Below are 230686 nucleotides of genomic sequence, written 5' to 3' on the forward strand. Positions count from 1 at the left end.
GAGATGCGGAAATTTCCTCGACTGACCCGACTGTAGTGGCCGTGTCCCTTCACGGCGCTGGATTGCGCCTTCCTGCGTCTTCAAATTTGTTTCTTGTCAGATGCCCTGTGGCATCTCCATTTGATGAGCTGGCAGTCGTGAGAGACCTCAAACGCGATCTAAGACGAGGCCCAATCAGTTTCTATGTTTTACCTTTGTTCTCCCTTAGCGTGTCACTCGGAACAGTTCTTGTTCCGACCCCATGTTGGCAGCTTGAAGCCGTTGCACTCTCTCATCCACTAAGCGCGCGTCATCCTTTGGGAGCGATCTAGACATTTTTGCCGTGACTCTCTGTCGGCCACTGGTAATGCAAGGTCAACAAAATGAATGTTGACTCATAATTCATTTTGTTGAATAAATGACGTCATGAAATTGCTTTTGGGAGGAGGCGATGTTGGATGACGGGAGGACGATGGCTGGACGGATCGTCGCCATCACCGGCGGCGGCAGCGGCATAGGTGCAGCCTGTGCCGAAGCAATTGCCGCACGCGGTGCTCTCGTTGCCGTTCTCGACATCGATCTCGAACAGGCACGTCTGGTTGCCGGGCGCATCGGCGGCAAAGCCTTTCTCCTGGACGTGACCGACGAGCAGAACGTGATCTCGGCCATCGAAGCGGTCGAGCGCGACATGGGGCCGATCTTCGGCGGCATTACCTCCGCGGGCATCGTCCAGACACCGGTTCCGCCGCAGGACCTCGATATGGCCGTCTACGACCGGGTCTACGCCATCAACCAGCGGGGCACCTATCTGTCGCTGCGGGAAATGGCGCGGCATATGCTGCCGCGCCGCAAGGGCAGCCTGGTCGCCATCAGCTCCGTCACGGCACGCCGTTCCACGCCTCTGCATGCCTATGGGCCCGGCAAGGCCGCGGTCACCAATCTCGTCGCCGGACTGGCAAGTGAATGGGGCCGGGCGGGCATCCGCGTCAACGCGGTTGAGCCCGGATATACGCGCACCCCTGGCCTGCAGGCGCAGATTGATCTCGGACAGCGCGATGTCGCTCTCATGGAAGACAATTCGGCGCTCGGACGGTTGGTCGAGCCCAACGAGATCGGGGCCGCGGCAGCGTTCCTGCTTTCGGACGATGCTTCCGCCGTGACCGGACTTTCCATGGCGGTCGATGCGGGATTTTACGGCGCGGGCTCCTGGGCACCTTATGGGGGCGTGCGCAAACATTAATCCGGCCTCTTCGGGAGGAGGCTTTCTTGAACCTGTTGGAGGACAGAACAATGACTTCGAAACACCTGAGTTTGACCCGCCGCCATTTCATGGCGGCCACCGGCGCGGCGGGTTTGGCCACACTTGCCAGCCCGTCGATCCTGCGCGGCCAGGGCGCGGTCATCAAGGTCGGCATGCCGACCATCCTGTCCGGCCGCGTCGCCATCCTCGGGGAAACCGCTTCGGTCGGCGCCCGGATGGTGATCGACGCGGTCAATGCGGAAGGCGGGATCGAAGGACGCAAGATCGAGCTTGTCATCCGCGATACCAAAGGCAAGCCCGACGAGGCGGCCCGCATCACCCGCGACCTGATCAACACCGACAAGTGCGAACTGATCCTCGATGGCGAGGCCTCCGGCGGCAGCTTTGCCGTGCACGAGGTGATGCGCGACACCGGGCTCTACTGCATGCATTCCATCTCGGAGGCCTCGGCGCTCAGCGCCGATCCCAAGAACCACGCGCACTGGATCTTCCGCTCCGGACGCCAGGGCATCCATGACGCGATCGCCGGCGGCCTTTATGCGGCAGGTCTGGCAAAGAACGGCGTCAAGCGCTGGGCGGTCTGCTCGCCCGACTATTCCTACGGCCGGGATACCACGGCGGAATTTCGCGAATTCCTCTCGGTGTTTGCCCCGGACGTGCAGTTCATCGGCGAAACCTGGCCGAAGGCCTTCCAGCCCGATTATACCGAGAACATCACCAATCTGCTGAACATGGCGCCGGACGGCCTGTATACCTGCCTCTGGGGCGGCGATCTCGTCGCCTTCTTCGACCAGGCCAGCCTTTACGGCCTGTTCGACAAGTTCCAGACGGTCGCCGTCAACATGGGCGATGCGCCGGTTCTCGAAGCGATCAAGAACCTGCCGGCGGGCATCCATTCCGGCAACCGCTACCACAAGGACGTGCCGGACACGCAGGCCAACGAGGACTGGAACACAGCGTTCCGCAAATCTGGCAAGCTGCCGACCAACTGGGGATGGCAGGCCTGTACCGGGGCGCGCTTCGTGGTCGAAGCCTTGAAGGCGACCAAGGGCGACACCAACCGCGACAAGCTGGCGGAGGCCACCCGCGGCCGCAAGATCGACAGCCCGCACGGCGTCGATGGCACCGTGACGATGCGCGAAGGAGACAATACGCTGATCGGCTACGCGATCGGTTACGGCAAGACGCTGGCCAAGGCCCCTTACCTTTCGGACTTTCAGCCGACCTCCTGGGATCTCATCCTGGAAAACGAGACCGAGTGGAAAAAGCGCAAGAAATATCTCTGACGCCTTCTGCCGCCACCCGCCGATTTCGTCGCGGGCGGCCCTTTTCTCCTTGATTGGAAACCGGACGGAATGTTCAATTTCGATGCCTTATCCACCTGCCTCGGGGCGACATCCTGTCTGGTGACGCAGGTCACCACCGGGCTGATCATCGGCATGCTGCTGTTTCTGGTGGCGTCCGGCGTGACCCTGATCTTCGGCGTGCTGAAAGTGGTCAATTTCGCCCACGGCGCCTTCTACATGATCGGCGCCTATACGGCCTATTCCGCTTATGCCCTGCTCGGGAACTACTACCTCGCCGTGCTGGCCGGGGCGCTGAGTGCCGCGGTGATCGGCATCCTGTTCGAGAACCTGATGATCCGCCGGGTCTACAAGGAGAACCTGCTGATGCAGCTTCTCGTCTGCTACGCCTTCGTCCTCATCTGCGACGACGCGGTCAAGATGATCTGGGGCGCCGAATATCTGGCGATGGGGATTCCCGCGGAATTCCGCGTGCCGCCGATCCGGTTTGCAGGCGGCGTCGTGCCGCCCTTCTATATCTTCCTGGTCGCAACCTCGCTTCTGGTCGCAGTGATCTGCCTGCTTCTCATCACCTACAGCCGCTTCGGCAAGATCGTGCGGGCGGCGGCGGCCAATGCGACCATGGTTTCGGTGCTCGGCATCCGCGTGCCGCTCTATTTCGCCGGGCTTTTCGGACTGGGCTGCGCACTGGCCGGCATGGCGGGGGCACTGGCGGCACCGGTGCGGTCGCTGACGCCCGGCATGGGCCTTTCGATCCTGATCGACAGCTTCATCGTCACCGTCATCGGCGGCATGGGTTCAATTCCGGGCGCGCTGCTGGCCGCCCTCCTCCTCGGACTGACGCGCTCGTTCGGCAGCATCGGCTTTCCGCTGTTCGTCGACGGGGCGATGTTCATGATGATGGTGATCATCCTGATCTTCCGTCCGCAGGGCCTTCTCGGCGAAAGGGCGGTGCGATGAAAAGCCTGAGCCCGTTTGCGCGCGACTGCCTGATCGCGATCGTCTTCTTCACTGCTCTTCTGGCACTCGGCCTGATCTTTCCCAGCCTCTGGCTGATGGATACGCTGACGGCGCTGTTTGCCAGCGGCCTGCTGGCCATGTCGCTGCACCTGCTGGTCGGCTATACGGGGCTCGTCTCCTTCGGCCATGCGGCCTATTTTGCCGCCGGCGGCTATGTGTTCGGCATGGTTCTGCAGGCCGATGGTTTCGTCGCAAGCGCCGGTGCGTTTTCGGTCCCGCTCGCCATTCTTGCGGCCTTCGTGTCGACCGGGCTTTTCGCGCTGATCGTCGGGCTGATCTGCGGCCGGCTGTCGGAAGTCTACTTCGCCTTCTTGACGCTCGCCTTCCAGATGCTGTTCGTCAGCATGATCCAGGGACTGGTGCAATTCACCGGCGGCGACCAAGGGCTGGTCGGCGGCATTCCCCGCCCGGCTTTCCTCGGCATCGACCTGACCCAGAGCACCCACCGCTACGCCTTCTGCGCCTTCCTGTTCACGGCCGGCGTGCTCGCCATCCGGCTGGTGACGCAAAGCTCGTTCGGTTATGCACTCCGCATGGTGCGCGACAACGAGCGGCGAACCGCCTTCCTCGGCGTCAATACCTACCGGGTGAAGGTCGTGTCCTTCACCATCGCCGGCTCGATCGCGTCGCTCGGCGGCGTGATCCTGGCGATCTTCACCTCCGCGGCCTATCCCGAATGGGCATCGTGGTCGAATTCCGGCGAGGCAATCTTCATGATCATGCTCGGCGGTCTCAACAGCTTCCTCGGCCCGCTGGTCGGCGCCATCGCCATGCGTGCGATCAACGACGTGACGCTGCTCTATACGACGCATACCGACCTCGCCAAAGGTCTGGTCATCCTGTTCGTGGTGCTGATCCTCAAGCGCGGCATCCTGGATTTCGCCATGGACCTCGTCGGAAACCGCAAGGCACGCGCCGACAACGACCGCGCCAAGGCGCTGCATGTCAAAGGCGAGCCCAGCTACACCGGGGAGGACGCCGATGTTAAGGCTTGATCACCTGACGAAAAGTTTCGGCCGGCTTGTCGCGACCAACGACGTGTCGCTCGATTTTCCGAGCGGTTCGCTGAGCGCCATCATCGGCCCGAACGGCGCCGGCAAGACGACGCTGTTCAACCAGATCACCGGGCATCTGGTGCCGACCAGCGGCGCGATCCTTCTCGACGGCGAGGCCATCACCGGGCTGAAGCCGGCGGCCATCGTGCGCAAGGGGATCGGCCGGGCGTTCCAGATCGTCAGCATCTATCCGAGCCTGACCGTCCGGGACGCCTTAGCGGCGGCGGTCACCGCGCATCTGCGCGCCTGCTACAGCCTCGCCTCCGCCTTTCCCCGCAAGGATGTGGCACTGCGCACCGACGAACTGATCGAGCTGCTCGGCATGGAGCGGGTGGCACACAGGCTGTCGGGCGAGATCTCGCATGGCGACCAGAAGCTGCTCGACGTCGGTCTGGCGCTGGCACTCCAGCCGCGGGTGCTGATGCTGGACGAGCCGGCGGCCGGCATGGGGCCTGAGGAACGCTGGCAGATGATGGGCACCGTCAAGCGGCTGTGGAAAAGCCAGAACATGACCCTGATCTTCATCGAGCACGATATCGACCTGGTCTTCCAGACCGCCGAGATCATCCACGTGCTTCGCTACGGCGCGGTGCTGGCATCCGGTACGCCGCAGGAGATCAAGGGTCATCCGGAGGTCATCGAGGCCTATCTCGGCAAGGAAGACGATATCGAGGTGGCACGATGAGCGAGACGCACCCCATTCTCGACGTGCAGGGCATCAACGTCTTCTACGGTGCATCCCACATCCTGTTCGAGGTCTCATTGCAGATCGCCAAGGGCCGCACGCTGGCGCTTCTCGGTCGCAACGGCGCGGGCAAGAGCACGACGATGAAGGCGATCATGGGCGTGGCGCCGATCCGCACCGGCACGATCCGCTTTTCCGGCAACAGGATCGATGGTTCCGCGCCGCATGTGGTCGCCCGCAAGGGTCTCGGCTTCGTGCCGGAGGACCGGCAGGTCTTCATCGACCATACCGTAGAAGAGAACCTGCGCATCGCCGCCAAACGCGGCATGGACGGGCGCGAGGAATGGACGATCGACACCATCTACGACGCCTTTCCGCTTCTGGCGACGATGCGCCAGCGCAAGGCCGGCATGATGTCGGGCGGCGAGCAGCAGCTGCTGTCCATGGCGCGCTGCCTGATGGGCAATCCGGACCTCATTCTTCTGGACGAGCCATCCGAGGGGCTGGCACCGATTATCGTGCAGGAGATCGGACGGCTGATCCTGAGACTGCGCGGCACCGGCGTCACCATCGTTCTCGCCGAGCAGAACATGCATTTCTGCCTCGGCATCTCGGAAGACGCCGTGATCATCGACAAGGGGCAGATCGTCTATCGCGGCACGATCGAGGACCTGCGCAGCAACAGGGATGTCGCCAACCGGTATCTGGCCATCTGACCGGATCCCGAACACGACGATCCATGCAAGGAAAATGAATCATGAGCCACGAAACTAGAATTATCGCCATCGCGACGGAGTCGGGCCTATGACCCGGCGCAACGAGCCCGTCGATGCCTTGAAAGCCATCTACAGGCGTGCGCTGATGATCCGTCATGCGGAAAAGACGCTGCAAGTGCTGTTCGCCGACGGAAAGGTGCCGGGCTTCCTGCACCTGTCCATCGGCCAGGAGGCGGTCGCGTCTTCGATCTCGGAATGGCTGCGCGAGGGCGATACGGTCTCTTCCAACCACCGGGGCCACGGGCATACGCTGGCCAAGGGCGTCGATCTGGAAGGCTTTTTTGCCGAAATCCTCGGCCGCACGACGGGCATTTGCGGTGGACGGGGCGGCTCGATGCATGTGGCGGATCTCAGACTCGGCATGCTGGGCGCCAACGGCATCGTCGGCGCCGGCCTGCCGATCACCACCGGCAGCGCGCTGGCCCTGAAGATCAAGGGGCAAGGCGCTATCGCAGTGGTCTATTTCGGCGACGGGGCTTTGGCGGAAGGGCTCGTCCACGAGTGTCTCAACATCGCCAAGCTCTGGTCCCTGCCGATCCTGTTCGTCTGCGAAAACAACGGCTGGTCGGAGTTCAGCCCGACGCACAAGCAGATGGCGGTCAAGCTCGCCGATCTCGCCCAAGCGTTCGGCATCGGCTATCTGGCCGCGGACGGCAACGATATCGCCGCCGTCCATGAGACGGCCGGCGAGGCGATCGGCCGCGTCCGCCACGAGACGATCCCGTTCATCCTCGAATGCCGGACGACCCGCGTTCGCGGCCATTACGAAGGCGACAAGCAGGATTACCGCCCGGACGGCGAAGCAGAAGACATGGCCGGCCGCGATCCGCTGGCGATCGCGGTGCAGAGGCTGACCGAACTCGGCGTCGAGGCCGGCTGGATCTCCGACACGCAGGCGCAGGTGGAGGCGGAAAACGCCCGTGCGCTGGACGCCGCGTTGGGTGCGCCGATGCCCGATCCGTCCAGCCTGCTCGACGACGTCTACACACCGGAGGTCCTGTCCCATGGCTGAAAGCCGCTACGTCAAAGCCGTCACCCGCGCAATGCAGGACGCCATGGCCGCCGATCCGCGGGTCATCCTGATCGGCGAGGACATTGCCGCCGCGGGTGGTTCGTTCAAGGCCACGCGGGGCTTGCTGGAGGAATTCGGAGCGGCACGCGTCTATGACGCGCCGATCGCGGAGGCCGCGATCACCGGCATCGCCGTCGGCGCGGCGTTGTCGGGGCTGAAACCCGTCGCCGAGATCATGTTCATGGATTTCGTGACGCTGTCGATGGACATGATGGTCAACCAGGCAGCGAAGGCCCGCTACATGTTCGGCGCGCAGGGCTCGGTGTCGATGGTGCTGCGCACGCCGCATGGCGGCGGTCTTTCCGCAGGACCGCAGCATTCGCAATGCCTCGAAGCCTGGTTCGCCCATATTCCGGGGCTCAAGGTGGTGGTTCCCGCAACCGTCGAGGATGCCTACAGCTTGCTGCGCGCGGCGATCGACGATGCCGATCCGGTCGTCGTGGTCGAGAACAAGTCGCTCTATGCGCTGAAAGGCGAGCTTGCCGACTCCCCGGCGCCTGCCCGGATCGGCGAAGGCGCGATCCGCCGGCCGGGTACGGATGCGACGCTGGTCGCCTATGGCGCCATGGTGTGGACCGCACTTTCCTCTGCCGAGACGCTGGAAAAAGAAGGGATTTCGGTCGAGGTCATCGATCTTCGGTCCATCCAGCCCTGGGACGAGGCACTTGTCCTGTCGAGCTTGAAGCGCACGCACCGGCTGGCGATCGTGCACGAGGCTGTCGAGGCGTTCGGGGTCGGTGCCGAGATCGCGGCGCGCATGGCGCATATCGGTTTCGACGAACTGGACGCGCCAATTCTGCGCGTTGCCGCTCCCTTTTCCCCCGTGCCGTTCAGCCCGACGCTCGAAAACGCATGGCGGCCGACGGAAGAGAAAATCATCTCCGCCGTGCGGCAATTGCTGGCTTAAGGAAAAAAACAGATGTCCAAAGATCAGTTTTCCACCCCCTCCCTCGTCTGTGAGATCGACGGCCCTGTTGTGACGGTGACCTTCAACAAGCCGCAGACCCTCAACGCGCTCGACATGGGCGTGATGGCGGAACTCAATCAGGTTCTCGACCGGATCGAAAAGGATGCGGCCATCCGCGTGGTCATCTTCACCGCCGACGGGCGCGCCTTCGTCGCCGGCGGCGATATCGCCGATCTCAATTCGCGCAAGGCGCTGGCGCATTACAACGAATTCGCCGAGGAGATCCACAAGCTGCTGCGGCGGATCGAGACGCTGGACAAACCGACGATCGGTGCGATCAACGGCTTTGCGCTCGGCGGCGGCACCGAACTTCTGCTGACGCTCGACCTGCGTCTGCTTTCCGATCGCGCCAAGCTGGGCCTGCCGGAAATCAAGCTCGGCCTGTTTCCGGGCGCCGGCGGCACGCAGCGCATCCTGCGGCAGGTTCCCTCCTGCCGGGCACGCGAACTGATGTATCTCGGCGAAATGATCGGGCCGCAGGAGGCCGTCGAAATCGGGCTCGCCAACCGTGTCGTGCCGCACGAGACGCTGATGGATGAGGCGAGAGCCATGGCGAACAAGCTGGCGGCCCAGTCGCCGGCGGTCCTCAAGCTTTTGAAGCGCGTGCTGATCGACGGTGCCGACATGCCGCTCAGCGCAGCGCTGCGCCACGAGCAGGCGGTGATCGGCCTCGTCCTCGACAGCCACGACGCCCATGAAGGTTGCAGCGCCTTTCTGGAAAAGCGCCCCGCCGCGTTCCGGGGGGAATGACGTCATGACCGACATCGTGATGCCGAAACTGGGGCTGACGATGACGGAGGGTACGATTGCGGCCTGGCATCGCCAGCCGGGAGACACCTTCGTCAAGGGCGATATCCTCTTCGAGGTCGAAACCGAGAAGGTGACCAACGAGATCGAAGCCGCCGCGAACGGCCAACTGGAAACGATCCTGCATGCGCAAGGGGCTGTGGTTCCGGTCGGCGAACCGATCGCCCGGATGACCCTCGAGGGCGAAGCCCCGACGCAGGCCGCGACCGCATCTGTCGTGCCGACGCCGGCAGATGCCGGAGCGCGGGATGCCCCCTCGGCCCGAAAGCTGATGGCGGAACACGACATCGATCCGGGCAGCGTCGCTGGTAGTGGCCGCGACGGACGCATCATGAAGGGCGATATCCTGCGGGTCATCGCAACCCCTCTGGCGCGGCGGATCGCTCGCAATACCGGCAAGGACCTGCAAGCGATATCGGGAACCGGCCCGGCCGGCCGGATCAAGGCCGCCGATGTTCTGGCGGCACAGCCGGCAGCGGGGCCGACACCACAGGATGCCACACACGAAACGGCATCGCCCAAGATCACCGTTCCGGACGCGGTGCGGATGGCAACCGCGCGCCGGGTGCAGGCCGCCAAGCGCGACATTCCGCACTTCTATGTCAGCCGCGACGTCAACGCGGGGCCGCTTCTGCACTTGCGGGCATCGCTGAATCCCGGAACCGGCGCCCGGCAAAAGATGTCCGTGACGCATCTTCTCGTCAAGGCGCTGGGGCTGGCGCTTCACCGGCATCCTGCCTTGAACAGCATCTGGTTGCCGGAAGGGATCATGGCGCTGCCCGAGATCGGCGTCGGGATCGTCACGGAGACGCCGGGCGGACTGCGCATTCCGGTGCTGAACGGTGCCGACCATTTGCCGCTCGACGCGCTGGCCGCGACCTGCGGCGTCCTTCTCGACCGCGCCCGTAGCGGGCGCCTGCAAAGTGCCGATGTTTCCGGTGGTGCGATCTCGATCTCCAATGTCGGCATGTTCGGCGCCGGCAGCCTCACGCCGATCATCAGCCCGCCACAGGCGATGATCCTCGGTGTCGGAGCCGAGCAGCAGGCCTTCCGTCCAGATGCCGACGGCAAACCCGAACTTCGCCGGGAAATCAATCTCACGCTCGCCGCCGACCACCGCCTGATCGATGGCGCGGATGCCGCCCGTTTTCTTTCCACCCTGACCGAGTTGCTCGAGAATCCGCTGGATCTCCTTCGTGCACCGGCATCGCGCCAGACCCTTTAGGAGCAGCCATGAATTTCGACATCAACGACGAACAGCAGATGATGCTGGACACGGCGCGGCAGGTGGGAGAGCGCTTCGGGCTGGAATACTGGCGCGACAAGGACAAGAAGAAAGCCTACCCGCAGGAGGTCTGGCTTGCGATCTGCGATGCCGGCATCGCCGGGACCATGATCCCGGTGGAGCATGGCGGCGTCGGGCTCGGGCTTCTCGATCTGGCGCTGTGCATCGAGGAACTCTGCAAGGCCGGAGCCGGATCGACGCTGGCGCAGATGTTCATGCTGAATCCGGTCTTCGGCGGCGTCGCCGTCGATCGCTATGGCACAGAGGCCATGAAACGCGACTGGTTGCCTGCGATGTGCGAGGGGCGCATGACCTTCTGCATGGCGTTGACCGAGCCGGATGCCGGCACCAATTCGCTGGCGCTGAAGACCCGCGCCGACCGGGTCGAGGGCGGCTGGTCGATCAAGGGGCAGAAGATCTGGATCACCGGGGTCGCCAACTCCCAGAAGATGCTGGTCGTCGCGCGCAGCACGCCGGCCTCGGAGGCGGTCAAGAGAACCCATGGGATCAGCCTGTTCATGGTCGATACCGATCGCGAGGGCATCACCCATACCGAGATCGAGAAGGTCGGCACCAACACGCTGCCCTCCTCCGTCGTCTATCTCGACAACGTGTTTGCCGCCGACAGCGAGGTGATCGGCACCATCGACGAGGGCTGGGTCCAGCTTCTCGACATCCTCAATTCCGAACGCATCGTCACGACGGCAGGGCTGGTCGGGACCGGCCAGCTGGCGATCCAGCTCGGCGTCGATTATGCCCGCGACCGCAAGGTGTTCAACGGCAAGCCGATCGGCAGCTATCAGGGGCTGCAATTTCCGCTGGCGCAGAGCTGGGCGGAACTGGAATCGGCCAAGCTGCTCAATCTGAAGGCGGCCAGCAATTTCGATCGCGGCCTGCCTTTCGCATCGGAAAGCAATGCGGCAAAGCTGATCGCCGCACAGGCCGCCTGCAATGCGACCGAACAATCCATGCAGGTGATGGGTGGAATGGGCTATTCCAAGGAGTATCATGTGGAGCGTCTGTGGCGCGATGCGCGGTTGTTCCGTTTCGCACCAGTCTCGGAAGAGATGATCCTGAACTACATCTCGACAGTCAATCTGGGCCTTCCACGGTCCTATTAGGAAAAAGCAATGTTTAACTTGTCGCGATATCTTGCACGCAATGCGGAGGCGTCGCCCAATGCCGAGGCCGTGGTCTATAAGGACATTCGGCTGGACTGGCGAAGCCTCGATGCCCGTGTCCGCCATCTGGCCTTCGGCCTGAAGCAACGCGGCATCGGGGATGGCTCGATCGTCGCGCTGCTGATGAAGAACAGCCTTGCCTATATCGAGCTCATCTATGCGATCGGGCATATCGGCGGGGTTGTTCTGCCGCTGAACTTCCGTCTGTCGGCGGAGGAGGTCACCTATATCTCGACGCATGCGGGTGCGCAGCTGATCCTTGCCGACGACGTCTTTGCGCCTGTTGCTGTGGAATGCGGACTTCCGGTCATCAGCGTCGACGAGGCGGGACAACGGGATATCGGCGCAATGCTGGTGCCGGCCGATCGCGGCAGGAACACTACCGACATGATTCCACGCGGACGGGACGACGTGTTCCGGCTGATGTACACGTCCGGAACCACCGCGCGGCCGAAGGGCGTTGTCCACACTTACGATAATTATTACTGGAAATGCTACGATCACGTGCTGGCTCTCGGGCTTGGCACCGCAACCCGTCTGTTGATCGTCGGCCCCCTGTATCATGTCGGTGGTTGCGATCTGCCGGGCCTTGCGGTTCATCTCGCCGGCGGGATGATCGTCGTGCAGCGCGATTTCGATCCGTGCGCGGTTATGGATGCCATCGCCCGCGAGCGGATCGACGGGGTCTGGCTGGCGCCGGTCATGACGAATGATATTCTGGCACTGCCCGATCCCGCGCCGTGCGGTTCGCTGCGCTGGTGCATCGCGGGCGGCGAACGCACCCCGGAATCGCGGATCCGCAGCTTCATGGAGCGGTTTCCCTCTGCCCGCTATATCGATGCCTACGGTATGACGGAAACCTGTTCTGGCGACACGATGATGGACCCCGGCCGCGAGCTGGACAAGATCGGCTCGGTCGGCCGGCCGCTGCGCTTCATCGAACTTGACATCCGCGACGACAACGGCAATCGCCTTGCCGCCGGCGAAGACGGTGAAATCTGCATGCGCGGGCCGAAGGTGATGCGCGAATACTGGCGCGATCCAGAGGCCACCGCTGCCGCCTTTCATGCCGACGGGTTCCTGCGCTCCGGAGACGTGGGGCGCGTGGATGACGAAGGCTTCCTGTTTATCACCGACCGGCAGAAAGACATGATCATTTCGGGCGGGGAGAACATCGCCTCTTCTGAGGTCGAGCGGGTGATCTACCAGCATCCCGCCGTCAAGGAGGCCGCGATTTTCGCCCGGCCGCATCCGCGCTGGGGCGAAATCGCGGTTGCGGCCGTGGTGCTGGCGCCGGACGGCCGCCTGGATTTCGCGCAACTCTCTGAGCACTGCCAGAAATCCCTGGCAAAATTCAAATGCCCGAAAGATCTGGTGTTTTTGCCAGCACTGCCTCGCAATCCGTCCGGAAAAGTGCTCAAACGAGTTCTGAGGGACCTTGACGGCCAAGGCCAACTCGCGACGGCAACGGACAATACGGATCAGGTCTAGACATGGTGAGAGGGGTTTTGAACCGGCGGGGTGAGCGCCGCCTGTCAAGGGACGAGAAAGCCAAGCTGACGCGGGAAAGCCTGCTTGCCGCCGCCTGCAAGGTCGTCGCTGCAGAAGGATATTCCTCCGCATCAATTGCCAAGATCGCCGACACCGCCGGCGTAGCGCAGGGCACCTTCTACAACTACTTTGCCGATCGGCAGGCGCTGTTCGGCGAACTTCTGCCTTATGAAGGCCTGCGCATGCTGACGACCGTCGAGGCGGCGGCCCGCAAATCGGCGTCGGGGCTTTTGCGCGAACTGACCCGGTTCAATGAATTCCTGCGCTATGTCGCCGACAATGACGGCTTCTACCGGGTCCTTTACGAGGCCGAAGTGTTTGCGCCCGACGCCCATCGCATCCATATCGCCAATATTGTCTCGGGATACCGCCGCTCGCTGAAGCGCGGCATGGCGGCCGGGCTGGTTGCCGACCTGACCGACAACCAGATAGACTGCATCATTTACCAGCTTTTAGGGATGCGCGCATATTCCGCGATGCAGATCCATTACGAAACGGATGTCGGCCGAAAAGCACTGATCATCGAGGATGCGATGCATGTGTATGAGCGCATCATACGGGCGAGCCTGCTGGTGGAAGGTCGGAGATAATAGCTTCGTCCACTGAGTGATAGACGGCGGAGTGCCGGTTTCTTTGGTGGCAGGCCTTAACCCGTTGCAAAGCGGGGATTGTGGACAATGTCGCTGTGATGCTACGCACGTGGTAGGGGAGAAGGCCTTGCGGAAATAAAACGTGCTCCAAGCCCTGACGTGAGGCTGCGCCGTTCGCGGCCCGTCAAACACTAGGCTCCAACTCAAGCAACTCCATCGTGGCCGGGAGCAGCGTCGGACGATACTTCTGACCCAAACCCCAGGCGTCCAACATATTCGACCACTCCTGCATCATATGGCGGCGTTAACGGTGGCGGCGGCACGCAAGATGCTCTGTACGTCGCGCGGTTCTAGTCGTAAACGGCATCCTAAATTGGCCGCGCGGCCGGCCGAAGCGGGAAGCACGCCCACGCAAGGGCTTTGCCGCCCATCTCGAACGCATCGAAGAGATTATCGAGCCGGAAATCTCTGAAGAGTGCCGAGGCCTGGAGAAGGTTCTGATTGGCGAGGACCGATCCGAGCGGCTCGATGTCATTCCACCGAAGTTCAGGGTCATGGTTATTGCATTTGCGCGAGAGGCATGGCTCCGAGCATAGAGCCAGGCTTCCACCTCTGCCAAGTCACAAATGACGCAGCGCGAGGTGAGATGGAAGCGCTGCGGGAATTCTCCACGCTGCTCCATGTCGAAGATCGTGTTGTCGGCAAGCGGTACGAGCTCTCGTAACTGCTGCCAACGAATTGTTCTTCGGGCGACATGTGGGGCAGCGCTCATACCGGATCTCCACTTCTTTGCTCTTGCGGAGATAGAAGGCGATAGATCCTCCGCTTTGAAGCCCGCGCGTGAACGTGTGCGCTAATATCGGGCTATATGGCAGTCATGATAGGAGGGACCCTACTTGCCTGTGTCGGAGCAATTTTCCTGATCGAACCACTTCGTGCGCCTTTGAAGGGTGTGGCTTCGACTATGTCACGCTTGGCCGACGGCGACCTGAGTGTCGATATCGACGGCAGCGAGCGCCGAGACGAGGTGGGGGACATGGTCCGAGCCACGATTGTCTTCCGCGACGCCGCAAGGGAAAACTTGCGCCTGGAGGAAGAGGCCGCAGCGGCTCGCCGCCTTGCCGGTGAGGAGGCTTCGCGACGTTCTTCCGAGATGGACCGGAACGAACGCCAGCTGAAACAAGCCATTTCAGCACTGTCAGTTGTCTTGCAATTTCTTTCGAAAGGCGATCTCGAGAAGGGAATGGACTCCAACTTGGCATCCGACTTCATCGAAATGGCCACAACCTACAACGACGCCGTTGAGGCGCTTAGGTCAACAATTTCTGATGTGCGTGAAGCGACTGATGAAATGTAAACGCGATTTTCTCCGCACGTTGACACGATCGTCACCGGTATATCGGGGGTAGTGGTTCGGATTTGTTTGTTAAGCACGCAGTGGTTTGCTGGCGAAGTTGAACGGCAGGAGGTCGTCAATTCCGACGTCGGGAGCGCGTTGTGGCAACTCATGGAGCACGTGACGCAGCCAGGCGAGCGGGTCGACGCCACAAGCGCGGCAAGTCAGCATGAGACTGTAGATCACGGCGCTAGCCTTGGCACCCTCGACGCTGTCGCTGAACAGCCACGATTTTCTTCCGGTCGCAATTCCCCGTTCATTCTGCCCATGTCGGCGATGAAGTCGAAGTCTATTACCGCTGGCATCCGTATTTCGGCCATAAGGTTTCCATTCGCCGCGTTGAAGACCGAGCGGCAGGTCGCTTTTTAAAGGTATTGGGGCCGACAGGTTTTGTGATCGCTATTTCGGAGTGGATGATTGATCCTGTGGCCTGCGGCGGCATGACCATAGGAACACCACGCGTCGATCTTGCGGCGCTAATCGCACTGCGCAGGCTGGTCACCGGTGACGATAAGCCTGCAATCTTCCGAGGTGGACGTAGAATCACTCAGGAGGACCATGATGAGATCCCGCAATACGCTCAAGCCGGCGTCGGGCCGGCAACTCGACCTGATATTCAAAGCAAGGACGCTCGACGGACTGAGCGACAAGGATCGCAAGACGGCGATATCAACACTAGCCTGTCTGCTGATGCAGGCGGCCGGACTGGTCGTCGAGGAGTTCAACGATGACCAGCGCTGATATGCTTCCGACAGCGCTGCTCGCGCGCAAGGCCATCGTTTATGTGCGGCAATCTACGCAGTCGCAGGTTATGACCAATCTGGAGGGCCAGCGACGGCAGTATGATCTCGTTGATATCGCGCGACAACGCGGCTTCAGGGACGTCGAGGTCATCGACGACGACCTCGGACGCTCCGCCAGCGGCACTGTTGCGCGCCCCGGCTTCGATCGTCTCGTCGCGCTGCTGTGCGCCGGTAAGGTTGGTGCCGTTCTATGCTTCGATGCATCGCGGCTCGCACGCAACGGGCGCGATTGGCATCATCTGCTTGAACTTTGCGGACTTGTAGAGGCTCGTGTCATAGACCACGATGGTGTCTATAATCCATGTCGACCCAACGACCGTCTGCTGCTGGGGATGAAGGGGAGCATCAGCGAATTTGAACTGGGCGTCCTGAGAGCCCGCATGCTCGACGCCGCCAGATCAAAAGCGCAGCGCGGCGAATTGCGGCTTTCTGTACCTTTCGGCTACATTTGGCATCGAGAAGCAGGGCTTGGTCTTGATCCCGATTTGCGTCTGCAGGACGTTATCAGATCTATATTCGGCCGGTTCAGCGAGCTTGGAAGTGCGCGCCAGGTACTTCTGTCGATGACGAAAGACCAGATTTCCTTCCCACGGCCATCGGATGAAGGACGTATGACAAACTTCGTCTGGACGCCAGTCCGTTATCGCAACGTGATCGGTATCCTCAAGAACCCGTTCTACGCCGGCGTCTACGTTTATGGAAAGAGCGAGAAGCGCACTGCTATCGTTGATGGAAGAGCCCGCCGCAGTTACGGGCACAGCAAACCGCCGGGAACTTGGGAGGTGATGATCCGTGACCACCACGAAGGCTACATTAGCTGGGATGAGTACGAGCGCAACCAACAGATACTGGCGCTCAATAATTACGGTCGCTCAGGAGGGACCAAGTCGGGGCGCGGCGGAAAAGCGCTATTATCGGGTCTCCTAACCTGCGGACGGTGTGGGCAGCGACTGAGCGTTGCCTACACAGGAAATCCAAATAATCCTGTTTATCGCTGCTATAAACAGAACCAGATGAAGGGTTTGCCCCGTTGCATGACGTTCGGCGGCTCGAAGGTTGATGCAGCGATTGCGCGGGAGCTCTTGCGCGCGGTAGAACCATCAGCAATTGAAGCGACTTTTGAAGCAGAGCGGATGCACCGGGAGCGACAGGACGACCAGCGCCATATCCAAAATCTGGAACTGCAGCAGGCCCGCTACGAGGCAAGCCTTGCTGAGCGTCGCTATGCGGCTTGCGATCCAGACAACCGCCTGATTGCTGCACAGCTTGAGAAGAACTGGGAAACGGCGCTACGCCGCGTGCGCGATCTGGAAGTACGTAAGCCTACGGAAGGTCCTGCAACTATTGAAGTTGACCCAGGCACTTTTGCAAACCTCGCGGACAATATGAAAGCGGCCTGGGACTCACAGGATGTCACCATGCGCGTGCGCCAGCAACTGCTACGTACATTGATCGCCGATATCGTGGTCGATGTTGATGACGAAGTGCGTGACGTGGTTTTGACCATCCACTGGAAAGGCGGCCAGCATTCGGAGATCAAGGTTCGCAAGCCCCAGACGGGTGAACACGGGTGCGCCACAACGGACGATGCTCTGGCGGTGATGCGGAGCATGGCAGGACGCTGGTCAGATGAACATATCGCCGCCTCGCTTAATCGAATGGGTATGCCCACTGGTCAAGGAAAGACTTGGACCGCACACCGTGTCGCCTCCGTAAGAAGAGTCCGCGCCATTCACGCCTACAAATCAGCCGGCAAAGACGGCGAATGGCTGACCATGACAGAGGCTGCGGCCGCGTTGGGCGTGACGAACCACAGAATACGCCACCTTATCAAGACGAATGTGTTGTCTGCCGAGCAAGTGGTTCCCGGCGCGCCGTATCAAATCCGGGCCAGCGATCTTGCTTCTGCGACGGTCCAAGCCGCGATAGCCCGAAAGGGCCGCCCGTGTCGCACTTCTGACACCGACACACTTCCAATGTTTACAAACACTTAAAGAAGGAGTGCACAATGACCCAGGTCCGGCAAAAACTCTGATATCGCGTTCAAGAATATTGTTGTCGATCGGCATTGTGCCGTCACTGGTATAGCGCGTCAGATACTCCCACTGGTTTAGAGTGTAGGACACGGCGTCACCCAGCTTGCTGTCCGGCAAAACCTTTGGCGCAATGGTGTCGAGCCACATCTTCAGGGCGTTCAGGACGGGCAAGCTGTGCTGTTGGCGGAAACCGCGTATGCAGTCGGCCTTCGTCTCCCCGGCATCCGGGATATTGTCTCTTGCCTGCTTTTCGATCCGGTAGAGTTGCTCGAAGAACCGGAGCGCCTGTTCCGGCGGTCCGCCTCCATTCTTGCGGGTCTTGAGGGCCTCGACAAAGCGCCGCCTGGAATGAGCCATGCATCCGACATGGGTGGAGCCATTGATGGTGCGCCAGGCTGTGTAGCCATCGCTTACCAATATGCCGCGATAATCACCGAGGAAGGTCTGCGGGTGGATCTTACCCCGGCCGGGCTGGTAGTCGAGGAGCACTATTGGCTCGTCACTGTCCTCACCGCTGCGGTATGCCCACATGTACGACGTGCTGGTGGCTTCCTTGTTCTTTTCCTTCAGGACCTGAACGGTCGTTTCGTCACCATGGATGAGAGGATGCGACCGAAGCCGCAACTTCAGGGCCTCATAGATGCGGTGCAGATGCTTCTCGCTTGAACCGATCACCCAGTGAGCAAGTGCTCCACGGCTGATCGGTACGCCAGCCCGCTCGAAGGTCTGGGCAACGCGGTAGAGCGGTGTGCCATCGACGTATTTGTGAACAAGCGCGAAGGCCAGCGTTGAAGCCGTAGCAACGCTGCCCGGCAGGGGCTGTGTCGGCATAGGCGCGATTACGACGGGCGTGTTGATCCCGGTGCGGTCGCAGTGCCGGCAGGCGTACTTGAACCGAACATTCTGCAGGACCTTTGCTTTGACCTCGATATGGAGCTGCTCGGTAACGGCCTCACCCATGCGATGCATTTGACCATGGCAGCATGGACAAGCCTTCTGATCCTCGGGAAGGTCATATTCGACCCGCTCGCGTGGCAGATCTTCCGGCAGAGGTCTGCGGCCCCGCTTCTTTCCCGCGGTCCTGTCGACGCTGGCAGGCCTGTATCAGGGAGATCGATGGCAGCATCGCCGTCGTCACTGCCATCTTCGTCCGCAGCAATTTCGGCTTCGTTGAACAGGCGATCAATGTGCTTTTCGCTGCGCGGTGCAAAACGATGCAGCTTTGCGAGTGCCAGTTCCTCTTCGAGCTTGACGACGCGGCGCGAGAGCGCTTCCTTCTCGGCTTTCAGCGCAGCAATTTCGGCGGCATTTGCCGCCAACTGCGCCATCAGCACTGCAACATCAGGTTCACCGGCTCTGTTCATCACAGTTTTGAATCTGAACCGCCCGGCCGCGTCAACTGCTCAGATCGTCCCTTCAGCCGACAATCTCATATTGCCGCAAGGGATGGCGGACCATCGCGTCGATATCGATGCCGTCGAGAACCCAATGAAGCTGTTCTGTCGTCAGCGTCACCACCGGCACCTCGCGGCGCGGCCATCGGAACTTGTCTTCGGTCAACCGTTTCAAAACCAGCACAAAACCGGATCGATCAAAAAACAGGAGCTTCATCCGGTCACGCCGGCGATTGCAAAATGCAAAGACAGCAGGAGAGAACGGATCGAGCGCCATTGTCTCCTGGACCAGGACCGCAAGGCTATTGATCCCCGCCCTGAAGTCGATCGGTTCACGATGCAGGTAAACCTGGATATCAGCGTTTAGCTTGAACATGAGCCAGCGCTCCGATGATCGTTGTCAAAGCGTCCACGTCATCGCATTCAAGCGACAGCATCACGCCATTTGGCAATGACGCACTCACCTTCGACGGGGAGCTGGTCCCGTGCGCTCTGCGTGCCGGCTCTTCGTTCCCTGCATTTGGCATCTCAATATCGAACTTGCCGCTCGCCGCCGTGATCTGAACCGGCACGAACGCCGATGTCGACGACACAGATACGTGCCGGGCATTCTTGATCCATTTTCTCACAAGGTTTGCGTTGACCCCGTGTTGAAGCGCCAGCCGTGATACCGAAACCCCCGGCTCTGAACACGCCTCGACCAGCCGCTGCTTCCATGCGGGATCATAGCGACGCCGGCGGTCGCGATCTTGTTTTGGAGAGGGGAATTTAAGAGTGTCTTTGTCCATAAAGGTGTCCACCTATGTTAAGTGGAAACCTCCATGCCTGACAGCATTTAAGAGAGGAAGGCGTATAGAAACTCGCGCTTAGTGCGGCTGCAAGCCGATGAAAGATAGCTGATGAAAGTTCAGTACGGAGAAGAGGTGGCGAATCACTCTGACCCCGAGTCATGCGGGGCACATCGCGAGGTGTGCGTCGAAGCGTTGACAGGGGAAACCGGCAGGCCGGCCTTTGAGCCGCAAAATTGTCAATTCGGGATGCCGACGTTGTTAAGCGAAGCGGAAGGCAACACGGTGCATGGCGTCAATCGCAAGCTATGCACCGATCCCGCGCGGTCGGAGACCCTGTGCATGCCGGGAAGTCTTTCATACGGAAGCAGCGAGATCTCATCAGCGTCCAGTGCAAATGGGCTGGACGGGACTGGGAAGGTCGTTGACCACAATCCAGTCATCTACGTTGATGAGAAGTCGGATACGCCCATAGTACCGCAGAAGTTGCCGAACAAAGGAGATGATCCTGCGGAGGCAATGGAGGGAAGGGGTGTAATCGGAGGGAACGCTTTCGAAACTCCAGCGCGCCGGACACAGAGCCGGATAAAACACGCTTCGATGGGGATCGACGGTGTACGGGAAGCCGCCAAACGGAACCCGAAGATGCGTTTCACGGCGCTGATGCACCACATTACTCCGACGCTATTGGTGAAGAGCTTCCATGCCCTTCGCAAGCAAGCGGCCAGCGGTGTGGATGGCGTGACGTGGTACGACTATGAGAAGACCCTCGAAATAAGTAATGCCTTTTGCGATCGATCAGCCACGCGGCAGAGAAAGCCGCTGCGAAGACAGTAAGAATTCCTGGGCCAATCAGAGACAACGTGACCCTAACGACAGATCCTTCCATCCATGCTCTCTTCCTGATCTACTCATTATGTTGAGTTCGAACGCATCTATCACGACTAATCTCACAGCAGGCCATGTTTTTATCATGCGCATGTTCAAGCAAGCAGTAATGGGCTGGCTGTCTTTCCTCACCTTCTCGGCGGACCGGCTCTGGTGCTTGCCAAACTTACCGTGGCTTTTGCTTTTGTCCGCAACGATCTGAGAGGATATGCTAGGTGGACAAACTGCCACGTCTTTACATGAACTTAAGGTATGCATTCGCGTGAAAATCGATCAACAAACGACGCGGGCGATGAATCGCCGTCTGATCCTTAACCTGATCAGGCGCGAGGAGCAGCTCAGTCGTGCGGATATAGCGGCGGCGACGGGTTTGAGCCCGGCGGCGGTTACCTTTGTGGTGAGTGATCTTGTCGCGGAAGGGTATCTCATCGAGGGCGAAACGATACCCGGTGGTGGTGGCCGAAGGCCTATACCACTGGAAATCAATTATGCCGGACATCTCGCCATTGGTATCAAGATGAATGTGGGCAGTCTGGAATGCGTGTTGACCGACCTTTCCACTGCGACGCTTTCTTCTTTGACGATAGAGTTCGACGATCCGTCGCCGCAGTCCGTTCTGGATGCGGCTGAGAAAGCGGTCACACGGTTGCAGCGGCTTGCTCCGGAAAACGCGGGTTTGTTGACAGGGGTTGGGTTTTCCATGCCGGGCACGATTGATGCCGAGAGAGGTATCTGCATCAAGAGTCATCGCTTTTTCTGGGAGGATGTGCCGTTTGCCAGCATGTTGCAGAAGCGGGTCAATGTTCCGGTTTGGATGGAGGATGACACGTTGGCCTTTGCGCTGGCGCAGCATTTGTTTGGTCTTGGGCGCCAGCACCGGGTATTTACCGCCGTGGCGATAGGGGTCGGCATTGGGTGCGCGACGGTGGTGGACGGTCAGGTGCAACGTGGGGCACACGGGCATGCGGGCAAGATTGGCCACTCGATGCATAACCTGGACGGTCCCTTGTGCGAGTGTGGCCGTCATGGTTGCCTTCAGGCGTTCTATTCCGAGCCAGCCATTCTTGAGCGTTGGCGTCAGGCCAGGGGCAAAGACGGCCCTGTGGATCGTTATGCGATGAAGGAAGCCGCGTTGCAGGGCGATCTGATTGCCATAGACATTCTTCAGGAGGCCGGGTCTGCTATTGGCCTGCATCTCGCGCGCGTGGTCGATATTGTCGACCCCGAAATCATCATCGTTGGTGGAGAAGCGGTGAGTTTTGGCGATCTGCTGTTTGACCCGATGCGCAAGGCGCTCGACCTTTATTGCTTCACACCGCCGCCTGCATTGGTGCCAGATGAGAGAGATAATTTCTGGAGTAGCGGGGCGGCAGCCTTGGCAACGCAGGCTTTGTTCAATTTCGAAATGACGACACCAGCCATGACCGCATAACGAAACGGCGAAGGTGAATGTAACACCTTCGCCGCTTGTTCGGGGGATTTTCACCCCCTCTGGGAGAGCGTTATCGGGCTTGGGTCAGCCGCGTTCGATGACGAGGCAACCATAACCTTCGAGTGTGTGTTCGCCGGAGATGTTGGTGCCAGTCAGCAAATCTTTGCCTGACGCGAGATTGGTGAGTTTCCGTTCGGTCTCAAGCGTATTCAGCACGAACAGCAGCTTGCGATCTTCAGCCGTACGCATCACCACTTCGACGCCTTCTGGCAAATCAACGATCAGCGGCTCGATACCGGCTTTTGCCAGTACGTCGTCATCCAGCGCATCCACTAGATCATCGGTGAGGTATGTTGCGAGGTAGATGACCTGACCCTTGCCGACCTTCCGCAACGTGGCTGCCGCACGGCCCTTTGCAAAGCGATTCGACCATGTGGCGATGGTTTCGACATCGCTGTCGAGTTCCAGTAGCTCGTAAAGATGCTCTGCCTCAATGGTACGTCCACTGATGTCGATCGTGTATTTGCGGAAGGCGGAAGAGGAGGGGAGAATGTGCGGCGGCACGTAATGACCGTCTTCCACGCCCTTCTTCTGAAATAAACCATCGCCATCCCTCGCCGTGATGCGACCGAATTCTTGCACGCGCACGCCGCAGAGTTTGGCGAGCGCGCCGCCCGGTGCGAGCTCGCGGATGATGTGGTTGTTGATGTTGCGTGTGCCGGTCATAGCGCCGACGATCAGCGTGCCGCCAGCCTGGACAAAGGCCTCGACATTCGCGGTCCATGCCTGGTCCCACATCACCCAGTGAGGAATGTAAAGCGCCTTCAAACGGGAAAGATCGTCTTCGGGGTGAATGAAGCCGCAGGAAATGCCGCGCTCATAGCAATGGCGGTGCAGAAGCGTGGCGTCGTCCTGCGGGGAGGGCAGGCCGATGGGGTAGGTTTTGTGCGCCTCCTCATTGTCGAAGTCGGCACCGGCAATGCCCAAATCCATATGCACGGATGTCCCGAGCAGTTTGTCCTTGATTTTGGCGATGTCTCGACCGAACTGCTTTGCCTCCTCAAAACGGCGACGACCGACATCGTCATGGTCGATCAGACCCATCCAGTAGATTTCTGCGCCGAAATGGGCCGGACGCCAGCGGAAGAACATCAGACCATCGGCACCACGTGACACCGAAGACAGCGCCATGCGCCGCATCTCGCCGGGTTCGGGCGTCATGGTTGTAAATGCCGGTTGGCTACCCATGCCGGATGCCTGTTCCGGCACGATGAAGTTGCCCGTGTAGCTGCGGCAGAGATCGAGCTTTAGCGCTTGCGTGGCTCCATGGCCACCATTGCGGCGGAACTCGTCGTACAGCATCGGGTAGATATCGAAGCCGATGAAATCGAGGTCCTGGCCGAAGGTGCCACGGAAATCGATATCGGTCAGATTGCCGAGATTGTGGAAGATGAACCAATCAGGGTTCGTTGCACGCAAAATCTCGACCTGATCGCGCTGGAATGCGGCTGTAGCTGATGCCAGAAAGCGGTGGTAATCCTGCACATGGCCTGGGCTGAGATAGGACGGGGCCATCGGGAACGGCAGCACGACCTGATCGAAATTGTCGTAGGCGGTCGCCCAGAAATGTCCGCCCCATGCGAAATTCAGCGCGTCTATGCTGTCATACTTGTGGCGCAGGAAGTTGCGGAAGGCGAGCGTTGCTGAATCCGAGAAGGATTCCGATTCCGTGGTGTTCAGCTCATTGTCCGTCTGCCAGCCGATGACGTAAGGGTTGTCCGCGTAATGCTCGGCCATCGCCTTGGTAATGCGGCGGCTGTGCTGGCGCAGCACCGGGCTGGTTGTGTCGCCATGCTGGCGCGAACCGTGGCTGGCCCGACGTCCCTTGCGATCCACGCGCAGGATTTCTGGATAGTTCATGCTCATCCAGCGGGGAGGCGTCGCAGTGGGTGTGCACAGAATGGTGTTGATGCCGGTTTTGCCGAGGCCTTCTATGGCCCTGTCGAAAAGATCAAAGTCGAACCTGCCCTCATAGGGTTCCCAGATGTGCCAAGCGAATTCGCCCATGCGCACGGCGTTGAAGCCTGCTTCCTTCATCCGGTCAGCATCGCGCTGCCAGTAGCTCTCGTCCACATGTTCGGGATAATGCGGCACACCGAGCAAAAAATCGTCAAGGTTAAGGGTGCGCCATGCCGATAGTGGCGCGGGGTTGGTCCGTTTCATCGTGGAAACTCCAGTTTATTTTTGGGTCACAGGCTTGGGAGGTGTGAGCGTTTTGCCGTCGGGGCCGAAGAGGTAGCAGTCGTCGAGAGAGAAGCAGACGCGAATGGATGAGCCGACAAAGAAGGGCATGACCTTTCCGAGCTGGATCGTGACATTGTGCGTTCCCGTATCGGAGCCGACAGCCATCAGGGGCGAAGCATCGGCATGGACTATGGTTTCCCGGCCCAGATGCTCGACAAGGCGCACTTTTGCGTCGAAAGTGATAAGGGAAGCGTCGGTGTCCTGTGTTCGCAGCCTTTCGGGCCTCACACCGAGCATTACCGTATCGCCCGTCGTAAACGACGCGTCACCGATCAGCGGAATGCGCAGTTCTTCAAGCCCGGCAAAGGAAACGACTGCAATCCCCTGCTCGTTGCTGATGACCTTGCCTTTGAAGAAGTTCATGCGTGGCGCGCCGAGGAAGCCTGCTACGAAATGGTTCTTGGGATTGGCGTAGAGCTCCAGCGGAGAGCCGACCTGCTCGATCTCGCCCTTGTTGAGAACGACGATGCGGCTCGCCATGGTCATGGCTTCAACCTGATCGTGGGTCACATAGATCATTGTTGAGCCGAGCTCGGCGTGAAGGGTCGATAGTTCGACGCGCATCTGGGTGCGCAGGGCCGCGTCCAGATTCGAGAGCGGTTCATCGAACAGGAACACCTCCGGCGAGCGGGTTATCGCCCGGCCGATGGCCACGCGCTGTCGCTGGCCGCCAGACAGTTGTTTCGGCAGCTTGTCCAGTTGTTCATCAATCCGCAGGATGGCGGCCGCGCGTTTGACCGCAGCATCGATCTCGGCTTTCGGGCGCTTAGCCATGCGCAGCCCAAAGCCCATGTTTTCGGCAACGGTCATGTGCGGGTAGAGGGCATAGGACTGGAACACCATGGCGATCCCACGGTCGCCCGGTTCTTCCTTCGTCACATCCCGGCCATTGATCATCAGTTTACCTGAGGAGATCGTCTCCAGACCGGCAATGGTCTTCAGCAGGGTAGATTTGCCACAGCCCGACGGGCCGACCATGACGATGAACTCGCCCTTTTCGATCGTCAGATTGATGTTCTTCAAGGCGTGGAAGCTGGTGTAATGCTTCTGGACGTTGAGGATTTCGACGCTGCTCATGTCAGTCGTATCCTTGCTGATCGGTGAGAGTTGGGTTGTGCGGCTGGCGGAAGCGGTCATCCTTTGACGGCTCCCATGGTCAGGCCGGAAACGAAGTGCTTCTGCATCAGGAAGAACATCACGACAGGAGGCACGGCGACGAAGATGGTTGCCGCCGACACGATGTTCCAGGCAGAGACCCATTCGCCCTTGAGGTTGGAGAGGCCAGCGGTCACGGGCTTGATCGCGTCGCTTTGCGTCAGCACCAGCGCCCAGAAATAATCGTTCCAGATGAAGGTGAAGGTCAGGATGGCGAGTGCCGCCAGTGCAGGCCGCACTAAGGGCACGACGATGTGGATCAGCGTTTGCCAGGGCGACGCACCTTCGGCGCGAGCCGCCTGAAACAGCTCATCGGGAAGGGCCGCGATGAAGTTGCGCATGAAGAGTGTCGCAAAGCCGGTCTGGAAGGCGATGTGGAATATCATCAGCGCCCAATAGGTGTCGTAAAGCCCGGCCCACACCATCAGATCCCGGATCGGGATCATCATCACCTGTTGCGGTAGAAAGTTGCCGCCGACGAACAGCGTGAACAGCACCATCGAGCCGCGGAAACGGTAGCGTGACAGCACGTATCCGGTCAGCGTCGAGAAGATCAGGACCATGATCACCGAGGGAATGGTGATAATCATGCTGTTGGCGAAGTAGCGCAGCATCTTGGTCTGCTGGAACACTGCCACATAATTGTCTGTCAGGCTGAACTTGGTTGGCCAGCCCCAGTAGTTGCCTGCCATGACGTCATCGAATGACCGGAAGGATGTCATGATGACTGCGAACAGTGGCAGGAGCCAGAGCGCGAGGATCACGCAGACCATGGTCATATAGGCAATGCGGGCAGCGGGTTTGTTTTCGGGAATAGGACGTGGATACATCAGATCACGCTCCCTTCTCGGCCTTGACGAGGCCGCGCAGATACCATGCGATGAAGACCGACATGATGAGGAAAAGGACCGTCGCAATCGCCGCGCCATAACCGAAGCGGTAGGAGAAGATCGATTGCTCGTACATCTGGTAGGCCAGCACCGTGGAGGAACCAAACGGCCCGCCTGCGGTCATGACGTAAATGGCATCGAAGGAACGCAACGCGCCGACGACCGTAATGGCGACGGCGATGAACGCGACCTGCGTCAGTTGTGGCAAAACGATATGCCGCAACATCGGCCAGCCACGGGCACCATCGACACGTCCAGCCCCGATCATTTCTTCATCGAGATTGTTGAGGCCAGCAAGGAACAGCACCATGCAAAACGCCACCTGCGGCCACAGTGCCGCGATGACAACGGCGAAGGTCACGAGGTTTTCGTCTGATAGAAGCGCTGGTGCCGTGGCTCCGAATGCTTGGTAAATGATGGCCAGCAGGCCGAATGTCGGATCGTAGAACCAGCCGAAAATGACACCCACGGTCACCGCTGCCAGCACCAGCGGCATGAAGAACAGCGACTTGACGATCCGCATGCCAGCGATCTTCTGGTTCACCAGAAGCGCAATCGTCAGACCCATCGGCGGTGCCAGCAGGAACATGACCAGCCAGATCGCATTGTTTTTCAACGAGACATAAAACTGCGGATCATCGATCAGCTCGGCATAGTTCGCCAGACCGACCCAGGTTTTCGCCCCCATGCCGTCCCATTGGTGAAAGGAAATCCAGAACGTCTCAATCGATGATGCGATGATGACGACCAGAAAAAGGATAAGACCCGGCGCAAGAAGAAGCGCAGGCGTCAGCCAGTTGCGATGGCGGCGCCACCAGATAGACATGAGACCATCCTGTCGATGAGGAGGAGAGGCGATGACGCCTCCCATTTGGTGTTCAGACAGAGCTTAACCGTGGATGCGCTGGCGCGTCCGTTCGATCTGAGTGAGGATCTGGTCACGCCGCTCCGGCTTGACCATGAATTCCTGGAAGCCCTTGAGGCCTGCCAAGGCAAGGTCTGGATCGCTGTCACGATCGTAATATTGGGACGTGCCCTTGACTTTCTTCATCTCGTCAACGGCCATTTTCAGGATAGGATCGTCACCGATCGCGCAGTCGCTGCGGGCAGGTACGTTGCCTTCCGGGGAGAGATAGGCGCTGAGGTTTTCCTGCTTGTAGAAGAAGGCGAGGAATTCGCGCGCCAGTTCCTTGTTCTTGGAGCCGGAGGGCAGATGGATCGAATCCACCGAAAAATCCTCGAACTGTTCGACGCCCGCCTTGATGGTCGGGAAGGGCGCAAAGCGCACATGCTGAAGGTCTTCCGGCGGGAAGGCATATTTGATGAAGTTGCCTAGATCCATCATGGCGGCCTTCTTCTGGACCAGCGAGGCCGCTGCGGGATCCCAGGCGAAGGAGGTGCCGTTCGGCGTGAAGAAATCGGCCTTGATCAGTTGTTCCCACTTTTCGAACACTTCGGTAAGCGATGGATCGGTGTATTTCACCTTGCCTGCCATCAGGTCCATGTGGTGCTGAAGACCGTTGATGCGCAGGTTCATGTGGTCGAACCATCCGCCGCAAGGCCACTGGTCCTTCGTGCCCATACTCATCGGAATGATGCCAGCCTTCTTGGACTGTTCGGCCAGCGTGAAGAAGTCATCGAATGTCTTGGGAACGCTCAGTCCAAACTGGTCGAACGTATCCTGACGATAGAAGAGACCCCAGAGAATGCCACCGGTCGGCAAGCCATATTGCTTGCCATCGACGGTGACGGAGCCAAGCGTCGCGCCGAGAACATCGGCATATTTTTCGCGCTGGACTAGGTCGGAGATATCTTCGAACAGACCTTTTTCCACGAAGCTGCGCATGCGGCTGCCGGAGAACCAGAAGCAGACATCCGGCGGGCTCGCCACGAGATAGTTACGAATGGCGGTCTTGTGCGCCTCATGATCCATGTTGTTGACGGTCACGGTAACGCCAGACGCACCACCGAATGCCTTGGCAATGGTTTCCAGCGCCTTGCGCTGATCCGCATTACCACGGTTTGAGATGATGGTGAGCTGTTTGCTCTGCGCAATGGCAGGCGCGGAAAGTGCGGCCGAAGCAAACGCAACACCCGTACCCTGAAGAAAGCGACGACGAGACGTCGGCAGAAACTGGAATGTAGAACTCATGTGTGATCTCCTCCTGCCAGGGTTCCAGCACCTGACGCGAAGTCACAACACACGAAAGGCACCATAATTGTCAATAGTTTATTTAATAAATAAACTATCAGAGTTGTGTCCTGGTATCGTGCTTTCAATGAGTCATAACGTCTGTTTGTATTGCTTCTGAAGTGTTTTCAGGGTTCCGGACATCATGGAGATGTCACGCGAGTTCGACCCTTCCAAGAGCTATAATACCAACGCTCAATGATTAGAACTCATGTGCCCATTTACGGTGACCGATGGACATGATGCGCCATGGCTGACTTTCGAGTTTCCGCCTGGCGTCGCAGCAATGGTCGACGATGTCTTCGTATGATTTGAAGACCCGGTTTTAGAGCCAGCTCTGGCGCATGAACTGCCAGAGGTTTTCAACCGGGTTCAATTCCGGAGACTTCGGAGGCAGCGGCAGGATGGTGATGTTTGCCGGGGACGATGAGATTGTTGGACATGTGCCAGCCCGCCTGATCCATGATAAGGATGGCGTGCGCGTCTTCTGCGACGTGACGGGAGACTTCGGCGAGATGCTGGGTCATCGCATGGGTGTCGCACCATGGCATGACAAGTGCCGCCGCTTTGCCGAGTTTCGGGCAGATTGCCCCGAAGATGTAGGCCGACCTTGTGCGCTGATCGTGCGGTGCTGAAGGCCGCGTTCCGCGCCTGGCCCAGCGGCGCGTGATCTTGTCATTCTGTCCGATGCGGGCCTCGTCCTGGAACCAAATCTCTACTCGCTTTCCTCGGGCTGCTCCGGCAGCAATTTTTGCCACAGCGGCGGGGAAGTTTTTTTAAGTTCTTCCATCGCCTGGCTATCCTGCGCGTGATGCTTCGGCCGGGCCGTGAGTTTGCGATAGCCCATCGCATGCAGTTCGCGCCCAAGCGTCTGACGGCTCACAGAGATACGGTGTTCCTGCCAAAGCCATTGCACAGGATCGACGAGCCTCCAGCGCACCACGCCATCAAGATAGGGAACGGGGCCTTTTTCTAACTCCTCGACGAGTGCCTTGCGCTGCTTGTCGTTCAGCAACGGCTCACGGCCCTTGGCCTTTCCACTCTTCAGGCCATCTGGACCGTGCCGGTTGAAGCGCTCGACCCAATCGCGGATGATCTGCAAACCGACCCCGCCAATTGAGGCGGCCTGGCTCCGAGAACCGCCTTCGTAAATCACTGATAAAGCAAGCAATCGGCGGGACCAGTTCGCGTCCCGGCTCTTTCTGGCAAGCTGACGCAGGTCATGAGCAGTGTAATCCTGACGGATATTGAGGGCCGTTCCCATGGCGAAATCTTCTTCCGCCATCTTGAATCATGATTTGCTCGAAAACGGAATCCCGTGAGTCAATTTCATCGGGCCTTGGTATAACTCGTCTAACTGGCCGGCGCTCGTTTCACATCCTATCGTTTGACGACAAACCATCAGGCTGTAAGTTTTCGTGTGAGTTTGATCCATTTTTCCGTTTCGCAGTTAGCTTTGCCACTTTCGGCGGAACCATCGAGCGCATGTCGCTCGACATAACCGATCACGGTCTGCGGTCTGAGCGCTGCAAACCCGTCTACGCCTAAAGGTGTGTTTCGGCGAGCCATTTGACCCCGCCGCAGGTGCCAAAAGATGAACCCGGCTGGACAGCAAAAATTGATACACATCAGGTTCATATTACGGAGCATAAGGGGGCATCCTTCCGCGCCGAAAGGGGTCAATCTTGGAAGCCGGATGACAAGCCTCGCCGTAAACCCGGATCGTTGAACCTCTCTAGGAGCAAATCAGCGAAGCGAAAAAAATCCTCGTTGGTCGCGTCGACGCTCAAGGCGCTGATTGTCAAAGCGCCAAGAAATGTCCTGTCGGCATCGAATAACGGGATCGATATTGAGGCGTAGTGCCGCAATCGCTCGCCGCGAGTAATGGAATATCCGTTCTCGCGAACATCTTGGAAGAGCGGATTGTCGGGCTCCGATTAGGCCTGCAGCACGCTGGCCACGGAACCGCCATGCGACAAGGATACCGACACGCCGACATCGACGAAATAGCTGTGGTTGCGATTGACGCGGCTGCGCACCACACAAAGATGATTGCCCTCGGTGCGAATGTAGAAGGCCGTGACCTGATGGATGATCGCTGGTCCGGTTGAGCGGCTCGGCAATCCGGTTGACCAGATTCGAGGTCGCCTTGGAGATTGCCGCCAGCCGCAGGGGAATAGCTGCCATCTGCATGCCGTTCCAGAAATCCACAATTCGACAGTGATTACAGCGCCCTGAGTGTCGTCGCCTTGTCGAGACCGGATATTTCCGAGATCTCGCGCAGGTGCATCTGGCTGCGCTTTATGTTGAACAGGCTGAGGATCAGAAGTCCCCGGTCGAGGACACCGGAGCTGCAGGAATGCTCGCCGAAACGGCTGGAGGACGGCCGCATATTTTGCATGGGCGTCTGATGACTGGTTTTGTGATGACAGCGCACCGTGCACCCACCAGACCACCGTCGTCAGGCCTGCCAAGCTTCGAAGGCAGTCGATTGTTGATCTTCCACAAGCTCTGATGCTTTGCAGTGACCAACAATCCGCCATTTTACCGGCCTCCGAGACTGGAGGAAATCGGAAGCCGGATTGTCAAAACTTGTAGCTCGCGCCTACCATGGCCTTATGTTGGGTTGCTCCGATTTCGCCAATCGCCGACCCAAAGTCTTTGTTGCCGAAGTCAGAGTACCGATATTCGCCGCGCACAAGAATATTATCCGTGAAGGCATGCTCGACACCGCCGCCGGCTGTCCATCCAATCAGAATATCGTCTTTCTTGTTCGAGCCAGGAACATCGACCTTAACACCCGCCGCAGCGATACCGCCTGTAGCGAAGAATAAAGTTCGGTCCCAAGCATAGCCAACACGACCGCGGCCGGAGGCGTCCCACTCGACGTTAGCGCCGCTGTTCTCTTCAAAATTGTAGTTGAAGTCGTTCTCGATACCAAAAACGATATTTCCATGTTGAAAATTGTACCCAGCATGCGCGCCTGCTGAGCCACTGTCGAGATCCACGTCAGAGCCAAATAATGCCGCCTGGTTCCAACTGTATCCGCCTTGCGCGCCGAGATAGAAGCCAGACCAATCATACGAGGAGGAAACCTGCTGCTCATTTGGAGCCGAAGGCTGCTCATAGACAATATCTGCTGCAACAACCGGTGCTGCAGAAGACACTGCGAGCGCTGCAAGCGCAAAAATTTTAAATTTCATGTGATCGTTCCTGTGTTGAATGGCGGAACAGGCAACCCGCGACGGTCTAGCCCTGTTCGAGAACGATTATGGCCTAAGCACTTGTTGCAGAGTGTCTTTTCACATTATGTTATGTTGCAATGTGGTCTTTACTTTCTTTCGTGCTAGACCAGTTTTGGTGGCGGATGCAGTCATGGACGATCCCTGGATGGTCGCGGTAGTTGGTGTTCCCGTGACGATCACGCGCTTCACCAAGCAAACTCAGCAATTGACAGGTGGATATTCCGTCTGCTTGCATAACTTGAAGGATCAGCGGGTCATTGAGAATGTCTTGAAGCGTCAACTCGGTTTGCGACATACTCCTCTCCTTTGTTTGGAGAGCTTATGCGCTCGCCACGTAACCTTGCGATGTCGAAAACAAGTCGACATAGAGGCAAGATGTTCAATAAGATTGCAATTTCGGACGGGATGCGGACTCGATTGACAGTGATTTTGTGTGAGGAGCGTCTGACAGACACCTAACAGCCGACGTCACCACTCCGACCTGCCGACAACGGTGCCACGTGAACTGTCGGCATTACCGAACCTTGTATCAGGCACCGGCATAGCGAGAAACTCATTCCTTTTAAGGAAGGCCTCGCTGTCCCACGCTTAGCATTGCCAAACCTTCCATCGCGAGAAATGTCGGCGGGAAAAGACTCTGAGTTCACGACGGGTAAGTTGCGAAGGTCCCGGAAGGGGAGCCTGGCGGCTAGATCTTATCCGCCAGGCTCAGTTTGGTCAGCTAAATCTAGCTAGCAAACGAGTTCTCAAAGCTGAAAGAACCAGACTTATTGCTAAAAGAAAACGTTCCGGCCTTCTGTACGACTTCGGCCGGCAATTTTGCCGAGAAGCTTCCCGAGCGGCTACCGAACGAGTAGTTCCCGGTGACAGCGCCATCAGCACCAATGGTAACCGTGGAAGCGACGGTCGTGGCACCGCCGCTCACGAGATCGAGCATATCGCTGTTGATTTCAATCATCTTGCTCATGTTAGTCTCCTTTGGGTTGGTTAGTCGTAGGTCAGACCAGGAAGGTCGTTCCCTTTGCTGGATTCACCGACTGGCTATGGCTTTTAGCGGATCCGTGATCCAGTCGGTGAGGTGTCGGCGATCTGTAATGATATCGCCGATGAGTGTCATACCGGGCGTCAGTTGGCGCTCCTCGCCGTAGGCGGAAACGCTGGTACGATCGAGGCTGACGGTGACCCGGTAGACGGGATCTTTGAATGAGATTGGAGCCAATAATTCGCCTTCGCGATAGGTCGAGCGCGAAACTTGGGCGACGTGGCCGACAATCACTCCAAAGCGTTGGTAGGGAAAGGCGTCAATCCTGAGCCTGACGTCCTGGCCGATCTGGACCAAACCGCCGGCTCGTGACGGCAAAAGCAGGTTTGCCTCAAGAGAACTTCCCGCCGGAACAAGTGCTGCCAAGGGGGACTGAGCCACAGCCGTCTGACCAGGCTGCGCCTGCAGAGCAGCAACCCTACCGCCAACGGGTGCAACGACGACGTAAGCTCGATCAATCTGAAGCTGAGCCAGCGACTGCTGAAGTTCGCTGCGAAGCCCCTGCAACTGGGCGAGCTTATCGTTCTGCTCAGCGGGTAGACTTGTCAGTTGCGACTGCACATCATCCAGATCGCCCTGGCGCTGTGCATGTTGGCGCTCCAGTTCGTAAATTACACTTTTCTGCGATAGAATCTGCTGCTGCAGGCGCGACAATTCAAACTTTGTGCCGCTGCCCCCCACTTGGAGGCCGGCGTAGCGTTCAACATCTCGCGTTTGAAGATCCTTGAGTTCGCGTTCCGACAAGAGCCGGCGGGTTTGCGAGGCAAGCTCTTCGGCAAGACCGTGAAGTTTTGCAGCCAGTCGACGACGCTCTTCATCAAAGCGTGCTTCGGCCGCTTCAATTTGTATATCAAGGGACTGGATGCGGGACACAATCTGCAAGCGCAGTTCCTCGCCAACCTTCCCTTGAGAACCGGTTGTCTCCAGCGAAAGCTCTACCATCGGCTGGCCTTGCGTGACCAGGTCGCCTTCACGGACCAGGACCTTGGAAATGACGCCTCCTTTTGTGGCATATAATTGAGCCAGGCCACCGGTTGGCGCGACATATCCCTGAACCGTTTCCTTTCTTGCGTAGGTACCGGTCATCAGATACGAAGCCCCGACGACGACCACGACACCCAGCAACACCGTCATCACGCCGTAACTCACGGGCTGTGCAATCATCACCTCACCACGCAACCTGCGACGATGTTCAATTGCTTCGGGTCTAAACAGCGTGTCGCTCATGGCACCACCTGCAATGGCTGCGCCGGGATTTCGCGGTGCAATTCGCGAACCTCGCCTGCCTCGATGGCGAAGATACGTGACGCCCCTTCAATAGCACCAGGACGATGGGCGACCATAATCTGGGTTATACCGAGGCCCTTAAGAGACTGCATAACGCGACGTTCGGACAAAAGATCGAGATTGGCTGTTCCTTCGTCAAGGAACAGGATTTTGGGTCTTTTGTAGAGAGCTCTCGCCAGAAGCGCGCGCTGCTGCTGCCCGCCCGACAATGTTGTGCCCAGGTCTCCAACCAGTGTCATATAGCCCATCGGCATACGTTCGATTTCTTGGTGGAGATCGACCTTGCGCGCTACATATTCGACCTGCGCCATATCCATCTCTGGATCGAAGAAGGCGATATTATCCGCAATCGTGCCCGCAAAAAGCTGGTCATCTTGCATCACGACGCCAATTTGCGCCCGATAAGTTCTCATACCCACAGCATTGAAGGTCAGACTATCAACCAATATCTCGCCTTCACACGGCGGATAAAGCCCCATCAACACCTTCAGTAGTGTCGATTTTCCACCACCGGAAGGTCCGACAAACACCACTGATTGACCCGCCGTGATGTCCAGCGAAACATTCTTCAGCACCCAGGCTTCGCGCTCGGCGTATCGGAATGAGAGATTCCTTATGCTAAGCCCGCCCACTACAGGGCGAAGTGCGTGCGAACCGGCCTCGATACCAGGCTCCGCATCTTGGTGCACCGCGTCAGACAATCGCTCGAGATGCAGTCCCGTCATGCGAAACTGGAAGCACTGTTCTACGAATGACAGCGCAGCGCTGCTGAATTGGCCACGATAGGACAGGAAGGCCAGCAACATGCCGAGCGTCATCTCACCTCGGATGATCGCGCTCGCACCGAGATAGAACACCAAAAGCAGTTCTCCGCCTGTGACAATCGACAGCCCGGCCGTGCCTTTTAGGCCGATTTTTTGAAGGCGCACATTATTGTTGAGACTGGCAACATAGGCATTCTGCCATGCCCCGTGTCGTTCCAGTTCTCGGCCAAAGAGCTTGAAAGCCCGTGCGCCGCGGATGGTTTCCAGGAAAACACTGTCCACTCTCGCTTGATATTGAATCCCTTCGTTGGTGAGATTGCGCAACCAAGGAAATGTGATCAACCTTGTGCAAATGACGACTGCTAGTGAGGCCAACACCACAAGTGCAAGATAGGGCGCATAGACGAGCATGACCGCGAGGGTGAGGATTGCCATCAGCCCGTCCAGAATACCTGAAACCAAGCCACCCGTTAAAAGATCCTCAACAGGTTGGAGGGAATTAAATCGAGATAAAATGTCGCCGAGGCGACGCTTCTCGAACCAAGGCACTGGCAAACGCAAAGCGTGACGAAGCAAATTACCACGCATCTGGAACGTCAAAAGGGTGCTGAAGTGCATCTGAACATAACCACGCAGCAATGTGGTTGCGCCTTGGATCAACAATAAGAGGCCGGCACCTATGACGATAATGTTCAGGAGGCTGAAATCGCCTTTCGCGATCGCTTCATCGACGATCAATTGATTGATCAGAGGTGACACAAGAGCAAAAAACTGAAGCGAAGCAGTAAGAAGGAGGATTTGAACAAGGCTTGGAATAAACCCAGCGCTCCTTGACCACAAATCCGTCAGGTGCACCCGTTCGACTTTTTGGCGTTTTTGAAATGAAGCTGCCGGTGTGAGTTCCAGCGCAACTCCAGTGAAATGTGCAGACGCTTCAGTTAGGGTAAGATGTCTGTATCCACTCGCTGGATCGTGTATTTTGATCCATTTCCTGTTGGCACGACTGAGAACGACGTAGTGCGACATATCCCAGTGAAGGATGCAAGGGGTCTTCAACTGGCCCAAGCCGTCCATTTCTACCTTCAATGCCCGACCGGTAAAGGCAAGGTCGTCAGCAATGGAAATCAGACTCTTGAGGGTGGTTCCTTTGGCCGATACCGCATGGCGTCTTCTCAGTTCGGACATTGTCACGAGATGGCCGTGATGCGAAGCCACCATAGCTAGGCATGCAAGCCCGCATTCCGCGGCTTCCGACTGTAAAACTGGTACAATCCGAGAACGATTGTTCATGACATCGAGAAGCAACGGACAATCCTCCTGCGTGTTTGATTGCAACAAGCGTATTAGAAGTTCAGCGCGTTTCACCGACTTACTGAGCAGAGGCTTTAGTCAACGAGCTTATGAAAACGGTTTTAAACGTTGGCTTGTCCCAGGGTGCATTCAGCGCGACACACTATCCCCAAGCCTTCCCAGCGATATCTTGTCCCGGTTTGCGAATTCACGCGGCCTTGTCGGCAGTCTCCACGCACTCGGCGTTATTGCCTTGGCTCCGTATCGTCCTCAGTCTCTTTTTTGGGAATGACGTCTGTCATTGAAATTTCCCCGCAACCGCCCTCGGGACGCGACGCTGACGTGGGAGGCGGAGGCACTAGTTCGACCCAAAGTTCAAACATCTTTCATCAAAACCACCCTTGGCTTAGGTTTTTAGCTTGTGATGAAACCTACTTTGGGCGCGCGTTGCTGTGTGTTTCAATTTGTTGCGAAATGTTGAGGCTTCAACAGCCTGGTAATCGACTGGGTGAATACGACATGGAATACCGTTTAAAATTCACCGTATTTTCGGATGATGCTGGCGGCCAGGACACGTTCGCGGCTAACCTCCACGGGAAGCGAACCTATGAGGCCGCAATCAGCCTTTATTTTCAGCTTTTAGAGGCTCTGGCGGAGGGTTTGCCTGCGGAGGACATTGGAGCCGCTCAGCGCGTCCTGTCCGCACTAAGTATAAAGCCTGAAACATTTGCCGCTGACGACTAGTGTCGCGCGATGTGGGATTATCCAATCAGCCTTTTGGAAATCGGCTTTAGGCGTGCGAGAAAACGCATGCAGACCGATTTGCAAAAACCTTGATTTCTGCACTGGCAGTAACCGATCCAAGCAACACGGCGGACATTTACGCCCGGGAAATTCGATTAAGGACCTCGATGATCTCAAGTAGAGACCCGGTCTCAGCCAGCATGGGGTAGATGTTGGTCTCACAAGCTGCTTTGGCAGCCGGATTGAAATACGAGATCGCATCAAGCACGATAGTCACATTTAGAGCCAGATCATAGGCCTGACGGGCCGTCGACTCGACGCCTACGCTCGCTGCCGTGCCGCACTGGGTGACGCCGCGAGAGAGCAACAAAGTTTGTAGGTCCGACCCGCTCAACGCCCCCAAGGTCCGCGCCGGACGACAATGTCGGACTCCGCCTGCTCCAACGGGCTGTTGGGCCTCAGTGGAAAAAACATGAAACCGCCGCCATCAGGGGACGTGTCTGTTCTACTCATCTTGCCTCCTTCGGAAATGATCAGCAAGACTTGCAGGTCACGTGCGCGCCAGCAAGGCTGCCACAGCATAAACTTGTGGCCCAGCTTGGCCGACAAAGCATCTGGTGCCTTCCTGGCGATCGATCACGATGAGGGCGGTTGCATCGTCGATTTTGCGTATGTGCATATTATTCACTGGAGTTAACAACAACGTCTAGTAACGACTGCATTCAGATCTATCTATATGGTCGCAAGGGTGGGCACTTTTGGTGACACGGCTGCGACCAGCTTTGCGGACAGGATTATGACCGATCGAGGGGCTAGGTTTAGGCACTCCCGTGCGGCAGTTGTGGTCAAACGCGATTGTTTCTCGTCTCAGTAGGCCCCATTAACGGGCTCAGAGCTAGTCAATCCAAGTCTGCCGTTTTGATCAGGGCATCCCGACCGAATTTCACCGCCGTAAAAGGCAAGGTTGCGGTCTGAAAAAGTACCATTCCCGCGCTATTCATTGCGGCTGCACCGATATCGCGAGTTTTGTCCGTACGCTCACTTACGATGGTTTCGGCGTCGCCCGTGGACGTTGGCACGTAAGCTACAGGCCGTATTGTGCCGACAATGAGCGGGTCTTGAGTTTCGCACTTGGGTTGGCAGCGGTCATAGCGAACGACCTTCGCCGAGTTAGCTGTAGAAAATTTACCAGTCGCCTGGGACCCACCGGACTTGATCGTTGCAGAGGTCGGGCGCTTGGTTGGAATGACACTATAGGGAAGAGTGTCAATCTGAGGTTCGGCCTTGCTTGCCGAGACGGGCACCGACGCTACATCGCGAACTTCTCTCAGGTTTGTCGAAACGACTTTACTAACCTGCCGAACAGGTCTGGAAGCCATAGCTTCCTCAAAAACGGTGGTATGGGCAGGTCCGAGATTGCCAAACCATAACATACCGATTGAGCCGAGAAGAAGACCGCCAACCCCAAGTGCGAGCATTGCTAAACGAACGCGCCGCGGCTTTCCCGCTCCGAGCTCGAGATCATGGCGATGCCGCCATACGCGCTCGAGATGTATTGCACTATCCGTGTGTACTGGGGATGGCGGAATGATATCGCCGTTGAGATAAATGGCCATGGGTTGCCTTTCGGTTGACGGTGTTGGAATGATGCGCCTATGCCTCAGTACTGGTCGTGAACAACCCCCATGATATCGCCAGAACGCGATACACTGACGAGCAGGTTGTCGCCTCCGCGGGTCGCCTTGACGAGCAATCGTTCACCAACATCCTGAACGTTTCTTACTCGGTAACCCCTGTCCTCAAGCAAGGTGATGACGTCGTCCGGTCCAAAACGCCTGCCTCGCTGGGACCATCTGTTCTGATCGTCATGGTTGCGGTTCCAGGCATGAAGGAAGTTCGATTCTGTGTTGTCATCCACAGAATAGGGCTCCGATGATTGACCATCATAAATCACGACCTGCGATATGGCAGGTAGCGCAGCGATCGCGCTGAAGACAGCGGTCGCGCTGATTAGTATAACGTGGCGTCTCATGATCTTCTCCTTTAGTGTGCATTGAACAGCATGCTCCAGTGCCCCGAGGGACGGATATTGGCATCTCAAAAGGAAGCATGGCGGCATCATGCACGTGGCTACTGTTGCTGTGTGTCGTTTGTTGTTCTGAGATGTTGCGGCTGGCCTCAGGGACGCAACCGGGACAGCAGCGCCTCGGCACCCTTGTCGATCGCCACTTCCGACGCCTTTAGCGAGCCGAAGCTGGCACCAACATTCATCGCGTTGGGATACTGTTTGGTAACGTAGGCCGACAAGAGCGTGCTCGTCGTCGTGTCGAATATCTCAACAGCGTAGGACACCGAGCCGGTCATTGTGCCTTCCTTATCACGAAAGGCCTGCACCGCGTTATACATACCTCCCCCGACATCAAGATGCGAGAAAGGACCTAGAACGGGCGTCGTCGTCTTTGCGCCGGTGAGTGTCAGATGAACGCGCAGCGTTCCGGGCGCGGGTGCGGAAACAACAGAAAAACGCGTCCGTAGTTTCTGCGTGAACCGAGATTGCATGTAGCTGGCAAGAGCGCCCTTGTCCTGCTCGCTGACTTTGACGAACTGGCTGTCCTGTCCACGGTAAACCGTGACAGGATCAACGATGACCTTGTCGTAGTGGCTCCAGTTTGCCCCGCTATTGTAACTGTATGGAACACGGCCATTGCGATCACTGGTGTCGGCTTTGAGGTGCTGCGCCGACGCCAGACCGCTGTAGGCAGTCGGATCTGCAGTGGTGCAGCTGACAAGCAGGCCACTGGCGATGACAAGGCAAATGCTTGCTTTGTAGGTAATCTTCAATGGTCTGACTCCAGCCGGTTGGCGCCGTGTGGCAAGTGTGGTTGGATGACCGATAGCTGACCGCAACGGTATTGCGTTTTCAAAAATGTTAGGAAATGTTCGCGCGGGTCGGAGACATTAAATTATGAGAGTATCGGAGGGCGAGTTCCGAGACTGGAGAATCTCTCCTTTCGGCAGGTTGATCTCAACGATGAGGCCGTTTGGCTGTCGGTCCCGCAATGTGAACACGCCCTTGTGGCCTATCACCACGATCCCCTGCGCGATTGATAGACCAAGTCCGAAACCACCGGTTTTTGCTCCGGATTGACGGGATGCATCTGCCTTGAAAAACGGCTCTATAACCTTCTCCTTCAAATCATCTGGTAGACCCGGCCCATCGTCTGAAACCTTGATGGTGACTGTGTTATGCCGGTCTTCAAGCGCGATCTCGATATGGTCGGCGTACCGGGAGGCATTATCGACAAGATTTGAAATGGCGCGTGTCAGACCTTGCTGCATGCATATATATTTGAGGCGCCTGGGCCCGATAAAGCGAGTGCTGACACCAGTATCTGCAAAGTCGTCAGAAATCGTTTGCAGCAAGCTCGACAGGTCCACCTTGCGGGCCGGCTCGAACTTATTGTCGAGAAAGCTGAGACTGGTGTCGATCAGCGAGGACAGCATTGTCACATCAGCCAGCATCATCTCTTTCAGACCGGGTTCATTCGATCTTTCGATACGCATTCGCAACCTTGTGAGTGGTGTCCTGAGGTCGTGACTGATCGCTCGAAGTACCCTCGTCCTCTCACGTAGCATTGTCTGTATTCGGCCCTGCATGACATTAAGCGATGCCGCCAGGCTCCTGATTTCTAACGCACCCTCGGCTTTGAACGGCTCCTCAGAATGATCGTCCATGCTGACGCGTTGCGCAGCTGCCGCAAACCGGATCACGGGCTCTGTGATCAACCAACTGCCGAGGTACGCCAACAGGATCAGCGGGATGACAATCTTCAAAATGCCGCTTGCCATGGCTGGTACCAGCCAGACGCTGGTGGGAAACTGCGGCATTGTAAAAGAAAGAGCTCTCGTATCATCGACTTTGATGATGAGCACGGGTGCACCATGATCACCGGAGACCGCATTTTGTATCGCTGTCACGATCCCATCATTTATGAGCTCTTTAACACGCTGCAGGATCTCAGTGTTCGGCGTGCCAACCTCGTACAACATGGAAGCTCGGGAAACAGACGCGCGCTTCGTCCAAATGCCGAGCCGATCGGCAAAGCGCAGTGCGGCCTCTTCCTCCAGCTCGGTTCGGCCACGGGAAAATTGTTCGAGCACTGTTTCGATACGACCGGCAAACAACCCAATCTCTATGCCCTTATCGTGCCTCCCATATATAAAGGGCTCCGTTGTCGCTGCAACACTTGATACGAGAACGACAAGCAGGATCGCAAGAAACAAGAGTTGTTTGCGGATAGAGGCGCTTCGAAGCCCCTTCATGGAAGACGCTCAACCTGCGAGGCGAACAGGTATCCACCCAGCCGCACGGTCTTGATGAATGTCGGGTCCTTGAGATTAGGCTCAATCTTTTGCCGAACACGGCTGATATGGGCATCAATGCTTCGTTCGATCGGGCCTGCCGAGCCCGCGTGCGTCATCGCAAGAAGTTGTTCACGTGTGAGAACTTTGTTGGGGTGGCAGCAAAAGGCCCAAAGAAGGTCGAACTCTGCTGTTGTCATGGAAACCTGCGCGCCATCCGCATCGAAGAGCTGACGACTCCGTGGATCTATTCGCCATCCCGAAAACGTCATTGGTTCAAGCTCAGCTTCAGGCTCATCATGATCAGATGCCCTGCGCAGGATGTTTCTAATGCGCGCCAGTAGCTCTCGAGAATTGAACGGCTTGGTAACATAGTCGTCCGCGCCCAGTTCCAACCCGAGTATGCGGTCTATATCCTCGCGAAGGGCTGTCAACATCAGGATCGGAGTCTTTCCTGAAGACCGCAATCGCCTGCAGATGCTGAAGCCATCCTCCCCGGGTAGCATTCCATCCAAGAGGATCAGATCAAAACTATGACGGCCAAGGATTCTGTCCATCTCGATTCCGTTTCCGACCGAGGCAGCGTCGTAGCCGTGGCCTTTGATCAGATCGACGAGCATATCCGCGATATCTCTGTCGTCTTCGACTATCAGGATTTTATGCGACAGTGCGCCCGCTCTAATCGGCGTCAAATTTCCTGGCTGTTGCGGGGATATTGCCATATGCAACCTTTTGTCCGGTGATATCGGAAATCTGTTTGGCGAATTTAGCGGGACCGCCCGCCTGCAATCCAACCTTTATCCGATCTCATGCAAAACTCTATTAGGAAATGTTGCAAGATGTTGCGGCTCCGAAATATTCTGCAGACCGCAGAAATTTATAACAAAATACGCGTGCGGTCCGAACGGGTGCGTTGAACTTCCTGCTCATCGGAATCGTTAAAAATACAGACAATCCAACGACGTACTTACTCTCCTTTGCTGTATTCGATTGGGTTTGACCGAAACTCGGCGTCAACAATGGCTGCTGCGATGTAGCAGGCTCTGACCGTCAGGAGCGAAAAAAATGCGGCGGATACCCAGGTTACCACGTGATGCCTCGATCGTGACCGGCGAGGCAATCTGCCTGCCAATACAAGGCAGCTATGTTTGGCAACCCGCCCAAGCGCCACGAGCACAAACATTGCCAGGATGACGTAACCTGTCAAGGATGCAGCACTAATCAGCCAAGACATTACAAGGCATACTCCCAAAAACCATTGTTCCTTTATTGGTGCGGCCGTTTGCCAAATCTCACTGACGCGCAAAAACCGGCTTGATCGCTGTCGTCTCGCGACCCAGTTCTTCACCCGCCCGGCAGGCGGTTCTGACAAGAGCGCTGAGACCTGCGATACATTTGACGGACGGCCTGTGGAATGCCTGGGTAGATCAGAAGGGAACATCCATCGTATCCTTGCGACTGTGAGAGCGTAGCGCATTTGCGGCGATGGTCCACCATCGGAAAGTGCGCTTCGCCCCTGTCGTCAACGGTGTCACGTGACCTGTCGCCATGACCGACCTTGTAGCCGGCACTGGCATGGCAAGAAACTGTACCCTTTCAAGAAAGGCTTTGTTGTCAAACCGCTTTGCATTCACTCGCCTACCATCGCTTGAGATGTCGGCATGGAAAAAGACTTCGAGGTTGATGACGGGTAAGACGCGAATATTACGCAGCAAGTCAATGTCCGGCCGACTCGTTATGGCAAAAACAAACTCGTCCGATCGTAAGGCATCAAAAGCCTCGGGCACCGTGGACAGGCAGACAGACTGAAATCCATGGTCTGCCAGCCTGGCAACGATGGTCGCGCCGGCTGCCTCAGGCAGAAAGACCAGTATTTTCGAAACTTTCGGGGGGTGGAGCATGTGGCGCTTTCCTCATCGGTGATGACGAAGATTAGCCCGGGCCATTGCAGCACTGTATTCGGTTTTGTGTATTTTTATGTGCGCAAAGCGTGGTTGCAACAAAACATAATCATCCGAAACGCATAGACACTCTTGCGAAACGCGGCCGATAGAAACGTCACCGGGCTTGGAACCGCATCGGGAAACTGATTGATCTGGTCGATCCAAAGGAGGCTCAAAACTACTTCAAAACGTGCGGATATGAGTTACTTTGAATGGGAAACGCTGCAATGTACGAAAGTTCGGATTTTTGGGCGCATAGGTGGATGGTCACACGACCGAAAGCCGCAATTCTGGAATCGCTTTACCGAAACGGTCGGCCAGTCTGAGATCGCTCGTAACTAGAAGGTAGTCACGCTCGACCGCTTGCGCGACGATCCAAAGATCATTTTCGTCGACCTGAAGCGTCTTGCTCGGTACCCGACCCTGCCAATCTTCTATCCATCGCGGAACACGACGTGATAGATCCAAATAATGTGCGGCGAGCCTTGCTTTGACTTCACCGTACGCCTCTGCGGGGTGCCGACCAACTTCCGCCAAGGGATAGGTGGCAGCTTGAGTGAGTGTGGTGCGGCTATGGGTAATATCCTGTCCAGCGAGGACTACGACAAACGAACCGAGCGTTAAACGAAGGTCCGATCCGCATTATCTGGCCATCGCACTTTGCTGACAGCTGCCGCGCGGCGCGGCAAGGCGCATATCCCTGCAACATTTCTGAACATAATAGCATCCTAAGACACAATTGGATCTGGCATGATCGTACGGCACGTATGCCGCATACTGATCATGAACCAAGGGGACGCTCACTCCAAATGCCTCTTCGTGCGCATCGCAGAATTGTGAGACCGAGCCGCAATGGACATCAACAATGCTGCGCAACAGAAACGCAACGGAACCGTTTCGTTTCTGTTGCGTTTGACTCCTATCGGAAGCGCAGCGTTGCGAGCCGCGCCAATTAATTTCAGGATAAACATGCACCTTATGACGAACTCCATCCGCTTGGCCATTTTGGCCTGTGCTGCCGTTTCGCTCGCGGCTTGTGGAAAAGGGGAGGGGGAACAGAAACAAGGGGCTGAACGACCGCCAACACAAGTTTCTATCGTTGAAGTCAAACCCGAGACCATCCCGGTTGTCAGCGAATTACCGGGCCGCGTTTCGCCGATGATTACCGCGGATATCCGTCCCCGGATAACCGGTCTCGTGCAAAAGCGGGTGTTCCAGCAAGGAGCAGCCGTCAGAGAGGGTGATCTTCTCTACGTCATTGACGCGGCACCATTTCAGGCAAAGGTCGACTCCGCCCAGGCCACTCTCGACGCCGCGCTCGCAGCACAGAGGCTTGCAGGGCAGAAGGCAGACAGGCAGACCCAGCTACGTCAGAGCGGTGTCGCGAGTGCCGACGCCAGCGAGACAGCAATCGGCGAGCTTGCGCAGAGCAATGCAGATGTCGCACGCGCTCAGGCAGACCTCCGATCTGCCCAACTCGAGCTACAGTACACTCAAATCAAGGCGCCAATCAGCGGCAATATCGGCCGTGCACTGATCACAGAAGGCACGCTGGTTAGCCCGACATCCGACGTGATGGCAACTATCCAACAGATCGATCCGATTTACGCGGATTTCACCCAGCCGGCCGACACGTTGATCCTGTTGCGCAACGCCATCAAGAATGGCGATCTCAAGGAAGATGCTGCAGGTGGCGTCGGCATGAAGCTGGTGACGGAGCAGGGTCGTCCCTATCCTCATGACGGCAAGCTTTTGTTTTCTGAGGCAAGCGTCAATGCCCAGACAGGCCAACTCATCTTACGTGGCGAATTCCCCAATCCGGAGCGCAATCTTTTACCGGGCATGTATGTTCGCTCGAAGCTCCAGCAGGGAGCGCTCGAAGGAACCTTTGCTGTGCCCGAACAGTCGGTCCAGCGCGATACCGCTGGAAAGCCGCAGCTCTATATCGTCAATGCCGAGGGCAAGGTCGAAGTCAGGGAGGTCACGCTCGGATGGATACTCGATGGCCGATGGGTGGTCATCAAAGGGCTTAATGCCAACGACAAGGTAATCGTCGAAGGTTTTCAGAAGGTAGGGCCCGGGCAAGCCGTAAAGGCTGAGGCATGGATCAATCCAGTCGCCGCTGACGCCTCCCCGAAAAAGGAGGGTTGATCCTTGATCCCTGCATTCTTTATCGATCGTCCCGTCTTTGCCTGGGTGCTCTCCATTGCCATCATGCTGGCAGGCGCAATTTCGCTGACCGTGTTGCCCATCTCCCAATATCCGGATGTGGCACCTCCGCAGATCACCATCTCCGCTACCTACCCCGGTGCATCGCCTGAAGACACCTATGAGGGTGTGACGCGTCTGATGGAGGAAGAGCTTAACGGAATTCCGGGGCTGCTCTACTACGAATCAACCTCGAATGCCCAAGGTGCTATCACCATTACCGTGACGTTCGAACCAGGTACGGCTCCCGAAACGGCGGCTGTCGAAGTTCAGAACCGTGTTCGCCGCGTTGAGGCCAGACTGCCATCCTCCATCGTCCAGCAGGGTATCAGTGTCGATACTGCAGGCGGTGGCACGTTGCTGCTGGTGGCTCTGACATCAAAGAGCGGCTCGATGGACGGTATCGCGCTGGGCGACTACATGAGCCGTAATGTTGCCAACGAGTTGCGGCGCGTTCCGGGTGTCGGTAATGCCCAGCTGTTCGGCAGCGAGCGTGCCATGCGCGTCTGGATTGATCCCGATAAACTGCTTGGTCTCAATCTGACGCCAGCTGACGTTACAAGTGCTATCCAGGCACAGAATGCTCAGGTTGCTGCCGGCCGTCTCGGAACGGCACCATCGGTGCCAGACAGGCGCACCACGGGATCGCTGTTGATCAAGGGGCAGCTAACCTCGCCGGACGAATTCGGCCAGATCGTACTCCGTGCCGAAACAGACGGTTCGACAGTTAGACTGCGAGACGTAGCCCGGATCGAAGTCGGTGCCGACAGCTATGCCACCTCGGTCAGGATAAATGGCAAACCTGCTGCCGGTGCGTCGATCGAGCTTGCACCGGGCGGGAATGCGCTGATCACTGCTTCGGCAATTAAGGCGCGGCTGGCAGAGCTGGCACCGTCGTTTCCCGAAGACATCGAATATTCGGTCCCCTACGACACCACGCCATTCGTCTATATCTCCATCGAACAGGTTTTGATGACGCTGGCCGAGGCGATGGTCCTCGTCTTTCTCGTCATGTTCCTCTTCCTGCAGAATATCCGCTACACCATCATTCCGACAATCGTCGTGCCGATCGCGTTGCTAGGCGCTTGCGGTGTGATGTTCGTGCTCGGTTTCTCGATCAACGTGCTGACGATGTTCGGCATGGTTCTGGCAATCGGTATTCTGGTGGATGATGCGATCGTCGTGGTTGAGAATGTCGAGCGCATTATGACGGAGGAGGGGCTTTCGCCGAAAGAGGCGACCAAGAAGGCAATGACGCAGATAACCGGCGCGGTGGTCGGCATTACTTTGGTGCTGACTGCGGTTTTCGTTCCGATGGCATTCTTCCCGGGTGCAGTCGGCGTTATCTACAAGCAATTTTCACTGACAATGGTGGCGTCGATCCTGTTTTCTGCTTTCCTCGCCTTGACGCTAACCCCTGCTCTCTGTGCGACGTTTCTCAAACCTGTCGAAAAGGGGCACACTCACACTAAGAAGGGTTTCTTCGGTTGGTTCAACCGTGGCTTTGACCGTGGTTCCCATACATACAGTGGTTGGGTAGGGCGCCTGATCAAGCGCTCAGGACGCGTCATGCTGATCTACCTCGTCGTAGCAGCAGCGACGGCCTGGATGTTCCTGCAATTGCCATCTTCCTTCCTTCCTGATGAAGATCAGGGCACGTTGCTCGCCCAGGTCCAGGGTCCGGCCGATGCTACGGCGGAACGGACGCTCGATTCTATCAAGCTAATGGAGAAGGTCGTCACGTCCGAACCGTCGGTTGATCGCATTGTGGCGATCAGTGGCTTTAGCTTCTCCGGGTCAGGCGAGAACGCCGGACTTTCGTTCATCACCCTAAAGGATTGGAGCGAACGGACCGCTGAGCAGTCGGCACAGGCTTTGTCGAACAAGTTCAATGCCGGCTTCCAGGCCATCAAGGACTCGACGGCTTACGCCCTGTCGCCGCCCGCGATTTCTGGCCTCGGCACCTCCAATGGATTTGCGTTCCGGCTTCAGGATCGCGGCAACCAAGGTACAGACGCTTTAAATTCGGCGCGTGATCAGTTCATGGCAGAGGCCGGCAAGAGCCCAATTCTTGCGCGGGTCATGGTCGAGGGTCTTGCCGATGCACCGCAAACCGTGCTGACCATCGATCGCGAGAAGGCCAACACCTATGGCGTCACCTTCGCCGACATCAACCAGACCATCAGCACCAGCCTCGGCTCTGCATACGTCAATGACTTCCCCAATGCTGGGCGCATGCAGCGGGTCACGGTGCAGGCCGATGCGGACAAGCGCGGTACGATCTTCGACGTCATGAAACTGACGGTGAGAAATTCCGAAGGCGGCATGGTGCCGATCTCGGCCTTCGCCAGATATGAGTTCACCAAGGGTTCGGCGCAGATCGTCGGTTACAATGGCTTCCCGGCTGTCCGTTTCAGCGGTCAGGCGGCCCCCGGTTACTCCTCTGGCGATGCCATCACCGAGGTCGAACGGATTGCTGGCGCGCTGCCATCCGGTTTTGGATACGAATGGAGCGGGCAGTCGCTACAGGAAATCCAGTCCGGCTCGCAGGTGCCGATGCTTTTGGGCCTGTCCGTCATACTGGTGTTTCTCTGCCTTGCAGCTCTCTATGAAAGCTGGGCGATACCGCTTTCGGTGTTGTTGGTCATTCCACTTGGCGTGATTGGTGCGGTCGGTGCAGTAATGCTGCGTGACATGCCGAACGATGTGTATTTCAAGGTTGGCTTGATCACCATCATGGGACTCTCAGCGAAGAATGCCATTCTGATCATTGAATTTGCCAAGGACCTCAGGGCTGAGGGTAAGTCTACGTTCGACGCAGCTGTGGAGGCTGCGCACCTTCGTTTCCGACCAATCCTGATGACGTCACTCGCCTTCGCTCTGGGTGTGGTTCCTCTGGCGATCGCTACGGGCGCAGGATCCGGCAGCCAGACGGCGATCGGGACAGGTGTCCTCGGAGGTATGATTTCTGCAACGATCCTGGCGATCTTCTTCGTGCCCGTGTTCTTTGCCTTCGTGATGAAGTTCAGTAAGAATCCGGCCGAGCAAAGACCGGATCCTGAAAAGCGAACCGCGCCGGCCAAGTGATCAAAGGACACGATGAAGGGCATTGCCGGCTTATGGCCGGATGCCGTTCATGAAAAAGCGGATTCGGTCTTCGATGATACCACCCTCTAACTCTCGCCTGACTTGGTCGGGCGTCGAAAACAGCGCCGTTCGTAGAAGTGGCAGGACCATTAGAACGAGGAAGTTGTTCGCATCTCGATCAGCTTGCTGGCGTTCGCCCGAATAATAGCCCGGCGAAGAGATCAGCATTCGCGCGACATATTCCATATAGCGAGGTGCGGCATGCTCTCTATAGAGGCGTGCTAGATTGGGGAACCGAACGGCCTCCGCCGTGATCGCCCGGTCCAGCTCGAGCGCCTCTGGCTGGAGGACGTGCTCGAGCAAAAGATGGGCAAGCTTCATCAGCTTATCCTCAAGCGTAAACCCCTGCAGCTCAAGGCTATCTATCTCCAAGAGATTCTGGTCGATCCGCCGTTTGATGACCGCGTCGAAGATCGCCTCCTTATCCGCGAAACGAGCATATAGTGTGCGCTTCGCCACGTGGGCAGTGTTTGCTATCCGATCAATCGAGGTACGCTCGAACCCTTGCGCGAGAAACAGGGATTGGGCAACGTCGAGAATCTTGCCGGAGAGTTGTGCCGCTTCCTCTTGCCTGGGTCGTCCGCCTGATTTGGTAGATATTTTCATGATCACTTGATAAGTTATCGGCCTGTTCGTACGAACCTGCTTGTTTGGGATGTATGTGCCGCGCCGTTGCCATGTTAATCCGGTTCCCCTCAGAAGGCGAGTCGCGCAGCATCCTTCACCAGTGTGGCCAATGTCGTCCCCCAATAATCGATGCAAGCCAGGCTGTGAAAAAGAGATCCGCTGCCCTTAAATAATAACGGACTCTGCGGTTCGTGTTTTTCCCTTATTTTATGGTGCTCGGCAATGAGCCCGAACTTTTTAATCAGTTAAATCAAAAATTAGTGTTCACTATCGATGTGTCGACGGTTCGTGGCGGCTCAAGGCGAATAAGATGGCCGTCCTCAAGGGCAATAAATTTCTGAAGAAATACACCTTTTCGAAACTTCATCTGTACAGATTTCGCAATAAAATATCAGCGCGTTGGCCTAGATCATCTGGACCGGGATTCTCCAGTAAAGCGCCAATCTCATCGTGCCATTCCATGGCAGACAAAGCCATTCTATTCGGTAACCCAAGCTCACTCAGAGTGGCGGCAACCTCACGCATTTCTGCTGCTCTACGCTTACCGTGAACCATCATCCGTTCTAGATTGTAGGATGAGCGGGTTTGCCACTCGATCCCTGGCTGAGATTGTTGCAACGAGGCGAGAACCCGTTCTTCAACACCAGCTTTTCTTGCCGCAAGTAGGCATTCGGCGGTTAGCGCCTCCAGACCTTTCACCATGACCGAGCGCAGCATCTTGATGGTCGACGCTTGCCCAACCTCCTCACCGGCAATATTTGCTTGCATGCCTAAGTGTTCTAGAATCGGGATCGCCGCTTGGGCGTGGCACCCGGAAATGAGCAACGGTGTCATATGCTTTGCAGGATAGACGGGAGCCATAACGGCCACGTCAACGTAGCGAACTCCGCGTTTTCCCAAAACTTTAGAGACGGCGACCTTGGTCGCGGGCGAACATGAATTACAATCAAAAAATAGTGCATTCTCCTCCAGATCGTCAGCGACTGAGATCGCAGCTTCCTGCGCCTGATCCGCCGTCACGACACTGAAGATCACGTCGCTATTGGCGAAGGCATGGTTTCGGTCAGTTGCACATTCAACACGAAGCTTATCACACGCCTCCATCAGGACTGTTTTTGAAGCGGGGTCTTCGATTTTGATGTCGAATGTCGAGATCCTTTCAACGTCCTCGAACGGAGGCGTCTCCCGCCATCCTGACACGAAAGCATACGCCGCTTCACCAAAGCCAAGAGTAGAGATTTTCATCGTCAGCTTCCTTTCGATAGGCCCAGAGCATTCAGCTCCAGTAGATCCGCATCGGATTTTCGACGAGGAGTTTCTGCTGCAGCAAGTCCGTCGGCGCGATACGCGGGATGATGTCGACCAGATGGCCGTCGTCGGGCATATGGTTCGTCATGTTGGGGTGCGGCCAGTCCGTGCCCCAGAGAACGCGATCTGGAAAGCGTTCCACCAAACTGCGAGCAAACGGTACGACATCGTCGTAATGCGGCGCTCCGACTTTTGACAGACGCTCCGGGCAACTGACTTTGCTTACAACATTATCATGTTCGGCCATCAACTTGATGAAACGTCCGAATTCCGGGCCGTCAACAGCCTTGGAAACGTCCGGCCGGCCCATGTGATCCACCACAACAGTCGTTGGCAGCGATGTGAAAAAGTTCCACCGCTCCTCCAGATCCGCTGCTTCGAAATAGATGACAATGTGCCATCCAAGCGGCGCGATCTTGTCAATGATCGCGTGGTAGTAGGTGTCAGGTTTCGGATCAACGAGACGACGGACGAAATTGAAGCGGACACCGCGCACGCCAGCCTCGTCCAACTCGTTTAGCTCGTCGTTGGACACCGTGTCGCGAACGGTCGCCACACCGCGCGCTTTGCTGTTGGAAGACCGCAGTGCATCGACCAAAGCACGGTTATCGGCACCGTGACACGTTGCCTGAACGATAACGTTGCGTTCGAAACCAAGATAATCCCGCAGGGCGAACAACTTGTCCTTACCAGCATCGCAAGGGGTGTATTTCCGCTCGGGCGCGTAAGGAAATTCGTCGCCGGGTCCGAACACATGGCAATGTGCATCGACTGCACCGGCTGGTGGGCGATAGGCCGGCTTGCTGGGGCTGGGGTCGAAGCTCAACCAGTTTGGATCCATTGTAAACGCGGCCATTACAACCCCCTTGTTTTGAGTTGGGCGTCGAGGCGCGGATAGACGCGGCGGGCGTTCAGTTCGAATACTTTTCGCTTGTCCACGTCCGGAATATCGAGAGCATCGACATAACGCTTGGTATCATCGAAATAATGCCCGGTCTGCGGATCGATACCACGCACAGCTCCGACCATCTCGGAGCCGAACAGGATATTGTCGATGTCGATGACCTCGAACAGCAGATCAATTCCGGGCTGGTGATAAACGCAGGTGTCAAAGAACACGTTCTTCATGACATGTTGATCCAGCGGCGGTCGCTTCAGCATATCTGCAAGTCCGCGAAACCGGCCCCAGTGATAGGGAACCGCGCCGCCTCCATGCGGGATGATGAAACGCAGGTCGGGAAAATCCTTGAAAAGATCGCCTTCGAGGAACTGCATGAAAGCGATCGTGTCGGCGGCGAGATAATAGGCCCCCGTGGCATGCATGGCGCAGTTGCAGCTTCCCGACACATGGATCATGGCTGGCACGTCGAGTTCGACCATCTTCTCGAAGAAGGGATACCAGGCTTTATCCGTCAAAGGCGGCGAGTCGAAACGACCGCCGGACGGGTCAGGGTTCAGGTTGCAGCCAATAAAGCCGAGTTCGGAAACGCACCGCTCAAGCTCGTCGATTGACGTGGATATCGAAATCCCCGGTGTTTGAGGTAACTGGCAAACGCCCACGAATGTCTCAGGATAGAGATCCACCACCCGTTTGATGAGGTCGTTGGAGCGTCGCGCCCAAACCTTGGCCGCCGATTGATCTCCGACATGCGGTGCCATGGCTGAAGCCCGGGGTGAAAAGATTGTCATGTCCGCACCGCGTTCGCGCAACAGCCGCAACTGGTTGGCTTCGATCGTTTCGCGGATCTCGTCATCCGAGATCTCGGGATAAGCGGGATCGATATCGCCGCCATTCGCGATGGCGTCTTCCTGCTGGCCTCGCCACGTGGTGTGGGGGGCAGGCGCGGTGGTGTAATGGCCGTGGCAATCAATAATCATGGCGTTGTGGTCCTCCAACATTTCCAATCAGCCGCAAGCGTCGGCTTCGGCAGCGTCAATGATCAACGGAGGGCGCCAGGCGCGGTCAGGCTTGGCGAGCTGTTCTCCTCCCTCGTCGTAAAAGCTTTATACGCGTTCGGTCGTCGCTAAGCATATCGGAACGAGTTTCGCGCCATTAGTTTTTCTGAAGTCCAGTCGCTGCATGCCCGTCGGAATTCTGCCACGAACGCGGCCTGGAGGCGTGTCGGCCGCCAATCGTCACGTACCGTCAGCCCGATTTTTCGCTGCGACGAAAAAGCACTCGGCACTTCGACCAACAGTCCGGCTCGACGCTCAAGGATGAACTGATCGCGCGACATCAGGGTCAGCCAGTCATCGCTGAGCATTAAACCTCTGCTGATCGCGACCGAATTGCTCTCGATGCGCATCGCCGGTGGATCTATGTCGCGCTCGGAAAACATTTCATCCCAACGCACCCGCATGGGGGCCCTGCTCGCCGCGATGATCCATGGGAAATCCCTCAAGCGGCCATAGTCGAAATCGTGCTCCATGGTCAGCGGGTGGTCAGCCCGTGCGACAATCACGAGATCATCATCAAACAATTCCTCCTGAACGACATCCTTGGAGGGCGCTGGCTCGCGGATCGCACCAATCAGGACATCCATCTGACCAGTGCGCAGATTTGTCAGCAGGTCAGGGTAGGGTCCCTCAAGCACGGTAATTTTCGCGGCCGGATAGGCGCTAGAGAACCTGGCAAGCGCCCGTGGCAGAAGGATTGCCTGCGCCATGGGCAACGTTCCGATGGTGATACGCCCGGCACCCTCCAGCCGCAATGCCGCCAGTTCGTCGAAGCCAGCCTCGAATTCAGCAAAGGCCAATTGCGCGAAACGCAGAAGATGTGCCGCAGCAGGGGTCGGCTGAACCGTTCGTCCATGGCGCGTCAGAAGCAATATCCCCAAAAGTTGCTCAAGCTCTCGGGCCGAGCGATGGAGGGCTGGTTCTGATAAACCCGTTACCTTCGACGCCAGTGCGAAACTTCCGGCCTGATCGACGGCCGTCAGCGCTCTCAGTTGGCTGAGCGTGATGCGGCGCTCGATATTTGGTAGCGCCGGCAAACGGGCAGAACGCCGAACGCCCTGCCCACCTTTGACGATATAGGCAAGCGCTCTTTCGATCCGTTCCGTCATCAACGCGCCCGCCGGGGTCATGACCACTCCGCCGGGCTGACGCTCGAGAAGATTGCAACCAACCTGCGCTTCGACCTTTGCCACAGCCTGCGTGACGGCCGGCTGCGACAGGTTCATCGCAAGGGCAGCATTACTGATGCTTCCGGTCCGACCGGCAATGGCGACCGCCTCGAAGTGGCGGAGATTGATTTCACGATGCGTGTACATTGCCATACTTAACCAGAACTTATGGCAGGTGCGCAATTCCATTTTGCTTTTTCCGGCGGCTCGTCGCTTAATTTCACAAGGAGGACGAGGAGGAAGTGTTCCGAAAATCTGACCGACTGCGCCTTCGTCGTGGCATGTCCGCGGTTTCGGATCGTGTGGATCAAATCGATTCCTCTTCACGTGCTGCTGTTCGGACAGGGGTGGGATTTCACAGTCTGGCTTCCGAACGACAGCACCGTCCGCATACGTGATTCAGGGAGGAGACCAACACGTGGCTTATTCAAGTGCAACCAATCCCTCGCCAACCAAGGCGAGTGACCGCAGCAGATTTGGGATTTTCGGGCAGCTCTGGTTCCAAGTGCTCGCAGGAACCATATTCGGCATTCTTCTCGGACATTTCGCACCGGACATCGCCGTTGCAATGAAGCCGTTTGGCGATGCCTTCATCAAGATGATCCGCATGATGATCGGACCCATCATCTTCGTTACAGTTGTCCATGGCATCGCCGGCATGAACGACATGAAAAGTGTGGGGCGCGTTGCGCTGAAGTCGATTATCTATTTCGAGGTCGTCACGACGATCGCGTTGGTTTTCGGACTTGTCGCTGTCAATCTCTGGAAGCCCGGAGCGGGCATGAACATCGATCCGGCGACACTGGATGCCTCGTCGATCAAATCCTACGTAGCGACGGCTCACGACCAGTCGATGACGGCATATTTCATGGGCATCATTCCCGATAGCTTCGTCAGTGCCTTTACGCAGGGACACGTCCTCCAGGTTCTGTTCATCTCGGTTCTTTTTGGTATCGCACTGGCGTCGATCGGGGAGCGCGGCAAGCCGGTCTTTCATGTGATCGAGAGCGCCTCGCAGGGCTTTTTCAAGATCATCGGTTACATCATGTATTTCGCCCCGCTTGGCGCGTTCGGGGCCATCGCGTTCACCATCGGCCAGTTCGGCACGTCGTCGCTATGGTCTCTGGGTTCGCTGATTATCGAGTTCTTCGTCATCTGTGCCCTGTTCACGGCGATCGTTTTCGGCGGGATTGCCCACTGGTGTGGCGTCAGCCTGTTGCGACTGTTCAGCTATCTATGGGACGAGATCATTATTGTCGCCGCCACAACGTCGACCGAGACCGTCCTGCCACGGCTCATTGAGAAGATGGGCAAGGTGGGCTGCGAGGAATCTGTCGTAGGATTCGTGGTCCCTGCGGGCTACTCGTTCAATCTTGATGGCACATGCCTTTATCTGACGACGGTCGCTGTTTTTCTTGCCCAGGCCACAAACACGCCTTTGACGATCTGGCATGAGCTTAGCCTAATCGGCGTGCTTCTTCTGACATCCAAGGGTGCGGCAGGTGTAGCTGGTGCGGCTTTTGTCGTTCTAGCGGCCACTTTGAGCACAACGGGTGCTATCCCTGTTGCCAGCATTGCGCTGATCCTTGGGATCCATCGTATTCTGGCCGAAGGCTTGACCTTCGTGAATCTCATCGGCAACGCGCTCGCTTCGATTGTTATTGCCAAATGGGAAGGCAAACTCGACGAGCGGATACTGGCGGAAACCGTCGGAAATGCGCGTCTGCGACGTGCGCACGGCGTAGCCTAAGACTGGATCCGAAAGCTTTTATACAAAGGGAACCAAAGACATGGGTATAGTTGTTCAGAATATCGAACGGGTTGCGGTCGACATCCTTGACCGGCTCGCCACTGCCGGTGTGGCGACCGTTCACGAGGCGCAGGGGCGCAAGGGGATGCTCGCCAGCTACATGCGTCCGATCTACGCGGGCGCGCAGATCGCTGGTTCGGCAGTGACAATCTCGTCCCCGCCTGGCGACAACTGGATGCTTCACGTGGCCATCGAACAGCTCAAGGACGGCGACATCCTCGTCCTGGCGCCGACATCACCCTGTGACAACGGCTATTTTGGAGACCTCCTGGCAACGTCGGCAATGGCACGCGGCTGCAAAGGGTTGGTGATCGATGCGGGTGTGCGTGACATCCGCGACCTGACCGCCATGGGCTTTCCGGTTTGGTCGAAGGCAATCTCTGCGCAGGGTACGGTCAAGGAGACCGTCGGTTCGGTCAACGTGCCGATTGTTTGTGCCGGTGCCCATATCGAGGCGGGCGATATTATCATTGCCGACGATGACGGCGTCTGCGTCGTCAAACGCACGGAAGCCACGGAAGTTCTTGCCGCGGCCGAAAAGCGCCTTGCCAATGAAGAGGCCAAGCGTAGCCGTCTTGCCGCAGGCGAGTTGGGTCTGGATATCTATGACATGCGCCCGACCCTGGAGAAGAAAGGTCTGCGTTATGTATGAGAACGGCATACCCTGCCTCTGGATGCGCGGCGGCACGTCTAAAGGGGCGTATTTTCTGGCCGAGCACCTGCCCGTCGATCCGCCTGAACGCGATGCGCTTTTGCTGCGCATCATGGGCTCGCCGGATCCGCGCCAGATCGACGGTATCGGCGGGGCCGACCCCTTGACGTCCAAGGTCGCCATCCTCTCACCCTCCAGCCGCGAGGATGCCGATGTCAATTATCTGTTTCTGCAGGTCTTCGTGGATCAGGGACTGGTCAGTGACGCCCAGGGATGCGGCAACATTCTGGCCGGGGTCGGACCGGCAGCGATCGAGCGTAGTCTGGTGGCGGCGAAAGACGGTGTCACGGAGGTCAGGATCCATATGGTCAACACCGGTGAAGTGGCAGTTGCCAAGGTCGTGACGCCAGACGGACGCGTCACCTATGCCGGCGATACCGAGATCGCTGGTGTGCCCGGGCGACACGCGGCTGTCCCGCTTCTGTTCGAAAACATAGCCGGATCGATGTGCGGCGCTCTTTTGCCGACCGGAAACGAGGTCGATGTGATCGACGAGATTCCGGCGACATTGATCGATAATGGCATGCCCTGCGTCGTGATGCGGGCTGCTGATTTTGGCCTGAGCGGTTCAGAAACGCGCGAGGAAATCGAGGCGAATGAAGCGGTTAAGTCGCGTATCGAAGCCATCCGTTTGAAGGCCGGCCCGATGATGAACCTGGGTGACGTGACGACAGCCTCTGTTCCCAAGATGACACTGGTTTCTGCGGCGCAAAATGGCGGTGCGATTTCTACCCGCAGTTTCATCCCCCATCGTGTCCACGCATCCGTTGGCGTGCTGGCTGCAGTGACGGTCGCCACGGCGACGCGGCTTGCGAATAGCCCGGCGGCGGATCTCGCGACGCAGCCGTCAGACGGACGATATCTGATCGAGCATCCAACCGGTGCCATGGAGGTGTTCCTCGATGCCGGACAGGATGGGGAAATCAAAGCGGCTGGCACTGTGCGGACCGCACGTAAGCTGTTCGAAGGATTGGTGTTTCCCGCACCTGCCAGCTGAGGCGGAATGGTGTTATGGCGTCCTCTCGAGGAGGAGCTTTGGGTGATGCTGCAACTAAGATGATAACGATCTTTGAGACGCCCGCCATGCGGGACAAGATAAATGGGAGGAGTAGACATGAACAGTTTGACAAGATGGGTTTGCCGGTGCGTTCTAATCATGACGATGGTCGGTTCGGCCCTCGCATCATCCCTGATGCCGACAGCGGCGGCAGAGAACTACCCCAGCCGTGATATCACTTTGGTCCTGCCATTCGGGCCGGGCGGCATCGCTGACATCACCGCTCGTATCGTCGCAAATGCGCTGGGTAAAAAGCTCGGCCAACAGATCATTATTCTAAACCAACCCGGTGCAGCAGGCGCGACGGCTGCCCGAGCCGTTCTCAATGCCGAGGCGGATGGCTACACTCTGGCACTGTTTTCGAATGGCACGGCAATAAGCGTTCCGCTGTTCAAGAAACTGCCGTTTGATCCGGTTGCAGAGTTTGTTCCGGTTTCGAGCCTTGCCTATTTCGATTTTGTCTTTGTCACCAAGGCCGACAGCAAGTTCAAAACGCTTAAAGATGTGCTTGATGCCGCCAAGGCCCAGCCAGGTGCACTGAACATCGGAACGATCAATACGGGAAGCAGCCAGAATCTGGCAGCTGAACTGTTCAAGTCAGTGACAGGTGTTGATTTCACCATTGTCCCCTACAAGGCGACGCCAGATCTGCAGGTCGCACTTCTCGGCGGTGAACTCGATATGATCATCGACAGCCAGACCGCACTCAAGTCTGCCTTGCAGCAGAATCAGGCCATTGCGATCGCATCGTCTGGGCCGCAGCGGTCCATTCTAACCGCAGATGTGCCGACCGCAACAGAGTTGGGTGTGAGCGGCTTCGACGTCACATCGTGGAACGCAATTTTTGCCCCGCAAGGAACCCCGCCCGACATTGTATCGGCGCTGAACGCCGCGCTGATCGAAGTGCTGTCAGATGAGGCGGTGCGCAAGCGTTTTGCGGATCTCGGCGTTGAGGCGCGGTCGAGCACCCCACAAGAGATCGGCAAACGTCTGGCTGATGACATCGCCAAGTGGGGAGCCGTGATCCAGACGGCCAACATCCCCAAGCAGTAAGAACATGCGTGGTTGGACGCAAGTCGATTGCAGACGCGTTGCCAGCGTGAACATGTTTGGCGTTCGCGCGCCTGCAAGCGCGATGTGTGGGCCGCTCTTACGCGGCCTGATGGGTTAGAGCGAAAGCCCGCCCCATGTTCCCGGTCCCGTGACCGGGAACGGTGTGTAAGGACAAGTGATTGGATGGAAAGAAACATGGAACCATGCTTTGACATAGCGCATCTGGCGCATGTCGAGATGTATTCGGACAGGTTCGAAGACAGTCTCGATTTTTTTATCAACGTCTATGGTTTAACCCTCACCGACAGGGACGAAAACTCAGCCTATTTGCGGGCGTGGGATGACTATGAATTCCACACGTTGAAACTCACCCGGCATACCACAACCGGTGTTGGTCATATCGCCTACCGGACCTCATCTCCGGAGGCGCTGGCCCGGAGGGTCGAAGTGATCGAAGCAAGCGGGTACCCGGTGATCGGTTGGGTCGATGGTGATCGCGGCCACGGCAAAGCCTTCCGCTTCGCGGACCCGTTCGGGCATGTCTTCGAAATCTACTTTGATACGGTACGCTACCAACCCCCGGTGACGGAAAAACCCAGACTGAAAAATTTGGCGCAACGGTTCCACGGTCGCGGATGCCATCCACGCCGGCTCGATCACCTCAACCTGTTGGCAAGTGACGTTTCGGAATTCCGCCGTTTCATGGAAACATGCCTGGGCTCGCGTGTGACAGAAATGATCCAGCTCGACAACGGTCGGCTTGGCGGCTGCTGGTTCACCATCAACAACAAGACCTACGATCTTGCCTGCACCGAGGAGCACGGACGCGGCGATGGTCGGCTGCATCATGTTACCTACGCGACGGATACGCGCGAGGATATTCTAAGGGCAGCGGATATCTTTCTGGAAAACGGGGTCCATATCGAAACCGGGCCACACAAGCATGCCATTCAGGGTACATTCTTCCTGTATGTCTGGGAGCCGGCTGGAAACCGCGTCGAACTCGCCAATTCCGGTGCCCGCCTGATCCTCGCCCCCGACTGGGAACCGGTTGTCTGGACAGAAACGGAGCGCAAGAAAGGCCAGGCATGGGGCCTGAAAACAATCGAGACATTCCATACGCACGGCACGCCACCAGCCATTTAGTAAGACGCATGATTTCGGTTGGCGGCAACATGATATTGGGACGCACGTGACGCAAAAGGTGCTGTAGCGCGAAGGCACGTCTGCGATGTATGAAACGTCGTCGGCAAAGCCCCTCTGGCACGCCTTATTGATAGATGCACCGCGCCATCGGGCATAGCCGCCAGGAGCGATCGATCTCGATGGGTTAACTCGCAATCGTGAACCGTCCCACGAAGCCGCATATCCGAAGATATCGGAAAGCCCAAGGTGGGCAGGAATAGCCCTCAAACGCGCTGCATACATGTTGTGATCAACGAGATGCCGGGCGTCTTGTTTCGGTGAGAGGATCCGGGCGCGCACAGCCGTCGCGTGATCTGAATGTCTGGGTCCCGCAATTGCGGCAACATCACGAAGATATGCCAAAACGGCATTTCTGAAAGGCGCATTACGAAACTGGTGATATCGCAGAGTGCTGATATGGTTGCTGGGCGATCGAAGGAGAGCGGTCGCAAGGGAGTTTCCAGGTTTACGCAATCAAGAATGCAGCGATGCACGGGTCGCACAATGGTGGCGAGGCGGCAGCACGTGCAGGAGGTTATTATGGTATCATCTCGGAATTGGAAAGTTAGTCTGGCCGGCGAAGTCATGGTGAGCAGGCCGTTCAGCATGCATGACGAACCGGAGTTTCAAAAGGTCTGGGAATTGCTGAAAGACGCCGACGTGACTTATGGTCACCTCGAAATGAATTTTGCCGAATATGAAGAATTGAAATGGCCTGCACGCGGACAGGGCATTGGCAGTTTCATGATGTCGGACCCTGAAATCGCCAAGGACCTGAAGTGGGCTGGCTTCGACATCATGTCGACGGCGCACAATCACAGTTTCGATTTCGGTGCAGAAGGTCTGTTCGCCACGAAAAAGCACATGAAAGCGGCCGGCATCGTCACAGCAGGCACTGGTGCCGATCTCGAACTTGCCAGCGAACCTGGATATGTCGAGAAGAAAAACGGACGTGTCGCGCTTGTCTCGACCAGTTCCGGCAACCAGCATTTCATGTGGGCGGGTCATTCCAAAGGCGCACTTCGTGGCCGGCCTGGCGTCAATCCGCAGCGTCTCACGTTCGAGTTCATGCTCGACCAGGAGACGGCCGATCAACTCAAGGCCTTTGCCGATAAGCTCAATATTGCCAAAAAGCCAAAGCACGGCCGGGAGGGCTCCTTCGGGATACAGATCCCGGGTGCACAGCAATGGGGCGATCCGGAATCGTTCTTTGTCGGCGACCACTGCGAAATCATCAGCCGTTGTCACAAGCGCGATCTCGAGCGCAATCTGCGCTCTGTCCATGAAGCGAGGGAAATGGCCGATCTGGTCATCGTCGCGCATCATTTCAGCGTTTCCGACGGTCCGCGTGGCGATACTCCGCCAGGTTTTGTGAAAGAGTTCGCTCGGGCTGTCATCGATGGTGGTGCCGACATTTACGTCGGCCATGGCTGGCACCGGACGCTCGGCATTGAAATCTACAATGGCAAGCCGATTTTCTACGGTGTCGGAAATTTCTTCGCACAGTCGGAATTCATCCAGCGCGTGCCCTATGACAGCTACGATGCATGGGGACACGATGTCGACCGCCTGCAGACACTGACGCCAGCCGCTTATCCACTGCATCCGGGCCTCGATACTCCGGTCGATACATGGTGGAGCTCGGCGATCATCCAACTCGAAATGCAGGACGAAAAGCTGAAACGCATCCTGTTGCATCCGGTCGAAATGGGCCGCGATACGACACCTGACGTTAAGCAGACCCGCCGCACCGGAAACGGCGAACATCACAACACGGAAGGTCGTCCGATCCTGGCAAAGGGAGATGACGCTGTCCGAATTCTTGATCGCTATCGCCGTCTGTCCGAGCCGTTTGGAACGACGATTGTCATCCGGGACGGTGTCGGTGTGATCGAGCTGTAAACAGAAAGACCGAATTGCGGCGGAGGAGGATGCCGCCGCAATTCGACAAGAACGACCAGATTGGCCGGATGAACAACGGCCATGGACACGTAGGGAGGTAAAGAATGCAACAAGCGATCCAATCGGATTTTGATGCGAGCATTTCGCAGGCGACGGTCGGCTCGCGCGCGTTGCTCGACGTTCGCGATCTTACCGTCAGCTTCCCGAATGGTGCCGGTACCACCCAGATCGTCAGGGGCCTCGACTATTCCATCGCCAGGGGCGAGACACTTGGGATCGTCGGCGAAAGCGGTTGCGGCAAGACGATGACATCGCTGGCATTGCTTGGGCTCATTGCTGGAAATGGCAAGGTCGGTGGTACGATCGGTTTTGATGGCCAAAACCTCGCGGCCTTCAGCCAGAAGCAATGGCAGAGACTGCGCGGCCGGCGCATTGCGATGATCTTCCAGGAGCCGATGACGGCGATGAACCCGGTGATGTCGGTAGGCCGCCAGATTAGCGAAGTCCTGGTCAAGCATGAGAATATTTCCAGGAAGGAAGCTGCCAGCCGCGCCGTAGACCTTCTGGATCAGGTGGGTATTCCGTCGCCGGCGCGCAGGGCAGAGGATTATCCGCATCAATTGTCCGGCGGGATGCGCCAACGCGCCATGATCGCCATGGCGCTGGCGTGTAAACCCGACCTTCTTATTGCTGATGAACCGACGACCGCGTTGGACGTCACCATCCAGGCGCAGATCCTCGACCTGATGCTGACGCTTCAGGACGAGGCAAGGATGTCGATCCAGTTCATCAGCCACAATCTCGCGGTGGTCTCGGAGGTCGCCCACGCGATCATGGTGATGTATGCGGGAAAGGCCGTGGAATACGCACCCTCCCAGGCACTGTTTGAAAATCCACTTCATCCCTATACCCAGGGACTGATCGCGACCCTTCCCGATCCGGACAGACCGGTCAAGCGCCTTTATGTCATTCCCGGGCGGGTCACCTCGGAAGCCATCCCGGGATGTCGCTTTGCCAGGCGCTGTCCACTTGCCGACGATCACTGTCGCGCGGTTGAGCCAGCGCTTCTTGACGTCATTCCCGGCCATCGCGTTGCATGTCACAAGGCAAATCCATGACCGACCTTCTCACGCTCAATCACATCAATGTCGACATTCCACTAGGCGGCGGCTTTATGAAGCCCAAACTGTGGCTGCAGGCGGTTAACGACGTCTCTCTGACCGTTGCCAAGGGCGAAACCTTGGCACTGGTCGGCGAAAGCGGCAGCGGCAAGAGCACGCTTGGGTTCGTCGTGGCGGGACTGCGAAAGCAGACCGGCGGGTCGGTGACCTTCAACAGCAGCAGGCCAACGCCAGACGGCAGGCCGCCGGTTCAGGTCATCTTTCAAGACCCGTTCTCGGCACTTGATCCACGGATGATGGTCGAAGATATCGTCGCGGAGCCATTGAGGCTGGCGGGCGTCCCTGCGGCAACGCGTAGCGCCCGCGCCATTGAGGTTCTCGGGCAGGTAGGCTTGCCGCCGGAAGCGGCCCGTCGGTATCCGCATCAGTTCTCCGGCGGCCAGCGCCAGCGCATCGCCATTGCGCGTGCCCTGATCGCGGAACCCGAGATGATCGTCGCCGACGAACCGCTCTCGGCGCTGGACGTTTCCATCCAGAGCCAGGTCCTCAACCTGCTCGACGACATAAAGCAGCAGCACGGCATCAGCTATCTTTTCATCAGCCACGATCTTGGCGTCGTTCGCCATCTTGCCGACCGGGTGGCGGTTCTCTATCTGGGCCGTGTGATGGAAATCGCAAGTCGAGATGATCTCTTCGAGACCCCCAGTCATCCTTACACACAAGCGTTGCTTGCTGCCGTGCCGCGGATCGGCAGGGGCAGGCGAAAGCGCGAGCAGCTTCTCAAGGGTGAAATGCCGTCTCCGCTAGCGCCGCCATCGGGCTGCGTCTTCCATACACGCTGTCCCAAGGCTCAGGGTATCTGCCGAACGGAAAAACCGCTGCTTTCGCCGGCACCCGGTCGACCCAAGCAACTCTCCGCCTGCCACTTCAAGGATTGAACCGATGTTGAGATATACGATATCGCGTCTTCTCCAAGCGGTCCTCGTCATTTTGGTGATGTCGCTGCTTCTCTTCATGCTGATCGGCCTGATGCCGGGCGATCCGGTCGAAAACATGCTGGAGGGCAACCCCTCGCTGACACCGGAATCCATGGCCCAGATGCGCGCGCTTTACGGCGTCGATCAGCCGATCTGGACGCGTTACGGCCACTGGCTGGTTTCGGCCCTTCACGGTGATCTGGGCTATTCGAGCGTTTATTTCCGTCCTGTGATGGATGTCCTGGGCCCAGCCGTCATCCAGACGGCAAAGCTGTTGATCCTGACGGAACTGATCAGCATTCCTCTGGCGATGCTGCTGGGTGCGATCGCTGCGCGCAAGCCCGGTGGCTGGACCGACAGCCTCGTCAGCCTGTTTGCCTTTGCTAGCATTTCGCTGCCGGGCTTCTGGACATCTTTGATCCTGATCATCGTGTTTTCCGTCAAGCTCGGCTGGTTGCCGGCCAGCGGCACGCCGCTGTTGGGTGATGCTTCGCTTGCCGAGCAGCTCTATCACCTGATCCTCCCGGTCACGGTGCTGACCTTCTTCCACGTGGGACCGCTCGTTCGATATGTGCGCGCGTCGATGATCGAGACGCTGAACTCGGACTTTGTCCGCACGGCACGGGCAAAGGGACTATCGGAATCCACGGTCGTCATGCGCCATGCTCTGCGCAATGCACTCATTCCTATGGTGACAGTGCTGGCCCTTGGCTTTGGATCCCTTTTTTCAGGAGCGCTCGTGGTCGAGACCATCTTCGGCATGCTCGGAATGGGCAAGGTCATTTACGACTCGATTAGCAACATCGATTTCAACCTGGCTCTCGTCGGCCTTCTTCTGGCAACCATCGTCACGCTAGTGTCGAGCTTGCTTGCCGACCTTGCCTATGCCTGGCTCGATCCGAGGATTTCGCTGACATGAGTACTGTTACCATTGAAAGCCGGCCGCTGAAGGCCGAGAAGAACTCCGTCTGGAGCAAGCGGTGGGATCGTTTTCGGCACAACAAGCTGGCGATGATTTCACTTGTTTTCCTGCTCGTACTGACAATTGCCTGCGCAATGGCGGGCCCGATCGAATATTTCAGTGGCATCGATGCGAACGCGACCAATCTGCTGAGGCGTTTCAAACCACCGTCAGTCCAGCACTGGCTTGGAACTGACGAAATTGGACGCGATGTGCTGCTCCGTCTGCTGTATGGTGGGCAGGTGTCGATCGCGGTCGGGCTGCTGGCTACGCTCATCACCGCAGCCATCGGCATCGCTATCGGCGTCACTGCCGGCTATATCGGTGGTCAGTTCGACAATATTCTGATGCGGATGACAGACTGCATCATAGCGCTTCCGCTGATCCCCGTTCTGATCGTGCTTGGCGCGGTTGATCTCACCAAGCTCGGCCTCAGCCCGGATGCCGCGACCTCGCCAACCGCGGTCTTCCTCCGGATTGTCATCATTATCGCTCTGGTAGACTGGACCACCATCGCCAGGATAGGCCGGGCTGGAGCAATCGGCCTGCGGGATGTCGACTACGTCAGGGCGGCAAGCGTCAGCGGTGCCAAGGGTCGCTACAACGTCTTCGTCCATGTGCTGCCCAACATCGCCACGCCGTTGATCGTTGCGATGACGCTTTCGGTCGGACGTATCATCCTGTTTGAATCGACGCTCAGCTTCCTTGGTTTCGGAATCATTCCGCCGACGCCGACCTGGGGCAACATGCTGACCAATGCACAACAGTTGATAATTTCCGCACCAATGCTCGCCGTCTATCCCGGTCTGTTGATCTTCGCCACCGTGATGGCGGTCAATTTTGTCGGAGATGGCGTTCGGTCAGCATTCGATCCACGGGCTGATTCCGGTTCGTCTGGGCATTGAACGTTTAAAACAGAAATCTAGGGAGGAGAACACGATGACGTCTGTGAGATCAACCATTAAGAGATTTACAAAGGCTGCGCTGACCGGGGTGGCGATAGCGGTTGCTGGCACTTCGAGCGCATCGGCGCAGGCAAACAAGAGCCAGCTTGTCGTTGGGCAGCTCCAGTTTCTCACTAATTTCCACCCGTTGATCCAGGTCAACAACACCAAAAGGCTGGTGGTCAACTATTCGCTTCGGCCGATGACCGCGTTCGATCAGGATGTCGTCAATCAATGCATTCTTTGCGAGACGTTGCCAACCATCGAAAATGGGCTCGCAAAGATCGTTGATTTGCCCGACGGCAAGAAGGGCATGAAGGTGACCCTCAAACTGAAGAAGGGTCTGGCCTGGGGAGATGGCCAACCGGTGACGTCAAAGGATATCGCATTCACCTGGAAAATGGCTCGCGACCCGAAGATCGGCTTTTCGAACTATAATTCCTGGGACCGCGCCTCGGCAGTGGATGTGGTCGACGAAAGCACCGTGATCCTGACGCTGCCGCAAATCCTGTCAAGCTACAACTCCTGGGACCAGGTCATTCCCGAGCATCTCGAAGGGCCAGTCTACGCCGCCAATCCAACACTCGAAAGCTACGTGAAGCAGTCTCTTTACAACACTCAGCCGACCAATCCGGGCCTGTGGAATGGCTCCTACCTGTTGAGCGACTATCAGATAGGCACTCGCATCGTCTTCACTCCAAATCCGCATTGGGTCGGTTCAAAGCCGCATCTGCAGCGCATCGTTTTGAGTTACCGCGACAACTCTTCCTCACTCTTGCAGAACCTGTTGGCTGGTTCCGTCGATGCGGTTCCTGTCAGCCCCGGCGGTATTAGCTTTTCCCAAATGCTCGATTTGAGGGCACAGCAGCCGACCAAGTTCAATTACCATTTGGACTACGGGACAAACGTCGAGCGCATCGCCATCAACTTCGAAAATCCAATCCTCAAGAACAAGGCCGTTCGCCAGGCTCTGCTATATGCGATTGACCGCCAGGCCATCAGCGACGAACTTTTCGGCGGCCTGCAACCCGTGGCCAATGGCATTTTGAGTGATCAGAACGTTTACTACAACAAGGACATGACTGTTTATAAATACGACGCGGAGAAGGCGAAAGCCCTCCTAGCGGAGGCGGGATGGAAGCCCGGGGCCGGTGGCATCTGCGTCAACGACAAGGGCGAGCGGCTATCCTTGGAACTGGTTTCGACGGCAGGAAACCAGACGCGTGAACAGATTGCCCAGGTCCTGCAGAGCCAGATGAAGGAAGTTTGCATCGAGATAAAGCCCAACTTCGTTCCACTGCAGGAATTCAATGGCGATATGGCGAGAAAGCGCAAGTTCAAGGCGCTGATCATGTCTTCGATCGACTTTTCTCCCTCTGTGTCCCCGCGTATCGCGCTTGGCTCCGACACCGTTCCCAAGCCTGAAAACAACTTCGTCGGCAACAACTTCTCTGCCTATGCCAGCCCGGAGATGGACAAGGCCATTTCTCAACTTGAAGTCGCGCTCGATCCCCAGGCGACGAAGGATGGATGGGCCGAGGTCCAGAAGATCTTCGCCGAAGATCTGCCGATGCTACCGCTCTACTTCTACCCACGTGCCTATGTTGCCGTTCCGGATCTCGTCAATTTCCGGCAGGGCACGCTCGACCCGCTGCAGATCTGGGCTGAAGAATGGGAGCGGAAATAACGCTGGGCGTCTGAGAGCTTGTCTGTCGAGCAACACATAAAGCAGGGAATTTCTATGCGGATGAATATAGCCATCCTTGACGATTATATCGGTGTTTCGCAGCAGGTCGCCGATTGGACATCGTTGACCTCCCGCGCCAATGTTGTGGTGTTCGACAGACCGCTTGCCGTTCCGGACGAGGCCGCACGAGCGCTTGCGGACTTCGATGTGATCTGCACTCTGAGAGAGAGAATGCCGATCCCGTCGGAACTAATCACTCGCTTGCCGCGCCTCAAATACATCGTGGTGACCGGCAAGAGATATGACACGGCGGATGTTGCAGCGGCTGCTGCGCACGGCATTCCCGTTTCCAATACCCCCGTCGCAGGTACCGGTGCCGGGGGTGTTGCAGAACTCACCTGGGGTCTTATTCTGGCGGCCACTCGGCATATCGCTTCCGAAGATCGGATGATGCGAGATGGCGGATGGCAGCATCAGGCAGGCACGACGATCGGCGGGAAGACACTCGGTATCCTCGGGCTCGGCGGGCTTGGCCGCCGCGTTGCGGAAATCGGCAAGGTGTTTGGCATGGATCTCGTGGCCTGGAGCCAGAACATGACTGACGAGCAGGCGACAGCGTGCGGCGCGCGGCGCGTGACCAAGGAAGAGTTGTTTGCAACCTCCGACATTATCACGGTACATCTGGCATTGAGCGAGCGTACCCACCGTATCGTTGGCCCGAACGAATTGCGGATGATGAAGAAATCCGCCTATCTCATCAACACGGCGCGCGGTGCAATCATCGACGAGCAAGCGCTCATCGATGTCCTGGCGTCCGGTGCAATCGCCGGTGCTGGACTCGATGTCTTCGAAAACGAGCCGTTACCGATCGACCATCCGTTCCGAAATCTTCCCAATGTGGTGATCACGCCGCATCTTGGCTATTTCACCCGCGAAATGCTGGGAACCTATTACGGCGATGCGATCCGGCTGATCGGATGTTTTCTCGACGGCAAGCCCGATCGCGTGGTCAACATGGTCAAGCCGGAGACCGCGGCGTCAACAATCCTGACATGTCGATAAAAGTTCGCACATGTCGCTGATACGGCTACTGTCGCGGGGGCAGTTTGCGGTCTATACAGCCGGCAACTGCATTTCGCTTGTCGGAACCTGGATGCAACGGATTGCCTGCAGCCTGGTTGTCTGGGATATGACGCAATCGGCGGCATGGCTGGGAGTGCTAGCTGCAGCTGATCTTCTGCCGACGATCGTTGTTGGACCGCTGGGCGGAGCTGCAGCCGACAGGTGGAATGTTCTCAAACTGAACCAACTTTGCCAGTTCATCCTCGCGGTGATCGCGACACTTGTGGCTGCGCTCATCTATTTCGATCTTTTGTCTCTGTGGACCCTGATCGGAGCGATCCTGTTTCAGGGCTGCATCATTGCCCTTGGACAACCGGCACGCATGACGATCGTCCAGGAGCTGGTCAGTCGGGACGACGTCCCGAGAGCTGTCGCCATCAATTCGATGAACGTCAATCTCGCCCGACTAATCGGCCCGGCCTTGGCCGGCCTTCTTATTGTACAGTTTGATGTCGTCTGGGTGTTTGTTCTGAATGCCATCGCCACCATCGTCTTTGTTCTGGTCCTGCACCGAGTGAAAGCGCCTATGGCGGGCCTGAAGGACCAGCCAGTTGGAAATTTTTTGATCGAGATCGTTGAGGGCTTCCGATATGTTGCCTCCAATCGCGGCATGCGCCGGATGTTGCTCCTGCTTCTCGCAGGTGGAATATTCGTTCGTGCGATTGCGGAAATGCTTCCGGCATTTGCCGCCGGATTTTCCGGTCCGGCGGCAACAGGCCTCGCCGCGCTGACCTCGTCCATGGCATTCGGGTCGGTCACTGCCGGTCTGACCATGAATTTATATATTGTCCCTTCGAAACTGCCGATCCAGGTCACGATGGCATGGCTGCTCGCTGCCCTTACAGCGATCGCCTTTGCTCTCAGCCATTCTTTATGGCTCATGGCGCTCTTTGCCGCGGCAATGGGTTATCTAAGCTCGGTCAGCCTTGTGGCGACGCAGACCTACATACAACTAGCAGCACCAGCCGGGTTGCGAGGCCGAGCGCTGAGCATTCACGGCCTGATTTTCCGGGCAAGTCCTTCATTGGGTGCAATGATCCTTGGCTTTACTTCGGATGTCTTTGGCTTGACCATGCCGGTCCTCGCCAGTGCAACAGTCATGATCGTCATCGTGGGGCTGATAGGGCTTTGCTCGTGCAGTTCAAAGTGACGATGCCTTAACGCTCATGATTCTTGCAGCAGACGAAGGCTCAAATCTCGCAATATCCGAAATGCCGCCTCGTGCAATTTGTTGGAAAGCCGGCGCGACGGCAGTACAAGCTGGACGGAAAGAATAAGCTCGGGGCCGATGATCTTGCGCAGGGCCAGACCGTGTCCCGCATCAGGGCCCTTCGATGCGAGAGTGCGTTTAGATGCGACAGTGAAGCCATATCCGTCCCTGGCGAGGTCGAACATCGTGTCGAGAGGATCGAGTTCAAAGACGATATTGAGCTTCTGTCCCATCCGCGCTAGCTCAGAATCGAGTAGCACCCTGGTGCTGTTCGGCCGGCAGGCGATCACCATCGGGAGTGAAGCAAGCGATTCCAGCATGACGGGATCGGTGTCATTGAAAGCACCCTCGCGGCCAATTAGAAAAAGATTTTCGTCCACCAGATCATGGATCTCCAGCATGGCAGACGAGGGGGCGTCATACATGATCGCCATGTCTAGTCGGCCCGATAGGATCCATTCCTGCAACTGGTTAGATCGGCCGTGGACAAGCATCACCTGTGCGTCGGACAACTCGTCCCGAAGCTTGCGAATCAAGGCCGTCGCGATCGCAGTCGAAATCGTGGCGGGCAACCCAATCGCCACCTTGCCGGACTTTCCGGTCCGGGAGTTTTCGATATCTTCATAGGTACGCTCGATCTGTCGCAGAATGCCGCGAGCATTGTCCAGAAGACGCTCGCCGGCTTCGGTAAGTTCAACACCGCGTCCATTGCGGATCAGCAGCCTTTCCTTGAGCTCCGTTTCCAGGTTCTGGACCTGTCTGCTCAGCGCGGGTTGGGCGACGTGTAAAAACGCAGAGGCCCGGCTGAAGCTGCCAAGTTCCGCGACACGTACGAAATAACTGAGCTGCCGAATATCCACGCCGCTACCTCCTCCAGATATGCCGAAATGATATGTCTGATAGTTATCCAGAACGTCTAGCGATATCAAGCATCCCGTAATAGCTTCTATCATCACGTCAATTCTGGAGGAGATGCGATGTCGGTTACAGATGACCTTTCGCAACGGAGCGATTTTAAAATTTGGCAGTGTATTTTGTGTGCCTATGTCTACGACGAGGCACTTGGCGATCCCGACGGCGGCGTAGCTCCCGGGACCAAATGGGAGGACGTCCCGGACGACTGGGTCTGTCCTGAATGCGGTGCTCGCAAGAGCGAGTTCGACATGATCGTCGTTGGTTGACGACACAGGGATACGGTGGTTCTCGTTATGGCAGGCATATTGATCCTAGGCGCATCCCATTCAGGCGTCGCTACTGCGGCAGCGCTGCGTGTCGCTGGCTGCGAAGACGCCGTCACATTAGTGACCCAGGAAAGGGCGTTGCCCTATCATCGACCACCTCTTTCCAAGGATGGGCTGACAAAACAGGACTTCGCGCCGCCTCTTCTGCGCCCGCAGAGCTTCTACGCCGCCAATCGCATCGAACTGAAGCAGGGCGTGATGGTCGAGAGCATTCACCCTGCGGAAAAATACGTCCTCTCTACCAACGGAACACGTTACCCTTATCAAAGGCTGATCCTTGCCTGTGGCGCAGAGTCCCGCCGTCTGCCGCGGACGATCGATCCAGATGGGATCGCACACTATTTGCGCACTCATGATGACCTTCAAGCATTGAAAGCCCGTCTATCCCAGGCCGGATCTGTCGCGATCATCGGCGGGGGACTGATCGGGGTGGAAATAGCCGCGATCGCGGTTGAGAATGGCCTTCGCACTACCATCATCGAGGCAGGCAACCGGCTAATGGAGCGAACTGTGAGCAAGTCGATTGCCAATTACGTGCTGGACCGGCACGAAGCCAGAGGGCTCAGCGTCAGGTTCGGCGTGACGCTGACAGCTCTCCATCATGACAGCGGGCGTGGTGCCGATATAGTGACGCTCGACGGCGGTGAAACGATCGCGGCCGACCTTGTCGTGGCGGCAATCGGAGCGGTACCGCACGACAGTCTTGCTGGTCGCGCCGGACTGAAGGTGAATGGTGGGGTTCTATGCTCAGAGACGGGGCTGACATCGGATCCTTCGATCTATGCGGTCGGGGATTGTTCGGCCTGGTACGATCCAATTCTCCAGCGTCACATTCGCAATGAGGCGGTCAATCCCGGTCAGGATCAGGCCAAGATAGTCGCCGCCTCCATCGCGGGCTCGCCCTTGCCGGTCAAGCGGCTTGCACGATATTGGTCGCATCAGGCAGGGATCCAGATCCAGATGGCCGGGGACGTACATGGCTCCGATATGGAGGCGGTTCTCAATGCACCCGTCAGTGGCGCATTCTCTGTGCTTGGATTTAAAGGCGATCGCCTGATTGCCGTGCAGACGATCAACGGCGCACAGCAGTTCGGCAAATTGCATGACATGATCGGCATGGACCGCGATGCGCTGGCGGTTGCCCTAGGCGTCGAATTTCCACCACCGCACCATCACTGAACACAGACCGTAAACCCATCGTCAGAGGAGGACTTCCCGCATGCAGGCTGCATCTTACACGGAAAAGGAACCGGGCAGGTTCCGCCGCGGCCAATCCTGGAAGATCAACATGTTCGGAAAAAACTCCGACATCGCGGCACCAGACCCCCAGGCATTCCGGCTTGACCTCAATGCCCACCAGAAACTCGACTCGCATTTCCATATCGTCGACCAATTCCAGGTATTTATCGCCGGCAGCGGCACGATCGGACGCGACGACGTGCATCTGGTAACGGTTCACTATGCCGACCACCACACAGGCTACGGTCCGCTGATCGCCAGCGCTCAGGGGCTGTCCTACCTGACGCTGCGCAGCAAGACGGATGCCGGACTGGTCTATCTCAGCACCCCGAATGTCCGCGACAAGCTGCGACCCACCAAACGGCGCCATCGCACGTCGGGCGCAGTTGCACTGTCAATCGAGCCAGTGCTTCGAAACCGGACGGAATTGACAATCGATACGGTGATCGAAGAGCAAGAAGGCGATGAGGGCATGAACGTCAAGGTCCTGCGCCTTGGCCCAGGCATGATGGCGCAGACGCCTGACCCGGCCGAAGGCGGTGGTCAGTATCTCATCATTTTGAACGGCAGCCTGATCTACGAACACCAGACGTATAAGCCTTACTCTCTGATTTTCGTGCACTCTGACGATATGGCAGCGGAGGTCCGGGCAGGCGAAGATGGACTGGAACTGATGATTACGCAGTTCCCGCGTGAAGACGAATGGATGAAATCCATCTGAACGGCTTGAGACGGACACGGGAGATTGCTTTGCAAGAATTCAACATGGATGCCGTTCGGGCCGAACTCACGGCATCAGGGACTCTCAATTGCGCTTTGAACCACGGTAACGTGGTGCTCGTCCGTCGCGGCCAAACGAATGAGACACCAACCGGTGTATCGGTCGATCTCGCCCGAGCGCTTGCGGCAACACTGGGCGCACCGATTGCATTTCGCCATTACGACAAGGCCGGATCCGTTTCGAAAAGCGTCGATTCGGGCGAATGGGACGTCTGCTTCCTGGCAATCGACCCACAGCGGGCCGAGCATATTGCCTATAGCGAAGCCTATGTGCAGATCGAGGGTGCCTTTCTCGTGCAGCACGCTAAATCGGTGAGGGTCGTCCAGGACGTCGATCGACTGCAGCTACGGATCGGTGCGGTTGTGGGGAGCGCCTACGAGCTCTTCCTGTCGCGCATCGGCGGGGCAGGGCAACTCATCCGCTTCGACAGCTTCGCCGACGCGGTCGCCGCGCTCAAAGAGGGGGTAGTGGACGGCCTTGCGGGTGTTCGTCAGGCTATGAATCAGGTTGCTGCATATAACCCCGATTATGAGGTGATGACTGAACCCTTCATGTCCATTCCACAAGCCGTAGGAGTAAGCGTGAAAAATACTCTGGCCGCAGAGTTTGTCATGGCCTTTGTGCGTGAGAAAAAGGCGTCGGGATTTGTGCGGCGCGCGCTGGATGAAAGCGGGCATCCGGATGTTATTGTCCCTGAATAGGCAGTCCGGGTCCTCATCTTATCATTTTCGCAAAAGCCGCGCGGGCTTAACGCCAGCGAACACTGTCGAGATGCGGGCCTCATCAAGGCTGACATTCTCATCGATTGACGCGATCCGGTGCGCGTCAATCGATATGCCGTGGCTACATGTCCGTTGTCCGCTTGTACATTCTGACGTGCACGGCGGCGGCGCCCAGCTGATGGCGCGTCGATGCGAACGCATGTCGGACTGCTCTGTCGAAGGAGAGGATACGCGACATGCTTGGGTTGTCTCATGCCAAAACGGCACGACTGATATACCCGATAGCCAACTGGAAACGACAGCTGTTATCCCACACTGTCCTCAAGCGGAGAGGCCAGAGGAGGAACCGGCCAATCCGCTGCCAGAGTGTCATCCACATCTAGTCGTCCATCGAGCATTGCCGATGCGCGCCGTCGTGCTGTGCCTGATGCTGGTCGCTTGCAATGCCGCTGAACACTAACACGAGGGAGGAAATCATGAGACTTTCACGTCGATCATTCATCGCTGCCGCCGGGATTGCGACAGCGGTCGCGCCGCTATCATTCCGGAAAACATTCGCAGAAGGTGTCGAACTTCCGCACACCGTTGCGGCTGAGTTGCGCTGGTTCTGCAACCAGGTTGCCCTGACAAGCTCCGGTGAAATGTTTTTCGGTCTACCCCGCTATCCCGGCTATGACGACACCCCCTGCCTTGCAAAGCGTGGATCTGACGGGAAGGTAGTGGCTTTCCCGGGCAATGCCTGGAACGCGTGGACGCCCGGCGACGATGGACGCGACAGTTTCGTCTATGTGAACTCGATCCACATTTTCAAGGACGATACCGTCTGGGCGGTGGATCAGGGTGCGTTGCGTGCAGATTCCTACCCACCCGAGCTTTCCGAACCCAAACCTGGCGCGCAAAAACTGGTTCATCTCGACCCGAAGTCCGGCAAGGTCCTGCATGTCCTGCGTTTCAACGACAGCGTGCTTCCCAAGGGTGCCAAGATGAACGATTTACGGGTCTTCGGTGACCATGTCTACGTCACCGATTCCGGGATTGGTGCCTTGATCTATCATAACCTTTCAACTGGCCAGACATTGCGGCGGATGTCGGGCTTTCCGCAGATGCAGGCAAAGGTCGAGCCCAATCTCCAACAGGGCAATCACCAAACGCCGAAGATCGACATGATAGAGATCAGTAACGACGGCGAATGGATCTATGTAGCGGCTCCCACCGGACCGTTCATCAAGATCAAGGCAGCAGCCGTGCGCAATGCAGCCCTCTCGGACGCCGATCTTGCGAAACAGGTTGAGGAGTATTTCCCGATTGCCCGCAGTGGCGGCTGCGCACTCGACACTAAGGGAAATCTCTACCTTTCCGAACTCGACAACAAACGGGTGACGATCCTCTCGCCGAGCGGGCAGATGGCAGTGCTGACCTCCGACGCGGAGTTTGTCAGCCCGGACGGGTCATTCATCAGCGTCGACCGCAAGCTTTACATTCCGATCACCCAGTCGCGGCGAACCAAGCTGTTCGGTAACAAGGAGGACATGGTCAAGCGCCCATGGAAGATCTATGTCGTTCAATTACCCGAACAGTTTGGCGGCATTAAACTTGGGAATTCGTTGAATGGTTCTTGAAGTACTCAAGAGAAAAGAAGCCGCACTCTTCCAGGCGGCATCCCTTGGTGATCCGATGCCGTGCCGGCATAACTGATTTGCCTGACGCAAACTTGCCGGCGCGCGACGATGCTCCTTATGATCGGTTCTTTGCAGGACTGCTCCCTGTCACAGCAAAGAGCAGAGACGGTCAGATCAGGTTGTCAGAGATCCCGATGCCCATGAAGCTATCCTTGGAGGATATCGTGAAGAAAACAACGAATTTCAAACAGTCGGCCCAACATGTCCGTCGAGCGGTGAAGGGCCTTGCGCTTGGTGCACTCATGACCCTCGGACAAGGTTTCGGCGAGATCGCGCACGCCGCACCGATTATCGAAGCATCCGTCGCCGGTGGAAAGGTACAGGGTGTGCCGAGCGACACGCCCGGCGTCGCGCAATTTCTCGGAATTCCGTTTGCAGGCAGTGTAGGTGGTGAAAACCGCTGGAAACCCGCGCCGCCTGTGAAGGCGTGGGATGGCGTCCTGATCGCCGACAAGTGGGGCGACCAGATACTTCAGGATGTCAATAGGCAGGGCGAGAGCCCGATCAGCGACAACGGATTGAACCTTTCGATCTGGACGCTCGCCGAGCATACGAATGATCGTCTGCCCGTCTACATGCTGATTCACGGCGGTGCGAACCGCTTGGGCTCGGCCGCGATGAAAGACCTGTATGCCGCGCAATTGGCCGCAAAGGGCGTCGTCGTCGTTTCGGTCCAGTATCGGCTGGGAGCGTTGGGCTGGCTGTCTCTGCCAGAGATGGCCAAAGATAACCCGAACGGGCCGAAGGGCAATTTCGGTGTCCTCGATCTCGTCGATGCGCTGAAATGGATCCAGACCAACATCGAAGCATTCGGCGGCGACCCTGCCACCGTGACGATCGGCGGACAATCAGCGGGCGGCGAAAACACGGTGGCGTTGCTGCGAACGCCTCTAGCCAAGGGCCTGTTCAAACGAGCATTCATTCAGTCGAGCTTCACCGGCTTCCTGCCTGGAAAGATCGTCGATTTTTCGAAAAAGTCGCAGGATAACCGGCAGGCGGTCAACAAGCTGTTCGGCAAAGAGACAACCCTTGCCGAGTTGCGGAGCATTGGCAATGATGCTTGGCTGGAAAAATGGAAGGGCGGAAAGGAAACACTGTTTGGCGTCATGGCGGGTGCCGTAGCGACCAACCAGTTCTACACGATCGACGACTACGTCTACACGCCGGATTCCGTGAACCTGCTCCAGCCGGGCGACTTCGACGGGCTTGATATCATCATTGGCCAGACAGCGGACGAGTATACCGGGTTGCGCCCGAATGATCTGAAGATGACGCAGGAGGAACAGCAAAAAGCCATGCTTTCCGCAATCCGTCCGCATCAGGCAGGGAATGTCGACGAAAAGGTCTTTCCTCTTTACGCAACGGATGATCCGACCGAGGCCTATCGCCTGTCGCTGCGCATGCTGAACGACTACATGTTCGAATATGTGCGTGTCGGAGCCGAATATGCGAAAGCGCATAGCAAGTCCAACGTCTATCTTTATTACTGGGATCACTGGCCGCCTGGCAAGGACCAGGGTTTCCGGCGCGCTTGGCACGCTGCCGATAACTGGTATTTCAATGGTTCCATCCGCGCTGACAAACCCGGCCAACTGCCCTGGACCGATCCAGATTTCGCGATGCGTGATATCGCCGTGAGCTATCTCGCGAACTTCGTCAAAACCGGCGATCCAAACGGGAACGATGTCTCACACTGGGGACAGGTCACGCCACAGTCCGGCGGACAATTCCTTCGCTTTCACGAAGGCGAGGTGGCCATGCGAACCTCGACGATCTATCCGACCCGAGATGCGTACTTGCGCAAGAAGGTCCTCGAAGGGATCGGTATGACCGAAGCAGAGATAAGAGGCCAAGCGCAGCGTCCATGACCTAAACTTCTCGATTAGGAGGAGACAAAATGAAAAAATCTCTTGTATTAATGGCATAGATTGTCTGCATGTCGGTGCTAGTTCCAGCCCCTACGGCCTTTGCTCGAACGACAGCAACCGACGCGAAGAACACGCCGGTCGATATCGTTAAGATTGACGGAGGCCAGGTTAGAGGTGTTCCAAGCGACGTCGTGGGTGTTCAGGTCTTCAAGGGCCTTCCCTGTGCGGCATCGACCACGGGAACCACCGCTTCGGTGTCGCGCAACCCGTCCAGCCTTGGAGCGGAGTCAAGCTTGCCGACAAGTGGGGCGACCAGGCTATGCAAGACGTCAACCTCAATCCAGTCGGCATGTTCTGGGGAGATGAATTCTATTTCGACAAGGAGCTCATGCCGCCAGCAAGTGAAAACGGCCTGAACCCCAACGTCTTTACACCCGCGCAGTCCCCTGAAGACAAGCTCCCTGTTTATGTGTGGGACCACGGCTACGCATCGGAGATTGAATTCTACGCGTCCAAACTGGCTGCCAATGGGATCATAGTCGTCCCCGTCCAATATCGTGTCGGTCCTTTCTGATTTCTCTCGCTTGAGGAACTCAGTAGGGAAAGCCCGGACGGGACCTCTGGCAATTACGCGGTCAAAGATCTGGTGACAGCCCTCGAATGGGTCAAGAAAAATATCGGTGGGTTTGGCGGCGATAGTGCAAACGTCACGATCGGAGGGTAATCGGCCGGTTCGAGGAACGTCAATATGCTGTTGAGGACGCCGGCGGCCCGGGGTCTTTTTCATCGTGCAGTCCTTCAAAGCGCGTCAGGTGGTCTTCTCGCAACGGATTTTCCGACACTACGCCTCAAAAGCCGCCGGACCGCACTCAAAACCGGATAAGACCTGGGGGCAAGGTCAGGTAACCCGCTACAGTTCTGTTTCCCGGATGGTCGTAAGATTCTCTTCATTCGACCAGCGACGGCGACGCACAGGCGAGGCGAGACCACGACTAATCATGCGAAGCTTATCCCACTCGAGGATTATAATCCGCTCAAACACATGTACTTCCAAGTTAGATAATCATCCAGCCCGTGGGTTGATCCTTCTCTTCCGATACCGCTTTCATTCACCCCGCCAAAAGGGGCCACTTCGGTGGAGATAAGTCCTGCATTTACCCCTATCATGCCGAACTTGAGGCTCTGAGAAATGGCAAATGTGCGCTTGAGACTCTGAGTATAGAAATATGCAGCTAGTCCGGAATCCGTCGCATTCGCTGCTGTTATAACCTCTTCATCCGTACGAAATCGAGAGACGGCAGCCAAGGGCCCAAATGTCTCTTCTCGGCAGACAGCCATATGATCCTTCACGTCAGCCAACACAGTGGGCTGAAAGAACGTTTTGCCAAGCTTATGTCGTTGGCCTCCAACAACGATCCGGCCACCATCCGCAACGGCATTGGAAATGTGGTGTTCGACTTTCTCGAGTGCGGCCGTGTTTATGAGAGGACCTTGTTCGACACCTTCATCGAAACCATTTCCGATTTTCAATGTCTCCACCGCATAAGAGAGCTTTTCGAGGAAGGCATCGTACACGCTGTCATGAATATAGAAGCGGTTTGTACAGACGCATGTTTGCCCCGAATTGCGAAACTTTGAGGCCATCGCGCCTTCGACTGCTTTGTTGATGTCCGCATCGTCGAAAACAATAAAGGGCGCGTTGCCCCCCAGCTCCATGGAGACGCGCTTCATAGTGCGCGCCGATTGACCATACAGAAGTTTTCCCACCGCCGTCGAACCCGTAAAAGTGATTTTCGAAACCATTCGACTGGACGTCAACTCGGCCCCGATTGCGATGGGATCTCCGGTAACGACGTTGACTACACCCGCAGGAACACCCGCCTCAGCAGTGAGCTTACCCCAAGCGAGGCCACAATAAGGCGTCAGTTCTGAAGGTTTAACGACGATAGTACAACCGGCAGCCAGCGCCGCCGCCAGCTTTCTGGCAATCATGGAGAATGGGAAATTCCATGGCGTGATCGCGCCGACAACACCCACTGGCTCGCGTGCCACAATGATTCTGCGGTCAGCCCAGGGCGACGGAATGGTTTCGCCGTTGATACGCCTTGCCTGTTCCGCAAACCAGGTGACGTAGGCGGCTGCGCTGTCGATCTCGCCTCGGGCCTCGAGAAGCGGCTTCCCCTGCTCCAAGGTTAGCAATCCGGCAAGTTCATCGCGATGCAGATGGATAAGATCAGCCATGCGGTGAAGAACGCGTGCACGCTCGCCTGCGGTAAATTTGCTCCATGTTAGAAAGGCGTTGTTTGCAGCGAGGATGGCACGGGCCGTTTCATTTGCACCGCAATAGGGAACAGTTCCTATGATGCAGTCGGTTGCAGGGTCGGTGACGCCAAGTGTTTTGCGGTCGTCCGCTTCGATCCAGGCACCGTCAATGAAATTACGTTCATTCAGCCAGTCGGTGCCCACGTGATTATGCGACATCATGATTTCCAGAATAGAAGGTGTAAGGTGGAGCCTTTGTTTCAAGGCAAGTTTTCAAAGGAACAATGTACTAGGAGGCAGCATAGTGCCTTGCCTCCTAGGGAACAGATCAGCGGATCCATTCATTCCAACGCTGTACCAGCATGCTCATATTTGCGTTGATCCATTGCGCATCAGGTACGATAATGCGTTGCTCGACATCTGAAGGTGATGGGAGACTGTCGCGGGCTTTCTGAGACATCATAGAAATTGCTTGTTGGCTTGGAGGAGTGCACGAAAGCGTCTCGCAGGCCTTCGACTGAACCGATGGGTTTTTCAGCCAGTACGTGATCAGCTTCAAAGCATTTTCGCGGTTTTGCGCACCTCGAATGAGCGCGATACGATCGCCGACGAGGAAAGCTCCGTCGTAACTCCAGCCAATGTCAAACCCTTCAGCCTGCAGCGCTTTAGCGCGTGTCAACCAGATCTGTCCGAGGCGATACTCGTCGTTGCGAAAGCCCTGGACGCTTTGGTCACCGGTCTTCCACCACAGTTGCACAGCAGGTCGAATTTCATCCAGCTTGCGGAATGCGCGATCAACGTCGATTGGGAAAACCTCTTCCTTTGCAACGCCATCAGCAAGCAATGCCGCGGCGAGCACCCGCCAGGGGTCATCGAAGTTTGGGAATGCTCTCCCACCTGGAAATTTTTCAACGTTCCACATATCACCCCATGTTTTCGGGTCACTGCCATTTCCACCAGGCTTGTAGGCCAACAGGGTTGCGGTGGACTGCAGTCGCGCTCCGCCACGTGTACACGCATCGGCTACGAGATGAGTATCATCGTCGAACTGCCGGCAATATTCTGAGAGATCCTCGGTGATCGTGTAATGAGCGTCGGATCCTGCCTGAATTTCCCCGTCCAGATAAAGGTCCCATGTCACGTTGTTGGTTTGTACCATGGCCGTGACCTTGGCTCGTTTTTCCGCGTCTGTGGCAGATACCGTAACAACTTCTATCCCAGTTTCCTTGGTGAAAGGGATGAACCAGGCATCCCGCAGGGCCTTTTCATAGGTGCCACCCGTTGTGGCGATGACGACGCGCTCGTTTGCATGTGCGTTGGCGAGGTCGAGAGATGTTGTGAAAGCGAGTGCCAACATCATTCCAAGACCTGATTTCAGGCAAGCCTTCGGCGTCCGATCCAGTTTGATCATTTCAAATCCCCTTATTTGTAAAGTTGAGTTAGCGTCTGCGTTGTGATGTCAAAAGTTGTGCTCCGGTCATCAGTGCAAGCGAAATAGCAACGAGCACTGTCGACGCTGCAGCGATGACAGGTGTCAGATTGAAATCGATATCCTCGAACATCTTGCGTCCGATCGACTTGCCCCCGATGTCAGATATGAAGAACGAGACTGTCGCGTCGTCGAAAGAGGCTAGAAAGGCAAATACGGAAGCGGACGCTATGCTCGGCCCGATGCTAGGCAGCATGACCAGAAAGAACGCTTGAACTCTATTGGCACCGCAGTTCAGTGCGGCCAATTCCAATGACGAGTCAAACTTCTGAACTGCCGCTCCGACCACAATCATGACATAGGGTATGGCCAGAACCGTATGAGCGATCACAAAGCCGCTGAGCGTCCCAGTCATTCTCCAGGGTGAAAAGACGAGGTAAAGTGCGACGCCGAGAACCACGTGTGGCACGATCATAGGGCCCAGAGCCAAGCCTTGCAGAAAACCCTTGAAGGGAAGTTTACTCTTTGCGAGAGCCAGCGCGGCCATTGTCCCCGTGACGGTTGCAACAAGGGATGTTGCCAGCGCGATCTGGAGGCTGAACGCCGTTGCAGCCATCCAATCTGGGTCCGAGAAATACGCGGCATACCACTTCCAAGTCAGCCCTTGTGGTGGGAACGCAAGATAGCTGCTTTCATTCAAGCTCATTGGAATGACCAGAAATGTCGGCAAAATGAGAAAGATCATGATTGCGCACACCAAAAGGCCTGCAACATACAGGGCAGCAATGCTGCGACGAGACTCTCGTGACGACCTTAGAGAGTTGGTCTGGAACTGCGTTTTAAATGTCGGGTTGTCAGATGCCATTGGTCAGCCCCTTGCTCAACGATAGTGTCTTGCGGAACGCGACTATCACCGCGAGTGTGACGATGAGAAGCGTTGTGGAGAGGGCTGCTGCGAAAGGCCAATCCAGCAAGACAATCGTCTGTTGGCCAATCAGTGTAGCCATCATGAGTGAACCTGCACCTCCGACGAGCGCCGGTGTTACATAAAATCCAAGTGCAAGAACAAAACTCATGACACAGCCTGCGAATATGCCGGGCAGGCTCAATGGAACCGTAACCTTGCAGAATGCGTGTACAGGGCCCGAGCCGAGGTTTCTCGCTGCCTTGACATACTCGTTAGGAATTGCCCGCAACGCGGCGAAGATTGGCAATATCATGAAGGGAAGAAGAACATGCGTCATAGCTAAAATGACTGCACCTTGCGTGTAGATCATTCGCAAGGGTCCATCCACGAGGCCTGCGGAAACCAGAGCCTGGTTGATGATGCCGTTACGCTGAAGCAGAATAATCCACGCGTATGATCGGATCAGGACGGAAGTCCAAAGCGGGATCAACACGCATGCTGTTACAATTGTAGCCCCCGGTTTTTTCAGTCGCGTCATGGCGTAGGCCACAGGAAAGCCAAGGATAAGGCTAGCGCACATAACGACGATTGCGACAAATACAGTCGAGAGCAGAACGTCCAGATAAAGGGGTTCTCGAAAGATTCGCAGATAGTATTCCAGGCTCATCGCTGGCATGCTTATCGCCACGAGCTTCGCAAGCGGATAAGCGAACCCCGCCAATAGGAAGGCAGCTGCGGGCGACAGCAATAGAAGTGCTGCTGCGTGAGAGTAAGTCTTTGCAGAGGCCGATAAAAACAAGATGTGAGCCATTTTGCGAGGCGCGTGATGTGCAGTCGAAGAAGCAGTCATACCGCACGCCTCTCATCTTCTAGAAAACAGCTGGCCGCCTCTGGGTCGGGTAGAAGGTCAACGCTTTGACCTACCGAGAATTCCGCTTCCCTGCCTGTTACCACCTGAACTTCGACCACTGGTGATCGAGGTAATTCCAGCCGGACAAGGAAAACGTGGAACGAGCCGGTGAAAACGCAGCTCTCGATGACACCTGGTATAGCTCCAAGGGTCTGAGATCCGCGGCTCTTGAGTGCTAGTCGCTCAGGCCGCATCGCAAAGCATATTCTATCGCCTTCTCGCGTTGCCGTTAGCGCGACCTGGGAGCTAGCTGTGGTGCGGACGACCACATCCCCGGATAGCCGTATGAGCACCTTCTCATGCTCCACAGACAGGATTTTTCCGTCAAGGAAGTTCATTTTTCCAATGAAATCAGCCACAAATCGGTTGGATGGCGCGTGGTAGAGCGCAGCAGGGGTTCCTATCTGAACGACACGTCCGGCATGCATGATTGCGACCCGATCTGACATAGTCAGCGCCTCTTCCTGGTCGTGGGTGACATAAAGGACGGTGGCTCCGACCTGTTTCTGGATTCGCTTGATCTCGAACTGCATTGCTTCCCGCAGTTTTTTATCGAGCGCCCCCAGAGGCTCGTCCATAAGCATCACCGGCGGCTCGAACGCGAGCGCACGGGCCACGGCCACACGTTGTTGCTGGCCGCCGGAAAGCTCCGAAGGCAGTCTGTCCGCGAGATGGCCCATTTGCACCAATTCCAACATCTCGTCGGCCCGTTGTTTCCATCCGGACTTCCACTTCGATCTGAGCTTGAGAGGAAACGCGATATTTTGGCGTACCGTGAGATGGGGAAAGAGCGCATATTTCTGAAAAACCATCCCAATGTTGCGCTTGTTCGGCGCAAGGTTGGTAATGTCCCGGCCGCTGATGGTTATCCTCCCTGCCGATGGGCGGTCGAAACCTGCAATCATTGTCAGTACGCTTGTTTTTCCGGACCCCGAGGGCCCAAGAACAGAAACGAATTCACCAGGCAATGCACGGATATCGACTCCGTCCACCGCGATCGTATCTCCGTAACTTTTCACCAGACCATCGAGATTTAGTGCTTCGCCAATCAATTGAATCCCCTTTTATTTTAGGTGCGTTCTAAGCAGATGCAGCGTTATTCTGATGTCCCAAGAGACAACATTTGAAATCAATGATATTCAGTCTTTGATGTCACATAGCCTTCGCAAAAGCTTAGTATTTGATTTTTGTGACATCAAAAATATGACGAGTCAATGTGCTTCGGAGGCAAAATGATTGAAAATTCACGTCAAGAGGGTGATGCAAACCTACCACACCAGAGAATGGGGAGTGCGGTCTATGATATCCTTCGTGAAAGGATGATCCGCGGCACCTACCCTCCAGGGTATAAGTTCACAGTGCGCGGCGTAGCTGGGGAACTCGACGTGAGTACAACACCTGCACGCGACGCCCTGAACCGACTGATCACTGAGTCTGCGCTCACCTTCTCCGGGCCAAAGACACTGGTGGTGCCTACGCTGACCAAAGCCCAACTGCGCGACATCACGGTAACGCGCATAGCGCTTGAAGGGGTAGCGGCGGAGTACGGTGCCAGGACCTTTGACGAGAAAACTGTGTCAAACCTTCAGGAAATTCAATGTCTTATAAACGCTAGCCTTGAGACTGGCCGCTATCATGACGCGCTCTGGCATAACAAGGAGTTTCATTTTGCAATCTACGAGTTGTCGGGCATGCCTGGTCTTTTGAGCATGATTGAATCGCTCTGGGTGAGGGTCGGTCCGACGCTTCTCAATCTTTATCCAGAGTATGCACAACACCGTCAGGGCGTTCAAAATCACATGGTAGCAATTGAAGCGTTGGCAGACCGGGACCCGACAGGCGTAAGGGCTGCTATTGAGAATGACATCCGGGAGGGTTACCGAAAACTGCGCTCCGCAGCACCCGACAGCCCGGAATAACAACTAAACCCCAAATTGACGTCACATATTGACTCTTCATATTTTTGTTGCAACAAAACTGTGAAGGACGGGTAAATTTCGTCCGTTTTTCTCCATGAAAGGATGAGGGTCAATGCAATCACACAGAAATGCTGTTCGTAACCCCGCAATCAAGCGGCAAAGGTCGATCGAGTTATTTGGCCGGGCCCAATCGGTTTTTCCGGGAGGAGTAACACGTTCAACTGTCGAGCTAGATCCTCACCCGATCTTTTTGTCGTACGGACAAGGCGCGTACGTGACCGATATCGATGGTCATCGGATGCTCGATCTTAACAATAATTTCACGACACTGATCCACGGACACGCTTTCCCTCCAATAACCGAGGCTGTTGCTGAGTTGTTGCGGCTGGGAAGCTGTTTCGCAAATCCTATGACCCACGAAATCGATCTAGCAGAACTGCTGATCGGCCGTATTCCCGCAGTCGAACATCTGCGTTTTGTCGTCAGCGGGACAGAGGCTGTAATGTTCGCTATCAAGGCTGCGAGGGCGGCGACTGGTCGCGTCGCTATTGCGAGGGTTGAAGGCGCATATCACGGAGCTTATGACTGGGCTGAGGCTGGCCAGTCCGCATCGCAGACCACGCCTCGCGGCGCATATCTTGGAACGCCAGAAAGTGTTCTTGATGATGTGGTCGTCATTCAGTTCAACAACGTCCAGAATTTGGAACAGCAGGTATCAAAACACTCGGAGCGCTTGGCGGCCATCCTTATCGATCCGATGCCAAGTCGCGCGGGCCTAATACCACCGACGCCGGAGTTCATGAAAGCAATCAACGCCGTTGGCAAGCGCTACGGAATTGTCATCATAGCCGATGAAGTCCTCAACCTTCGACAAGGGCATGCGGGTGCCTCCGCGCGGTACGGCCTTGAGCCAGACCTTGTCACAATGGGTAAGATCATCGGTGGCGGTTTTCCTGTGGGCGCAATAGGAGGCCGAATGGAAATCATGTCGGTGTTTGGCAAAACTGGAGGCAAACCAGTTGTGCCCCAAGGCGGTACTTTCTCGGCCAATCCGGTTTCAATGCTTGCGGGACGCCTTGCCATGGAAGCGCTGAACGAAGAGGCTTTCGAACATCTTGAACGCCTTGGCAATTTCGTGCGTGACGGGTTGAGTTCAAGGATCGCGCATCATGGTGCCGATTTGTGCGTCACGGGGGCAGCATCGCTTTTTCGCATTCACGCAAGGGCATCCGAACCCTCTTCGTTTCGCGAAAGCCTGCCGACGCCAGCGGGGGGAAATGCCCTGAAGATGCTGAGCCGCCACTTCTTGAGCAATGGCATCTTGATGCCACACGGAGCAGCGGCGTCGATTTCGACACCAATGACGGAAGAGGACATGCGCAACATCATCTCCGTCTTCGACGATTTCCTCTTAAACTTCAAAACGCATGCCGGGGAGGCAGCCTGATGGATACTACAGTTCTTAATAATACTGTCGCTGAACGAATCGCACATGCGTTGAAGCGCCATGGCGTCGAGGTCATATTTGGCCAAAGCCTTCCGTCCGCTGTCATACTTGCAGCTGAAAATATTGGCATTAGACAAGTATCTTACAGGCAGGAGAACATGGGCGGCGCTATGGCAGACGGCTATGCCCGGCGCTCCGGCAAAGTCGGGATTGTGGCCGCACAGAATGGGCCGGCTGCTGCACTGCTCGTCGCTCCGTTGGCAGAGGCACTCAAGGCAAGCGTTCCGGTCATTGCCCTTGTGCAGGATGTCGAGCGCGACCAGACCGATCGCAACGCTTTCCAAGATCTTGATCACATCAGTTTGTTCCAGTCGTGCACGAAGTGGGTTCGACGTTTGTCGGTTGAAGAGCGCGTAGAAGACTACGTCGATGCCGCTTTCACCGCAGCAACATCAGGTCGCGCGGGCCCTGCCGTCCTACTGTTGCCCGCAGATTTGCTTCGATCCGCAGACATTGCTTCATCAAAGGCTCGCCGGAAAAATCTTGGTCATTGGCCGCTGGATAGACCCCGACCTGCCGACAACGATCTCGACATTGCAGCGCAGGCGATCGCTGCCGCAAGAGCACCGGTCGTGATTGCGGGCGGCGGCGTGCACGCCTCCGGCGCTGCATCGCAATTGCGAATGCTCCAGGACGAGGGCTCTTTACCCGTCTTCACGACCAATATGGGCAAGGGTGCGGTGGACGAGTGGCATCCATTGTCCGCAGGCGTTTTGGCATCACTCGTAGGACCAAAATCACTAGGCCGACATACCGTCGAAATGGTTCGGGAGGCAGACCTTGTCGTTCTGGTCGGCACAAGGACCAACCAGAATGGTACTGACAGCTGGCGTCACTATCATCCAGATGCTGATATCATTCACATAGATGCCGATCCTCAGGAGGTCGGCCGGAACTACGAAGCAATCCGACTCGTCGGCGACGCTCGCGAGACCCTTGCAGGTCTACGTGAAAGGATCCAGCTTTGCGATCTGCATCTCAGATCGGAATCTCGCGAGGCATTAAGTAAGCGCATCCGCGCATGCTGGGAGAACTTCAACGCCGATCGTCAGGTTTTTTATGGCTCTGATGCAAGCCCGCTGCGCCCTGAAAGGGTAATGGCTGAACTTCAAAACATCCTCGACGAAAACACAACGGTTGTTGCGGACGCCAGTTATTCCTCAATGTGGGTTCTCGGTCAGTTGAGGGTGGCGTCGGAAAAAACGCGGATTATCACACCCCGAGGGCTTGCTGGCCTTGGGTGGGGCGTGCCGCTTGCAATCGGGGCAAAAGTCGCAGCACCACATTCCGATGTTGTTGCATTGGTGGGTGATGGCGGATTTGCACACAGCTGGGCCGAGCTCGAAACGCTGGTACGCATGCAAATTCCAATCACCATTATCGTGCTCAACAACGGTATTCTCGGTTTTCAACGTGACGCGGAAACCGTGAAATTCGGCAAGTACACGACGGCGTGCCATTTCGCGGAGGTGGATCATGTCAAAATCGCACAGGCATGTGGATGTGAGGCAGTGCGGATCAGCCACACGGGGGAACTTGAAATTCAGATCAAAAAAGTCAGGGGTCGCAACGTTCCGTTGCTCATTGAGGTGGTCACAGATCCAGAGGCTCACCCAGCCATTTCTCTATTCGCGCAGATGGACAGCGCCGCATGATACAAAACAATGGAAACAGGGTGGCGGTCGTTGCCGGTGGAACCTCAGGTATTGGGTTGTCGGTTGCGCAGCACCTCCTCGGCCTTGGCCATAGGGTTGCATTGTTCGGACACACGGAGGGCGCGGCAGAAGCCGCGCGCTCCACTTTTCGAAGAGACATCGAGTCCAACAGTGCCATGATCAAATGCTGCGACGTGAGAAACCAGAGTGAGGTGAGGGGTTTCTTCAAGGATCTTGAGTACCAGTGGTCTGCTCCCGACATCCTTGTCTATTGCGCGGGCATCTCACCCAAAGGGCCGGATGGCTCGGCCCGGCCTTTTATGTCGATTGATCTGGACGAATGGAAGAATGTGCTCGACGTGAACCTGACTGGGGCCGTGCTGTGCTCCCAGTTGGCACTTCCCGGTATGGTGGCCAACGGTTTCGGGCGTATTGTGCTAATAGGATCGCTTGCAGGGCGTACTCGACCGATGATTGCTGGAGCGGCCTACGCCGCCTCAAAAGCCGGACTTGGTGGTCTCGCCCGCGCGCTTGTTAGTGAATTCTCGTCAAACGGCATTACCGTCAATGTCGTCGCACCCGGACGCATTATCACGCCTATGGCGGGAAGCCGAACAAGCCAGGTTAATCTCGACGCAACAAAACGAATTCCGGCTGGACGAGCAGGAGAAAGCGACGAGGTTGCGGCGCTGGTGGGTTTTATCATCTCCGATGAAGCGGCTTTCATCAACGGAGCTATCGTTGACATCAATGGTGGCGAATACACACCCGCATAACGACCGAGCGATCAGCAGAACACAATTTTATGGGAGATGTACGTGCGTCACTCGCTCCTTATCCACACGACTGACCCCGAATTCTATCTCATTTTACGGTACATACTTGAAGAGGCGGGCCATATCGTGGATCTGGTACCCAATCTCGATGTTTTGCTGCACGCGACACCGCCTTCAGATGCGAAGGGTAACACGATCCTTCTCTGCCTTGCTGCAGATGATCTGCTTCGCACCTCTTCGCTGATAAAAAAAGAACGGCCAGACTTGCGTATTGTCGGTTTTCCTCTTGGAGACAAGCCAATCGACGAAGCGAACCTCGGCTTGTTCGACCATCTGGTGAAACGCCCTTTTAATCCGTTGGACCTGCTCAACTCTCTACAATTCGGCGAAGTTTCAAAACCCACGTCAAAAAACCATAAAAGAGTGACGTTCGCGGATGTAGAAATCGACCTGGCGGCCATGCGTGTCCGCCGCGGGGATGCTGACATCACTCTCTCAGCATTACATTTCAGGCTGCTTGTGCATCTTGCGAAACACGCTGACAGGGTCGTCAGTCGTGACGAACTTATTGCGTGTTGTTGGCCCACCGGAGCGATCGTAGAACCTCGTACGGTCGACATCCATGTCGGCCGGATCAGGCAGGCGTTGAACCAGTCCGGCGCCAACGTGATCCGAACGGTTCGATCAATCGGATACGCCGCCGGAAACGGTCGATAAGCCTTATCGCGTCAATCGCGTGTCAGTGTGTGGAATACGGACGTCCAGAATCGAAAATCACTGTCTCTGCCGTCAAGGCGTGCATCAAGGGCACTGAATGCGACCGCAAGTGCTGCGTCTGCACCAAAGAGTTTGCATGCTGCGGATGCCATATCGAATGCATCATGATGCGTCGAGATCGCATCTCCGAGGCAGTTGGCGACGTTAGTACTGGTTCTAAATTGCATGTAACCTCCTACGAGCCTGGCGCAGGATCTTGAATAGCCGGGCGTTTGGCCTCGTTTCAGAGATGCAGGACTGTCAAACAGCTGCACGTTCGCCCCTGGCAAACCATCGCGGTTACAGAATTTTCCACCCCCATATCATGACGGTGGAAAATCGCGCTATTGATGTCACAAAAATATATTCAAGATCAAGTCAATAAGACGAATTATGGTGATTTCTTCTACTTTCCCTCAGACATATAGCATTGTAACCATATTTTGTATGATTTTTGTGACATCATAAATGCCTCTCAATGCCAGATATCGCGGAGCTGGAATGCAACAAAATTTCGATACGGCCACAGCAGTCGCCATCATCACGCGAAGTGCTGATTACTTCGCTATCCTCAAGCATATTCTATCGACGGAGGGCATCAGAGCAGTGTTGTGCAACGAAACGGACGTAGACATTAGATGTGCAGATCCGGATATCGTTGGACTTATCATCGATGTAGATGCCGATGGCGAGGACGCCAGCATGATTTGTCACCGCATAAAATCCAGCGTGTCAGGGAAAAGCCTGCAAGTTCTCGCGGTCATACCCAACGGGCAGACAGAGACATATTTGGCCCTCATGCGCGCAGGGGCGGACCAGTGCTTGATACGTCCTTTCTGGCCGCCGCATCTTCTTACGTTTCTCAAGGGCATCGATCCTGCTCAAACGGATCGATCAATGCCGCTGTTAGACGCTCGCTTGAAGCTCGGAGACATCGAGCTTTGGCCAGAGCGTAAGCGCGCGACGGTCAACGGAGCAGAACTCCTCCTTGGTCCGATTGAATTCAAGCTCCTCGAGCATCTACTCACCGACCCAGGGAGGATATTCAGTCGCGACGACTTGATTGCGGCGGCGTGGCCACAGGAAGTCTACGTGCAACCAAGGACTGTCGACGTTCACATTGGCCGCATCAGACGGCACCTCAAAAAGGCGACGGGATCAAATGTGATCCGGACCGCTCGCTCCAGCGGTTACGCAATCGAGTTGGTAAAAGGGGACGAACCTGCTGCTCATATGATTTGATGACAACAGCCTTCACAAAGATTTCTCATAATATTATGCAACCGTTTGTTGATCAATTTGTCCATTTGCCGATCCTGCCGTCATCCGTTTCGATCAAGGATCACAGAAATGTCCACCGATGAAGAGCTTCTTACTGCGCACCGAAACACAGCTGGCCTTATAAGTCACGCGGAAGGGTATTTCACCGCCGCGCATCATCAGGGACTAATGGCACTCTATGCTCAGCCGCGGCCGGGCAGGGAGGTCGATATCGTTTTCGATGGCTTTGACGCTAAACGGGTAACCGATTTCGTTCGGTGTTCTTATCTTGGACTCGACAATCATCCAATGGTGGTTGATGGAGCGATTGAAGCGCTGCGGGAATACAGGGCCCTGCATTGGTCTTGCGCGAGAACCCGGCTCAATTTCGCGATACTTCGTGATCTGGAGTTGACGCTTGCGGACCTTTTCCAGGCAAGGATCATAACCTATACCACGGTCTTGGCGGCAAACATGGGTGCACTACCCATTGTCGCTTCGGGCCATCTCACGGGTGGGGTCAGGCCGCTCATGGCCTTCGATCGGCACGCACATGCGACACTCGCGTTCCACAAGGGTACCATCGCGCTGGAGACGCAGGTCCGCACGATAGGACATAATGACCTAAATATGCTGGAAGATCTTTGCAAGACGAACAAATCTGTCGCCTACATTTGCGATGGCGTCTATTCCATGGGCGGAAATGCACCGATGCACGATTTGCTCTCCTTGCAGGATCGATATGGCCTTTTCCTCTATATTGACGACGCTCACGGGATCTCGATATGGGGGAAACAAGGCGAGGGTTTTGCCCGGTCACATTTCGGCAGCGATCTCGGCCCGCGTACAATCATTGCAGCATCTCTGGGAAAGGGGTTTGGCGCCTCCGGCGGGATGCTGATGCTGGGCACGGCGCGGCAAGAAGAACTCTTCAGACGTTTTGCCGTAGCGCACGCATTTTCTGCATCACTCAACGTCGCATCAATCGGCGCGGCGCTTGGCTCGACCGCAATCCATCGCAGTGGTGAGCTCGCCGAGCGGCAAAGCGCCCTCAGGTCGAACATCGAGTTGCTGGACTCGCTTTTGCGCTCAAAACAGGCGGGCGCACCATTGCCTATCCGCACAGTCGATCTTGGTTCGGAGGAACGTGCCGTGGCTGTCACGAGAGGACTACTGGATCGGGGCATCTACGGTTCCGCTATCTTTTTCCCTACCGTTGCAAAGGGAAGGGCAGGAATTCGTGTTTGTGTTACCGCGGACCATACGACCGAACAGGTCCACGATCTGTGCGCGGCCCTATCTGATGCTTTGGATTTTCAATCGGAGGGGTAGCTGAGAGAGGGCACCTTGCGTCGGATCAGCGAGGCTGCTCTCATGCAGCCTACCGACAACACCCTCATACCAGTGGCGGCTATGGACGTTACAAATTTGCTGAGAGAGGTGATGGGTATGCATTTGTTGTTTGTAACGTGTGATGTAAACTACTGATCTGATGTTTGAAACCAGTTCTTGCCATCGCAGAAAAAGATCTATTACCGGCCATGAAAACCACGATTGACCACATTCCTCCGCAAAAACAACGGCAGCTTTCCAAAACTCTGGAAATCCTTCACGAAGAGTTCGAAGACGCATTGAAGGACGCGACAGCAGACTTCAAAAAGCGTGGACGGATCCTGAAAATCATCCTGTTCGGCTCCTATGCCAGAGGAACTTTCGTCGATGAACCCTTCACATCGAAGGGGTACAGGTCCGACTTCGACATTCTCGTCATCGTCAACAATCGCAAGCTTACCGACTTTGCCGAGTACTGGCACAAGGCGGAAGACAGGCTGATACGCAACAAGGAAATTGAATTACCGGTTCAGTTCATCGTGCATTCGCTGCGCGAGGTGAATACGTCGCTTAAGGAAGGTCATCACTTCTTCTCGGACATTCGCAAGGAGGGCATTGTCCTTTACGAACTGCATGACGAACCTCTGGCCGAACCAACGCAACTCGAACCGAGCGAAAGGCTGAGATTAGCAAGCGAGCACTTCAAGGATCGGTTCGCAGCCGCTGAGGGCTTTCTTGACACGTCGAAATATGTCCTTGGCCGCGGTCGCACCAAAGAAGCCGCGTTTCTCCTGCATCAATCGCTTGAACAGGCTTATGCCAGCATTCTTCTCACATTAACGAATTACGCGCCGGCATCTCACAACCTTAAAATTCTGCGATCTTTTGCCGAGGAACAGGACCGCCGCCTGGCAGAGGCGTTTCCTCGCGAACACCACCGGGAACGTGCAGCGTTCAACACGATTAACGAAGCCTACGTGAAAGCACGATATTCTAGCCAATACAGAATTACCGAGGAAGCGCTAGAATGGCTATTCCAACGCACCGCAGTTTTGCTTGCTCTGGTGAACGTCGTTTGTACCGGTCATATATCAGCACTTCAGCAAGCCGCAGATAAAACGAACTGACCAAAAGTTCCATAAGATATATTATGCAATTTTAGATTTATTCTAAAGTGAGTGTTATAACGAGCTTTGAGTGGCTCGCGTGGCCTGTTTCACCTAATCACCGAAACGGAGTGAAAAATGCAGCACTGGCTGGACAAGCTGACCGATCTTGCGGCTATACACGGCAACGAAAGCATCCTAACGCAGGGCCTTTCTGACCTCACCCAACATTACGGCTTCACGGCTTACGCCTATCTCCACATCCAGCATAAGCACAGCATCGCAGTTACCAATTATCATCACGAGTGGCGGTCGACCTATTTCGAGAAGAATTTCGACAGGCTCGATCCCGTCGTCAAACGCGCGCGGTCAAGCAAGCAGGTTTTTACTTGGTCTGGCGAACGGGACCGTGCAAGGCAATCGAAGGAAGAGCGCACCTTCTACGCGCGTGCCGCCGATTTCGGCATCCGGTCCGGGGTCACCGTTCCGATCAAGACTGCCAACGGCTCGATGTCGATGTTCACTTTGGCGTCGGAAAGGCCGGAGATCGATCTCAACCGTGAGATCGACGCGGTCGCAGCGGCTGCGGCCGTCGGACAACTCCATGCCCGCATTTCGTTTCTCCAAACCACTCCGACCGTGGAAGATGCCGCCTGGCTCGATCCGAAAGAGGCGACCTATCTCAGATGGATTGCTGTCGGCATGACGATGGAGGAGATTGCTGACGTGGAGGGCATTAAATACAACAGTGTCCGTGTCAAGCTCCGCGAGGCTATGAAGCGCTTCAATGTTCGAAGCAAAGCCCATCTTACCGCGCTCGCAATTCGTAGAAAGCTGATCTGAAAGACCGGTGGCCGACCCCGCTCGATCTTTTTCGCATCAGGCTTGACCCAAAAATCAGGATCATTTCGCGGCCATCTTGGGAATGTACCCGAGAACGCCCAGGAGCGTGTTGACCGCACTCATCTGTGCATGCATCTCGATCATTGCTTCAATGTATTCGAGATGCTGAACCCCGCCATTGGCTTTTCCTGTCCTGTAGTCCTCCGGCAAAGCCTGGAACAGCTGATCCGCCTTCTCCAAGAGCTGCCTGTGCAGCCGAATGGCATTGATGGTCAGCCTCTCGACGTCTGCCGTTGCGAGGCCACCCGTCAGACCGATCACCGGGCGCAGATTACATGTGTCCACTTCTAAGTCTTCCGATTCCATTTGTGATCCAACCCTTGATATTGTCTGCGGTTCGCCCCCGCACACGTTAATCTTCGAGAGGTTTCCAAACCCTTGGGACAGCGCGTACTACCTTGTCCGCCCTCATAGAATGTGGATATCTTTTCCGATAGGGCGATGGACGAACAATCGCCGTGCAGATCTGCAGATACGGAAGTGTCAGCGCTTTGCGTCAATACCTGACAGGTCGATCCTGATGCCTGCTGTGTTGGGATCGGATGCCAAAGCCTCGGCTGGCACGTCGGGCTTGACGTCATTTTCTGGAAGGCCAGATTGTGTGCCTTTGCCTTCGCGCCTGACCGGCCCTGGCTGGGCGAGCTCTATATTACCCGGATCTTCTGCGCGAAACACTGCCATTCCCTCGAAATATCCCGTCTGCCAGGCGATGATCGCATCGTTGAACACTTGCGGTAGAACATCGCTGGCCGTCGGATACCCATACCATTTGGTGACAATACGGTAGACCTTGGCGAACAATGCAGTGCCCATGCGAATGTTCTCGCAAGCATCGACCAAGTCCGGCTTCATCTGGCCCGCCTCCACGACGCCGAGCCCAGCGGGATATTGTGTGATCCCGACGCGAACGGTATTGCGACCGAGGTTGTCTCGGATAAGCGCCAACGACTCCTCCGCTGTCCTCGGCGCGGGTACGAGCACCACTCGGTAGCCTGAGCGAACCGTTACCGCCAACGGATCCTGCGACCCTGCCCGCTCGATGAACTGTTCAACGATCGCCGGTTTCAGGCCGCGATCACTGCATTCCTTGATGAGGGCGGCATCGACCATCGCGATTATCTCCTTATGTATTGAACGCCGTGACGACGGGCAACCCGAACAGTTTTGCCCAAGCCATCACGCTGGCGTTCTGAATGGCGACGATCGACGTTCCCGCGGTCCACCATCCGTTGCCCGGGGCAACGATTGCGGTGGGGGAATGCAGCACCGAGTGCAGGACCGGCCAAAGGAGGAGCTGTTCGTAGCAGATCAGCACGGCAAGCTTCTGGCCGTCGCTTTGCACAACTGGATTGCCGAAGAGGTTGGCGCGGGCTCCATCGCCCTGCCCGGTCCATACCCGCCATGGCTGCCACATGGAGACCGGGACCGGCATGCGTTGACGATAGAGAATGCGTGCTTCATCAGCCGAAATCGCCACCATGACATTGTCATAGCCGCCCGGATCGATGACATCAGCGCCGGCGATCACAGTGAGTGCCGAGCCTCGCAAGCCTTGGCTCCAGAGCTTTGCCAAGGTCGGCGTCCAGAAGCCCAGTGCACTTTCGGGAAGAACGATGAACCGGGTTTTCTCTCCCACATCCGTTAGCACCGTTGCGATCAGGTCACGGTGATAGTCTAGCGAGCCGTCTCGTCCGAGGCGCTCGCCCTGTTCGAGGTCGACGCCCTTCCATCCCTCGGGTATATCAGGTGATGTCCATGTAGCGGCGGACCAGAGCCACAATCCTCCCAGGACGATGGCGGTTGCTGGCCAATATCGCGATGTCATCATCGCGAGGCTGGCTGTCATCGCGACCAGCCCCCACCATCCCCATCCCGGAAAGAGCACACCAGTAGCGGTGAGCGGATGTGCCCAGCCGGTGATGCCGAAGGGCGGCAGTCCCATGAGCATCACCGCCGCCAGATAGCGCGCCGCCATTGCCATTCCCGTTCGACCTTCTCCCGGAGACTTGCCTTCCGGTCGCCCCTTCCAGAGCACCGCATGCACGCCGGCGAAGGAGAGTGAAGCAGCTGTCCAGAGCAGAAGTCCAGGCCAGAGATCGGCGCCATAGAAGTTGGCGACGCCCTGCGGCAGCCCACGCGAGGCAGCCAGAAAATATCCGGCCGACACGAGCACCGCCATCAGCCGCGACGGCGACATCGCCCAGAGCGTCGGGAACAACACAGCGACAGGAAGGGCCAGCACATGACCGCTCCAGGCAGTCCAGCCGCAAGCGACGGATACCGCAATGAGCAGGCAGGAACGCCACCAGTTATGGTTCGAACGTGAGGACCGGCCGCGCCAGGCCGAGAAGGCCCGTGTCGGGAACCGGCCCAAAGTACCGACTATCATAGGAGCTCGCAAATGATGAGTGAAGAAACAGATTTCTCAGTGGCACGATGCCGGTTTTGAACGGTGTGATCGGCCTGCCTTCTCCATCGCTCGCGCGAACGATCGATGAGGCAAGAGGCGTGCGATCGACAGTGATATTCCCGCCGATTTCGACATGCTGTCCGGGAAGTGCCACCACTGTCTTGATCAGCGGCGCATAGCCACCAGGGCAGAGGCCACGCCTGACATAGCCGCGGTGCCGTGCCTCCTCGAATGAGGTGGTCGCCGGTGGGCAGATGAACACGAGATCGCCGGCCTCGACCCGACGCTGCAGGGTCACGATACGCCAGAGCCCAAGCGGCTCGCTCGGCGTCAGGTTCAACCGAAAGCCGCCGAAGTATGCGATTGCCGCCAGAGCGGCGATTATCCCACCCAGGCCGGCCAGGAACAGGAGAACGCGCCGCCTCATTGTTTCATCACCGGCGTCTGGCGCTGGGCGAGACGAAGATCTTCGGCCTGCCGCAGGGTCTGGACGGTGCGTTCGTGAGCGGCGAGCTGCTGGGACGTGCGCATGATCGGCCAGGCTTCCTTCAGACGCTCCTTCTGCTCGGGCTGCATCCCGTCAGAGAGTTTGTCAAAGAGCTTTCCGGAGGGTTCGCGCGCGGCATTGGTGAGCAAGGTACGCTCGCCGAAGCGTTCGGTGACGGCTTGGTTGAACCCGTCAATTTCAAGCTTGGTTTCCCGATTGCTCAGTGCAAATCCAAGAGCCGCCGGCAGATCGTTGCGGTCGATCGCATCACGCACGCGCTCCAGCACCACATGTGCTGCCGGCGACAATGCCGGGATGTCGATCGACACGCGCTGACGCAATACCTGCTCGTCAGCCTGCAGCCGCTGCACGGCGGTCTCACGCATCCTCAGATACTGCTCAAGATCGCGCTTCAGGGCCGGAACATTGAGCTCTGCAACGCGACGGTCCTCGCGCTCAGTCTTGCTGGCAAGAATGCCGGTCTTGCCCCTTAGCGGTCCGATCGACGCCGGGGCGGTCGTCAGCGTCTGAAGCGCCAGTTTGGCCGTTTCCTTATCCTCTAGCACCGCATCGAAGTTCATCGCCCGGAAGGCGGCCTCGGGATCGGCAAAGACGTAGGCAAAACGGGTCGAAACCTCTTCCCATTGTCGTCTGAGGGCTGGATCGGTGTCGAGCTTGTTCTCTACAGTGTCTTCAACGGAACCGGAAAATGTCTTGATGCCTGCGACCATGGGCACGGCCTCCATCGTTTGGGTTTTTAAGGGGTGGTGCAGACCGAGACGCTCTGCAAAGTCTGCAAGGCGCTGGCCGAGATCGACCAATTTCGTCTTTTGGCGCAGCGTCCAGTCAAGCCGGTCGCGCACGAGCGTACGGGCCACCTGGACGATGTTGAGGCCGCGACTTTCCGCAAACCGCAGCACCTCGCGGTAAAGCCTTCCGCGCTCGTAGTCGAGCGTCGTCTCCTTGGCATTTTTCCGGGAGAGGACTTTGGCAAGACCACCATTGAAGGCGAAGGATCGCGTCCCATAATAAAGCTGCAGATCCTCGCGATGGCGGGTCATCGCCACATAGGTCAGATGCCGGTCCAGCGAGAGGCTTGCCAACACCTTCACGCGGTCGACGGTCGCGCCCTGGCTTTTATGGATCGTGGTGGCGTAACCATGATCGAGATTGCTGTAGAAGCGTTGCTCGACCATGACCTGCCGGCGCTGATCACCCTCTCCGATGACAGCGACAATCCTGCTCGGTGCGGCCTCAGTGACATGAGCGATCATGCCGTTCTTGACGCCGAGCGATCCTTCATTCTTCAGGAAGACGATCTGGTCGCCCACGTCGAACTGCCTGACACCGTCAGCCGTTTTGAAGACGTGGCCCTCACCGACAACGCCGCGTTCGACGAGCTTTTCTCGGGCCATAATGTTCAGCATCCGAACGTCGCGGCGCAGATGAGCGAGGATCAGCGTTGTCTTCGTCTGATCGTAATCGTGGTTCCAGTCACCGATCAGTCGCTCGACCGCCTCGGCCTTGAGGCGCGTTCCCGTGATCCTGAGATTGACATCATAGGCGGTCAGCGCCTTTTCCACATTGCCTCGGGCCAGATCGAGTGACGCCTTGCGCATCCAGTCCTCGCGCTGGCGATAGATCGTCTCGAGTTCGGCATAACCGACGCGGTCAACGATGGCGCGGAAGGCAGCACCCGCCTCGATCGGCTGGAGCTGTTCGGGATCGCCGACCAGAACGATCTTGGCGCCTGCCCTGACGACGGCATCAACGAAGCCGGCCATCTGTTTAGAGGCGACCATGCCGGCCTCGTCCATGACGAAGACGGTTTTATCATCGGGAACGTCACGACCACGGTTCCAGCGCAGTTCCCACGACGCGAGCGTGCGGCTCTGGATCCCGGCTTCCTTCTCCAGACCCTCCGCCGCCTTGCCGGCAAGCGCGCCGCCGACAACCCGGTATCCGGCCAGTTCCCATACCTCGCGGGCGGCTTTCATCATCGTGGTTTTGCCAGCGCCGGCGCGTCCAACCACAGCTGCGATCCGGGCGGGACCGGCGATCCGCTCGATCGCAGTTTTCTGCTCGTCCGACAACCGCTCATGCCGCCGGACCGTTGCGTCCAGAGCAGCGTCAGACACAGCATGACCGTCCCGGCTCGACAGCCATAACGCCTGTCGCACCATCGTCGCTTCCAGCCGGATCATCGCCCGGGTCGAATAACGGGCGGGCACCTTTTCTCCGGTCGCGAACTCGATCGTGTCGCGCTGCAAACGCAAGACTTCCGGGTTCAGGATGATGCGTAACATCAGCTGCTGAAAAACAGCCGGGTCATCGACATAGCGATGCAGAACCTTGGCGACATCGCGTTCATCGAAAACGCTCTTCTCTCGCATGATCAGATCGAGCACGATGGCTGGATTGTTCAGAATGCGGCGGGTGTTTTCCGACCGCCGCTCTTCGTTCAAATCCATGCGCTCAAGCTCTGGTCGGACGCCCTGTTCCCGCGCCTTGCGCTCGATCGCCTTGGCACCAACGCCGAGATGGATCGTCGGCTCGAGGTCGATCCCCTGCTTATCGTAGGAACGGCCGTCGATCTTGAGATCGATCCCGCCAAGCGCCAGATGATGGTTCAGCCGCTCGAACCATCCATCGCGCAGCACGTTGAAGTCATCCGTCGACCCGGCCCAGAGCTCATAGAGGATTTTGCCGGACTGCGTGCGGACCGGCTGGCCATCCTCGCCATTGACCGCAACCTTCTTTGATCCGAACCCTTCCTCGGTCAGCGGGCGCAATGTGGTCATCAGATGGATGTGCGGATTGCCTGGATTGTCGTGGTAAACCCAGTCGGCCACCATGCCCTTGGCGAGGATATGTTTTTCCACAAAATCCCTGACCAGGGCGATGTTTTGCTCGTGCGTGAGCTCCAGCGGAAGAGCGATTGTCAGGTCCCGGGCAAGCTGCGCATCGGAGCGCTTTTCGAACGCCTCGACCTTGTTCCAGAAGGCTTCCGAAGCTCCGGCGACAGAGCGGTCGCCGATCATCGCGCGGACCCATTTAGGGGCATCGGCCGGGAGCAGAAATTCCTCATGCACAAGCCCCTGTTTGCGGGTGTAGTCTATAGTACGGGCCTCGCGCTCGTATTCCATCTTCGCGCAGTGCCGGTAGGCCGCAGACAGCACCACGCTGCGGCCGCCGCCGCGGCTGACGATGCTGGCTGAGAAATGGGCGATGGCCACGGCGCAAGAAACTCCCTGTTCGAACTGCGTTCGTCAGGAGTGGTGGTCACCACGCGGCCCCCGAACCGGGGTCTTGAGCAAGCACGTCGCATCGCGACGTATAATTGCGCCCTTGGATCCGCTCCTTCGGAACGGCGGGATCATCCTCCAAAGTGTCGGCTTTGCCGACGTGCAGATCTGCACATTCCTTCGGAAGTGCTTTTGAGGAAATCTTGCCACGGAACAGACGCCCAAGATTTCCAGGGAGATGCGACCGGAATGAAGAAACCATCATCGAAGATCAGGGAAGAAATCGCCAGATTGCAGGATCAGCTGAGACAAGCAGAAACACGCGAGGCCGAACGCATCGGCCGGATCGCGCTGAAGGCCGGCCTCGGTGAGATTGAGATCGAGGAAACCGAGCTTCAGGCTGCGTTCGAGGAGATTGCAGGACGGTTTCGCGGAGGCAAAGGAAGTGCGACCGGGAAGAGAAATGTCGGCGACGGCAGGACCGCAGGCGAGACGGTCACGACGATCGAAACTGGCGCGCCTGCGGGCAGGCCTGGTGAGGCTTGAACGCATGGCCCGCACAATGACGGCTGACGCGCGAAAGAAAGACACGCGCGAAAAAATCGAACTGGGTGGCCTGATCGTCAAGGCAGGACTGCGCTATGAGAAGCGGGCACTGCTGCTCGGCCTGCTGATCGATGCCAGTCGCCGCCTTAAGGGCGACGACGCAGAGCAATCGCGCCTCACGGCGATAGGCGCGGAGGCGTTTGGTTGTGACGGTGAGTAAAGTATTCCTCGCCGTTATCCCGGCCGCGACGATGATCGTCGTCGTGGTGTTCATGCCGGGGATCGAACACTGGCTGGCCGCGCTCGGCAAGACGGCGCAGGCCAAGCTGATCCTCGGGCGGATCGGCCTTGCGCTGCCCTATGCGACCGCGGCTGTGATCGGCACGATCTTCCTGTTCGCAGCGAATGGCGCAGTGGGTATCAAGGCTGCAGGATGGGGGGTCGTTAGCGGAAATGGAGTGGCAATCCTCATCGCCCTCCTGCGCGAGGGGGTTCGCCTGGCCGGGATCGCTGGCGACGTTCCGAAAGGACAGTCCGTGCTCGGATATGCGGACCCCGCAACGATGCTTGGCGCATCGACAGCGATCCTCGCCGGCGTCTTCGCACTCAGTGTCGCGATGATGGGGAACGCGGCTTTCGCCAAAGGCTCGCCGCGGCGGATCGGCGGAAAGCGAGCGGTGCATGGGGACGCCGACTGGATGAAGGTGCAGGAGGCTGCAAAACTTTTCCCCGATCCCGGCGGCATCGTCGTCGGTGAGCGGTACCGTGTTGATCGCGACAGCGTTGCGGCTGTGTCATTCCGCTCCGACGATCCGTCGACCTGGGGCGCGGGGGGCAAGAGCTCGCTCCTATGCTTCGACGGCTCCTTCGGTTCTTCGCATGGCATCGTCTTCGCCGGCTCCGGTGGCTTCAAGACGACGTCGGTAACCGTCCCGACCGCGCTCAAGTGGGGTGGCGGCCTCGTCGTCCTCGATCCATCGAGCGAGGTCGCACCAATGGTAGCGGAGCATCGCCGCAAGGCTGGCCGGAAGGTGATCATTCTCGATCCCTTGGCATCAGGCGTGGGCTTCAACGCGCTCGACTGGATCGGTCGACATGGCAGCACGAAAGAAGAGGACATCGTCGCCGTCGCGACCTGGATCATGACCGACAATCCGCGATCGGCGTCTGCCCGTGACGACTTCTTTCGGGCATCGGCAATGCAGCTCCTGACGGCTCTCATCGCAGACGTCTGCCTGTCCGGTCACACGGACGAGGAAGACCAGACGCTGCGCCGTGTACGTAAGAATCTTTCGGAGCCTGAACCACAGCTGCGGGCGCGCCTGACAAAAATCTACGAGCAGTCGGAATCGGACTTCGTGAAGGAGAACGTTTCGGTCTTCGTCAACATGACACCCGAGACCTTTTCCGGCGTGTACGCCAACGCGGTGAAAGAAACCCACTGGCTGTCCTATCCGAACTACGCCGCCCTCGTCTCAGGTGACAGTTTCTCGACCGACGATCTCGCAGATGGCGAGACAGACATCTTCATCGCGCTCGATCTGAAGATCCTCGAAGCCCATCCGGGACTGGCGCGTGTGGTTATCGGATCCCTGCTCAATGCCATCTACAATCGGAATGGCGATGTGAAAGGTCGCGCGCTTTTCCTGCTCGACGAGGTGGCCCGGCTCGGCTATCTGCGCATCCTCGAAACAGCCCGCGACGCCGGGCGCAAATATGGCATCACGCTGACGATGATCTTCCAGTCCATCGGCCAGATGCGAGAGGCATATGGCGGGCGGGACGCGACGAGCAAGTGGTTCGAATCCGCGTCGTGGATTTCGTTTGCCGCGATCAACGATCCCGATACGGCCGATTATATCTCGAAACGCTGCGGCGATACGACGGTCGAAGTCGACCAGACAAACCGCTCGTCAGGGATAAAGGGATCGTCGCGCTCACGCTCCCGGCAGCTCAGCCGCCGGCCGCTGATCCTGCCGCATGAAGTGCTGCGCATGCGTGCCGACGAGCAGATCGTGTTCACATCAGGCAATCCGCCCCTCAGATGCGGTCGCGCCATCTGGTTCAGACGCAAGGACATGAGCGTGTCCGTCGGTGAGAACCGGTTTCACAAACAAGCCACAGACGGTGTGAAGAGCTATAAGTCCGCTCCGAATACAGACAATGAAGAGACATGACATTGAGACTTTTTACGGCAATTGCCAGCCTATCCCCACTAGCCATTGGCATCCTCGCATCTGTTGCCTCAGCCCAACCTTCAAGCAGTGCAAACGGCGCGCGCGAAGCCTTCTCTATCTGCGGAAGCGGGCAACGTATCACCTGCGTTGTGGACGGCGATACGTTCTGGTTTCGAGGTGAGAAGATCAGGATCGCCGACATCGACACGCCGGAGCTCAGCCCGCCGAGATGCGAGCGCGAACGCGAGCGCGGACTTGCGGCGAAACAGCGTCTGCTCGAGATCCTCAATTCGGGTCCGCTCTCGTTCAAGACGTCAGCCAGAGATGAAGATCGCTTCGGCCGCAAGCTCAGGATCGTCTACCGCGAGCGACGATCGGTCGGCGATATTCTCGTCGCCGAAGGCTTGGCTCGGAAGTGGGAAGGATCACGACAGAGTTGGTGCGAATGAAACGGATGCACGGATCAGCGTTGTGAATCGATAATGCCCATCCGATTCAAAACTCTCATTGGACGGCAGACTCCGAACGCGCGAATCTGCAGTCATGATCACGCAGCCTTACCACCTCTATGTCGAGCGTATCGCGCCGGAAAAGAACATGGCGCGGTTCTACGCACTTGCCGTTCAGCCGACACTGTTCGGCGAGGTGTCGCTGGTGCGCGCCTGGGGCCGGATCGGAACGCGCGGACAACAGATGGAACACCTGTTTGACAACGAGAGCCAAGCCATCAACCTGTTTCTCGACGTGCTTCGTGAAAAGCGAAAACGGGGCTATCGGCCAAAACCACCTGTGGACATCCAGCGGATCTGAACTTTGTCCCAATCCTCGCCGATGACAATCCGCTCATAAGCTGACACGGATTTTATATTTGTTAGAAAATGCGAGGAATCCCATGACCACCACCAATGAAATCGCCGACAAGATCGCCACCGACAACGGCCTGACGAAGGGTCAGGCCAAGGGCATTGTCGAGGCCGTGTTCCAGGCCATCGCCGATGCCGCAGCCTCCGACGCTGAAACCTCGATCCCAGGCTTCGGAAAATTTAAGGTGAAGGCATCGCCCGAGCGCGAGGGTCGCAATCCTGCGACCGGAGAAAAGATGACGGTTGCGGCTTCGAAGAAGCTGACCTTTGCGCCTGCCAAGGCGCTCAAGGATGCACTGAACAAGTGATCCCTGACGTGGAGAGCCCCGCCTTGTCGGGCGGGGCATCCAGTCTCAGTCCCGGTTCGACCGGGACCAGATGAGGGAGAGGCCTTCTTCGCCTTCGACCTCGATCAGCGTTGCGTAGATCGGAGCCGGGAAGCTCGGATCGTCGAGCTTTACCGAGAGGTAGTCGCGGCCTTCGTTCGAGGTCTTCTTCCAGGCTGCGCCGAATTCGACCGTAGCTCCGGCGAGAATGCGGTAGTCCGGGCCCTTTTCGGAAGTGCGCTCGACGGCGCGGATGGTTGCCTTGACGTTGAGGTTGAGGGTCTTGATGGTACCGGAGAAGCCGTTGCCGGAAGCGGTGAAAGAGCCGATGGTTGCCATTGTCGTATTCCTTTTCGGTTGTTCGGGCCGCGTCCATCGCGGCCTCGATGGCAGTCGATAGGACCAGGGACGATCGGCCCGCACCTGAAAGGCCGAAACGGAGTGGAGGACGGCCAAAGGAGAGGCTTTCTTGTCTCGCGAGGAATGGGCGCTCCAGCGCACAGGGGAAGAAAACGAGCCGGCCGTTGCGGATGCCGGTCGAGCCGAATGCAGTGAGGCGGTCTTTGGTCAGACATGCCCCATCGAGACCGCAGTGGACGTCCCAGATGGCAGATAAAGGGGTACGGAAAGGGCATCATCGGGTGGCGACAATGGGAATTGATGCATAACGCTCACAAGCCCGAACGATTGGTCGAAGCCAATGACTGCATGTGGGAGATTGTTTCCTGACACAGCGACGAAGGCGTTTGGATGCACAGGTCCGACCCGGCCGATGCGGGCAAGCGTAGCGAGTAGGGTACATCAGTCGACGCGTACGCCGGCAACTTCGTTCCCACCACGATAGCTCTGTTGCTCTATTGGTCGAACATCGACTTCAGGCTCTCAGGGAAACGCGCACCTTGGATTTGGATATGCGCCGCTGCTTGGTCGATTTTGTGCAGGTCCTGAGAAGTCAACTCAAGATCGACAGCGTTTAGATTTTCTTCCAACCTATGTGGCTTGGTGGTGCCGGGGATCGGCACAAACCACGGCTTCTGCGCCAGCACCCAAGCAAGCGCGATTTGGGCCAAGGTCGCTTGCTTGGCGGTAGCAATCTGCTGGAGCAAGTCGACCAGCGCTTGGTTGGCTTGCATGGCTTCGGGCGTAAAGCGGGGCAGCAAGCGGCGCAGATCGTTGTCGGCCAACGGTGTGCTGGCATCCATTTTGCCCGTAAGAAAACCCTTGCCGAGCGGGCTGAAGGGTACGAACCCGATACCGAGCTCCTCGAGCGTTGGTATGACTTCCGCTTCGTGATCTCTCATCCAAAGAGAGTATTCGCTTTGCACGGCGGTCACACGTTGCACGGAGTGGGCGCGGCGAATGGTCGTCGCACTGGCCTCTGACAAACCGAAATGCGTGACTTTGCCCTCTGAAATCAGATCTTTGACTGTCCCAGCAACATCCTCGATAGGGACATTTGGATCGACGCGGTGCTGATAAAGCAGGTCAATGCGATCGGTTTTGAGGCGCTTGAGCGACGCTTCCGTCACTTGACGGATATGTTCGGGTCTGCTGTCCAAGCCCGAGAGAGGGGTTGGACCATTCTCGCCATGCCTGATGCCAAACTTCGTTGCGATCACCACTTGATTTCGTACAGGCGCCAGCGCCGAGCCCAGTAATTCCTCATTGGTGAATGGGCCATAGGTTTCGGCAGTGTCAAAGAACGTCACGCCGCGATCGACTGCTGCGCGCAGTAAGTGTGTCATTTCAGTTGGGGCGGGCGGCGTTCCATAAAAGAAGCTCATGCCCATGCAGCCCAAGCCCATGGCAGAGACTTCGAGTTCTCCAAGTTTGCGAAATTTCATTTGCGATTTCCTTCGTGTGTGGTTGTGGGCCGACTGTTTCCACCTTTGCTGAAAGCTGGCGGTCTCAGGCCCCACGCGGTTCCTGCTTGAGTTGGTCACCACGGACCTTGCTCTGGAACTCGAATACCCAGCCGGGATATTCCGCGGGCAGCTTGCTGACCTCGTCGAGTGTTTTCAGTTCGGCGTCGGTCAGCGCCACCTTGGTCGCGGCGATGTTATCATCGAGTTGCTCTGGCTTCTTGGCACCGATGATTACGCTGGTGACAGCCTTCTGGTGGAGCAGCCAGGCGAGTGCTATCTGGGCGATCGAGACGTCCTTGGCTTCCGCGATCGGCTTCATTGCGTCGATGACGTTGTAACCGCGTTCCTCATTCACTGGCGGGAAATCGAAGGTGGCGCGGCGGTTGTCGCCTTCCTTGACGCCATCGCGGGTATATTTTCCTGACAGAAAACCGCCAGCCAGCGGGCTCCACACCATCAGACCAAGGCCTTCGGATTCCATCATCGGCACAAGTTCACGCTCTAGGTCGCGTCCGGCGATCGTGTAATGTGCCTGAAGCGACGCGAAGCGGGCCAGGTTGAACTGGTTGGAGATACCGATCGCTTTTGAGATCTGCCAGGCGGCCCAGTTGGAGACGCCGATATAACGGACCTTGCCCTGTTGGACGACAGTTTCGAGCGCACGCAGAGTCTCCTCCATCGGCGTGATCTGGTCGAAGCCGTGGATCTGGTACAAATCGATATGGTCGACCTGAAGGCGCTTGAGGCTCGCCTCCAGGGCGTAGAGCATATGCGAGCGAGACGTGCCGCGCGCATTCGGGCCGTCGCCCGTAGGCCCAAAGAATTTGGTGGCGACGATCACATCTTCCCGTGAGATGCCGACGTTCCGCAACGCTTGGCCCGTGATCTGTTCGGAATGACCTTTTGAGTAGACGTCGGACGTGTCGATGAAATTGATGCCAGCATCAATCGCCGTCTTAACTAGACCGTCAGCCTCTTTCTGCTGTAGGCCGCCCATGCTGCTGTAAATGCCGCTCCCGCCACCGAAGGTCATGGTGCCGAGGCAGAGTTCGGAAACGAACAGGCCGGTGCGGCCGAGGATGTTATAGCGCATGAAGCTCTCCTGAGTGAAACGAAACGGGTAGGCGTATGTCCCATTTATGGCACCCGCCCCCGGCTTCTTCGCGCCCGATTGTCGCAGATTTTTGCCTGATCCGATCATTGGCCGTTTTACTCCGGCGGAATCTTGCGCGGACGCTCCGTGAAATCTATATAGATTTAATGCACGAAACTCTCGCCGATCTAGCATATCGTCACGCCACCCAATTGGGAGGAGCGTCGATCCCGCGCGTTAGCGTCCATGCCGCGCAGAAGGAGAGCTGGCCGGTTGGGGTTCTATATCAGCCGATGCTTGGCGTCGTCTTGCGAGGCACCAAACGAGTGGTCATCGGAGACCGCACGCTGCGCTACGATAGCAATCATTTTTTCATCGCTTCGATCGACGTGCCGGCATCGCGCGTCACCATCGAGGATTCGCCCGAGTCGCCCTACGTGGCAGTACGGCTTGCGATCGACCAAGATATCCTTTCGAATCTGGTCGTTGACACACCGCGCAAAGCCGATGGGGATACTATTGCTTTTGCCGTAGGCGCGATGACACCCGAATTGCTCGATGCCTGGTCACGGATGCTGCGATTGCTCGATGCGCCAGATGAAATCGATACGCTGGCACCAATGATCGAGCGCGAGATCCTGTTTCGCCTTTTACAGGGCCCGCAGGGAGCGCTGCTACACCAGGCAGCCCGAGCCGGGAGCAGGATTTCACAGGTTCGGGACGCTATCGCCCGTTTGCGCATGAACTTGGATCGCGCTGTCAAAATTGAAGAACTGGCGGAAATCGCGGGGATGAGCGTGGCGACATTTCATCGCCATTTCCGAGCTGCGACGGCCATGAGCCCGCTGCAATATCAGAAGACTCTCCGCCTGCAGGAAGCGAGGCGGCTACTGCTCGCCGACACCGACGCGACAAGCGCAGCATTTGCGGTCGGATATGAAAGTGCGTCCCAATTCAGTCGGGAGTACTCGCGGATGTTCGGCACACCGCCAGCGCGCGATGCTGGAAGGCTTCGGGCTGGTAGAGACTGATGTCACCGTTCATTTGGCGTGAATGCGGTCGATCCTGTCATTGACGATGTAACCGAGTCGCCCAAAACAACATCGTTTGCGGGGAAGCTGCGATATCACTAACAAAGGAGCCTTTTTCGCCGCCTGTGCGGTCTTGCTAGCGCTGAGTGTGGATCTAAGTCCGGTTTTCGACCTTCATGCTGGATCAACTCACCACAATCGGTGGCTGCGCAAGTCTCCGTTGATCACCTGGTAGTGTTCGCCCGAAAAGCGCGCCGAAAAGATGCCGGAACACTGGGTTACGTTCCTTCAAGCCACGAACGCATAGCTGCACTGCACAAAAATTAGGTGCATGGCGATGAAAATTCATGCATACAGACGTCAGCTGATGCACATGGCGGCTTCCTCCCAGTTCCGCCGCAGCAGCTGTTCCCCTCTGGAGGTCCATGACCTTCACACTTTATGGGCCGCGGTTTTCCGTCGGCCCTTTTTTCTTTTTGTGAATCAGGTCGCAACGGCGTTGCGGACGCTAGAGAAAAGCGGGGCCGAAGCCCCGCGGTTCGGCTATTCGAAGGCTGACATCTGTGCCGTCGCGGCTTGTTTGTCGACCGAGTTGGCGGGCTGTTCGACCGTGCGCTCGTATGGCTTCCAGGTTTCTCCTGTGATGTCCTCGTATGCAGCCACGGCGCCTTCGGCTGCCATGCGGAGCACGTGTGCCTGCAGGCCCATGTCGACTGCAAACTCGCGCTTGCGCTGGGCGCGGCTGTCGAAGCCGACCGGGCCGTCCAGGTCCTCGTCTCTGGTATCGTTGGAAAGTTTCGTGGTGAGATCGCGGGCTTCGGTGACCGCGCGGCTGTAGAATTGCCCGGCGCCGTAGGCGGAGCCGACAAACGATCCGACGATGCGCTGCATGTGGATCTGCATGGCCTTTTCGCCGAGACCGTCCTTCAGGGCATCGGCGCTTTCGATCAACTGGCCGCGGTGAAGATCGCGGATACCGTCGCTGTCGATGAGGGCAAGGCCGAAGCTTTCGGAGATGCGTAGTGCCTGGGTCGCGTCGGGGCAGGCGTGCCTGACCATTTCGAGTGTGGTGGCGCGCTGGGATTTTGCAGGACGGTTCTTCTGGGTAGAGCGGTTGAGCGGTGCCATGATCGGATCCTTTTGAGCGATGTTTCAGCGAAGCCCGGGGTGCCGGTTGTCATCCGGCTCAGCCCCTCGGGTGCGGGCAAAAGGACATGGGCACCAGCGGCCCGGCCCAAGGTCAGGGCATCGCCAGGAGGAGCGAGGATGGTTTGCGGATGGTGCTGCCCGCACTTGCGGGCTGCGACAGACGCGGGCCTGCCTTGCAACGAGGCGATGATCCTGCCGCAACGCGGCGCGCCAGCGGCCTTTGACCGGGACGCGCCCATGTCAGACCGCAACAAAACCGAGATGCTGTGCCGGCCAGACGATCTGGTCCACGACAGCATGATGCAACGCCATAGCAATCCGACCATGGGAACGCCGCGTCACCCACTGGGGGCACTGACAAATCTCGGGGCCAAGCACACGCCATTGCAAGCCGGTTGCCCCGTGCCATGTCTTCCGCGCTTCGATCAACGCTTTATCGCACCCTCACCTTGGCCGGGCTTTGCACTCTTACCCGGCTCCGTTGATCTGCATGCAGTGGTCGATGGGGGACCATGCCGTGCCTTGCGTTTCCACCGCGCCTTCGTTTGTCGTGTCAGCTCAGCCCGCCGGGAGCGATAATCTCGCTGCCGTGCCCAGATCCTGCGATAGAGCTCGGTGAAATCGATCACCTGACTTCGAGGTGAGTCGCTGTCTGTGAGCGCAGCAGTCATTGCCTTGCCGCCCAGGTCAAGAAGCTGGACGGACCGTCATATGGCTGGTGCTTCAGTGGATCGATGACGAAGCCATGTCGGCCGATCACGTAGTCGGAGCGTGGAACCAGAAACCGTCGTTCATCGATCCCCCCACGGATCCCGCCCAGCGTCGCGATGCACTCGACGAGACCCGGTTGGTGATCGGAATTGAGGGCCGCGATGACGACCCAATCATTGCGATGGAAACTCTCGAATTCCTGTCGGTCCCGCATATGAGACTGGCTGCCGGTCAGTTTGACGCCCATGACGCGCTCTTAGGCATCAGGGAAATAGTCGCGAAGCGTGCGATCGGCCAACCGACGTTCATAGGCGGTGAATAGATGCGGGAAAGCATGGGCAACCTTTGCCCATTCACAATCCTCTTCGTAAAATTCGGTGTCATTACGATAGAGAGCATGGACGGTGGCATTGGCATTTTCGGCGAGATGGAAACCACCATGACTGGCGGTCGAATGCAGAACGATATCGTCGGCATATTGCCGCGAGACCTGTGCCATGCCCCAAGGCGTCGATGCTCCTGCTTGTATCGTTGGCCGTTCCAATGACCCTAGTTCGGCCTCATGCACCGCTTTTTCTGTGGCCATGTCATCATGGATCTCTGCCATGACAAACTCCTTCTGATTGCTGGAAACAGAAACGCCGCCGGCAAGAGCCAGCGGCGTTGGTTCAGATCCTGATGCCTGATGCTATTCGGCAGCCTCGCGGAAACCTTCGTCCGCCTCTTCCTCGGCGGCAGAATGGTCCACAATCTCACCACCGGAAAGCTGATCTTCGAGCGTATCGGGAACGTCGTGGGCATCCTCCAAACCGCTGTCGACGCTGGCGTAGCGTCCGACCCACGACCGCACGTCATCAGTGGATGGGGCCAGCAGCGCTGCCGGATGCACCAGCTTTCCGTCGGCAAAATGCTCGACCAAAGCCACCCGGGTGTCCTTCACCTTTACCCGACCGGGCACGCCCGCCGTTTCCGCGGTCGCCTCCAGCGCAGTGCGTGACAGGCATGAGAGGAAGTCTTCCGTCGCCATATTGGGCAAGAACTCATCAGCGCCGACAGCGTCGCCGGCAATACGGGCGATCAGGCCGCTATCGGAGCGATTGCGCCGCAGAGACAGGACTTCGATCAGGACCGAGCGCGCAGCCTGCACCAGTGTGTCTCGATCGAAGGACAGCTTGCCGTCCTCGCCGATCAGCCTAGCAGCATGCGGCCCGCATTTCGCATGACCATAGGGATTGTCCGATGCACCGCTGGCGACCGTGACATTCATGCCGGTGAAGGCCAGAATGAGCAGAGCCATAAGCGTGTCTTCCTCGATCGGCGCACGGGCAAGCGCCTCGTGGAGAGCGTCGGTGCGCAAGTCGGCGATCATGTCGAGACCCTTCTGGGTCACATCGGGTCGTACTTTCGGAGCTTCGACCTCCTCGACGACCGTTTCGACACCATCTGAATCCTTGACCAGCTTGGGCTTCTTCACGTCGGGCATGCGGTAGGCAACCGACTGCACCGAGCCGTCGCGCGCGTTGATGTACCAGCCGGTCAGGTCGCCCTTGCCCGGTTTGCCGTAGACCTGTTGTGCCTTGGACGGGAGCTTGGCCTGGCCATATTCGTTGGCCTCGATGACCGAACCGCGCTTGGGCAGATTGTTGGCAAGCCACTCCTGTTGCGCACCAAGAAACGCCTCGACATCAGTGGTGTAGCGGCTGTCCTCGTCAGCGGGTGCAAACAGGTCCTCGACCCAGGTGATGCCGTAAGCCTGTGCCAGATCGTTACCGAAGCTTGCATGTTTGGCGAGCATCCGGGTCGTGGTCAGTGCGCGGGCAACCTCCCACCACGAGACCTGCGGGTCCTGCTTCTTCGGCTTGTACTTCTTCCAGACCTCGGCTTGCTCGTCCTGACCGGCGGCCGCGATCGTGCGCAGTTGCTGCTCGTTCGGCATGTCGCCTCGCGCCATCTGGTCGAGCATCGCGGGCAGGATATTGGCAAGCAGCCGCAGCTTGCGGATCTGTCGGCTCGGGAGTGCCAGCGCCATGGCGATTGACTCCTCGGTCCATCCGAGAGCGACCAGTCGTTCTATGGCACGCCACTGGTCGACCGGGTTCAACGGTTCACGGGCGATGTTTTCCGCAAAGGACTGCATGGCGCCGAGATCGTCGGATGGATCGGCTAGCAGCAGCGGGATTTCCATGAGATCCGCGGCAATCGCCTGGGCGGCGCGGCGGTGACCGAAGACGATGATGTAGCTGTTGCCGCCTTCCGGATCGAGTTTGACGATCGGCGGCTGGACGACACCGATGGCCCGGATAGATGCGCACAACAGGGCGTCAGACTGTGGTGAGGATTTCGACTGACGGGACCGGTCGGGATTGTCTTTCAGGCTGCGGGGATCGGCTGTAATCAACTGCATGGGAATGACCTCTTGAGCTTCGGGCGGACGGACTGTCCTTGCCTCCTCATCTTCTTTTCGAAGACATCTCCCGAACCGCAGGACGGGCCGGCGGCTGCAATTGCGCCGGAGCAGACCTGGCTTGCGGAGGAGCGAGGCACACCTGCCTTGCGAGGCAAGCTGGCCCGGTCTCGGCGACCGGCGCGATTGAGGGAACCGTCAGCCGTTGGACCATCCTTGCGAACCGGTTTCCTTCTTCTCGTTCTCGTCCTGATCCTCCCTTTTCGTCCTCCCTCGAATTCCAGTGCTGTCACACGATTTTAAGCAATTGCTGCTGAACTCCGGCCATGACAAAGCCGCCGCGCAAAAAATCCCAGCCGCTTTTGCGGGAGACGGATCTCCCGATCCGCTCGCGACCGCTTAAAATCCGCGATCCCGCGCAACCGCAGCTCCCCTTCGACCCGATGCCAGATCGCATCGAACCGTGCCTGGCGCTGTTGAAGGCAAAGCCGCCGTCCGGACCAGACTGGATCTATGAAATCAAATGGGACGGCTATCGTATTGCGGTTCATATCGAGCCAAACGCAGTGCGGATCATCACCCGTGGCGGTCACGACTGGACCGACAGGTTTCCGGCAATCGCCGCCGCTGCGCGCAAGCTCGGCGTCGGGACCGCCATTTTGGATGGGGAAGCCGTTGTCCTCGATGCACAGGGCCGGTCCGACTTCGGGGCGCTGCAGCGTTCACTTGGTGGGCGCGGGGGGAAGCAGGCGTCAGACGATGCCATCCTCTACGCATTCGACATGTTGTATTTCGACGGTTATGACCTGACGAAGATGGAGTTGTCCGGACGTCGTCACCTGCTGGAAGACCTGATCGGCGAGAGCGAAGGAACGATCCGCGTCTCGCAAGAGGTCGAAGCGGATGGCGCGGCACTTCTGGCGGCCGCGCGCGAGCACGGCCTGGAAGGCATCATCGCCAAGCACCGCGACAGTGCTTATCGTTCGGGCCGGCTCGGCGACTGGCTGAAGATCAAATGTATCCAGAGCGAAAGCTTTGTGATTGTCGGATACGAGCCATCCTCTGCAGCACGCGGCGGGATTGGCAGCCTGCTGCTCGCGGCCTACCAGGGCAAAGCGTTCGTCTATGTCGGTTCGGTCGGGACTGGCTTCAAAGAGAAAGAGGCTGTCGAACTGCGCCGGATGCTGGACACGCTGAAGACCAGGCGTGCTCCGGTTGCGGTCGATAAAAAGGGGGTCGTCTTCGTTCACCCGACACTGATTGCGGAGATCGAATACCGCGCCTGGACCGACGACGGCAAATTGCGGCACGCGTCTTATAAGGGCCTGCGGGAGCTGCAGGACAACGCGGCGATCTACAAACTCAGCGAGTAGCGCCCGAAGGTCCCAAAACGAAAGGGCGCTCGACCATTTCGGGGAGCGCCCTTTCCGACCCGGACAGTTTCAAACGCGCGGCAATCGCCACTGCAGGAAACTATCGAAACGGGTGATAACCGATAGATGTGTATCGCCCGACCCCGTTTCAAGTGACGCAGATATGCCGCTGTTCACGCGGCTTCCTAGCGATCCTCCTCTGGTTCATCGGCGGTTGCGGCCAGATCCTTTTCGATCTCATCCAGTTGGCTCAGCTTGAGTTCGAGCTCAGCTTCGAATGAGAAGCTTTCACCCAGACGCGGTGTGTAGGAGGCGAGGCGCCGTTTCGCATCGGCGAGGCGAATGCGACGGCTTTCTAGTTCCTGTTCAAACCCGCCAAGCGCGTGCTCGAGCCGGGAGATGGCACCGATGGGCGTCGTTGTGACGGACAGGTCGATCTCGTAGTCACCACCGGTGCGTTGAAGCAGCGTGTCGTAGCGATAGCCGTCCTTGCCGAACCGTTCGCCATGATAGGCGAGATCGAAACCGCCGATCGTCGCGATGATCACCTCTTTCTCCTGCTGCATTTGTACCAGCGTCAGGATCTCCTTCATCAGCGCGCGTCCAGCTAGCTTGCGCTCGTCGAATTCCGCGTTTCCGACCCACATAGAGAATGCATCGCCCGTAGTCGGGACCAGACGTTCGATGTCCTTGCCCACATCCTCGATCCGGCGGCTGGAGAATTCGATGTCACGCTCGGCGTCACGGATCTGCCGGCGGATCGCATGCTGATCGTCGATATGCGCGGCCCGCAGGCGATCGAGGCGGGCGATCTCGGCCTCCAGCCCTGCCTTCTGCATTAGCCGCTCGTCGCCGGACGCGATGGCCTTGGCCATGGCGAACTGGTTTGCCTGCCCCTCGCTCAGGTCCTCCAGCCGTCTGACGCTGGTATCGCCGGAAAGAGCTGCTGCGATAAACCGGGCCTTTCGCTCGTTGTTTTGCCACATGGTGGCATCAAGGCTCCCGAGAGTTGCATAGGCAAACACATCGACTTCGTCATGCTGATTGCCCTGGCGAATAATACGGCCCTCGCGCTGCTCGATCTGCGATGGCAACCACGGAACATCGAGATGATGCAGGGCTTTCAAACGGGCCTGGACATTGACGCCGGTCCCCATGGTTTCCGACGAGCCGATCAGCACGCGGACCTTGCCGGCATTGAAGTCGTTGAACAGCCGCTGCTTGGCATCCGACTTCTTGTAATCCTGCATGAAAGCGATTTCGAATGCCGGCACGCCAAGGCGGACGAGCTCATCGCGGATCCATCTGTATGCGGAAAAACCGCGGGATGCCTCGACATTGATCGTGCCGAGATCGGAAAAGATCAGTTGACCAGAGCCCGGCCGGTCGAACGGCTTGCCGTCCTTGCGGCGGTATTCCGCCTCTCCGGTTTCCTGCCAGATCCTGTGGGCGTTGGTGACAAGCGCGTTCAGCTTGTTGGCGGTCTCATTGCCCATGGCCTGATCGACCAGGCGCAGATCGATCGCCGCATGGCGGCCGTCGGTGATGACCGAGAGCAGGATATCGTCGCCGGGCTTGGCCGGACCATCCCGCATCTCGATGGCCTTAATCCGCGCGTCCAGCTGTTTCTGGTAGGACTTGAAAGCGGCGGTCGGCTCGGCGGTGACGATCTGGCGCTTGCCGCCGGAGACCTCCGGCACTTTCACATAGGTTTTCAGATCGACCGGCAGCACGACGTCGGCAAACGACCGGAACATGGCGATGAGTTCCGGCACATTGACGAACTGACTGAAGCGCGTGACCGGCTTGTATTTGCCTGATGGCTGCAATTCAAGTTCGGTTGAGGTATCGCCGAAGGTCGAGGCCCATGCGTCGAACTCGTGCAGACCACGTTCCGACAATGCTGCCGGATCCATCATCCTCTGCACGGAGAACATTTCGCCGAGCGTGTTGGTGATTGGCGTGCCCGAGGCCAGCACCAGCGCCCTGCCCGGGTTTTTGGTTTCGATAAAGCGGGATTTGACGAACAGGTCCCAGGCGCGCTGCGAGCCGTTCGGATCGACACCGCGCAGCGTCGACATGTTGGTGGCAAAGGACAGCTTGCGGAACTCCTGCGCTTCGTCGACGATGATCTGGTCGATCCCAAGCTCAGAAATGGTCAGCAGATCGTCTTTACGGGTGGCGAGTGCTTCGAGCCGTTCCTTGTGACCTTCCTTCATGCGTTCGATGCGCTTGCGCGACAGCCGGTCTTGGGCGTCGACCTTAACCAGCAGCTCCTCGTAAAGCTCCAGTTCATCCTGGATCATCTGTGCTTCAAAGGCCGATGGCACGGATATGAACCGAAACGCCGAATGAGTGATGATGATGGCGTCCCAATTGGCGGTCGCCGCCCGCGACAGGAATCGATGGCGCTTTTCCCTGACGAAGTTGGTCTCGTCGGCGACCAGGATGCGGGCGTTTGGATAGAGCGCCAAGAACTCACGCGCGGCCTGAGCCAGGCAATGGCCGGGCACGACCAGCATCGCCTTGTTGATCAGGCCGAGCCGGCGCTGTTCCATGATGGCGGCAGCCATGGTCAGCGTCTTGCCGGCACCAACGGCATGAGCGAGATAGGTGCTACCTGCCGAAATAACCCGCCAGATCCCGCGTTTCTGATGCCCATAAAGAGAAAAAGCGCCTGAGGCGCCCGGTAGTTGGAGATGATCGCCGTTGAAGGCTCGCGGCGCGATGTTATTGAACGTGTCGTTATAGACCCGCGCTAAGCGGTCGGTGCGATCCGGATCGGACCAGATCCACGACTGGAAGGCAGACTTGATCTTGGCAAGCTTTTCCTTGGCAGCCTCCGTTTCCACCGTGTTCAGCACCCGGCGCTCGGTCTCGCCGTCGCGGACGGTGTCGAAGATCTGCGGCACGGATGAGTTCAAGGCGTCGGAGAGAAGCTGGCCGGCATGGCGGCGGTGCGTGCCCCATTCCGTCGTGCCTGCCGCAGACCATTCGAGCTGACGGGCATTGACCGTCCATGTCGCCAGTTCGGGCAGATGATGGATGGAGATCTCAGCATCCATGGTCTGCCGGACGAAGGCGACGACATCGTCGGCGGGGATCCATGGCGCACCGAGGCGTGCGGTGATATCCGAGGGCCTTAGATCGGCCGGCTGGACACGCTCCAGCGCCGCAACATTGCGCGCAAATGCGGGATCCAGGTCCGCGGCCACGCGTGCGGTTACCAGCTTCGACCGGACTGGACCGGATAGATAGGCATCAGCCATCTGCCAAGAGCCATTGGACGGATCGCGGAAGATGGCTTCGGCCAGCTCGCCGATAACACCCTCCACGTCACGGTGCAGCAGCTCGGCGATATGATCGGGATCGACATGGCCGCGTTCGTTCAGAACAACCGCCAGCGCATCTGATGCCGAGGTGATCACGGGCGCCGGCGGCGGCGCGATCACCCGTTCGGTAAAGATCGGCCCGGGCTTGGCGGTGTTGGTTTCCAGATCATAGTCCTCGATCGAGGCCACCAGCCAGCAATCGGGATCGTCGAGGAAAGGCGCGATATTGGGCCGGCGATGGACCTCCCTGACCTCCCCCGTCTCCTGATCCTCCGATGTCGAGACGGAGGTGAAGTTGATCGGACCGAATTCGCGCACGAAGCTCGACCAGGCAATGCGAAGCGACACCTGCGCCTTTTGCCACGGCTGATCGCGCTCCTGCAGCTTGAGGATGAGCCGGACCGCGTCGCGGATCGGGATCAGCTTGCGGATGATCAGTGCATGCTTGGCGAAGATGCCGTCGGTGCTGCGGCCCTTCCTGACCTCGACCGGGACAGCAACCCTGTCGACCACCTGCATCAGGGCCGTGGCCTTGCCGATGAAATAGCTGCCCTCGCGGACCTTGGGATCATCAGGCCGCTCTGCCATCGCATCCGCCACCTCATCCTCAAGTTCGAAATCGATTGTGGATCGCTCGCCGTCGTAGATGTCCGCAGGAAGCCGTTCGATGGCAGTTTTCAAGATCGTTTCAAGATCGTCATCTGTCGGCTGGCAGGTATAGGTTTCGCCGAATGGACCTGACGTGATTGCATGCCGTCCCAGCACCATGTCGGAATGATCGGCGAACCACCTGTTGATACGGACGCTGTCGCCCTCACCTTCCACCTTTACATCCGCGAGATCGACCCATCTGTCGTCTCCAGCCTGCTCGTCGGCGCGGCGCTTCCGGAAGAAGAGGAGATCGACGACGACATCCGTGCCTGCGTCAGCGCGAAAGCTGCCTTCGGGAAGGCGGATCGCGCCAACGAGATCGGCCATGCCGGCGATGTGTTCACGGGCGCAGGCGTCAGCCTTGTCCATCGTGCCGGACGAGGTCACAAAGGCGGCAAGCCCGCCAGGCTTCAGCCGGTGGACGGACTTGGCGATGAAATAGTCATGCAGCCGCAAGCCAAGAGTGCGAAAAGCCGGATCGCTGCGCACTGTCCGATCGGAAAAGGGCGGATTGCCGATCGCCAGATCGAAATGGGCTGGCAGATCCGTCCGGGCGAAATCACTTGTGATGATCCTGGCCCGCGGTTGTAGCAGCCGGACGATACGGGCGGTTACGGGATCAAGCTCGATGCCGGTGACATGGCTCACCTTGGAGAAAGCATCCGGCATCAGCGCCGGAAACATGCCCGTGCCGATCCCCGGCTCCAGGATCCGTCCACCATCGAACCCCATGTGGATCAAGCCTGACCACATGGCACGCACGATAAACTCTGGGGTGAAGTGGGCATATTGGGTGCAGCGCGCGAGAGATGCGTAGTCCCCGGCCGCGACGGCGCTTTCAAGATTGCCGCCGAGTTCTTCCCAGCCTTTGCGAAACGCTTCTTCGCCCGGACGGCGGAATATGCCGTTGGCCAAGTCCGACGCGCCGAAACCGGTGAAACGGATCAGCTTGGCCTGCTGGTCAGGTCGGGCCGCCAGACCATGACGCTCGATTTCGTTTGCCAGCAGGATGGCGGCGATATTGTCTCGCGCCCGGTCGCGCCAGGATTTGGCAAGACCGCGCGAACCCTTCAACCGGAAATCCACCTTTACCCGCATCGGCCGTTTTGGCTTCGGTTCTTTGCGGACGGGGACGGCCGGCGCCGGTGTCGAGGGCTGCGGGTCGATATTTATATCGGTCCCGAAGTCTGCTGCGAAACTCGCCACCCCGAGATCGAAACCGGATGTGAGCGCTGTATTGCCGAACAGGTCGATGGTGAAAGGATCATCATGCGCCATGGGAAAACTCCTGTGAGTGTTCGCGCCAAGGCACACTCGCCGTTGGGTGCGGGTGTTGCCAGGACGCGGAATGGTGCGATTAGGAAGTGAATGATGCCGTCAGGCAGCGATGGTTTCAGGCAGAAGACGGAATTGCACCGGCAGCTTGGCGGCGATCTCCTCGTCGGTCAGATCATCAAGAAGCTTCCAGATCTTGCCTTGAGCTGAGGGATAGACGAGCACGATCTGGCGATTGCGTAGATCGGCTGGAAAGCGACCGTCGGCATAGCCACGAAAATCCGGGCCGGTCGCACTCCAGATATGATCGAGTTTTTCCTGTCGGTTCATGACGCGCACCGGGCGGGATTCACGTCCGATGATCTCGGCGCGCATCCGGTCGGGCGACTGACGATCGCCCAGGTCGCAATATCCGTGGAACCAGCGTGACCGATCATCGATCGTCAGCGCGAAGAAAACGCTGGTGACGCTGGCGGCCAGAAACTCGCGCATGGCGAACATGTCCCCGCGATAGAAAAGCGGCGGCAGGATCTCGAACATATGATCGTGGTCCGCTTCTGTGATTTCGAACCATTCGCCGACATAGCGCCTGCCGGAAATACGGTCATCGTCGAATGGCGCCTGGGCGTGGCGGTTGAACAGGGCGTACATCTCATGGCGGCTGGCGACGCCTTCGAACACTTTACGGATAGTGGGGGAAACGAACATCGGCTGCTCCTTTGGGGTTGGGGACCGAAGCGGAAGCCTGATCGACCTCTTCTTTCAGTCCTTTGATCACCCCTCCTCAGCCGGCGCCTCGCGGGCAGCGGGTCAAGGGCCGCCGTCAGGCGGGCGGCAGCTTCACCCTTGATGCGCTGTCCGCGTATGCGGCAGCTCTCCTTTCTCCCTCCTACCCTTCAATTCCTCATTCCAATCCTCAGCTTCCGGCCTCAACCGCGAGAAATCGCAACCGGCGCATTCCGCCATCTGGCGCAGGCGATCGGCGAAGACTTCTCCCTGGACATTGTTGTCGGTCGCGGCCACCAGCCACATGCCTTCCCCGGAAGCCAGGGTCGCCAACGCCTGAGCGGTCAGCGGCGACCAGCCGCCACCGGTGCTGACATAGAGCGTGTCCGGTATTGTCTGCTCGATCGCGGCCAGACTGAGCGCATCGATTGCCGCCTCTGTGACGCAGATCCGACGGGCATCCACCTTTCCAAACCGGAAGAGGGCCTTGGCGCCGCCTGTGGAAAACCCGCGCCAGTCCGGGCCGCGCTCTTCCCAGCCAATGACGGCACCAGCCTCATCGATATGCTTTGCCCACATCGAGCCGTAGGGTCCTTCGCGCAGAACGTCTGCCTCGATCGCTGCGGAGATGACTTGCCATGGCAGGGCGCGGCATTGATGCAGATACCTCCAGGTCGCCGAAGCGCGCCATGGCCGTTTTCTATGGTTCCAGCGGTCAGCGACCGAAGCCTCGGTTTGCGTTTGACGAAGAGGCTTCTCCCAGGTCGCTGCGCTTGGCTGAAACGCGACCAGATCGCCGACCACCGCCAAGGCCTCGGCAAAGCCGATCCCATGGAGATAGCTTGCGAGCGCAAAGACATCGCCCTTGGCATCCGAACGAGCGTCGAACCAGCCCCTGCCGTCGTGTATTACGATGATGATGTCGTCTTCGCGCCGGAATTTGATTGCCCGGCGCGTGCTCTCTTTCCGGTCTATCGCGAAGCCCTCATGCTCAAGCACGGCTGCGCAGCCCACCCGGGTACGCAGCTCTTCGATGTCATTCTTTTCCATATCGCTTCCTAGCTTTCCTGACTTTTCGGACTGGCAGCGCCCAGACCGCGAAGATGGAAGCGCGCAAGGGCGCGGTTCGCAACGTGCAGATCTGCCGGACAAGCTCGCGGCGAAGCCTCCCTTGCGCGCGCAACAGCGCAAGCGGCACGCCTTCCCCCGAAGGGGTGATCGGCTCAATGAGCCGATCCATAGGCAAAGGGATCATAGATATTGATGATGGCGTCTTCGTCGCCGTCATACTCGGCGGAAATCATGACACCGATCTCGCCATCCACCTCGAAGAGCGTGACCGGGACCATCAGGGTCCGGGCAAGATCGAATGCGTGGTTTTGTGCGAGGCTGAGATCCGACATGTGAGGCTCCATCCGTTGGCGGGGCCGATCCCCGCTCGATGGCGCCCGTTCGATCCGGACCCGGCCGCGGTCACCTCGGCGGCGTAGCCAGAGAGGTCGCAGGAACTGCGAACCCCCTGCGGGTTGACCGTCCAAGGTCGGGACTGGATTAGGGATGCGAGACAAGAGAGCTGGGTTGGCAACGCCAATGGTTGGAGCATTATTGCGCTTGGCCTGAATTGCCTTGCCGCTTGCTGATCAGGCGACCTGCAGGTTCCGATACAAAAAAGGTGTTGGGTAGTTGCTGCTTGTGGTTTTCCGAAAGGGCAACTGTGCGGCAGCGCTTGATGGTGCCAGACCAACGTAGTCATTGAACGCGTCAGGGATGAAAGCCCGAAGGGAGAAGACTCGCGTCCCGAGGCTTCTGCATAGCCAATAGCTCGGCCCGACAGGGCGACGTTATGCCCAACTGTGAAGGCCTCGTTCCCTCCGAATTGCAACGATTGGGAACAACGCATGCGTCGATTTCTGCATGCATTTGACTGACCAATATAGATATAAAAATTGGTCAGTAGTGCAGCGTTGGTTGCCACTGACCAAAGTTTGTATATAATCTTCGGTCAGAAGGTAGGACAGACATGCCTAATCCGACATCGGACACTCTTGAGCGCATTCACGATCGCATAGCTGCGGCGTCCCCCGGAGGCGTATGGTCGCGTGACGACTTCCTCGATATCGGAACACCCCATGCCGTCGAAAAGGCGCTGCAGAGGCTCACCACCCGCGGAGATATCCGGCGCCCATATCGAGGCTTCTACGATAAGCCGGGCATCAGCCAGTTGACTGGAAAAATGGTGTTCCCGCCGCGCGCCGCGTTCGTCGACGCGATTGCACGGCGTGACAAGTTGCGGGTTCTGGTTGACGGCATGACAGCCGCTAACGACCTTGGCTTGACTACAGCTGTCCCCGCTCGTTCAACGATCTATGCGGATACCTACCCCCGCACGATAGAGATCGAAGCCAACTCCGGCGATCCGAACGCAACGAAGCCGGTCATCTACCGGCTTGATTTTAAGAGAATAGCGGCAAAGACGGCCTTTTGGGCTGGTCGACCCGCCATGCGGATCGTCCAGGCCCTGAGCTGGTTTCGGGATGAACGGTCGAATTTCGAAACCATCGTCGACGGCGTGGTCCGTCATCTCGCGCAAAGCTCGGAAAAGCGATCAATCGTTGAGGATCTGCGCGAGAACATTCGCGCACTTCCTGCATGGATGTATCCCGTGGTGGAGACAATAACGCGCGACACTCGCGTCACTGAGGAAGAAAATGCGCCAGGGCTTCACTAATGTGCTTCGCAGTAGCGCTGATGAGCGCCGGGCCTTGTTCGAGACGGTGGCTTCCGACCTACAAACGCGCGCCGAGAATATCGAAAAGGATCTCTACGTCTGCTGGGTTCTCGACTTCCTGTTCAATGGGCGCACCGACGATCCGATCGGCCTCTACTTCAAGGGTGGTACCAGCCTCAGCAAGGCCTATGGCCTGATCAATCGCTTTTCCGAGGATATCGATATCGGCATTTACAAGGCCGATCTCAAAGTGCCGACTGAGCATGAGATTGCGGCTCTCTCCTCGGTGACCAAGCAGCAAAAGGCGCTGGCGGAAGAGGTCGACGAGGCCGCACGCCAATATATGTCCGGCCCCCTCAAGGAAAGCCTTAGCCAAGAAATTGATGCGGTCGAGGCCGAGATCGGCCAAGCCGGGCATTTCTCTCTCAATTTCGGTTACGATGCCTACAGGAAGAGAGATGCCCTCGACGTTCTCGTAGTCGGATACAAAAGCGTTTTCAACACAAGCGCGGGATATGTTGAGGCAGCAGTGCGTATTGAAGGCGGAGCGCGTCCAGACCCACTTCCGGCGGAGGTGCGGACGATTTTGGCCTATGTCGCCAAGGAAATGGGTGAAACCGATTTCACTGTTCCCAACGTCACGACCGTCAAGCCGGAGAGGACATTTTGGGAAAAGGTTCTCATTCTGCACGCGATGACGGAAACGACCGAAAAACGCAGCGCTGAGGAAGACCCGGAAAGAAGGATCCCGGACCTCAATCGATATTCACGTCACTATTACGACGTCCACCAGATTTGGACACATCAGGACTACGGTCCGGCAACGGCTTCAATGCGTGAACTCGCAGAGGCATGCCGACAGCATAAAGAACTCATGTTCCGATCTCCGGACCACCGATATGATCGTGCCGTGCCCGGCACATATCGCCTCGTGCCGACACCAACCATGCGCAAAAAACTCGCCGCTGACTACGACAGAATGTCGGCAATGATCTTTGCAACGCCGCCTGGCTTCGAAGCGGTGATGAAAAGTATTGAGGAGCTCCAGGCAGCGGTCAATACGACCAAATAGCCCATCCCCTCTAGAAATAGGCCTCGATGCCGCTATCGCCCTGTTGGCGGTTGTTGAGCAAGCAATCGCGTTATAAAAAGCCTGTCGCAGAGTCAAATGGTTGCGGGATTTGAAGAGGAACTGTGCATCGCTGGTCTATGTTTCGGCGTTTGCGCCAGACAAGGGCGAAACGATCTCTGCACTGGCAGCGAGTGGCCCCGCCACTCCGGGCGTCAAGGCGATCCGGCCCGACGCCAAGGGCTATCTCACCATCGACCCTGCCGTCTTCCCAAGCGCCGTGGCAGGCGACCTGCCCAAGGAGATCGGCGAGCACCTCGCGGCACACCAGATGCCGATCAACCACACAGCCTTCGATGTTCCAGCCGAAGTCGCTGCTTGGCACGACAAGCGGAGCTGGTACGTGCTGAGCTCCAAGGATCTGATTCTCGACCCGCATGCCCAGGCCTTCTTCGCCGAGCGGATCAAGGCCAAGGTAACGACGGTTGAAGGTAGCCACGCGTCGCTTGCCTCGCATGCCGCTGAAGTCGCCTCAGTGATCGAAGCTGCAGCAGATTGGGGCCATCTGGACTTTCCGCAACCATGGAACCGCTGCCTTGGCCGCCATACCGGCACGAGATCGTTCTGCGGCTCCGGACGATCCGCTATCATACACGCCTGCAGTCCACACTTGTTCGCCCCGTCTGGAGCAACAAACTGCGCGCGCGCTTGAACCGTGCCCAAAACCCACCGGATCAAAGCCGCGATTGCGCGAGATCCGGGTCGGGCAATGAAGAGCATCGGAGCTTTCAGCATAGCGGCGGCCGAAGGGCGCGAAAGCGGCAATTCTCGTCACGCCGGGGCCCGAACAAGGGAAGCCACAGGAGCCTGAGCATAGCGACCCAACGGGTCAGGCGGGACCGACTTCACCGGGCGATGGCGTTCCGCATGAAGGCCAGCAGTGAACATCAATACGAACCTTTCAACCCACCCTGCCCTCACCTGCCAGGCCGCCCCAATTTATTACCAACATCGAGGATGTCTCACGTGCCGCCGTCGGATCATCTCTGCTCCAGGCAACGCCGAGTCCGATCTTCAGATCGATATCGTGCTCTTGATGGGAATCGAACCATCCACCGCTTTTTTGTTTGTGATCCGGTGTCCAAGATTAACCCCTTTCCGCACGGAAAGATAACCCCAGATGCTAGGAAATAAGTTGTTGATGCGTAATAATTTTTTCCTTCCAGCTGGGGTAACCCTTCGGCACCGATAGCCGGGTCAGATCCCTCGCCGAAACACACCTTCACTGCCGCATACCAATCCGGTTTGGTCAAAATCCGCTATATCTGCGTATTTCGGAAAAACGGAACAGTCGTTTCAGTAAATCGCGGACAGTGGTTTCACTAATTCTGGGACAGGCTGGTGTGGTCGATTTTCGCTTGCCTGGTTTAAGTCATGAGAGATTGATTTCGCCATTTTCAGCTCCGGTCAAGTGGGAATGCTTTTTTTGCCGTTGCATGCTGTCGCCTTCAAGGGCGATGCGGTGAGCATTATGGATGATCCGATCGAGGATCGCGTCTGCGATGGTTGGTTCTCCGATCATGTCGTGCCACTGGGCCACGGGAAGCTGCGCGGTCATGAGCGTCGATTTCCGTCGATAGCGCTCCTCGAAGATTTCCAGCAGGTCGAGGCGTTGTTGATCTGTGAGCGTGTGCGTTCCCCAGTCATCGAGGATCAGCAACTGCACGCGAGCTAGTTTATCGACCAGCCGTGGAAAGCGGCCGTCGAGCCTGGCAAGGCCGAGGTCTTCGAACAGACGCGGCATGCGCAGATATAAGATGGAATGATCGAGCCGGGCAGCTTGGCGACCGAAGGCGCAGGCAAGCCAGGTTTTTCCCGTGCCGGTCTGGCCTGTGATGATCATATTTTCATGGGCCTTCAGCCATGCCCCTTGCGCAAGCGACAAAGTGTCGCGGCGGTCGAGACCACGATGAGCGGCAAAGTCGATGTTCTCGATGCAGGCATCGAGAAAGCGGAGCTTTGAAGCTGCAAGCCGGTTGGTCAGGCGCTTGTCGGATCGCAGAGCCGTTTCCCGATCAAGCATCAGGCCAAGCCACTCGTCACGGCTGAGATCGCTGCTGTTGTTCTGAGCTGCAAGTTCGCGATAGGCCGTTGCCATTCCGGCGAGGCCAAGGGCCTGCATCTGTTCGAGAGTTGGATGTGTCAGCATGGGTTTTTCCTTTCCTTCACTGGTAATAGGAGCCGCCGCGGATGTTGGTGTGCGGCGGCGTGGGTTTTGCCGGGTCAGTCTGCGGCTTGGTCCGATCAAGACCGGATTTGAGAATGGCGGCGACAGAGGAATAGGTGATGGAGTTGATCACTAGCGCCCGCTCGCACGCCGCTTCCAGGCGATCCGTCTCGTAACGGCGGGCAAGGGACAGAATGCCGAAAGCCGAGCGATATCCCTGTTCGGGATGAGGATGATCGCGCATCACCCGCTCGACCAGAATGGCGGTGTTCACACCGATCCTTGCGGCCTGGTTCAAAAGTGATGCCGGCGTCGTGTTGGCATAACGCTGGTGGGAGTTGGGCATGTGCTCGTTGACCGTGACATGCACGGATCGCTGAGAACGCCTGATATGGCAGGCAATCCGCTTGTGATCGAGGAATATCTAGACCACCCGGTGGGTCAGACGCACATCAACTTGTCGGCCGATCAAGCGATGCGGCACAGAGTAGAATGTCTTGTCGACTTCGACGTGGTAATCGGGATGGACCTTTGCCGATTTCCATTCCGCATAGTCGAATGGCAGCGCTGGCAGCGGCGCAAGCGCCTTTCTCTCCACCTCCTCGAACAGATCTCGGCGCGACTTGCCGATGTGGCGCATCGGGCGGTTGTTCAAGTCGTCAAGCAGAACCGAGATCGCGGCGTTCAGATCAGACAGGCTGAAGAAGCGCCGGTTTCTGAGGCGAGCCAGATCCAACGCTCGACGATCAGCACGGCGCCTTCGACCCTGGCTTTGTCACGCGGCTTGCGGCTTCTGGTCGGCAGGATGGTCGTATCATAGTGTTCGGCCATGGCCGCGAAGGTGGCGTTGAGCGTGGGCTCGAACCACAGAGCCTTTGGCGACGCCTGCCTTCAGATTGTCGCACACGATCGCCTTCGGGACGCCGCCGAAGAAGCTCAGCGCGCGTTCCTGACCCTCGATCCAGTCCGGCAGTTTCTGGCTGACGCTGGCATAAGCGAATGTCAGTGACGAGGCGGGAAGCATCGCCACGAAGATTTGCGCAGAGTGGATGACGCCGGTCGAAGGGTCGGTGATGGGGATGGTGTGGCCGGCGTAGTCCGTCTGCATCACCGCGCCCGCCTCATGGCGGTTGCGGAAGGTTGCGTGAGCGCGGCGTTCGAAGGCGGCAAAACGGTCGCAGAACCATGTGTAGCCGTAGCCGTCGGGATGGCTCGCCCTGTAGTCCTGCCACAGCAGCGTCAGCGTCACACCCTTGCGCTTCAACTCGGCAGAAACGGACCGCCAATCCGGCTCGACCAGATCTTGTGGCGGTCGACCAACCCGCCGGAAGAGATGTCGCTCCAGCGCGGCATCGTCATCGAGACCCGCAGGTAACGGCCAGACCGAAAGGCCCTGTTCATGCGTCAGCCGCAGTATCGATCGAAGGTCTTTCACTGTCGTTCGTCTCGCTTGCTTCCGTCTTGGCATGGCCCCTCTCAACCGATGATGAGGAGGCAATCTGCCAGAACGGCGCTTGCGAAAATCGACCTAAATCTGCGTCCGAGACTGTCTCGAAATTAGTGAAACACGCCCTATATCATCAGAACTGAAAGTACCAACATTTACCCGTGATAAAACATGATTATTTTAATCATGAATATCTAGACGGGACAGTTCCGTTTGATTATAGGTTTGAACATAATCTTTTTGACATCTGCCAGCATCACAATGAACGGCACCCTGAACTTATATACCGACCCTCCGTTAACTCTCAGCGCGCTGAGGGTTGCTTCAAACGTGGCGCCAAATTGCTGGCGCAGCCCAAATTCATTTCACGGGCTTCAGAAAGGCTACTTATGCCAATGAAAGATACGCGTGCCTTGTTTAACAACCCTAAAGATCAGACAGTGCAGAGAGCAGCCCGAAATGTCGTCGATCTACTGGGCGTTGGTTTCGGACCCACAAACTTAGGCTTGGCGATTGCGACTGAAGAATACAACGAGAACGTGCCGAGCGAGCGAAAGCTGTTAACTCAATTTATCGACGCAAAAAAAGAGTTTAGTTGGCATGGCGGGATGCTTCTGCCGAACTCTACAATGCAGATCAGCTTTCTCAAGGACTTGGTGACTCTGCGGACGCCCACCAGTCCATATACATTCGTCAACTATCTCCAGGAACGTGACCGGCTGTCTGACTTCATCAACCTAAAGACATTTTTCCCTTCTCGAAGGGAATTTCACGATTATCTTTGTTGGGCAGCGGAGCGAGTATCTGTGCCAGTTTCTTATGGCGTTACGGCCCAGAAAATAGAATGGCAAAACGGCTGCTTCACAGTCCAGACCGAACGCAATACAACGACGGGCGCACAAGCCGAGAAAATATTGGCACGAAACATTGTGCTCGGCCTGGGATATCGTACGGTACTACCTGATCAGGTCGTTCCAAGCACAAGGGTGTTCCACAACCACAATCTTATTTCGAACCTGGAAAAAGTGCCCTATCGAACAGGTATGCGGTTTCTTGTCGTTGGCGCAGGGCAGAGTGCAGCAGAAATTGTAGGTTATCTACATGCGATATACGGTGATGCGGAAGTTCATGCATCTCTGCGACGCTTCGGTTATTCGCCTTCGGACGACACACCTTTTGTCAATCGCATCTTCGATCCTTCATCAGTGGATGAATTCTATACAGCGCCTCAAGAACTTAAAAACCGGCTGATGAACTACCATTGGCCCACGAATTACTCGGCAGTCGATGCAGATCTAATCAATGATCTGTATCGAAGAGAATATGAAGAGACGATTACGGGTAAGCAACGCCTTTATATTCATCGTACGACGAATGTTGAGAACCTCGACGACGGTATCGGTGGCGTTTCTGCAACGATTAGCGACATCGGCGGTCGCTATCGCAAGCAGCATACATTCGATGCCATAATATTTGCGACTGGCTTTCAACCATTTGATTTGCGTCAACTCTTAGGCGACAGCATCGATGTCAGCAGCTCTTTCAGCGAACACTTGCCGATCGTCAACCGGGATTACTCCCTAAATCTTCCGAGCGTATCGGGACGCATCTATTTAAACGGCGGTGTGCAGCATAGCCATGGATTAACGTCAACATTGCTATCCAACGTAGCAGTACGATCCGCCGAAATCCTTGAGGCGATTACCGCCAGCACCCACTACGACACGTCTGAACAACGACCTACACGTCTTGCATTATAGGAGCAGTTTCATGACCGTAAATCCATTTGATGATGAAAACGGCCTTTTCTACGCTCTGGTCAACGACGAGGAACAATACTCACTTTGGCCGACATTTAAAACCGTTCCTGACGGTTGGGAAATCGCTTATAGCGCCCCCGATGGCGCGCCGCGTCATCAAGTCCTCGACTGGATCGAAAAGACTTGGACGGACATGCGACCAAAGTCGTTGCGTGGTCGGCATGCATCCTCGACACAGCACTTCGACGTCATCTAGAGGGAAGTGCCATGAACGTCTTCACCTCTTGCAGAGCGCAAGACAGCATTGCCGATGTCGTGCCGTTGACCGTCGATATCATCACCGCGGCAGGTGCGCTCGCCTCGGCGACCGAGGCAGAGCAGATGCCCTACATTCTCTACGAGAATGCCGGGGAAATTGCTTTCGCTGCGGGTTGTGCAGCGGAAATTCGGCTTGATCGGAACGGCTTGCATCTGACAGTCCCTAGCGGCTCGCGGACTGAACCCCTTGGCGAGCGCCCCTTGCATCAGCTTCAGGCCATGCTCGCAAGCATCCTTGCGCATGAAGAAGGTCCCAAGCCACGCGTGTTCGGATGGGCCACGTTCGAGCTTTCCTATCTTATGCAAGGGCTACCGGTCGGCGGTACCGCGGGGACACTGCTCTATCTCTTTGTGCCTCTGCACCAAGCGCGAATTCAGCCTGAGAAGGCTGAGCTTTGGACCAAGAACGCGCCGGTCGCCAGCCTCTGGCAGTCTGCGCTTCTCAATGCCGAACGGAGTGAGCCAACCGCCCGCGTAGAGGTCGATGAGGTCAGCGATACGTCGGGCTACGTCGACGCAGCTCGAAAAGCTATCGCGTCGATCGATGGCACCAAGCTTCGCAAGATCATCCTTTCGCGCTCCGTCGCGCTTTCACAAGAGATAGATCTTGTGGCCAGCTATTTGACGTTGCGGCGCAACAATACACCGGCACGTTCATTCTTGTTGCGGGTGGGAGGAATGGCGGCTGCTGGCGTCAGCCCAGGAGCGATCATCGAAGTTACTTCAACGGGAGGCATCATAGCCCAACCACTCGCGGGGACGCGTGCCCAAACCGGCGAACCTGAACCCGATGCTTTGCTGCGCGACGAGCTTTTAAGTGATCCCAAGGAAATTTACGAGCACGCATTGTCGGTAAAGCTGGCCCAGGATGAGATTGCCGCGGTGAGCGAGCCAGGAACCGTTTTCGTTGAGAATTTTATGGATGTAGTTGCCAGAGGCAGCGTACAGCATCTGGCTTCTCGTGTTCGCGGTCAATTGCACTCAAATGCAAGCTGCTGGGACGCGTTTGCAAGCGTTTTTCCCGCGGTAACAGCGTCCGGGATCCCAAAGCGCGCGGCGTGCAGTGAAATTTCCCTTCGCGAGCATTCGCCTCGCGGTCTTTATAGCGGCGCGGTTCTCGCTCTCGACAGCGATGGCGGGCTTGATGCCGCGCTTGTTCTTAGATCATTCTATCAGGTCGACGGCACCACATGGCTCCGTGCTGGAGCCGGCCTGATCACCCAATCAAACGCTGAGCGCGAGTTGGAAGAGACATGTGAAAAGATGCGCAGCGTTAGCCGCTTCCTCGTCCCCAAAACGGGGGGCGAGGCGTGATTACGGCTGAGATCAACGGTATTCGCATAGCGTATGAGGACACAGGTGGAACGGGTGACACAGTCCTGATGATCATGGGAACGGGAAGCCCTGCGCGCGTGTGGGACGTCCATCAGATTCCTGCGCTGAAAGCGGCGGGCTTCAGGGTGGTCTCCATGAACAACCGCGGCATTCCACCAACTGACGAATGCCCAGAGGGATTTACCATCGATGATATGATCAACGATGTCTTCGGACTGATCGAACGTCTCGACTGCCGCGACGTTTCTTTGATCGGTACCTCTCTCGGAGCCAGGATCGTGGTGGAAGCAGCGCTCGCGCGACCCGACCTCGTCTCACGTGTTATCGCCCTTGCTGCTCACGCCCGCTTGGAGCCAGTACAGCAAGCCATGACGCGCGGCGAAATCGAGCTTGCCGGGCAGGCTCACCCACCACCCGCGGACTATCGTGCTGCCGTGATGGCATTACAATACCTGTCACCTGCAACGCTACGCGACGAGGCACAGGCACAAGACTGGCTGGACATGTTCGCATTCGATGACGGACGGATCAGCGCGGGCCACAAAGCTCAGTTGCAGATATCGCAAGTTCTGGGTGATCGCCGCTCTGCCTATCGAGATATTTCCGTTCCTCTGCTGGTCATTGGTTTTTCCGACGATGCAGCTATTCCACCGCGCTTGAGCCGAGAAGTGGTGGAGGTCGTATCGGGGGCGGAATATGTGGAAATCGCTGACGCGGGCCATTTCGGTTATCTTGAACAACCCGCAGAAACGAACCGTATTATCATCGACTACCTCCGACGACCGTTCGCAACCGCGAGCGCACTACGGATCTCTGAAGATACTGGGGTGTGATATGTCTCAAACGATTTTACGAACATGGCCACGCGAATTTTCCGAACGGTACGAAGAACTTGGATATTGGCAGCATCGGGAACTGACCGCCCCGGTCCGCGATCAGGCTCGGATCAACCCCGAAAAGATCGCGCTCATCGACTCGTCCGGCCAAAACCTTTCCTATGCGCAGCTCGACCGAATGGCGGACGGACTGGCAGCGTCGTTGCAAATATGGGGCCTGCAGCGCGGTGATCGCATGATCCTGCAACTGCCGAACATCATTGAACTCGTTGCGCTTTTCCTGGGAGCGATCAGAGCGGGCGTTATCCCCGTCATGGTACTGCCGACACACAGAGAACAAGAAGTCAGTCATCTTGCGAAAGGATCAGGTGCGGTCGCTTACGCGGTCACAGACATCGAAGCGAGCTATGATTTCCGTTCTCTTGCCAAACGTGTGCGGGAAGCCGTGCCATCTCTGCAAAAGATACTTGTGGTCGGCGATGCGGGCGAAGACGCAACATTGACAAGTTATCGCGAGTTCATCGGTGCCGCTGACACGCCTAGTGTGGTTGTCGATCCGGATCCCTCATCCGTGGCACTGTTCCTACATTCAGGCGGAACGGGCGGGCTACCCAAACTCATCCCACGGACACACAATGATTATGAATACAATGCGCGCGCCAGCGCCGACGTTTGCGGCTTCGATGGATCTACCGTTTACCTCGCAAGTCTCTCTGCCGCTCATAACTTCCCCCTCGCCTGCCCGGGCATATTGGGCACATTTATCGCTGGCGGCACCGTCGTGCTTGCCCGCGTACCCAGCCCGGATTCGGTATTCGGTCTAATTGCAGAACACAAAGTGACCGCAACAGCTGTTGTGCCGACCCTCGCAGCTCTTTGGCTTGAAGCCCTCGAGTTCGACGACACTGATCTCTCCAGCCTGCGTACTCTTCAGGTCGGCGGCGCAAAACTGTCACCGTCCGTGGCCGCGAGGATCCACAGCATTATGGATGTGCGGGTCCAGCAAGTCTTCGGCATGGCCGAAGGCCTTTTGAACTTTACCCGGCCCGATGACCCAACCGACGTGGTCGAGACAACTCAGGGGTACCCACTATCGCCGCATGACGAAATCCGGCTAGTCGATGAAATGGGTGCCGAAGTCACCGATGGCGAGGTGGGCGAGCTATGGACACGCGGCCCCTACACCATCCGCAGCTATGTGGCAGCGCCGGAAGCCAATCAGCGCTCTTTTACCGATGATGGCTTTTATCGCACCGGAGACTTAGTGCGGCGTCTCCCTACTGGTCATCTGATCGTTGAAGGTCGGGCGGGTGATCAGATCAATCGCGGAGCGGAGAAATTCTCGTCCGTGGAAATCGAGGAGTACCTGCTGGATCATCCAGCGGTAAGGGAAATTGCTGTTGTCGGTGTGCCCGATGCCAACCTTGGTCAGGCGTCATGCGCAGTCGTACGGCCGGTTGACGCACCGCCCAACCTGCGCGATCTCAAGGATTTCCTGCGATCTCGTGGTGTGGCAACTTATAAATTGCCTGATCGAATTCGCATTGTGGATGAAATCCCTCTGACCCGGTTCGGCAAGATTGATCGCAAGCGTCTCCTTGCGGAGTCTAGTCAAGGGCCTTTGGTTCCAATGGACGCACCCACCTAGCGGATCGAGCACACAAACGGCCAACACAAAATAGCATTTTCAAGGACGCGCGGTGTCAGCATCACCACGCATTCAAGAAACTTGCGCGCCAATGGCCGTCATCATCCAAGGGCCAGTGAATGTATGTGATCGAACATTAGGCCCGCTCGAACGAGAATGACATGTCTTCCTGATAAATGAGACGGAGATGGTTGTATGAATGCCCGGTTTGATTTGACAACGCCTGCATATCATCTGCGAACGCACGGCGTGGCTCAGCGGATTTATCCCCAACGCTTGGATGGCGCGTCTGTCGCGCAGGCGATCGACGAGGCGATGGCTGATGTCAAAGCCAAGAGACTGGATGGTCGTGCCGGTCCGATTGTCGTCGGCTTGGTGCCGTTTGATGCAGAAGCCGATCCGATCTTCTACATCCCCGAGCAAGTGGAGTTCAACAAGGATTGCCCGAATAAGGCGCTGACGAAAGATGAAAAGCGAAACACCTTTTCAGTCAACGGCATTGACTCCCCTGCCTATCGGCAAAAAGTAACGGAGGCGCTGACGCGGATCGAATCCGGTGATCTCGACAAAGTTGTGCTTGCCCGTAGTGTGACGGTCGAATTCGACGCCCCCATCGATATCGGCGAGGTTTATGCTCGTCTATGCGCGCGAAACGGTAGCGCCTATGTGTATCGAGTCGACTTGCCTGATAACGTTGAGGGAGCACCCTCGGTTTTGCTGGGTGCGAGCCCTGAGCTAGTGCTAAGCAGCGAGAAAGGAAAGATTAGAAGCACACCTCTGGCAGGCTCGATACCACGTGCGGCAGACCCACTTATCGACCAGAAAGTGGCGCGCGATCTTTTGAAGTCAAAAAAAGATCTGGCGGAACATTCGCTGGTTGTACAAGCCGTCGGCGAGACATTCCGGCAATTCGCCGACAAGGTCGAAGTCCCAAGCCAACCGCAACTCGTCCAAACGCCCGTGATCTGGCATCTCGGAACATATATTACTGGCGTACTACGAGAAAATGTATCCCCTATTGCTCTTGCATACGCACTTCATCCCACACCGGCCGTTGGCGGGTGGCCACGAGAAGCCGCACAGAAAACCATCACTGAACTCGAGGGTTTTGATCGCGGCTTCTATGCGGGGCTCATAGGCTGGATGGATGACGAGGGAAACGGCGAGTGGGTGCTGACACTTCGATGCGGCATCATCAGTGGAAAAACTGCAACCGTATTTGCCGGCGCGGGGATTGTGGCGGGGTCTGATCCCGAAAAAGAGCACACAGAAACAGGCACAAAGCTGCAGACATTCATCAACGCTCTCGGGTGAGTTTTCATGACCGGAAGCGCTCCATAAGCGTCGCGACAATGTAGTCAACGGGTAGAGGAAATCGACGGATGCAGTCATGAAGATAAAGATGATAATTTTACTCAAGCATTACTGGACGAGACCGTCCCGTTTGATTACTGTGTCGTCGAGATTCAGGCGGTCCGCGTGCAGCTATTCAGTGGGATCATCGCAGATGATGCGGCAGATCCAACCGACCTTAAACCCAAGTTTAAGGATGCGATTCCCAACAGCAATTGGGAGCCGGTCAACATCCCGTAGCAAGGCCGCGGACTGGAAATAAGGCTTTTGAAGGCGTTAGAAAGGCTATGCATGCCGAATATACAGCAATGCACCCAATTCAGATCATCCCGTAAAGCCACACAGCGAAGTGTCGGTACCGAGATAAACGCGGCCGTATATCCCAGGAGATTGGTATGAACACTCTCCCGGAGCGTTTTACATATTACGCCACCCTATCTCCCGAAGCACTTGCGGTTACATCTCGCGATCAATCTTTGAGCTACGCAGCACTTGAAAGTAAAGCCAACCAACTGGCCCGCCGTCTAATAGACGCTGGTGCAGGACCGGATCGCATCGTTGGTGTTTCGCTGCCCCGCTCCGCCGATCTGATCGTCGCCTTACTAGCGGTACTTAAGACCGGTGCCGCCTACCTGCCTTTAGATCCAGCCTATCCCGCTGCCCGTCTGGAGTATCTTATTGCGGACGCACGCCCTGTAACGATTATAACCGTCGAAGGCGTCCAAATCCCCGAATGCAGCGTGCCGCAAATCGATTTGAGGTCTGACGAATCCGGTACGGTTTGGGCTGCCGATGCTATCGAAGATTCAGAGCGCCTGTCCAATCTTCACGCGGATCAGCCAGCCTATGTCATTTACACGTCTGGCTCGACGGGACGACCCAAGGGCGTCGTTGTTTCCCATCGCAACGTCTTGACGCTGCTCGACGCCACCATCCCGATGTTCGACCTTGGTAGCGCTGATGTCTGGACCGCGTTTCATTCCTACGCCTTTGATTTTTCGGTCTGGGAGATTTGGGCACCGCTTCTGACAGGAGGACGAACCGTCATCGTTCCGCCGGAAGCAACATGGTCCGGCGAAGAGCTTCTTCATCTGCTGGAAGCCGAGCGCGTCACCGTTCTCAACCAGACCCCTTCTTCCTTTGCCTCGCTTGAACGGGCCGATGCCAACGGCTCCAAGGCTCTGGCCGATCTGAGACTCGTAATCTTCGGCGGCGAAGCGCTTGACCCCGCCCGACTGTCCGCATGGTTTGGCCGCCGTCCGACTCGCCCCCGAATGGTAAACATGTACGGGATTACTGAAACGACCGTACACGTCACAGCAATCGATATCCTGCCGGAAATGAGCCTAGCCTCCAGCGAAAGCCCGATCGGCCGGCCCGTGCCGGGTTTTCACGACTATGTTTTCGACGATCGACTGGAGCAGGTCGGCGAAAGCCAGCTTGGAGAACTTTACCTCGGAGGTCCGCAGGTTTCCCGCGGTTATCTTGGTCGCCCGGGCTTGACCGCCACACGTTTCGTGGCGGATCCCGGCAAGCGAGGGGCCCGGCTTTACCGAACCGGCGACCTTGTACGGCGCATCAGCGACGGTCTGAACTTCATTGGCCGTGCCGATACCCAGCTTTCTCTGAGAGGGTTCCGCATCGAACCCAACGAGGTCGAAGCGGCACTCGATGCTTATGACGGCGTGACCGCGAGCGCGGTTGCCGTCAAACCCGATCCCGATGGAAACGACGGCGACGATTGCCTCGTTGCCTATGTCGTGATGGCACGCGGAACGCTTGATGAGCGCGATTTACGCAGCCATTTGGCCCACGTCCTGCCGGCCCATCTCGTTCCAAGCCACATTGTCCTGTTGTCGGCGCTTCCGCTGACACCCAACCGAAAACTAGATCGAGGCGCGCTGACACCGCCCTCCCCCCGAAAGACGGCTAAGGCCAGCCTGCGTGAAGAGCTGCTGCGCCGCCGTCTCGGCAATCGCCCTCAATAGCGACCATAGGAAACGACAGATGAACATGAACAACGAGCGGTGGCTACGCGATGCCGTTGTCGAAATCCTCAGCGAGGAACCGGCAGCTGTTACCGATGAAGAGAACCTCTTTGAAGCCGGGCTAGACTCCGTCGCCCTTCTGCGTCTCGTCAACAGGCTGCGCCGTGGTGGTTTTCAGGTGAGTTTCGCGGATCTGGCAAGAGAACCCACGCTTGCCGCCTGGGAAAGGCTGGTCAGTGAAAATAGCACCGAACCGCAGCCTGCCTCCAGCGCGGTCGTGGTCACCGATGACACAAAACAGTTCGATAACGAAGCTGGCCAGCTCGGCGTAATGCAACATGCCTATTGGGTAGGGCGCAGCAGTGGCCAGAGGCTCGGCGGTGTTGCGGCTCACCTCTATGCGGAATTCGACCACCCCGCGACCGGCGCGGATCCTGCTGTCGATCCCGACAAGCTGAAATTCGCACTGGACCGAATGCTGGAGCGTCATGAGACGCTACGCACGCGCATTTCCTCGGACGGCAAGCAGGAAGTTTTGTCGAAGATTCCCGCACACTTCGCTCTGCACGACTTGCGCGAACACTCGCCAGCGACGGTGCAGGCACACCTGGATGATATGCGTGCAACCTTCTCGCATCAGGCGCTCGACATTGAGAACGGCGAAGTCATGTCGATGGCGCTTACGTTGCTACCCGACGGCGCAACGCGGCTTCATCTCGATGTCGATATGATCGCGGCAGACGCCGTCAGCTATCGCATCCTGCTTGACGACTTCGCAGCAATATACGCATCGCCCTCGGCAAAACTTCCGTCCCTGAGACTGACCTATCGCGATTACCTCAAAGACAGCAAATCCGGCACGGAAGAGCAGAACCGCCTTGCCGCTGAAGCCTGGCAAAAGAGGATGAACTCGCTGCCGGGTGCACCAATCCTGCCGGAAGTCGTTGACGCATCGCCCGAGAATACCGCCCCGAAGGTTGCGCGGCGGCATCTGTGGTTGTCGCCAGAGCGTAAGCAGAGACTTACAGAGACTGCTCGCCAAAACGGCGTCACCGTTGCCATGACGGTTGCAACCGTGCTTTCCGAAGTCGTTGGAAAATGGAGCGCGACGGATCACTTCCTGCTTAATGTTCCGATGTTCAATCGTTCGGCCAATCACCCTGATATCGATCGGATCGTCGGCGATTTCTCCAGTTCGGTGATGCTCGAAATCGATCTGCGAAAGCCGCTCGCCTTCGTTGACAGAGTTCGATCACTACAAAGCCGCATGCATGCCGACGCCGCCCATGCTTCCTATACAGGCCTCGATGTGCTGCGCGATCTCAGCCGCCAGCGCGGTGAAACGGTTTTGGCCCCGGTCGTATTTACAAGCGCCATAGGCCTTGGGGAGCTTTTTTCGCCAGCGGTGACTACGGTGGTGGGCCGACCCGTATGGGTCATTTCGCAAGGGCCGCAGGTTCTTCTCGACGCGCAGATCACCGAATTCGAAGACGGCCTTCTCGTGAACTGGGATACCAGAGAGGACGCTCTCGTCCCTGGCGTCGTCGACGATATGTTCAACTTGTTTGAACACATGTTGCATAATGTCGTCGATAATCCGGAAGTCTGGGCACGACCCATCAATACCTCCCCCGCAAACCCACCTGCCCGCAGCTTTGATGATCGCGAAGTGCGCGTTGTTGACTCCTTGGGGAGAGACCGCCCCGATCATGTTCCTGGCCTGCTGCTATTTGCGGAGGAACAACCGCAGCATCCTAAACTTTGGGGCCGCGCCGACGAAAAGGGCAAGGTTAAGCTGCTTGGCCGCGATGGCGAACAAATAGACGTCCATGGGATAGCAGTCTGGCCAATCGAGGTGGAAGATGTGGTCATATCCGATAGACGCGTAAGCGAGACCGCCGTTGTGCGTCATGGCGACAGCTTCGTCGCCGCAATCGTGCTTAAGCCCACCAAGGATGCGGACGGGGCGTTCAACGGCAAGGCGTTTCGTGCACAGCTTGCGCGGCAAATTCCATCACATCTTTTGCCGAGCCAAGTCATCATCGTAGACCACCTGCCCCAAGACGCAAACGGCAAAACAAAACCGGAAGCGATAGACCAGTTGATCCTCGCTCAGTCCGGACGGTCCGAGCATGTGGCCCCAAGCACCGATCTCGAGCGTGTCATCGCCGGTGTCTGGGAAGAAATTCTGGGATTGGAGGATGTCGGCGTCAATGAGGAATTCATCGCGCTCGGTGGCGATTCCCTTCTCGCGGCAAGAGTGGTTTCCCGTTTGCAGGAAGAGCTAGACACAAGAGCGGTGACGCTGCGCTCTCTCTTCCGTTCTCCCACCATCGCGGAGCTGACAACGCAGCTTCGCAAGGATGACGATCCGGCCAGGTTAGACGAAGTGGCGGCCATCGTTCTCGAAATCCGCGCCATGTCCGATGATGAAGTCGCAAGCCATCTCGGCGAGACACCAGCGGCTGAGCACATTCAATCGGGAACGGTAGCATGATTGCGGATCGTCAAACGCTGCTTCGGCAGCGGCTTGCATCGGCAGGGCTGGCGGGAGCGGCGAAAACCGGGGGTATTCCGGTTCGCGGCAATCCCGAAACGGCGCGCCTCTCGTTTCCGCAACGGCACGCGTGGCGGTATCAGCAGGCCTTTCCCGATAGTGTAAGCAATAATCTTGGCATCCTGATCACATTCACTGGAAGGGTGGATGAGCACGCTATAGCCGAAGCCGTCGATCGCATTGTCGAGCGACACGAAATTCTTCGGACGACCTACCATCTTGGGGCCGATGGAGTTCCCTTCCAGCGGATACGGAAATCCATACACGTACCGCGATCCTTCGAGCAGGCATCAGACGCACGAGCGGTGGAATTGGCGAGGGCCGCATTGCAAATCCCATTCGACCTCGAGGCGGATGCGCCTCTGAAATTACTATTCTTTCGCACCCGCCCAGATGAGGTAAAGTTTGCGCTTATCGTTAATCACATCATCTGGGATGGAACCACCTTCACTCTGCTTTCGAAAGAGCTCGAAGAGGCTTATGAAGCCGGTGCGACCGTCCCTTCAAAACTGGCAATTCAATATGCCGATATCGCCGAGTGGCAGCATGACGACCAAGTGCAGATCCGCTCTGGTGACATGGACTACTGGGCACAGCGTCTCGCTGCTTCGCAACCGCTAAAAACATTGCTCTTCAATGCCAGTGATCAGACAGCCGATCCGGAAGCAGCTGGCCGTGTCGACTATCGACTGACATCGTCGCCTGAACTGACGCGTCTAGCATCCAAACACAGAGTAACGCCATTCGTTGCTTTTATCGCCTGCTGGGCCAAAGTATTGGGAAGGCATGGTGCGGAGGAGGTGACGGTTGGCACAACGGTGCTCACGCGCGATCAGCCAGAGACTGAGCAACTCATTGGCAATTTCGCCAACCATATCGTTCTCCGGCTGCCTGTCGGCAAAGTTTCCAAGCCCGCCACCCTGATTTCAGCGGCAGCGACAGAATTCGAGGCGGGATTTGCCCATCGCAACCTTCCCTATGAAAGCCTGATCGAGGCATTTGGAAACCAAAACGTCGCCGAACCTCCAGCGCTTTTTGATTCACTGGTCGTCTTCATCCCCAGCGGAACCGAAGGCCCTCGCCTGCCAGGTGCGACCACTCGATGGGAACGCCTCCACAACGAGGCAATTCAGTTTCCTCTCGTTCCCTTGGGACTGGAGATATTCGTTCGCGGAAGAGGCACGGAAACCGTCATCGACGTCGAAGCCACCTATGCCAGGAATGCGTTCGATCGCGCCGCCATCACCGAACTTCTTCTCCTCCTAGACGATACGATCCATAATGCATTCCACGAGGCTTGGTAACATCCATGAATTCGAGAATTGAACTGTTGCGGCGACGGCTTGATCAGACTGGTGTGGCGCGGGCAGGTGTTCAAAGTCGCCCGAATAAAGATTTCGCGCCTCTGTCGGATGCTCAGCACCGCATGTGGCTGCACCAGAAGCTGCATCCTGCGAGCGCGGCCTATAACGTCTGTATACGCGTTAACCTCGCCGGATATCTCGACGAACGACGGTTGCTTGATGCGCTTGAGGCCGTTGTTGATCGCCATGAAGTTTTGCGCACGACCTATCCGACTGGAAAAGACGGCGAGCCCTATCAGCATATCCATGCGCAACTACCGCCCACCGTGCAGGTCGTTGAACACGTTGATCCTGTGGAGGTTGCCCGACAGGCAGCGAGTGAGCCGTTCGACATAGCCTCTTCCGGTCCGCTGCGCGCGCACCTGGTCAAGGTCAGCGCTAACCAATGGGCCCTGATAATCACCGTTCATCACATTGTTTGGGATGGGGGCTGCTTTGGCGTCTTCAGTCACGACCTCAGCCTCGCCTATCGCGGCTCGACGATCGAGCCGTTATCGGTCCAGTATGCGGATATAGCAGCGCATCAGAGATCCCCCGACAGGACGTCCACTAAAAATCTCGAGGCGCAGATGGGCCACTGGCGCGAGGTTTTGACACCGCTGCCGCCCGCCCTGCCATTGCCCACTGTGCATGCACGAGGCCCACGCGTCTGCGAAAAGGCGACGCGAATGGATCGGATCATGCCGCCGGGCTGCGCCACAGGCCTGCGCACCGCAGCCACCACTTTGCGGACAACGCCATTTGCAGTGTTCATCGCCGCCTATGCTCTTCTTCTGCACCGCTGGGCCGGCGCATCCGATATCACTATCGGCACAATGGTTGCCAACAGACACCAGCCGGGAAGTAGAGAGCTTATCGGCAATTTCGGAAACACGGTCCTGTTGCGTATAGATGTCTCGGCGGAATCAAGCTTCCGTCAGCTCGTGGCCCAGACGGCCCAGGTCGTTGCCGACGCAGTCAGCAATGCGGATGTTCCATTCGAGCGGATCGTCGCTGAGCTTTCCCCTCCACGCGAGGCGGGTCACGGCTTTTTCACCGATACGCTCGGGCTGTTTCTTGATCGGGATATCGGCGGCCCTGACCTGCCCGATATCGGCGTCGAATGGACCAATATTTTCAATGGCTCTTCACCATTCGCATTGACGTTCCAAGGGTTTCTCACCGGTGATGTTTTGCAAGTGGAAGCAACATTCCGCACCGAGCTTTTCGCTACCACAACGGTGCACGACATGCTGGATCAGCTGGAATCGATCCTGCTTCAGGCAACGACCAGCCCCGACTTGCCATGTGCGGTTGTCAGCGAATTGCCGGCGCGCCAGCGCGACCACCTCATCCAATTTTCCCAAGGTCCCGAGACGAAACAGGGCACGGACTCCGTTCTCGACCATTGGCAGAATCAGGTGAAAAACAAACCTTCAGCCATCGCGCTTGTGCATGGCGCTGACAGCTATCGCTTCGTTGAAATCGATCAGCATGCCAATCGGTTGGCTGCCCATCTTATGAGGCGAGGCATTCGACCGCAAGATGTCGTTGCGGTGGCATCCGGCCGCGGATTGATCACCATTGTTGCTCCACTGGCGATCTGGAAATGCGGCGCGACCTATCTTCCACTTGATCCTCGCAATCCACAAGCTCGCTTGCAGAAGCTGGTTCATGCCGCCAGCGCAAAGCTTGTTATTTGTGATTTCGAACTGGCGATCGGCGACCTGCCTGTCGTCTCCGTTGAAGCACTCCTACAGGTGCCAGACGATCAGGCAATAGATCCCGGCTATAGCCCACATCTGTTGGAAGCAGCGCATATCGGTTTCACATCTGGATCGACGGGTCAGCCGAAGGGAGTCGTCACCACCCACGGCTCTCTCGCAGCCCGCACGACCTGGGTTGCCGATCATTGGCCGGGTGGTTCGGGCGGAGCGCGGCTCGCCAAAAGCGCGCCAACGGCGATCGACGCGACTGCTGAGCTATGCGAAGCTTTCGTCACCGGTGAGTACATCGTGCTTGCGACGGATGACGAGGCGCGGGACGCAGTAGCGTTAGGCCGCCTTTTGAAAACGCACGGCATTGGTCATCTCATGGCAGTGCCGGGATTGATCGAGGCAGTCACGATTGCAGCGCCCGGCATCGTCGCGAGCAGAGATCGCGTGCTGTCGACCGGCGAGCCACTGCTTTCCGGTGTCGCCGCCTCGATCTATAGCGCCTCGCAAGATGTCCCATTGCACAACTCCTATGGATGCACCGAGACAACGGGCGACGTAACGGCCGGGAAGGTGAGCCGCAAAGATGCCGAAACCGGGATAATATCGATAGGTCATCCGCTACCGGGATCACACTGCTACGTGCTATCCGCAGATTTGACATTAACGCCGCCCGGCGCACTCGGCGAACTCTACGTCGAGGGGCCGCAACTCGCCCGTGGCTATCTTCAACAACCGGCACTGACGAGCACCCGTTTCGTCGCCAATCCCTTTAGCCGCAATAGCCGATTGTATCGCACGGGCGACCTCGTTCGCTGGCTTGAAGATGGACGGCTTGAACTTGCTGGCCGCGTTGATGATCAGGTGAATATTCGCGGCCACAGGGTCGAGCCGAACGAGACCATCGCGGAACTCTATGCATCACCGGATGTGACGGAGGCAATCGTGCTTCCACGCTTGGCGGGCTCGACGACGGAACTTGTTGCCTATGTCTCCGGGAACGGCCTGCAATCGAAAGACGGTGCACGGCTTCGGGCACGATTGGCGGAGCGCTTGCCGGGGCCGCTCGTCCCATCAGACGTAATTGTGCTTTCGTCATTACCAAGGCTCGCCGGCGGCAAGATCGATCGCCAGTCATTGCCGAAGAGCGTCACCGTCTTACCGGAAATGCCATCGCGCTCGCCACGCAACGAGCGCGAGGAGCGTCTTGCGGCACTGCTAGGAGATCTTCTCGGCGGCAAATCCATTGGTATCGACGACAACTTCTTTGCTCTGGGTGGAGATTCACTGACAGCGGTCTCGTTCGCGGCTCGCGCCAACGCGGCTGGGTTCAGTTTTCCGGCAGCTACGGTCTTCCAATATCCAACGGTCGCACAACTGATGGAACAGCTTTCGCCACCCGTCGAAGAACAACCCAAGTCCGTTTCGCTTCTGCCCCAACTGCATCGGTTCCGGCTTTCCGGTGCGCCTGTGCCAGAGTTCCTGACATGGGAGCCGCTCTACGTGCGTGCGAAGTCAGACCAATTGAGGAGCGCCCTTGTCGACACAATTTCAAGCCATCAGTCGCTACGACAGACGATCACTTCCCGAGGACGTCTATGGCGCGTCACGCATTTGCCTGAATCTGCCCGCCCCGTCGAAATCATTGAGTTGGAGCATTCCGACGTAGCCAAAATCCTGGAGGCAGCGCAATCCGCAATCGATATCACCGCAGGTAAGGTCATCGCCGCCATCGTGACGCCGGACGGCGCTCTGCTGATCGCGCATGCGGCGATAGTCGATGGATTGTCTCTGGCGCGCATCGCCGAGGAGATCAACGATCGTCTCCAGGCGGACGATTCCGTATCGCCGATCTCAGACGTTGCACGAAGCCATCGCCAAGGCGCACTCCATCCGCTCAAGGATGCGGCAACGGCGAAAGCACAGGATTGGCAAAGGATTTTCGATTCAGGCCCGAAAAGCCCATGGTGGATCGGGCCGGATGCCACCGTGGATAAGGGACCTGAAAGCAGGGCCGGAGCGAACATCGCGGCCGCCTCGGAAACTCTTCTCACGCATGCGCTATTGAGGGCAGCCCGTGATGTATCGAGGTGTGATTTTGTCGTTGCCGATGTCGAGGTCGAACCCCTTGAGATCGGTCCGCTTATCGCGGTGCCGGTTTTTGCTCAGGCAGGCAGCAAAAATGCCATCGGTGATATCACCTCCTATATCGATTATCTCAATCATCGTCGCCCCATAGCCGGTGGTCCGGGTCTGCTCATTCGACGAACTGTGACGCCGCAGATATTGCAGGGCGTGGGCGCTGTTCGCGGTACTGATCGGCTCTACCGCATTGTCGCGTCCTGGCAGACATTCGCGGATCGAACTGAACTGGAGGTCGTGGCAAGCGAAGCCGGCGCGGCGCGCGGACTGCTGGACGCCTGGATGGCTGCCATTTCGCATCAGGATCCAGCCCATGCATAGCCGGAGTGTCGATGCACCGCTTGCAACGCATCTTGCCCAATTCACCCGCCACGGGCGGTGCCACAATTTCCATGCCGTGCCATGGCCCGCTGTACTTGATGCCACATCTCCGGAGTTTGCGGCGTACTACAGGACGCTTCTTGGAAGTGATCTCTCGCGGATCGACGCGAGCTGGTCGGGCAATGCGGTGGACTCGTTTTTTACGCCGCACGGCCCTCTTGCCGACGCGCAGCAAAAAACCGCCAGTGCATTCGGTGCCGATGCCACATTCTTCGGGACCAGTGGAACAACAACGAGCAACCAAATCGCTCTGGAATCGCTGCGCTTTCCCGGTGCTGAGGTGTTGATGGACTGCACGGCTCATCAGTCACTGCTGTTTGCCGCCGAGGCGATGACAGTTGTGCCAACGCCGCGGGCCGGCTCGGTCGCAAATCCTCGCGTTGACATCGAAGAAACCGCAGAATTGCTTGCTCGGCGCGCAGCCGAAGGCCGTCCCTTCGACATACTGGTCCTTGCGGCGACAGGCTATGACGGACACAAACTGCGCCTTGATCGTGCTTTGCCACTTCTGGTCGCGTCGTCCCCCACAACCGCGCTTGTCATCGATGAAGCGTGGTCGGCATTACATGCTTTCATACCAATGCTCACAGGTTCCACAGCGCTTGCCGTTGCCTCCCGCCTGCCGGTGCGCGCGCCCGTTTTGGTGACGCACTCGGCGCACAAGACGATGGCGGCGCTACGACAAGGGGCCTATCTTCATGTTCTCGGCTCCGCCTCGGATATCGAGCGGGTGCGTCTGGCGCGCTACCGTATTCATACCACATCACCATCATGGCCTATTCTGACGTCGCTTGATCTCGCACGTGCCCACGCAGAGCAGTTTGGGGCTGCGGAATATTCACGTGCCATTGGCCTCAAGGCAAAACTCGAATCAATGCTTCATAGCGATCCGATAACGGCAGCCATGCTCGTCTCCACGACGCCCGACGCTTACTATGATCTTGATCCTCTGGTTTTGCGTCTGCATGTCGGCGCGCGCTCGCGTGCCATCAGGGACTGGCTTCTTGGCGAACACCACGTGCTCGTCACCATCGCTGGCGACGATCTTGTCGTGCGCCTGCATTTCGGTGTGAGCGATCATGATCTTCAAGCCTTGGTGAACGGCCTCTCTTTGCTCGGATACGGTTTCGGTCCAAAGGACTATGTCTCGCGACAAAGCGGCCCTCAAGATTTTGAGCCTACCATCGGCTCGCTTAGCCGCGAATATATCATCCCCTATCCTCCAGGCGTGCCGTTGGCACAGCCGGGAGAGATCTGGACGGAGCGTCATGCAAAGGCGCTTGCACATGAAAGAAATAGGGGGGCCGAAATCTATCGCCTCACGGCGGGCGGCGGCACACGACGCGCGATAGCCTCGGACGTCGCCACGGCCAGCCCCATTGTCAGTCCCGCCGCCGAGGATAGACCCCACTATGCTCAGCCGCAAAAGCAGCAAGATAGCCCGCGTTTAGAGCGCCCTTCGACGGTGCTTACCGCCATCAAATAGGAGAAGATAGATGACGTTTTCGGATCGTAAGCAACAGCTCCTGCTAAAGCGGCTCGCGGGTGCAGGCCTCCTTCAATCAGAGCAATCCGTTGCGACCGACCGCCCCCGGCGTGAAGAACGCGAGGGGCCTTCCGTCCTTTCTTCGGCACAGCGCCGTATGTGGTATCATTCGCAACTTGCGGAGGGGTCTGCGGCATACAATTTCTGCATTATCCTTCGGCCCGATAATGCCTCTTCGTTTTCAGTCCCGGCCCTGAGCGATGCGCTTGAGCAGGTCGTACGCAGACACGAAATATTGCGGACGCGATACAGGGCCGGACCAGCCGGAGTTCCCGAGCAGATCATCGAACCATATCTTGCTCCACACGTGACCGAAATCGATTTGACGCTGGCTTTGAACGATCGTTCAAAGCCGGTGGATGAGAAAGTCGATGAGCTTGCGCTTCAGGCCCGCGATGAGCCTTTCGATTTGGAAACCGATACCCCCCTGCGCGCTTTGGTCATTCAAAATGGTGCAACTGTCGTCGCCGTCGTCATCGTTGTGCCGCATATCGCTGGAGATGGCGGGTCTTTCGGCATTGTTCTTGCCGACTTGGAACGAGCCTATGGGCATGGAACAAAGTCAGATGCACTGCCGCCAGCATCCAGTATCCGCTACTCCGACTACGCCCTGTGGGAACAGCGACATCTTGGAGATCACAAAACTCCAGAGAGCCTGCATGCCAAGCAACTCGCCTTCTGGGAAAGCCAGCTGACCGATCTTCCGGTGGAAATTTCTCTTCCTTTCGACCGACCACGCCCCGAGGCCCCGACCTTTTCGGGCAGTCAGATCAGACATTGGCTAGGAGGAGGATTGTCTGAATCCTTGCGGCGAACGGCTAAGACATATGGCGGCACACCACTTGTGGCACTACAATCTGCTGTTGCCGTGGCACTCGGGCGCGTTGGTGCCGGTCAGGACATACCGCTGGGCACGGCCGTCGATCTGCGCCAAGATTCCACGCTCGATCAACTCGTCGGCTTTTTCAGCAACACCGTTGTCGTTCGTGTCGACACGACGAAAGATTTAGAGTTCTCCGAGCTGTTTCGGAGCGTCCATGACACTGGGCTCAAGGCTCTCGACAATCGCGATGTACCGTTTGAGAGCGTCGTCGAACATATCAATCCCCCACGCGTAGCAGCGCGAAACCCGCTTTTCGGCGTCATGGTCACAGCGACGCGGCCTTGGCCAGAACTACGGTTCGGTAATACGACCATGCAGCTGGAAGAGCCTCGACAGACACAAGCGAAATTCGATCTGACCTTTGTCATTCATGATGAAGGTACGGGCGGGCGGATCGGCGTTTCACTGCTCTATGCCTGCGATCTTTTCGAAGAGTCTACGGCACGACATCTTCTGGAACTGGTCATCGGCATTCTTGGGCAGGCTGCGCATCATCCGGAATTGCGATTGTCGCAGCTGGCGGAGTTCGGGCATAAGCACCTCGGCTCCGACGCTGCGTCCCTGGCAACGATATTGGCAGAGCGCCAGGGTGCTACGATCCCGACACGTCGCGCCATCCGTCTTGCTGACGGTGCAGAGGAAACCGATATCGTCGCCGCGCTGGTGCGAATGCTGGAGCGACATGACGCTCTGCGTCTGGGACGAGACCGCGACAGTGGGCACTGGAATCTTGCGGGGTCAGCCGAACTTTGGGATACTCCCGTTTTTCGGAAGAAGCCGGCAGAAGCTGCCGATTCAGAGCGATTTGCCGCCTGGCTGAGGGAACCGTCCAACGACGAAGCCCCTACGCCTTCGCGTATTTTGGAACTGCAGGCATCCGGACGCTGGATCGACGATGAATCCTGGAGCGTCCTACTCGCAGATCTCTCGCATCTTCGCTCAGAAGGTGGTCCGCGCCCGCAGGCGACCGGATCCTACGCAGATTGGCTGACGCGCACCGCTCGATTCGCAGCGCAGACGGACATGGTTGCCCATACGGAATCTTGGCTGGATATGCTTGAGCAAGCGGAAAGCCGCGAACCAACCGATGATCCGTCAGGAGACGCGCTCGTGGCTGCCAAGCGGAGCGTGGCGCTTCCTACCCCCGCTGGCCACCTTGATCAAGCCGCACTGCGGACTGCGGCCGTGGCAGCGATACTTTGGGTGAAACGCCGTTCGGGCGCCCCGCTATTGCTTGAGGTCAACGAAGCGGACCGTGATCGTTACGCGCATAGCGCGCTGGGAACGACCGTTGGCTGGTGCAGGCGCAGCTTCCCCTTTCTGGTTGCTCCACCCCAGCAAGCTGCCCGCGAAACACTATTTGCGCCGCAGTTGACCAACATGTTTCTTCAAGCGGCGCGCCAGATTCTTGGCCTTGATCGCGATCAAGGGATCAGCGGCGATTTCGCCGTCACCTACCTGCTGGCGCGCGACCTCAGTCCAGATGTCGCCGGTGCGCTTGACGATACGCCTCGCCCCGACCTGACACTGTCCATCGTCACCACCGATGATGGAGATGGTCCGATTCCGCCAGAACAGGCGAGCTATGAGGCGAAAGAACACTGGGCTCTGCGAATTGATCTTCGGCACAATCAGGCTCTGCTTGGCATTGATGCTCATGGCAACGCATCCGAAATCGAGGCTTCCATTGGGGCCTGGCATGACATCTTCGCACAATTCCTCACCGCCGTCGCGCCCGCCCATACCAGTAATCCAACGACAGACGACGAGCTTGTCGAACTCTCGCGGTGGGATCGGCGGCGTCTTGAAGAATCCTTCGGTACGATCCGTGACATACTACCGCTTTCTCCCCTTCAGGAAGGTCTGCGCTTTCATACCGTCGGTGCCTCGGAAGGGGCGAACGAAGTCTACATATCTCAGACGTCACTCGATCTCTTTGGTGAGCTTGATGCCGATCGTCTCCATCGTGCAGTCAAACGAGCCATCGAGCTCACGCCGACCGTGACGGCCGGCTTTGCTGAGATCGGAGGGCGGATGGTGCAGGTCGTGCCTGCCAATGTCGAGGTTCCCTGGCGCGCAGTACAGGTATCTCACGAGAGCCACGCCGGACTGATTGCGGATGAAGAATATGCGGCGCGCTTTGACGCGGCCCGCCCGCCATTGATCCGGTTTGCCCTCATTCGGCTTCCCGAAAATGCGGACGACACGCGCTATCGGCTTTTATTGACTGCTCACCATATCCTGCTGGATGGCTGGTCGATCCGCCTACTCTATCGCCTCATCATTCAGTTATATCGCGACCCTGTAGGCACAGCCCCTCCGCCGCCGTTTAGTCGCTATCTGCGATGGTTCACGCAGCAAAACATCGCAGATGCTGAAGCGGTGTGGCGCGACGTGCTGGTCGGGAGCGAAGCGACGATACTCTACCCAACCGCCCGTGGCCTTGAAGCGAGTGCAGAGCACAGCGGCGAACACATACTTTCCATTGGGACTGAAACCACCCTGGCGCTCTCCCGGCTCGCACGCTCGGGTTCAACGACCTTGAGCACGGTTCTTGAGCTTGCATGGGGAACGCTGCTGATGCGGCTGAGCGGAAATTCCAACGTGGTCTTCGGAAATGTCGTCTCTGGCCGACCGGCGGAAATAGATGATGTGAACGAGATCATCGGTCTCATGTTCAATACAGTTCCTGTCCGGGTAGAGGTCCAAGGTCGCCAGTCGGTCAAAACAGCGCTTAGCGCTCTTCACGCGCAAAAAGCCGTCTCTCTGCGGCACTCGCATGTTAATCTGACGCGACTGCAGCAGATCGCGGGCCATAGCCCGCTGTTCGATACTCTGTTTTCCGTACAGAACCTGCCAATAGTCGACTTGGCGGAGCAGGGCGACATCTGCATAGGCAATGCCGGCGTCCGCGACGCTACCCACTATCCCCTCAGTATGTCCGTCACGCCGAAGGGAGAGGTCATCGACCTGCGCCTGATGTTCCGCAGCGACGTGATCGAACCAGATCAGGCGCAAGCCCTCATCCGGGCCTATGCGCATATACTGAATCGCTTCGCAAACGATTCGGATCAGCCGTTGCTAACCGTCAATGCGCTGCCAGACGATAGCGCCTTGCTGCCCCGCTCTATTGCGGGCGAAGAGATGGAGATCGGCTCACTTTCCGTGGCGGATCTCCTCGTCAAGCAGGCATTGGCCACTCCGGATGATAATGCCGTCACAGCGGGCGATACGAGGCTCACGTTCGAGGAACTGGCGACAGCCGCACACCAACTGGCCCACCTGCTTCATAAACGAGGAGCCCTGCCGGAACATCGGGTCGCGTTGCTCCTGCCCCGTTCAGAATTAATGATCATCGCGCTGTTTGGGGTCTTTGCCGCCCATGCGGCTTATGTTCCGATCGATCTGGAGACGCCCGTCAATCGAATTCGTTCCATGCTCGATCAATCGCAGCCGACAGTTATCCTGAGCGTCAACAACCTGACCGGGCTTCTGCCACCGGAATACCAGTCAGATCCCCGCGTCGTCCTTCTCGATAAGTTCGAAACCCAAGCAGAGCTCAAGCGCCTCCCGAAGACCATGCCGCAGACTGAACGGCCAGCCGGACTGAGGCATCTGGCCTATATAATCTTCACTTCGGGATCGACAGGCGAACCGAAGGGGGTTGCCGTGCCGTATCTCGGTCTCACCAATATGTTCATCAACCACAGGAAAGCGATCTTTGCTCCGGTCCTCGCATCACAGGGAGGACGTCGCCTGAAAATTGCCCACACGACCTCCTTTGCCTTCGATGCCTCCTGGGAGCAGCTATTATGGCTCCTGGCCGGACATGAGGTTTATGTGATCGATGATGAGCTCCGACGAGACCCGGATCGACTGCTGCCGCTGTTCGACCGAGAAGAAATCGACGCCTTTGACGTTACCCCAACTTATGGCAGCTATCTGGTCGAACATGGACTTCTTGAACGGGATCGACCACGAGGAAAGACCGGAACCGGCGTGGTCTTCGTCTCACTTGGCGGTGAGGCGGTCGGCCAGGACCTGTGGACACGCCTGCGCGAGGCACCGGGCGTCGGCGGGTACAATCTCTACGGACCGACCGAATACACCATCAATGCCTTGGGTGCGGACCTGGCCGATAACGCCGAACCGACCGTCGGCCGGCCTATCGCCAACACGGATGCGCATATTCTCGGCCCTGGCCTGCATCCGTCGCCGGTGGGTGTCACGGGCGAACTTTATCTCGGAGGAGTCGGCTTGGCGCGCGGCTATGTCGGGCGTGCCGCGACGACCGCGGAACGCTTCGTTGCAAATCCGTTCGGCAAGCCGGGAGAGCGAATCTATCGTACAGGAGACCTTGCTCGTTGGCGGTCCGATGGCACTATCGACTATCTCGGTCGCTCTGATAGCCAGTTGAAAATTCGCGGCTATCGCATCGAACCGGCTGAAGTTGAAAACGCCCTGGTCGCGCAAACAGGAGTGAAGCGCGCGGCGGTCGTTGGGAGGAAGACCCAGGACGGGTCCATCCGTCTCGTCGCCTATGTTGTCAGCGACGGGCAATCGACGCATGCAGATGGGCTGCGTGAGCTCTTGCGCCTGCAGTTGCCGTCCTACATGGTGCCTGCCGTTATCGTATTCGTTGAAGACCTCCCAAGGACAATCAACGGCAAGCTCGACATCGCCTCCTTGCCCGACCCGGCGAACACAGACGTCAAAACCGAACAGCCAATCAACGAAACGGAGCGGGTCATCTGCGACGCTTTTGCCTCGGTGCTGGATCGCCAGTCGATCGGCCGGTTTGACGACTTCTTCGAATCCGGTGGTCACTCCCTTCTCACCGTCCGTCTCGTCGGCCTGCTGCGCGAAGCCTTGAGCCCGGCAATCAATGTCCGGCAGATCTACGATCATCCAACTCCGGCAGCCCTTGCCTTGTGCCTCGGATCGAGCAAGGACGACGTGCTGTCTGCAAGGGCGCAAAGCACCGACGTCGGTTCCGAGACGAACCTCATGCTCGCGGATCTTGTTTTGCCTCAGGACATCATGGCTTCGGACAACACCGCCGCTCCTTCGCGACCGACGCTCGCAACCGTCGAAACTATCCTGTTGACCGGTGCCGCCGGTTTCATCGGCTCCTTTGCGCTCGCCGAGATGCTTCGGAAGACCAAGGCCAGGATCTACTGCCTGGTGCGCGCAAGGGATGATGAGGCGGCCGCCGAGCGTGTCCGCGCCTCGCTCACCCTGTACGGCCTGTGGGACGATGTTTTCCGCGCACGGATCGTTGGACTTGCAGGCGAGCTGTCACAGTCCCGGCTAGGCCTGACGGCAGAAAAATTTGTCGCACTCGCCGACCAACTTGACGTCATCGTCCACAATGGGGGTGCGACGAACGAGTTCGATTCCTATTCTCGTCTTGCCCCAATCAATGTCGGTGGCGCGAAAGAGATCCTGCGGCTCTCCGCTGGTGGCGTTCGAGTCACGCCCGTGCATTTTGTCTCAACGGCATCGGTGGTGGCACGTCGCGGTCAAAATCCCCCAGTCATAATGGAGGAAACCCGTCTGACGATTGATGAGGTTGAGGAGACAGGTTACGTCCAGAGCAAATGGGTCGCCGAGGAGCTTATGCACGCAGCGGCGGCGAGCGGCCTACCCGTGACGATCCATCGTCCCGGACGCGTCAGCGGAGATAGCGAGACGGGGATCGGCAGCAACAGCATGGGCTTTTGGCATTTTATTCGATCAATACTCCTGCTTCAGACGGCCCCGGACCTGAGATCGGACAAGTTGACACTCGCGCCTGTCGACTATGTGGCGCAAGCACTGGTCGCACTCATAGAACGCGGGGTGCCCAGCGAGACCTACCATCTCTCCAATCGAACGCAGACGAGCATTAGAGCCATTCTGGAGGCAGCTAAAAGAGCAGGCCATCGCCTAGAGGTTATCCCATTCGACGCTTGGCGAGAGCGCCTCACTAAGGAAGCGGAGAAAAGAGCCCGGCAGGGAGATGACTCCTTGTCTTCCATTCTCCTCCTCGCGGATCACCTGAACAAGTATAATGGCCTCGAGGTGGAATCCGCACTTGGTCAAGAGCGGGTCGAGGCTGCTCTGGCAGGCTCGGGCATTTCACCGCCACCCGTAACCGATGCTATACTCGATCGTTATGTCGAGTACTTTACGAAAATCGGTTTCTTTCCGGGGCGGAGGTCGATGTTAAGCGTCTAAAGACACTTCGTTGATAATAAGATCACCCCGCACTATCAGCGATAGCACACGGTGCGGGGTGCCTCCGGGCAACGGTATAATGATCCAGATTGACTTTGCAAACTCTCCGCGCCGGTCAATTGAAATGAGCATCATGACTTCAACCCGGGGCTGACCGAAGGCGTCCCGTCACGCCCAAGGCGCGAGCGTGTGACGATCGAGCATCATCCACGTCTTGACAAACTCTCCATCGATATCGAAATCGATCAATATCTCTTTGTTGCTCGGAACGCTCGGATGAAGCGAGTGCACAATGGACAAGGACAGAGCGTGATCGCCATACACACCGTTGAAAATCGCTGCATCGAAGCCAAAGAAACTCTTAACGATTGGATGCAGCGCTTTGAATAGGGTTTCCTTAGCGGAAAATATCAGCGTCGCAAGAACGGCAGGATCGATTGTCTTTTGCTGACAAACCCGATCCCGCTCCTCAGCGTTCAAAGCTTCTTGCAAGACTGCCTTTAAGGAGGCACCAGTCAGCATCTTTTCAATGTCGATACCAACCAGCCTTGTTTCTTCAGAAGCGACAAGGCAAACACATTTTCCATTCGAGTGACTAATAGACCCCGATATTCCTTTGGGCCATACAGGAGACCCCGCATCCCCGATGGCTATCGTGGCCCTCGGACGATTCAATTTTTCCAGTGCGGCGCAAGCAAGAATACGCCCGGCGAGAAATTCACTTTGACGTTTGGGAACCGCCTTGGTCAACTTTTGAGGGAAGTCGATATCATAGGTCTCGAAGTGAACCGGCGTGTAGGCATGGATGTCATAATGTGCTGCCAAGGCGATAAACTCGCCCGGCGCTTCGCACAATATCTCCATGTCGTGCAGGAAACCCGGTTGCATTGACTGATAAGAAAAGTCCCTATGCATGTCGGATCCGGGTCCCAGGATGATGGCGGTCAGTCGACAAGACCTGATGACACGCTAGGCCGTCGCTCCCTTCAATCCATTGATCAGCCAATGCCACGTTTTCCAAAAGTGCTCCTCGACCTCTCGGCGCGAACTAAACTTGCTACTCCCTGTCATTGCCGCGGCCGTCGGCAACGCGACCAGACAGTGGATAAGATGAATCGCGATCGCGTTGGCGTCTCCGTGGACAATTACGTCAGCCTCTTGTGCCGTGCTGACCGCCTCTACCAACCTTTCCATGATTGGATCGGGTTGGGGCGGGATAGGCCCATGCTTCTCAAAAACCACAGCTTCGCTGAATGTGATGCGCTTCAACGCGATCAGGTCCGGCTCCATATTCACATGCAAAAGTTCAAGCATGAGCGACCGCAGACGTTCAAGCGCGTCGCCGTTTGCAGCGGGCATTTTCTCCAGTTTGTTGATGGCGCGCTTGTGGGCATCTTCGACGACCGCTTCAAACAAGGCGACCTTCGAGGGATATCGGCGATACACCGTATCCTTACCGGCTCCGCATTGCGAAGCGACTTGCTCCATCGACGTCCCTGCAAACCCTCTGCTGGCAAAAAGTTCTGTTGCCGCCTTGATTATTCTCTCGGCCGCAGCGTCGAGGTCAGCCTTACGGGGCCGACCGACGCGGGCGGTCGCGTGCACGTTCTGATATCCCATTTTTTCTCCTTTTTATCTCATCCCGATACAGCCTGAGGGCCTATACAGCCTTGCCAACATAAAAGTTGACAAAATGCTTCATGATACTGGACAGGACGCTCCCGTTTGATTTACTAGTCTAACAAATATGTCAGGCTTGGACCATGGGGGCATTTCGTGAAGCAAGGCTTTTTTATAAAACAAATTCTTATGGCATCTAGCGTTTTGCTAGCTCATACTCACAGTTGGGCCCAGGAAGGCCCAACGCAACTTGCACCTATCGTCGTGCAAGGGAGCGGTACACTCGATGATACGTCCACGACAGTGCAAGCTAAGTCTGCCCGTTCAGCCACCAAGACTGTGACGCCGATCATTGAGACACCGCAATCCATTACAACAGTGACGCGCAAGCAGATCGACGACCAGAACCCCCAGACAGTGAGCGAAGCACTCCGTTACTCGGCTGGTGTTCTCTCGGATCGAGATTCAAACTCTCGCTACGATTCTGTGTTTCTTCGCGGCTTCGGTGCCTTTGGCTTGTCGACAAACTACGTCAACTATCTGGATGGCCTCAAGCTTCAACGCGGGCAGGCCTTCGCGACACCCTCCATTGATCCTTTTTTCCTTGACCATGTGGATGTGCTCAAGGGGCCTGCAGCGCTCCTGTACGGTCAGGTCAGCCCCGGAGGTCTCGTCAATCAGGTGAGCAGAGAACCTTCCGATGTCCAGTCAAACGAGGTCAGACTTGAAGCTGGAACGGATGGACGGGTTCAGGGCGGGGTTTACTCCACAGGGCCGGTCACAGCCGATGGAACGTGGCAATATGGTATTGCAGCAGTCGGCCGTTCTTCCGGCACACGTTACGACGATGTCGACGAAAAGCGTATTGGTGTCGCGCCATCTTTGAAGTGGGAGCCGGATGCGGATACCTCGCTGGTGTTTTCAGGCTATTATCAGCGCGACCCTGAAGGCGGCTACTTCAACTCGCTTTATCCGAAATCTCTGGCACCAAACGGTTATGCCAGTTTCCTGAGCCGTGATCTCAATGTTGGCGACCCAAATTACGACTCATTCGAGCGCACGCAATATGGCGTCGGCTACAGGTTTGAACACAGGTTCGATGAGCAGATAAAAATTCGGTCAAACTTCCGCTATTCGGGAGTGGATATCGACATGCAGTCACTGCAGATGAACGGGCAGATGTCGAGTGCGGGCGTTATTCCCAGGTGGGCAGTGCATTCCATCGAAGACGCTAGCGGCTTCTCGTTTGATAACCAGGCCGAGTTCAACTTCGACACAGGGGCAGTCCAGCATACTCTTCTTACTGGTATTGACCTCCAGCATTCCGACAGCAGTTGGCAATATTTTCTGGGGTTCGGGGCTAGTCCCCTGAACGTATCGAATCCGATCTATGGCCAGCCAGTAGGTCCTCTTACACAATTCACCAACACCGACCAGTCCCTACGCCAGACAGGCATCTATGTGCAGGACCAGATCGAACTGGGCGGCCTGCGCGGCGTCTTCGGAGTGCGACACGATTGGGCCAAGCAAGACACCGATAATCTCATTAACGGGGCATCCGCCGAACGATCGGACAGCGCCACAACCTATCGCGCCGGCCTGCTTTATCTGTTCGACAATGGCATAGCACCATACGCCAGCTACTCCACATCTTTCGAACCCTCGACCAGCACAGGTCCGGGTGGAACGCCATTCAAGCCAACAGAGGCACAGCAATATGAGGTGGGCGTCAAGTATCAGCCAACAGGAATAGATGCCCTGTTCACGGTTTCGGCCTTCGATATTCGCCAACAAAACGTCGTTTACTACAATGCTCAAACAGCTGTGAACGAACAACAGGGAGAGATTCACTCTCGCGGGCTGGAGTTCGAAGCGAGAGGTAACGTTGGCAGCAATCTCGAACTGATTGCAGCGCTCTCCCTGCTCGACACTGAAATTTCGGAGTCTGGCATTGCATCGAAAATAGGCAATCGCCCGGAAGCCGTACCACGTTATTACGGTTCGCTCTGGGCAAACTACACCGTAGACACAGGCGTGCTGGAAGGTTTGAGTGTTGGCGGCGGCGTCCGCTTCGTCGGCTCCAGCTACAGCAGTGATGAAAATACCTTCAAGGCCGAGGGATATACCTTGCTGGACGCAGCCCTGCGCTATGATTTCGGCGCAAGAAATGCGAACCTGAAAGGGCTTCAGGCAACATTGAATCTCACCAACCTGCTCGACAAGGAATATTATTCGTCCTGCAGCTCTGGATTTTATTGCCAATACGGTAACGGTCGCACTGTCCTTGCTGGCCTTAAATACAAGTGGTGAGGCAGCGTTGACGATTACACGCAGAACATTTAGCGCATCCCTCGCCGCCGCGGCGCTTTTTTCGATCAACACGTTCGCGAGAGCTGAACAAGCGATCACGGTCTTGGATATGGCAGGGCGCAAAGTGCAACTGCCGACTGTGCCAAAAAGGATCATCCTTCTGGAGGCGCATGATCTCCTGACCATGTCGCTCCTGCATCCAGACCCAGCCAACCTCGTTGTTGGCTGGGCTGCGGTTGATCGTGTAGACAGCGACGTACTGGCAAAACGCCTCGTTAATGGCCACACAATCCAGATCGTGGGTAAACAATCCCCCGATACTATCTCGCTGGAGCAACTGGTCAGCCTCGAGCCCGATCTCATCGTGACAACTTCGTTCATGACGCCGCCGGGGAATGGGGATTCGCTGGTCGAGCGGCTTGGTCGACTCGGCATTCCCATCGTCTTTAGCGATGCTTCCAGCAATACGCTCGCCGGTGAGCACATCGCGGACCCGGTTGCCGATCTTAAAACATCGATGAAAATGTGGGGGGCACTTCTCGGTGCCTCTGCCAAGGCAGACGCGTTCATCGCGTTTTACGAGAAGGAACTGGCAGAAATCCAGTCGAAAATCTCCGGTGCCAAACCGGTCACGACCTATCTCGAAGTCCAATCCACGCTTGACGACTGCTGCTGGGCGGCGGGTCGTAAGGTTTGGGGGAATCTGCTGGCACTCGCTGGTGGCCAGCCGTTGCCAGGTGTAACCGCCCCATGGTTTGAGAAGCTTTCGCTCGAATATCTCCTGTCCACCCCGCATGACGTCTATATTGCCTCGGGTGGCGGATGGGCCTCGGGCAGCCGGCCAGCAATCGGCCCCGGACTCGATCCGAAGCTGGGTGAGGGCGGATTAAAGCGCCTTATCAACGAACGTGGAGCTTTTCGTGAGTTGGCAAGCGTTCGTAACAAGCGCGTTTACGGGATATGGACTGGGTTGATCACCAATCCACCCCTCAACATTCTCTTTGTGGCACAAGTCGCCAAATGGCTGCACCCCGAGGAATGTGCCGGCATCGACACTAAGAATATTCTCAACACTATCAATCGCGATTTCGCGGCGTTTCCAATCGAGGGACCGTTGTGGACCTCGATCTAGGTACCTGGAGCAAGGCGACAATGTCTTCAAAGATCAGCAAGTCATTCCGTTCACAGGCGATTGTAGAGTTTCCCCGGATCAACCAATATGTTGACCCGATCGTTGAGGCGATCGCCACGCATGACATGACCATGGAAGAAGTCGCCGGTGTTCACCATATCCGGTCTCCATTTGGCAACGCCACATTCGAACCGACCGGAAGCGGCTTCCGGCTGACGGCGGAAGCTGTGGATGCTGGCGGTCTTAATCGACTGAAGCACGCTCTCGTTGGACCGATCGGCTTTATCGCCGCACGCGAGACGCTGGAAATCCAGTGGGTAGGCGATCATACAGACCCTGCATTGCCGGACGATCTCCGCATCCTGCACGTAAAATCGGTCAAAGACATTGCGCCGCGCTTTCGCAGTATAACGTTTCGGGGAGAGAACTTGGAACGGTACGATCGCGACGACCAGCTTCACTGTCGGCTCATCTTCCAGCCACGCGGCATCGCGGTGCCGCGATGGCCCATGCTCGATCATCGCGGCCATGTCATCTGGCCAGATGATGAAGCTATCCCCACACGCGTCTATACGATCCGGCATATCAACGCTGCAGACCAGGAAATTACGATCCACTTCGCGCTTCACGTCAACCCGGGACCTGCAACCCGGTGGGCGCTTGATGCACGACCCGGCGACCTTGTTGGGATTCTCGGTCCTGCCGCGAATGGTCCTAAGGAGGCAGATTTCTATGTCTTTGCTGGAGATGAAACAGCGTTGCCCGGAATTGCCCGGATCCTCGAAAACCTCCCCGCAACAGCGACCGGTCATGCCTTCATCGAGGTCGGCTCCAAACAGGACGAACTGGTTTTGAAGAGCCCCGAAGGCGTTTCCATCCTCTGGCTCCATCGCAACGGCTCGGAAGCGGGTACCACGACCTTACTCCAAGAGGCTCTGGGTAGAGTGCAATGGCCAGACAATTCGGGCAAAGTCTTTGTATGGGGCGGCTGCGAGCATAAGGCGTTCAGTGTCATTTACCGGCATCTGAGGAAAAGCGTTGCGATACCAAAAGATCGCTTTCTCCTTTACTCGCACTGGCACCGATCTTTGAGTGAAGAAGAGATCATTGCCAGAGGAGCCGAAGCGTATCTGCCATCGTGAAGACGTTAATTTCCGTCCATATTGATGTTGGAGTGGACGGCCCTGAACGGCATCGAAATGTGCCAGAATGAGCTGTTTAGATCTCAATCGAAGGGGCCGCGGATCGATAGCGTCCTGTCGTCTCGCCTGGAGACGCGAGGGCCGCACGCGATCCGTTATCCCACCTATCGGCACATGAAGTTTGGCACCGTCATCGAAGGAAGCCGGTGGGTCTGGGTCGATGAAGGAAAGCCCATTCGGCTGGAGGCTGGGGACTTTTACCTTTTGACCAATGGTAAGTCTTACTGCGTTGCGTCCGATCCCAGCCTTCAGCCTATGGATGGAGCTTCAATTTTTAATGAACACATCGGTTCAGACGGTATCGTTCGATATGGGAATGCTGGAGAGCTCACAATAGCAGCGGCGGGAAGGTTCTCTTTTTCAGATGATCGAGTAGCAGGTCTGTTGAGCTTTCTGCCGCCGATTGTTCACATCGAGAGAGGAAGTCTTGGGAGTGAACAGCTTGAAGCATTGCTGCCATTGTTAAGTTTCGAAAGCAACGGACACGGTGCTCCTGGGACTTTCATCGCGGCGTCCAGCCTTGCCAATCTCGTTCTGGTCCACATCATCCGTGCTTACATATCCAAGGGAGACTTTGTTCAAGGATGGCTCGCGGCCATGACAGATCCCAAGATCGCAGCGTCTCTATCGTTGATGCATGGCGATGTAAGCCGACGCTGGACTGTCGATCTTCTTGCGCAGGCGGTGGGAATGTCGCGGACGGCCTTTTCGCTGAAGTTCAAGGAACGTGTCGGGAGAGCGCCGCTCGACTATCTGACGCATTGGCGCATGATGGTGGCTGCCGCATCTTTGAAACGGGAACGTCATTCTATCGTGGATGTCGCATATTCCGTTGGCTACAGCTCTGACACAGCTTTCAGTATCGCGTTCAAAAGAACGTTCGGCATCAACCCTTCCAGTTTCCGTTTGCAACACCTTGACCTTTAAAGAATACGTTTTGCAGCATTGGGGCCGCTTCCGACCTACAGGACCGAATACGGAACTCTCTCGCCAGGGTGTGACTGGCACATCGGTTACGAAGAAGCCTCATGACCGAGCAACTGGTCTTTCCAGCTATACAATGTCGGCCTTGAGACGCCCAGCCGGTCAGCCACCTGTTGAGCGCTTTCATCTCCACGACAGAGACCTATGACCCCCGCTTGCCGGATCTCATCGGAATAGCCACGGCGCCAAGATCGACCAACCATGGATGAGCGCGCCTCCGGAAAGGCCTCTCGGACCCATCCGGTTAGAGTTCCGCGGCCAGGGTAGCCAAGCGCCCTCATCGTCGAAGAGATGCAACGATCGTGAGTGCGGTAATGCTCAAGGGCAGCCTGCTTTTGGACCTCGGAAAATTTCGGTGCTCGAGCTACCGCCTGAACACGCAAGTCGCGATTCTCGACGTACTCGCGGTACCAACCCCTCAGGGCATTCTTTGTGGGATAACCCAACTGCCGAATGGTTGCCTTGAGCCGCTTGCCAAGCCGGATATAGAGCTCAACGGCTCGAAGTCTGTCTGCGTAGGAATACATGAACTACCTCCTGCTGGTGGTCCAAGTTTTCGTCCGCACCCCCACCGGCTCAGTTCCGCATGGAAACCAACATCAATACGACTTCTTGCGACCGATAACTTCCAGTCCAGCAGATTACATTGCGGCTTCTGCAACGGGTGCCGCACCGTGGCGGCCTTTGGCGAGACGGTCAAAGACCCTGATGAGGCACTTTAACCCCACCCAACGACCCTAAAGTTCTACGTTTCCGTGCCTCTCTTGCGAATTGGCTCAACTATAGGCGCGCTTCATGTGAAATCTGAAGATCGCGCCAGAGCCAGGCGCCTCCTTGATCGCCGTCTCAACGAACGCCGACAGACCATCAATGTTACGCCGGATGCCGGCCACTTCTCAGGACAGATAGACCCTTACATTTCCCTTTAGGACCGATGATGCTGCCTCCACGCAAAGCAACCAGCGACGATGCACCTCGGCATTCATGTCCCCTGCGACTTAGCAAGCGGTAGAAGAGTCGGTCCTGCTTGGTGGTAAGGCAGACATCTGCAGAAGCACCGTAACGTCCGCACGCGCCATTGGGCGCGACATCAGAAACCCTTGGATGTTATCGCAGCCCAACGATTTCAGCGCATCTCTCTGCTGGTTGGTTTCGACCCCTTCGGCGGTTGTTTGTAGCCCGTTGGCACGCGCCATCTTGATGATCGCTTCGACAATCGCGCTGTTCCTGCCCTCGCCCATACCAGTGATAAACGACTTGTCGATCTTGAGCCTGTCGACAGTCACGTTTTGAACCCTTGAGAACGAAGAGTACCCGGTGCCAAAATCGTCGATTGCAAATCTTACCCCTGCCGCTCTCAGCATCGCGATGTTTCGCTCGGTCTCTTCCTCACTATTAATGGCCAAGCTTTCTGTTATCTCGATTTCCAATCGAGCCGGCTCGATCCCCCATTTGGCCAGGGTAGAAAGAACCCGCAGTGGGTAGCCAGCAGAAGCGAGTTCGGAGGCGGATGCATTCACGGCGACACTGATGGGAGGCAACCCGGCGATCAGGCTGCACGCGTCCTCCAAGACATGAGCGCCAATCTTGTTGATCACGCCAATCTCCTCTGCAAGCGGGATAAACATATCCGGAGCGATAGAGCCTAGCTCTGGATGTTTCCACCGCGCCAGCGCCTCGACCGAGCAAGGTTGCGAGCTGTCAGCACAGTAGACCGGCTGGTAAACAACCTCAATCTGCGTCCCCGTTGACAATGCCTCGCGAAGATCATGCTCCAGTTTTCGGCGGGTGCGGAGAAGTTCGTCCATATGATCGCCAAATAATGCATATGTATTCCGTCCCGCAGCTTTTGCGTGATAGAGCGCGATATCCGCCTTCCTCGTCAGCTCGACAGGATCCACGTTTACACCTGTTGCGATCGCCGCACCGACGCTCGCACCAATGGAGCCATATACTCCGTCGATCTCAAAAGGCTCGCGCAGGCACGCGACGATTTTGTCTGCGACGGCGACGACCTCGTCGGCGTTCGTCCTCTCGAGCAAGACGGTGAATTCGTCGCCTCCGATCCGTCCGATCAGAGCGTCCGGGAGAATTTCCCTCATTCGCGCAGCAACGAGAGAAATCAGCCTGTCACCGGTTGGATGTCCGTATGTGTCGTTGACCGCTTTGAACCGGTCGAGGTCAATGAAGAGCACGCTGAATACGTCCTCAGGCAATGCTTTCCTCAGGCGCCCCGCGAGCTCATTATTAAAATAACCCCTGTTCGCGAGGCCCGTCAAAGTGTCGCGAAGCGCCAAATGTTGAAGTTCCCGGCGATTGGAATTGAGTTTAACCGAGCGTCGCCAGATTCCATGCCCGGCCAGGCTGGCGGCGACGAATATGCCAATGACGGAAAGTCCGATAACCGGGAGGGTTGCCTGCAAAACGCTCCTGCCCGGTTCAAATGGATGCCAGTTAAAGTACCCTATCACCTTTCCAGACTTCGAGGTGAGGGCGATATGGGAGTGGCGCTTGTCGCGTGGCATCTCCGTTGTGAACTGCATCTCGGCGAACTGGTATTCGCTACCTATTTCAGACGGGAAGTCTCGATCCAAAAACCGTACCGCGACATGCTGGTTCTCTTCGCCCGCCTGCTGCTCGATCTCGCCTGTGTCAGACAGAATAGGTTTGACACTGACCACAGCAGGTCGTTCCCCTACATAGGTCAGATCACTCTCGCCGATTGACAGTACCGTGTCCGAAACACCCTCATGGTCTCCTGCAGCCATCCTTTCACGCAGCCGTTTCGCCATCGGACTGTAAGCCAAGCGAAGGTCTTGCTGTGACACCTCGCTGGCTGATTTTGAAATATATTGGTAGATGGGCAGCCCATTGGCAGAAAGCACGACGGCGGCATCATGGCTGAAGTAGGTGTCCATCCACTGCCCAAGGTTCACGTTAAGCCAATCCTGATCACGGTCCTTAGTTCTGATGACGGCGTCGTCCCACACGGTGGCACTCTCTTGATCGTGAGCGACCGAAGATCGGATTTTTGAAACGATGAGGGTGGCCAAACCCTTCTGCCGTTCCACGGCGACCTCGTCAATTTCGGCGGCAGACCAGTAAAGGGTGCCGAGTAACATCGCTCCAACCAACGCGGACACGCTTGCCGGGAGGCCCCATTTCGCGAACCATTGTGACTGCCTAATCATGCGCCATCTGCCCTTTCGTTGGACAAACCCTACAGCATCTGGGTTAAGCCTGAGGGAATGGACAGAGTTAACGATCCTCTTTTCCTTCGCTCCAAATCACCAGTTTCCCTAGCGTGCAATGAGCGTCCGTAAGAGGTGCTGTCCACGTTCGTAGTTGAGGGTCAATGCGGCTCGAAACATCTTTAATATCATGCGGATAGCGGCCAAAGCGAAGATGAGTACAGGCGCCTTGCGCTATGATCTGCCAAATCCGAACCGATCCACTGGCATAGCCAACCGGCTTGAACTGAAACAACCCGAGGTCCGGCTCCAAGGGATTGATCATTTGTGCGACGACCTGATATCCGATCGACAGGTCAGCAATTCCCGCATTGTCGGCCTGCGCCAACCTGAACTTCTAAATAGTTTACAGTCCCGCCCCGGTCTGGGGGGCAATTTGAGAGGTAGGAAATGCCTGAGCTCATCTCAAGAGAAGATGCACGTCTGTGTGCCAGTATCGTCAAGGAGGTCGCCCGTGCGCAAGGTCTCGTTCGAGAGCCGTCCGCGATTGGGAGGCTAACGGTATCAGTGGCCAGGCTCTACAATGAAGGCCTGCGAGATCGCGACCAGCTTCTTGCTGCGGCATTGCTTCTACCAAAGTGATGACAAGTTAAATGAGGAAACCCATCGATGGTATTCTCAATCCTTGGCATGTGACGTAGGACTGCCGGGGCTTACAGTATCAGGCTGTTAACGCGGATCACATATTCTTTAGAGTGTCCGCTGCTCGCAGCAGCTACGGAAGCCGCGCTGGACGGTTATCCGTCAGTCCGAGAAAGACCTATGTTCAGTATTGTCTATCTTATAGTTGTGACTTTCGCTTTGATCGTAGCGGTGGCTTCGGGTGCCGTGATCAGTCTCCTGCTGACCCTTGCAGCCTCCGTGGTGGGAGCCATATTTGCTGCGTGTCTGCAATGGCCAGAGCCGATGATTTGGTTAGCGCAGCTGGCCGCCCCCGTCCTTCTGCTGATTGGGTTGACGGCGGCGCGGCTCTTCGACCGGCTAGGCAAAGAAGCCAACTTTCGCCACCGCCGACGGCCAGCGGAAGATTTTTGGCCAGACGCGTAATCAATTTGAGCAAGAGACGTAATAGCCTGCTCTTGAGCGGAATCGAACTGCTGGCCAAGCAGATAAAAAAGCCTATCAATCTCGAATTTGACGTTACAGCCCTCTATTTTTGCGCGTTCTACTCAGCAGTACCCGCTGGAGATCTGGATGATCGTGACTAAAAATCAATTTGCACTTTCATCGAGCGGCTTCTGTCACCTGCAACTTCGAATGCTGTTACGGCATCATTGAGAGGAAAGGTTCCGGTGAGCAATGGTTTGAGATCGACGCGACGTTTGCCGATGAGATCAACGGCCAAACCGAATTCTTCATGAAAGCGGAATGTGCCCTTCATTTCGATTTCTTTAGCGACAACCATATTTTGCGGGATAGACACGTCGCCTCCGAGACCCAGTTGCACAACGGTCGACCGCGGTCGCAAAACCTCTAGCCCCGAACGTACTGCACGCTCATTTCCGGATGCCTCGAACTGGACATCGAAATATCCTTTATTCGCTGAATAGGCAGAAAGATCTTGTGGGTTCTCCGCGACATTGATGACTCGATCTGCCCCGACCTCCAAAGCCTTCTTCAAGACTGCATCCATGACATCCGTCGCCACGATTTCCCGAGCGCCATGGGCACGTGCGGCGATGATGGCGAGCGCACCGATCGGACCGCATCCCGTTACTAGAACCCGCTTGTCAGCGAGACTGCCCACCCGATTGACCGCATGAAGTGTCACCGCGAATGGCTCGGCCATGGCGGCTTCATTGATAGATACGCCATCCGCCACCTTGTGGCATTGCCAGGCCGCAGCCACTAGCCTTTCACGGAACGCGCCCTGAATGTGCGGCATCGGCATGGCCGATCCATAAAAGCGCATGTTCAAGCAATGATTCTGCTGACCCTTCAGGCAATATTCGCAGGTATTGCAGGGGCGGCTGGGCGATACCGCGACCCGGTCACCGACGGCGAGGTTTGAAACGCCTGCTCCCAGTGCCCGGATTGTTCCAGCGACCTCATGTCCCAGGATCATTGGCTCACGAAGGCGAACGGTACCGAAACCGCCGTGATTGTAGTAATGCAGATCGGAGCCGCAGATGCCACCGGCTTCGACCGCAACCTCCACCTGTCCTGCAGCGAGGCTTTCGGCTTCCCGTTCTTCGATCCGCAGGTCTTTGGCTGAATGAATGACGACGGCTTTCATGGAGCTATCCTTACAGTACAGGTGTTGGCAGGACCACGCCCTCGAAATGGGCGGCGAGATTGTCTCGCACCAGCTTGCCCATGGCTTTGCGGGTCTCGATCGTACCGGAGGCGTGATGTGGCTGGACAAGCACGTTGTGAAGCTCAAGAAAACGTGGATTGAGCTTCGGCTCACCCTCGAACACATCAAGTGCCGCCGAGCCCACCGCGCCGGTTTCCAACGCTGTCAGCAATGCTTCCTCATCGATGTTGGGTGCACGCGAGATGTTGATCAGCATGCCCTCGGGTCCCAATGCCTCGATGACGTCTTTGGAAACGATATGTTTCGTGGCAGCCGACGCGGCGAGCGTGACAAATAGGAAATCCGCGTGACGCGCGAGCTCGATGGGATTGGCGATGAACGTCATACCATCTGCATATGGCTTGGCATCGACGTCGCTGTAGGCGATATCCATACCAAAACCTTTGAGGCGCTTTGCGACTTCAAAACCGATGCGACCGAGACCAAGCACGCCGGCTTTCCGGCCCCATACCCTACGCTTCAGGGGATAGAGACCCTTTTCTCGCCAGCTCCCATCCTTCACCCATGTTTCTGCGCCAATGATCCCGCGCGACTGGGCGAGCATCATGCCGATGCCGAGATCGGCAACGTCATTGGTCAGCACATCCGGGGTGTTCGTCACGCGAATGCCACGCTCGCGGCAAGCCTTAAGATCGACCGCGTCGTAGCCGACCCCATAAATTGAGACAATTTCGAGCTTCGGAAGCTTATTGATCAGCTCAGCGGATGCGCCGAGTTCACCACGGGTCGCGATTGCACGAATTTGAGGGCCATACGTTTCAAGAAATACATCCTTTTCCGCAGCCTCATAAAGCTTGCGAACGTCGTATTGCACTTCCAGTTCGACAAGGTCCCATTCCGGATACGGACCGACGAGCAGAATTTCCGGTTTCATCACCGTTTCCTCCATGACAATCTTATTAATTTTTCTGTTGCTGCCGCAAAGTCGATCCAGCGATGCGAGCAATTGCTTCTGAAACTATTCTTTCGACAGGCTGCTCGATCTCAACAGTGACGACATCCGGCTCTCCGACAGGAATTTCCAGCGTTGCCAACTGGCTTTCAAGCAAAGACAGCGGCATATAGTGGCCGTCCCTCGCCGCCATCCTTGAGACCAGCGTAGAACGCGAGCCATTCAAGAAAACGAATATCAGCGACCGCCCTGCTTTTGCCCGCAAGAGATCACGATAGGATCGCTTGAGAGACGAGCAGGATATTACCGTGTTTCCTTCTTGGCTCAGTTCGGCACCAAGCGCTTCAAGCCAAGGCCACCGATCTGCATCGACCAACGCGATGCCGTTGCGCATCTTTTCCACATTTTCGGTTGGATGACGGCTATCGCCTTCAATGAAACGATAGCCGAGAATGGAGGCCAACTGCTGGCCAACGGACGACTTGCCGCATCCCGAGACACCCATCACCACAATGGGTCCCCGAGCTCCATTCAGCTTAGAGGGAAACTGTAATGCCACCGTCGACATAGAGCGTATGACCGTTCACGAAAGAGGAAGCTTTACCGGACAGGAAGACAGCAGCGCCGACAAGTTCATCGACATTGCCCCATCGGGCAGCAGGCGTGCGCTTCTCAAGCCAGGATGAAAACTCTTCGCTATCAACGAGCGCCTGATTGAGCGGCGTTTTGAAATAACCAGGAGCGATCGCATTCACTTGAAGGCCGTGTTTTGCCCAGTCGGTGCACATGCCCCTCGTCAGGTTCTTCACCGCACCCTTGGTCGCTGTATAGGGTGCGATACCCGGACGGGCGAGTTCGCTTTGCACGGATGCAACATTGATGATCTTGCCGCGCCCTCGCTTAATCATATGCCTCGCAACTGCCTTGCCAACGTAAAAGACGCTCGAAATATTGGTTTTCAGTAGTTGCTCCCAGCGATCCGCTGGAAAATCTTCAAGTGCGGTACGAAACTGCATGCCGGCGTTGTTGATGAGAATGTCGATAGGGCCTGCATTTTGCTCGATGGATGCGACACCGCGGTTAACGGCTTCCTCATTGGTCACGTCGAAATCTGCGGTTTCGACAGAAACGCCTGTTTCCGTTTTCAGAGCTGCCGCTGCTTCGGCGAGTTTGACCGTGTCGCGACCATTCAGAACCACCGACGCGCCGTGGTCGATCATTCCTTTGGCGAGCGCCAGCCCGATCCCCTGCGAAGAACCCGTGATCAGGACACGTGAACCGGAAAGGTCAAAAAGTGGAAAAGTCATCGGAACCTCGTTCCCTCAACAACGGACTGCATGAGCAAAACGGCGTAAAGAGCGTTACGCCGTTCGGGTGGGAGAGCACGAAACGCCTCATGCATTTCGTGCAGTTCTTGAAGATCAGATATCGATAACGAGACCTTTTGCCTTCAAAACAGGCTCCAGATTGCTAACTTCGATAACCGATTTGCCCTGCTTGTAGGCTTCGATATAACCTGCTTCGGCGTCTTCACGGCTTTGAGAAAGTCTAGCCGACTCTTGCGCATCTTCCCGACGCACGACCACGAGCCCATCTGCGTCCCCGACGATGATGTCCCCGGGATTAATGATCTCACCACCAACGATGATGCTGTCGTTGACCGCCGCGATCGTTTCCTTGACCGTACCCTTGATGCAGACGCTGAGCGAAAACACAGGGAAACCGAGGTCTCTCAATTGTAGCGTGTCACGTACGCCTGTGTCTGTGACCAGACCGCCGATGCCCTTGGCGAGGCAAGCATTGGCCAGCACGTCACCGAAGGAGCCAGCTTCCTCGTACTCACCGGCGGAAACGACGATGATGTCACCGGGCTTGGCGTAGTTGATCGCCAGTTGCAGCATAATGTTGTCGCGCGGCGCGCACTTGACCGTGAATGCAGGGCCACACAGTTTCATCCGGTAATCAACCGGCTTAAGACGGGAGGAAAGTGCACCTTTACGGCCCTGTGCCTCGTGAATGGTGGCTGGCGAAAACTTCGAAAGCGCGTCGATGTCTGCCTTGCTCGGCCGTTCTGCGATATCTTTAATGTGGATCATAAAAACCTCCCATGGTAAGGACGGCGGCGGGAGCGTCCCGCCGCTTTTATTAAGTTTAAGTGCTGTGGTTCAGATTGTGGCCGTGGCTTTGCCCGGCAGCATCAGGGAATCGGGTCGAACTTCAGCTCGGACAGCGGAACGACCTTGTCGGTTCGGGACATCTTGTACTCGGTGTTCGGTCCGAGCCACTTGTCCCAAATCTTGTTGATCTCGCCGTCAGAATCCAGCTTGCGAAGGACTTCGTTGATCTTTGCCGTCAGCTTGGGATTATCCTTTGCCATGCCGATGCCGATTGGCTGATACAGCATCGGCTCCTCGATCATCCGCATTGGTTTACCCTTGGTCTTGGATTCGTTGACGAACTTCGTCGTCGTCATCGTGTTGGCGACCATGCCGCGCGCCTTGCCCTGTTGGACGGCGAGGTAAGCGGAAGCTGTATCCTGGAATGTCAACGGATCGGACTTGTTGAGCTTGATCGACATTTCAGATGTAGAGCCCTTGGTGGAGGCCACACGCTGGCCTTCATAATCGGCCTTCTTCTTGCCCGCATCATCCACAGGAACGATCAGCATTTCCTTAGCCAGATAATAGGGGTCGGAGAACTGGATCTGCTCGGCCCGGCTTTGTGTGTAAGCGAGGTTGGCAACGGTGATATCGACACGACCGAGCTTTACCTCTGGTACACGGGCTTCGACCGAAACCGGCTTGACTTCGGCCTTCACGCCCAGTTCCTTGGCGATGGCGTTGCACAGATCGACGTCGAAGCCAGCCATTTCGCGGGTTTTCGGATCGGGTGCGGCAAAGGGAACGACATCCGCGAAGGTCGCGCAACGCAGTACCTTGTTGTTCATGATGGTGTCCAGCTGATCGGCAGCCGCTGGCGAGGCAAGCACTGTAGAGGCAAGGATCGCCGTCAGTGTCAGGGATTTCCAGTTCATTTCTTGTTCTCCTCTTATGATTTTGCTTGGTATCAGTGGCGCAGATCGGACAGGAACCGCTGCGCGCGCGGATGGCGGGGGGTCTTGAAAAACTCTTCTGGCGTCGCTTTTTCAAGAATTTCACCGGCGTCGATGAACCAGATGCGATCGGCAACTTCACGGGCGAAGCCCATTTCATGTGTGACGCACAGCATGGTCATGCCTTCTGAGGCCAGCCCCTTCATGACGGCCAGAACTTCGCCAACCATTTCGGGGTCGAGCGCGCTCGTCGGCTCATCGAACAGCATGACGGGTGGCTCCATGGCAAGCGCGCGTGCAATCGCGACTCGCTGCTGCTGACCACCAGACAACTGACCCGGATAGGCGCCCGCCTTGTCAGACAGCCCCACCCGGTCGAGCAGCTTTGTTGCCTTTTCCTGCGCCGCCGCCGGTGAAACGCCTTTGACACGGATTGGCGAGATCGTGACGTTTTCTAAAACCGATAGATGCGGGAACAGATTGAAACTCTGAAAGACGAAACCGACGCGGCTGCGCAGAAGGTTGAGTTCCCTCGTCTTCGTCGCTGCGTGAATGTCCTGACCGTCAAGCGTGATGGACCCGCTGTTAATCTCCTCAAGCCGGTTGACAGTACGGATGAGCGTGGATTTGCCCGAGCCGGAGGGCCCGCAAATGACGACCACCTCTCCGCGCGCGACTTCCGCGTCCACATTCTTCAAAACCTGATAATCGCCATAGCTCTTGCAGACATTCGAAATACGGATTGTCTGTTCTGTCGAAGATACTGTCATGGCTGCTCCGTTAAGATTTTTGCCTGCGCCAAGGCTGCCTGCTGCGGGCGAGCGACCACGCCTGCGCGACGCTTGGCAATGCGGCGCTCGACTGTGTTGGCGAGATAGGTCAGGCTCCAGCAGATGGCGTAATAGACGATGGCCAGAATGAGGAAGACCTGGAAGGGCTGCGTCAGAAGCTGGTTGTTGACCTGGCTGGCCGCAAAGGTCAGGTCCGGCACATTGATAACATAGCCGAGCGTGGTGTCCTTGATCGTGGCGACGAAAGTCGAAATCATGCTGGGGATCATATTGTAGAGGGCCTGCGGCAGTATAATGAAGCGCATGGCACCCAGATAGCTGTGACCAAGTGCCCTTGCGGCATCCATCTGACCGGCACCGAGGGCAACGATACCGCCTCTGACGACTTCACTGAGAAACGCGCCCTGATAGACCACCAGCGTTGCCAGCATGATGGCGAAACTCGGTACATCCGCACCTGTCCAGAGGGGGATCAGGAAATAGGCCCACAAGATGAGCATGAGCAGCGGCACACCGCGCGTGACATAAACCAGCACGGTCGCTGGCAACCGCAAAAGCCGCCACTTGGACAAGCACGCCAGCGCCATGAGAATGCTGACCGGGAAAGCAAGCAAGATGGCAAGCGCCGAAAGAATGATAGTGTTCGCCAGACCGCCCAGCGGGCCGTTTGGATATTGGCCGATCAACAGCAGCAGCCAGTTGTCCTGAACGATGGTGATCATCTCGACAATCATGCGCGCGCCCTCCACACGGGATCAAGGCGCATAGACAGATAGGAACCGGCACCCATGATTAGCAGGGAGAAGAAGAGGTAGAGGACGGTGCCGACCAGATAAATCTCAAAGGTCTGGAAGCTGAGATTTTCGATTTCCTTGATCGCATGAGTCAATTCGGACGCGCCAATGACGAGCGCCAGACTGCTGTTCTTGAACAGGGACACACTGTGATTAATGAGTGGTGGAAGGGCATTGCGCACGCCTTGCGGCATGATGATGAAACGCATGGCCGAGATGTATCCGTGACCCAGGGCCTTGGCGGCTTCCATCTGACCCGAGCCAACCGAGCGGAGACCGGAGCGTAAATCTTCACTGAAATAGGCGGCTTGGCAAAGGCCCAGCCCCACAACGGCGAAAATGGCTTCGGCATTGTGGTCGGTCAGCCAATTGGTCAAGCCAGAGGGCAGCAGCGTAAAGATGCCGAAATACCAGAGCATCAATTGCACCAACGTCGGCACATTGCGATGGTAGGAGACGTATGCAGCGACAATGCGGTCTCCGAAGCGGAAGGGTGAAAACCGGATGCAGAGCAAGATGAGTGCCAGCGACATCGCCAGCGACCACGACCCGAGGAAGATGACGAATGTCATCTCGATGCCGTGGATAAGCATCCCAATGTATTCCTGATTGCTCAAGATCGCCCAGAGGTCAAAGCCCTTCACGGCTTTAGCTCCTGCAATGCACCAGCATCGCCTGCAGCCTGCGGTCTGGCCGTTTGCAGACCACCCATCACCTGAAGCGTCGGGGTGATTTCCATATATCCGATATTGACCGCAACCGGTGCGGCAATGGCAAAAGCGATGGCATCGGCAATATCTTCGGCCTTCGGCAACTCGAAGCCATCGATAAAGCGCTCGCGTATGCTTGGATCATTGCCGTGAACATGGTTGAAAATATCCGTCGCCACACGACCCGGGCAGATTTCCGTAACGCGAACACGCTTGCCAAATGCATCCAGCCGCAGCTGGTTCGACAGCATGGCAACGCCAGCCTTGACGGCATGGTACGTGGAGTTTCCGCCGAAATTGTAATTCCCGGCAATGGAGGAGATGTTGATGACGTGTCCGCGGTCGCGCTCCACCATGCCCGGCACGATAAGACGGCAGATGTGGAGGACGGCGCGCAGGTTTACGTCGACGAGGAGATCAATATCATCTGCATCGGCCTGCAGGAATTTCTTCGGGCGATCCACACCGGCATTGTTGACGAGAATATCGAACTGCACCTGGTTTGCCAGATCAGCGATGGCTGCCCGATCCGTGACATCGATGACGTGGGCGATACAGCCTGTGCGCTGAGCCAATTGGTTCAATGCCCCGGCACTGCGGGCGATCGCGTGGACTTCAATGTTTTCGCGGCGGAACCGCTCAACGATGGCGGCGCCGATACCGGACGATGCGCCGGTGACCAATGCGGTCTTGTAATCGGAGAATGGCATTGTGATCCCCTTATTGTTGCCATGGAGCTTAGCGAAGCTTTTCTCGCTTGCCTAAGACCGATTACTTTTGAGGTAATAAGGAAGTTTTATGGAGCTTCAAAAGCTGTGTTTCAGCGCTCTCATTCAGCCTTGAAATTACGTAAGCGCATGCGGCTAAACGACGATGCCGATTGCAAAATGATCGCGAACGGATAAGCTCCGCCCATCACAAAGCAGTTTTATTGGCATGGACATCAGGCGTTTTAAATCATTTACAGTCATCGTGGACAGTGGCAGCATTACTCGGGCCGCTGACATTTTGCATCTGGCACAGCCAGCGCTCAGCCAGCAGCTCGCCGCACTCGAAGAGCATTTCGGACAAAAGCTTCTGATACGCAGCCAACAGGGCGTGACGATGACGGATGCGGGCCATGCGGTTTACAGGCACGCGCAGATCATTCTTCGGCAAATGGACCAGGCACAGGCGGATGCATCGGCAGCCGGAAACTCTATCGCAGGACGTGTTTCCGTTGGTCTCGTGCCGTTCAGCAGTGCGGCGACGCTGTCGGTCGATCTTCTCGCCGAAACACGAAAGCGTCACCCCGGTATTCTAATCCATCTGACGGAAAGCGTCGGGCAGACCTATAGCCAGATGATCATGAACGGCCGCCTTGAATTGGCGCTGATCCACGGCATCGGTCCAATCAAGGGTGTGCGTTTCGAGCCTTTGCTCAGTGAAGAATTCTATCTGGTCGCACATCGAGATTTCGCCATCGAGGCTGATGTAAAACCGGTGCCGATCGCTGCCCTTGATGGTCTCCCGATGCTGATGCCACCAGCCTATAACTTCGTTCGCCGGGCAGTAGATACGGCGTTCACCCGAAGCCGCATCAATCTTAAAGTCGTCGCGGAAGTAGAAATCGTCAGAACGCTTGCCCGCGCAGTTGCGAATGGCCTTGGCGCGACCATTATGCCAAAGGCGATTGCTGACCGCATCGTCTCCGAGAGCAAGGAACCCTTGATCTGCCGGCTCCTCTCTCCCCGTATCGAAGAGACTTTATCACTCTGTACCTCTGACCAGAACTCGTTGTCGGAGCCTGCGTTTGCGGTCAAAGACATTCTGATCGAGCTGACTGAAAAGCTGAAGCTTTAAGGGTTAACGGCCCGACGGAGCGGGCCATGCACCAGATAGAAATCAACGCATATCGTGGCAGTACTGAGCGATACGTGCGCAGCCTTCGCCCAGCATCTCCATGCTTGTCGCGTAAGAAATGCGGAAATACGGGCTCATCCCATAAGCGGCACCCTGTACGGTTGCGACGTGGTGCTCCTCGACCAGTCCCATCACGAAATCCACGTCATTTTCGATCTTCCGACCACCTTTCGTGGTCTTCCCGATCAGGCCTGACATATTGGGATACAAATAGAAGGCGCCTTCCGGCTTATGGCACCGAATGCCATCGATTCCCTTCAGTTTATCAAGGACGAAATCACGCCGCTCGCGGTAAATGTCAGCTCGCTCCTTGAGCAAATCCTGGGGACCATCCAAAGCTGCAATCGCGGCGGCTTGAGAAACGGTAGCGATGCCGCCGCTGTTCTGGCCGTTGACGTTGCTGATGGCAGCAATCAGTTCCTTCGAGCCGCTGGCGCAGTAGCCCAGCCGCCAGCCGGTCATCGCATATGCTTTTGATACTCCATTCATGGTCAGTACGCGATCGTAAAGCCGGGGCTCGACATCGGCAATCGTACCGAACTCGAAACCGTCGTAAACGAGATGCTCGTAGATATCGTCAGTCAGGATCCAGACATGCGGATGACGTAACATGACTTCCGCAATCGCCGCCATCTCGACCCTAGAGCATGCTGCGCCTGTCGGATTATTCGGAAAATTCAGGAAAAGCCACTTTGTCCGCAGCGTGATCGCCGCTTCCAGATCTTCCGGGCGAAGCTTGAAACCCGTCTGCTCGAAACAGGGAACAGGGACGGGAACACCACCAGCAAATTTGACGATGTCGGCATAGCTGACCCATGATGGTGTGGGAATGACCACCTCATCACCCGGATTACAGGTCGCCAGCATTGCGTTGAAGATTACCTGCTTGCCGCCACCGGATACGATGATCTGGCTGGCGTCGTAGGTCAGATTGTTGTCTCGCTTGAATTTTTGCGCGATAGCGGCCTTGAGGTCTGACGTCCCGTCCATAGGCGGATACTTGGTTTGTCCGCTAAGAGCAACTTCGTGTGCGGCCTCGATGGCATGGCTTGGTGTTGGAAAATCAGGTTCGCCAGATGACAGGCTCACCACTTTAATCCCTTGGGCGGCGAGCTCTCTGGCGCGCTGCGTCATGGCGGCAGACGCGGAAATAGAGACATTCTTCAATCGATCGGCTGTTGAGGGCATCGACGTGATCCTTGAGTAAGACAGAAAAGCGGGGCGCATAAGGCCCGTTAAGATGCGAGTTCCGAGGCGTTCGTAAGTGTCGCCCCTGAATTGATGATTTCACTGCGCACAATACCGGCAAGCTCCAGCGAGCCAGGGGTATCGCTGTGAACCAGAATGGATCGGGCTGCCATGGGAATAATCGTACCGTCGATAGCCTCGACAGTGCCATCCGTCAGGAAGCGGCGGACACGCGCGCGCACCGAGACCTCGTCCGTGACCAGCGCACCCGGAAGGCCCCGCGCGACGAGGCTTCCCTTGGCGTCATAGGCCCGGTCGGCCAGAAACAGGGCCAGCGTCTTCAGCTTGGCCAGTTTTGCCGCCCGTTCGATTTCGCTTTCCGGCGTAACGAATACTACAAGCTCCGGGTCTACCATTGAGATGGCATTCATCATCATTTCAGCCAGAGCAGGGTCGCGATTGACCATGTTGCCCATCGCCGCATGAAAGCTGATATGCCCCACATTCACGCCTTCGCATCTGGCGATAGCGATCAATGCGCCGAGCTGGTAGAGCATCTGTTGGCGTAGCTCATCCGCCTGAAACGGCAATTCGCGACGACCAAAACCTGCACGATCCGGCAGACCAGGATGCGCGCCGATGCCGACGCCGTTCTGCTTCGCAAGCCGAACCATCCGCGCCATCGTATCAGGATCGCCTCCATGAAATCCGCAGGCGATATTGGCCGAAGAAATGAGCTTCATCATCGCTTCGTCATCGCATAGCCTGTAGGGGCCAAAACCTTCGCCCATGTCAGAGTTGAGATCGATCCTCATAAAGTCCTCCCCTCTTCCTCAAGTCAGCGCGTTGAGCGCGCGTTTGACCATCGGTACGGTTTGTCTGATATCCTCGAAGTAGCGCGCAACTGTCTGCTCTATTCGGCGCGCCTCCTCATGACTGGAGCGGACAAACCTGATCTTGCCTCCGGCACGCGCCTGTCCCAACCGCCAGAGATCGGCCTCGATCACACCGGCAATTTTCGGATAACCACCAGCCGTGTTCGCGTCGCTCATCTGGATGATAGGCTCCCCGCCCGGCGGAACCTGTACGACACCGGGGACGACACCATGCGAGCGCATCTCAACGACTTCGGTCGGCTTGATAGGATCGCCGGAAAGGCGGTAGCCAGTGCGGTCACTGCGCGAGGAAATGCGCCAGATCTGGCTCCAGAATGCTTCCGCATCATCGGCAAACAGATGATGTTCACCAGCGGGAATGGCCCGGATCTGTAACACTCCATCGACAATTGGCTCGAAAACATCTGCCATTGCCTGCGATGGCTGGATGACCGCAAGCCCGCTGGCAGGCAAAGGCAAGTGATTGACCTGCGTTCCTATGGAAAGCCTGTCATTTTTCTGGAGCGGTCGTCCTTCCACACCACCGAAATTACCACGCAAGGCCGTGCTGCGAGACCCCATCAAGACAGGCACATCCACCCCGCCAGCCACGGCGAAATAAGCACGGGCAAGACGAGGTGGAGAGCTCAGCTCCAAAACATCACCCTCGTTTGCAAGGTTGGCACACCAGGGTAAAAGCTCCCGGCCATTCAGCAATGGGCGACCATCTGCTCCAGTCACCGCAAACATGGATGGCCCCAGAAACCGAAGCTTGAATGGAAATGTCTGCACCTCGACGGCGGCGAGGTTATCGGCGTTTCCGACAAGAATATTGGCGATTTGCAGGGCCAGCGGATCCATCGCGCCACCAGCCGTAACTCCGATGTTACGGTAGCCCGGGCGACCCAAATCCTGAACAGTGTTGAATGGGCCTGTTTCGATGATCTCGATCACAACTCAATCCTTGCTGGAACAAAGTGAACCGTGTCACCCGGTGCAAGAAGCGCAGGAGTAGCGGCGGAGGGATCAAACATTTGCAAATCCGCATAACCGATCGAGTTCCAGCCATTGGGACCTGTCAGCATGGCGACGCCTGTCTGCATGCCACCGATTGTCACACACCCTCTTTCCATCTTGATCGATGGCACAGTTTTTCGTGGCATGTATATGCGTGCATCCAAGCCGTGCAGATAGCCGAAACCCGGCGCACTGCCGAGTGCGAACACACGATAGGTTGCTTCATGATGAATACGTACTACATCCCGGTCGCTCAGACCCGAAAAGTCACACAGCGCGGCAAGATCCGTGGCGTATTCCCCGCCATAATTAACGGGTATCTCGACCGTCTTTCCTGCCAGATCCACGCTGGAAGCGTTGTCCCACGCGTTCAGCAGACGATCCGCCACTGCCTCAGGGCTTTCCGGAGTTTCTTTGAAAATGGTCAGCAGGTTGGTCATTCCGGGAATGACCTCTGCAACATCCGGCCAGGCACCCGCTATCTGAGACAGAGCCCAGATCCAGCGTTGTGCAGCTAGATCGAACTCACCCGGCGCTTCCAGAAGGATGGATCGCGATCCGATAAACGATACGCGCGCCTGTCCTTTGGCTGGGTGGACCTGCATGGCCTGCGTGGTGAGGATGCTTGAAGTCGCAATCATCGTTGAAGCTCGATTTCGAAGAGAGGATCACCGTAGCCGACAAGATCGTCCTGCTTTACAAGCGGATTGAGCAGCAGTCCTGCGCACTTGGCGATCACAGGGACGAGAACAAGCCCTATTCGAACAGAACCAACGACCTCATTCGAGGCCACTTGCCTCGGGAATGGCCTGTCGTCGATTGTGTTTGGGGTCTGGAACTGGCCAGCCGTCGGCGCTTTCACCATGGCTTTACGGGCACTTCCTGTCCCCACTTTTGCGTCTACAGCGGATGATGCTCCCATCTTGCCGGAAGTTGGAATGAAAAGCCGAAGCTGCTTGTCAGCTGTTTTGATCTCCAGTCCTTCTACGCCAGCCGCCGTCAGCATGTCGGTCAGCACTGCAAGGGTGGCTGTGTCCGTGAGGTCAAGCTTGCTCATGGCGCGCTCCATGATTTGAGCCAATGCTCCAGAAAGTGGATATCGGTCTCGCCCTCAACGAAGGCAGCCTCCTCAAAGAGCGCCCGCAAAAGTGGGAGGTTCGTGGAGATGCCTTCCAGACGGGTCTCCGCAAGCGCTACCCTCATTTTGGCAATTGCCTCGGCTCTTGTCGGTGCATGCACGATCAACTTGGCGATCAGCGAGTCGTAGTAGGGAGAAACTTTGTATCCCTCATAAATATGAGTATCGACCCGCACACCATCACTATGCGGCCAGACGGTATCCGCTACGACGCCAGCAGAAGGCAGGAATGTGTGTGGATCCTCTGCATTGATGCGACACTCAAAAGAATGTCCTTCACACAGGACCGCATCCTGATCGAATGCCAGTTTCTGCCCCAAGGCGACTTTGATCTGCGATTGAACAATGTCGACACCGCTGGTCATTTCCGTAACCGGGTGTTCAACCTGCAATCTCGTGTTCATTTCGATGAAGTAGAAATTTCCTTCCTCGAACAGAAATTCGAATGTGCCGACACCGCGATATCCGATTTGTTTGCAGGCGTTTACGCATGCCAGACCGACGGGACCGATCACGTCCAAAGAAATTCCGGGCGCCGGAGCCTCCTCGATGACCTTCTGATGGCGTCTTTGCATGGAACAATCGCGATGGCCAAGCCAGACGGCGTTACCATGTGTGTCGCACAAGATCTGAATTTCAACGTGCCGCGGATGTTGAAGAAACTTCTCGATGTAAAGCTCAGCGTTGCCGAAGGCCTGACGCGCCTCTTCTCGCGTCAGCGCGGCGGCTTCACGTACGTCGGCCCGGTCATAAATGACCCTCATGCCGCGCCCGCCGCCGCCGCCGGCAGCTTTGATGATCACAGGGAAGCCGATCTCATCGGCAATTCGTGTGATTTCATCAGCATCTTCAGGTAGCGCAGTGTCAGGACCTGGTACACAAGGCACACCAGCGGCGATCATCGCACGTTTCGCCGCGATTTTATCGCCCATTGTCGAGATAGACTGGGCGCTCGGCCCGATGAAGGCGAGCCCGGCCCGTTCAACTGCGGCTGCAAACGCAGAATTCTCGGACAAGAAGCCGTATCCGGGATGAACCGCGCCGGCACCGGTCAGCCTGGCAGCAAGCAAAAGCGCATCCTGATTGAGATAGCTCTTTCCAGCATTTGCGGGTCCGACGCATAGAAACGTGTCGACGGCATCACCATAAGATGCTGCCTTATCTGCTTCAGAGCAGATACCGACAGTCCGCAGTCCCAGTTCATGACAGGCGCGCTGGATGCGCGCGGCGATTTCACCGCGGTTTGCTATCAAAACCGTGTCGAAGCCCGGCGCGGGAAGGTCGAAATTCGTTTCCATCATCCGATCTCCGCGAGAAGAGCGTTGGCGTCCACTTCGCCGCCATCGACGTCAGTAAGAAACGAGATTCGGCCAGCGCTGGGGGCAGGAACCTTGTTAAAAACCTTCATTGCTTCGATGATGAAAAGCGTCTGCCCTTCCTGAACCAGATCGCCCAGCTTAACGAATGGCTCAGCGCCCGGTGCAGAAGCGCGATGCAGAACACCGAAGATGGGCGAATGCACTTTCACTGCCGAAGAGCTGACGGATTTTGCCCGTTCTTCAGGCTGGACAACCTCATCCACGGGCAACCGATGGACCTGAGAAGGCTCATTGACTGATTTGATGATTCGAACCGTTACGTCTTTTTCCGTCACCGAAAGTTCGTTCACGTTGGAACGCCCTACGAAATCGATCAGCGTTTTTATCTTCGGCAAGTTCATAAGAATACCTGACAATGTGCAAGCCGCTAACGAGACATGTAGAAGAAGGCATGACGCGTTCGGCACGCCGTTTTGTAGCATGAGCGCTATCACAATGGGGTCAGAAGAACTTTTGATGGCCCTAAAGGGATGGCTCTAAAAATCTGCACGTTACCGCGACAAAAGCGATCGTACTTAAGCTCTTGAAGGGATTTGAACCGCCGAAAACCTGATTAAGTGATTTTTGACCTGATCAAGCTGCTGGATACGGAATCGAACGAGCAACCTCTTAACAGAAACCAACCCTAAACCGGAGAACTCGTGCCGGAAGACCAGTAGATTGGTGGTGTCTAGGCCTTCGCATTGTACCTTCGACATACCGCGAAATGAGGGACGTGCGTGAGGGCTTTTCCTCATGCGCGCTACGAGATTTCAAACAATCATGCGGCTCGCACCTCATGATTGTTTGATTATTGCCAGCGATGGCATACCGCAAATTTCACATTCAGGGATAGGCTGTAGATCCATCCGGTTTGTTGGTGACTTTGCGTTGCCAATGGATGTAGTCGTCCGTCAGCAAAGCTTTTTCGTCAATCTCGATCCCCCACCCTGGGCGGTCGGGCCGTAACTCCATGTGTCCGTCTACCGGCATGTAAGGATCAAGTGCCCAAGGCGCGTGGACATGCGGCTTGAACTCCAGGATCTGGAAATTAGGTTGGGCTGCGCAGAAATGGATATTGACTGCGGTTGCCAGCGGACCCATCGGATTGTGCGGTGCGACGGTGACATAATGCGCTTCAGCAAGCGTTGCGATTCGTCGCATTTCACAGACACCTCCCACAACGCAGATGTCTGGTTGGATGATATCGGCACCCTGTGCCGACAGCAGCGACAGGAATTCGAAGCGGTTGTAGAGAGACTCACCTGTGGCGAGCGGCACGTTGACCTTCGACTTCAATTCTCGCCATGCTGGAATGTGCTCAGGGCGAATAGGCTCCTCGTAGAAAAGCGGGTCGTTCGGGGCGATCGCCGCGGCCAGCTGAACGGCCTTGTAAGGTTCGAAAATCTTGGCATGCGCGTCGAAGGCAAATTCGAAATGCGAGGGGGTGATCTCGCGGATTCTGCCAAACCAGTCGCCGGTCTCCTTGACCAATTCGCCCCACCGGCCCGTATGCAGATCACGGCGATACGGGCTGAGCTTGAACGCCGTGTAACCGTAGTCTTCGTTGAGCTTCAGCGTCTGATCGAGCGCGTGTTCTGCATCCGGCGCAGTATAGACGCCACAGTAGACGCGGACGCGGTCACGGACGCTGCCACCCAACAACATGTATACCGGCAGACCCGCTGCCTTGCCAGCGATGTCCCACAACGCATGGTCGATCGCGGAAATTGCGGCAAGGCCCAGAGCTCCGGGAGGAAACCGGCATTGTTGATTGAGCTTGAGGACGAGATATTCGACACGGCGCGGATCTTCGCCTTCGATCTGGTGAAACAAGTAGTCGAGAAGTGGTGGCAGCGACCAGTCAGGGCCATGATTGTAACATTCGCCCCAGCCGCTGATGCCCTCGCTCGTCTCGATCTTAAGAAGCAGTCGCGGCCGCTCGTCCACGCGCTGCATGTAGGTCTTGATGCCAGTGATATGCACTAAAAATTCTCCCTCAAGCACCGTTTGCGTCGGAGCGAACGCGGTCCACGACTTCGCGCAGGATCTCACGCTCAGCGACGTTCAGTTCGACCACGCCTGGTACGCGCACAGGGCCGACGTCTGTCCCGAGCATGCCGAGCGCCTCCTTGACGACGGTGACGTTGGCACCATTATTGTATTTCGTGCGCAACGCTTCGAACTGAGCAATTCCATCGATCAGTCCGCGCGCCGCAGCATAATCTCCTGACTCGAGAGCCGTATGGATAGCGTGCGAACGCTCGGGAAATACGTTGACGAGCCCCGAGGTGAACCCGCGTGCGCCCATAGCGTAAAATGCCGGTGCCCAACCTTCGGCAAGTCCGCAAACCCAGATCGCCGGTGCGTCATGGGTCGCGCGGATCACTTCGGCCAAAAGCATAAGATTGGGCGAGGCGAATTTGATACCGGCAATATTGGGGTGTAGCGCCAGTTTGCGGAAATCATCTATGGAGAAACCGTCGCTGCGCACGTAGGCAATAACTGGAATCGTGCAAAATTCCGCCAGCTCGAGAAAATAGGCCGCCTGATAAGCCGGTCCGGCAAAGGGATCCATGGGATGATGCCCCATGATCGCGTCGGCACCCGCGGCGATGGCGTCGCGTGCCAGCGCCTTTGCATCGGTCAGCGACCGGCCGACGGCCGCACTGACAAGAGCATTGCCGTCGGCAGCCTTTATCGTCGTATTGTGCACAAGACGGATCTCGTCCATCGTGAGCGTAAAAAACTCACCGGTATTGCCGGCCGCCATGAGGTTGTGGACCTTAGCTGCGGCAAGTCTTTTGATTAGCCATTCCAGCTTCTGTACATCAATCGAGCCGTCGCTCGCGTATGGTGTCACGGGAACGCCTGATATCCCGGAAAGGGCCATTCTTACAGCCTGTAGTTTGTCAGTCACGCTCACTATCCTTCTTTTTTCCAAATACGATGGACAGGTAAGTTTGGCCCGAACGCACGACATGGTCGCGCATTGAGCGCTCCGCCCTGTCCGCATCCCCGGCGACGATTGCGTCGGTGATGGCGACATGCTCCTCGAGCGCCTTCTGGCGCTCCGACGGATCGAGGTGAATGACGCGACGGATGCTCGCATCATAAAATTGCTGACGTTCGATCAGCTTTGATAGATAGCTGCACCGCGAACTCCTATGGATAAGATCGTGGAAGGTCTCGTTGAGCGCGATCAGACCGTCGGCGTCGCCCGATGTCGTTGCCTCTCGCATCAGATTGGCGGTCGCCACGAGTTCGATCCCCCCCTTCTTGTCGATCCGCTTTGCAGCCAGATGGGCAATCATCGATTCCAGCGCAGCGCGCGCGAGGATCATTTCCTCTGCCCAACTGCTTGCAAACCGAATAATCACGCCGCGCCGCGGCAGGGCTTCAACCAACCCTTCGGTCTCCAACTGCCGAAGGGCTTCCTTGATGGGCGTCGTACTGACTCCGAACTGTTCAGCAAGGCTTCGCTCGTTGACTTTTTCGCCAGTTGCAAAACGACCGGAAATTATGGCTGCACGCATCATCCGATGGACGTGATCCCGCACGGTCACATTGAAGCTGGCGTCGATCTTTTCAAATCCCGCGCCACCGGCGGGTGTGTCCGAGCGATTAATCATTTTCCAAAATCCGTTGACGTGCCGAAGTTAATATGAGATCTGGTATATCAGATTTGATGTCCTTGTCGATAACAAATTTCTAGAAACGAGGTTGAGGAGCCTTGGGAGAAAACCATGTTGAAACGTAATTTTGTTGCCATCGTAAGCTCTGCGATGATCGCATCCTGCGGCATTCCTGCATTCGCAAAAACCCCATCGGATCAACTTGTCATCGCCATCATGATGACGACGATGCGCGGTCTTGATCCGCATGAGATCAACCAGCTCGAGGCTGCCGAGGTCGTCGCCAATCTCTATGATCGGCTTATCGAGCTGCCGGCCGACAACATTACAGTACCAAAGCCGTCGCTTGCGGAAAGCTGGACGGTGTCTGAAGATGGGAAGACATTCACCTTCAAGATCCGGCAGGGAGTGCGGTTTCACTCCGGCAATCCGCTGACCGCGAAAGATGTTGAGTGGTCTCTGCATCGGCTAGTGAAACTGGGGCTAGCACCGTCGACCGACCTTCGCCAATGGGGGTTTTCGGCAAAAAATGTCGATGCTTTGATCCGTGCGACGGATGGCCAAACGCTCGTGCTGCAGACACCGGAGGTCTGGAACCCCAACCTCATTCTCTATTCTCTGGCCAGTTTCTCAACCTCGATCGTCGATAGCGCCTTTCTGGCAAGCAGGGAAAAAAACGGTGACTGGGCGCGCAACTACCTCCAGACCCAGGACGCGGGCTCAGGCCCGTATTCCCTGACCACTTGGCGCTCCAATCAACTTCTGATCGCCGATGCATTTAAGGACTACTGGAAAGGCATGCCTGCCATGCGGCGGGTGTTCATGAGCCATATCCCTGAATCTTCAGCGCAGCGGCTTCAGATCGATGCCGGTGACGTAGACGTCGCGACGCGATTATCGTCGACGGACCTTTCAGGGCTTGAAGCTGACGGCAAAGTGTCGGTCCAGAAGGTACCCGGATTTGGCTTTTACTATCTGGCTTTGAACCAGAAGGACGAGATTCTTTCCAACCCGAAGGTTCGCGAGGCTTTTCGCTATCTCATTGATTACGACGGCCTCAGCAGGACCGTCATGAAATACTACGGCACCAAGCAGCAATCGATCATCCCGGCTGGCCTGCCGGGCGCAAGGAGTGACAATCCTTACAAACTGGACATCGACAAGGCAAAACAACTACTCACCGAAGCGGGCTATCCCAACGGCTTTTCAAAAGTCTATTTCGCCCAACCCGGAACGCCGGAATCCGAAGTCGGAATATCGCTTCAGAACAATGCCGCCAAGGCTGGGATCAAACTCGATCTGCAGATCGGTGACCAGATCGGAAAATTCAGGTCACGCCAATTCGAGTTGTTTTCATCACGCACTGGCGATCGTCTTCCCGACCCGCATGCGGTTCTTCAATCTTATGCCACGAATGCCGACAATTCAGATGCGGCGAAACTCGCCGGGCTCGTCGCGTGGCGCACCGCCTGGGACGTCCCAAAAGACATGCAGGACATGGTAATTGCGGCTGCACACGAGATCGATCCGGAAAAGCGCAAAGAATTGTATGTACGGATTAACGACGCCTATCTGCGCGCCTCACCAGCTCTTGTCACGTCATTCCAACGTACCGATCCCAAAGCCGTCCGCATGGAAGTGAAAGGTTACGTCGGACATCCGACATGGCTGACACGCTGGGACACCGTTTCCAAGAGCGAATGATCTGCGAACCAAGGACAGTGCAATGAGTTTTTCACAGACCACATCTACTCCAGTTCCGAGCCATTCGCTTTTCAAGGCAGCACGCAAAGTCGCCACTTCGGCGATCGTGATCTTGACGACATTGCTCGGTCTGCTCGTCATTACCTTCGTCGTCGGACGCATGGTGCCTGCCGATCCCGTGATCGCTGCCATTGGCGATCAAGCGGACCAGGCGACATATGACCGCGTCTACAAGGAAATGGGCCTTGACCGACCGATATACGTGCAGTTCGCGAACTATCTCGGCAATGCCGTACAGCTCGATTTTGGTCAGTCGAATATCACCAAGCAGCCCGTGGTTAACGATCTTGCCCGAGTGTTTCCCGCCACGCTAGAACTGGCGACACTTGCGACATTGATCGGCGCGGGTCTTGGTGTTCCGCTCGGCGTGATCGCTGCGGTCCGCAAGGGAACATGGGTCGACCATGTTGCCCGCGTCGTGGGACTGCTCGGATATTCGACGCCCATCTTCTGGCTCGGCACGATTGTCATCCTGCTGTTTTATGCGCAACTTGGCGTTATCCCGCCCGGTGGCCGGATCTATGTTTATAACGAGGGTATTGTCGAGGCGCGGACGAATTCCGTACTGATCGACAGCCTGTTGGGGGGGCATTGGGATGTGTTCTGGAGCGCGCTGCACCACCTCATCGCACCGGCCCTGATCCTTGGTTACGCGGCGATGGCCTATCTCAGCCGCATGACACGCAGCTTCATGCTGGAACAGCTTCACCAGGAATATATCCTCACGGCCCGCGCCAAGGGTCTTGGCAAACGACCGATTATCTGGCGGCACGCCTTCCGCAACATCCGTGTGCAGCTTCTGACCGTCGTCGCACTCGCCTATTGCGGCTTGCTCGACGGAACCGTGCTGATCGAGACCGTGTTCGCATGGCCGGGGCTCGGACAATACCTGACCTCCGCCCTGTTTTTTGCTGACATGAATGCTGTCCTCGGAAGCGTGTTCTTGATCGGGCTGATTTCGATCGCCATCAACTTCCTATCAGACATCGCCTATCGCTTTATTGATCCAAGGACCCGGTGAGACCATGACAAAATCAGGAACGTTCTCAAATCTCCACACCTGGCTGATCAATGAGGAATTCAGCTCCTCGCGCCAGGCCCGCCTACACAACATCTATATCGCCTGGCTTAGCTTGGTTGCTAATCCGCTTGCTCTGGCAGGGTTCGTCGTTATCATCTTCCTAATCATCATGGCATCGCTGGCACCTTTCATGCCGCTTCAGGATCCAATCGCTCAGGACTTCATGAAGGCACTGCAGGCTCCGTCTGCGGCGCACTGGTTCGGCACCGACGAATTTGGGCGCGACGTTTTCGCACGGCTCGTCTATGGCGGTCGTACCACGCTTTACATCGCCATTCTCGTGACCGTGATCGTCGGGCCAATCGGTTTCGCGATCGGTGCGACCGCTGGCTATCTCGGTGGCTGGGTGGATGTCGTGCTGATGCGCATTACCGACATCTTCCTCTCTTTTCCAAGTCTCGTTCTCGCACTTGCATTCTCTGCAGCGCTTGGTCCTGGCATTGAGAATGCGGTGATCGCCATCGCTCTGACGGTCTGGCCGCCAATTGCCCGCCTTGCCCGCGCAGAGACCCTGACGTTTCGCCATGCGGACTTCGTTGTTGCGGCAGAATTGCAGGGCGCCAGCATGGCCCGCATCCTGCTGCGTCATATCGTGCCTCTCTGCGCGCCATCGGTTATTGTACGGTTAACACTTAATATGTCGAGCATCATCCTTACCGCCGCAGGGCTGGGCTTCCTGGGTCTCGGCGCGCAGCCACCGCTGCCGGAATGGGGCTCGATGGCCGCTTCCGGTCGCCAGTATCTGCTGGATGCCTGGTGGCTGACGACTGTTCCGGGGATTGCCATCCTCGTTGTTAGTCTCGCCTTCAATCTGCTCGGCGACGGGCTGCGTGACATCATGGATCCCCGCAATGCATAAATCCACAGATACCATCCTGACCGTCGAGAAGATGTCGGTCGAATTTCCATCGCTTTCAGGTGCCGTCAGGGCTGTCCAGGATGTCTCCTTCACGGTCGGTCGCGAGAAAATCGGCATTATTGGCGAATCCGGATCTGGCAAGAGCACGACAGGCCGCGCCATTATGCGACTGCAACCACCGAATGCCTCGGTCAATGCCGATCGCCTCCAGTTTGAGGATATTGACTTACTTCGCGCCACCGAAAACGAGATGCTGTCGATCCGCGGTCGCCGCATCGCGATGATCCTTCAGGATCCGAAATATTCGCTCAATCCGGTCATGAGCATCGGCGAGCAGATATCCGAAACGGTAATCCTGCACGAACGAACCTCGAAAAAGGAAGCCCGCGAACGTACGCTTTCCATGCTGGAACGTGTTCAGATCCGTGATCCGCAGCGTGTCTTTGATCGCTATCCGCATGAAGTCTCTGGCGGCATGGGACAGCGCATCATGATCTCCATGATGCTGATCGCCTCCCCTTCCCTGATCATTGCCGACGAACCGACCTCAGCGCTTGACGTCACGGTTCGCCAGCAGGTGCTGTCGATCCTGGATGATCTCGTAACGGAGAGAAACATAGGTCTGATTTTCATCTCGCATGACCTCAATCTTGTCCGAAGCTTCTGCGATAGAGTGATCATCATGTATGCGGGCCGTATCGTGGAAACGATCGCCGCCGCCGATTTGGATCAGGCCAAACACCCTTACACCCGTGGCCTTCTCAACGCATTGCCGAGCCTCGACCATCCACGTGACAGGCTGGAAGTGCTGCGTCGCGATCCCGCCTGGCTGGAGAACTGACATGCCTATGATCAGAATTGACCATCTCGCCGTATCGTATGGCAGCGGCGACACCCTCGTCAAAGTGGTGAAGGACGTTTCGTTCGAGGTCGCAAAAGGCGAGACTTTCGGACTGGTCGGCGAGAGCGGCTGCGGAAAATCCACCGTGCTCGGTGCGATCGCGGGTCGCAACAAACAGTGGACGGGTATCATAGAGATCGATGGAGAGACGATCACCCAAAAGCGAACCCACGGACAGCTTGCCAAGCAGCAACTGGTTTTCCAGGATCCGTTCGGTTCGATCCACCCGCGGCACACGATTGGTCGCACCTTGCTCGAGCCACTGGAAATCCACGGCAAGGACCGACGTCAAGACCGCATCGAAAAGGTCCTGACAGATGTCGGCCTACCGCTCAATTTCCGCTACCGATATCCGCACCAATTGTCGGGAGGACAACGTCAACGCGTCGCGATTGCCCGCGCATTGATCCTCGAACCGAGTATCCTGCTTCTCGACGAGCCGACTTCCGCGCTCGACGTCTCGATACAGGCGGAAATCCTCAACTTGCTCAAGGATCTGAGGGAGCGTGAAAACCTCACCTATATCCTCGTCAGCCACGACCTCGCGGTCGTTGCCCATCTGTGCGACCGGGTTGCAGTGATGCAAAGCGGCGGCTTCGTCGAGATTGCCACAAGGCAGCAGTTGCTAGAAAATACGGTGCAGCATCCTTACACCCGCACGCTGATGGATGGCAGTCGCGGCTATGTAGCTCGATCCAGACAGCGAGAGGCGACTGCCGGTTTCACCGCAGCTCCGCGGACATGAATGGCGCTTCCGTCTGATCGTCGTCCAGAATGCAAAATGGCGCTGGGCTCAACCTTTGCATACATGGAAAGGCTGATCTGAAAAGAGGTCAGCTGGTTTTAAACAGGCGCTACATGCGTCAATGGCGATTAGAGTGAGACTATGATCCAGAACCCTATCTTGCCCGGTTTCCACCCGGATCCCTCGATTTGCCGGGTTGGGAACGACTACTACATAGCCGTCTCGACATTCGAATGGTATCCAGGCGTCCAGATCTATCATTCAACCGATCTTCGCGACTGGCGACTGGTGAAAAGGCCGCTCGACCGAGCCGAGCAACTGGATCTCCGCGGGGCGCCGGATTCTTGTGGCGTCTGGGCGCCGTGCCTCACCCACGCAGATGGTCGCTTCTGGTTGATCTACACAGACGTCAAGCGCAAGAGTGGCTCATTCAAGGACTGCCATAATTACCTGGTAACGTCGGAAACCATCGACGGTCCATGGTCGACGCCTACCTATCTGAATTCCTCCGGCTTCGATCCCTCGCTGTTCCATGACGAAGATGGCCGCAAATGGCTGTTGAACCTCACCTGGGACTACCGGGCCCGGCCCTCGAAGTTCGGCGGTATATTACTGCAGGAGTACAACCATGAGCAGGGTCGACTGATCGGTCCGATCAGCAATATTTTCGCCGGCTCGCCACATGGTCTCGCAGAAGGCCCTCACCTTTACAGACGTGATGGGCGGTATCATCTTCTGGTCGCCGAAGGCGGCACCGGTATGCGACATGCCGTGACAATGGCGCGCTCAGGTGAGATTGCGGGTCCATACGAGCTTCACCCAGACACCCATGTCGTCACCAGCCGGTTCCACCCCGATGCCAACCTCCAGCGGGCGGGTCATGGCGATCTGGTGGAAACGCCGGATGGCGACACCTATCTCGTTCATCTTTGCAGTCGACCGCTTCCAGGTATAGGCCGTTCGGTGCTGGGGCGCGAGACCGCGATACAGAAATGCATATGGGGCGACGATGGCTGGTTACGGCTGCAAGGCGAACCCTTCGCTCCGCAGGATATGGTTTCGATGTCCAGCAACACGCAGCCGAAGTCGTTGTCCGAGAATGCACGTTACACGTTCGATCTGCAGACCGGCCTTGCGGACGCATTTCAATGGCTTCGGACACCCAATCCGGACCGACTGTTTTCGCTCACGGCGCGACCAGCCTATTTGCGCCTGTTCGGGCGTGAATCTGTCGGCTCTTGGTACGAGCAGTCACTTGTCGCACGGCGCCAGACGCATTTTGACTTCGATGCCGAAACCGAAGTTGACGCTGATCCACAGAGCTATCATCAGATGGCAGGACTGATTGCCTACTACAACAGCTTTGCCTACTATTATCTGTGCCTAACTCATGACGAAAACGTCGACCGCAAGCTTCAGATCCTATATTGCAATGGTGCCTGGCCTGTAGGCAAAACGACACTCCCTCTTGATGATGCTGTTGCCGTACCGCCCGGGCCCGTCAAAATGAGGATCGAAGTCCGGGGAGCCCTAGCGCGCTTCTTTTATTGGAAAAACGATGCCTGGATACGGATCGGACCGCTGCTGGACCATTCCGCTCTTTCTGATGAAGGAGGAGAAGGTGAACATGCCAATTTCACCGGTGCATTCGTAGGAATGGCGGCCAATGACACCAGTGGACAAGCTATGTGCGCAGATTTTTCATATTTTACATATGCTTGTGGCTGTTACACGCCTTGACGGACTAGGCCCACGGACGCTGCGATGTCGTGCGCGGCATTGACAAATCACCTCGCGCCGAAACTGTGTTGAGCATGTAGGTAATCGTTTCGGAACACGCTTTCACCTCAGAAACCGTGCGAAAACCTTCAATTCTCTTTCTTATCCGAGGCGAACTTGCCTCGCGATGAGGTCTCGGCATATTGCTCGTCACCTCAGCCGGATATGGGATGAACTCGCTCAATCGGCACAGGGTGGTTTTCGAGTTTGCGCGCCGTCGCCGGTTTTTATGGAGAACGAACAATCTCGACCCAATTTGCGCCCTTGCCAACCCGGTATCGCCCAACGTTTTTCAGGGATCCGTCTTTCTGGTCAATGCCATAAACGGAAAGCTGTTCCGACTTCTCACCGGATGCGATCAGGAACCGCCCTGTCGGATCGATGCGAAAGCCACGCGGCTGCTTTTCGGTTTCGATGGAGCCCACACGCGTCAGTGCGCCGGTCTTCAGAGACACGGTGAAGATCGCAATCGTGCTTGTGGAGCGCTCCGACGCATAGAGAAACCGTCCATCCGGCGTGATACCGATATCAGCAGCCCAGATCTTTGCTGGAGGCGCGGCAGCGACAGCGGCGGGCGCCGTTACTGGTTTTGACGGCGCATTGAATGCAGGCGGCACCGGAGGCGCGACGCCCTTTTCGAGACCGGCATCCGGCGGGAGAATTGCCACGACGCCTTTTTCTGTCAGTGTCCCGTTTGCTTCGAGTGCGTAGTGGATGACTTCACCGCTGAGTTCGGTGATGACATAGACCGACTTGTTGTCGGGTGAAACAATGATGTGACGTGGACCCTGTCCAGCCCCTGTTGCGACACTCGCGGGAGAATTGGGCTCTAACAAACCAGTTTCGGCGTTTAGAATATATTGCAGGATCACATCGGAACCAAGGTTGGACGCGAATACATATTTCCCGGTTTTATCGCTGACAATCGAGTGAGCGTTGCGGCCGGTCAGGATGACTTGCTTGGCACCGTCCTTAACGAGGCCATCAGCGCCCACCGGCAAGGATGCTATCTTGTTGCCGCCATAAGACGTGAAGAACAAAAGACGACCTAATTTTTCAACCGACACATAGGGCATACTATCGGGAAGCGCGGCCGTAGCTTTTTCTGTCAAGCCACCCGTTTTGGGGTCGATTTCGTACGAAAGCACGCGGTACGGCTGCGAACGAACAACCGCGTAAAGATGCTTGCCGTCGGGACTTACGGTCATTGGCATAACAGAGGCACCGGCCTTGACATTCGCCTCTGGCGTCAGGGCACCTGTTTCCTCGTTCATGCTGTAGGTATTGATCTGACCATCGGTTGCGGCAGACACGTAAACCATTGTTTTCGCGAACAATGTCGTCGTCGTAAACATAGCACCTGCGAAAGCCAGGCAGGCTGCAGCTATCAGCATAACTTTTTGCATTTGCATCACTCCTCCATTTTTTCGAATGCTCCGCCGACGACGAAATTACCGCCGGGATAAGGGACGACTGGCACATCCAGCTCCCGCACTAGATCGATAACGTCCTGCCGCATGCCGTTCCCGTTTGCGGTCGGATGCTCGGGCTCATAGATGCCCGTGTAGACGGCGCGACCGAGATGTTCGAGAATGACCCATAAAGACGGCCATCGACGGTACTAATCGCATAGGTGTTATGCACTGTTCCTGTTGCGCGCATGCTCGCCTCCGTATTTGTGATGAGCGTAAGGACGTTAGATTTTCTTTTTTCTATCGGCGACGGTCCGTCAGCATTTTCTGGAATGCGCGGTAACTCTCCTTGGGCAAACGATCCAATGTCGCGGGGTCCATGCCTACAATGCCGAATTTGGGCTCATAGCCTTCGGCCCATTCGAAATTGTCGATCAGGGTCCATGCTATATGGCCACGTACGTCTGCCCCTTGGGCCTGCGCATCGCGTATCGCGCCAAAATGCTTGTCGAAGAAGGCAATACGTTTGCGCTCGTTTGTTTCCGACATGCCGTTTTCCGTCACATAGATCGGGAGACCCGGATAGTCCTTGGAGGCGCGCACAAGAAACTCGGTCAGCGCCTGCGGGTAAATTTCCCAACCCACATTGCTCTTTTCCAAATCACCGCGGGATTGTGTGAACGGGAAAACCGGCACGCGATCATCATGTTTGTAGAGCGAACGCGTATAATAATTAATGCCGATCCAGTCGAGAGACGGGCTCATCGCCTTCATATCATCCTGCCAGTTGGCGGGCAGATAGGGCTCCAGAATTTTCGTCACACGCTCCGGATAAGTGCCCTTAACCGCACCATCCAGGAAGAAACGGTTAAAAATATCGTCACCCAGAGCCGCCGCTTCGATGTCTTGCGGACTTTGGTTGAACGGCTCAGCCTTTTCCATATTCACGACGATGCCAAGTTTGTCTTTAATGCCTTCATCGCGCATGGCCGTGATGCCAAGACCGTGGGCGAGCAAAACATGGTGCATCGCTCTGGCGGTCGCCCGCACGTCGCGATAGCCTGGCGCATGAATGCCAAGAAAATGGCTTAAAACAGTGATGCACCACGGTTCATTGAACGTCGCGATACTTTCCAGCCTGTTGCCGAAATGGCGGCTGACCTGCCCGGCATAGTCGGCAAAAGCCTTGGTTGTATCGCGGTTCATCCATCCACCGTGATCCTGCAATGCGCTGGGCAAATCCCAGTGATACAGCGTGGCGAAGGGCTTGATTCCGCGTTCCAGCATGCCATCGATCAGGCGGTCATAAAAATCAAACCCGGCGCGGTTGAGCGCACCCGTTCCTTCTGGAATGAGCCGAGACCAAGCAAAGGAAAAGCGGTATGCATCAAATCCGCCATCCCGGATTAGATCGAGGTCTTCTGCCCAGCGATTATAGTGATTACAGGCGATTGTTCCGTTATCCGCGTTTTTGATATTTCCGGGTGTTGCCGAAAATGTATCCCAGATCGAAGAGCCGCGTCCGTCTGTCTGTCCGCCCTCAATCTGATGGGCAGCCATTGCAACGCCAAAAACAAAGTCTGGTCCAAAATCGGCACGTTTGTGTGAGAACATTGCGTCATTCCTGAAGGCCAAGTGCGGCCGGATCTATGTTGATTGTCACGCTCGGAGCGCGCCATACACAGCGCTCCAAGCGATTTCTTCCCACACAGGGTTATGGGTGCGGGATTCAGCTCGACTTAGGCCCCGTAGGCATCGAGCGCTTGAAGCAGAGCCGCTGTGTAACCATAGCAATAAGCAAAGGCGACACCTTGTGGATCACGACCAGAGATGGCGGGTACGTGGTCCGGCATGATCATGTATTTGTAACCCACCTCACGATAGACCTTCAGCGACCGGGCCATATCCATGTCGCCTTCATCGGGAAAGGTTTCCATGAACGACAGCTTCTTGCCGCGAATGTTGCGGAAATGAAGATTAAAAATTTTGTTCCGGTTGCCGAACCAGCGAATGACGTCATCGATCTCTTCACGGGGATTATCGAGCATTTCACCGACCGTTCCCTGGCAGAAATTCAGTCCGTGATAGGCGCTTTCTCGCATCGTGACGAATTTCTTTAGCCCATCCACGGTCCCAAGGACCCGGGTTACGCCCTTATAACCCGGGGGCGTGTAGGGATCGTGAGGATGGCAGGCTAGGCGAACCCGGCTTGCTTCCGCGACAGGCACGACTCGCTCAAGGAAATAGTCGATCCGTTCCCAGTTTTCATCTTCTGAAAGAATGCCAGCTTGACCGGGCGCCGCGTTCTGGTCGGTCTTGTCCCATCGGAAGGATGCATTCTTAGAGCCGCCTCTTCCCAACTCATCGGGGGTGCGGGGAATTCCAATAAGGTTGAGATTGTACTTGGCTGCGGGAATACCCGCTTCGGAAAGGTTTTCAATAAGTTTGCAGATCGCATCGATCTGTCGATCGCGGTGTGGACCGGCCAGCAAAATATCTGGGTATGTGGCGGTTTCGATTGGGCTTGAAGGCAACGGAAGCTGGATCATATCCAGCGTGAGACCAAAGCTTTCTACTTTTTCGCGCAAACGTTTTAGATCGTCGAGACCCCAACTGTCTAATGGGCCGTCTGGGTCCGCGCAAATGTTATTAACTCCAAGCTGCGACCAAATCCGATAATCATCATCATCGCGAGCAGCTAGCTGCGTCCCAACATACATGTCATTCCTCCTGGTTGGCTTAAAGAGATAATACCTCTTTTGTCCCTTGTCGAGGTTCAAAAATTTTGAGTGTCGGGGACTTCTCCCATAGGCAGGTCCCGCCTTATTGTTGCAATCCAGCACTGGTTTCCGCATGGCGCTGCGGACCTATCAAAACATGCTGGCTTGTTGTTGAAAACACGAACATTTTTATAAATACCTAATGTTACCTTGGGTTTATAAAGAGATACTGAATTTTCCCTTTGATTGCATCGCCATTTTAGGGAGCTGTCGTTTGACGTATCGCAAAGCGTAAAGTCAATGTCGAATGCATGCAAACGCGACTTGCGCGCCGAGCAATATTGGGGTTCACTTCGGTTTGAAGATGCGGCTTATAACTTTAGACATCATATCAGATAACAGGTAGAGCTCACAAATATAACGCAATCATCGTATGACTTGCCCGACGCCGAAACGGTTTATCTTGGAGGAGAAACCCATGAATGTAGTTTGTTCAAATCGTGTTTTTGCAGCAGCGCTTGTAGTCGCGCTTGCCAGTTCCACGGCGGCCGTTGCAGCAACCCCAAACAATCAGTTGGTTATCGGAACCTCACTGGCGCAAGTGCTCTCACTTGACCCGCAGCAAGGCACCGAAGTGAAGACACAGGAAATATTGGCAAACACCTACGACCGGCTTGTCTTCGCCGATCAAACGGACGGCAACAAAATCAAACCACAACTTGCGGAAAGCTGGCAGGTTGACGACAAAGGCATCACCTTCAAGCTGAAGGACGCAAAATTCTCGTCTGGCAATCCGGTAACATCCAAGGACGTCCTGTTTTCCATCGTCCGGCTTTTGAAACTCGATCAATCTGCAGCAACCAATTACAAGACGGCTGGATATACCGCTGCCAACATTGAAAGCCTTGTCTCAGCCCCCGACGAAAAGACGTTTCGGATCGAGCTGACCGACAAAGTTATCCCTGAAGCGCTCCTTTACCGTCTCGCCATGGGTGTATCCTCCGTCGTTGACAGCGTGGAAGTTCAAAAGCACATCACCAACAACGATTACGGCAATGAGTGGCTCCGCACCAAGACCGCGGGCTCAGGTCCTTACGTCCTGCGTCGCTGGACACCCAATGACATCGTTCTTTTGGAAGCAAATGACGATTATCGCGACGGGAAACCGACCATGCGTCGTATCATCATGCGCCACGTTCCCGAAAGTCAGGCAGCCCGTTTGATGCTTGAGCGCGGCGATATCGATATCGCGAGCGCCCTGACCGCAGCGGATGTCAAAACGTTCGAAACCAACACAAGTTTTGTTATCGATAAGGTCAAGACGGGTGGCTACTACGTCCTGGCTATGAATGCGGGCACAGAGCCTTTTTCCAAGCCAGGGGTGCGTGAAGCGATTGCATACGGCATCGATTATAAAGGCATAGCGGATACGATCCTGGGGTCATACGGCCGCGTCCGCAACGTTCCAGTGCCAGAGGACTGGGCAGGTGCCATTGCCAACCCCGACTGGTCTTTTCAGCCCGAAAAAGCCAAGAAACTTCTGGCAGATGCCGGATACCCGGATGGCTTCACGGTGACGCTTAAAACCATTTCGCAAACGCCCCGGGTGGATATGGCCACGGCAATTCAGGCCAATCTTGCCGACATCGGCATCAAGGTAAATATCCAGCAAGGCAATGGCGCCGACATCGTCGCCGCGCATCGCGCGCGCAATTTCGATCTGCTTATTCCTCAGACCGGTTCGTTCATGCCGACTGCACTGGGTTCCCTGGATAACTTTGCGTCTAACCCCAACAACTCCAAAGAAGCCAACAACGCTGGCAATTTTGTCTGGCGCTCTGCCTGGGACATTCCTGAGCTGAATGCGCTACGCGAGCAGGCAAACAGCGAAAGGGATGACGCCAAGCGCATGGAGCTCATCAAACAGATTCAAGAAAAGTTCCTTGAACTCAAACCTGCTGTGTTGCCGATGTTTGAACGGTTCGAACCCATCGTCTTGAGCAATCGATTGAAGGGTTACAGCGGCCATCCATGGTCTTTGACCCGCATTGAAGGCGTTACGAAATCCGACGCTCCATAACCAGGCCATTGCGCACATGAAAGAATTTACACTCATAGAGCTTGCTAGACGGATCGGGCATCTGCTTTTGAGCCTGTTCGTTCTACTCGTCGTCACCTTCGTGATCGGTCGCATCTTGCCGACTGATCCTGTTGGTGCGATCGTTGGCGAACTGGCGGATCCCACGGCCTATCAGGCGATGCGGGAGCGGTTGGGTCTGGATCTACCGCTTTATCATCAGTTCTGGTTGTACATGACCTCCCTGTTTCAAGGAGATCTCGGGACAGCGATCCTGACAGGCAACCCTGTCACTGAAGATCTCAAGAATGCGTTTCCAGCAACCTTGGAACTCGCAACTTTGGCGGTTGTCATATCGACGCTGCTAGGTGTCCCGCTAGGTATGACGGCAGCTTTCTTTCGCGATAGCTGGTTCGACAAATTTACGCGGGTCATCTCGCTCGTTGGCCATTCTATTCCAGTTTTCTGGTTCGGCATCGTGGGTTTAGTGATTTTTTATGCAGGCCTTCAATGGGCTGGCAGTCCGGGACGCGTGGATGTCTACCTGGAAGGCCTTGTCGAGCCCAAAACCGGCCTGCTTTTGATCGACAGTCTCATGGCTGGCGACACGGAGGTGTTCTGGAACGCAGTTCACCATATTATTCTCCCCGCGTGTATTCTTGCGTATTCGGCGATGGCGTACATCACTCGCATGACACGCAGCTTCACTCTGGAGCAGTTAAATCAGGACTATGTCGTGGCCGCACGGGCCAAAGGCGCATCCAGTATGCGCATCGTAACGCGCCATCTTTTGCCGAACATCGCCGTGCAGCTCATAACCGTTTTGGCGATTTCCTATGGCGGCTTGCTTGAAGGTGCGGTTGTGACAGAGATCGTATTTTCATGGCCCGGCATCGGTCAATACATGACAAACGCCTTGATGAACGGTGACATGAACGCCGTTTTGGCAGGGACGCTTATCATTGGATTGATCTTCATGATGCTGAATTTCCTTTCCGATCTGGCATATCTGGTTTTCGATCCCCGCACGAGAGAGGCCACGACATGAACACGAGTCAAACCCTGGCAGCCCGCCCCCAAGCATCGGGTGCTCTTGGCCGGGCCACTGGCAGCTTCAAAAGCTTTTTCAAAAAGCTGGCCGATGAACCTCTGGGCATGTTCGGTTTTGCCGTTCTGCTTTTGCTGGTCATCGTCGCCATTCTTGCCCCGTGGATTGCGCCTTACAGTGCGACCTCGCAAAATCTTTCGCAGGCGCTACAACCGCCGAGTTTCGCCCATTGGGCTGGAACAGATGAGTTCGGACGCGATATTCTTTCGCGCCTTATCTATGGTACTCGCATCACCATCCAAACGGTCCTCGCCGTCTCGCTAATCGTCGGCCCTATTGGCCTTTTAATTGGCATTGTGGCTGGCTTCGTCGGGGGACGAACCGATGCATTCTTGATGAGAGCGACAGACATTGTCCTTAGCTTTCCCTCATTGATCCTCGCACTGGCCTTTGCCGCAGCCCTTGGCGCAGGCCTCAACACCGCCATTATCGCCATTTCTTTGACGGGATGGCCGCCGATCGCGCGATTGGCTCGCGCTGAAACCTTGATTGTACGCAACACGGATTATGTGGCTGCTGCCAGACTTTACGGGGCCTCAGGTACCAGACTACTGCTGCTGTACATCGCACCGATGTGCATTCCGTCTGTTGTCGTGCGGCTAACTCTCAGCATGGCGGGCGTCATTCTTACGGCGGCAGCGCTTGGTTTCCTTGGTTTGGGAGCACAACCCCCGGAACCCGAGTGGGGTGCGATGATCTCCAACGGACGCAAATTCATGCTCGATAACTGGTGGGTTGCCGTCATGCCAGGCATCGCCATTCTCGTCACCAGCCTAGCGTTCAACCTTGTTGGAGATACGCTTCGCGATATTTTGGATCCACGCCATGCTCGATAGTCAACCCATTCTCAAAGTCAGGGATTTATCGGTCCGTTTCGGGAGGGCAGAAGTTCCGGCCGTGCGAAATGTGAGCTTTGATCTCGGCGCAGAACGGGTCGGCATTGTTGGTGAATCTGGCTCCGGTAAATCTACGCTCGGGCGCGCGATCATGCGGCTTTTGCCGCCCTCTGCCCGCGTTGACGCCACAATGCTCGATTTCGAAGCTGGGCCACTTCTCAGCCGTAGTGAAAAAGCAATGCGCGGCCTTCGTGGCAACCGCCTCGCACTGATTATGCAGGATCCGCGTTACTCCCTTAACCCAGTCATCAAAGTCGGCAAGCAGGTCGCGGAGGCTGCTCTTCTGCACCAGAAGATTGGCAAGAAACGCGCTTTTGAACTTGCCGCTGAAATGCTCGGAAAAGTCCGTATCGCAGATGTTGAACGCACTATGGAGCTGTACCCGCACCAGATTTCCGGTGGTATGGGTCAACGGGTCATGATTGCAATGATGCTGCTGGCCAAGCCGCGTCTTGTCATCGCCGATGAGCCAACATCGGCGTTGGATGTCAGCGTCAGAGGCGATGTCCTGAGGCTTCTCGACGAACTTGTGCGGGAAAATAATTCGGCACTTCTGCTCATCAGCCACGACATTCGCATGGTCGCATCCTTTTGCGAAAAAATTCTCGTCATGTATCAGGGACAGGTTATCGAAACGCTCAGCAGCGTTGACGAAGCGAAGCATCCCTACACGCGTGGGCTGATTGCCGCCATGCCAGATCCCAAACATCCTGTTTCCCGCTTACAGGTTCTGGATCGCCAAGCCATAAATGCAGCAGGGAGCCTGTCATGATTGAGGTTAAGGACCTGTCGGTGTCTTTCGCTCAGGGCAAAGCTCGCAAGCAAGTTGTTAAATCGGTGTCCTTCTCCGTAAAGAAGGGCGAGACATTGGGCATCGTTGGAGAATCGGGCTGCGGAAAATCCACTGTACTTCGCTCTTTAGCGGGGTTGGACCGTCACTGGCAGGGAACGATCTCCCTTGCGGGAACGCCAGTCGATCGGGAACGTAGCAAGGAACAATTACTGCTGGCACAGATGGTTTTCCAAGACCCCTACGGCTCCATTCATCCGCGTCACCGGATTGAAAGGGTTTTGGCAGAACCCATTCGCGCCATGAAAAAGGGCGCTGGCTGGGACAGAGTTGCAGGTGCATTGGAGCAGGTTGGCCTGCCAACCAGCTTCTCCGAGCGCTTTCCACATCAGCTTTCTGGAGGGCAGCGCCAGCGTGTCGCGATTGCCAGGGCTTTGATGTTGGAACCTGCGATTTTGCTTTTGGATGAGCCGACGTCTGCGCTTGATGTTTCAGTACAGGCAGAAGTTCTCAATCTTCTGTGCGACTTGAGGGATCAGCGAACATTGACCTATGTGCTCGTCAGCCACGATCTTTCCGTGATCGCCCACATGTGCGACCGCGTGCTGGTGATGAAGGATGGTGCTTTCGTGGATGAATTGACGAAAGAGGACCTCCAACGTGGCGTAACACATAACGATTATTCGCAGATGCTCTTTGAGGAGTCAGTAAACGGGTTGAGAAGAAAGTACGCCGTCGCAGATAATGCCTCCTGACCCTCCCCGGCCCTTCGTCGGTGTTTGGATATAGATTACCGCTGCCGAACAGATTTTGGACTGTTGAACGTGATCTAAACACTTCATGCGACGTTGGTTGGGCATGGTAGCGAGTGTGTATAAACTAATTTTGAAAGCACTTCGCCCCGTGATCAGCTACCATTGTGGGGAGCGATGGACCGTGAACTGTCAACGTTAGCACGAAACTTACTCGAAAGGCGGTCGCAAGATTGTCTTTTAGACCATTATGGCAAAAGTCCCTTCGGGTCCGGCAACCGCATCCTTCGTTTCAAAACGACCGTGATCTCGGCGTCAAAAAACGGCTGTTAGAACAGTGAGGCCGTCGAGCCGAACGCAATACAAACATAGCTCGACGGATCAAGGGGCCGGGTTAGGGACGCCGGTGTCATTCCTTTACCACCTAAAGATTACCAAAGCTTTGACTACGGTTACACCACCAAAATTCACAAGACGTAAGGAGCGACCGTGGATCTTGTCTGCGTCAAGCCGTCCTCGACAATCGATAGTCATCCTACCTACGTTCCTATGACCCTTGATCATGATTAGGCACTGGTCTAAGCCAGCGCGATTATCTCAAAACATTACCGGCTATGCGACCGGTTGAGCCGGTCCGGCGTTGGGTTTCAGGAATGAAGCCTGAGACGAAGCGAGCTGACGATATAGATAATCTCTACCGTCAAGAGATTGGTGGCCCGAATGTCGTGCCACTGGTTGGCTACATTGGCGCGAGCGCTGAGATTTGCCTGATTTCGAACCAATCCCGCCAGAAGAACTTGATTTAATAGAGATACCCGATAACAGCAGATCAAACTGAAGCCCAGCCGACTAAGGACTTGGATTTCCCAAGCTTGTCTAAGCATTGGGATCATCTGATCTCGCTCTATCCATCGTCGGCGTGCCCCGACCGCCAGTAAGACACCACAAGTTGATCCTTCTTGGCGATTCTCGGAGAAGAACGAAGGGCTTTTCGGATCGTTTGCGCCGACTGAAACTCACACCCCACCCAGAGGTAAGTTCGACGGTCGTCGTCAGGAATGTCAATGTTTGTCACCAGCCGTACAAATTCCAAACTGTTCCCGAGCGCACCGTCCTCACGCAAAATCCAACTTGTCTCAAGTCGGGCGCGAGAACAGAGGTTCTGGATTTCGAGCTTATCTGAAACCTCGATGATGACAGTTGCAGAAGCCGTCTCGGAAAGCTGTTCAAGCATTCGGGCGATCGCCGGAAGCGCCGTTTCATCGCCGGCAAAAAAATACCGGTCTGCTTCCACAAGGCCACCACCACCTGGGCCAAGTGCGCCGACGACATCAGAGACGACAGCATCTTCAGCGAACTTCGAGCCCGGTCCCGAGTCGGCATGAAGGACGAAATCGATGTCTAAAGTGCCCTGATCGATATCCAGAGAGCGGACCGTGTATTTTCTCATAGATGGTCGAGGCTTGGTCTCGTCCCATGCGATCAGGCCGTTTGCTCCGACTGTGGGCCATTGGGGGTCGTCAGAGGTGTTTTCCTGCAAGATCAGGTTGAGATGAAGTGCATCCATCGAAATGAATTTCGAAACATCTTCAGCTGAAAACGTAATCCGGCGCGTACGGGGCGTGATCTGTCTTATCGATTCAACAGTGAATTTCTGGAAATTCGGGGGGCGAACGAGCGTGTCACCGTGCCCCTTCCATTCAAGCTCCAGGTTCGCAGGACCGAACTCCATCAGATGCGAGGCAACCGACAAACGGATGTAGTACAGGCCTTCCAGGTCATCTGCGGATACCTCGACAGACGTAACGCGCCCTTCATTCGTGAAGGTCGCCAGCGCATTTGGAAATCGAAAAGACCAGCAATTTGAATTCCGTTCGATGACGGCACCATGCTCTACCATGTGGTCGCAAATAGCCGAAACCACCTCATCGGCATTATCCAGCTCAACCGCAGCTCGCGCGCTAGGAGGCGCATGAGAACCGGGATCGGGTTGCAAACCGGTATGTAGCAAGGAGTTAGTCACTCTTGATCTTTCTTTTTAAATCGACCGTCATCGACGGATATCCAAAACGTACCGTCGAGGGGCACGGCCATGAAACGCCTATTGATTTCGGCAAGCGTTTGATCAGGATCGATCTCTGATTGGAGATCCGGATGGATCCATTTTGCAAATGTTTCAAGGACAAGGACACTCAATTCCGATATCGCCAATTGATGTGAGACGGCAAAGGCTCGGCCATTTTGGACAGCCGAAAGTTCCGAGCGCAAGTCGAGGGAAAGAACATTGGTCAGGGAAGCGCGCGCGGTTGGGGTGTCATAACCGCCGCCGAGCACCAAGCCACCTTGTGACGCAAGATGCGCTCCGCCGGTCCCGATATAGATCTGCGGATCGATACCGAGCACAGCCTCCATGCTGAGTTGACCACTATATCCCGGGACTATGTCCGAACCGACGCTGTGGCCACCTGCCAGGGCGACCAGTTCTGTCAATCTATTCGCCGCTCCGGGAACCGAACAGCACTGACCACCAGCATGTGCGTCGACGAGGACAGACGGCCGCTTCGACCCCGCGGAAAGATGAGACGCGACTTTTTGATAGTGAGAAAGGACCAGGTTTGCGAAGTCGTTTGCTTTTTCATTCCGATCGATGGCTTGCCCAAGAAGCTTGACGCTCCGTGCGGTCGCCTCCGCTGGCCCCGTTGACGACGTCTGCGGACTATCGAGGAAAAGGACAGACACACCGGCACGCTCCAGCTTATCGGTAATCTCTCGCCAGCCAGGTTCCCAGAGGCTGACGACGAAAAGATCCGGTTGCGCGCTCAGTATGCTCTCGACCGACGAAGTGGACGGAATAACGCCTCCCACCATCGGAATCCGATCAATCGCGGGAAACTTCCTCTGAAAAGCGTTGTAGATCCCCTTATCCAGGCGCTGTGGCGCGGCCCAGCCGGCAAGTCTGCTAACCGGGTCATCGTCGAGCAGTGCCAAGGTCACCAACAACAAGCTTTCGTTCGTGACGATGCGTTTTGCGGGCGCGGCAAGCTTGACCGGGCGACCGACTGCGTCGACCATTATGATTTCTGCGTACGCTCGGTCTGTTTTGGCAAGCCACGATGCAAGGGCCGGAATTAATAGCATCCCGAGATATACCAACGCTGTGCGCATCCGCGATCTAATACTCACCACGTGTATTTCAGCGTTGCCGTCACGGCCCGTCCTGCCCCGTAATTGCAGCTACCACCAGTGATGTTGCGGCAATGAGAAACGTAGGTCTCATCGAAGAGATTGGTCACATTCAGCCTGAGGGTGGTTCCTCTAAATTCCGGTTTCACAGCACCAAAATCGAACTGAGCGCCGACATCGACAAGTGCGCGGCCGGGGATGCGGAGGTCCGCAAGATAGGTTGTGTCGGTTTGATATGATGAAAGCGCCCGAACACCGGCCGTCAGTGAGAGACCTTCGATCGTGCTCGGATGATAATTCAACCACAAACTGCCCTGATGTTCGGGCAGGTTAAGGACCTCTCGGCCAAGTTCCACTGCATTGTTGGACCGGACGACTTCGGAATCGGAGTAGGCATAGGATGCAAGGAGATCAAATTCCGGCGTCAACTCATATTTGCCCTCGATCTCCATACCACGCACTCTCTGCTTGCCGCCTTGCACAGAGAGGAAGACATCATTGGGGTCTGGTGTCAGCGCGTTATCCAAAGTTAAGTTGAAGAGTGACACGGTCACCAAACCGGAGCCGCCTGGTGGCTCATATTTCACACCAACTTCAAACTGATCAGCGGTCTGGGCATCGAACGGCTTCCCGGCAGCATCCGTCCCAAGGGTTGGCAAAAACGACGTCGAATAGCTTACATAGGGAGCCAAGCCATTATCGAAGAGATAAGTCAGGCCCGCTCGCCCCGTCAGTTCCCTGTCGCGCGTCGAAACGGATGGATTAGCGGTCATCCGGTTTCTACTTTCGACATCCGAGAGATCATAGCGCAGGCCAAAAGTGCCGACCCAGCGGTCATATTTGATCTGATCCTGAACGTAGAATCCTGTTTGTTCCTGGCTCTGCAGCCCTGAGCGCTGAAACGATGGCACCGGGAACCCTCCTCCTCCGTATACTGGGTTTAAATAATCCAGCGGGGGGACAACGGCACCGGGGCCGGTATTGCCAAAGTTCGTGCTGGATTTTGCTTTCAGATAATCCACGCCGAACAATGTCGTATGATCCAACACACCGGTTTCAAACTTCGCCTCGAGTTGGGTGTCGACATTGAAGCTGGATACCCAGTCATCAGATATCGCCGTTGCCCTGTTCAAAGTGTGACCATCGGGCTGGTATGCGAAGGCCGGATTGACGAGCACCAGGAACATGTCCTGGTCAGATTTGCCGTAACGAAGGTTCTGACGGATGGTGAACGTCTCGTTGATCTCCTGTGAAAACTCATAGCCCAGAGCGAAGAAGTCGCGCTCGAATGAGCCGGTATCAGGGTCGCCGAGGAAAATGTCGCGTGGGATTTGCCCAAGCGGGTTTGGCAGTAAAGTCCCAACAGCCGGATAGAAGCGCGGACTGAAGATCGGCTTATCTTTCTGATAATAGCCGTACAGCGTTAGTGAGGTCGCATCGGAGGGAGACCAGGTCAGGCTCGGAGCAAGCATTCCCTGGCGATCTCGTTCATGATCAATCTGGGTGTGCAAGTTCCTTGCTTGGCCTAGCAGGCGGTAGCTCCAGTCAGAGCCTTCCCCGAGAGGTCCCGTAAAATCAAAGGATGTCTGCACGCCACCAAACGATGAGGTCCCGATCGATATCTCGCTTCGAGGCGTTGTTTGAGGTCGCTTACTCACTTCGTTGACGAGCCCGCCTGGTATGGCGCGCCCGTAAAGTACGGATGCAGGACCCTTGAGCACCTCGACGCGTTCCAGGGCGAAGGGGTTGACGCTCGGCGTCGCGTAGTTTGTTGCATCGCCCGGCAGAACCAGTCCGTCCAGCCAGATCGTGCCGTAGGTGTCAAAGCCTCGGACAGAGAGCCAGTCGTAGCGGATGTCGTAACCGTTAGGATCGGAAAGAACGCCGGGTGTGTAACGCAATCCCTCCGGGACGGTGTTTGCGCTTTGCAGATCCATCTGCTGACGCGTGACAATGCTGACGGCTTGCGGGGTCTCCAACAGGGTGGTGTCCGTCTTTGAGGCACTACGACTGACCTTGGCGACGATACCGCCTTCCGGACCACGCGGTCGACTGTCTGACCCGCTAACAACGATAGTCTGCAGGACAGTTGCACCCGAGGCACCTGAAGCTGTCTCGTTTTCTACACGAGCGGTGCGAGAAATATCCTGAGACATCGCTCCCGTTGCCATGGAGAACGGGAGCCCCGCAACAATCGTGGTGGCCAAAAGGTATCGTAATCTCGGCAGAACAATGCTCGTTCGGGATTTTCTGGAAGATGGAAAAGTGATGCCTGGATGTGTCACGATAGTTTGCCCCGCCATTGCCGCAAACTTGACTTGACCTGTCAAGTTAACTTATTCATAGGCAATATCTAACCTCGGCTCAACGCCGCAACTTGTGCGCACGCGTCGAAAACCTTTGTCATTCCGTTAGACTGATGAAGATCGGGGAATTTGACACATTCACGAGTATTGCGAAGGAGTTTCGATGGATCTCGGCCCCGTATTGTCACCAAGACAACCAAACTCGTTCCCTAGTCGTGAAATTCGCGTGCAAGATCTGATGCAAGGCACGGGCTTTGGCCTTGAAAGCCCTGACGACAGACTGTCTCTTGAAGACACGCTGATCAGCGGCAATTTTCTTCATCAGGAACTTCGGAAAGGTCTTTCCATCCACGTCAGTGATGCGATCGAGAAGCGCCCGTTCACAGCCACATCCAGTGTCCAGGAGGGCCTGTCCTGCATATTCTTCCTGGAAGGCGCGGCAGACATCAAAATTGGTGACCAACCCTTTACGTTCAGAGGTTCGCAATCACATCAGGGCACCGCGATAATGAATGTCGAAGACCAGCCCTTTAAGCGATCTACCGCCGACTCGCAGCGACTTCGACATCTCGTGATTTCGGCGACGACGGAGTGGCTGAACGTCGAAGGTCTGCAGGAACTGTGCAATGCCACGATGGCTGCACGTTTATTAAGCGATAACCTGGCAGCTCATCAGTGGGGTCTTTCATCCAGACTGACTGACGCAATCTCATCGATTTTTGCACCATCTCCCCTGGTACCGAGTTTGCACAATCTTTTTCTGGAGGGCCGAGCGGTCGATATTGTCTCCGAAACGATCTCCGCAACGATGCGTGTTGACCTCCGGAGCAACACTTCGGCAGTGTTGTCGCGACGGGATTTGATCAGGCTTACGAGGGCGAAAGATCTTATTGCCGTACGAATGACGGAAGACTTGACCGTCGATGAAATTGCGCGCCAGGCAGGTACAAGTGCCAGTGTCTTGCAGCGGTTGTTCAAGCAATCAGAGCAGAAGAGCGTCTTTGGCTACATCCGATATCTTCGCCTTGACCGTGCGTACGGACTCTTGACGACGGGCGAAGTGAATGTCTCGGAAGCCAGCATAATCGCCGGGTACAGCGAGCCTGCCAATTTCTCTACGGCGTTCAAGCGCCGATTCGGTTTTACGCCGAAAGATCTCGTCAGAAAAAGTCGAACCTGAGTCTACCGCCTTGAAGGAATTCGAACTGGCGACATGCTTCTCGGATGAACGAAGTCCAAAAAACCACCTAGTCTGGGCGGATCTACCTGAAATAAAAACTTGGATCGAATTCCTGCGGGGATAGACACGCGTGTTCGCACGAGGCGTCCCGAAAAATTTCTCTGCTGTGCCCGGGCAAAGCCTCAATCCTTCGGTGTGGCACGCTTTCAACCTGTGAGTATCAAGATAAATAATAGATATCATATGGCCTATTGACACAATGTGAGAAATCGGTTTCTCTTTAATGAGAAAACGTTTTCTCAATTAGCGACGATGGTGATCCGGGGGTAGGCATGGTTAATGGTGACGTCGTGAATACCGAAACAATAGATCGATCGCAGATCGCTCAGCGCACGACGATCAAAGACGTTGCTCTTGCCGCAGGCGTTTCGGTATCGACGGCCTCGAAGGCGTTGAACGAGCGCGGGCGCATGACATTTGAAACGCGCGAGCGCATCCAGGGCATTGCACAAAAACTGGGATTTCGGCCGAATGCAATGGCGCGTGCGCTGGTCCACCAGCGCTCATTTACCCTTGGTCTTCTCACCAACGACACATATGGCCGCTTTACCTTGCCGATCGCCGCAGGCCTGTCGGCCGCTATGGCCGATCGCGGGGTTTCGGTCTTCCTGTGCGCCATTGACGACGACCCGGAGCGTGTGCGGCGCAATTTGGACGCGATGGAGGACAAGCGCGTCGACGGGCTGGTCGTTTCCGGAAAGCGCATCGACCGGGTGCTGCCGGTCGACCTCCCGGCTGTCCACATGCCTGTCGTCTACGTCAACGCCGCCTCTCCGTCAGGCGCGATCGGTTTCGTGCCGGACGATGAGGGAGGTGCCCATGCGGCCGTCGCTCATCTCGTCAGCCTCGGTCGCAAGCGCATTGCCCATGTGACGGGTCCGCGCAGCTTCGGTGCCGTCGGCCTGCGGGAAAAGGGCTGGCTGCGCGCGCTTTCCGAAGCAGCTCTCCCCTGCTTTGGAGCGGCGCTGTCCGGTGAGTGGTCGGAAGGTTTCGGCTATGAAAGCGGACAGCGACTGATTGCCGATCTTAAAGCGGGGCGGCCCGATGCTGTGTTTTGTGGCAACGACCAGATCGCCCGCGGCCTGATCGACGCCCTGACGCTTGCCGGGATCCGGGTGCCGGAAGACATCGCTGTCGTCGGCTTCGACAACTGGGAAATCTTTGCAACGGCGACGCGTCCGCCGCTAACCACGGTGGACATGGCGCTGAAGGAACTCGGTCGTCAGGCCGGCTTGACGCTTCTGGACCTTATCGACGGCAAGCCGGTGGAGGCCGGACGGCGGCGCTTGCCCTGTCGTTTAAAGGTGCGGAAATCCTGCGGCTCGGAGGCGCCGTCGGCAGACTAGAATTCAACCGCACTCGAAACTGGGTGCAAAATTGGGAGGGGAATGGAATGCACAAATGGATTTTGGGTCTCAGCGGCCTCGTCGCAGCTGCACTTGCGCTGCCTTTATCCGCCAGCGCGGACACGTTCACGCTCTGGACGCGATCCGACAGCTCTACTTTCATGCCGAAGCTTGTTGATGCCTTCAACAACAGCCAGAAGGAGCATCACGCGGATCTGCAGATTGTGCCGGTCAATGAACTAGTGCAGAAATACGCCATCGCAGCGGCAGGCGGAACGGCACCGGATGCCCTGTCGCTCGACCTGATCTACACACCGGCCTTCGCCTCGGCAGGACAATTGGAAGACCTTACCGATTTCGTAAAGTCGCTGCCCTATTTCGACGCGCTGTCGAAGGCGCATATGTCCGTCGGGACCTACAACGACCGCATCTACGGCGTACCGTTCTCTGCCGACGGTTCGGTGCTCATCTGGAATAAGAAGCTGTTCAAGCAGGCGGGTCTCGACCCGGACAAGGGGCCAGCGACCTGGTCGGAAATCCGCGCTGACGCGGAAAAGGTCAATGCACTCGGCGGAGACATTAAAGGCTTCTATTTCTCCGGCAACTGCGGCGGCTGCAACATCTTCACCTTCACGCCGCTAATATGGGCGTCGGGCGGCGACATCTTCTCCGCTGATGGCCGCAAAGTGACGCTGGATACGCCACAGATGCGGGATGCGATCGCCTTCTATCAAGGCATGGCAAAGGACAAGCTCATCCCCGCCGGCGCCCAGACGGACACCGGCGCCAATTTCTTCTCCGCCTTCGCCACCGGCAAGATCGGCATTACGCCATCCGGTTCCTTCGCCATCGGCGCGCTCAATTCACAAAGCCCAGATCTCGAATACGGCGTCGCCCCCCTTCCCGGCAAGGATGGCGGATCCTCCTCCTTTGCGGGCGGCGACAATTTCGTCGTCTCTAAGGGCACGAAGAAGATGGAGGCGGTGAAGGCGTTCCTCGAGTTTTCCTATTCGCTCGATGGCCAGAAGCTGCTTGCCCGCAACGGTTCACTACCGATCCGCAGCGACATCGCCAAAGAGGCGTTGGCGGGTCTCGATTCACGCTATCTGATTGCTGCCGACGCGATGGCGAAGGGCCGGACGCCCTATTCCACGGTCTTCAACGATCTGATTAACTCCGCCAACGGCCCTTGGATCACCATGCTGAACACGGCCTTCTTCGGTGGACCGGATGCGATCGAACCGGCAATCCAGACTGCGCAAAGCGCCATGCAATCGATCGTCGACACCGCGCCCTGAGGGCTCAAACCTTGAGTGGCGGAGCCGCGAGGCTCCGCCTCCCGGACACCAGCGGAGGACTAGACCAATGTCAGTCAACACCACGGCGACGTCAAGCGGCGCGCCCAATGCCTCTCTGCGCCCAATGCGCAAGCCGCGTCGCGACTGGATGGGACTTCTCTACGTGGCCCCCGCACTGGCACTGGTCCTCGTCTTCTTCCTGGTGCCTCTTGGCATGACCGCCTGGATGTCGCTGCACAACTGGCCGCTGATCGGCCTGCCACGCTGGATCGGCTTTGCCAACTACAAGGCGCTCTGGAATGACATCAATTTCTGGAACGCGCTCGCCTTCACCATCCGCTACACCATCGCGGCCACGATCGGGCTCATGTTGGTGGGGTTTGCGCTCGCCCTTTTGGTTGAAAAACCGCGCCCCTTCGCCGGCTTCTATCGTACCGCGTTTTTTCTGCCCGTGGTGATCGGCTTCGCGTCGGCAAGCCTGTTGTGGAGCTGGTTGTCAAATGTCGATAGCGGACTTTTTTCGCCGCTCGCCGAGGCGCTGGGACTGACGGACGGTCGCCTGAACATTCTCGCCACCTTCGCACCCGCATTCTGGTCGGTCACCGCAATGGTGATCTGGAAGATGGCGGGCTTCTACATGGTCATCCTCATGAGCGGGCTGCAATCCATTCCGGCCGACTTCACGGAAGCCGCCCGGATCGACGGCGCGAATGCGCTTCAGCGGTTCCGCTTCATTACGCTGCCGCTCGTGCGCCGTCCCTTTGCCCTTGCGCTTATTCTTTGCGTTTCCGGCTCCATGCTCGCCTTTGACCAATTTTACATCATTCTCGCGGGCGGACCGCAGAACAAGACGATCACTGCGGTGTATTGGATTTTCAGCCAGTCCTTTGTGTCCTTCCGTCTCGGTTATGGTGCAGCGTTGTCAATGGTCCTGCTTGCCATTCTGGTGGTGCTCAGCGTGATCCAGTTGCGACTGCTGCGTGAAAAGGAGGCCGCGCGATGACGATGACTGCCACGCTTTCCTCAGCAACGCCTGCACCAGCACGCAGACGCGCCAATGCCCGACTGTACAAGGTGTTGTTTCACGTCACCTGTCTGCTTGTCGCGCTGCTGTTTCTGGCCCCGATTGCGCTCGTGCTCCTAGCGTCTTTCCGCCCGCCCGCGATGGCGGGAAACGGACTGCTCTCGATCCAGGGCCTTGGCTTCGGGAATTACGGGCGACTCGAAGATTTCGGCACCGGCATTCTGCATTACGCTGGCAACAGCCTCTTCGTCGCTGTGGCTACGGCAGTTCTCACCGTCGTAGTCTCGGTCTTTGCCGGTTACGGATTTTCACGCTTCCGCTTTCCGTTCAAGGCGGTGGCCTTCGTTCTCATTCTGTCAACAATCATGGTGCCGTTTCAATCCATCCTGACGCCGCTGTTCCTGATCCTCGCAAAGCTCGGGCTGCAGAATACGCTGAGCGGTCTTGTCCTGATCTATGTCACGCTACAACTGCCCTTCTCCGTCTTCATGATGCGCAATGCCTTCGACGCGGTGCCCAAAGAGATCGAGGAGGCGGCGCGCATCGACGGCGTGAAGGGACTGCGGGCGCTGGTCTATGTCATGGGGCCGCTGGTGTTCCCGGCCGTCGTTTCTGTTGGCCTTTTTGCCTTCCTCAACGCCTGGAACGAATTTCTGGCGGCGCTGGTGCTGTTGACCGACCAGGACCGTTATACGCTTCCGGTGCTCGTCACGGCCGTCCGCTCTGGCCGTTACGGCTCCGTCGACTGGGGTGCCGTGCAGGCCGGCGTCACCGTGATGATGATCCCCTGCCTGCTGCTCTTTCTCGCTCTCCAACGCTACTACATCCGCGGCCTGACGGCCGGCGCGGTGAAGTAGGCGCACCACCGATCCAACAGAGGACCCACATCATGAGCATGCCTTCTTCTGCCGCCGACACGATCCGCCAGAATGCTAAATTTCGCCCACCGGCCGTCCATCAGGTGCGCGTCGGCGGCTTCTTCGGACCCCGCATCGAAACCATCGCCACCGCCACCGCCCACACCCTGCTCGACCGCTGCATCGAAGCGGGCATGCTGGACCAGGTCGATCCGGACCGGCCGAACCCCGGGCTACGCATTCCCTACCAGCAGGGCAACGATACCGTCAGCACCCAGATGTTCTGGGATTCCGATTTCGGCAAGAGCATCGAGGCGGCCGCCTACGGGCTGCTACACAAGCCGGATGCCGCGCTCGAGGCTCGGATCGACGAGATCGTCGATGCCTATGGACGACTACAGGACGAGAATGGCTACCTGAATTCCTGGTACCAGCGGATCGAGCCCGGCAAGCGCTGGACAAACCTGCGCGATTGTCATGAGCTCTATGACGCAGGCCACCTGATGGAGGGCGCCGTTGCTTATTATCATGTCACCGGCAAGCGCAAGTTCCTGGATATCATGGCGCGCTACGCCGATCATATCGCCACGATCTTCGGCCCCGGAGAAGACCAGCAACCAGGCTATTGCGGACATCCTGAAATCGAGCTTGCACTCGTCAAGCTCGGTCGCGCCACCGGCGAGCAACGCTATCTCGACCTTGCCCGCTTCTTCGTCAACGAGCGTGGCCAACGGCCTGATGGCGAGCACTATTACGACCGGGAAGCCCGCGCGCGCGGCCGAGATCCGGCCGACTATCACTTTGCGACCTACGAGTACTCGCAGAGCCATGTGCCGGTGCGCGAACAGCGCCATGTGGTCGGCCATGCCGTGCGTGCCGCTTATCTATATTCTGGGATGGCCGATGTTTCGACCGAGTTTGGTGACGACAGTCTGAAACCGGCGCTGGAGGCAATCTGGGCTAACCTTACGGAAAAGAACCTCTATGTCACGGGTGGGTTCGGCCCTTCCGCCCACAATGAGGGACTGACCTTCGATTATGACCTGCCAAACGAAACTGCTTATGCAGAGACATGCGCGGCCGTGGCGCTGGTCTTCTGGGCCAACCGCATGCTGGGACTGGGGGCCGATCGCACATATGCCGACGTGATGGAGCGGGCGCTCTACAACGGCGCGTTGGTCGGTCTCTCAATCGACGGCACCCAGTTCTTCTATGACAATCCTCTGGAAAGCCGCGGCAAGCATCATCGCTGGACCTGGCACCGCTGCCCCTGCTGCCCGCCGAACATCGCCCGGCTGGTGGCGTCGGTCGGGACCTTCATGTATGGCGAGGCTAAGGACGAGATCGCCGTGCACCTTTACTGCGAGGGCATTGCCGATCTGGAGACGGCAGGAACGGCTGTTCGGATCCGTCAGGAAACCGCCTACCCCCTGGATGGCGCAATCCGGTTGACACTGGAGCCGCAGCAGCCGGCCGAGTTCACGCTTTCCCTGCGCCTACCGGCCTGGTCACCGGGCGCGACGATCCGTGTCAACGGCGAGGCGGTGGACCGTGCCGCTGTTGAGCAGAAGGGATATGCGAGACTGTCCCGCCGCTGGCAGTCTGGAGATGTGGTGGAGCTACATCTCGATATGCCGGTGCAGCGGCTTCACGCACACCCGAAGGCAGGCATCGATCAGGGGCGTGTCACCCTCCAGCGCGGTCCGCTGGTCTATTGCCTTGAGGGCGTCGACAATGGGGATGACCTAAACTCCCTGTTGCTGCAGCCGAAAAGCAGCTTCCGTTGCGAACCCGTCACCGCGCTTGGTGGTATCCCGGCGCTTGTAACGACCGGATTGCGGGAAGTGACCTCTGGCGGACAACTCTACACGACGGAAACGCCGCGCCGGGAGGAAACAGAGATCCGTGCGGTGCCGTATCATGTGTGGGACAATCGCGCAGCGGGAGAGATGCTGGTCTGGATCCGGACGGAGGGCGCTCAATGACTGTGATAGACACAAGGGTGACATCGCCGCTCTCGGCGCAGACGAGCGGCGTTGAACTGAAAGGCGTTTCGAAGAGCTTCGGCGCAGTCGATGTCATTCACGACATCGACCTTTCCATCGCGGCTGGCGAGTTCGTCGTATTCGTTGGACCGTCCGGCTGTGGAAAGTCTACGCTGCTGCGGCTGATCGCCGGACTTGAGGAGACAAGCCGGGGCGATATCCTCATCGGTGGGCGCGATGTTACCGATGCCGATCCCTCGGATCGCGGCATCGCCATGGTGTTCCAGTCCTATGCACTCTATCCGCACATGACCGTCGCCCAGAACATGGGATTCGGCTTGCGCATGGCGCATCGGCCGAAGAAGGAAGTCGATGACATGGTGCAGGCGGCAGCCGAAATTCTGCATCTCTCCCCTCTACTCGATCGCCGTCCAGGCCAGCTCTCCGGTGGCCAGCGTCAGCGCGTCGCCATCGGCCGGGCCATCGTGCGCGACCCGAAGGTATTCCTGTTCGACGAACCGCTGTCCAACCTCGATGCAGAATTGCGGGTCGGCATGCGTATCGAGATTGCCCGGCTCCACAAGCAACTCGGCAACACGATGATCTATGTCACGCACGACCAGACCGAAGCCATGACACTGGCTGACAAGATCGTCGTCCTCCGGGCTGGTCGCATCGAACAGATCGGCTCCCCGTTCGACCTTTACAACGACCCCGACAACCTGTTCGTAGCCGGCTTCATCGGCAGCCCCAAGATGAACGTGCTGCCGGCGAGCTGCGAGGCCGGGTCAATTGTGATCGGTGGCCAGCGCCTGCCATTCGCCGCGCCTGCCGGCCTGCCGGTGAGTGGCGAACTGCAATTAGGCATACGCCCGGAGCATCTGCGCCAGACCCGCGACAATGAGCAAGGACTGACGCTCACCATCGACTTTACGGAATTCCTGGGTGGTGCGACCTATCTCTACGGGCAACTTCAACCCGGTATTTCCTTAGTCGTCCAGGGCGGTCGAGGCCCGGCGTCCGAAGTCGGGCAGACGGTTTCAGTGACATTCGATCCAGCAGATGCACGCTATTTCGATAGCGCAGGCCAGCGTATCCGTGAGGGAGCACCTTGAGGGCGTGTTGCGTTGGACAGACGGTCTGTGATTTTTTTTGGGCCCAGGGTCTTGATGGGATCAGAACCGTCGACGACGCTGATTAGATTCAGTGCGTCGCAGAGCGCACAGAATGCCTGCCCTCGGGAACGGCTAGTCCGTGCGGCAAGAGCATCGGCGCGTCGCTTCCCGTGCGGCGAACGCGTAAGTAGAGCAAGCGCTGTTCCGCATCAATGGCCGAATTGGTGCCTTCGCGACTTCGGCGCAAGATATACAAATCATCTCGGATGAAGGTCGCTCCATTGCGGCAGTGATCCAGTGACCACCGTGCCTCTATCAACGAGGCGGGCACATCGTACATCGTCGCGCGAATCCTGACGGATTCCAAAGCGTGCCTCCGTGTTCCAATTTCTTGCCAGATCGTCGTTCGACCATGTTCGAGCAAGCCTCCATATCTACCAGGTAAATGAAGGTTTAGTTTGTGGACCAGCTGTGATTGAGGACAACTGGTGACAGCAATAGTTAAGATTAAAAGTCGGCGTAGGCTTTGCCACGTAAGGAGTAGAGTGTGCTGGCAACGAAATTGACGGATATGGCCTTGCGGCCGTGGTTACTGACGGAACTTGAGGGAAGAGGCTATGAAACTGTCGGAGATCTCGACAGTCTCTTCAAATGCTGATGCTCTTCGTATTCCCGGAATGGCAGATCGTGTCTCAGGACTTGGTGTAGCTTACGCAGTTCAACAGTGCCCGCCCTCGTTTCCCAATCTCGATCGCGATAGCCGTTGCGCTGGGCAACACGAAGCGCGCTTTTCTCGCCGTAGCCCGCACCAGTCGCAGCGCCAACTTCCAGTGCCATCAACTTCTCGGGGTGGCCGTCGTGCCAGCTCGTTTCCGAGGTGGGAATGATCAAGATTTCAACATAACTCCACCGCACAAACAAGCTGACGACAATCCAAAGACACGATGTGCCGTCGATCGAAGGAGGCGAAGTCAATGAAATCTGCTCTGCGTGTTACGCCTATTCTGGTTTTCCTCACCACCGTCCCGGGCCTGGTGGCTTGCTCCGCAGGCTCTGCAGTGCCCAGTGGTCGGTGCGATCCGGTAGCGGCACGGGCGCTTGTTGGCAAACCGAGGCCGACAGACGAGCAAGCCAAGGAGCGAACTGGTGCGACCCTGGTACGTCAAATCGTACCCGGCCAGCCCGTTACCCATGATTACCGAGATAACAGAGTGACCGTGGAGACCGATCCCACCTCCGGCCGCGTCGTTGGGGTAACCTGCGGATAAGGCTTTTTTATAAACTCTGTGGAGACTCACACAGGAGGCCGATTGGCTTTCCCAGCTAGAGTTTACACGAGCAGTTGTTAGTGACCGCCGGCTTGGTTTTGCCGATTGCTACATGTTCAAGACGATCAATCCTCTGCTCGCCCAACAGCAGCGGGATCGCGACACAGCCAGACCGCGGCCGAATTTCGGCCTGCATCTTCGGCTGCACAACTCGCTGGTGCGGTGGTATGAGACGATCGCGAAGGTGATGCCGGAGAGGCTGGTCTGGGGACTTCCGGGAATGCTTCCCCCGATCGAGATGACGGCCAATCCCCGTCGCTATGATTTACCGCTGTTCGACAGGTTCATCGGCTTGTTGCCCGGGCGGAGCGGGGGCCGTAGGCCTTTTGCACGTCGGGCGTATCGCCGGCCGATCTTTATGTGATAATTTCATTTTTTATATAAATAGCAGTAACTTAATACCTGTCGCTCGATTGTGCTTCGCCTTGAATGGAATCGAACCGCCGACAGGTTGGTGAGATAGCTTAAGTGTCTGAAAAGCCATACGTCGTGGGATAACGCTTATTTATGGAACTCTGCCGCGTTCACACTCATGCTATCGCCAGTTCACTTTGCTGACCTATTTGGACTTCGGATACGGAATCCCATTTTCATTCTCGCTCAACAAAATCACATATTCGAATAAACCGGCCCCTCGCCACCCTGCGGTGGTACCCAGTTGATGTTCTGGTTGGGGTCCTTGATGTCGCAGGTTTTGCAGTGGACGCAGTTTTGCGCATTGATGACGTAGTTCGGTTCTCCGTCTTGCTCCACCCACTCGTAAACACCGGCGGGACAGTAACGGGTCGATGGACCAGCGTAGACATCGTGTTCGGAGCGTTTTTGAATCTCCATGTCCTTCACCTGAAGGTGCACCGGCTGGTCTTCCTCATGGTTGGTGGAAGACAGGAATACCGATGACAGTCGGTCGAAAGTCAAAACGCCATCCGGCCTTGGATAGGCGATGGGCTTGTGGAACTTCGCAGGCTCCAGGCTTTGCGCGTCCGTCTTGCCATGCTTCAGCGTGCCGAAGATGGAAAAGCCGAGCAGCTGGTTTGTCCACATATCCAGCCCACCAAGACCAACACCGAGCGCGGTGCCCAGCTTCGACCAAAGCGGCTTGACGTTGCGCACCCGCTTGAGGTCCTTGCCGATATCCGTATCACGCCATTCGTTTTCGATCTCGATGACTTCATCATTGGCACGACCAGCGGCCAGAGCCTCGGCAATCCTGTCTGCCGCCAGCATGCCCGAAAGAACCGCATTGTGGCTGCCCTTGATGCGCGGCACGTTGACGAGACCGGCCGAACAGCCGATCAGCGCGCCGCCGGGGAATGTCAACTTCGGCACCGACTGATATCCGCCCTCGGTGATGGCGCGTGCGCCATAGGACAGGCGCTTGCCGCCTTCAAACGTATCGCGAATGGCCGGATGCGTCTTGTAACGCTGGAATTCCTCAAAAGGATAAAGATACGGGTTCTTGTAGTTCAGATGTACCACGAAGCCGACGGCGACGAGGTTGTCTTCCAGATGGTAGAGGAATGAACCGCCGCCCGTCTTCATGCCCAGCGGCCAGCCAAACGAGTGCTGCACAAGGCCCTGGCGGTGTTTCTCCGGCTTCACCTGCCAGAGTTCCTTGATGCCGATGCCGTATTTCTGGACGTCACTGTCCCTGGAAAGATCAAATTTCTGGATGAGTTGCTTGGCCAGAGAGCCGCGAACGCCCTCACCGATCAGCACATATTTGCCCATCAGCGCCATGCCACGCGTGAAGGCGGGGCCAGGTTCGCCGTTTCGCTCGACACCCATGTCACCGGTTGCGACACCGATCACGGCGCCCTCGTCATTATACAGCACTTCACTGGCAGCGAAGCCGGGATAGATTTCGACGCCGAGCGCTTCCGCCTTTTCCGCCAGCCATCGACAGACGAGACCAAGCGAGACGATGTAATTGCCGTGATTGCTCATCAAAGGCGGCATGAGAAAGTTCGGCAGACGGATAGACCCGGCAGGGCCGAGCAGCAAGAACTGATCGTCCTTCACTTCGGTCTTGAAGGGATGCCCCTCCTCTTCGCGCCAACCGGGCAACAGACGGTCGATGCCGATCGGATCGACCACGGCGCCGGACACGATATGCGCGCCGACTTCGGCGCCCTTTTCCAGCACCACGACGGTAAGGTCCGGATTGACCTGTTTCAGCCGTATCGCCGCAGACAGGCCCGCAGGGCCAGCGCCGACGATAACAACGTCGAACTCCATCGATTCGCGTTCCATCGCGGCAGTCATCTCGTCATTCCGGAAGCTGTATCTGAAAGTAGATTCGGTTGTGACAGGCCATGTGCCGTATAGGCCGCCTTAAGAGTGTTCGCCATGAGCATTGCGATCGTCATAGGGCCAACCCCGCCGGGCACGGGAGTGATGGCACGCACCTGTACCAAAACGTCATCGAAATCCACATCACCAACCAGACGCGATTTCGAGCCTGCATTCGGCTCCGCGGGCAGACGATTGATCCCAACGTCGATCACGACCGCACCCTGCTTTACCCAGCTCGACTTCACCATCAAGGGCCGTCCAACTGCGGCAATGAGGATGTCGGCTTGGCAGCAAACCGCAGGCAGATCTTTGGTCTTGCTGTGCGCGACCGTGACGGTCGCATTCGCCGCCATCAACAGGTTGGTAATTGGCTTGCCGACAATGTTCGAGCGGCCGATGACGACGGCGGAGAGACCGGACAGATCGGCTCCAAGAACAGTTTCGATGAGAACCATACAGCCGGCTGGTGTGCACGGGACGAAAGCATCAGCCAAAGCACCCGTTCCAAGTTTGCCGACATTTTCGTAATGGAAGCCATCAACATCCTTTTCCGGGGCAATCGACTGGATGACCTTGTCGGCACGAATGTGATTTGGCAGGGGAAGCTGGACAAGTATCCCGTGAATCAAGGGATCCTGGTTCAGCACCGCAATGACATCGAGAAGCTCCGCTTCGGTTGTTTCGCCCGGAAGTTCGCGCTTCACAGAGAGGAAGCCGCACTCTTCGGCCTTTTTGCCCTTGGCGTTGACATAGACCTGGCTTGCGGGATCTTGTCCGACGATCACCACGGCAAGCCCCGGCTTGATGCCCAGCGCCGCAAGGGCCGACGTTTGGGACTTTAGACGATCCAGCAGATCGTCGGAGACCATTCTGCCAGATAGAATTTTAGATGGGGTGTCCATGATCATGCCCTATAAGAACACGATGGTCTTGTGACCGTTGAGCATGACGCGGCACTCAAGATGCATCTTGACGGCACGGGCGAGCACACGGGCTTCGATATCGCGGCCAGTCGCCACGAAGTCTTCGGCGCTCATTGCATGCGTCACGCGTTCGGTTTCCTGCTCGATGATCGGGCCTTCATCGAGGTCTGGTGTCACGTAGTGCGATGTCGCGCCAATGATCTTCACGCCACGGTCGAAGGCCTGGTGATACGGCTTCGCCCCTTTGAATGACGGAAGGAAGGAGTGGTGAATATTGATGATCTTGCCAAATAGCCGGGTTGAGAGGTTGTCGGACAGGACCTGCATGTACCGCGCAAGGACGACGAGATCGGCTCCGGTCTCTGTTGCCAACGATATCAGTCGTTCCTCCTGTTCGGCCTTGTTGTCCTTGTTGACCTTCCAGCAATGGTAGGGAATTCCCTCGATCTTCGCGGTCGATGCGCTGTCTTCGTGGTTCGAAACGATGGCGACGACCTCGGCGTTCAGCCAGCCAACCCTAATCTGGTAGAGGAGGTGCAACATGGCGTGGTCGAACTTCGAGACCATGATGATGATCTTCGGTTTGCGAGAGACGTCAATGAGTTTCGTCTTCATAACGAACCGGTCGGACACAGATTTCAGTGTCCTATCCACGTCGTCCCGGGATTTTTCATCGGATGTCGTGAACGCCAGGCGCATGAAGAAGCGGTTGGTGTGCCGATCCCAGTACTGGTTACTTTCGGCAATGTTCGCGCCAATTGCAGCAAGCTCCGTGGTCACTGCTGCGACAATACCGACCTTGTCTTCACAGGTCAGCGTCAGGAAGAAATTAGATGGCATGGTTGTTCCCCTTATTAGCCGTCGAACAGGCAGCCGCCAGCGCTCCGCAATGCGAAGTGGGAAGACGTCCTGATGATATGTCATGCGCCCGGCCGCTCGCCCGGGCGACGCGTTTTTTAGTAGTGCGGTGGCGTAATTACCCACACAACCTTGGCAGGCGCATCACCTGAGTTTGCGCATCTGTGAATCTCGGTACTCTTGAAAGAAAAGCTGTCGCCCTCTTCCAGCTGAAAGAACGTTCCCGATACCCAAAGGTCCAGCCGACCGGAGATCACCAACCCCGCCTCAACACCATCATGGCTGTAGTCGCCACTATCGGCGCCCGGTTCAATCGTGCTCATCAGCATTTCGAGAGGTCCACCGAGATTGGGCGAGAGCAATTCTTCCTCAATACCGATGCCGGTGAAGGTGAAGCGGCGACGGTTGTGCGACCGCACCACGACGTCCCGTTCCTGGCTCGGTGTGTCGTTGGCATGAAAAAACCAGTTCATGTGGACGCCAAGCGTTCCGCTGATCTTTTTCAGCACTCCGATAGGCAATTTCGTCTGATTGCGTTCGATCTGACTGAGATATCCAACGGATATTTCTGCCGCATCGGCGACCTGCTGTAGTGTGAGCCCCTTGACCTTGCGCAGTTCCCTGAGCTGGCTACCGATTTCCGCCTCTGGTGCCGCATCGTCCGTGTTCGGATCTTCGCCTCTGCGTAAATTCCTGGGTGGCATCACATTCCTCGACAGATATCGGATATCTTTTATCAATTTCACCTGCCCGTAAATTTACGGCAAGCGACGCTATCTACCTCCATGAAATTTCCGGTGAGGTTTTTCAACCACAATCTGCCTTGCGGTGATACTGAATATTTGTTCGTGAAAAAGCAAGCTCGTTTTTTCACGCTTGTAAAAAGAATTTTTATATGAAATAAATTCGCCATCCGAATTTACGGCACTGACCCCACTGAGGGAAAAAATCAGGCTATCAACCGGAGTGGGAACATGACAGCTTTCAAACGGGGCGCTCGCAAGAACGCCGTCCGGTCGGACTTCTATTGGCTACTGACAGCGCTGAATACCATCAAACCCATTTGCCTAGCGGTGGGTCGATGATGGAGCGCGACGAAAATCACATTGTCCGCTTCGATGCGGTCGAAAAAACCTATGACGGCTCAAATATCGTCGTGAAAAAGTTGAACCTGAACATCCGGAAGGGTGAGTTCCTGACGATGCTCGGCCCGTCGGGATCAGGAAAAACAACATCCCTGATGATGTTGGCGGGTTTCGAGTCTCCGACGTCGGGAACTATCATCCTCGACGGAAAGCCTATCGAAAAACTGCCGCCGCACCGCCGCGGAATAGGCGTTGTCTTCCAGAATTATGCATTATTCCCGAATATGAGCGTTGCCGAGAACGTAGCGTTCCCTTTGCAGATGCGACACGTCGCAAAGGCCGAGCAGAAAGCGCAGGTCATAGCTGCGCTCGACATGGTGCAGATGGGGCAATTTGCATCGCGTCGCCCGGCACAGCTTTCCGGAGGCCAGCAACAACGCATCGCTCTTGCCCGCGCGCTGGTCTTCAAGCCCTCGCTTGTGCTGATGGACGAGCCTCTCGGCGCACTCGACAAACAGCTTCGCGAACACATGCAGCTGGAGATCAAGCATCTCCACGAGCAATTGGGCATTTCGATCGTCTACGTCACGCATGATCAAAGCGAAGCCCTGACAATGTCCGACAGGATTGCGGTCTTCAACGACGGCATAGTCCAGCAGCTCGGCTCGCCGAGCGACATCTATGAAAACCCGGCAAATCCATTTGTCGCCCGGTTTATCGGCGACAACAACGCGCTCCCAGGTACAGTCCAGTCCGTCGAGGGCGCGTTCTGTCAAGTCCAGCTGGACGGCACAGCGGAATTCGTGCGTGCCAAGGTAAACGCTGGCGTCCTGCAAGCGGGCGACAGGACAATCTTGTCGCTGCGGCCGGAAAAGATCCAGATCGAGCCGGAAGGCCACACTGTCAATACCTCCGCTGCCGTTGTCGAGGAAGTCATCTATCTCGGCGATCACGTCCGGATCCGCGTCTCTGCATTGGGCAGCCAGGACATCGTCATCAAAGTCGCTGCCGGATCACTGCGAACCATCGCGTTGAGCAAGGGCAGGACAATCAGGATTGGATGGGGTGAACCGGACTGCTCCGCACTCCAGTGATCCAAGTGCCGGGTTCAGAGCCGCAGCAAGACTTTACGGCCTGAATGGCGCATGGGCGGCCCCCTTAAACGGACCGTTCTTGGGCTGTGAATGAACACCAACAATAGGGGAATGCAAATGATGAAAAAAATCATATCCAGATCTGCGACAATTGCTTATTGCACCACGTTTTTGGCTGCGACGACGGGCATCGTCAGCGCCGCTGACAGCCTCACCATTGCGTCGTGGGGCGGCGCATACCAGGAAAGTCAGTCGAAGGCCTATTTCGAGCCCTTCAAGAAGGAAACCGGCTCGACCATCGTTACCGACGAATGGAGCGGCGAAACCGCCAAACTCAAGGGCATGGTCGAAACCGGCGCGGTAAGCTGGGACGTCGTCGATGTTGAACCCGGCCATGCATTGCAGGGCTGCGAAGAAGGCTGGCTCGAGCCGATCGACTATGACAGCCTGGGCGGTAAGGACAAGTTCATCCCCGGCTCTGCCCTGGAATGCGCAATCGGTAATGTCGCCTTCGCCTATATCTTTGCCTATGACGCTTCCAAATTCCCGAACGGTGGTCCCGCAACGGTCGCTGATCTGTGGGACGTGAAGAAATTTCCAGGCGCCCGCTCGCTTCGCAAGTCGCCGAAATCGACCCTGGAACTCGCTTTGATCGCCGACGGTGTCGCGCCGGCTGATGTTTACAAGGTTCTCGCTACTGCCGAGGGCGTCGATCGTGCCTTCAAAAAGCTTGATGAGATCAAGCCGAACGTCAAAGTCTGGTGGGGTGCCGGGGCTCAGCCACCGCAGCTTCTTGCCGATGGCGAAGTTGCTATCACCACGGCCTATAACGGACGCATCTATGATGCGGTAAAGAGCAGCGGCAAGAACTTCAAGATCGTCTGGGACGGTGCAGCACTTGACTGGGATATGTGGGCGATACCGAAAGGCACCAAGAAGCTCGACCTCGCCAAGCAGTTCGTCGCCTTCGCAATGAAGCCGCAGAACATGGCAGAGCAGACGAAATACATTCCGTATGGCCCCGCAAGCCTCGAAGCCGCAAAATTCGTTGATCCGGCAGTGCTTCCGAACCTTCCGACGGCTGCTGAAAATTCCAAGACTTCGTTTTCCATCTCCGCCCAGTTCTGGGCCGACCACGACGAGGAATTGACCCAGCGCTTCAACAACTGGCTCGCACAATAAGCACAATTCCGGCGGGGACGTCCCCGCCGGTTTCCCTTAAGATTTGGCGAGATTCACGATGGCCCTTTCCGCACAACATAGCAGTTTTAACAGCCCGAAAGGCAACCGGCTTCCTGCTGCGCCCGATGCGGCGCTGAAAAGCAGGCTGGCGCGTTCGCGCCGGAGTGGGAGTTTCAAGGCCCTTGCCCTCATCGCCCCAATGTTGATCTTTCTGTTGGTGACCTTTCTTTTGCCGATCGGCCTGCTTTTGGTAAGGGCAATCGACAATCGCGAAATCTCCGCCGTACTCGTGTCGACGGCGCCGCTGATTGCAAATTGGAACGGGCAAACCCTGCCTTCCGAAGAGACATTCACGGCGTTCGTCTCCGATCTTAAGGCGGCACCAAGAGACCGTATCGCCGAAGTCGCCAAGAGATTGAACTATCTCGATGCAGGCTTTCGCAGTCTGCTGACCGGAACCATACGCGCGTTGCGCGAAATCCAGCCCAGCGATGCGAGGCAAGCGCTTGTCTCGATCGATCCGAAATGGGGCGCTGTCGAAACCTGGCGAACGATCGCCAGAGGTTCACCACAGTGGACCGACTATTATCTGCTGAAGGCCGTCGATCTTGAGAGAGCCACCGACGGATCGATCAAGCCAGCACCTCAGGACGCGATCTATGTCGATGTTCTCATGCGCACATTGCTGATCAGCCTCGCGGTGACAACGCTATGTGTGCTGATCGGATATCCCCTCGCCTACATGCTGGCGTCGACCGATGCGCGGACGGCACGATGGCTGATGATGCTGGTTCTCCTGCCGTTTTGGACATCGCTTCTGGTACGCACAACCGCGTGGCTTGTCCTGCTGCAAAGCAACGGGGTGGTCAACTCGATCCTGAAAACCCTCGGCCTGATCACCGATCCGCTGGAACTGGTCCACAATCGTATCGGTGTCGTCATTGCCATGACGCATATTTTGCTGCCGTTCGTGATCCTGCCGGTTCACGCTGTCATGAAAGGCATTCCCCCGACCTATTGGCGCGCGGCATCATCGCTCGGCGCCCCGCCCTACAAGGCATTCTTTCGGGTCTATCTGCCCCTGACCCTTCCAGGTGTCGGCGCCGGTGCTCTTCTCGTGTTCATCCTGGCGCTTGGTTACTACATCACCCCGGCACTGGTCGGCGGCCCGCGAGACCAAATGCTGAGCTATTTCATCGCCTATTTCGTCAACCAATCGTCCAACTGGGGAATGGCAGCTGCCTTGGCGCTTGTCCTGCTCGCCATTGTCGTCGCGCTGTATGCCGCGCTTGTCATCGCCTATGGCCGTCGCACGGGAGTGAAAGCATGAGTATAGTCCGCCCTCGGGCCAGCAGCGCGCGCTGGGCCCTGCGCAGCTTCTCCGCGCTTGTCCTCTTCTTCCTGATGGCCCCGATCCTTGCGATCGTTCCTCTTTCGTTCAACGCAGAACCGTTCTTTACCTACCCGATGCCCGGTTTCTCGTTTCGCTGGTATCAGTCGGTCTTTGCCTCTGCAGACTGGCAGCTTGCAGCCTGGAACAGTGTCATCGTCGCCGTTTTCGCGACACTGTTTTCGACCGTTCTGGGAACCCTCGCGGCAATTGGACTTAATCGTCCGGACTGCCCCTGGAAAATGACCATCTCGGCAATCATCATTTCGCCGATCGTCATTCCAGTCGTCGTCGCCGCAGTCGGAATATTCTACTTCTATGCCGATATAGGCTTGCTGAACACGCTTACCGGCTTGGTTCTTTCCCATACGGCTCTTGGTGCTCCGTTCGTGATGATCACCGTCGCCGCAACGCTTGCCGGCTTTGACCACCGGCTGATGCGCGCTGCAGCCAGCCTCGGCGCATCGCCGACAACGGCGTTCCGCCGGGTCATGCTGCCGATGATCCTGCCGGGCGTGGTTGCCGGCGCGATCTTCGCGTTTTGTACCTCGTTCGATGACGTCGTGGTTGCCCTCTTCGTGACCGGCGCAGAGCAGAAGACACTGCCGCGCCAGATGTGGTCGGGCTTGCGCGAACAGATCAGCCCGGCGATTACCGCCGTTGCCACCCTGCTCATCCTCTTCGCTGCGGCTTTGATGCTGACAGCGAATGCCCTTCAGTCCCGCCAGGAACGCGCCGCCAGCGCTGATATGGAATAATTGCTTTTGGAGAGCCCAATGAGAATCCTTGTTCCCGTAAAGCGAGTGATCGATTACAACGTCAAGATCCGCGTCAAGCCGGACGGCTCCGACGTCGAGCTCGCTAACGTCAAGATGTCGATGAACCCGTTCGACGAAATATCCGTCGAGGAGGCTCTTCGCCTGAAGGAAGCCGGCCTAGCAGACGAGGTTGTCGTCGTTTCGATCGGCCCGGCAAAGGCGGAAGAAACGTTGCGTACGGCGCTTGCGATGGGCGCTGACCGGGCGATCCTGGTCGAGGCCGAGGGGGTCGTCGAGCCTCTGGCCGTCGCAAAAATTCTCAAAGCCGTCGCAGACGCCGAGCAACCCGGCCTGATCATCGTCGGCAAACAGGCGATCGATGACGACAGCAACCAGACGGGCCAGATGCTGGCGGCACTGCTCAGATGGGCGCAGGGCACGTTCGCTTCCAAGGTCGCAATCGGTGACGGCAAGGCGCAGGTAACGCGCGAAGTGGACGGTGGCCTGCAAACCATCGAGATCATGCTGCCGGCCGTGATTACCACTGACCTGCGCCTCAACGAGCCGCGCTACGCCTCGCTGCCGAACATCATGAAGGCAAAGAAGAAGCCGCTCGACAAGAAAAGACCGGGCGATTTCGGCGTCGACACCAGCCCACGCCTCAAGGTTCTGAAAACAGAGGAGCCAGATGGCCGCAAGGCCGGTGTGAAGGTCAAGACCGTCGCCGAACTGGTCGACAAGCTGAGACACGAAGCCGGCGTCCTTTAAGAGATCGCGAAAGGAAATACGATTATGACCATTCTTCTTCTCGCGGATCATGACAACGCGACGCTCTCCGACCAGACCGCCAAGACGCTGACCGCTGCTGCCAAAATCGGCGGCGACGTTCATGTTCTGGTTGCCGGCAAGGCTGCCCAAGGTGCAGCGGAGGCTGCGGCTAAGCTCACCGGTGTTTCCAAGGTTCTGCTCGTCGAAAGCGATGATCTTGCCAACAATCTCGCAGAGCCGCTCGCGGCCCTGATCGTATCACTTGCCGATGGCTATGACACGATCATCTCGGCCGCCACCTCGACCGGCAAGAACGTCTTGCCGCGCGTCGCAGCTTTGCTCGACATCGCCCAGATCTCCGAAATCATCGAAGTCCTCTCCGCCGACACTTATCGGCGGCCTATCTACGCCGGAAACGCGATCCAAACGGTCCAGTCAACAGACGTCACGAGAGTGATCACGGTTCGCACTGCATCGTTCTCCTCCATGCCCTCGGGTAGTGGATCACCTGCTGCCATTGAGGCCCTTTCAACAGCGGTCACTTCCGAACTGTCGGCATTTGTGTCGGATGCATTGTCGTCTTCGGATCGACCGGAGCTCACCTCGGCAAAGATCATCATCTCCGGTGGTCGGGCGCTTGGTTCGTCGGAAAAATTCCAGGAGGTCATCCTTCCGGTCGCTGACAAGCTCGGTGCAGCGATCGGGGCCTCGCGAGCCGCCGTCGATGCCGGCTATGCCCCCAATGATTGGCAGGTCGGCCAGACCGGCAAGGTGGTCGCGCCAGACCTTTACATTGCCTGTGGCATTTCCGGCGCCATTCAGCACCTCGCCGGCATGAAGGATACCAAGGTCATCGTCGCCATCAACAAGGACGAGGAAGCGCCGATCTTCCAGGTCGCCGACTACGGTCTCGTGGCGGATCTTTTTGAAGCGCTGCCGGAGCTGCAGCGAGCTCTTTGACAAAACGATTAAGGGAAGATTGAATGTCTGAAGTACCAACAAGAGCGCGCGTGGTCATCATCGGTGGCGGAGTCGTTGGCGTGTCTGGCCTCTATCACCTCGCCAAGGCTGGCTGGACGGATTGCGTTCTGCTCGAAAAGAATGAGCTGACGTCCGGCTCTACCTGGCACGCGGCCGGTAACGTTCCGACGTTTTCGTCCTCCTGGTCGCTCATGAATATGCAACGCTATTCGACCGAGCTGTACAAAAAACTTGGCGCCGAAGTCGACTACCCGATGAACTATCATGTCACCGGCTCGCTACGGCTCGCCCATACTGATGAGCGCATGCTGGAGTTCCAGCGCGTCAAGGGAATGGGACGCTATCAGGGCATGGACATCGAGGTCCTTGGCGTCGATGAGATCAAGGGCCGCTACCCCTTCCTTGAAACCCACGATCTCACGGGTGCGCTCTACGATCCCAACGATGGGGACATCGATCCTGCCCAACTCACCCAGGCGCTTGCCAAGGGCGCCCGCGACATGGGTGCCAAGATCATCCGCTTTTGCCCTGTGACATCCGTGCGCCGCGACAAAGAGGAATGGGTGATCTCGACTGAGAAAGGTGACATCCGATGCGATTACGTCGTCAATGCCGCCGGCTACCGCGCACAGGAAGTGGGCCGTATGTTCGGCAGAGACGTTCCGATGGCGGTGATGAGCCATCAATACATCCTCTTCGACGAAATCCCGGAACTCGCTGCATGGTCGAAGGAGAATGGTGGCAAACTGCCCCTTCTGCGCGATGTCGACAGTTCCTACTATCTGCGTCAAGAAAAGACCGGGATGAATCTCGGTCCGTATGAGCGTAATTGCCGCGCACATTGGAATACTGCTGAAGATCCGATGCCTGCGGATTTTTCATTCCAGCTCTACCCAGACGACCTCGATCGCCTGGAATGGTATCTGAATGATGCCGTCGAACGTGTTCCTATCCTTGGCACCGCTGGCCTATCCAAGATCATCAACGGTCCTATACCTTATACTCCGGACGGCAATCCTTTGATCGGGCCGATGCCAGGCGTACCCAACGCGTTCGAGGCCTGTGTCTTCACTTTCGGCATCGCACAGGGCGGTGGTGCCGGAAAGGTGCTCGCCGAATGGGTCACCGAAGGCCAGACTGAATGGGACATGTGGTCCTGCGATCCGCGTCGATTCACAAACTATACTGACCAGCAGTACTGCGTGGACAAGGCCATGGAAGTCTATGGCAACGAATATGCCATTCATTTTCCTAAACATATGTGGCCAGCAGGCCGCGACAGGAAACTTTCTCCGATCCATGATCGCATCAAGGCACTCGGAGGCCAGTTCGGTGCATACAATGGTTGGGAACGAGCCAATTGGTACGCGAAGCCCGGCGACGATACGTCAGAGCACTCAACCGAGACATTTGGCCGAGAGGGACCGTGGCAGCAGCGCATTCGTGAAGAATGCCTCGCCGTTCGTGACCATGCAGGCATCCTTGACCTTCCGGGCTTTTCGCGATTCAAGGTTGAAGGCCCCGGCACACGCGAATGGCTTCTGAGCATGACTACTGGTCTCGTGCCGAAGCCCGGTCGCATTGGTCTGGCCTACTTCGCGGACGAGAAGGGACGTATCGTGACCGAAATGTCGGTCATGGCGATCGACGAAGACGAGTTCGTGCTCATCACTGCAGCAGTGGCCCAGTGGCATGACCGCGAATGGCTGGAAAAACATCTGCCGAAAGGTGGCAGCACGACCATCAGCGACGTCACGGAACAGTATTCGTGCCAGATCCTTACTGGCCCGGCCTCGCGCGATATATTGGCGTCCCTCACCTCCTGCGACCTCTCGAAGGGATGGTTGACACATCAAGCGACCGAGATCGCGGGTCGACCCTGCCGGATCATCCGCGTGTCTTTCGCCGGTGAGCTCGGCTGGGAAATACACAGCCGGATCGAGGATACACCATCCGTATTCGATGCAATTTGGGACGCTGGCAAGGGATTCGGGCTGCGTCCGTTCGGGATGTTCGCGCTGGACTCGTTGCGGCTCGAAAAGGGCTATCGCACCTGGAAAGGTGACCTTTCGACCGACTACACGATCCTGCAGGGCGGTCTCGACCGTTTCGTGAAGTGGGACAAGGAAAACTTCCTCGGCAAAGCGGCATTGGCGGGCGAAAAGCAGGCGGGCGTGAAAAAACGGTTTGCGACTTTGACCGTCGATGCAGGCAATTTCGATGCGCCTTACATGTCCACCATCTGGCTCGGCGACACGATCGTCGGGGAAACCACATCTGGCGGCTATGGGCACCGCGTCGGCAAGTCAATTGCCCTCGGCATGCTGCGCTCCGACCTGCATGAACCAGGCACCAAACTCGAAATTGAAATTTTTGGCCAACGACATGCGGCTACCGTCCATGCTGACGAACCGCTCTGGGACCCTAAGAACGAAAGAATTCGCGCATGAGTAACCTTCCTGCCAAGGCACGCGTCGTCATTATCGGCGGCGGCATTTCCGGTTGCTCGGTGGCCTACCACCTGGCGAAACTGGGATGGACCGACATCATTCTGCTCGAACGCAAGCAGTTGACATCGGGAACGACGTGGCACGCAGCCGGCCTCATCGGCCAGCTTCGCGCCTCACAGAACATGACACGCCTGGCGAAATACTCGGCCGATCTTTACGTGAAGCTCGAAGAGGAGACCGGCATTGCGACCGGCATGCGTCAGAATGGCTCGATCACGGTTGCCTTGACGCACGAGCGCAAGGAAGAAATCTACCGTCAGGCGACACTGGCGAGGGCTTTCGACATCGATGTGAATGAAATCTCGCCGGAGGAGGTCAAAAACCTCTATCCGCACCTCAACATCGCAGACGTCGTCGGCGCGGTTCATTTGCCCTTGGACGGGCAATGCGACCCCGCCAATATCGCCATGGCGCTGGCCAAGGGCGCACGTCAGCGTGGCGCGAAAATCATCGAGAATGTCAAGGTAACCGCGGTCAATGAGAAGGATGGCCGCGTTACGGGCGTGTCATGGGCACAGGGCGAAGATGAAGGGACGATCGAGACGGATCTGGTCGTCAATTGCGGTGGCATGTGGGGCCGTGACCTTGCGGCCCGCTCCGGGGTCACCTTGCCTCTTCACGCGTGCGAGCATTTCTACATCGTCACCGAAGCCATCGAAAACCTCTCGCGGCTTCCCGTTCTTCGCGTGCCGGACGAGTGTGCCTACTACAAAGAAGACGCGGGCAAGATGCTGCTTGGCGCGTTCGAGCCGAAGGCAAAGCCATGGGGCATGAATGGCATCCGCGAAGATTTCTGCTTTGACCAGCTGCCGGAAGATTTCGATCACTTCGAGCCTATCCTGGAGAAGGCCGTCAACCGGATGCCGATGCTTGAAACAGCCGGCATTCACACCTTCTTCAACGGGCCGGAAAGTTTCACGCCGGACGACCGTTATTATCTTGGCGAAGCGCCTGAATTGAAGGGCTACTGGGTTGCCGCCGGTTACAATTCCATCGGCATCTCGTCGTCGGGTGGCGCAGGATTTGCACTCGCCCAGTGGATGAATGACGGCGA

General features: G+C 57.0%; 189 protein-coding genes and 11 pseudogenes (1 of these 200 running past the window's edge). 107 read left to right on the forward strand and 93 right to left on the reverse strand.

The window, feature by feature from the left end; translation table 11 throughout:
* Positions 1-430 precede the first annotated feature (430 nt).
* From JZX89_RS14305 to JZX89_RS28605, 14 genes and pseudogenes are all read left to right on the forward strand, one after another.
* On the forward strand, positions 431-1219 hold the full coding sequence (locus JZX89_RS14305) for an SDR family NAD(P)-dependent oxidoreductase (protein WP_246746710.1): 789 nt from the start codon (positions 431-433) through the stop codon (positions 1217-1219).
* 50 nt (positions 1220-1269) lie between these two features.
* On the forward strand, positions 1270-2526 hold the full coding sequence (locus JZX89_RS14310; protein ID WP_207134442.1) for an ABC transporter substrate-binding protein: 1257 nt from the start codon (positions 1270-1272) through the stop codon (positions 2524-2526).
* 69 nt (positions 2527-2595) lie between these two features.
* A complete protein-coding gene (locus JZX89_RS14315; protein ID WP_207134443.1) occupies positions 2596-3504 on the forward strand; it encodes a branched-chain amino acid ABC transporter permease in 909 nt (302 codons plus the stop codon).
* Positions 3501-4559: a branched-chain amino acid ABC transporter permease gene (locus JZX89_RS14320; RefSeq protein ID WP_207134444.1), complete on the forward strand. Its 1059-nt coding sequence runs from the start codon at positions 3501-3503 to the stop codon at positions 4557-4559. The genes JZX89_RS14315 and JZX89_RS14320 overlap by 4 nt, the downstream gene beginning before the upstream one ends.
* Complete coding sequence (locus JZX89_RS14325; protein ID WP_207134445.1) at positions 4546-5304, forward strand: ABC transporter ATP-binding protein; 759 nt, start codon at positions 4546-4548, stop codon at positions 5302-5304. The genes JZX89_RS14320 and JZX89_RS14325 overlap by 14 nt, the downstream gene beginning before the upstream one ends.
* Positions 5301-6020, forward strand: coding sequence for an ABC transporter ATP-binding protein (locus JZX89_RS14330; protein ID WP_207134446.1), 720 nt, complete (start codon positions 5301-5303; stop codon positions 6018-6020). The genes JZX89_RS14325 and JZX89_RS14330 overlap by 4 nt, the downstream gene beginning before the upstream one ends.
* A gap of 88 nt (positions 6021-6108) precedes the next feature.
* Positions 6109-7092, forward strand: a complete 984-nt coding sequence (locus JZX89_RS14335; protein WP_207134447.1) for a thiamine pyrophosphate-dependent dehydrogenase E1 component subunit alpha — start codon at positions 6109-6111, stop codon at positions 7090-7092.
* Positions 7085-8059, forward strand: a complete 975-nt coding sequence (locus tag JZX89_RS14340; protein ID WP_207134448.1) for an alpha-ketoacid dehydrogenase subunit beta — start codon at positions 7085-7087, stop codon at positions 8057-8059. Before JZX89_RS14335 ends, JZX89_RS14340 begins: the two co-directional genes overlap by 8 nt.
* Positions 8060-8071: 12 nt before the next feature.
* Positions 8072-8869, forward strand: coding sequence for an enoyl-CoA hydratase/isomerase family protein (locus JZX89_RS14345; protein WP_207134449.1), 798 nt, complete (start codon positions 8072-8074; stop codon positions 8867-8869).
* 4 nt (positions 8870-8873) lie between these two features.
* Positions 8874-10151: a dihydrolipoamide acetyltransferase family protein gene (locus JZX89_RS14350; protein ID WP_207134450.1), complete on the forward strand. Its 1278-nt coding sequence runs from the start codon at positions 8874-8876 to the stop codon at positions 10149-10151.
* Positions 10152-10159: 8 nt separating this feature from the next.
* On the forward strand, positions 10160-11332 hold the full coding sequence (locus JZX89_RS14355; RefSeq protein ID WP_207134451.1) for an acyl-CoA dehydrogenase family protein: 1173 nt from the start codon (positions 10160-10162) through the stop codon (positions 11330-11332).
* Between the two features lie 9 nt (positions 11333-11341).
* On the forward strand, positions 11342-12883 hold the full coding sequence (locus tag JZX89_RS14360; protein WP_207134452.1) for an AMP-binding protein: 1542 nt from the start codon (positions 11342-11344) through the stop codon (positions 12881-12883).
* Positions 12884-12885: 2 nt separating this feature from the next.
* On the forward strand, positions 12886-13533 hold the full coding sequence (locus JZX89_RS14365; protein ID WP_207134453.1) for a TetR/AcrR family transcriptional regulator: 648 nt from the start codon (positions 12886-12888) through the stop codon (positions 13531-13533).
* Positions 13534-13925: 392 nt separating this feature from the next.
* A pseudogene (locus tag JZX89_RS28605) lies at positions 13926-14093 on the forward strand (IS66 family transposase); the annotation flags it as partial.
* A 41-nt stretch (positions 14094-14134) separates the two neighbouring features.
* Here JZX89_RS28605 and JZX89_RS14370 read toward each other — a convergent pair.
* Positions 14135-14305 (reverse strand): annotated as a pseudogene (locus tag JZX89_RS14370) (helix-turn-helix transcriptional regulator); the annotation flags it as partial.
* Between the two features lie 105 nt (positions 14306-14410).
* Between JZX89_RS14370 and JZX89_RS14375 the strand changes: the two are divergent.
* Positions 14411-14890 carry a HAMP domain-containing protein gene (locus JZX89_RS14375; RefSeq protein ID WP_256438142.1) on the forward strand — a complete coding sequence of 160 codons (480 nt, stop codon included), beginning with the start codon at positions 14411-14413 and terminating at the stop codon, positions 14888-14890.
* Positions 14891-14959: 69 nt separating this feature from the next.
* Here JZX89_RS14375 and JZX89_RS14380 read toward each other — a convergent pair.
* Positions 14960-15184: pseudogene (locus JZX89_RS14380) on the reverse strand (transposase domain-containing protein); the annotation flags it as partial.
* Between the two features lie 306 nt (positions 15185-15490).
* Here JZX89_RS14380 and JZX89_RS14385 point away from each other — a divergent pair.
* Complete coding sequence (locus JZX89_RS14385) at positions 15491-15670, forward strand: hypothetical protein (protein ID WP_207134455.1); 180 nt, start codon at positions 15491-15493, stop codon at positions 15668-15670.
* The gene (locus JZX89_RS14390) at positions 15657-17726 is read left to right on the forward strand and encodes a recombinase family protein (protein ID WP_207134456.1); all 2070 of its coding nucleotides are present in this window, start codon (positions 15657-15659) and stop codon (positions 17724-17726) included. Before JZX89_RS14385 ends, JZX89_RS14390 begins: the two co-directional genes overlap by 14 nt.
* 27 nt (positions 17727-17753) lie before the next feature.
* Here JZX89_RS14390 and tnpC read toward each other — a convergent pair.
* The 3 genes and pseudogenes from tnpC to tnpA all read right to left on the reverse strand — a co-directional run.
* Positions 17754-19132 (reverse strand): annotated as a pseudogene (gene tnpC / locus JZX89_RS14395) (IS66 family transposase); the annotation flags it as partial.
* 52 nt (positions 19133-19184) lie between these two features.
* Entirely contained in the window at positions 19185-19538 is a 354-nt protein-coding gene (tnpB, locus tag JZX89_RS14400; protein WP_207134457.1) for an IS66 family insertion sequence element accessory protein TnpB, read from the reverse strand.
* Positions 19519-19950, reverse strand: coding sequence for an IS66-like element accessory protein TnpA (gene tnpA / locus JZX89_RS14405; RefSeq protein WP_207134458.1), 432 nt, complete (start codon positions 19948-19950; stop codon positions 19519-19521). Before tnpA ends, tnpB begins: the two co-directional genes overlap by 20 nt.
* Positions 19951-20061: 111 nt before the next feature.
* Here tnpA and JZX89_RS14410 point away from each other — a divergent pair, with 111 nt between their 5' ends.
* Both JZX89_RS14410 and JZX89_RS14415 read left to right on the forward strand, forming a co-directional pair.
* The gene (locus tag JZX89_RS14410; protein ID WP_246746712.1) at positions 20062-20787 is read left to right on the forward strand and encodes a hypothetical protein; all 726 of its coding nucleotides are present in this window, start codon (positions 20062-20064) and stop codon (positions 20785-20787) included.
* 343 nt (positions 20788-21130) lie between these two features.
* Positions 21131-22270 carry an ROK family transcriptional regulator gene (locus tag JZX89_RS14415; protein WP_246746730.1) on the forward strand — a complete coding sequence of 380 codons (1140 nt, stop codon included), beginning with the start codon at positions 21131-21133 and terminating at the stop codon, positions 22268-22270.
* Between the two features lie 84 nt (positions 22271-22354).
* On the opposite strand, the gene JZX89_RS14420 is transcribed toward JZX89_RS14415, so the two are convergent.
* From JZX89_RS14420 to JZX89_RS14485, 14 genes and pseudogenes are all read right to left on the reverse strand, one after another.
* Positions 22355-24493 carry a beta-galactosidase gene (locus tag JZX89_RS14420; protein WP_207134459.1) on the reverse strand — a complete coding sequence of 713 codons (2139 nt, stop codon included), beginning with the start codon at positions 24491-24493 and terminating at the stop codon, positions 22355-22357.
* 15 nt (positions 24494-24508) lie between these two features.
* The gene (locus tag JZX89_RS14425) at positions 24509-25651 is read right to left on the reverse strand and encodes an ABC transporter ATP-binding protein (RefSeq protein ID WP_207134460.1); all 1143 of its coding nucleotides are present in this window, start codon (positions 25649-25651) and stop codon (positions 24509-24511) included.
* 56 nt (positions 25652-25707) lie between these two features.
* Positions 25708-26559, reverse strand: a complete 852-nt coding sequence (locus JZX89_RS14430) for a carbohydrate ABC transporter permease (protein WP_113091751.1) — start codon at positions 26557-26559, stop codon at positions 25708-25710.
* Positions 26560-26563: 4 nt separating this feature from the next.
* The gene (locus JZX89_RS14435) at positions 26564-27445 is read right to left on the reverse strand and encodes a carbohydrate ABC transporter permease (protein WP_207134461.1); all 882 of its coding nucleotides are present in this window, start codon (positions 27443-27445) and stop codon (positions 26564-26566) included.
* A gap of 63 nt (positions 27446-27508) precedes the next feature.
* A complete protein-coding gene (locus JZX89_RS14440) occupies positions 27509-28771 on the reverse strand; it encodes an ABC transporter substrate-binding protein (protein ID WP_207134462.1) in 1263 nt (420 codons plus the stop codon).
* 241 nt (positions 28772-29012) lie between these two features.
* Positions 29013-30095: pseudogene (locus tag JZX89_RS14445) on the reverse strand (IS630 family transposase).
* Positions 30096-30489: 394 nt separating this feature from the next.
* Positions 30490-30678: a hypothetical protein gene (locus JZX89_RS28900; protein WP_210348480.1), complete on the reverse strand. Its 189-nt coding sequence runs from the start codon at positions 30676-30678 to the stop codon at positions 30490-30492.
* Positions 30679-30747: 69 nt separating this feature from the next.
* Positions 30748-30933 carry a hypothetical protein gene (locus tag JZX89_RS14455; protein ID WP_207134463.1) on the reverse strand — a complete coding sequence of 62 codons (186 nt, stop codon included), beginning with the start codon at positions 30931-30933 and terminating at the stop codon, positions 30748-30750.
* A gap of 101 nt (positions 30934-31034) precedes the next feature.
* Positions 31035-31211: a helix-turn-helix domain-containing protein gene (locus JZX89_RS14460; RefSeq protein WP_207134464.1), complete on the reverse strand. Its 177-nt coding sequence runs from the start codon at positions 31209-31211 to the stop codon at positions 31035-31037.
* 184 nt (positions 31212-31395) lie between these two features.
* Positions 31396-32013, reverse strand: coding sequence for an outer membrane protein (locus JZX89_RS14465; protein ID WP_207134465.1), 618 nt, complete (start codon positions 32011-32013; stop codon positions 31396-31398).
* A gap of 109 nt (positions 32014-32122) precedes the next feature.
* Positions 32123-32350: a hypothetical protein gene (locus tag JZX89_RS14470; RefSeq protein WP_207134466.1), complete on the reverse strand. Its 228-nt coding sequence runs from the start codon at positions 32348-32350 to the stop codon at positions 32123-32125.
* Between the two features lie 432 nt (positions 32351-32782).
* A complete protein-coding gene (locus JZX89_RS14475) occupies positions 32783-33022 on the reverse strand; it encodes a flagellar hook protein (RefSeq protein WP_103660220.1) in 240 nt (79 codons plus the stop codon).
* 63 nt (positions 33023-33085) lie between these two features.
* The gene (locus JZX89_RS14480; RefSeq protein ID WP_207134467.1) at positions 33086-34324 is read right to left on the reverse strand and encodes an HlyD family secretion protein; all 1239 of its coding nucleotides are present in this window, start codon (positions 34322-34324) and stop codon (positions 33086-33088) included.
* Complete coding sequence (locus JZX89_RS14485) at positions 34321-36453, reverse strand: peptidase domain-containing ABC transporter (RefSeq protein ID WP_207134468.1); 2133 nt, start codon at positions 36451-36453, stop codon at positions 34321-34323. The genes JZX89_RS14480 and JZX89_RS14485 overlap by 4 nt, the downstream gene beginning before the upstream one ends.
* Positions 36454-36957: 504 nt before the next feature.
* Here JZX89_RS14485 and JZX89_RS14490 point away from each other — a divergent pair.
* On the forward strand, positions 36958-37182 hold the full coding sequence (locus JZX89_RS14490) for a hypothetical protein (protein ID WP_146258720.1): 225 nt from the start codon (positions 36958-36960) through the stop codon (positions 37180-37182).
* 136 nt (positions 37183-37318) lie between these two features.
* Here JZX89_RS14490 and JZX89_RS28905 read toward each other — a convergent pair whose 3' ends face one another.
* From JZX89_RS28905 to JZX89_RS14525, 7 genes are all read right to left on the reverse strand, one after another.
* Entirely contained in the window at positions 37319-37585 is a 267-nt protein-coding gene (locus JZX89_RS28905) for a cysteine hydrolase family protein (protein ID WP_103660223.1), read from the reverse strand.
* Positions 37586-38081: 496 nt separating this feature from the next.
* Entirely contained in the window at positions 38082-38798 is a 717-nt protein-coding gene (locus tag JZX89_RS14500) for a hypothetical protein (RefSeq protein WP_207134469.1), read from the reverse strand.
* Between the two features lie 44 nt (positions 38799-38842).
* Positions 38843-39214 carry a hypothetical protein gene (locus tag JZX89_RS14505; RefSeq protein WP_207134470.1) on the reverse strand — a complete coding sequence of 124 codons (372 nt, stop codon included), beginning with the start codon at positions 39212-39214 and terminating at the stop codon, positions 38843-38845.
* 146 nt (positions 39215-39360) lie between these two features.
* Positions 39361-40023, reverse strand: a complete 663-nt coding sequence (locus tag JZX89_RS14510) for a DUF3313 domain-containing protein (protein ID WP_207134471.1) — start codon at positions 40021-40023, stop codon at positions 39361-39363.
* Between the two features lie 117 nt (positions 40024-40140).
* Positions 40141-41505 carry an ATP-binding protein gene (locus JZX89_RS14515; RefSeq protein ID WP_207134472.1) on the reverse strand — a complete coding sequence of 455 codons (1365 nt, stop codon included), beginning with the start codon at positions 41503-41505 and terminating at the stop codon, positions 40141-40143.
* Complete coding sequence (locus JZX89_RS14520) at positions 41502-42266, reverse strand: response regulator (RefSeq protein ID WP_256438140.1); 765 nt, start codon at positions 42264-42266, stop codon at positions 41502-41504. The genes JZX89_RS14515 and JZX89_RS14520 overlap by 4 nt, the downstream gene beginning before the upstream one ends.
* A 705-nt stretch (positions 42267-42971) precedes the next feature.
* Entirely contained in the window at positions 42972-43445 is a 474-nt protein-coding gene (locus tag JZX89_RS14525; RefSeq protein WP_207134473.1) for a hypothetical protein, read from the reverse strand.
* 894 nt (positions 43446-44339) lie between these two features.
* Here JZX89_RS14525 and JZX89_RS14530 point away from each other — a divergent pair.
* Together JZX89_RS14530 and JZX89_RS14535 are read left to right on the forward strand one after the other, a co-directional pair.
* Complete coding sequence (locus JZX89_RS14530) at positions 44340-45638, forward strand: efflux RND transporter periplasmic adaptor subunit (protein ID WP_207134474.1); 1299 nt, start codon at positions 44340-44342, stop codon at positions 45636-45638.
* Between the two features lie 6 nt (positions 45639-45644).
* On the forward strand, positions 45645-48782 hold the full coding sequence (locus tag JZX89_RS14535; RefSeq protein ID WP_207134593.1) for a multidrug efflux RND transporter permease subunit: 3138 nt from the start codon (positions 45645-45647) through the stop codon (positions 48780-48782).
* Between the two features lie 30 nt (positions 48783-48812).
* Here the strand turns inward: JZX89_RS14535 and JZX89_RS14540 are convergent, their stop codons facing one another.
* The 5 genes from JZX89_RS14540 to JZX89_RS14560 form a co-directional block, all read right to left on the reverse strand.
* Positions 48813-49448, reverse strand: a complete 636-nt coding sequence (locus JZX89_RS14540) for a TetR/AcrR family transcriptional regulator (RefSeq protein ID WP_103660231.1) — start codon at positions 49446-49448, stop codon at positions 48813-48815.
* A gap of 384 nt (positions 49449-49832) precedes the next feature.
* On the reverse strand, positions 49833-50714 hold the full coding sequence (locus JZX89_RS14545; protein ID WP_206591282.1) for an NAD(P)-dependent oxidoreductase: 882 nt from the start codon (positions 50712-50714) through the stop codon (positions 49833-49835).
* Between the two features lie 31 nt (positions 50715-50745).
* Positions 50746-51633, reverse strand: coding sequence for an amidohydrolase family protein (locus JZX89_RS14550; RefSeq protein WP_207134475.1), 888 nt, complete (start codon positions 51631-51633; stop codon positions 50746-50748).
* Positions 51633-52655, reverse strand: a complete 1023-nt coding sequence (locus tag JZX89_RS14555) for an amidohydrolase family protein (protein WP_206591284.1) — start codon at positions 52653-52655, stop codon at positions 51633-51635. Before JZX89_RS14555 ends, JZX89_RS14550 begins: the two co-directional genes overlap by 1 nt.
* A 146-nt stretch (positions 52656-52801) precedes the next feature.
* Positions 52802-54091, reverse strand: coding sequence for a LysR substrate-binding domain-containing protein (locus tag JZX89_RS14560; RefSeq protein WP_245445477.1), 1290 nt, complete (start codon positions 54089-54091; stop codon positions 52802-52804).
* Between the two features lie 229 nt (positions 54092-54320).
* Between JZX89_RS14560 and dctA the strand changes: the two genes are divergently transcribed.
* The 13 genes from dctA (at position 54321) to JZX89_RS14625 (ending at position 69583) form a co-directional block, all read left to right on the forward strand.
* The gene (dctA, locus tag JZX89_RS14565; RefSeq protein WP_080803480.1) at positions 54321-55652 is read left to right on the forward strand and encodes a C4-dicarboxylate transporter DctA; all 1332 of its coding nucleotides are present in this window, start codon (positions 54321-54323) and stop codon (positions 55650-55652) included.
* 40 nt (positions 55653-55692) lie between these two features.
* The gene (locus JZX89_RS14570) at positions 55693-56364 is read left to right on the forward strand and encodes a 4-carboxy-4-hydroxy-2-oxoadipate aldolase/oxaloacetate decarboxylase (RefSeq protein WP_103660236.1); all 672 of its coding nucleotides are present in this window, start codon (positions 55693-55695) and stop codon (positions 56362-56364) included.
* Positions 56357-57421 (forward strand): 4-oxalomesaconate tautomerase, encoded by a 1065-nt coding sequence (locus tag JZX89_RS14575; RefSeq protein ID WP_207134476.1) that lies wholly within the window; start codon positions 56357-56359, stop codon positions 57419-57421. Before JZX89_RS14570 ends, JZX89_RS14575 begins: the two co-directional genes overlap by 8 nt.
* Before the next feature lie 159 nt (positions 57422-57580).
* Positions 57581-58534 carry a Bug family tripartite tricarboxylate transporter substrate binding protein gene (locus tag JZX89_RS14580; protein WP_246746714.1) on the forward strand — a complete coding sequence of 318 codons (954 nt, stop codon included), beginning with the start codon at positions 57581-57583 and terminating at the stop codon, positions 58532-58534.
* 195 nt (positions 58535-58729) lie between these two features.
* Complete coding sequence (locus JZX89_RS14585) at positions 58730-59680, forward strand: VOC family protein (protein ID WP_207134478.1); 951 nt, start codon at positions 58730-58732, stop codon at positions 59678-59680.
* Positions 59681-60259: 579 nt separating this feature from the next.
* Positions 60260-61621 carry a CapA family protein gene (locus JZX89_RS14590; protein WP_206591287.1) on the forward strand — a complete coding sequence of 454 codons (1362 nt, stop codon included), beginning with the start codon at positions 60260-60262 and terminating at the stop codon, positions 61619-61621.
* Positions 61622-61725: 104 nt separating this feature from the next.
* The gene (locus JZX89_RS14595) at positions 61726-62739 is read left to right on the forward strand and encodes an ABC transporter ATP-binding protein (RefSeq protein WP_080803466.1); all 1014 of its coding nucleotides are present in this window, start codon (positions 61726-61728) and stop codon (positions 62737-62739) included.
* Positions 62736-63680, forward strand: coding sequence for an ABC transporter ATP-binding protein (locus tag JZX89_RS14600; protein WP_206591288.1), 945 nt, complete (start codon positions 62736-62738; stop codon positions 63678-63680). The genes JZX89_RS14595 and JZX89_RS14600 overlap by 4 nt, the downstream gene beginning before the upstream one ends.
* A 4-nt stretch (positions 63681-63684) precedes the next feature.
* Positions 63685-64638 (forward strand): ABC transporter permease, encoded by a 954-nt coding sequence (locus JZX89_RS14605; RefSeq protein WP_206591289.1) that lies wholly within the window; start codon positions 63685-63687, stop codon positions 64636-64638.
* Entirely contained in the window at positions 64635-65585 is a 951-nt protein-coding gene (locus JZX89_RS14610) for an ABC transporter permease (RefSeq protein WP_080803458.1), read from the forward strand. Before JZX89_RS14605 ends, JZX89_RS14610 begins: the two co-directional genes overlap by 4 nt.
* Positions 65530-67311, forward strand: coding sequence for a peptide ABC transporter substrate-binding protein (locus JZX89_RS14615; RefSeq protein ID WP_246746733.1), 1782 nt, complete (start codon positions 65530-65532; stop codon positions 67309-67311). Before JZX89_RS14610 ends, JZX89_RS14615 begins: the two co-directional genes overlap by 56 nt.
* Positions 67312-67365: 54 nt before the next feature.
* Positions 67366-68373: a D-2-hydroxyacid dehydrogenase family protein gene (locus JZX89_RS14620; RefSeq protein ID WP_206591291.1), complete on the forward strand. Its 1008-nt coding sequence runs from the start codon at positions 67366-67368 to the stop codon at positions 68371-68373.
* A gap of 10 nt (positions 68374-68383) precedes the next feature.
* A complete protein-coding gene (locus JZX89_RS14625) occupies positions 68384-69583 on the forward strand; it encodes an MFS transporter (protein WP_207134479.1) in 1200 nt (399 codons plus the stop codon).
* 14 nt (positions 69584-69597) lie between these two features.
* Here the strand turns inward: JZX89_RS14625 and JZX89_RS14630 are convergent, their stop codons facing one another.
* On the reverse strand, positions 69598-70503 hold the full coding sequence (locus JZX89_RS14630) for a LysR family transcriptional regulator (RefSeq protein ID WP_149895998.1): 906 nt from the start codon (positions 70501-70503) through the stop codon (positions 69598-69600).
* Between the two features lie 117 nt (positions 70504-70620).
* On the opposite strand from JZX89_RS14630, the gene JZX89_RS14635 reads away from it, so the two are divergent.
* The 7 genes and pseudogenes from JZX89_RS14635 (at position 70621) to JZX89_RS28615 (ending at position 77897) form a co-directional block, all read left to right on the forward strand.
* Positions 70621-70824 (forward strand): rubredoxin, encoded by a 204-nt coding sequence (locus JZX89_RS14635; RefSeq protein ID WP_080803447.1) that lies wholly within the window; start codon positions 70621-70623, stop codon positions 70822-70824.
* 27 nt (positions 70825-70851) lie between these two features.
* On the forward strand, positions 70852-72063 hold the full coding sequence (locus JZX89_RS14640; RefSeq protein WP_207134480.1) for an NAD(P)/FAD-dependent oxidoreductase: 1212 nt from the start codon (positions 70852-70854) through the stop codon (positions 72061-72063).
* Between the two features lie 40 nt (positions 72064-72103).
* Positions 72104-72844, forward strand: coding sequence for a hypothetical protein (locus tag JZX89_RS14645; RefSeq protein WP_103660247.1), 741 nt, complete (start codon positions 72104-72106; stop codon positions 72842-72844).
* Positions 72826-73605, forward strand: coding sequence for a transporter substrate-binding domain-containing protein (locus JZX89_RS14650; protein WP_246746716.1), 780 nt, complete (start codon positions 72826-72828; stop codon positions 73603-73605). Before JZX89_RS14645 ends, JZX89_RS14650 begins: the two co-directional genes overlap by 19 nt.
* A gap of 497 nt (positions 73606-74102) precedes the next feature.
* On the forward strand, positions 74103-75245 hold the full coding sequence (locus JZX89_RS14655) for an L-dopachrome tautomerase-related protein (protein ID WP_206591295.1): 1143 nt from the start codon (positions 74103-74105) through the stop codon (positions 75243-75245).
* A 77-nt stretch (positions 75246-75322) separates the two neighbouring features.
* Entirely contained in the window at positions 75323-77173 is a 1851-nt protein-coding gene (locus tag JZX89_RS14660; RefSeq protein WP_246746717.1) for a carboxylesterase family protein, read from the forward strand.
* Positions 77174-77402: 229 nt separating this feature from the next.
* A pseudogene (locus JZX89_RS28615) lies at positions 77403-77897 on the forward strand (carboxylesterase family protein).
* Positions 77898-78196: 299 nt separating this feature from the next.
* Here the strand turns inward: JZX89_RS28615 and JZX89_RS14670 are convergent.
* The 5 genes from JZX89_RS14670 to JZX89_RS14690 all read right to left on the reverse strand — a co-directional run bounded on the left by JZX89_RS14670 (position 78197) and on the right by JZX89_RS14690 (position 83733).
* Complete coding sequence (locus JZX89_RS14670; RefSeq protein WP_246746734.1) at positions 78197-79654, reverse strand: NAD-dependent succinate-semialdehyde dehydrogenase; 1458 nt, start codon at positions 79652-79654, stop codon at positions 78197-78199.
* Between the two features lie 109 nt (positions 79655-79763).
* On the reverse strand, positions 79764-80846 hold the full coding sequence (locus JZX89_RS14675; RefSeq protein WP_207134481.1) for an ABC transporter substrate-binding protein: 1083 nt from the start codon (positions 80844-80846) through the stop codon (positions 79764-79766).
* Between the two features lie 28 nt (positions 80847-80874).
* Positions 80875-81609 carry an ABC transporter permease gene (locus JZX89_RS14680; protein WP_369809558.1) on the reverse strand — a complete coding sequence of 245 codons (735 nt, stop codon included), beginning with the start codon at positions 81607-81609 and terminating at the stop codon, positions 80875-80877.
* A 109-nt stretch (positions 81610-81718) separates the two neighbouring features.
* On the reverse strand, positions 81719-82621 hold the full coding sequence (locus JZX89_RS14685; protein ID WP_207134483.1) for an ABC transporter permease: 903 nt from the start codon (positions 82619-82621) through the stop codon (positions 81719-81721).
* Complete coding sequence (locus JZX89_RS14690) at positions 82618-83733, reverse strand: ABC transporter ATP-binding protein (protein ID WP_207134484.1); 1116 nt, start codon at positions 83731-83733, stop codon at positions 82618-82620. Before JZX89_RS14690 ends, JZX89_RS14685 begins: the two co-directional genes overlap by 4 nt.
* A 180-nt stretch (positions 83734-83913) precedes the next feature.
* On the opposite strand from JZX89_RS14690, the gene JZX89_RS14695 reads away from it, so the two are divergent.
* From JZX89_RS14695 to JZX89_RS14715, 5 genes are all read left to right on the forward strand, one after another.
* Complete coding sequence (locus JZX89_RS14695) at positions 83914-84600, forward strand: GntR family transcriptional regulator (RefSeq protein WP_207134485.1); 687 nt, start codon at positions 83914-83916, stop codon at positions 84598-84600.
* A gap of 112 nt (positions 84601-84712) precedes the next feature.
* Positions 84713-86047: an aspartate aminotransferase family protein gene (locus JZX89_RS14700; protein ID WP_207134486.1), complete on the forward strand. Its 1335-nt coding sequence runs from the start codon at positions 84713-84715 to the stop codon at positions 86045-86047.
* Positions 86047-87762, forward strand: a complete 1716-nt coding sequence (locus tag JZX89_RS14705; RefSeq protein WP_207134487.1) for an acetolactate synthase catalytic subunit — start codon at positions 86047-86049, stop codon at positions 87760-87762. Before JZX89_RS14700 ends, JZX89_RS14705 begins: the two co-directional genes overlap by 1 nt.
* Positions 87759-88538 carry a 3-oxoacyl-ACP reductase FabG gene (fabG, locus tag JZX89_RS14710; RefSeq protein WP_207134488.1) on the forward strand — a complete coding sequence of 260 codons (780 nt, stop codon included), beginning with the start codon at positions 87759-87761 and terminating at the stop codon, positions 88536-88538. The genes JZX89_RS14705 and fabG overlap by 4 nt, the downstream gene beginning before the upstream one ends.
* Before the next feature lie 36 nt (positions 88539-88574).
* Complete coding sequence (locus JZX89_RS14715) at positions 88575-89255, forward strand: winged helix-turn-helix domain-containing protein (protein WP_077122595.1); 681 nt, start codon at positions 88575-88577, stop codon at positions 89253-89255.
* Positions 89256-89266: 11 nt separating this feature from the next.
* On the opposite strand, the gene JZX89_RS29000 is transcribed toward JZX89_RS14715, so the two are convergent.
* Positions 89267-89482 carry a Y4oE-related protein gene (locus JZX89_RS29000; protein WP_077122596.1) on the reverse strand — a complete coding sequence of 72 codons (216 nt, stop codon included), beginning with the start codon at positions 89480-89482 and terminating at the stop codon, positions 89267-89269.
* 313 nt (positions 89483-89795) lie between these two features.
* Here JZX89_RS29000 and JZX89_RS14720 point away from each other — a divergent pair, with 313 nt between their 5' ends.
* The 4 genes from JZX89_RS14720 to traR all read left to right on the forward strand — a co-directional run bounded on the left by JZX89_RS14720 (position 89796) and on the right by traR (position 93835).
* On the forward strand, positions 89796-90536 hold the full coding sequence (locus JZX89_RS14720; RefSeq protein WP_077122597.1) for a winged helix-turn-helix transcriptional regulator: 741 nt from the start codon (positions 89796-89798) through the stop codon (positions 90534-90536).
* A gap of 108 nt (positions 90537-90644) precedes the next feature.
* Positions 90645-91886 carry an 8-amino-7-oxononanoate synthase family protein gene (locus tag JZX89_RS14725; RefSeq protein ID WP_077122598.1) on the forward strand — a complete coding sequence of 414 codons (1242 nt, stop codon included), beginning with the start codon at positions 90645-90647 and terminating at the stop codon, positions 91884-91886.
* A 209-nt stretch (positions 91887-92095) separates the two neighbouring features.
* A complete protein-coding gene (locus tag JZX89_RS14730) occupies positions 92096-93013 on the forward strand; it encodes a nucleotidyltransferase and HEPN domain-containing protein (RefSeq protein ID WP_207134596.1) in 918 nt (305 codons plus the stop codon).
* 117 nt (positions 93014-93130) lie between these two features.
* Complete coding sequence (gene traR, locus JZX89_RS14735; protein WP_077122600.1) at positions 93131-93835, forward strand: autoinducer-binding transcriptional regulator TraR; 705 nt, start codon at positions 93131-93133, stop codon at positions 93833-93835.
* A gap of 60 nt (positions 93836-93895) precedes the next feature.
* On the opposite strand, the gene JZX89_RS14740 is transcribed toward traR, so the two are convergent.
* The 5 genes from JZX89_RS14740 to traA form a co-directional block, all read right to left on the reverse strand.
* A complete protein-coding gene (locus tag JZX89_RS14740) occupies positions 93896-94201 on the reverse strand; it encodes a transcriptional repressor TraM (RefSeq protein ID WP_077122601.1) in 306 nt (101 codons plus the stop codon).
* 177 nt (positions 94202-94378) lie between these two features.
* On the reverse strand, positions 94379-95005 hold the full coding sequence (locus JZX89_RS14745; protein ID WP_206591307.1) for a TraH family protein: 627 nt from the start codon (positions 95003-95005) through the stop codon (positions 94379-94381).
* Positions 95006-95018: 13 nt separating this feature from the next.
* Positions 95019-96188: a conjugal transfer protein TraB gene (locus JZX89_RS14750; RefSeq protein WP_246746736.1), complete on the reverse strand. Its 1170-nt coding sequence runs from the start codon at positions 96186-96188 to the stop codon at positions 95019-95021.
* Between the two features lie 16 nt (positions 96189-96204).
* Entirely contained in the window at positions 96205-96732 is a 528-nt protein-coding gene (traF, locus tag JZX89_RS14755) for a conjugative transfer signal peptidase TraF (RefSeq protein ID WP_207134490.1), read from the reverse strand.
* Positions 96729-100028 carry a Ti-type conjugative transfer relaxase TraA gene (gene traA, locus JZX89_RS14760; protein ID WP_207134491.1) on the reverse strand — a complete coding sequence of 1100 codons (3300 nt, stop codon included), beginning with the start codon at positions 100026-100028 and terminating at the stop codon, positions 96729-96731. Before traA ends, traF begins: the two co-directional genes overlap by 4 nt.
* 258 nt (positions 100029-100286) lie before the next feature.
* Here traA and traC point away from each other — a divergent pair, with 258 nt between their 5' ends.
* The 6 genes from traC to JZX89_RS14790 all read left to right on the forward strand — a co-directional run bounded on the left by traC (position 100287) and on the right by JZX89_RS14790 (position 103931).
* A complete protein-coding gene (traC, locus tag JZX89_RS14765; RefSeq protein WP_207134492.1) occupies positions 100287-100583 on the forward strand; it encodes a conjugal transfer protein TraC in 297 nt (98 codons plus the stop codon).
* A gap of 4 nt (positions 100584-100587) precedes the next feature.
* Entirely contained in the window at positions 100588-100803 is a 216-nt protein-coding gene (gene traD / locus JZX89_RS14770; protein ID WP_207134493.1) for a type IV conjugative transfer system coupling protein TraD, read from the forward strand.
* Positions 100790-102760 carry a Ti-type conjugative transfer system protein TraG gene (gene traG / locus JZX89_RS14775; RefSeq protein ID WP_207134494.1) on the forward strand — a complete coding sequence of 657 codons (1971 nt, stop codon included), beginning with the start codon at positions 100790-100792 and terminating at the stop codon, positions 102758-102760. The genes traD and traG overlap by 14 nt, the downstream gene beginning before the upstream one ends.
* Positions 102757-103209 carry a thermonuclease family protein gene (locus tag JZX89_RS14780; protein WP_207134495.1) on the forward strand — a complete coding sequence of 151 codons (453 nt, stop codon included), beginning with the start codon at positions 102757-102759 and terminating at the stop codon, positions 103207-103209. The genes traG and JZX89_RS14780 overlap by 4 nt, the downstream gene beginning before the upstream one ends.
* A 94-nt stretch (positions 103210-103303) precedes the next feature.
* On the forward strand, positions 103304-103570 hold the full coding sequence (locus JZX89_RS14785; RefSeq protein WP_112500637.1) for a WGR domain-containing protein: 267 nt from the start codon (positions 103304-103306) through the stop codon (positions 103568-103570).
* A gap of 82 nt (positions 103571-103652) precedes the next feature.
* Positions 103653-103931, forward strand: coding sequence for an HU family DNA-binding protein (locus JZX89_RS14790; RefSeq protein WP_207134496.1), 279 nt, complete (start codon positions 103653-103655; stop codon positions 103929-103931).
* A gap of 45 nt (positions 103932-103976) precedes the next feature.
* Here JZX89_RS14790 and JZX89_RS14795 read toward each other — a convergent pair whose 3' ends face one another.
* The 3 genes from JZX89_RS14795 to JZX89_RS14805 all read right to left on the reverse strand — a co-directional run bounded on the left by JZX89_RS14795 (position 103977) and on the right by JZX89_RS14805 (position 106907).
* Positions 103977-104288 carry a DUF736 domain-containing protein gene (locus JZX89_RS14795; RefSeq protein WP_041699667.1) on the reverse strand — a complete coding sequence of 104 codons (312 nt, stop codon included), beginning with the start codon at positions 104286-104288 and terminating at the stop codon, positions 103977-103979.
* 515 nt (positions 104289-104803) lie between these two features.
* The gene (locus tag JZX89_RS14800; protein ID WP_207134497.1) at positions 104804-105793 is read right to left on the reverse strand and encodes an aldo/keto reductase; all 990 of its coding nucleotides are present in this window, start codon (positions 105791-105793) and stop codon (positions 104804-104806) included.
* Positions 105794-105857: 64 nt separating this feature from the next.
* The gene (locus JZX89_RS14805; protein WP_207134498.1) at positions 105858-106907 is read right to left on the reverse strand and encodes an aldo/keto reductase; all 1050 of its coding nucleotides are present in this window, start codon (positions 106905-106907) and stop codon (positions 105858-105860) included.
* A gap of 167 nt (positions 106908-107074) precedes the next feature.
* On the opposite strand from JZX89_RS14805, the gene JZX89_RS14810 reads away from it, so the two are divergent.
* Positions 107075-107938 carry an AraC family transcriptional regulator gene (locus tag JZX89_RS14810; protein WP_207134499.1) on the forward strand — a complete coding sequence of 288 codons (864 nt, stop codon included), beginning with the start codon at positions 107075-107077 and terminating at the stop codon, positions 107936-107938.
* A 543-nt stretch (positions 107939-108481) separates the two neighbouring features.
* Here JZX89_RS14810 and JZX89_RS14815 read toward each other — a convergent pair.
* From JZX89_RS14815 to JZX89_RS14825, 4 genes are all read right to left on the reverse strand, one after another.
* A complete protein-coding gene (locus JZX89_RS14815) occupies positions 108482-109066 on the reverse strand; it encodes a hypothetical protein (protein ID WP_207134500.1) in 585 nt (194 codons plus the stop codon).
* A 688-nt stretch (positions 109067-109754) separates the two neighbouring features.
* Complete coding sequence (locus tag JZX89_RS28620; protein ID WP_246746718.1) at positions 109755-110045, reverse strand: hypothetical protein; 291 nt, start codon at positions 110043-110045, stop codon at positions 109755-109757.
* 9 nt (positions 110046-110054) lie between these two features.
* The gene (locus tag JZX89_RS28625) at positions 110055-110405 is read right to left on the reverse strand and encodes a DUF7007 domain-containing protein (protein ID WP_246746719.1); all 351 of its coding nucleotides are present in this window, start codon (positions 110403-110405) and stop codon (positions 110055-110057) included.
* Positions 110406-110486: 81 nt separating this feature from the next.
* Complete coding sequence (locus JZX89_RS14825; RefSeq protein ID WP_207134501.1) at positions 110487-112202, reverse strand: ParB/RepB/Spo0J family partition protein; 1716 nt, start codon at positions 112200-112202, stop codon at positions 110487-110489.
* Between the two features lie 326 nt (positions 112203-112528).
* Here JZX89_RS14825 and ligD point away from each other — a divergent pair, with 326 nt between their 5' ends.
* Positions 112529-113575, forward strand: coding sequence for a non-homologous end-joining DNA ligase (gene ligD, locus JZX89_RS14830; RefSeq protein WP_207134502.1), 1047 nt, complete (start codon positions 112529-112531; stop codon positions 113573-113575).
* A 185-nt stretch (positions 113576-113760) separates the two neighbouring features.
* Here ligD and JZX89_RS14835 read toward each other — a convergent pair whose 3' ends face one another.
* The 4 genes from JZX89_RS14835 to JZX89_RS14850 all read right to left on the reverse strand — a co-directional run bounded on the left by JZX89_RS14835 (position 113761) and on the right by JZX89_RS14850 (position 120962).
* A complete protein-coding gene (locus JZX89_RS14835) occupies positions 113761-118836 on the reverse strand; it encodes a helicase-like domain-containing protein (protein WP_207134503.1) in 5076 nt (1691 codons plus the stop codon).
* Positions 118837-118935: 99 nt separating this feature from the next.
* The gene (locus tag JZX89_RS14840; RefSeq protein WP_207134504.1) at positions 118936-119541 is read right to left on the reverse strand and encodes a DUF1419 domain-containing protein; all 606 of its coding nucleotides are present in this window, start codon (positions 119539-119541) and stop codon (positions 118936-118938) included.
* A 132-nt stretch (positions 119542-119673) separates the two neighbouring features.
* Positions 119674-120609 (reverse strand): DUF3991 and toprim domain-containing protein, encoded by a 936-nt coding sequence (locus JZX89_RS14845; RefSeq protein WP_207134505.1) that lies wholly within the window; start codon positions 120607-120609, stop codon positions 119674-119676.
* Positions 120610-120782: 173 nt separating this feature from the next.
* Positions 120783-120962, reverse strand: a complete 180-nt coding sequence (locus JZX89_RS14850) for a hypothetical protein (protein WP_087730430.1) — start codon at positions 120960-120962, stop codon at positions 120783-120785.
* A gap of 617 nt (positions 120963-121579) precedes the next feature.
* Here JZX89_RS14850 and JZX89_RS14855 point away from each other — a divergent pair.
* From JZX89_RS14855 to JZX89_RS14865, 3 genes and pseudogenes are all read left to right on the forward strand, one after another.
* On the forward strand, positions 121580-122287 hold the full coding sequence (locus JZX89_RS14855) for a DUF6088 family protein (RefSeq protein ID WP_207134506.1): 708 nt from the start codon (positions 121580-121582) through the stop codon (positions 122285-122287).
* Positions 122268-123359: a nucleotidyl transferase AbiEii/AbiGii toxin family protein gene (locus tag JZX89_RS14860; protein WP_207134507.1), complete on the forward strand. Its 1092-nt coding sequence runs from the start codon at positions 122268-122270 to the stop codon at positions 123357-123359. Before JZX89_RS14855 ends, JZX89_RS14860 begins: the two co-directional genes overlap by 20 nt.
* A 124-nt stretch (positions 123360-123483) precedes the next feature.
* A pseudogene (locus JZX89_RS14865) lies at positions 123484-123909 on the forward strand (alpha/beta fold hydrolase); the annotation flags it as partial.
* A gap of 879 nt (positions 123910-124788) precedes the next feature.
* Here the strand turns inward: JZX89_RS14865 and istB are convergent.
* Positions 124789-125565 (reverse strand): IS21-like element helper ATPase IstB, encoded by a 777-nt coding sequence (istB, locus tag JZX89_RS14870; protein WP_207134508.1) that lies wholly within the window; start codon positions 125563-125565, stop codon positions 124789-124791.
* Between the two features lie 16 nt (positions 125566-125581).
* Positions 125582-127051: pseudogene (istA, locus tag JZX89_RS14875) on the reverse strand (IS21 family transposase).
* Positions 127052-127425: 374 nt separating this feature from the next.
* Here istA and JZX89_RS14880 point away from each other — a divergent pair.
* The 12 genes from JZX89_RS14880 to JZX89_RS14935 all read left to right on the forward strand — a co-directional run bounded on the left by JZX89_RS14880 (position 127426) and on the right by JZX89_RS14935 (position 153054).
* Positions 127426-128790 carry a lysine N(6)-hydroxylase/L-ornithine N(5)-oxygenase family protein gene (locus tag JZX89_RS14880; protein WP_246746720.1) on the forward strand — a complete coding sequence of 455 codons (1365 nt, stop codon included), beginning with the start codon at positions 127426-127428 and terminating at the stop codon, positions 128788-128790.
* A gap of 10 nt (positions 128791-128800) precedes the next feature.
* A complete protein-coding gene (locus JZX89_RS14885) occupies positions 128801-129046 on the forward strand; it encodes an MbtH family protein (RefSeq protein WP_207134510.1) in 246 nt (81 codons plus the stop codon).
* Positions 129047-129057: 11 nt separating this feature from the next.
* Complete coding sequence (locus JZX89_RS14890) at positions 129058-130422, forward strand: salicylate synthase (protein ID WP_207134511.1); 1365 nt, start codon at positions 129058-129060, stop codon at positions 130420-130422.
* The gene (locus JZX89_RS14895; protein WP_207134512.1) at positions 130419-131276 is read left to right on the forward strand and encodes an alpha/beta fold hydrolase; all 858 of its coding nucleotides are present in this window, start codon (positions 130419-130421) and stop codon (positions 131274-131276) included. The genes JZX89_RS14890 and JZX89_RS14895 overlap by 4 nt, the downstream gene beginning before the upstream one ends.
* 1 nt (position 131277) lies before the next feature.
* A complete protein-coding gene (locus tag JZX89_RS14900) occupies positions 131278-132927 on the forward strand; it encodes a (2,3-dihydroxybenzoyl)adenylate synthase (RefSeq protein ID WP_207134513.1) in 1650 nt (549 codons plus the stop codon).
* A gap of 195 nt (positions 132928-133122) precedes the next feature.
* Positions 133123-134241, forward strand: coding sequence for an isochorismate synthase (locus tag JZX89_RS14905; RefSeq protein ID WP_207134514.1), 1119 nt, complete (start codon positions 133123-133125; stop codon positions 134239-134241).
* Between the two features lie 434 nt (positions 134242-134675).
* Positions 134676-136268, forward strand: a complete 1593-nt coding sequence (locus JZX89_RS14910; RefSeq protein ID WP_207134515.1) for an amino acid adenylation domain-containing protein — start codon at positions 134676-134678, stop codon at positions 136266-136268.
* Between the two features lie 19 nt (positions 136269-136287).
* Positions 136288-138765 carry a condensation domain-containing protein gene (locus tag JZX89_RS14915; RefSeq protein ID WP_207134516.1) on the forward strand — a complete coding sequence of 826 codons (2478 nt, stop codon included), beginning with the start codon at positions 136288-136290 and terminating at the stop codon, positions 138763-138765.
* Complete coding sequence (locus tag JZX89_RS14920) at positions 138762-140129, forward strand: condensation domain-containing protein (RefSeq protein WP_207134517.1); 1368 nt, start codon at positions 138762-138764, stop codon at positions 140127-140129. Before JZX89_RS14915 ends, JZX89_RS14920 begins: the two co-directional genes overlap by 4 nt.
* 5 nt (positions 140130-140134) lie before the next feature.
* Positions 140135-144346 (forward strand): non-ribosomal peptide synthetase, encoded by a 4212-nt coding sequence (locus JZX89_RS14925; protein WP_207134518.1) that lies wholly within the window; start codon positions 140135-140137, stop codon positions 144344-144346.
* Entirely contained in the window at positions 144339-145892 is a 1554-nt protein-coding gene (locus JZX89_RS14930; RefSeq protein WP_207134519.1) for an aminotransferase class I/II-fold pyridoxal phosphate-dependent enzyme, read from the forward strand. Before JZX89_RS14925 ends, JZX89_RS14930 begins: the two co-directional genes overlap by 8 nt.
* Before the next feature lie 10 nt (positions 145893-145902).
* On the forward strand, positions 145903-153054 hold the full coding sequence (locus tag JZX89_RS14935) for a non-ribosomal peptide synthetase (protein WP_207134520.1): 7152 nt from the start codon (positions 145903-145905) through the stop codon (positions 153052-153054).
* Between the two features lie 168 nt (positions 153055-153222).
* On the opposite strand, the gene JZX89_RS14940 is transcribed toward JZX89_RS14935, so the two are convergent.
* Positions 153223-153969: a 4'-phosphopantetheinyl transferase family protein gene (locus JZX89_RS14940; protein ID WP_207134521.1), complete on the reverse strand. Its 747-nt coding sequence runs from the start codon at positions 153967-153969 to the stop codon at positions 153223-153225.
* A gap of 54 nt (positions 153970-154023) precedes the next feature.
* Positions 154024-154674, reverse strand: a complete 651-nt coding sequence (locus JZX89_RS14945; RefSeq protein ID WP_207134522.1) for a TetR/AcrR family transcriptional regulator — start codon at positions 154672-154674, stop codon at positions 154024-154026.
* A 156-nt stretch (positions 154675-154830) separates the two neighbouring features.
* On the opposite strand from JZX89_RS14945, the gene JZX89_RS14950 reads away from it, so the two are divergent.
* The 4 genes from JZX89_RS14950 to JZX89_RS14965 are packed head-to-tail and all read left to right on the forward strand — an operon-like array spanning position 154831 to position 160245.
* Positions 154831-156984, forward strand: coding sequence for a TonB-dependent siderophore receptor (locus JZX89_RS14950; protein ID WP_369809556.1), 2154 nt, complete (start codon positions 154831-154833; stop codon positions 156982-156984).
* Positions 156985-156991: 7 nt separating this feature from the next.
* Positions 156992-158116, forward strand: coding sequence for an ABC transporter substrate-binding protein (locus tag JZX89_RS14955; protein WP_246746721.1), 1125 nt, complete (start codon positions 156992-156994; stop codon positions 158114-158116).
* A gap of 20 nt (positions 158117-158136) precedes the next feature.
* Entirely contained in the window at positions 158137-159258 is a 1122-nt protein-coding gene (locus JZX89_RS14960) for a siderophore-interacting protein (RefSeq protein ID WP_207134523.1), read from the forward strand.
* Between the two features lie 57 nt (positions 159259-159315).
* Positions 159316-160245 (forward strand): AraC family transcriptional regulator, encoded by a 930-nt coding sequence (locus JZX89_RS14965; RefSeq protein ID WP_246746739.1) that lies wholly within the window; start codon positions 159316-159318, stop codon positions 160243-160245.
* Between the two features lie 89 nt (positions 160246-160334).
* Here JZX89_RS14965 and JZX89_RS14970 read toward each other — a convergent pair.
* The 13 genes and pseudogenes from JZX89_RS14970 to JZX89_RS15030 form a co-directional block, all read right to left on the reverse strand.
* A pseudogene (locus JZX89_RS14970) lies at positions 160335-160829 on the reverse strand (helix-turn-helix domain-containing protein); the annotation flags it as partial.
* A gap of 471 nt (positions 160830-161300) precedes the next feature.
* Positions 161301-163424, reverse strand: a complete 2124-nt coding sequence (locus tag JZX89_RS14975) for a putative bifunctional diguanylate cyclase/phosphodiesterase (RefSeq protein ID WP_246746722.1) — start codon at positions 163422-163424, stop codon at positions 161301-161303.
* A gap of 136 nt (positions 163425-163560) precedes the next feature.
* The gene (locus JZX89_RS14980) at positions 163561-163881 is read right to left on the reverse strand and encodes a hypothetical protein (RefSeq protein WP_207134526.1); all 321 of its coding nucleotides are present in this window, start codon (positions 163879-163881) and stop codon (positions 163561-163563) included.
* A gap of 876 nt (positions 163882-164757) precedes the next feature.
* Positions 164758-165789 carry an L-idonate 5-dehydrogenase gene (locus JZX89_RS14985; RefSeq protein ID WP_207134527.1) on the reverse strand — a complete coding sequence of 344 codons (1032 nt, stop codon included), beginning with the start codon at positions 165787-165789 and terminating at the stop codon, positions 164758-164760.
* Positions 165790-165799: 10 nt separating this feature from the next.
* The gene (locus tag JZX89_RS14990) at positions 165800-166759 is read right to left on the reverse strand and encodes a 2-hydroxyacid dehydrogenase (protein WP_210348484.1); all 960 of its coding nucleotides are present in this window, start codon (positions 166757-166759) and stop codon (positions 165800-165802) included.
* A gap of 10 nt (positions 166760-166769) precedes the next feature.
* On the reverse strand, positions 166770-167267 hold the full coding sequence (locus tag JZX89_RS14995) for a gluconokinase (RefSeq protein WP_207134600.1): 498 nt from the start codon (positions 167265-167267) through the stop codon (positions 166770-166772).
* Between the two features lie 31 nt (positions 167268-167298).
* Positions 167299-168069: an SDR family oxidoreductase gene (locus JZX89_RS15000; protein WP_207134528.1), complete on the reverse strand. Its 771-nt coding sequence runs from the start codon at positions 168067-168069 to the stop codon at positions 167299-167301.
* 114 nt (positions 168070-168183) lie between these two features.
* Entirely contained in the window at positions 168184-168858 is a 675-nt protein-coding gene (locus JZX89_RS15005) for a 4-carboxy-4-hydroxy-2-oxoadipate aldolase/oxaloacetate decarboxylase (RefSeq protein ID WP_207134529.1), read from the reverse strand.
* A 101-nt stretch (positions 168859-168959) separates the two neighbouring features.
* Positions 168960-169796 carry an ABC transporter substrate-binding protein gene (locus JZX89_RS15010; RefSeq protein WP_045232787.1) on the reverse strand — a complete coding sequence of 279 codons (837 nt, stop codon included), beginning with the start codon at positions 169794-169796 and terminating at the stop codon, positions 168960-168962.
* A 32-nt stretch (positions 169797-169828) separates the two neighbouring features.
* Positions 169829-170584 (reverse strand): amino acid ABC transporter ATP-binding protein, encoded by a 756-nt coding sequence (locus JZX89_RS15015; protein WP_045232788.1) that lies wholly within the window; start codon positions 170582-170584, stop codon positions 169829-169831.
* Positions 170581-171339, reverse strand: a complete 759-nt coding sequence (locus JZX89_RS15020; protein ID WP_207134530.1) for an amino acid ABC transporter permease — start codon at positions 171337-171339, stop codon at positions 170581-170583. Before JZX89_RS15020 ends, JZX89_RS15015 begins: the two co-directional genes overlap by 4 nt.
* A complete protein-coding gene (locus tag JZX89_RS15025) occupies positions 171336-172043 on the reverse strand; it encodes an amino acid ABC transporter permease (protein ID WP_045232789.1) in 708 nt (235 codons plus the stop codon). The genes JZX89_RS15020 and JZX89_RS15025 overlap by 4 nt, the downstream gene beginning before the upstream one ends.
* Positions 172040-172819 (reverse strand): SDR family oxidoreductase, encoded by a 780-nt coding sequence (locus JZX89_RS15030; RefSeq protein WP_207134531.1) that lies wholly within the window; start codon positions 172817-172819, stop codon positions 172040-172042. Before JZX89_RS15030 ends, JZX89_RS15025 begins: the two co-directional genes overlap by 4 nt.
* A gap of 226 nt (positions 172820-173045) precedes the next feature.
* Here JZX89_RS15030 and nac point away from each other — a divergent pair, with 226 nt between their 5' ends.
* Complete coding sequence (gene nac, locus JZX89_RS15035) at positions 173046-173951, forward strand: nitrogen assimilation transcriptional regulator NAC (protein WP_207134532.1); 906 nt, start codon at positions 173046-173048, stop codon at positions 173949-173951.
* Between the two features lie 42 nt (positions 173952-173993).
* Here nac and JZX89_RS15040 read toward each other — a convergent pair whose 3' ends face one another.
* The 10 genes from JZX89_RS15040 to JZX89_RS15085 all read right to left on the reverse strand — a co-directional run bounded on the left by JZX89_RS15040 (position 173994) and on the right by JZX89_RS15085 (position 183219).
* Positions 173994-175199: a pyridoxal phosphate-dependent aminotransferase gene (locus JZX89_RS15040; RefSeq protein ID WP_207134533.1), complete on the reverse strand. Its 1206-nt coding sequence runs from the start codon at positions 175197-175199 to the stop codon at positions 173994-173996.
* Positions 175200-175246: 47 nt separating this feature from the next.
* A complete protein-coding gene (locus JZX89_RS15045) occupies positions 175247-176014 on the reverse strand; it encodes a 5-oxoprolinase subunit PxpA (RefSeq protein ID WP_207134534.1) in 768 nt (255 codons plus the stop codon).
* A gap of 18 nt (positions 176015-176032) precedes the next feature.
* Positions 176033-177028 (reverse strand): 5-oxoprolinase subunit C family protein, encoded by a 996-nt coding sequence (locus JZX89_RS15050; RefSeq protein WP_207134535.1) that lies wholly within the window; start codon positions 177026-177028, stop codon positions 176033-176035.
* On the reverse strand, positions 177025-177732 hold the full coding sequence (pxpB, locus tag JZX89_RS15055; RefSeq protein ID WP_207134536.1) for a 5-oxoprolinase subunit PxpB: 708 nt from the start codon (positions 177730-177732) through the stop codon (positions 177025-177027). The genes JZX89_RS15050 and pxpB overlap by 4 nt, the downstream gene beginning before the upstream one ends.
* On the reverse strand, positions 177729-178148 hold the full coding sequence (locus JZX89_RS15060; protein WP_207134537.1) for an acetyl-CoA carboxylase: 420 nt from the start codon (positions 178146-178148) through the stop codon (positions 177729-177731). Before JZX89_RS15060 ends, pxpB begins: the two co-directional genes overlap by 4 nt.
* Complete coding sequence (locus JZX89_RS15065; protein WP_207134538.1) at positions 178145-179530, reverse strand: acetyl-CoA carboxylase biotin carboxylase subunit; 1386 nt, start codon at positions 179528-179530, stop codon at positions 178145-178147. Before JZX89_RS15065 ends, JZX89_RS15060 begins: the two co-directional genes overlap by 4 nt.
* Positions 179527-179949 carry an acetyl-CoA carboxylase biotin carboxyl carrier protein gene (locus JZX89_RS15070; protein WP_207134539.1) on the reverse strand — a complete coding sequence of 141 codons (423 nt, stop codon included), beginning with the start codon at positions 179947-179949 and terminating at the stop codon, positions 179527-179529. Before JZX89_RS15070 ends, JZX89_RS15065 begins: the two co-directional genes overlap by 4 nt.
* 484 nt (positions 179950-180433) lie before the next feature.
* Positions 180434-181573 (reverse strand): mandelate racemase/muconate lactonizing enzyme family protein, encoded by a 1140-nt coding sequence (locus JZX89_RS15075; RefSeq protein ID WP_207134540.1) that lies wholly within the window; start codon positions 181571-181573, stop codon positions 180434-180436.
* A 13-nt stretch (positions 181574-181586) separates the two neighbouring features.
* A complete protein-coding gene (locus JZX89_RS15080) occupies positions 181587-182480 on the reverse strand; it encodes a dihydrodipicolinate synthase family protein (protein WP_246746723.1) in 894 nt (297 codons plus the stop codon).
* Positions 182481-182499: 19 nt separating this feature from the next.
* Positions 182500-183219, reverse strand: coding sequence for a GntR family transcriptional regulator (locus JZX89_RS15085; protein ID WP_207134542.1), 720 nt, complete (start codon positions 183217-183219; stop codon positions 182500-182502).
* A 219-nt stretch (positions 183220-183438) separates the two neighbouring features.
* Here JZX89_RS15085 and JZX89_RS15090 point away from each other — a divergent pair, with 219 nt between their 5' ends.
* The 6 genes from JZX89_RS15090 (at position 183439) to JZX89_RS15115 (ending at position 190312) form a co-directional block, all read left to right on the forward strand.
* Entirely contained in the window at positions 183439-184926 is a 1488-nt protein-coding gene (locus JZX89_RS15090) for an ABC transporter substrate-binding protein (RefSeq protein WP_246746724.1), read from the forward strand.
* Between the two features lie 22 nt (positions 184927-184948).
* Entirely contained in the window at positions 184949-186007 is a 1059-nt protein-coding gene (locus tag JZX89_RS15095) for an ABC transporter permease (RefSeq protein ID WP_207134544.1), read from the forward strand.
* Between the two features lie 4 nt (positions 186008-186011).
* Entirely contained in the window at positions 186012-186926 is a 915-nt protein-coding gene (locus JZX89_RS15100) for an ABC transporter permease (protein ID WP_207134545.1), read from the forward strand.
* Entirely contained in the window at positions 186919-187767 is an 849-nt protein-coding gene (locus JZX89_RS15105; RefSeq protein WP_207134546.1) for an ABC transporter ATP-binding protein, read from the forward strand. The genes JZX89_RS15100 and JZX89_RS15105 overlap by 8 nt, the downstream gene beginning before the upstream one ends.
* Position 187768: 1 nt before the next feature.
* Positions 187769-188572, forward strand: coding sequence for an ABC transporter ATP-binding protein (locus JZX89_RS15110; RefSeq protein WP_207134547.1), 804 nt, complete (start codon positions 187769-187771; stop codon positions 188570-188572).
* 141 nt (positions 188573-188713) lie between these two features.
* Positions 188714-190312 (forward strand): glycoside hydrolase family 43 protein, encoded by a 1599-nt coding sequence (locus JZX89_RS15115; protein WP_207134548.1) that lies wholly within the window; start codon positions 188714-188716, stop codon positions 190310-190312.
* A 266-nt stretch (positions 190313-190578) separates the two neighbouring features.
* Here the strand turns inward: JZX89_RS15115 and JZX89_RS15120 are convergent, their stop codons facing one another.
* The 4 genes and pseudogenes from JZX89_RS15120 to JZX89_RS15135 form a co-directional block, all read right to left on the reverse strand.
* Positions 190579-191757, reverse strand: a complete 1179-nt coding sequence (locus JZX89_RS15120) for a lactonase family protein (RefSeq protein ID WP_207134549.1) — start codon at positions 191755-191757, stop codon at positions 190579-190581.
* A 38-nt stretch (positions 191758-191795) separates the two neighbouring features.
* Positions 191796-192013 (reverse strand): annotated as a pseudogene (locus JZX89_RS15125) (alpha-N-arabinofuranosidase); the annotation flags it as partial.
* A 50-nt stretch (positions 192014-192063) separates the two neighbouring features.
* Positions 192064-193377, reverse strand: a complete 1314-nt coding sequence (locus JZX89_RS15130; protein WP_207134550.1) for a GH1 family beta-glucosidase — start codon at positions 193375-193377, stop codon at positions 192064-192066.
* A gap of 125 nt (positions 193378-193502) precedes the next feature.
* The gene (locus JZX89_RS15135) at positions 193503-194483 is read right to left on the reverse strand and encodes a mannonate dehydratase (protein WP_207134551.1); all 981 of its coding nucleotides are present in this window, start codon (positions 194481-194483) and stop codon (positions 193503-193505) included.
* Positions 194484-194961: 478 nt separating this feature from the next.
* Between JZX89_RS15135 and JZX89_RS15140 the strand changes: the two genes are divergently transcribed.
* The 5 genes from JZX89_RS15140 to JZX89_RS15160 are packed head-to-tail and all read left to right on the forward strand — an operon-like array spanning position 194962 to position 200109.
* On the forward strand, positions 194962-196563 hold the full coding sequence (locus JZX89_RS15140; protein WP_207134552.1) for an ABC transporter substrate-binding protein: 1602 nt from the start codon (positions 194962-194964) through the stop codon (positions 196561-196563).
* 16 nt (positions 196564-196579) lie between these two features.
* On the forward strand, positions 196580-197608 hold the full coding sequence (locus tag JZX89_RS15145; protein ID WP_042615803.1) for an ABC transporter permease: 1029 nt from the start codon (positions 196580-196582) through the stop codon (positions 197606-197608).
* 14 nt (positions 197609-197622) lie between these two features.
* Positions 197623-198504, forward strand: coding sequence for an ABC transporter permease (locus tag JZX89_RS15150; protein WP_369809559.1), 882 nt, complete (start codon positions 197623-197625; stop codon positions 198502-198504).
* Positions 198494-199336: an ABC transporter ATP-binding protein gene (locus JZX89_RS15155; protein ID WP_207134554.1), complete on the forward strand. Its 843-nt coding sequence runs from the start codon at positions 198494-198496 to the stop codon at positions 199334-199336. The genes JZX89_RS15150 and JZX89_RS15155 overlap by 11 nt, the downstream gene beginning before the upstream one ends.
* A complete protein-coding gene (locus JZX89_RS15160; RefSeq protein WP_207134555.1) occupies positions 199333-200109 on the forward strand; it encodes an ABC transporter ATP-binding protein in 777 nt (258 codons plus the stop codon). Before JZX89_RS15155 ends, JZX89_RS15160 begins: the two co-directional genes overlap by 4 nt.
* 901 nt (positions 200110-201010) lie before the next feature.
* Here JZX89_RS15160 and JZX89_RS15165 read toward each other — a convergent pair.
* The 3 genes from JZX89_RS15165 to JZX89_RS15175 all read right to left on the reverse strand — a co-directional run bounded on the left by JZX89_RS15165 (position 201011) and on the right by JZX89_RS15175 (position 205496).
* The gene (locus JZX89_RS15165; protein WP_207134556.1) at positions 201011-202129 is read right to left on the reverse strand and encodes a DUF2218 domain-containing protein; all 1119 of its coding nucleotides are present in this window, start codon (positions 202127-202129) and stop codon (positions 201011-201013) included.
* Positions 202126-203178, reverse strand: coding sequence for an ABC transporter substrate-binding protein (locus JZX89_RS15170; RefSeq protein ID WP_246746725.1), 1053 nt, complete (start codon positions 203176-203178; stop codon positions 202126-202128). The genes JZX89_RS15165 and JZX89_RS15170 overlap by 4 nt, the downstream gene beginning before the upstream one ends.
* 107 nt (positions 203179-203285) lie before the next feature.
* A complete protein-coding gene (locus JZX89_RS15175; protein ID WP_246746726.1) occupies positions 203286-205496 on the reverse strand; it encodes a TonB-dependent siderophore receptor in 2211 nt (736 codons plus the stop codon).
* 262 nt (positions 205497-205758) lie between these two features.
* Here JZX89_RS15175 and JZX89_RS15180 point away from each other — a divergent pair, with 262 nt between their 5' ends.
* From JZX89_RS15180 to JZX89_RS15210, 7 genes are all read left to right on the forward strand, one after another.
* A complete protein-coding gene (locus JZX89_RS15180; protein WP_207134557.1) occupies positions 205759-206775 on the forward strand; it encodes a helix-turn-helix transcriptional regulator in 1017 nt (338 codons plus the stop codon).
* 332 nt (positions 206776-207107) lie between these two features.
* Positions 207108-208181, forward strand: a complete 1074-nt coding sequence (locus JZX89_RS15185) for a LacI family DNA-binding transcriptional regulator (RefSeq protein ID WP_207134558.1) — start codon at positions 207108-207110, stop codon at positions 208179-208181.
* A gap of 47 nt (positions 208182-208228) precedes the next feature.
* A complete protein-coding gene (locus tag JZX89_RS15190) occupies positions 208229-209479 on the forward strand; it encodes an ABC transporter substrate-binding protein (RefSeq protein WP_207134559.1) in 1251 nt (416 codons plus the stop codon).
* Positions 209480-209546: 67 nt separating this feature from the next.
* Positions 209547-210482, forward strand: coding sequence for a carbohydrate ABC transporter permease (locus tag JZX89_RS15195; RefSeq protein ID WP_369809557.1), 936 nt, complete (start codon positions 209547-209549; stop codon positions 210480-210482).
* Positions 210483-210484: 2 nt separating this feature from the next.
* Positions 210485-211360, forward strand: a complete 876-nt coding sequence (locus JZX89_RS15200; RefSeq protein ID WP_207134604.1) for a carbohydrate ABC transporter permease — start codon at positions 210485-210487, stop codon at positions 211358-211360.
* Between the two features lie 32 nt (positions 211361-211392).
* A complete protein-coding gene (locus JZX89_RS15205) occupies positions 211393-213345 on the forward strand; it encodes a glycoside hydrolase family 127 protein (protein WP_207134560.1) in 1953 nt (650 codons plus the stop codon).
* Positions 213342-214460 (forward strand): ABC transporter ATP-binding protein, encoded by a 1119-nt coding sequence (locus JZX89_RS15210; protein ID WP_207134561.1) that lies wholly within the window; start codon positions 213342-213344, stop codon positions 214458-214460. The genes JZX89_RS15205 and JZX89_RS15210 overlap by 4 nt, the downstream gene beginning before the upstream one ends.
* Positions 214461-215171: 711 nt before the next feature.
* Here the strand turns inward: JZX89_RS15210 and JZX89_RS15215 are convergent.
* Positions 215172-215306: pseudogene (locus tag JZX89_RS15215) on the reverse strand (transposase); the annotation flags it as partial.
* 128 nt (positions 215307-215434) lie between these two features.
* Here JZX89_RS15215 and JZX89_RS15220 point away from each other — a divergent pair.
* Positions 215435-215728, forward strand: a complete 294-nt coding sequence (locus JZX89_RS15220; RefSeq protein ID WP_207134562.1) for an I78 family peptidase inhibitor — start codon at positions 215435-215437, stop codon at positions 215726-215728.
* 112 nt (positions 215729-215840) lie between these two features.
* On the forward strand, positions 215841-216152 hold the full coding sequence (locus tag JZX89_RS15225) for a hypothetical protein (protein ID WP_207134563.1): 312 nt from the start codon (positions 215841-215843) through the stop codon (positions 216150-216152).
* A 245-nt stretch (positions 216153-216397) separates the two neighbouring features.
* Here JZX89_RS15225 and JZX89_RS15230 read toward each other — a convergent pair whose 3' ends face one another.
* The 4 genes from JZX89_RS15230 to JZX89_RS15245 form a co-directional block, all read right to left on the reverse strand.
* Positions 216398-218053 (reverse strand): electron transfer flavoprotein-ubiquinone oxidoreductase, encoded by a 1656-nt coding sequence (locus JZX89_RS15230; RefSeq protein ID WP_207134564.1) that lies wholly within the window; start codon positions 218051-218053, stop codon positions 216398-216400.
* Positions 218050-218985: a bifunctional 5,10-methylenetetrahydrofolate dehydrogenase/5,10-methenyltetrahydrofolate cyclohydrolase gene (locus JZX89_RS15235; protein WP_207134565.1), complete on the reverse strand. Its 936-nt coding sequence runs from the start codon at positions 218983-218985 to the stop codon at positions 218050-218052. The genes JZX89_RS15230 and JZX89_RS15235 overlap by 4 nt, the downstream gene beginning before the upstream one ends.
* A gap of 9 nt (positions 218986-218994) precedes the next feature.
* Complete coding sequence (purU, locus tag JZX89_RS15240; protein ID WP_207134566.1) at positions 218995-219846, reverse strand: formyltetrahydrofolate deformylase; 852 nt, start codon at positions 219844-219846, stop codon at positions 218995-218997.
* A gap of 116 nt (positions 219847-219962) precedes the next feature.
* On the reverse strand, positions 219963-220604 hold the full coding sequence (locus tag JZX89_RS15245) for a helix-turn-helix domain-containing protein (protein ID WP_246746727.1): 642 nt from the start codon (positions 220602-220604) through the stop codon (positions 219963-219965).
* Positions 220605-220948: 344 nt separating this feature from the next.
* On the opposite strand from JZX89_RS15245, the gene JZX89_RS15250 reads away from it, so the two are divergent.
* From JZX89_RS15250 to JZX89_RS15285, 8 genes are all read left to right on the forward strand, one after another.
* Positions 220949-222043 carry an ABC transporter ATP-binding protein gene (locus tag JZX89_RS15250; protein ID WP_207134606.1) on the forward strand — a complete coding sequence of 365 codons (1095 nt, stop codon included), beginning with the start codon at positions 220949-220951 and terminating at the stop codon, positions 222041-222043.
* A gap of 120 nt (positions 222044-222163) precedes the next feature.
* Entirely contained in the window at positions 222164-223225 is a 1062-nt protein-coding gene (locus JZX89_RS15255; protein ID WP_207134607.1) for a polyamine ABC transporter substrate-binding protein, read from the forward strand.
* Between the two features lie 58 nt (positions 223226-223283).
* Positions 223284-224555 carry an ABC transporter permease gene (locus JZX89_RS15260; RefSeq protein WP_207134567.1) on the forward strand — a complete coding sequence of 424 codons (1272 nt, stop codon included), beginning with the start codon at positions 223284-223286 and terminating at the stop codon, positions 224553-224555.
* Complete coding sequence (locus JZX89_RS15265; protein ID WP_207134568.1) at positions 224552-225373, forward strand: ABC transporter permease; 822 nt, start codon at positions 224552-224554, stop codon at positions 225371-225373. The genes JZX89_RS15260 and JZX89_RS15265 overlap by 4 nt, the downstream gene beginning before the upstream one ends.
* Before the next feature lie 18 nt (positions 225374-225391).
* Positions 225392-226141 carry an electron transfer flavoprotein subunit beta/FixA family protein gene (locus JZX89_RS15270; RefSeq protein WP_207134569.1) on the forward strand — a complete coding sequence of 250 codons (750 nt, stop codon included), beginning with the start codon at positions 225392-225394 and terminating at the stop codon, positions 226139-226141.
* 24 nt (positions 226142-226165) lie between these two features.
* Positions 226166-227101 carry an electron transfer flavoprotein subunit alpha/FixB family protein gene (locus tag JZX89_RS15275; RefSeq protein WP_207134570.1) on the forward strand — a complete coding sequence of 312 codons (936 nt, stop codon included), beginning with the start codon at positions 226166-226168 and terminating at the stop codon, positions 227099-227101.
* 23 nt (positions 227102-227124) lie between these two features.
* Positions 227125-229572, forward strand: coding sequence for a GcvT family protein (locus tag JZX89_RS15280; protein ID WP_207134571.1), 2448 nt, complete (start codon positions 227125-227127; stop codon positions 229570-229572).
* Positions 229569-230686 carry the start of a GcvT family protein gene (locus tag JZX89_RS15285; protein WP_207134572.1) on the forward strand. The gene runs 1330 nt beyond the window's last position, so the window shows 1118 of its 2448 coding nt (coding positions 1-1118); it begins with the start codon at positions 229569-229571; its stop codon lies beyond the right edge, outside the window. The genes JZX89_RS15280 and JZX89_RS15285 overlap by 4 nt, the downstream gene beginning before the upstream one ends.

The sequence above is a fragment of the Agrobacterium burrii genome (assembly GCF_017313405.1).
Lineage (GTDB): Bacteria > Pseudomonadota > Alphaproteobacteria > Rhizobiales > Rhizobiaceae > Agrobacterium > Agrobacterium burrii.

Excerpts from the sequence above, each read along its gene's own strand:
- JZX89_RS14305 (WP_246746710.1), top strand. The coding sequence starts at position 431 with ATGTTGGATGACGGGAGGACGATGGCTGGACGGATCGTCGCCATCACC.
- JZX89_RS14310 (WP_207134442.1), top strand. The coding sequence starts at position 1,270 with ATGACTTCGAAACACCTGAGTTTGACCCGCCGCCATTTCATGGCGGCC.
- JZX89_RS14315 (WP_207134443.1), top strand. The coding sequence starts at position 2,596 with ATGTTCAATTTCGATGCCTTATCCACCTGCCTCGGGGCGACATCCTGT.
- JZX89_RS14320 (WP_207134444.1), top strand. The coding sequence starts at position 3,501 with ATGAAAAGCCTGAGCCCGTTTGCGCGCGACTGCCTGATCGCGATCGTC.
- JZX89_RS14325 (WP_207134445.1), top strand. The coding sequence starts at position 4,546 with ATGTTAAGGCTTGATCACCTGACGAAAAGTTTCGGCCGGCTTGTCGCG.
- JZX89_RS14330 (WP_207134446.1), top strand. The coding sequence starts at position 5,301 with ATGAGCGAGACGCACCCCATTCTCGACGTGCAGGGCATCAACGTCTTC.
- JZX89_RS14335 (WP_207134447.1), top strand. The coding sequence starts at position 6,109 with ATGACCCGGCGCAACGAGCCCGTCGATGCCTTGAAAGCCATCTACAGG.
- JZX89_RS14340 (WP_207134448.1), top strand. The coding sequence starts at position 7,085 with ATGGCTGAAAGCCGCTACGTCAAAGCCGTCACCCGCGCAATGCAGGAC.
- JZX89_RS14345 (WP_207134449.1), top strand. The coding sequence starts at position 8,072 with ATGTCCAAAGATCAGTTTTCCACCCCCTCCCTCGTCTGTGAGATCGAC.
- JZX89_RS14350 (WP_207134450.1), top strand. The coding sequence starts at position 8,874 with ATGACCGACATCGTGATGCCGAAACTGGGGCTGACGATGACGGAGGGT.
- JZX89_RS14355 (WP_207134451.1), top strand. The coding sequence starts at position 10,160 with ATGAATTTCGACATCAACGACGAACAGCAGATGATGCTGGACACGGCG.
- JZX89_RS14360 (WP_207134452.1), top strand. The coding sequence starts at position 11,342 with ATGTTTAACTTGTCGCGATATCTTGCACGCAATGCGGAGGCGTCGCCC.
- JZX89_RS14365 (WP_207134453.1), top strand. The coding sequence starts at position 12,886 with ATGGTGAGAGGGGTTTTGAACCGGCGGGGTGAGCGCCGCCTGTCAAGG.
- JZX89_RS14375 (WP_256438142.1), top strand. The coding sequence starts at position 14,411 with ATGATAGGAGGGACCCTACTTGCCTGTGTCGGAGCAATTTTCCTGATC.
- JZX89_RS14385 (WP_207134455.1), top strand. The coding sequence starts at position 15,491 with ATGAGATCCCGCAATACGCTCAAGCCGGCGTCGGGCCGGCAACTCGAC.
- JZX89_RS14390 (WP_207134456.1), top strand. The coding sequence starts at position 15,657 with ATGACCAGCGCTGATATGCTTCCGACAGCGCTGCTCGCGCGCAAGGCC.
- tnpB (WP_207134457.1), bottom strand. The coding sequence starts at position 19,538 with ATGTTCAAGCTAAACGCTGATATCCAGGTTTACCTGCATCGTGAACCG.
- tnpA (WP_207134458.1), bottom strand. The coding sequence starts at position 19,950 with ATGGACAAAGACACTCTTAAATTCCCCTCTCCAAAACAAGATCGCGAC.
- JZX89_RS14410 (WP_246746712.1), top strand. The coding sequence starts at position 20,062 with ATGAAAGTTCAGTACGGAGAAGAGGTGGCGAATCACTCTGACCCCGAG.
- JZX89_RS14415 (WP_246746730.1), top strand. The coding sequence starts at position 21,131 with ATGAATCGCCGTCTGATCCTTAACCTGATCAGGCGCGAGGAGCAGCTC.
- JZX89_RS14420 (WP_207134459.1), bottom strand. The coding sequence starts at position 24,493 with ATGAAACGGACCAACCCCGCGCCACTATCGGCATGGCGCACCCTTAAC.
- JZX89_RS14425 (WP_207134460.1), bottom strand. The coding sequence starts at position 25,651 with ATGAGCAGCGTCGAAATCCTCAACGTCCAGAAGCATTACACCAGCTTC.
- JZX89_RS14430 (WP_113091751.1), bottom strand. The coding sequence starts at position 26,559 with ATGTATCCACGTCCTATTCCCGAAAACAAACCCGCTGCCCGCATTGCC.
- JZX89_RS14435 (WP_207134461.1), bottom strand. The coding sequence starts at position 27,445 with ATGTCTATCTGGTGGCGCCGCCATCGCAACTGGCTGACGCCTGCGCTT.
- JZX89_RS14440 (WP_207134462.1), bottom strand. The coding sequence starts at position 28,771 with ATGAGTTCTACATTCCAGTTTCTGCCGACGTCTCGTCGTCGCTTTCTT.
- JZX89_RS14460 (WP_207134464.1), bottom strand. The coding sequence starts at position 31,211 with ATGCAAAATATGCGGCCGTCCTCCAGCCGTTTCGGCGAGCATTCCTGC.
- JZX89_RS14465 (WP_207134465.1), bottom strand. The coding sequence starts at position 32,013 with ATGAAATTTAAAATTTTTGCGCTTGCAGCGCTCGCAGTGTCTTCTGCA.
- JZX89_RS14470 (WP_207134466.1), bottom strand. The coding sequence starts at position 32,350 with ATGTCGCAAACCGAGTTGACGCTTCAAGACATTCTCAATGACCCGCTG.
- JZX89_RS14475 (WP_103660220.1), bottom strand. The coding sequence starts at position 33,022 with ATGAGCAAGATGATTGAAATCAACAGCGATATGCTCGATCTCGTGAGC.
- JZX89_RS14480 (WP_207134467.1), bottom strand. The coding sequence starts at position 34,324 with ATGAGCGACACGCTGTTTAGACCCGAAGCAATTGAACATCGTCGCAGG.
- JZX89_RS14490 (WP_146258720.1), top strand. The coding sequence starts at position 36,958 with ATGGAATACCGTTTAAAATTCACCGTATTTTCGGATGATGCTGGCGGC.
- JZX89_RS14500 (WP_207134469.1), bottom strand. The coding sequence starts at position 38,798 with ATGGCCATTTATCTCAACGGCGATATCATTCCGCCATCCCCAGTACAC.
- JZX89_RS14505 (WP_207134470.1), bottom strand. The coding sequence starts at position 39,214 with ATGAGACGCCACGTTATACTAATCAGCGCGACCGCTGTCTTCAGCGCG.
- JZX89_RS14515 (WP_207134472.1), bottom strand. The coding sequence starts at position 41,505 with ATGAAGGGGCTTCGAAGCGCCTCTATCCGCAAACAACTCTTGTTTCTT.
- JZX89_RS14520 (WP_256438140.1), bottom strand. The coding sequence starts at position 42,266 with ATGGCAATATCCCCGCAACAGCCAGGAAATTTGACGCCGATTAGAGCG.
- JZX89_RS14525 (WP_207134473.1), bottom strand. The coding sequence starts at position 43,445 with ATGCTCCACCCCCCGAAAGTTTCGAAAATACTGGTCTTTCTGCCTGAG.
- JZX89_RS14530 (WP_207134474.1), top strand. The coding sequence starts at position 44,340 with ATGGACATCAACAATGCTGCGCAACAGAAACGCAACGGAACCGTTTCG.
- JZX89_RS14540 (WP_103660231.1), bottom strand. The coding sequence starts at position 49,448 with ATGAAAATATCTACCAAATCAGGCGGACGACCCAGGCAAGAGGAAGCG.
- JZX89_RS14545 (WP_206591282.1), bottom strand. The coding sequence starts at position 50,714 with ATGAAAATCTCTACTCTTGGCTTTGGTGAAGCGGCGTATGCTTTCGTG.
- JZX89_RS14550 (WP_207134475.1), bottom strand. The coding sequence starts at position 51,633 with ATGGCCGCGTTTACAATGGATCCAAACTGGTTGAGCTTCGACCCCAGC.
- JZX89_RS14555 (WP_206591284.1), bottom strand. The coding sequence starts at position 52,655 with ATGATTATTGATTGCCACGGCCATTACACCACCGCGCCTGCCCCCCAC.
- JZX89_RS14560 (WP_245445477.1), bottom strand. The coding sequence starts at position 54,091 with ATGGAATTGCGCACCTGCCATAAGTTCTGGTTAAGTATGGCAATGTAC.
- JZX89_RS14570 (WP_103660236.1), top strand. The coding sequence starts at position 55,693 with ATGGGTATAGTTGTTCAGAATATCGAACGGGTTGCGGTCGACATCCTT.
- JZX89_RS14575 (WP_207134476.1), top strand. The coding sequence starts at position 56,357 with ATGTATGAGAACGGCATACCCTGCCTCTGGATGCGCGGCGGCACGTCT.
- JZX89_RS14580 (WP_246746714.1), top strand. The coding sequence starts at position 57,581 with ATGACGATGGTCGGTTCGGCCCTCGCATCATCCCTGATGCCGACAGCG.
- JZX89_RS14585 (WP_207134478.1), top strand. The coding sequence starts at position 58,730 with ATGGAACCATGCTTTGACATAGCGCATCTGGCGCATGTCGAGATGTAT.
- JZX89_RS14590 (WP_206591287.1), top strand. The coding sequence starts at position 60,260 with ATGGTATCATCTCGGAATTGGAAAGTTAGTCTGGCCGGCGAAGTCATG.
- JZX89_RS14595 (WP_080803466.1), top strand. The coding sequence starts at position 61,726 with ATGCAACAAGCGATCCAATCGGATTTTGATGCGAGCATTTCGCAGGCG.
- JZX89_RS14600 (WP_206591288.1), top strand. The coding sequence starts at position 62,736 with ATGACCGACCTTCTCACGCTCAATCACATCAATGTCGACATTCCACTA.
- JZX89_RS14605 (WP_206591289.1), top strand. The coding sequence starts at position 63,685 with ATGTTGAGATATACGATATCGCGTCTTCTCCAAGCGGTCCTCGTCATT.
- JZX89_RS14610 (WP_080803458.1), top strand. The coding sequence starts at position 64,635 with ATGAGTACTGTTACCATTGAAAGCCGGCCGCTGAAGGCCGAGAAGAAC.
- JZX89_RS14615 (WP_246746733.1), top strand. The coding sequence starts at position 65,530 with ATGGCGTTCGGTCAGCATTCGATCCACGGGCTGATTCCGGTTCGTCTG.
- JZX89_RS14620 (WP_206591291.1), top strand. The coding sequence starts at position 67,366 with ATGCGGATGAATATAGCCATCCTTGACGATTATATCGGTGTTTCGCAG.
- JZX89_RS14625 (WP_207134479.1), top strand. The coding sequence starts at position 68,384 with ATGTCGCTGATACGGCTACTGTCGCGGGGGCAGTTTGCGGTCTATACA.
- JZX89_RS14635 (WP_080803447.1), top strand. The coding sequence starts at position 70,621 with ATGTCGGTTACAGATGACCTTTCGCAACGGAGCGATTTTAAAATTTGG.
- JZX89_RS14640 (WP_207134480.1), top strand. The coding sequence starts at position 70,852 with ATGGCAGGCATATTGATCCTAGGCGCATCCCATTCAGGCGTCGCTACT.
- JZX89_RS14645 (WP_103660247.1), top strand. The coding sequence starts at position 72,104 with ATGCAGGCTGCATCTTACACGGAAAAGGAACCGGGCAGGTTCCGCCGC.
- JZX89_RS14650 (WP_246746716.1), top strand. The coding sequence starts at position 72,826 with ATGGATGAAATCCATCTGAACGGCTTGAGACGGACACGGGAGATTGCT.
- JZX89_RS14655 (WP_206591295.1), top strand. The coding sequence starts at position 74,103 with ATGAGACTTTCACGTCGATCATTCATCGCTGCCGCCGGGATTGCGACA.
- JZX89_RS14670 (WP_246746734.1), bottom strand. The coding sequence starts at position 79,654 with ATGTCGCATAATCACGTGGGCACCGACTGGCTGAATGAACGTAATTTC.
- JZX89_RS14675 (WP_207134481.1), bottom strand. The coding sequence starts at position 80,846 with ATGATCAAACTGGATCGGACGCCGAAGGCTTGCCTGAAATCAGGTCTT.
- JZX89_RS14680 (WP_369809558.1), bottom strand. The coding sequence starts at position 81,609 with ATGATCTTTCTCATTTTGCCGACATTTCTGGTCATTCCAATGAGCTTG.
- JZX89_RS14685 (WP_207134483.1), bottom strand. The coding sequence starts at position 82,621 with ATGACTGCTTCTTCGACTGCACATCACGCGCCTCGCAAAATGGCTCAC.
- JZX89_RS14695 (WP_207134485.1), top strand. The coding sequence starts at position 83,914 with ATGATTGAAAATTCACGTCAAGAGGGTGATGCAAACCTACCACACCAG.
- JZX89_RS14700 (WP_207134486.1), top strand. The coding sequence starts at position 84,713 with ATGCAATCACACAGAAATGCTGTTCGTAACCCCGCAATCAAGCGGCAA.
- JZX89_RS14705 (WP_207134487.1), top strand. The coding sequence starts at position 86,047 with ATGGATACTACAGTTCTTAATAATACTGTCGCTGAACGAATCGCACAT.
- fabG (WP_207134488.1), top strand. The coding sequence starts at position 87,759 with ATGATACAAAACAATGGAAACAGGGTGGCGGTCGTTGCCGGTGGAACC.
- JZX89_RS14715 (WP_077122595.1), top strand. The coding sequence starts at position 88,575 with ATGTACGTGCGTCACTCGCTCCTTATCCACACGACTGACCCCGAATTC.
- JZX89_RS29000 (WP_077122596.1), bottom strand. The coding sequence starts at position 89,482 with ATGCAATTTAGAACCAGTACTAACGTCGCCAACTGCCTCGGAGATGCG.
- JZX89_RS14720 (WP_077122597.1), top strand. The coding sequence starts at position 89,796 with ATGCAACAAAATTTCGATACGGCCACAGCAGTCGCCATCATCACGCGA.
- JZX89_RS14725 (WP_077122598.1), top strand. The coding sequence starts at position 90,645 with ATGTCCACCGATGAAGAGCTTCTTACTGCGCACCGAAACACAGCTGGC.
- JZX89_RS14730 (WP_207134596.1), top strand. The coding sequence starts at position 92,096 with ATGAAAACCACGATTGACCACATTCCTCCGCAAAAACAACGGCAGCTT.
- traR (WP_077122600.1), top strand. The coding sequence starts at position 93,131 with ATGCAGCACTGGCTGGACAAGCTGACCGATCTTGCGGCTATACACGGC.
- JZX89_RS14740 (WP_077122601.1), bottom strand. The coding sequence starts at position 94,201 with ATGGAATCGGAAGACTTAGAAGTGGACACATGTAATCTGCGCCCGGTG.
- JZX89_RS14745 (WP_206591307.1), bottom strand. The coding sequence starts at position 95,005 with ATGGTCGATGCCGCCCTCATCAAGGAATGCAGTGATCGCGGCCTGAAA.
- traF (WP_207134490.1), bottom strand. The coding sequence starts at position 96,732 with ATGAGGCGGCGCGTTCTCCTGTTCCTGGCCGGCCTGGGTGGGATAATC.
- traC (WP_207134492.1), top strand. The coding sequence starts at position 100,287 with ATGAAGAAACCATCATCGAAGATCAGGGAAGAAATCGCCAGATTGCAG.
- traD (WP_207134493.1), top strand. The coding sequence starts at position 100,588 with ATGGCCCGCACAATGACGGCTGACGCGCGAAAGAAAGACACGCGCGAA.
- JZX89_RS14780 (WP_207134495.1), top strand. The coding sequence starts at position 102,757 with ATGACATTGAGACTTTTTACGGCAATTGCCAGCCTATCCCCACTAGCC.
- JZX89_RS14785 (WP_112500637.1), top strand. The coding sequence starts at position 103,304 with ATGATCACGCAGCCTTACCACCTCTATGTCGAGCGTATCGCGCCGGAA.
- JZX89_RS14790 (WP_207134496.1), top strand. The coding sequence starts at position 103,653 with ATGACCACCACCAATGAAATCGCCGACAAGATCGCCACCGACAACGGC.
- JZX89_RS14795 (WP_041699667.1), bottom strand. The coding sequence starts at position 104,288 with ATGGCAACCATCGGCTCTTTCACCGCTTCCGGCAACGGCTTCTCCGGT.
- JZX89_RS14800 (WP_207134497.1), bottom strand. The coding sequence starts at position 105,793 with ATGAAATTTCGCAAACTTGGAGAACTCGAAGTCTCTGCCATGGGCTTG.
- JZX89_RS14805 (WP_207134498.1), bottom strand. The coding sequence starts at position 106,907 with ATGCGCTATAACATCCTCGGCCGCACCGGCCTGTTCGTTTCCGAACTC.
- JZX89_RS14810 (WP_207134499.1), top strand. The coding sequence starts at position 107,075 with ATGCACGAAACTCTCGCCGATCTAGCATATCGTCACGCCACCCAATTG.
- JZX89_RS14815 (WP_207134500.1), bottom strand. The coding sequence starts at position 109,066 with ATGGCACCGCTCAACCGCTCTACCCAGAAGAACCGTCCTGCAAAATCC.
- JZX89_RS28620 (WP_246746718.1), bottom strand. The coding sequence starts at position 110,045 with ATGGGCGTCAAACTGACCGGCAGCCAGTCTCATATGCGGGACCGACAG.
- JZX89_RS28625 (WP_246746719.1), bottom strand. The coding sequence starts at position 110,405 with ATGGCAGAGATCCATGATGACATGGCCACAGAAAAAGCGGTGCATGAG.
- JZX89_RS14825 (WP_207134501.1), bottom strand. The coding sequence starts at position 112,202 with ATGCAGTTGATTACAGCCGATCCCCGCAGCCTGAAAGACAATCCCGAC.
- ligD (WP_207134502.1), top strand. The coding sequence starts at position 112,529 with ATGACAAAGCCGCCGCGCAAAAAATCCCAGCCGCTTTTGCGGGAGACG.
- JZX89_RS14835 (WP_207134503.1), bottom strand. The coding sequence starts at position 118,836 with ATGGCGCATGATGATCCTTTCACCATCGACCTGTTCGGCAATACAGCG.
- JZX89_RS14840 (WP_207134504.1), bottom strand. The coding sequence starts at position 119,541 with ATGTTCGTTTCCCCCACTATCCGTAAAGTGTTCGAAGGCGTCGCCAGC.
- JZX89_RS14845 (WP_207134505.1), bottom strand. The coding sequence starts at position 120,609 with ATGGAAAAGAATGACATCGAAGAGCTGCGTACCCGGGTGGGCTGCGCA.
- JZX89_RS14850 (WP_087730430.1), bottom strand. The coding sequence starts at position 120,962 with ATGTCGGATCTCAGCCTCGCACAAAACCACGCATTCGATCTTGCCCGG.
- JZX89_RS14855 (WP_207134506.1), top strand. The coding sequence starts at position 121,580 with ATGCCTAATCCGACATCGGACACTCTTGAGCGCATTCACGATCGCATA.
- JZX89_RS14860 (WP_207134507.1), top strand. The coding sequence starts at position 122,268 with ATGCGCCAGGGCTTCACTAATGTGCTTCGCAGTAGCGCTGATGAGCGC.
- istB (WP_207134508.1), bottom strand. The coding sequence starts at position 125,565 with ATGCTGACACATCCAACTCTCGAACAGATGCAGGCCCTTGGCCTCGCC.
- JZX89_RS14880 (WP_246746720.1), top strand. The coding sequence starts at position 127,426 with ATGAAAGATACGCGTGCCTTGTTTAACAACCCTAAAGATCAGACAGTG.
- JZX89_RS14885 (WP_207134510.1), top strand. The coding sequence starts at position 128,801 with ATGACCGTAAATCCATTTGATGATGAAAACGGCCTTTTCTACGCTCTG.
- JZX89_RS14890 (WP_207134511.1), top strand. The coding sequence starts at position 129,058 with ATGAACGTCTTCACCTCTTGCAGAGCGCAAGACAGCATTGCCGATGTC.
- JZX89_RS14900 (WP_207134513.1), top strand. The coding sequence starts at position 131,278 with ATGTCTCAAACGATTTTACGAACATGGCCACGCGAATTTTCCGAACGG.
- JZX89_RS14905 (WP_207134514.1), top strand. The coding sequence starts at position 133,123 with ATGAATGCCCGGTTTGATTTGACAACGCCTGCATATCATCTGCGAACG.
- JZX89_RS14910 (WP_207134515.1), top strand. The coding sequence starts at position 134,676 with ATGAACACTCTCCCGGAGCGTTTTACATATTACGCCACCCTATCTCCC.
- JZX89_RS14915 (WP_207134516.1), top strand. The coding sequence starts at position 136,288 with ATGAACATGAACAACGAGCGGTGGCTACGCGATGCCGTTGTCGAAATC.
- JZX89_RS14920 (WP_207134517.1), top strand. The coding sequence starts at position 138,762 with ATGATTGCGGATCGTCAAACGCTGCTTCGGCAGCGGCTTGCATCGGCA.
- JZX89_RS14925 (WP_207134518.1), top strand. The coding sequence starts at position 140,135 with ATGAATTCGAGAATTGAACTGTTGCGGCGACGGCTTGATCAGACTGGT.
- JZX89_RS14930 (WP_207134519.1), top strand. The coding sequence starts at position 144,339 with ATGCATAGCCGGAGTGTCGATGCACCGCTTGCAACGCATCTTGCCCAA.
- JZX89_RS14935 (WP_207134520.1), top strand. The coding sequence starts at position 145,903 with ATGACGTTTTCGGATCGTAAGCAACAGCTCCTGCTAAAGCGGCTCGCG.
- JZX89_RS14940 (WP_207134521.1), bottom strand. The coding sequence starts at position 153,969 with ATGCATAGGGACTTTTCTTATCAGTCAATGCAACCGGGTTTCCTGCAC.
- JZX89_RS14945 (WP_207134522.1), bottom strand. The coding sequence starts at position 154,674 with ATGGGATATCAGAACGTGCACGCGACCGCCCGCGTCGGTCGGCCCCGT.
- JZX89_RS14960 (WP_207134523.1), top strand. The coding sequence starts at position 158,137 with ATGTCTTCAAAGATCAGCAAGTCATTCCGTTCACAGGCGATTGTAGAG.
- JZX89_RS14965 (WP_246746739.1), top strand. The coding sequence starts at position 159,316 with ATGTGCCAGAATGAGCTGTTTAGATCTCAATCGAAGGGGCCGCGGATC.
- JZX89_RS14975 (WP_246746722.1), bottom strand. The coding sequence starts at position 163,424 with ATGTTACTCGGCACCCTTTACTGGTCTGCCGCCGAAATTGACGAGGTC.
- JZX89_RS14985 (WP_207134527.1), bottom strand. The coding sequence starts at position 165,789 with ATGAAAGCCGTCGTCATTCATTCAGCCAAAGACCTGCGGATCGAAGAA.
- JZX89_RS14990 (WP_210348484.1), bottom strand. The coding sequence starts at position 166,759 with ATGGAGGAAACGGTGATGAAACCGGAAATTCTGCTCGTCGGTCCGTAT.
- JZX89_RS14995 (WP_207134600.1), bottom strand. The coding sequence starts at position 167,267 with ATGGGTGTCTCGGGATGCGGCAAGTCGTCCGTTGGCCAGCAGTTGGCC.
- JZX89_RS15000 (WP_207134528.1), bottom strand. The coding sequence starts at position 168,069 with ATGACTTTTCCACTTTTTGACCTTTCCGGTTCACGTGTCCTGATCACG.
- JZX89_RS15005 (WP_207134529.1), bottom strand. The coding sequence starts at position 168,858 with ATGATCCACATTAAAGATATCGCAGAACGGCCGAGCAAGGCAGACATC.
- JZX89_RS15010 (WP_045232787.1), bottom strand. The coding sequence starts at position 169,796 with ATGAACTGGAAATCCCTGACACTGACGGCGATCCTTGCCTCTACAGTG.
- JZX89_RS15015 (WP_045232788.1), bottom strand. The coding sequence starts at position 170,584 with ATGACAGTATCTTCGACAGAACAGACAATCCGTATTTCGAATGTCTGC.
- JZX89_RS15020 (WP_207134530.1), bottom strand. The coding sequence starts at position 171,339 with ATGATTGTCGAGATGATCACCATCGTTCAGGACAACTGGCTGCTGCTG.
- JZX89_RS15030 (WP_207134531.1), bottom strand. The coding sequence starts at position 172,819 with ATGCCATTCTCCGATTACAAGACCGCATTGGTCACCGGCGCATCGTCC.
- nac (WP_207134532.1), top strand. The coding sequence starts at position 173,046 with ATGGACATCAGGCGTTTTAAATCATTTACAGTCATCGTGGACAGTGGC.
- JZX89_RS15040 (WP_207134533.1), bottom strand. The coding sequence starts at position 175,199 with ATGCCCTCAACAGCCGATCGATTGAAGAATGTCTCTATTTCCGCGTCT.
- JZX89_RS15045 (WP_207134534.1), bottom strand. The coding sequence starts at position 176,014 with ATGAGGATCGATCTCAACTCTGACATGGGCGAAGGTTTTGGCCCCTAC.
- pxpB (WP_207134536.1), bottom strand. The coding sequence starts at position 177,732 with ATGATTGCGACTTCAAGCATCCTCACCACGCAGGCCATGCAGGTCCAC.
- JZX89_RS15060 (WP_207134537.1), bottom strand. The coding sequence starts at position 178,148 with ATGAGCAAGCTTGACCTCACGGACACAGCCACCCTTGCAGTGCTGACC.
- JZX89_RS15065 (WP_207134538.1), bottom strand. The coding sequence starts at position 179,530 with ATGATGGAAACGAATTTCGACCTTCCCGCGCCGGGCTTCGACACGGTT.
- JZX89_RS15070 (WP_207134539.1), bottom strand. The coding sequence starts at position 179,949 with ATGAACTTGCCGAAGATAAAAACGCTGATCGATTTCGTAGGGCGTTCC.
- JZX89_RS15080 (WP_246746723.1), bottom strand. The coding sequence starts at position 182,480 with ATGGCCCTTTCCGGGATATCAGGCGTTCCCGTGACACCATACGCGAGC.
- JZX89_RS15085 (WP_207134542.1), bottom strand. The coding sequence starts at position 183,219 with ATGATTAATCGCTCGGACACACCCGCCGGTGGCGCGGGATTTGAAAAG.
- JZX89_RS15090 (WP_246746724.1), top strand. The coding sequence starts at position 183,439 with ATGATGACGACGATGCGCGGTCTTGATCCGCATGAGATCAACCAGCTC.
- JZX89_RS15095 (WP_207134544.1), top strand. The coding sequence starts at position 184,949 with ATGAGTTTTTCACAGACCACATCTACTCCAGTTCCGAGCCATTCGCTT.
- JZX89_RS15100 (WP_207134545.1), top strand. The coding sequence starts at position 186,012 with ATGACAAAATCAGGAACGTTCTCAAATCTCCACACCTGGCTGATCAAT.
- JZX89_RS15105 (WP_207134546.1), top strand. The coding sequence starts at position 186,919 with ATGCATAAATCCACAGATACCATCCTGACCGTCGAGAAGATGTCGGTC.
- JZX89_RS15110 (WP_207134547.1), top strand. The coding sequence starts at position 187,769 with ATGCCTATGATCAGAATTGACCATCTCGCCGTATCGTATGGCAGCGGC.
- JZX89_RS15115 (WP_207134548.1), top strand. The coding sequence starts at position 188,714 with ATGATCCAGAACCCTATCTTGCCCGGTTTCCACCCGGATCCCTCGATT.
- JZX89_RS15120 (WP_207134549.1), bottom strand. The coding sequence starts at position 191,757 with ATGCAAAAAGTTATGCTGATAGCTGCAGCCTGCCTGGCTTTCGCAGGT.
- JZX89_RS15130 (WP_207134550.1), bottom strand. The coding sequence starts at position 193,377 with ATGTTCTCACACAAACGTGCCGATTTTGGACCAGACTTTGTTTTTGGC.
- JZX89_RS15135 (WP_207134551.1), bottom strand. The coding sequence starts at position 194,483 with ATGTATGTTGGGACGCAGCTAGCTGCTCGCGATGATGATGATTATCGG.
- JZX89_RS15140 (WP_207134552.1), top strand. The coding sequence starts at position 194,962 with ATGAATGTAGTTTGTTCAAATCGTGTTTTTGCAGCAGCGCTTGTAGTC.
- JZX89_RS15145 (WP_042615803.1), top strand. The coding sequence starts at position 196,580 with ATGAAAGAATTTACACTCATAGAGCTTGCTAGACGGATCGGGCATCTG.
- JZX89_RS15155 (WP_207134554.1), top strand. The coding sequence starts at position 198,494 with ATGCTCGATAGTCAACCCATTCTCAAAGTCAGGGATTTATCGGTCCGT.
- JZX89_RS15160 (WP_207134555.1), top strand. The coding sequence starts at position 199,333 with ATGATTGAGGTTAAGGACCTGTCGGTGTCTTTCGCTCAGGGCAAAGCT.
- JZX89_RS15170 (WP_246746725.1), bottom strand. The coding sequence starts at position 203,178 with ATGGTCGACGCAGTCGGTCGCCCGGTCAAGCTTGCCGCGCCCGCAAAA.
- JZX89_RS15180 (WP_207134557.1), top strand. The coding sequence starts at position 205,759 with ATGGATCTCGGCCCCGTATTGTCACCAAGACAACCAAACTCGTTCCCT.
- JZX89_RS15185 (WP_207134558.1), top strand. The coding sequence starts at position 207,108 with ATGGTTAATGGTGACGTCGTGAATACCGAAACAATAGATCGATCGCAG.
- JZX89_RS15190 (WP_207134559.1), top strand. The coding sequence starts at position 208,229 with ATGCACAAATGGATTTTGGGTCTCAGCGGCCTCGTCGCAGCTGCACTT.
- JZX89_RS15195 (WP_369809557.1), top strand. The coding sequence starts at position 209,547 with ATGTCAGTCAACACCACGGCGACGTCAAGCGGCGCGCCCAATGCCTCT.
- JZX89_RS15200 (WP_207134604.1), top strand. The coding sequence starts at position 210,485 with ATGACTGCCACGCTTTCCTCAGCAACGCCTGCACCAGCACGCAGACGC.
- JZX89_RS15205 (WP_207134560.1), top strand. The coding sequence starts at position 211,393 with ATGAGCATGCCTTCTTCTGCCGCCGACACGATCCGCCAGAATGCTAAA.
- JZX89_RS15210 (WP_207134561.1), top strand. The coding sequence starts at position 213,342 with ATGACTGTGATAGACACAAGGGTGACATCGCCGCTCTCGGCGCAGACG.
- JZX89_RS15220 (WP_207134562.1), top strand. The coding sequence starts at position 215,435 with ATGAAATCTGCTCTGCGTGTTACGCCTATTCTGGTTTTCCTCACCACC.
- JZX89_RS15225 (WP_207134563.1), top strand. The coding sequence starts at position 215,841 with ATGTTCAAGACGATCAATCCTCTGCTCGCCCAACAGCAGCGGGATCGC.
- JZX89_RS15230 (WP_207134564.1), bottom strand. The coding sequence starts at position 218,053 with ATGACTGCCGCGATGGAACGCGAATCGATGGAGTTCGACGTTGTTATC.
- JZX89_RS15235 (WP_207134565.1), bottom strand. The coding sequence starts at position 218,985 with ATGGACACCCCATCTAAAATTCTATCTGGCAGAATGGTCTCCGACGAT.
- purU (WP_207134566.1), bottom strand. The coding sequence starts at position 219,846 with ATGCCATCTAATTTCTTCCTGACGCTGACCTGTGAAGACAAGGTCGGT.
- JZX89_RS15250 (WP_207134606.1), top strand. The coding sequence starts at position 220,949 with ATGGAGCGCGACGAAAATCACATTGTCCGCTTCGATGCGGTCGAAAAA.
- JZX89_RS15255 (WP_207134607.1), top strand. The coding sequence starts at position 222,164 with ATGAAAAAAATCATATCCAGATCTGCGACAATTGCTTATTGCACCACG.
- JZX89_RS15260 (WP_207134567.1), top strand. The coding sequence starts at position 223,284 with ATGGCCCTTTCCGCACAACATAGCAGTTTTAACAGCCCGAAAGGCAAC.
- JZX89_RS15265 (WP_207134568.1), top strand. The coding sequence starts at position 224,552 with ATGAGTATAGTCCGCCCTCGGGCCAGCAGCGCGCGCTGGGCCCTGCGC.
- JZX89_RS15270 (WP_207134569.1), top strand. The coding sequence starts at position 225,392 with ATGAGAATCCTTGTTCCCGTAAAGCGAGTGATCGATTACAACGTCAAG.
- JZX89_RS15275 (WP_207134570.1), top strand. The coding sequence starts at position 226,166 with ATGACCATTCTTCTTCTCGCGGATCATGACAACGCGACGCTCTCCGAC.
- JZX89_RS15280 (WP_207134571.1), top strand. The coding sequence starts at position 227,125 with ATGTCTGAAGTACCAACAAGAGCGCGCGTGGTCATCATCGGTGGCGGA.